The following is a 227,576-nucleotide window of genomic DNA, read 5'->3' as shown; positions in this document are numbered from 1 at the left end:
CCGATTGAATATGGAACTCGATCTCTGGACCCAGAGCCTGGTCACCGCGATGACTGCCCTTTGGACCAAGGTAGCGAACTTCATCCCCAACCTGTTCGGCGCGCTGGTCGTGGTGCTGCTCGGTTTCGTGGTGGCCAAGCTGCTCGACACGCTGCTGTCCAAACTGTTGGCCAAATTTGGCCTGGACCGCCTGATGGCCGGCACCGGCCTCACCAAGATGCTCGGCCGGGGCGGTATCCAGGTGCCGATCTCGACCCTGATCGGCAAGATCGTCTACTGGTTCGTGCTGCTCATCTTCCTGGTCTCGGCTGCTGAATCGCTGGGCCTGGAGCGGGTTTCGGCGACCCTCGACATGCTCGCCCTGTACTTGCCCAAGGTGTTCGGCGCGGCCCTGGTGCTGCTGGCCGGCGTGCTGCTGGCGCAGGTGGCCAACGGCCTGGTGCGTGGCGCTGCCGAAGGTATCGGCCTGGAATACTCGGCGGGCCTGGGGCGTATCACCCAAGGCCTTGTGATCATCATCAGCATCTCGGTGGCCATCAGCCAGCTGGAAGTGAAAACCGACCTGCTGAACCACGTTATCGTTATCGGGCTGATTACCGTTGGTCTGGCTGTTGCCTTGGCCATGGGCCTTGGCAGTCGCGAAATCGCCGGGCAAATCCTGGCCGGCATATACGTGCGCGAGCTATACCAAGTGGGCCAGCAGGTGCGGATTGGAGAGGTCGAAGGGCATATCGAGGAAATCGGTACGGTGAAGACGACGCTGCTGACCGATGATGGCGAATTGGTGTCGCTGTCCAATCGCGAGCTGCTTGAACAGCGCGTCAATAGCCGCTAACCGCACAAAAGCTGTTAATGTATGCCGCCGCGAAATTCGACCCACGGGGTCGCGCGGCGACATTGACCTGACTGTCGGCCAGATCCGTTTTGAATAAAGTTCATTCGCCGCCCATGCGCTATGACCCCCGCGAGCTCACAGACGAAGAGTTGGTGGCGCGTTCGCATGAGGAGCTGTACCACGTTACCCGCGCCTATGAGGAGCTCATGCGGCGCTACCAGCGGACCCTGTTCAACGTCTGTGCGCGTTATCTGGGGAACGACCGTGACGCGGACGATGTCTGTCAGGAAGTGATGCTGAAAGTGCTGTACGGGCTGAAAAACTTCGAGGGTAAGTCGAAGTTCAAGACCTGGCTCTACAGCATCACCTACAACGAGTGCATTACCCAGTACCGCAAGGAGCGCCGCAAACGTCGGTTGATGGATGCCTTGAGTCTGGACCCTGTTGAAGAGGCGTCCGAAGACAAGGCTCCGAAACCGGAAGAAAAAGGCGGGCTGGATAAGTGGCTTGTGCATGTGAACCCGATTGACCGTGAAATTCTGGTGCTTCGTTTTGTCGCAGAGCTGGAGTTTCAGGAAATTGCCGACATCATGCACATGGGCCTGAGCGCCACGAAAATGCGATACAAGCGTGCGCTAGACAAGCTTCGGGAGAAATTTGCCGGCCTTGATGAAACTTAGTGGCGTGCAAATATCTCTAACGAACCGGTGAGTTCTGCTAGACTCGCCGTCGAGTTGTCCCTCTTGTTTGTGGTGGGACTGCTTAACTATCACCAGATGGGGATTTAACGGATGAAATTGAAAAACACCTTGGGCTTGGCCATTGGTTCGCTTGTAGCCGCCACTTCGATTGGCGCTATGGCACAAGGTCAAGGCGCCGTCGAGACTGAAATCTTCTACAAGAAAGAATTCTTCGACAGCCAGCGCGACTTCAAGAACGACGGCAACCTGTTCGGCGGCTCGATCGGTTACTTCCTGACCGACGACGTTGAGCTGCGTCTGGGCTACGACGAAGTACACAACGCTCGTGGCGAAGACGGCAAGAACATCAAGGGCTCGAACACTGCCCTGGACGCCGTTTACCACTTCAACAACCCGTACGACGCCATCCGTCCGTACGTTTCCGCTGGTTTCTCGCACCAGTCGCTGGGCCAGACCGGCCGTGGCGGTCGTGACCACTCCACCTTCGCCAACGTTGGCGCTGGCGCCAAGTGGTACATCACCGACATGTTCTATGCCCGTGCCGGCGTAGAAGCTCAGTACAACATCGACCAGGGCGACACCGAGTGGGCCCCGAGCGTTGGTGTTGGCCTGAACTTCGGCGGTAGCCCGAAGCAAGCTGAAGCTGCTCCTGCTCCAGTTGCTGAAGTCTGCTCCGACTCCGACAACGACGGCGTGTGCGACAACGTCGACAAGTGCCCAGACACCCCGGCCAACGTTACTGTTGACGCCGACGGCTGCCCGGCTGTTGCCGAAGTCGTTCGCGTTGAGCTGGACGTCAAGTTCGACTTCGACAAGTCGGTCGTCAAGCCTAACAGCTACGGCGACATCAAAAACCTGGCTGACTTCATGAAGCAGTACCCACAAACCACCACCGTGGTTGAAGGTCACACTGACTCCGTGGGTCCAGACGCTTACAACCAGAAGCTGTCCGAGCGTCGTGCCAACGCCGTCAAGCAAGTCCTGACCCAGCAGTACGGCGTAGAATCCAGCCGTGTTGACTCGGTTGGCTACGGCGAAACCCGTCCGGTTGCTGACAACGCCACCGAAGAAGGCCGTGCTATCAACCGTCGCGTTGAAGCTCAGGTAGAAGCCCAGGCCAAGTAATTGGTTTGAAGCTTCATGAAAAACCCGGCCTCGGCCGGGTTTTTCTTTGCCTGGGGTTTAACCGGCCTCGAAGGCTGCTCCTGCAGTCAGCCTGCGATTGCGATCCGCCCCACAGCCTGCTGCTCCCCAACCACCTCCCCAATCACCAAAATTGCCGGGCTACGCAAGCCAAACCCCCGTGCAGCTTCCACCATTCCCTGCACATCGCTTCTGCACTCCCGCTGTTGCGGCAGCGAGGCATTTTCGATCATCGCCACCGGCATTTCCGGCGCCATACCCCCCGCCAGCAATCCCTGGCGCACCTGTTCCAGCCGCGCCACCCCCATGTAGACCACCAGTGTTGTCCCGCCCTGAGCCAAGGCTGCCCAGTTCAGCTCGCTATCGTCCTGGGTGTGCGCCGTCACCAGCGTCACCCCTCGGCTCACGCCCCGTGAAGTCAGGGGGATCCCGCACTGCGTGGCCCCGGCCAGGCCGGCGGTGATGCCATTGATCACCTCCACTTCGATGCCATGGCCCTGCAGCCACAGTGCCTCCTCACCGCCACGGCCAAAGATGCAAGGGTCGCCGCCCTTGAGCCGCACCACGCAACGGCCCTGTCGCGCGTGGCGCAGCATCAGGCGCTGAATGAACGCTTGCGGTGTAGAGCGGCAGCCGCCGCGCTTGCCCACGGTCATTACGCGGGCCTGTGGGCAATGCTCGAGGACTGCCGGGTTGACGAGGTCGTCGACCATGACCACGGCGGCTTGCTGCAACGCACGCACTGCCTTGAGGGTGAGCAGTTCAGGGTCGCCAGGGCCGGCACCGACCAGCCATACTTTTGCATTCATCAGGGTTTCCTCATCGGCAAGGTGCGTTCAGCCCTTGAGCAGGGTGAACAGCAGTATCAGATTGATCAGCAATGACAACAGGGCCAGGGTGCGCCACACCTTCAGCGGCTCGCGTTCCAGCAGCGGCCGGGGCCGGCTGGGCAGTTCCTGGCGATCGCCGCGCTCGAGCAGCAGCAACCAGTGTTCGGCGGTTTCGAAGCGCTGCGCCGGGTCGCTCGCCACGGCCTGCAGCAGGTTGTGCTGGAGCCATTCCGGCAGGTCGGGTCGGTAGCGCGCGGCGTTGACCGGCTGGCCGAAGCGCGGGCGCTGGAAGGCCTCAACCTCGCCGTACGGGTAGTGTCCGGTCAGCAGGTGGTACAGGGTCACGCCTACTGCATACAAGTCCTGACGCGGGCTGGGCGCGTGGCCATCGAATGCTTCCGGGGCGATGTACGAGGGCGTGCCGGGTAGCTCGTGCAGCGGGTCTTCGGACAGGCCCGGGCAATAGGCCAGGCCGAAGTCCAGCAGGCGCAGCTGCCCATCGCGGCCCAGGTGCAGGTTGTCTGGCTTGATATCGCGGTGCAGCAAGTTGCGCCGATGCAGCACGCCTACTGCCTGCAGCAGTTGCCGGGCGACCTCCAGCCATTGCGGCAGGGGCAGCGGGCCTTGTTCGGCCAGCAACGCCGCCAGGTTTTGGCCGGGATATTCGCGCATCACGTAGTACAGGTGCTGGCGCTGACTGGCGGTGTGTAGCTCGGGGAAGTGCCGGCCGGCGATGCGGCGCAGAAACCACTCTTCCAGCAACAGCCCTTGTGCCGCCCCCGGTTCCTGTTCGCGTGCCGTGGGCAGGGTCTTGAGCAGCCAAGGCTGGTTCTGGCTATCGCGTACTTTGTACAGCAAGGACTGGCGGCTGTGCGCATGCAGTGTTTCGACCTGCCAGCCGTCGATCACCTGGCCCTCGCGCAGCAGGCCGGGCACAGGCCACTGTTGCAGTTGTGCCAGGGTATCGCCCAGGTTGGCCGTGCCCAGTTGCTCGACTTGCACCAGCAAGGCGCTGGCGTTGTCCTTGCTGCCATTGAGGTGGGCACTGGTGACCAGGGTGTCGGCGGCCAGTTGCAGGTCGGTTTGCTCGCGCAGCACGGCCTGGATGTGCTGTTCGCCCAGGCTGGCCCAGACCCCGTCGCTGAGCAGCAGAAAGCACTCGCCCGGTTGCAGCTCGCCCTCCAGGTAATCCACCAGCAGGTGCTGGTCCAGGCCCAGTGCCCGTTTCAGTACATGCTGCATGCCCGGTTGGTCCCATACATGGTCTTCGCTCAGGCATTGCAGGTTCCCCTCGTGCCAGCGGTACACCCGACAGTCGCCGACATGGGCCAGGGTAAAGCGCCTGCCGCGCAACACCAGCGCGCTAAGTGTGGTCAGCAACGGCTGGCCGCTGCCTTGGGCGCGCAACCAGCGGTTTTGCGCCAGCAGCAGGCGGTCGAGGGCCTGGGCCACGCTCCAGGTGGCCGGGGTGGCGTAGTAATCCAAGGCCAGGGCCTGCAGGCTGGCGCGCGCCGCCAGGCCGCCGTCGGCACATTGGCTGACGCCGTCGGCCAGGGCGAACAGGTAGCCTTTGCTGGCGGCCAGCTCTGGTGCCGGCGTGACCAGGCGCAGGGCGTCCTGGTTTTCCGCGCGAGGCCCGGTGGCGCTGGCCTGGGCGAAGCTCAGTTGCAGACTCATCGGCGTGCCTCAGACCCGCGCTGCAGTGACTGCAGTCGAGCCCCAGGTGGTGCGCCAGCGCTGTTTCACACCGTGCAGGCCGAACCAGGCCAGCAGGCCCAGGCTGGCGAACAGCCATAGCCCCAGCTGGTAATCGCCCGTGTGCTGCTTGATGGTGCCCAGCCCGGCCGCCAACAGGAAGCCGCCGATGCCACCGGCCATCCCGATCAGGCCGGTCATTACCCCGATCTCTTGGCGGAAGCGTTGTGGCACCAGTTGGAAGACTGCGCCATTGCCGGCCCCCAGGCCGAGCATGGCGCTGACGAACAGCGCCAGTGCGGCCGCGGCAGAGGGCAGGTTGAAACCGACTGCGGCAATGCAGATGGCGGCCACGCTGTACATGCCCAGGAGGGTGCGGATGCCGCCAAAACGGTCAGCCAGGGCGCCGCCGAGCGGGCGCATCAGGCTGCCGGCGAACACGCAAGCGGCGGTGTAGTAGCCGGCGGTAACCGGGTTCAGGCCGTATTGGTCGCTGAAGTAGCCGGGCAGGGCGCTGGCCAGGCCGATGAAGCCGCCGAAGGTAACGCTGTAGAAGAACATGAACCACCAGCTGTCACGGTCGCCCAGTGCCTTGAGGTAGTCGGCCATGGCTTTCGGCTTGGGCCGTTGCGGAGCATTGCGCGCCAGCAGTGCGAACACCACCAGGGCCAGTGACAGCGGGATCAGGGCAAAGCCGAATACATTGTTCCAGCCAAAGCCTGCTGCCAGTGCCGGTGCCAGCAAGGCTGCGAACACCGTGCCGGAGTTGCCGGCGCCGGCGATGCCCATGGCCTTGCCTTGGTGCTGTGGCGGGTACCACTGCGAAGCCAGCGGCAGCGAGACGGCGAAGGACGCACCGGCAAAGCCCAGGAATACACCTAGCAGCAGTGCCTGTTCATAGCTGTGCACGCCAAGGTACCAGGCTGCAGCCAGGGCGAGGATAACCACCACCTGGCCGATCAGGCCGGCAGTCTTGGGCGACAGGCGATCGACCAGAACGCCCATGGCAAAACGCAGGAGCGCCCCGGCCAGGATCGGTGTGGCGACCATCAGGCCCCGTTGTTGTGCGCTCAGTTGCAGGTCGGCAGCAATCTGCACCGCCAGCGGGCCCAGCAGGTACCAGACCATGAAGCTGAGGTCGAAGTACAGAAACGCGGCGAACAGCGTGGGCACATGCCCGGATTTCCAGAAGCTGGTACTCATCGAACACCTCACTCGGTAGTGCAACGGAACGAAAAAGACGCCGCTACCCGCTCCACGGGCGTGGAGGGGAGAGCGACGTCTTTGTCGGGATTCAAGTGGGGTAACCGCCGTTGGCTACCGGTGAGATTTGTTCAGCAAGAGATGGGCCAACTGTTGGTAGGGTTTGTCTTAAGGTCTTCAGCGCCTGTTAAATCGAGCGCCGCCCGCGCGGCGCATCGCGAGCTGCGCTCGCTCCTACGTTTGTTTTTGGCCAGTAACGCCTGTTACAGGCGCGCGCGACCGCCTTGTTTGTACGGTGCGATCTTGCGCCATACGCCAAAGCGTTCGCGCGCAAATGGCACAGAAATAATTGGCCCGAAACAAACGTAGGAGCGAGCGCAGCTCGCGATGCGCCGCGCGGGCGGCGCTCGATCTGCGTTTGTTTTTGGCCAGTAACGCCTGTTACAGGCGCGCGCGACCGCCTTGTTTGTACGGTGCGATCTTGCGCCATACGCCAAAGCGTTCGCGCGCAAATGGCACAGAAATAATTGGCCCGAAACAAGCGTAGGAGCGAGCGCAGCTCGCGATGCGCCGCGCGGGCGGCGCTCGATCTGCCAGGCGCCAAAAATCTCACGCCCAGCGCATCAGCCGAGCATCTCATGCATGGCAATGATCTGTTCGGCCACCTGGATCAGCTTCTGCTGCCGGCTCATGGCCTGGCGACGCATGAGGGTATAGGCCTGCTCTTCGTTGCAATCCTTCATCTTCATCAGCAAACCCTTGGCCTGCTCGATGCGCTTGCGTTCGGCCAATTGCTGGTCGCGCGCAAGCAACTGCGCCTTGAGTGCCTGGTCGCTTTCGAAGCGGGCCATGGCCACATCCAGGATCGGCTGCAGCCGCGCAGCATGGATGCCCTCGACAATATAGGCGCTGACCCCTGCCTGAATGGCCTGGCGCATCATCCCGGGGTCGTGCTCGTCGGTGAACAACACGATGGGCCGCGGCTGGTCACGGCTGACCAGCACTACCTGTTCCATCACGTCACGGTCTGGTGAGTCGGTATCGATCAGCACTACGTCCGGGCGCACCGTTTCGACGCAGGCGGGCAGGTCGATGGTCAGGTCCGGGGCTTCAATGATTTCGAAGCCGGCCTCACTCAATGCCGCCCGGAGACGACCTAGCTTGCTCTGGGTGTCGTCGATCAGCAGGATGCGCAACATGTTCGTCCTCCCCCCTCACACGCCGACACGGGCATCGGGCAGGTCGCCCAAGGCATGCAAGCTGAAACTTCGGGCATAGCCGAAGGGGTCGCTGCCGTCCCAGCGGGAGCCATCGATCAGCAGGCTGCTGCGCATCGGCTGGCCCGGGCAAGCGATGCCCAGGCTCTGTGCGGCCTCGCTGTACAGCTGCAGTTGCTGGACCTGCCGGGCCACGCCGAGGTAGTCGGGGTCTTCGCGCAGCAGGCCCCAACGGCGGAACTGGGTCATGAACCACATACCGTCGGACAGATAGGGCAAGTTGGCCCGCCCTTGGTCGAACAGGCGCAGGGCATGCGGGTCTTGCCATTGGTTGCCCAGGCCGTCCTCATAGTGGCCGAGCAGGCGAGGGGCTATGCTGTCCAGCGGGGTGTCCAGGTAGGCGCTTGCGCTCAGCAGTTGCGCGGTGCTGCGGCGGTTTTCCGGGCTTTGCTCGATGAACCGGCTGGCGGTGAGGATCGCCTTGATCAGCGCGCGGGCGCTGTTGGGGTATTGCTCGGTAAAGGCGCGCGCGCAGGCCAGGACCTTTTCCGGGTGATCCGGCCAGATCGACTGGCTGGTGGCCAGGGTGAAGCCTTGGCCTTTGGCCACGGCGTCGGCGGCCCAGGGTTCACCGACGCAGAAGCCGTCAATGCGCCCGGCCTGGAGGTGTGCAGCCATTTGCGCCGGTGGCACCACGACGCTGTCGACGTCGCGCAGCGGGTGGATGCCCTGGCTGGCCAGCCAGTAATACAGCCACATGGCGTGGGTGCCAGTGGGGAATGTCTGGGCGAACGTCAGGCGTGCGCCATGCTGGTGCACCAGGCGCGCCAGCGCCTCAGGGTTGGTCACGCCCTTGCGCTGCAGGGCAGGGGACAGGTTGATAGCCTGGGCGTTCTGGTTCAGCCCCATGAGCACGGCCATGTCGCTGGCAGGTACGCCGCCAATGCCCAGGTGCACGGCGTAGACCAGGCCATACAGGCAATGCGCGGCGTCCAGCTCGCCGCTGACCAGCTTGTCGCGTAGCCCGGCCCACGAGCCCTGGCGCTTGAGGTTGAGGGTAAGGCCGTGCTGCTGGGCGAAGCCCTGGGTGGCGGCGACCACCACCGAAGCGCAGTCGGTCAGGGCCATGTAGCCGATGTTCAGGCTGGTTTTTTCCGGCGCATCGCTGCCGTTGACCCAGGCCAGGGGCGTTGCTCGGGGTACAGTGTTCACAAGAGTCCTCGCCCTTACTGATAAGGCTGTGGGCTGAACGGGTGCAACCGATGTGCCAAGCGCTCCACGATTTGCTGTCCTGTCAGCCCCTCGCTGGCTATAATCGCCCCCTCACTCACCCTGAGCCTTGCCCGCCCATGTATACCCTGGCCCGCCAGCTGCTGTTCAAGCTTTCCCCGGAAACTTCCCACGACCTGTCCCTGGACCTGATCGGCGCCGGTGGCCGTATGGGCCTCAACGGCATGCTGTGCAAGCAACCGGCGTCATTGCCGGTTTCGGTCATGGGCTTGAACTTCGCCAACCCGGTGGGCCTGGCTGCTGGCCTTGACAAGAACGGCGCGGCCATCGACGGCTTCGCCCAGTTGGGCTTCGGGTTTGTCGAAATCGGCACTGTCACCCCGCGTCCGCAGCCAGGCAACCCCAAGCCGCGGTTGTTCCGCCTGCCGGAAGCCACGGCCATCATCAATCGCATGGGCTTCAACAACCTGGGCGTTGATCACCTGCTCGAGCGCGTACGCGCGTCGCGCTACAAGGGGGTGCTGGGCATCAACATCGGCAAGAACTTCGACACACCGGTCGAGCGTGCCGTCGATGACTACCTGATCTGCCTGGACAAGGTCTACACTGCCGCCAGCTACATCACGGTCAATGTCAGCTCGCCGAATACCCCGGGCCTGCGCAGCCTGCAGTTTGGGGACTCGCTCAAGCAGTTGCTCGACGCCCTGGCCGAGCGCCGCGAGCAACTGGCCGGCACACACGGCAAGCGCGTGCCGCTGGCAATCAAGATTGCGCCGGACATGAGCGACGAAGAAACGGCGCTGGTGGCCGCCGCGCTGATGGAGTCGGGCATGGATGCGGTGATCGCCACCAACACCACGCTGGGCCGTGAAGGTGTCGAAGCATTGCCATACGGTGGCGAGGCGGGCGGCCTGTCGGGCGCGCCGGTGCTGGAAAAGAGCACCCATATCGTCAAGGTGCTGGCAGGTGAGCTGGGCGGCAAGTTGCCGATCATCGCCGCCGGTGGCATTACCGAAGGCCGCCATGCTGCTGAAAAGATCGCGGCCGGGGCGAGCCTGGTGCAGATTTACTCGGGCTTCATTTACAAGGGGCCGGCGCTGATTCGCGAAGCGGTGGATGCTATCGCGGCAATGCCGCGCTGATCTGACAGGCCCATTCGAGGGGCGTGGGTACGGCTGATGAGGTTTGCCAAGGCATAAAAAAGGGCCCCTTCAAGGGGCCCCTGGGCCTTCGCCCGCCGCCCGGATGGGGCGTGCATGGTAAATCGAATTCAGTGTCCTCGTTCAGCCAACGGCGTGATTTTCGTTGAGTCTATGGATGCCAGCGGTGCCAGTCATTCCGTCCCAGTTATCACCGCGACCTTCACGCCAGCCGTTGATCCAGGCTTGGCGAACAGAAGGAAGATTGAAGGGGCAAAGTTCGCGGGATTTGCCGGTGACCCCGTATTGGTAACCACGTGAATATGCTCTTTCCAACGGATCACGCTTAAGTCTTCTCATAGGGTGTTGCCCTCACTTGTTGACTGTAATGTCCCGTCGGCCTCTCCGAGGCCGGGCAGAGTCGTTCTGCCGGTTTGCGCTCGCTGCCGGCGTGGCGAGCTGAAAGTGCCGCCTCGTTGCGAAGTGGCCTGAGACCAGTTCTATCGAATGCGAGTCACGGTGTGAATGACCGTTTTGTCATAAGCACGTAACCTTTCCAAGGGTCAGGGGATAAGTAAATAAATGCGACTCAACCTTGTTTGGTGTTCAGCCCCGTAATGATCGGGTTTTGCCGTTCTTTGACGTCATTTCGCCAGCGTTGTTTGCGGATGACAGAAATAATTTGAAATGCGACGAAGGGTCACATCGGCCCGCAGGTCGCCAGAATTTCTCGTACTGCCTGATGATCTAAGCTGTCTTTGCCACTGGGCCAGGCACGGATCGGTCAGGCGGCCCGGCTTTTCTGCTGCACTTTGTGTGCGCAGAGGGCCACCCGCACGCCTGCTGGAAAGGTGTACGGGCAAACATCGCGGGGCGATGCGTCGCCCCGTCAGTCAAATAGCCCAAGGCGCTGGAATACTCATGTCGGACCGTTTCGAACTTTACCTCACCTGTCCCAAAGGCCTTGAAAGCCTGCTCGCCGAAGAGGCCAAAGGCCTCGGCCTTGACGAGGTGCGCGAGCACACCTCGGCCATTCGCGGCGCCGCCGACATGGAAACTGCTTACCGCCTGTGTGTCTGGTCGCGGCTGGCCAACCGCGTATTGCTGGTGCTCAAGCGCTTCTCGATGAAGAACGCCGACGACCTTTACGACGGTGTGCACGCGGTCGACTGGGCCGACCACCTGGCAGCCGACGGCACCCTGGCTGTGGAGTTCAGCGGCCATGGCTCAGGCATCGACAATACCCATTTCGGTGCGCTGAAGGTCAAGGATGCGATCGTCGACAAGCTGCGTAACCGCGAAGGCCTGCGCCCGTCCGTGGAAAAGATCGACCCTGACGTGCGTGTGCACCTGCGCCTGGACCGTGGCGAGGCCATTCTGTCCCTCGACCTGTCCGGGCACAGCCTGCACCAGCGTGGCTACCGCCTGCAGCAAGGCGCCGCGCCACTGAAGGAAAACCTGGCGGCAGCGGTGTTGATCCGTGCTGGCTGGCCGCGTATTGCTGCCGAAGGTGGTGCGCTGGCCGACCCGATGTGCGGTGTGGGTACCTTCCTGGTCGAGGCAGCCATGATCGCCGCCGATATCGCCCCTAACCTCAAGCGCGAACGCTGGGGCTTCAGTGCCTGGCTCGGCCATGTGCCGGCGCTGTGGCGCAAGGTGCATGACGAAGCGCAGGCGCGCGCGCAGGCCGGCCTGGCCAAGCCACCATTGTGGATCCGTGGCTACGAGGCTGACCCGCGGCTGATCCAGCCGGGCCGCAACAACGTCGAGCGTGCCGGCCTGGGCGACTGGGTAAAGATCTACCAGGGCGAAGTCAGCACCTTCGAGCCACGTCCGGACCAGAACCAGAAAGGTCTGGTCATCAGCAACCCGCCCTACGGCGAGCGTCTGGGTGACGAAGCCAGCCTGCTGTACCTCTACCAGAATCTGGGCGAGCGCCTGCGCCAGGCCTGCATGGGCTGGGAAGCAGCGGTATTCACCGGCGCGCCGCAACTGGGCAAGCGCATGGGCATTCGTAGCCACAAGCAGTACGCGTTCTGGAACGGCGCATTGCCATGCAAGCTGTTGCTGTTCAAGGTGCAGCCTGACCAGTTCGTCACGGGTGAACGTCGCGAAGCGCAGCCTGAAGGCACCGAAACCCGTCAGCAGGCGCCGCAGGCCAGCGAGCCAGCGCGGCTGTCGGAAGGCGCGCAGATGTTCGCCAACCGCCTGCAAAAGAACCTCAAGCAACTGGGCAAGTGGGCCCGTCGCGAGCAGATCGACTGCTACCGCCTGTACGATGCCGACATGCCCGAATATGCCCTGGCGGTCGACCTGTACCAGGACTGGGTACACGTGCAGGAATACGCCGCGCCACGTTCGGTCGACCCGGACAAGGCTCAGGCGCGCCTGCTCGATGCACTGGCGGCCATCCCGCAGGCGCTGGGTATTTCGCCGCAGCGTGTAGTGCTCAAGCGTCGCGAGCGGCAGAGCGGCACGCGCCAGTACGAACGTCAGGCCACTGAGGGCCGCTTCCAGGAGGTGAGCGAAGGTGGCGTCAAGCTGCTGGTCAACCTCACCGACTACCTGGATACCGGCCTGTTCCTTGACCACCGCCCGATGCGTATGCGCATCCAGCGCGAGGCTGCCGGCAAGCGCTTCCTCAACCTGTTCTGCTACACCGCCACGGCCACTGTGCACGCGGCCAAGGGCGGTGCGCGCAGCACCACCAGCGTCGACTTGTCGAAGACCTACCTGGACTGGGCCCGGCGTAACCTGGCGCTCAATGGCTATTCCGAGCGCAATCGCCTGGAACAGAGCGATGTAATGGCCTGGCTGGAAGGCAACCGTGACAGCTACGACCTGATCTTCATCGACCCGCCAACCTTCTCCAACTCCAAGCGCATGGAAGGCGTATTCGACGTGCAGCGTGATCATGTGCAGCTGCTGGACCTGGCCATGGCCCGCCTGGCGCCGGGTGGCGTGCTGTATTTCTCCAACAACTTCCGCAAGTTCCAGCTGGACGAGCACCTGATGGCGCGTTACGTGGTGGAAGAAATCAGCGCCCAGACCCTGGACCCGGACTTCGCCCGAAATAACCGTATCCATCGCGCCTGGCGTTTGCAGCTTCGGTAAGGCGACGAGGTACATTGCGCGGCTAATGGCCAATAGCTATAACTGAGGTCAGGGCAAGATAATCCGCAGGACGCTGACGTGACGAGATGGGTGTATGTCAAAGGGTGGCGTGCGTGCGCGGTTACTTGGCTTGTGCACAGAGAGGGTGTCTGCCTGGGCGATGGCGCTGATCGCACTGGTGGCCGGCGGCTTGTTGACCGCTGCCCTGGCATTTGCCGCGCACACCTTCTACAAGCAGCAGCTGCGCCAGCGCTTCGAGCTGCTGGCCAGCGAGCGCTTCAGCCGTATTGCCGAGCGCTTTGACGAGCAGCAGCAGCGCCTGGACGGGCTGCGACGGTTTTTCAGCTTTTCCAGCGAAATCACCCTGCGCGAATTCGACGGCTATGCCCGGCCACTGCTGCAACGCACCCTGGCCTATGCCTGGGCGCCGCGCGTCGAGGCTGGGCAACGCGCCGAATTCGAGCGCCTGGCCAGTGCCCATACCGGCCCAGGCTATGTGATTCGTGACCTGGATGCGCAAGGCCAGTGGCGCCCGGCGTCGCAGCGCGACCATTACTTCCCGGTGCTCTATACCCAGTCGGGCGATCGGCCCGGGTTGCCTTATGGCCTGGACCTCGCGGGTCAAAGCGGGCCCCAGGCAGCCCTGGCGCGGGCGCTGGGGCCGGGCAGCATGGCGGTGTCCGAGCCATTGACCCTGTTCGATACCCACTCGGCAGAGCCCGGCCTGCTGATGGTGGCACCGGTATTTTCCGATGCCGACCCCCGTGGTGCGGCCGCGGGCTATGTGATGGCCTTGCTGAGCATGCGCGAGCTGGTCAGCGAGGGGCGGCCGGTAGCGGCCGATGACAACCTTGTGGTGCACATCACGGACCCGTCTGGGTTACAAGGCCCTGTCGTGATGTTCGATTCACAAAATCCAGTCGCGCCCTTGGCGCTGGCCAGCAACCCGGTGTTGCGCCTGGCCGATCACCATTTCCAGCTGAATATTCAACCGAGCCAGGCGTTCGTGCAGGCGAACCGCACCTCGGCAGTGCTGGCGGTCGGCTTGCTGGGCGGGTTGTTGAGCCTGTTGCTCAGCGTGCTGCTCTACAGCCTGTTAAGCCAGCGTCAGCGCGCCCTGGCCCTGGTTGCACAGCGTACTGCCGAACTGCAGGTCAGCGAGCAGTCGTTGCGTGGCACCCACAACCAACTGCGCAGTGTGCTGGACGCCGCGACCCAGGTGGCGATCATCGCCACCAACCTCAAAGGGGTGGTCAGCACGTTCAACGCCGGCGCCGAACGCATGCTCGGTTACGCAGCCAGCGAAGCGATCGGCCGGTTGCGCCTTGACGACCTGGTACTGCCGGAGGAACTGAACCTGCGTGCTCAGGCCTTGAGCTTGCGCTTTGGCCGCGCCATTGCTGGCGGCCAGGCGATGTTCGCGGAAACGGTGCAGGCGCACGGGGCCGAGCCTGGTGAGTGGACCTTGCTACGAGCCGATGGCAGCCAGTTGGTCGCCAACATGCTGGTGACTGCCATGCTCGACGAACAGGGGTTGTGGGTTGGCTACCTGGCCATCTGCATTGATGTTACCGAGCGGCGCCGGGTGCATGAGGCGTTGGCAGCGCGTGACCGGTTGCTGGAAAAGCTCAGCGCCGAAGTGCCGGGCGGCATCTACCAATATCGCCTGGATGCCAACGGCCATTCTTGCTTTCCATACGCCAGCATGGGCCTGTATGACATCTATGAGGTCGACCTGCTGCAGTTGCGTGAGGATGCCGCGGCGGTGTTCGAACGTATCCACCCCGATGACCTGGAGCGCGTGCGCCGCTCGGTGCGCTATTCGGCCGAACACCTGTCACCCTGGCGCGAGGAGTATCGGGTCTGCCTGCCACGGGCCGGGCTGCGCTGGGTGCGTGGCGAGGCGACGCCGGAAGTGGGCGAGCAGGGCTGTACCCTGTGGCATGGCTACCTGACGGACATCTCCGACCTGAAGGGCGTGGAAGAAGAGTTGCGGGCGCTGTCGGTCACCGACTCGCTGACCGGTATCCATAACCGTCGCTACTTCCAGGAGCGGCTCAAGATCGAACTGGAACGGGCCCAGCGCGATGGTTTGGCACTGTCGGTGATCATGCTCGATATTGATCACTTCAAGCGCATCAACGACCGCTTCGGCCATGCCGTCGGCGACCGGGTGCTGCGCAGCCTGTGCCAGCGCATCGGTCAGCGTTTAAGGCGTACCGATGTGTTCTGCCGCTTGGGCGGGGAAGAGTTCATGGTGCTATGCCCGGGCAGCGATGTCGACCAGGCGCGGCTGCTGGCGCTGGAGTTGTGGCAAGGGGTGCGCAATGTGCCGGTGGAAGGCGTGGGCCAGGTGACCGCGAGCTTTGGTGTGGCGCAGTGGCGGTTGGGCGAGGGCGCCGATGCCTTGCTGTTGCGCGCCGATGCCGGCGTGTATGCGGCCAAGCAGGCCGGGCGGGACCGGGTGGAGGGGGAGCCGCTATAAAACCGCGCGCGCGGTCGGCGTAGGGGCCGCTTTGCGGCCCTTGCACGACCCAAGGCCGCGCCTGCGTCGAGCGCGGGAGCCGGCCCGGGTGATGGCAGGTGGAGTCAGTTGGCCGCTGTGCTGCCAGCCAGCTTCGGCTGGCGATACAGGTCAAGCAGCACCTGGTCCAGCACCTGCGAGGCACCCCACGGTTTGGGGTCGTTGAGGATCGCCGCCACCGCCCAGGTATGGCCGTTGCTGTCGCGGCTGAAGCCGGCAATCGCCCGTACAGTGTTCAGTGTGCCGGTCTTGATGTGCCCTTCACCGGTCATCGCGGTGCGCTTGAGACGCTTGCGCATGGTGCCGTCCATGCCCACCAGCGGCATCGAGCTCATGAACTCGGCGGCGTAAGGGCTCTTCCAGGCGGCTTTGAGCATCTCGGCCATTTCCCGGGTACTGACCCGTTCGGCACGCGACAGGCCAGAGCCGTTTTCCATCACCAGGTGCGGCGCGGTAATGCCCTTTTTCGCCAGCCATTGGCGTACCACGCGCTGGGCAGCACGGGCGTCGTCACCGTCGGCATCGGTGCGGAACTGCGCGCCAAGGCTCAGGAACAGCTGCTGGGCCATGGTGTTGTTGCTGTACTTGTTGATGTCGCGGATCACTTCCACCAGGTCGGGCGAGAAGGCGCGGGCCAGCAGGCGAGCGCTCTTGGGCACATTCTCGATGCGGTCGCCACCCTGGATGTTGCCGCCCAGTTCGCTCCAGATGGCGCGTACGGCACCGGCGGCGTAGGTTGGGTGGTCGAGCAGCGACAGATAGGTTTGCGAGTTGCAGCCGTCACCCAGTTGGCCGCTGACCGTTACACTGATGCCGTCGGCCTGAGGCACCGGGTTGTAGCGTACATCACCGGTGCATTTCTTCGAGGCTACCGGCTTGACCTGGTTGTCGATGCGGATGCGGGCAATCGGCGGCTCGACTGCGACGGTGACCTTGCCACCATCATTACGGGCCACGAAGCGCAGGGCCTTGAGGTTGACCAGCAGTGAGTCGGGCTTGACCAGGAACGGCTTGTTTTCATCGCCGCCGTCATCGTTGAACTGCGGCAGGTTGGGTTGCACGAAGTGGCTGCGGTCCAGCACCAGGTCACCGGTGACGGTGCGCACGCCATTGGCGCGCAGGTCACGCATCAGCAGCCACAGCTTTTCCATGTTCAGTTTGGGGTCACCGCCACCTTTAAGGTAGAGGTTACCGTTAAGCACGCCGTTGCTCAGGGTGCCGTCAGTGTAGAACTCGGTTTTCCACTGGAAGGTCGGGCCAAGCAGTTCGAGGGCGGCGTAGGTGGTGACCAGTTTCATGGTCGACGCCGGGTTCACCGACACATCGGCATTGAACACGGTCGGGGTGCCGGGGCCGTCAAGCGGCAGCATCACCAGCGACAGCGCTGTGTCCTGCAGCTTGTTGGCCTTGAGCGCCTGCTGCACTTTGGCAGGCAGGGTGGTATTGACGGCGGCGTGGCTGGGCAAGGCAAGCGGCAACAGCAGGCCGGCAAGAATGAGGGGTCGAAGCGTTTTGATCATAGTGAGCGAATACCCTGCGGCGAGGGAAAAGGGCTTTGGGGCTGTAAGAGATGATGGCCCCACGACGTAAACAGTACGCATTATGCCCCAAGCGCAGCCGCGATGCGTCACGTTCGACGGAAAAGCAACGCCAATAAAAAAGGCCACCCGAGTGGGGTGGCCTTTTCAGCAATGAACCTTTTCAGCCCGAAGCTGACAAGTATCACTCAGCCTTGTTGATCGGCTTTTCCGGGTACCAGGCGTCCAGCAGCGGGCTGACTTCGATCTTGGTCAGTTCGCCACGGCCTTTGAGCCAGGCTTCAACAGCAGCGCGCTGTTCTTCGCTGACCGAGCCGCGTTTGACCGAGCACACCAGGCCGAAATCGTCACCGCCTACATAATCCAGGCCGTTGGCGTCCATGGCTTCTTCCAGGAACGCGTCGAGGAAAGCATCGATTGCCTGGTCATCCAGATCTTCCTTGAATTCCAGGTTCAGCTCGAAGCCCAATTCCTGAAACTCGTCGACACACAGCTTCTTGCGCAGACGACGGGAGCGGTTTGTGGCCATGAAACAATCCTCTTAGGTAATAACGCCGCGCAGTCTACCAGTTAACACGCCTGGCTGCCTGCCTGAGTAACTGTGCTTGTGGTCAATTCCCTGGCCAGTGCACGGTCCACTCGGCGCATATGTCGTGCCAGTGCCTGGCGCCGCAGGCGCACCTGGGCAGTGGTCAAACCGCTGGCCTCGAGGGCTTCACAGGCCGCCATCAAGTCAGGGGCTTCCAGCATGCGCGCTGCGCTGAGCACCTTGTGGGCCTGCTCGGCAATGGCGCGGCTATCAAGCTGCGGGTGCAGCGCCATCAGGCTGGCCAGGTCGACCTGAAGGCTCTGTTGCAAGGCCTCCAGGAAGCGCTGGCGGTCGACCGGGTCAGGCCCGACCACGGCGGCCAGGCCGTCCAGTTGATACAGCTTGCGTCGGGGGCGTTGCTGGCGGCGCGGGCAAATGCCAGCCAGGCGCTGGCTGAGGGTGCTCAGGCTGATGGGCTTGAGCAGGCAGTCGTCCATGCCGGCGTTCAGGCATTTGCGGCGTACCTCCGGCTGTGCGTTGGCGGTATAGCCGAGGATGGTGCAGCGTGGCCGCCTGGTATGGCGTTCTTCGGCGCGCACGGCAGTCGCCAACTGGTAACCGTTCATGTGCGGCATGTTGCAGTCGAGTACCAGTACATCGAAGTCGCCTGCCCGCCAGGCGGCCAGGCCCTCCCGCCCATCGCGGGCGCTGGCGTGTTCCAGGCCCAGGTAGCCAAGTTGTTGCGCCATCAGTTGCAGGTTGGCCGGGTGGTCATCAATGACCAGCACGTTCAGCCGTGGGTCGGGCACGTCGAGCTGCTCGGGCAAAGGTGTCGGCTGCGCTGCGGCATCAACCCGTTGCAACGGCATTTTCAGGCGCACCTGGGTACCGACATCCTCCAGGCTCTTCATGGACAGGCTGCCGCCCATCATTTCGCACAGGTTGCGGCAGATGGCCAGGCCCAGCCCGGTACCTGCGCGGGCGCCCTGGCTGTGCGGGTTGGCCTGGATAAACGGGTTGAACAGGCGCTGCAGGTCGTCGGGGTGGATGCCGATGCCACTGTCGCGCACCTCCAGCTCCAGTACCGCTGGTGTGCTGGTACCGTCATCCAGCAGGGCGACGCAGATGCGTACCTGACCGTGCTCGGTGAACTTGATGGCGTTGCTCACCAGGTTGGAGAGCACCTGCTTGAAGCGCAGCGGGTCAAGCAGGACATGGCAGCGTGCGGCCGGAGCGATCTGCACCTCCAGGGCCAGGCCTTTCTGCCGCGCCTGGCCATCGAACATGCGCACCACCGATTCGACCAGCGCCGCCAGGTCGACCACCTCCGGGGCCAGGGACAAGTGCCCGGACTCGATGCGTACGATGTCCAGAATGTCACCGATCAGGCCTAGCAGGTCTTTGGCCGAATGGTGCGCCAGTTCCAGCGCGCTGCGGTCCACCCGGCCCTGGTCGGCGCGCTTGACCGCCAGTTCCAGCATGCCGATCACGGCGTTCATCGGGGTGCGGATTTCGTGGCTGATGGTCGCCAGGAACGTGCTCTTGGCGCGGTTGGCATCGTCGGCCTGCTGCTTGGCCTGGCGCAGCTCCATGACCAGTTGGCGGCGTTCGCTGATGTCGATCCAGCCGCCGATGATCCCCTGCACCTCACCCAGGGAGTCGCGGTACGGCAAGATCCAGTGGTAGATGGTCAGGTCCCGGCCCTTGATCCGTAATGGACGGTCCTTGATCAGCGGCGAGCCCGCAGCCATGACTTTCTGATAATCAGCCTGGATCTGCAGAGCTTGCTCGGAATCGGCAAACAGGCTGTCGTTCAGTTTTTTGCCGATCACCTGGTCGGAGCGGGCCTGCACGGCTTCAAGGTAGCTGTAGTTGCAGCTTTTCAGGCAACCCTCGCGGTCACGCACATACATGGGGTGGGGTGTACCATTGAGCAGGGCGCGCATGAATGCCAGCTGGTCATTCAGCGCGCGTTCGGCGTGCTGGCGCTGGCGAATTTGCAGGCGCAGGCGGGCATTCCAGAGCAAGGCCAGCAACAGAAGCACGGCGGTGGCCAGCACTACCTGCAGGGCAAGGCGGCTGTAGCCTTTGGCGTTGTCGTCCTCATGCCTGCCAAAGCCGCGCCAGCGGTTGTTGATTACCCCCAGCTCCTCCGGTGAGATGCTCAGCAAAGCCTTGTCGAGGATAGACAGCAGCGCCTGTGACGGGCCAGTGGTGGCCATGGCGAAGTTGGCGGGTTCGCTGCCGACCGAGGTGCGGATGACCAGTTCAGGGTTGCTGGCCAAGGCGTGGTTGGCGTCGATCAGGGTGGTGATCACCGCGTCGACGGCCCCACTGTTGAGCAACGCCATGGAGTAGAACGCGCTTTCGGTTTCGACCCAGCTTATTTTGGGGTAGTCCCGGGACAGCATGGCGTTCAGGGTGCTGTAGCGGGTAATGGCGATGCGGTGCCCCTGCAACTGCTCCAGTGAGCTAAGTGTGTTGTTGCCCTTGCGGTTTACCAGCACATAGGCGCTTTCGAGGTAAGGGCGGCTGATTTGCAGGTCGTCCCCTGCTTTCCCGGCGCTGGCCAGTGCGGCGATGACATCAGCCCGGCCATCCTTGAGGCGGGCGACCATGTCGGCAAGGCCACTGGCGCGCTGCACTTCGAAACGCAACCCGGTGCGCAGGCGAATGAGCTCCAGCAGGTCGGCGGTGATGCCTCGGAAATGCCCCGAATCATCGAAATAGGACAGTGGTGCAGCCGCGTCATCTGCCGCCACGCGCATCACCGGGTGCTTCTGCAGCCACTGCTGCTCGGCCTCGCTCAACTGCAGTTGGCGATCGCTCAGCAGCAGGTCGCTGCCAGCGCTCCAGCGTTTGAAGATACTGGAGCGTATGGCCGGGCTCTGCCTGTCCAGGATGGTGTTCACCAGGTCCAGCAGCAAGGTATCTTGCTGACGCAACGCAAAGCTGAAGCCGATGGCCTCGTGTTTGCCGAAGTTGGCCATGCGCAGGCCGGGCAGATGGCCGCGGTTGAGCTGGTAGTGCGTGGAGATGGTGTCGCCGATGAACACGTCGGCCTGGCCGAACGCGACGGCATTCAATGCCTGGCTGGAAGAACTGAAGGCCAGCAGCTCGGCCTTGGGGTAGGCGCTGAGGACTTCCTGTCTGGGCAAATAGTGGTAAAGCATGCTCAGGCGCATGCCGGCAAGGTCCATGTCCAGCGCCCGGTTTTCGTCTTCACGCGTTACCAGTACGGGTTGATCGACGGCATAGGGCTGCGACAGTGCCAGGCCGTCACTGGCCGCTTCGTAGCCATTGGCGCTGCCCAGCAGGTCGATATCGCCGTGCCTGAGCGCCTCTACCGCCGCCTGCCGGCTGGAGAAACGCAGTACCCTCACCGGCAACTGCAAGGCCTTGCCGATCAGGCTTGCATATTCGGCAGTCAGGCCCTGGTAGTCGTTGCCGCCACCGGTGATGTCGAACGGCGGATAGTCGGGTGCCGACGTACCCAGCACCAGTTCCTGGCGGCCTTCGAGCCATTGTCGTTGTTCGGGCGTGAGCACGGGCTGGACCGGTCGGGCCGATGAGCGTGCGATCAACGTAAAGGACGCGGCTTCGCGATGGACAGCCTGTGTCGCGCCGCTGAACAGCAGCAGGGCGAGCAGCAGGCGATTGATGGCTCGGGCCATGACCACGTTCAGACCAGCGCGTTGCGCTTGGCCATCTCGATCAGGTCGACCAGCGTATTGACTTGCAGTTTGTGCATCAGGCGCTTCTTGTAGGTACTGACAGTCTTGCTGCTGAGGAACATGCCCTTGGCAATTTCCTTGTTGCTGCGGCCTTGGGCGAAGAGTTGAAGTACCATCAGTTCGCGGTCATTGACCTGTCGGAAAAGTTGCAGGTCACTGTCGGTCGTCTGGTTGTTTTTTATTGCCTGGCTGGGGAAATAGTTATAACCGGCCAGTACGGCCTTGATTGCACTGAGCAGTTCACTCAGGTCTTCCTGCTTGCAGACATAACCTGCTGCGCCTGAGTGCATGCAACGTACGGCAAACAAGGCCGGGGACTGTGCAGTCAATACCAGAACCTTCAAGGGCAGGGCCATGGTCTGGAAGCGGGCCAGCACCTCCAGGCCGTCTAGCTTGGGGATGCTGATGTCGAGAATGACCAGGTCGGGGTTGCTCTCGCGGATCATCTGCATGGCGTCTACGCCGTTGTCCGACTCGCCGACAATCTTGTAATTCTGGTTTTCCAACAGCATACGGACGGCCAGGCGAATTACCGGATGGTCGTCAACGATAAATATGGAGTGCATGTTCGATTTCCCTGCGATCGATTGAGGGTGACAGAGGGCACCTTATCGCAGTTGGAAGTCGTCGGGCGTGCGGGGAATGGCTGTTAGGCCTATATGGGAAACGGCTTACAAGATAAAACAAAATGGGCTACGGATTAGGTGTGCTTAACTCGATGTCAAAGCGATTTTGGTAACTTTTCATTAGTTTATATTCGTGCCGTTTAGTCTGGCTCCTGTTGATGTAGGAAGTTTCCTGCAAGCGTGGTGCAGCGCCAGGCCGAGCCCGCGCTGCACGGACGCGGTTCAGGTCGGGCTGGAGCGCCCGGTCATCTCCCGGGCCATTTCGCTGGCATAGCTGTCGGTCATGCCGGCAATGAAGTCGATCATGCGCAGGAAGGCGCTGTGCAACGAGGCATGCGGGTCTGGCGCATTGTTGCCGATCAGGTCCAGCACCCTGCGACTCTTGAACGATGGCGTGCGTCCACCGTGCTGTTCGAGGGCCGCCCCGCAGAACGTGTTCAACAGAATCTCCAGGGTGGTATAGGCGCCGATTTCGTGCAGGGTCTTGCGCTTGTCCTGGAAGATCTTGTTGCGTGCCATGTCCTTGGCTTGCAGTACGCAGCGTTTGGCTGGGCCATGCATGTGTTCCACCAGGTCGCCCGCCAGTTGCCCGGCCAACAACGCCTGCTGCTGCTCGACGAAGGCATGGGCGGCGGCGTTGGTCAGGTGTTCGATGGCCTTGCCACGCAGGATTGCCAGCTTGCGCCGGCGGGAGTCGCTTGGGCCGAGCTGGCGGTAGGTTTCTGGCAGGTCATCGCCGACCAGGTCGAGCAACAGCCCTTCGACTTCTGTGTATTGCAGCAGCTCCATTTCCAGGCCGTCTTCCAGGTCGATCAGCGCGTAGCAGATGTCATCGGCAGCCTCCATCAGATACACCAGCGGGTGGCGCGCCCAGCGCTGGTGTTCCAGCTGCGGCAGGCCGAGCTTGCGGGCGATCTGTTCAAGCAGCGGCAGTTCGCTCTGATAGCTGCCGAACTTGTGCTTCTTGTAACCCAGGGCGTCGGCATGGCGGGCGCTCCAAGGGTATTTAAGGTAGGTGCCGAGGGTGGCATAGGTCAGCCGCGTCCCCCCATCGAACTGGTGGTATTCCAGTTGGGTGAGCACGCGAAAGCCTTGGGCATTGCCTTCGAAGTTTAGAAAGTCGGCCCGCTCGTCATCGCTCATGTCGTCCAGCCAGCCACGCCCGGCGGCCTGCTGGAACCAATGGCGAATGGCGTCCTCGCCGGAGTGACCGAATGGCGGGTTGCCGATGTCGTGGGCCAGGCAGGCTGACTGCACGATCATCCCCAGGTCACTGGGGGCGCACCAGTCCGGCAGGTTGTCGCGCAGGGTTTCGCCGACGCGCATGCCCAGCGAGCGGCCGACGCAGCTGACTTCCAGCGAATGAGTCAGGCGCGTATGGATATGGTCGTTGCTCGACACCGGGTGCACCTGGGTCTTGCGGCCGAGGCGGCGAAAGGCACCGGAGAAAATGATGCGGTCATGGTCTTTGTGGAAGGGGCTGCGCCCGAGTTCATCGGCGCTGTACAGGGCTTTGCCCAGCCGTTCGCGGGTAAGCAAGGTGTGCCAGTCCAAGGCGCGTACTCCTTTAGTTTGAAGGCAGCAGCATACCCCGCAGCAAGGGCATTGTGCTGCCGGGTCGCGCGCAGGTCAGGGGCGGCGGCCGCCTTGCAGGTAGAGGCGCACCAGCGGCAGCAGGGTGCTGCCCAAGCGCACCAGGCGCGTCAGGTTGCCGCTGCGTACGCCCTTGCCGGTGAGAAAGCCCAGCGCCACCACGGCGCCGATGCCCCACAGTGGCGCATGCTTGATACCCAGGCCTTCATGTAGTGAGCTGCCCATACCGCGCACGCGGCGCAGCGGTTCAAGCAACTGCCCGGACTCATGGCGGATTTCCTGGCGGTGCATCTCCATGCGCAGGCGCAGCAGCGCCTTGCGCAGTTCACGCGGGTTACGCGTGTTTGGCAGTTCTGGCAGGCTCATGGCAACAGGCGCTCCCTGTCCTTGGCAAGTTCTTCGAGGGTGGCGCCGAAAGGCGATGATTCGTCGAACACCGCCGCCTTCAGGCGCATGGCACAGTACAGTGCGGCAATGCCATAGAACACGCACAGGCCAATGATACCGGCCAGTCGATAGCTGTCCCACAGCAGCACCAGCAGTAGCCCGGACAGTGCGGTCAGCAGCAGCAGGGCGAACACCAGCGCCAGGCCGGCGAACAGCAGCAGGCTCAAAGTGCGGCCTTTCTGCTCCTGCAGCTCGATACCGAACAGCTCGATGTGACTGTGCAGCAGCCCCAGCATGGCCGCACCCAGGCGCTTGCCCGAAGCGCCGGCGCCGTTGGCGTCATTCTCCATGGGTTCCCCTTAGCGCCGGTTGGCCAGCAGACCGATCAACAGGCCGACGCCGGCCGCGATGCCGATCGCCTGCCACGGGTTTTCCTGCACGTACTGCTCGGCGCTGCCCAGCGCCGCCTGACCCCGTTCACGTACCGAGTCCTGGGTCAGTTGCAGGGTTTCGCGGGCCTGGGCCAGGCGCTCGTGAATCTGCTCGCGCAATTCGTCGGCCTGGTCGCCGGCCAGGTTGGCGGTGTCGGCCAGCAGCTTCTCGGTGTCGCGCACCAAGGCCTGGAAGTCAGCCATCAATATCTCTTGTGCATTCTTTGCCGATTTGCTGGCCATGGGTCTCTCCCTGTCGATGAGTGTTGGTAGTTCGAGTGACAGCACGCATGGAAGGTTCAAGTGCGGCTGCTGGTATGGGCCTTGCTAAGTTTTTGCCACGTTGCGGAGCGCCTGTGACCGGTTTTGCGCCGTTTCAGGGCGCCGGCGCAGCGAATACCGATAAACCTTAACCCAATCCACGACAAACCCAAGAAAAAACCACGCAGGCTTCACCCCGCTCACGTGAACAGGGTAGGGGCTGGCACCGATTCGGTGCAGGGATGCAGGTTCTTGAACTGTCCTGGTGCCTTTTTCAGCAGGTCTGCCTATTTCATGGAAAACATGCACAGCGCTATGGACTCTCTGGTCCACGGTTCCAACACCCTGTTCATTCTCATGGGCGCCATCTTGGTGCTGGCCATGCATGCCGGCTTTGCGTTTCTTGAAGTGGGCACGGTGCGCCACAAGAACCAGGTCAACGCCTTGTCGAAGATCCTCAGCGACTTTGCCATCTCGGCGCTGGTCTACTTCTTTATAGGCTACTGGATCGCTTATGGGGTCAACTTCTTCCAGCCGGCAGCGACGCTGGCTGTCGACCATGGCTATGCACTGGTCAAGTGCTTCTTCCTGCTGACCTTTGCGGCGGCGATTCCGGCGATCATTTCCGGGGGCATCGCCGAGCGGGCGCGATTCGTGCCGCAGTTGTGCGCCACGGCATTGATCGTGGCGTTCGTCTATCCGTTCTTCGAGGGTGTGGTGTGGAACGGCAACCTGGGCGTGCAGGCTTGGCTGCAGGCTCGCTTCGGCGCCCCGTTCCATGACTTTGCCGGGTCCGTGGTGGTACACGCCATGGGGGGCTGGCTGGCGCTGGCGGCGGTGCTGCTGCTGGGCGCGCGCCGTGGGCGCTACCGCGAGGGCCGCTTGGTGGCGTTCGCGCCGTCGAGCATTCCCTTTCTGGCGTTGGGCTCGTGGATCCTCATCATCGGCTGGTTCGGCTTCAACGTCATGAGTGCCCAAACCTTGCAGGGTGTCAGTGGCCTGGTGGCGATCAACTCGCTGATGGCCATGGTGGGTGGCACCCTGTCAGCGTTGCTGGCCGGGCGCAACGACCCCGGCTTCCTGCATAACGGTCCGCTGGCCGGGCTGGTTGCGATTTGCGCAGGTTCCGATCTGATGCACCCGGTTGGAGCGCTGGTCACCGGCCTGGTGGCGGGGGCGCTCTTTGTCTGGACTTTCACCGCAGCGCAAAATCGCTGGAAAATCGACGACGTCCTGGGTGTGTGGCCATTGCACGGCCTGTGTGGCGTGTGGGGGGGCATCGCCTGTGGCGTGTTCGGCCAGGTGGCGTTGGGCGGCATGGGCGGTGTCAGCCTGGTCAGCCAGCTGCTGGGCAGCCTGATGGGGGTGCTGGTGGCTTTGGCCGGTGGCTTTGCCGTGTATGGAGCAATCCGTGCGCTGCATGGCCTGCGCTTGAGCCATGAGCAGGAGTTCCAGGGCGCGGACCTGTCGCTGCACCGGATCGGTGCTACCAGCCAGGATTGAGCCAGGTCAGGTGCAGGGTGGGCGTGGCGGGCCTAGTGTGGTGTTTTGCAAATACGGCCAATAACTCGCGAGCGATTGTTGCGCTCAGGCAAGGCGTCGCGACGAGTCGTAGCCCAGCTACGGCGAGGAGCGACAACGCCGCATGAGCGCAAAAAGCGCCGCGAGTTATGGTCGTTATTTGTGAAACACCACACTAGAATAGGCTGTTGTGTACGCCAACCCGGGACCTGCCCCATGCTGCCTGAATGTCAACTGTTCGGTACCCTCGGCTGCCACCTGTGCGAAGTGGCCGAGGCCGTGTTGATGCCCCTCGTCGATCATGGCCTGCTGGTAGAGCTGGTCGACATCGCCGAGAGCGAGCCTTTGTTCGAGCGTTATGGCCTGATCATTCCGGTGCTGCGGCGCTGTGACAACGGCGCCGAGCTGCACTGGCCCTTCGATACCGAACAAGTGGTGGCCTTTCTTGGGCAATGATGGCTGCAGAGGAGTTGCAACCCTGCTCCATGATTTGTGAAGCGAGCTGATGATCTGTTGCAGGCGCACCGTCGCCGGTAACCTTCTCCATCATCGGAATAGCTCGCCATGCTGATCACTCCACATTTCACCTTCGATGAAATGACCGTTTCCCAGCTCGCCGCCCGGGACGGGTTCGATAATGCACCGCCCCTCGAAGCCAGGGCCAACCTGCAATTGCTGTGCTGTGCGCTGGAGCAGGTACGTGCATTGTTCGACGCGCCCATCATCATCAGCAGCGGGTATCGCAGTGAAAGGGTCAACCGGTTGATCGGTGGCGCCTCCGACAGCCAGCACGTACAAGGGCTGGCGGCGGACTTCACGGTGATCGAGGTCAGCCCGCGCGAGACTGTCCGGCGAATCAGCGAAAGTGCGGTGCCCTTCGATCAGTTGATCCTGGAATTCGACAAATGGGTGCATCTGTCGGTGACGCGCGGCACGCCGCGCAGGCAGGTGCTGACCCTGCGCAAAGGCAGCGGCTACCTGGCGGGGCTGCAATGAAGCGCATTGACGGCAGCAAGGGGATGTTCGTATGCTGTATATAAATACAGTATCGAGGTGAAGCCATGCTCAATGTCGAGCAACTCAAGTACAGCGTCAACCGCATGCCCGTGGAACGGGTGGCTGACGCCGTTCTGGAACTGCGCCTCGAAGGCCTGGTAACCGGCGACTGCACGCCGTTCGGCAAAGTCCACTTCAATACCTGCTTCGCCGAGATCGAGGCCTTGTTCCAGCGGGCCGGTTACCACCGTGGGTTGGATGTGGTGGGCTATCAGGGGTTGCTCTATGCCCTCTATGACCCTGGCCGCTGGGAGCCGGTACAGGTACTGCGCTGGCTGAAGGAGCGCTGCGAGGCGATGGCCCGGGCTGGTTGAGGGCACGGGCTTGGGCGATAATGCGCGGCCATCAATGTCCCGAGCCCAGCCATGACCACGCCTTTCGACCCCGCCCGCCAGCAAGCCAGTACGGTGTGCTTGCCACCTGGTAACTGGGTGACCGTGCTCGATTGCTTGTGTGATCACTTCAAGGCTATTGACCGCGCCCAGTGGCTTGACCGCTTTGCCCGTGGCCGGGTGCTGGATGCCGAGGGGCAGGCAGTTGCCGCCGACCTGCCTTACAAGCGTGGCATGCGTTTGCATTACTTCCGTGAGGTGCCGAACGAACGGCCGATCCCGGTGCAGGAGGTGGTGCTGCATGTGGACGAGCACCTGGTGGTGGCCGATAAACCGCATTTTCTGCCGGTGACGCCGACCGGTGAATATGTCGAGCAGACTTTGTTGCGCCGCCTGATCCGTCGCCTGGACAACCCGCACCTGGTGCCGTTGCACCGTATTGACCGGCACACCGCCGGGCTTGTGCTGTTTTCTGCCAACCCGCACAGCCGCAGCGCTTACCAGCGGCTGTTCCCCGAGCGGCGTATCGACAAGCGTTACCAGGCCATTGCCGCTGCCATGCCGCAGCATGTGTTCCCGCTGGTGCACAAAAGCCGCCTGGTGCATGGCGAGCCATTTTTCCGCATGCATGAGGTGGAGGGTGATGCCAACAGTGAAACGCTGGCCGAGGTGCTGGAGAAGAACGGTGAGCAATGGCGCTATGGGCTGTCGCCAGTGACCGGCAAGACCCATCAATTGCGTGTTCACATGGCGGCTTTGGGTGCAGGGATCAGCAATGACCCGTTCTATCCGCAATTGCTCAATGAAGAGGATGACTACCAGCGGCCGCTGAAACTGCTGGCGCAAAGCCTGCGTTTCGAGGACCCGCTGAGCGGGGAAGAGCGCTACTTCGAGAGCCGCTTGCGGTTGGACTGGTGACACAGCAAGCGGGCTTACGCGGTCCTTGAGCGGGCTTGCCCGCGAACACCGGCAAAGCCGGTGCCCACCCACAGCGGTGGCGCGGCAAGCCGTGAGCTTCAGCGGTTGAAACGCTCCACCAGCGAATACTGGCTGCCCGCAGTGCTGGTCAATTCCTCGCTCAGCAGTGCCGAGTGCTGCGCCTGTTCGGCGGTCTGGTCGGCCAGTTCGGCAATGGTGCTGATGTTGCGGCTGATCTCGTCAGCCACTGCGGTCTGCTCCTCGGTTGCAGCAGCAATCTGGGTAGCCATGTCGGTGATATTGGCTACCGCTTCGCTGATGCCTACCAGCGCCTCGTCGGCCTGCATTACCCGATCAACGCCTTCCTGTGCCTGGCGGTGGCCGGTTTCCATGGTCAGCACTGCGTTGCTGGCGGTTTGTTGCAGCTTGGCGATCAGGCCGTGGATCTGCCCGGTGGATTCGGCGGTGCGCTGGGCCAACTGACGTACTTCATCAGCTACCACGGCAAAACCACGGCCCATTTCACCGGCGCGCGCCGCTTCAATGGCTGCGTTAAGCGCCAGCAGGTTGGTCTGGTCGGCGATGCCCTTGATCACGTCGACCACGCCACCAATCTCGTCGCTGTCTTTGGCCAGTTGCGTAACTGTCTGGCCGGTTTCGCCCACTGCCGCCGACAGACGTTCGATGGCCTCGCGGGTTTCTCCGGCAATCTGCCGGCCCTGGCTGGTCAGGCGGTTGGCTTCCTGGGTGGCATCGGCGGTGCGCTGCACATGGTTGGCCACTTCCTGGGTGGTGGCAGCCATCTGGTTTACCGCAGCGGCGACTTGTTCGGTCTCCACCCGCTGGCGCTCCAGCCCCGAAGAGCTCTTGTGCGCCAAGGCATCGGACTGCCGTGCCTGGTCGCTCAGGTGCTCGGCACTGTCTTGTAGGCGTGTCAGGCAGGTTTTCATGCGTGCGTCCTGGCTGAGCATGGCCATTTCCAGGCGCGCCTGCACGCCACGGCTGTCGGTGTACATCTGCGCGATCAGTGGGTCGGAAGTGGTTTGCTCGGCCAGGCGCAGCAGGCGCTTGAGGCCGCGTTGCTGCCAGCTCAGGCCAAGCAGGCCCAGTGGTACCGAAAGCCCTGCGGCCAAGGCAAAGCCCCAGGAATGACCCAGCCAGTTGCCAATCAGGAAGCCCACCTGGCTGATCAGGATGAACGGTAGCCAGTCCTGCAGCACCGGCAGCCACTTGTCGCGGCGCGGTACCGGCGGCTTGCCTTGGTTGATGCGCTGGTACAGAGCCTCGGCGCGGCGGATCTGCTCGGCGGTGGGCTTGACTCGCACCGACTCGAAGCCAACGACCTGGTTGTTATCGAAGATGGGGGTGACATAGGCGTTGACCCAGTAATGGTCGCCGGACTTGCAGCGGTTCTTGACGATACCCATCCACGGCTGGCCCTGCTTGAGGGTTTGCCACATATGGGCAAACACGGCAGGCGGTACGTCGGGGTGGCGCACCAGGTTGTGCGGTGCGCCAGTCAGCTCCTCGCGGGTAAAACCACTGATTTCGATAAAGGCATCGTTGCAGTAGGTCACCACACCCTTGGCGTTGGTAGTGGAGATCAACCGCTGCTGGGCAGGGAAAGTCCGTTCTCTCTGGGTAATCGGCTGGTTGTTACGCATGGGTGATAGTCCGCAGGGCTTTCGACAGGTATCGGCCAGCCGCTGGTTTTATTGAATGGATATTTGGTTCATTGATTGCCATCAATGACGGGTGAGTCAGATGATGACCGAATGGGTGGCCAAGGGCCAGCCCTGTCGCGAGGGACTTGGACGCATACGGCTGTGGGGCACCGGCGCCCATGTGACCAAGCGCCGCCCGCGCGGCGCTCGGTTTAGAAAACGGCACAAATCCTGTGCCAGGCTATCCGTCTCAGCCAGCGATCATCTGGCGCAATACATAATGCAGAATCCCCCCCGCCTTGAAGTACTCCACCTCGTTCAGGGTATCAATCCGGCATAGCACCTCGATCTGTTCCTGCTGGCCATCTTCGCGGGTAATGCGCAAGGGCAGGCTCATGCCGGGGTGGAGATGTGCACCGTCCAGCCCCAGTACATCGATCTGCTCCTTGCCGGTCAGCCCCAACTGTTTGCGGTTGTGCCCCGCCTTGAACTGCAGCGGTAACACGCCCATGCCCACCAGGTTGGAGCGGTGGATACGCTCGAAGCTTTCCGCCAGCACGGCCTTGACCCCCAGCAGGTTGGTACCCTTGGCTGCCCAGTCGCGGCTCGAACCGGTGCCGTACTCCTGGCCGGCAATCACCACCAGCGGGGTGCCTTCCTGCTGGTAACGCATGGCTGCGTCGTAGATCGACAGCTTCTCGCCAGTGGGCACATGCAAGGTGTTACCGCCTTCTTCTCCTGCCAGCATTTCGTTGCGGATACGGATGTTGGCGAAGGTGCCGCGCATCATCACTTCATGGTTGCCGCGCCGCGAACCGTAGGAGTTGAAATCGTGTGGCTCCACACCCTGTTCCCGTAGGTAGCGCCCGGCCGGGCTGTCGGTCTTGATGTTGCCGGCGGGGGAAATGTGGTCAGTGGTCACGGAGTCGCCCAACAGCGCCAGCACCCGTGCGCCGTGAATATTGGCAATTTGTGGTGGCGGCCCGCCGATGCCGTCGAAAAACGGTGGGTGCTGAATGTAGGTGGAGTCAGCCTTCCACACGTAAGTGGCGGCCTGTGGCACCTCGATGGCCTGCCACTGCGCATCACCGGCAAACACTTCGGCGTATTCCTTGTGGAACATCGCCGTATCGACCTTGGCCACAGCCTCGGCAATTTCCTGCTGACTCGGCCAGATATCACGCAGGTAGACCGGTTGGCCGTCCTTGCCTGAGCCTAGCGGGTCGCGCGTCAGGTCCAGGCGCACGCTGCCGGCCAGGGCGTAGGCCACCACCAGCGGGGGCGAGGCCAGCCAGTTGGTCTTGACCAACGGGTGCACGCGGCCTTCGAAGTTGCGGTTGCCCGACAGCACCGAGGCCACGGTGAGGTCGGCGCTGCCAATAGCTTTCTCGATCGCCTCGTCCAGCGGGCCGGAGTTGCCGATGCAGGTGGTGCAGCCATAACCGACCAGATCAAAACCCAACTGGTCGAGGTAAGACGTGAGCCCGGCTGCCTTGAAGTAGTCGGTGACCACCTTGGAGCCCGGCGCCAGCGAGCTCTTGACCCAGGGTTTGCGTTGCAGGCCTTTCTCCAGTGCTTTTTTCGCCACCAGCCCGGCAGCCATCATCACGCTGGGGTTGGACGTGTTGGTGCATGAGGTGATCGCGGCAATCACCACGGCTCCATCGCGCAGGGTGTGGGTCTGGCCCTGATGGCTGTAGTCGATCGCGCCGGTCTGGTCGGCGTTGCCCACCGCCACACCGCCGCCGCCCTCGCTTTCCAGGCGGCCAACTTCTTTGGCCAGCGGTTTGGGCTGCAGCTCGATGAAGTGGTCGAAGGCTTGGCTGACCTGGCCCAGTGCTACGCGGTCCTGTGGCCGCTTGGGCCCGGCCAGGCTGGCTTCGACCTCGTCCATGTCCAGTGCCAGCGTGTCGCTGAATGACGGTTCATGGCCGGGCAGGCGCCACATGCCCTGCGCCTTGCAGTACTGCTCCACCAGCTGCACGGTCGCTTCGGGGCGGCCCGAAAGGCGCAGATAGTCCAGGGTGACCTGGTCGACCGGGAAAAAGCCACAGGTGGCGCCGTATTCCGGTGCCATGTTGGCAATGGTCGCGCGGTCGGCCAGGGGCAGCTCGGCCAGGCCGTCGCCATAGAATTCAACGAACTTGCCCACCACGCCTTTCTTGCGCAGCATCTGCGTCACGGTCAGCACCAGGTCAGTGGCAGTGATGCCCTCTCGCAGCTTGCCGGTCAGCTTGAAGCCGATTACCTCGGGGATCAGCATCGATACCGGCTGGCCGAGCATGGCCGCTTCCGCTTCGATGCCGCCGACACCCCAGCCAAGTACGCCCAGGCCGTTGATCATGGTGGTGTGCGAGTCTGTGCCCACCAAGGTATCGGGGAAGGCATAGGTGCGGCCATCAGCCTCACGGGTCCACACCGTGCGGCCCAGGTATTCCAGGTTGACCTGGTGGCAAATGCCGGTGCCCGGGGGTACTACGCGGAAATTGTCGAACGCGCTCTGGCCCCAACGCAGAAAGGCATAGCGCTCACCATTGCGCTGCATTTCGATGTTGACGTTTTCGGCAAAGGCTTGCGGCGTGCCGTAGCGGTCGACCATTACCGAGTGGTCGATCACGAGGTCGACCGGTGACAGCGGGTTGATCCGTTGTGGGTCGCCACCAGCCTTGGCCATGGCGGCGCGCATGGCCGCCAGGTCGACCACGGCAGGTACGCCGGTGAAGTCCTGCATCAGCACCCGCGCCGGGCGGTACTGGATCTCGCGGTCGGAGCGCCGTTCGCCAAGCCATTGGGCAATGGCGCGCAAGTCGTCGCCAGTGACGGTTGTGCCGTCCTCCCAGCGCAGCAGATTTTCCAGCAGCACTTTCAGCGACATGGGCAGGCGCTGCAGGTCACCCAGCTGGCGGGCGGCCTCAGTGAGGCTGAAGTAGTGGTAGGTCTGGTCGCCGACCTTGAGGGGCTTGAGGGTGTTCAGGCTATCGAGCGAGGGCATTGCCAACTCCTTCTGCACCGGTGCCCGGCAAATATTCACGGTTTGCCGGCAGCACCGCTCTGTATCGGTCCGCACGGTACGGACCTGGCTGAGTGGTCAGGTTAGACCGGTTTAGGCTACCTGACCCTTTTCTGGACCGGCGGGGCGTGTCGCAGGTTCCGAACTTCCTTTATCATCGCCGCCCTGCCGGCGCCTGTGGTGCGCCAGCCGTAGTGGAGTGAGAGATGAATACCCTGTTCATGCATTGCCGGCCCGGTTTCGAGGGCGAGGTTTGCGCCGAGATCAGCGAACATGCCGCCCGCCTGGGTGTTGCCGGCTATGCCAAAGGCAAGCCGCAAAGTGCCAGTGCCGAGTTTGTCTGTAGCGAGGAGGGCGGTGCCGAGCGCTTGATGGGGGAACTGCGTTTCAACCAGCTGATTTTCCCGCGGCAGTGGGCACGTGGCGGTTACGTCGAACTGCCGGAAAGTGACCGCATCAGTGTGCTGCTGGCACAGTTGGCCGACTTCCCGGTGTTCGGCAGCCTTTGGCTGGAGGTGCTGGACAGCAACGAAGGCAAGGAATTGTCCACCTTTTGCCGAAAGTTCGAAGTGCCGTTGCGCAAGGCCCTGGAGAAGGCCGGCCGCCTGGTCGATGACCCTGGCCGCCCACGTTTGCTACTGACCTTCATCAGCGGCCGGCGGGTATTTGTCGGCGTTGCATCGGCCAGCAACAGCGCCTTGTGGCCCATGGGCATCCCGCGCCTGAAGTTCCCTCGCGAGGCGCCCAGCCGTTCGACACTCAAGCTGGAAGAAGCCTGGCACCAGTTCATTCCGCGTGAGCAGTGGGAGCAGCGCCTGGGTGATGACATGACCGGCGTCGACCTGGGAGCCTCGCCGGGTGGCTGGACCTACCAGCTGGTGCGCCGCGGCATGCTGGTGACAGCCATCGACAACGGGCCGATGGCCGAAAGCCTGATGGACACCGGCCTGGTCCAGCACTTGATGGCCGATGGGTTTACCTGGCAGCCGAAGCAGCCGGTAGACTGGATGGTGTGCGATATCGTCGAGAAGCCGGCGCGTACCACCTCGCTGATCGAAACCTGGCTGGGTGAAGGGCTGTGCCGCGAGGCAGTGGTCAACCTGAAGTTGCCGATGAAGCAGCGTTATGCCGAAGTACGGCGCTTGCTCGATCGTATGGAGGCGACATTCAAGGCACGCAAGATCAAGGTGTCGATCGCCTGCAAGCAGCTGTACCACGACCGCGAGGAAGTGACTTGCCACCTGAGGCGGCTCGATTTGAAACCGCGCTGAGCGTTTCAGGTGGATGGTTTGCATTTGCTGTTTGCATTGAGATCGAGCGCCGCCCGCGCGGCGCATCGCGAGCTTCGCTCGCTCCTACGTTTGTTTCGGGCCAATTATTTCTGTGCCATTTGCGCGCGAACGCTTTGGCGCTTGGCGCGATATTGCGTCGTACAAACAAAACGGTCGCGCGCGCCTGTAACAGGCGTTACTGGCCAGAAACAAACGTAGGAGCGAGCGAAGCTCGCGATGCGCCGCGCGGGCGGCGCTCGATCTCAATATTCACACAATGCTGAAGGCATGCGTCTAAGCCCCCTTGGACCGCACCGCGCTATGCGCGACAATAGCGATCATTTTCGGAGCCCCCCATGACCGATTTCACCCCCGACGCCATCCTCGATGCCACCGGCCTGAACTGCCCGGAACCGGTGATGATGCTGCACCAGCACGTACGCAACCTGGCCGCCGGCGGCCTGCTCAAGGTCATCGCCACTGACCCGTCGACCCGCCGCGACATCCCCAAGTTCTGCAACTTCCTCGGCCACGAGCTGCTGCAGCAGCAAGAGGACGCCGGCACTTTCCTGTACTGGATCCGCAAGAAAGCCGACTGAATCGCTCTGGAACAGGCCCGGCGTTGCGCCTACACTGCTCTCCCCAGACAGGAGAGCACCATGCTGATAGTTGCCGACGAGAACATCCCGCTGCTCGATGCCTTCTTCCAGGGGTTCGGTGAAATTCGCCGCTACCCCGGCCGAAGCCTCGATGCTGCCAGCGTCAAGGACGCCGATATCCTGCTGGTACGCTCGGTGACCAAGGTCGACCGTCAGTTGCTCGAAGGCAGCCGTGTACGCTTTGTCGGCACTTGCACCATTGGTACTGATCATCTGGACCTGGACTACTTTGCAGAGGCCGGTATCCGCTGGAGCAGCGCGCCTGGCTGTAACGCCCGCGGCGTGGTCGATTACGTGCTGGGCAGCCTGCTGACCCTGGCCGAGCTGGATGGCGTGGCATTGCCTGAGCGCGTGTATGGCGTTGTGGGCGCGGGTGAAGTGGGTGGCCGTCTGGTGCGGGTGCTGCACGGCCTGGGCTGGAAGGTGCTGGTGTGCGACCCGTTGCGTCAGGCCGCCGAGGGCGGCGACTACGTCAGCCTCGAAACCATCCTGCAGCAGTGCGATGTAATCAGCTTGCATACCCCATTGCAACGCGGCGGCGAGTACCCGACCTGGCACCTGCTGGGGCAGGCGCAGCTGGCACAGTTGCGCCCAGGTGCCTGGCTGGTAAACGCCAGCCGTGGCCCGGTGGTGGATAATGTGGCCCTGCGCGAGCTGCTGCTGGACCGCGAAGACGTGCACGCGGTGCTGGATGTGTGGGAAGGGGAGCCGCAGGTCGACCTGCAGTTGGCCGACCTGTGCACACTGGCTACGCCGCACATTGCCGGCTATAGCCTCGATGGTCGCCAGCGTGGTACGGCGCAGATCTACCAGGCGCTGTGCCGCTTCCTGGGTGTGGACGAGCAGGTGCGACTGGGCGAGCTGCTGCCAAGGCCACCGTTGGCGCAGATCGATCTGGATGCCAGCACCGACCTGTCCTGGGCCTTGGCCACCCTGTGTCGCGCCGTGTATGACCCGCGCCGCGATGATGCCGATTTCCGCCGTAGCCTGAGCGATGATCCGCAGCAACAGCGAGCGGCGTTCGACCAGTTGCGCAAGCAATACCCGCCAAGGCGCGAGATCGAGGGGCTGGCCGTGCGCTTGCACGGGGAGGCGCCGCAGTTGGCGCAGTTGGTCAGTGCCCTGGGTGGGGTGTTGGTCTAAGCAAACCTTGTCGTGACCTTGCAGGTATGTACGGTTATCTGTGGGGGTGGTCAAGCCCACTGGCTGGGCAGATAAAAACCCGGCGCAAGCGCCGGGTTGCAAAGAATTCGCCGATCAACCTTTGCGTACGCGCTCGACACGGCTTTCTTCCAGGGCCTTGCAGGCCTGCTGGATCATCTGCTCGGTGATCGGCACTTCGCGCCCCTTGGCGTCGATGATCGAACCGCATACTTGCGGTTGCGGAGAGGTCTGGGGCTTCTGGTTATCACTGCCATGCTGCAAGCTCATGCACTGTCTCCTCTTCAGGTTCAAGCTCAGGGTAGCCCTGCGCCGTGACTGGCCTGTGACAGCTTCTGGGTCACGGCAGCAACAGTCCAGCAGAAAGCCTGTGAAAGCTCCATAAGCTGTTTAGATCGATGCGTTATAGCAACCTTCATGCAGTCTCCCGACCGGGATGAGTGGTAGGCTGCCGCTTCCCCACCCTTTGTGGTCGTCGCCATGCCCGAATCGGTTTCCCCGCGCCAACGCCGCGCCTTGCGCCTGGCTTGGCAGTTCGTTCGCCCTTATCGCCGGCAGGTGCTGCTGGCATTGCTGGCGCTGGTAGTCACAGCTGGCATCACCCTGTCGATGGGCCAAGGCATCCGCCTGCTGGTGGATCAAGGTTTCATGACCCGCTCCGCGCACCAGCTCAATCAGACCATCGGGCTGTTCCTGCTGCTGGTGCTGGCGCTGGCGGTGGGTACCTTCAGCCGTTTTTACCTGGTGTCGTGGATTGGCGAGCGCTGTGTGGCCGATATCCGTCGTGCCGTCTTCGACCACCTGATCGGCCTGCACCCAGGTTTTTTCGAAGACAACCGCAGCTCCGAGATCCAGTCGCGGCTGACAGCGGACACCACCTTGCTGCAATCCGTGATCGGTTCATCGCTGTCGATGTTCCTGCGCAACGCGCTGATGGTCATTGGTGGTGTGGCATTGCTGTTCATTACCAACCCCAAGCTCACCAGCATCGTGGTGGTAACGTTGCCGCTGGTGCTGGCACCGATCCTGTTGTTCGGCCGTCGGGTGCGTAGCCTGTCGCGGCAGAGCCAGGACAGGGTCGCGGATGTGGGCAGCTACGTGGCTGAGACGCTGGGGCAGATCAAGACCGTGCAGGCCTACAACCACCAGGCGCACGACCGCGAACTGTTCGCCGATACGGTCGAAGCAGCGTTCACGGTTGCCCGCAAGCGGATTGCCCAGCGTGCCTGGCTGATTACCCTGGTGATCGTGTTGGTGTTGGGGGCGGTGGGGGTGATGCTGTGGGTCGGCGGCATGGATGTGATCGCCGGGCGCATATCCGCAGGCGAGCTGGCTGCATTCGTGTTCTACAGCCTGATCGTCGGCAGCGCCTTCGGTACCCTCAGTGAGGTGATCGGCGAACTGCAGCGGGCCGCGGGTGCTGCCGAGCGCATTGCCGAATTGTTGGCCGCGCGAAGTGCCATCCTGCCGCCTGCCGTGGCGCAGGTGCTGCCACAGCAGCGGGCCAGTGGGCGTATCGAGTTGCAGCAGGTGGTGTTTGCTTATCCTTCACGGCCCACAGTGGCGGCTGTTGACGGCCTGAGCCTGACCATCGAGCCTGGGCAGACCGTCGCCCTGGTAGGCCCTTCCGGGGCAGGCAAGTCGACCCTGTTCGATTTGTTGCTGCGCTTTTACGACCCTCAGCAAGGCCGCATCCTGCTTGATGGCCAGCCGGTTACCGAGCTTGATCCCGACCAGCTGCGCCGGCAGTTCGCCCTGGTGGCGCAGAACCCCTCGTTGTTCCGTGGCACGGTGGAGGCCAACATTCGGTATGGCCGGCCCGAGGCGACCTTGGCTGAAGTCGAAGCAGCAGCCCGCGGCGCCCATGCCGACGAATTCATACGGCAATTGCCCCAAGGCTACCAGACACAACTGGGGGAGGGCGGCATAGGCCTTTCCGGCGGGCAGCGTCAGCGCTTGGCGATCGCCCGGGCCTTGCTGGTCGATGCGCCGATCCTGTTGCTGGACGAAGCCACCAGTGCCCTCGATGCACAAAGCGAATACTTGATCCAGCAAGCGCTGCCCAGGCTGATGGCCGGCCGTACCACGCTGGTGATCGCCCATCGCCTGGCCACAGTGCAGCACGCCGAGCGCATCGCGGTCATCGACCAGGGTCGGCTGGTGGCGGTGGGCACCCACCGTCAGTTGATCGAGGACAGCCCGCTGTATGCACGGCTGGCAGCGCTGCAGTTCACCACCGGTTAGCGTGTCGCGGCCTTGTAACATTTCTGTAGTAATTGCCTGAGAGTATTTGCCTCAACTGTTGCGTAAGTGCTCGACCTGGCTGCCATTGCGTGATGGCAGCTTTTTTTTGGCCTGCCAGTAATGAGGCTGTACAGCGGCCTCAGCCTACTCCCTCTGGTTCCGAGACCCTCGATGTTGCGTAAATCCCTCAGAGTGCAAATTCTTTCGCTGCTCGGCGGCAGTGTGCTGGCGATGCTGCTGATCGCCCTGGTGTGTTTCCAGTTCCTGTCGTCCAGCGTGCGTGGCTACGCCGAGCTGGTCGACGGGCCGCTGCGGGCTTCGCAATTGATTGACGAAGCCAACCTGCAGTTCAAGATACAGGTGCAGGAATGGAAAAACGTGCTACTGCGCGGGCGCCAGCCAGCGGAGATGGACAAGTACTGGCAGCAGTTCCAGGCCCGCGAACAGCAAGTACAACAACTGCTCGGGCAATTGATCGACAATAGCGATGCCACGCTCAAGGCGTCGCTGCAGCAATTGCGCGACAGCCACCGCCAGTTGGGCCAGGCCTATGCGCAAGGCCGCCAGGCCTTCCTTGCGGCAGGCGGCGATCCGGGAGCGGGAGACCGGGCGGTCAAAGGCGTGGATCGTGCCGCCAGTGAGCAGATGAGCGAACTGGTCGAGCAGCTGCGCGCCGATGCCCGTCAGCGTGCAGACAGCATCAATGCCAGTGCCGAGCGCACGGTATGGTTGGGCCTGCTGGTGATGCTGGCTTCTGCGGTGCTGGTGGGGCTGCTCAGCCTGTGGCTGGTCAACCGTAGCCTGATCGAGCCGATCCGTCAGTTGATCGAGTACGTCGCGCAGCTCAGCCAGGGCTGCTTTGCTGCCAGGGTCGAAAGCCGTCGGGAGGATGAGTTGGGGCGCCTGGCGCGGGCAGCCAACACCCTGCGTGACTTCCTTGCCGACACCGTCGGCCGGCTGCAGGACAACGCTCAGGAGCTGGAAGGTGCCAGCGGCCAGTTGCGCAATATTGCCGGTGACATGGCCCGCGGTACTCATGACCAATTCCAGCGTACCGACCAGGTGGCCACGGCCATGCACGAAATGTCCGCCACTGCCCAAGAGGTCGCTCGCCACGCCGCCGAGGCTGCCCGTGCGGCCGATGACGCCGACCACAGCGCCCAGGCGGGCGAGCAGGTGATGCAGCAGACCATCGACATCATCGGGTTGGTCAACCGCGAAATTGCCGGCACGGCGTCGGTAATTCGCGATCTGGAGCATGACAGCACACGTATAGGCAAAGTGCTGGAAGTGATCCGTGGCATTGCTGAACAGACCAACCTGCTGGCGCTTAACGCAGCCATCGAAGCAGCCCGTGCTGGCGAAGCCGGGCGTGGTTTTGCGGTAGTCGCTGATGAAGTGCGTAGCCTGGCCCAGCGCACGGCAGCGTCGATTGCAGAGATTCACCAGATCATCGAAGCGGTACAGTCGGGGGCTGTGGAGGCGGTCAAGGCCATCGAAAGCGGCCAGCAACGTAGCCAGGAAGGGGCTGAGCAGGTCGAGCAGGCCGGGCAGATGCTGCAACGCATTACCCTGGCGGTGGAGGCGATCCGCGACATGAACCGGCAGATCGCCACGGCGGCAGAGGAGCAGACCAGCGTAGCCGAAGATATCTCGCGCAACCTGATCGAAATTACCCGCATTGCCACAGCCAATCAGGAAGCGGTGCAGCATACGGAGCAGGCGGGGCAGCGCCTGCATGGTTTGTCAGGGCAGTTGGGCGAAGTCACCTCCCGCCTGAGCGCTTGACTCGGTCTGCAGTGGTTGCAGGTGCCCACAGCGGCTGAACCCGCGCACGGAGGCATTTTTCGCACACAACAAAAAGCCCGCACATGGCGGGCTTTTTGATAAGGATCTGGTCGGAGAGACAGGATTCGAACCTGCGGCCTTCTCGTCCCGAACGAGACGCGCTACCTGGCTGCGCTACACTCCGATGACCAAAATCCTACTGCATCCCGTTTTTGCCCGCAAGCCCTTGTTGTTTAAAGGGCCATGGCCTGAACGGGGCCTTGGTCAGAGCTCTTTGACGGTGCGGATCTGGTCCTTGTTCAAGCGCGTGCGCTTGCCGTCGAGTTGCTCGAATTCATAGAAGCCAGAGTCTTCGTCGTAGGACGGTTTGTCGGTTGCCTGGATCTCCCGGCCATCGTTCAGGGTAATGACGGTTGGAGTCGAGCAGCCGGCGAGGGCGCCCAAGCCCAAGGCGAGCAGGAAGGCGGGTAGGGTCCGTTTGATCATCGTGTTTCTCCAAGTGCGATGGTGCTAGATGACATTTATGACGCAGGACGTTAGTGCAAGTTCACTCCAAGTGCAGCATAGCGACTAATTCGTCCCCTTGATCCAGGGCAAGGCCGATGGGGGCAACGCCGGAAAAGGTGCGCTGTGATATAACTGCGTCCATCTCATCCTGTTGTGACGGACACCCATGAAAGCCAAGGCAGATACCCCCTTCGTGGCGCTGAACATCGCCGTGCTCACGGTCAGCGACACCCGTACCCTCGACACTGACACCTCTGGCCAGATGTTCGTCGACCGCCTGAGCGCCGCCGGTCATCGCCTTGCCGAGCGTGTGCTGCTCAAGGATGACCTGTACAAGATCCGAGCCCAGGTAGCCGCATGGATCGCCGATGACAGCGTGCAAGTGGTGCTGATTACGGGCGGTACCGGGTTTACTGGCCGCGACAGCACCCCCGAGGCGGTGGCCTGCCTGCTGGACAAGCAAGTGGACGGTTTTGGCGAGCTGTTCCGGCAGATTTCAGTGGCCGACATTGGCACCTCCACCGTGCAGTCGCGTGCCCTGGCCGGGCTGGCCAACGGCACTCTGGTGTGCTGCCTGCCGGGCTCGACCAACGCTGTGCGCACCGGTTGGGATGGCATCCTGGCCGAGCAGCTTGATGCCCGTCATCGTCCGTGCAACTTCGTGCCGCACCTGAAGCAGGCAGCGGCCTGTGACAGCCGTGGCTGAGGTCAGCCAGGCCCGGCCGCTGATGCCGGTGGAACAGGCGCTGGAGCAACTGCTGGCGCTTGCCGAAGCTGCACCGATTGGCGAGATCGAAAACCTGCCGCTGGCCGAAGCCGAAGGCCGCGTGCTGGCCACCGACCTGGTGGCCTCGCTCGACCTGCCGCCTTGGCCGAACAGCGCCATGGACGGTTATGCCTTGCGCCTGGCTGACTGGCAGGGCCAGCCGCTGCCGGTCAGCCAGCGTATTTTCGCCGGCCATGCGCCCCAACCGCTGCAACCGGGTACCTGCGCACGGATCTTCACCGGTGCGCCTGTGCCGGAGGGGGCCGACTGCGTCGAGATGCAGGAAAACACCGAAGTACTCGAAGATGGCCGGGTGCGCTTTCTCGAAACATTGCGCACCGAGCAGAACATACGGCCTCAAGGCCAGGAAACCCGCAAAGGCGAGCAGGTGATGAGCGCCGGCACCCGCCTCGGGCCGATCGAACTGGGCCTGGCGGCGACCTTGGGGCATGGCCGCCTGGACGTGGTACGCAAGGTGAAAGTGGCGGTGCTGTCGACCGGCGACGAACTGGTCGAGCCTGGCCTGCCGCTGGGGCCCGGGCAGATCTACAACAGCAACCGAAGGCTGCTGGTCAGTTGGTTGCAGCGGCTGGGTTGCGAAGTGGTCGATGCCGGCATCCTGCCGGATGACCTGGCGCGCACTCGCACCTGCCTGGCGTCACTGGGTGACGTAGACCTGATTCTGTCCACCGGAGGCGTCTCGGTGGGGGAAGCCGACTACCTCGGTGCTGCCCTGCGCGAGGCCGGCGAACTGGCGTTGTGGAAGCTGGCGATCAAACCGGGCAAGCCGCTGACCTTCGGCCACTTTCAGGGTGTACCGGTGATCGGCCTGCCGGGCAACCCGGCCTCGACCTTGGTCACCTTTGGTCTGTTGACCAGGCCCTACCTGCTGCGTCGTCAGGGTGTAGTTGACGTGACGCCGCTGCGGTTCGACATGCCCGCTGGGTTTGACTGGCCCAAGCCGGGTACGCGCCGCGAATACCTGCGCGCGCGCATCGAACAGGGCCGAGTGCGCATCTACAAGAACCAGAGCTCGGGTGTGCTGCGCAGCGCAGCCTGGGCCGAGGGGTTGGTGGAAGTGCGTGAAGGCAGCACGCCGAAGCAGGGCGACAGCGTGCCATTCATTCCCTTCAGCGAGCTACTTGGCTGAGCGGCCCAGCCAGGCACTGTCCAGCGGCGCGGCCTCGGCCGGTGCCGCCTGGGTCAGGCGTATGTGCACATTCTCCAGTTGCTGGGCGGCCACGCTCCAGTCGTGGCGCTGGCGGGCAAACTGACGCCCGGCAGCACTCAACTGGCTCATGCGCCAGGGCTGATTGAGCAGTTGGGTGATCAGCAGTGCCAGCAGGTCACCGTCGTCACTGCCCAGGTAGTGCTCGCCGTTGTTCACGGTCAGGCCTGAAACGCCCTTGTCGGTGGTGATCACGGGTAAGCCGGCGGCCATCGCTTCGAGGATTTTCACCTTCGAGCCACCTGCATAGCGCAGGGGGGCGAAGAATAACGCTGAACATCGTTGCAGTTCACGCAGGTCGGGGCGGTAGCCGAACCATTCAATGCGTGGGTCGTTCCAGTGAAGTTTCCAGTTGGCCGGCATGGCATGCCCGGCAATAGCCAGACGCACCGCCGGGTTGCTCATCCACACCTTCGGCATGATGTCGTCCAGTGCCCATTCGATGGCCTCCAGATTGGCGCCATATTCGAAATTGCCGACGAACAACAGGCGCTGGCTGTGCACCGCAGGTTGCACTTGCTGGTAGAAATCACAATCCACGCCGTTGACCACCACATTCACCGGGCGCCCGCTGATCTGCGCGATCAGTTCGGCATCGTGGGCGCAGACCGCCACCAGTTCGGTGGGCTGGCGTAGCACTCGGTGCTCCCAGCGCCGGTAGCGCCAGCGGTCGAAGGCGTTGAGCGGGCGCAACCATAGCGGCAGGCGGTCGTGGCAGGCACCGCCCATTACCGACTCTAGGTTGTGCTCGGTCAGCATGAAGGGCAGCCCGCGAGCCAGCAGGGCTTTTTCGAACGGCTGGAAGCTGTAACTGTGCTCGATCTGGATCACGTCCCAGGGTTCGTCCAGCAATTGCTCGAACCGGTGCCGCAGGCGCGGCGCCAGGCCATTGATGATTGCCCGCATGGGGTAGTCGATGATGGGTGAAGCCAGCAGGTTGAGTGGGCTGTGCAGCGGCCTGCGGGGTAGCACGATCAGGCGTTCGAGGAGTGGCTCCAGGGCCTCACGTGCTGCATCGCTGAGAGGGATTTTCGACTGCACCAGCAGGGTGATTCGGTGGCCGCGCTGCGCCAGTGCGCGCAGCAGATGGTATTGCCGGGTTTTGTGGCCGCTGGTGGTCGGCCAAGGCAGGTAGGGCAGTGTCCAGAGAATGCGCATGACCCGAAGTCCTCGCGAAAGGCTGCAGATAGCAAAACGCGCCCGTTGGCAACAGTGGGGGAGCCACTGCCGGGCGCGTCCATGGCAATAGGGGTATCTGCTGAGCATAGCCCGGATTGCCACATGTGGAAGAATGACCGGCAACGCGATCAGTTGCAGAAGCGCCGTCTGCCCAATGTTTTTTGCAAGGCATGCAACGATCCGGTCATGCGAGTGGTCGAGATCTGGGTTGGTCCATTTTACGGAGATGCGCACATGCAAGGGCGCAAGGCAATGCTGGTGCTGCACGGCAAGCAGGCGATGAACGAAGACGTCCGCAGCGCCGTGAGCGACCTGCGCGATAGCGGCTGGGTCCTGGATGTACGGGTGACCTGGGAGGCGGGCGATGCCCAACGGCTGGTCGCCGAGGCACTGGCGGCGGGTTACAGCCATATCGTCGCCGGTGGCGGGGACGGCACATTGCGTGATGTGGCCGAGGCCATGGGATTGGCCGCTACCAAAGCCAGTCTGACCTTGTTGCCACTGGGTACTGCCAACGATTTTGCCAAGGCCGCTGGCATCCCCCTGGAGCCGGCGTCGGCGCTGGCCTTGCTGAATGTCGCACCACAACCCATAGACCTGGGGCAGGCTGGCGATCAGCTGTTCCTCAATATGGCCACGGGTGGCTTTGGCAGCCAGGTCACCGCCAATACCTCCGAGGACCTCAAGAAAGTGCTGGGTGCTGCCGCCTACCTGTTCACCGGGCTGTCCCGCTTCAGTGAGCTTCAGGCGGCTTCGGTGGAGCTACAGGGGCCGGGCTTTCATTGGCAAGGGGATTTGCTGGCGCTGGGTATCGGCAATGGCCGCCAGGCCGGTGGCGGGCAGGTGCTGTGCCCCGAAGCCAGGATCAACGACGGCTTGCTTGACGTCGCCATTCTGCCGGCACCGCAGGAAATGGTAGGGGCTCTGCGTGACCTGTTGGGTGGCGACGGCCTGTTTGTTCGTGCCAGGCTGCCATGGGTCGAGATCAAGAGTTCGCAAGGGTTGGACATCAACCTCGATGGCGAGCCGTTGCAGGCTGCCAATCTGCGCTTTCAAGCGAGGTCGGCGGCGTTGTTCCTGCACCTGCCGGCCGGGTCGCCGTTGCTCAGTCATCCAGGCTGATGATTTTTTCGCGTACCGCAAACAGCACCAGGCCGGCCACGTCGTGAATCTGCAGGCGCTTCATGATTTGTGACCGGTGAGTTTCCACGGTCTTGATCGACAGGCCCAGGCCCGCAGCGATTTCCCGCGTGGACTTGCCGCGCACGATCAGGCGCAGGATTTCAAGCTGGCGTGAAGTCAGATTATGCCGTTCGCCAGCGCTTTGCTTGCCTTGTTTGGTGTGCCTCAGCGCCTGGTTGATAACGGTGTGGGCGATGGCCGGGCTGAGGTAGCGCTCACCTCGGCATACAGCCCCCAGCGCCTGTTCCAGCTCGGTGGTGCTGGTGTCCTTGAGCAAGTAGCCGTGGGCGCCGCTCTCCAGGGCCCGCATGATCAGGTCCGGGTCAGTGTGCATTGACAGGATCAGCACTTTGCAGCTACTACCGCTGGCCCGCAGCTGGGTGAGGGCGTCCAGGCCGCTGGTCGAACGCATGGAGATGTCCAGCAAGATGATGTCGGGCGTCAGTGTGCGCACCTGGTCGAGTAGCTGATTGCCGTCGTCGGCTTCGCCGACCACCTCATAGCCGGGGATGTCGCCGACCAGCGCGCGCACCCCGGCGCGGATCAGTGAGTGGTCATCTACCAGCAGTAGTCTACAGGTCATGGTTGGTAATACTCCTGGCGCGTTGCTGGGTGCGCGGGGACCATGGGAACATCGCTTCGATCTGCGTGCCTCGGCCAGGCTGACTGGTGATGTCGAGGCTGCCCCGCAGCGCGATTACCCGCTCCTGCATGCCGGCCAGGCCGCGCTGACCGGCCTCTGCCGGGTGCCGGGCAGGGATGAAACCACGACCATCGTCGTGGATCGACAACGCCAGCCCCTCAGGGGTGCGTTGCAGACGGATGACCAGGTTATGTGCCTGGGCGTGGCGCAGCATGTTGGTCACTGCCTCCTGGGTAATACGGAACACTGCCATGGCCACGGCTTCGTCGATGCCGCCCAGGCGCTGGTTGCACGCCAGGCTCCAGTGCACGCCGCTGCTGGCCAGGGTGCGTACCAGGTGCGCGCGCAGGCTGTCTTCCAGACCAAGGCTGGCCAACTGCCGGGGGTTGAGCAGTGCGGAGACATTGCGCACATTACCGAGGGTGTCATCCAGTGTGCTGCGCAGGGCATCGCAGTGCCCCTGCAATTCGTCGGGCATGCGCCGCTGCAGCCACTGCAGTTGCAGCTTGGCAGCGGTGAGCAGTTGACCGATGTCGTCGTGCAGTTCCCGGCCCAGATGCTGACGCTCGTCTTCTTGCACTTTGAGCATGCGCTCGGCCAGCTCAGCCGGGCGCAGGTGGATCGACCTGGCGCCCAGGCCCAGTTGCACAGCAGCACCCAGCGTGGCGACCAACTGCAGCACCAGCAGGGTGGCCGGGATTGTCTGATTGGCCAGGTACAGCGCCATGTTGGCAACCAGTGAGGCCACGCAAAGTCCGACCGTTGCCCAACGCAGCACGGCGGCGCGGGAGCAGCAACGCAAAAAGGTCTTCAAGCGTGGGAACATAGGTAGGGAGGCCACTGAAGTATTGCTGATGGAGGCCTTGCACAATGCTGCTCAGAGGCTTTGGCGCAGTACTTTCGTTGTTTTTTTGAATACGTATTCTTGCCACCTTTGTTCCGATAGCAAGCGTTTGTGGGGGCGCATATTACCACTTTGCATTGCATCGGTCGCGGCCAGGTAGTCCGTTGAAACGCCTGCTGCTCGGGCCCTTTCGAGTAGCAAAGTGCCACCCTTTAATCGCGCAGTACCCACTTGTGCTGTAACTTGTGCGGCAATGATTCGGCGGCATGCACCGAAAACCTGAAGAACTTTCCAAGTTCGACCATGGTCGGGTTTCAATAAAGTTGCTTAGTTGCACTTTGAGTCAGGTTAATGCGTGCGATTAGAGCGGCTGGGGCGGGTGCCGGTTGCCACGTCACTGTGCGGGTGAATGCACGGGCTGCCTGCTTCGTCGCAGGACGCGCAGGCTGGCGCAAAGGGGGGTTGTACGACCTTGGCCAATTCTCCCAGCAGCACCAGTTGCTCGCCGATGTCCAGGTTCAGCCGCCCTGTACGGCTATCGACCAGTTCCAACTGCCAGGCCAGCAAGGTCAGGCACGCCCCTATCGCGGGTAGGGCTTCCCGCTGCAGGCAACCACCGTGGCAGGCTGGGGCAAGCAGCTGTTGCAGGGCGGTGGTGTAGTGGGCAACTTCACGCAGGCCCAAGCGCGTAGCTTGACGGGCGATAGTGTCGAGGGCGCTGCTCAGGCAACTGCAGGCATCCGGGTCATTGTCTATCAGCTCCAGATGCTGCAGGCATTCCTGAGCCTGGGTCAGCAGTACCTGGGCATCCAGCAGGAAGCCCTGCAGGGCGTCATCGAACGATAAGGCAGTGTCCATCATCAAGTCCCCGCGCGTGGGGTAGGCGCGGGGGGCGGGCACGCCGAAACGATAGCTAGCAAAAGCCTGACTCCATTCATGCAATGAGAATGGCGTCACATTAATGGCTAAAGGATATCGCGAACATCAGGTTGCACCCGATTGCTGCTAAGGGTTTCCCTGATCAAGGGCTAGGGTAGGGAACTTTTGTCGTGTCCCTGATTTGCCCTGGCGTGTCGGCAGTAAAGCATGATGGTAAAGTGATATCAATTATCCGCGCGGCATTTTCCCGCAAGGGTCAAGGTGTGCGTGAAGCCGCCGATACAGGGTAGATGATTTCACCTTTTACGACTCAAGCCTGGGGGCTTTCCAATGGCTGGCATTCTCGACACGGTAGACCAACGCACGCAACTGGTGGGTGAGAACCGCCTGGAAATTCTGATGTTTCGCCTGGCCGGTCGCCAGCTGTTCGCGATCAACGTGTTCAAGGTGCAGGAAGTACTGCAACTGCCCAAGCTGACCCTGATGCCCCAGCGCCACGCCTATGTCTGCGGTGTGGTCAACCTGCGCGGGCAGACCCTGCCGGTGATCGACCTGTCCCAGGCGATCGGTATGCGCCCGCTACAGCCGGGGCCGGACAGCACCATCATCGTCACCGAATACAACCGCTCGGTGCAGGCCTTCCTGGTGGGCGGTGTAGACCGCATCGTCAACTTGAACTGGGAGTCGATCATGCCGCCGCCTTCCAGTGCCGGTCGCCAGCATTACCTGACTGCCATCACCAAGGTCGATGAAAAGCTGGTGGAAGTGATCGACGTGGAGAAAGTGCTGGCCGAAATCGTGCCCTACAACGCCCGGGTTTCTGGCGACAAGCTCGCCGACCCAGTGCTGGCCCGGGCCCGCGGCCGGGAGGTGCTGCTGGTGGACGACTCCAGTGTGGCCTTGGCGCAATTGCGCGACACCCTGTCCCAGCTGGGCATGAAGCTGCATGTGGCCAGTGATGGCCTGAAGGCGCTGCGCATGCTCAAGGGCTGGGCGGATGCCGGCGAGGACGTGTGCGAGAAGCTGCTGATGGTGTTCACCGATGCAGAAATGCCGGAAATGGACGGCTATCGGCTGACCACCGAGATCCGCAGCGATGCCCGCCTGCGCCAGCTCTATGTGGTGCTGCACACTTCGCTGTCGGGCAGTTTCAACGAATCCATGGTGAAGAAGGTGGGCTGTGACAACTTCCTTTCCAAGTTCCAGCCTGATCGCCTTGTCGATGTGGTCAAGCAGCGCCTGTTGCTGGATACCACCGCTGCGTGAACGTTGTGCCGGCCAGGTATAAGCTTGGCTTTTGGCATGACGCGAGGCAGCAAGGATGTTTCTCAGTGAGTTGTATCGATACCCGGTGAAGTCGGGGCAGGCGCAAAGCCTGAAGGCATCACCGGTGGGGTTGCTGGGGCTGCAAGGCGACCGGCGCTGGATGGTGGTCGAGGAAGAAAACGGACGCTTCCTGACCCAGCGTGCCTGGCCACAACTTGGCCAGATCTGCGCACACGCTGACGACAGCGGCCAGTTGCTGCTGCAAGCCCCTGGGCAGCCGCCGTTGCGGGTGCCTGTACCGCCTGCCGATGACGCCCTGCGCGGCGTGACGATCTGGCGCGATACCTTGCGCGTGCCGGACGCTGGCGATGCCGCGGCAGCCTGGTTGAGCGAGTTGCTGGGCAAGGCCGTACGCCTGGTGCATTGCCCCGAGCAGCGTGCGCGTTACCTGCCCAATGGTTACGGATTCAACAGTGACCGTGCGGCGTTTCCGGATGGCTTCCCCTTGCTGCTGATCGGGCAGGGCTCGCTGGATGAGCTTAACCGGCGTATTGGTCGGCCCATGTCGATGCTGCGCTTTCGGCCCAACCTGGTGGTGCAGGGCGCGGAGCCGTTTGCCGAGGATGGCTGGAAGCGGATTCGCATCGGCAGCTTGGCGTTTCGCGTCCTAAAGCCCAGTGTGCGGTGCATCTTCACCACCATCGATCCAGCCACCGGGGAGCGCAGCGCTGACCGTGAGCCAATGGCTACGCTGAAGACTTTCCGCGAAAAAGAAGGCGACGTGCTGTTCGGCCAGAACCTGGCGGTGGATGGCAGTGGGTGGCTGGAGGTGGGGATGGAAGTAGAAATCCTGGAATAGGTGTGTTGCCTGTACCGGCCTCTTCGCGGGTGAACCCGCTCCTACAACGACCGCGTAACCCTTGTAGGAGCGGGTTCACCCGCGAAGAGGCCGGTACAGGCTCAACAGCAATCACATGTCATCGAAATACCGTTCATGCCAATCCACCAATGGCTGCGGTGAATTCAGCTTTTGCCCGTAGATCACCGAATACGACAGCACGTTCTGCACGTACTGGCGTGTTTCGTCGAACGGGATCGACTCTACCCACACATCGAAGCTCAGGTGCTTGGCGCCTTTGAGCCACTGGCGCACACGCCCGGGCCCGGCGTTGTAGGCTGCCGAAGCCAGCACCCGGTTGCCGTTGAACTGGCTGTGTACCTGGCTCAGGTAGGCTGCACCCAGCTGGATGTTCTTGTCCGGATTCAGTACTTGCGCCGGAGAGGCCAGCGGGATACTGAACTTGCGTGCGGTTTCCTTGGCCGTGGCCGGCATCAGCTGCATCAGGCCGCTGGCGCCCACGGGTGAGCGTGCGTCCTCCATGAAGGCGCTTTCCTGGCGAGTGATGGCGAATACCCAGCTCGAATGCAGGCCGCGAACTTTGGCTTCGCGCACCAGCGTGTCGCGGTGGGCCATGGGGAAGCGGATGTCCAGGTCGTCCCAGTAACGGGCCTGGCTGATGGTGCGGATGGCCGGGAAGTACCAGCGCAGCTCATAGGCCAGGCGTGCCTGTGCGACCATTTCGTCACGGGTGAAGTGGCGGCTGACGTGGTACCACTCACGGCGGCCATCAACGATCTGGCCGCGGGCGTGGAATTCCAGTGCGCGCTGGATACCGGGCGTGTTGCGCACCTTCTTGACCAGTTGCGGGCTCAGTAGCAGCGGCTTGTTGTTCATCTGGTACGGTGTCTGTGCCCGGTCGGCGGCGAGGAAGCCATAGAAGTCACGCTCACGCGCTGCGGTCTTGTAAAGCAGCGGGATCTGCGGGTTGTTTGGCTGTGCCAGTTCCAGGCTGCGAGCCTGCCAGTACTTCCAGCGGCTGGTGCTGGCCAGGTCCTGGGGAAGGCGCTTGGTCAACTCGTAGGCGTCCTCCCAGCGGCCCAGGCGCAGCAGCAGCCGAAGGCGCCATTCGCTGACGGTGTTGTCACGCAGCTCGGGGTCGTAGCGGGTCATCAGGTCGAGGGCGCGTGGGTCGTAGCGGCGTGCGAGGGTCAGGCCGATTTCGCGGGCGATGGCCACCTTTTCGTCACGCGAGAAGTGCATGCGCTGGGCGTAATCGTCGAGCAGTGCCATCGCCCGCTCCGGGTTCTGCCGGGCCAGGCGACGAAGGCCGAGGCTGACCACGTCGGACATGGCCTCGTTGACCGGGGTAAAGCGCGACGGCTGGTTGAGCAGCTCAGGCTTCTGCGCGACGTCGACCAGCAGGCGCCCCTGTGAGCGGAGGGTGGTCAGCGTCTTGGCCAGTGTGTTGGCCAGGCCGTAGTTGCGCGCCTGGGCTGCCAGCTTGGTGCGTGCCCAGCGCTTGGCCTCGGTCAGCTGGCCTTCGGCTGCCCACATGCCGAACAGCGTGTCACAGGCGGCAGGTTGCGATTTGCCGACGTTCCACAGCTTGTCGGCGGTGGCGTAACCTTCGGCGCGCAAACCGTGGCTGAGCTGGTATTGGCCGTTGAGGCAGTCCAGTTCGGTGAAATTGAGCTTGGGGTCGTAGTACTTGACGAAGGTATCCCACTCGCCGCGTTCGGCCAGCCAGCGCAACCAGCGCAGCTTCATCCAGTTGGCCTGGGGCAGGTCGCCGTGCTTGGCAAGGAAACCTTCGATTTCCTGGTTGCTGGCGGTTTTCAGGCGGGCTGTGAGTTCGTCGTAGGCCAGGTAGGGCGTCAGCGGATAGTCGCTCAAGGCCTGGGCATAGCGCAGGTAGGGGCCTTTGTCGCCTTTTGCCAGCGCGCGCTTGGCCTCGTCATAGTACTGGCGTTGCAGGGTCAGGTCGGTGGCCTGTGCCGCGCAGGTGGCAGCGGTAAGCAGCAGGCAGGATGCGATATGTAGCAGGCGGCTGCGCATGATACGTCCGGGCAGTTGAACCATGGGAAGTGTCGGCGGAGCCAGCACTGTTGAAAGCTATTGCCTTAGCTTAGCCGTTTGCCGGCAGTGGGTGAAAGCGCTGTGCGTGTATCGGGATATTAAGTTCGACCAGATGTCGCCAGGCGCTCACCGGTTGGCCTGGCGGATGCCGTCGGGGGCCAAGTCAGGTAGAATGCGCGCCCGATTTATGGAGACGAACATGACCCTGCTCAAATTCAGCGATGTGTCCCTCGCATTCGGCGCCATGCCGCTGCTGGACAAAGTGTCCTGGCAGATCGCTCGTGGCGAGCGGGTGTGCATCATCGGCCGCAACGGCACCGGCAAGTCGAGCATGCTGCGCCTGGTCAAGGGCGAGCAGAAGGGCGACGACGGCGAAATCTGGCGTGCCCCGGGCCTGAAGATCGGTGAGCTGCCGCAGGAGCTGCCGGTGGCCGACGAGCGCACAGTGTTCGACGTGGTAGCCGCTGGCCTGGACGGCGTGGGCGAGTTGCTGGCGCAGTTCCACCACCTGAGCATGAACATCCAGGGCGATGAAGACCTGGAAAAGCTCATGCACGTCCAGCACGAGCTGGAGGCCCGCGACGGCTGGCGCCTGCAGCAGGTGGTGGAAAGCACGCTCAGTCGCCTGCAGTTGCCGGCCGACAAGACCCTGGCCGAGCTGTCCGGTGGCTGGCGCCGCCGCGTGCTGCTGGCCCAGGCGCTGGTGTCCGAGCCCGACCTGCTGCTGCTCGACGAACCGACCAACCACCTGGACATCGGTGCCATCGCCTGGCTCGAAGAGGCCCTGCGTGGCTTCAACGGCGCGGTATTGTTCATCACCCACGACCGTTCGTTCCTGCAGAACCTGGCCACCCGCATTCTCGAGCTGGACCGCGGCGGCCTGATCGACTGGAACGGCGACTACGCCAGCTTCCTGGTGCACAAGGAGGCCGCACTGGCCGCCGAGGAAACCGCCAACGCGCTGTTCGACAAGCGCCTGGCCCAGGAAGAAGTGTGGATTCGCCAGGGTATCAAGGCCCGGCGTACCCGCAACGAAGGCCGTGTGCGTGCACTGAAGGCCTTGCGTGTGGAGCGTGGCGAGCGCCGCGAACGACAGGGCAAGGCCAACATCCAGATCGAAGCAGCGGACAAATCCGGCAAGCAGGTAATGGTGCTGGAAAATGTCAGCTTCCATCACCCGGACGGGCCTCTGCTGGTCAAGGACTTTTCCATGGTCTTGCAACGGCAGGACCGCATCGGTCTGCTGGGCGCAAACGGCACCGGCAAGACCACTTTGCTCAAGATGATGCTGGGCGACCTTGAGCCCACTGCGGGCAAAGTGGAGCGCGGTACCAAGCTCGAGGTGGCTTATTTCGACCAGATGCGCCACCAGCTCGACCTGGAAAAGACCGTGATCGACAACCTGGCCGAGGGCCGTGATTTCATCGAGATCGATGGCCAGAACCGCCACGTGCTGAGCTACCTGGGCGACTTCCTGTTCAGCCCCCAGCGTGCGCGCACGCCGGTCAAGGCGCTGTCGGGTGGTGAGCGTGCGCGGCTGCTGCTGGCCAAGCTGTTCAGCAAGCCGGCCAACCTGCTGGTGCTCGACGAACCGACCAACGACCTGGACGTGGAAACCCTCGAGCTGCTGGAGGAGGTGCTGTCCAACTACAAAGGTACCGTGCTGATGGTCAGCCACGACCGGGCCTTCCTCGACAACGTCGTCACCAGCACGCTGGTGTTCGAAGGCGAGGGCAAGGTGCGTGAGTATGTGGGCGGCTACGAGGACTGGATTCGCCAGGGCGGCTCGCCGAAGCTGCTGGGTGTGACCGAGAGCAAGGGCGGCAAATCCGCGCTCAACAGCGCGGTGGTGGAGAAGGTCGAGGCCAAGCCTGAACCTGTTGTTGCGGCGGTGGTGGAAGAGCCTTCGAAGAAGAAGCTCAGCTACAAGCTGCAGCGTGAGCTGGAGATGCTGCCGGGGCAGATCGACGAGCTGGAACAGCGTATGGCCGAGGCTCAGGAAGAAGTGAATGCGGCGGGTTTCTATCAGCGGCCGATTGCAGAAACTTCGGCGGTGTTGGCACAGATCGAGAAGCTGCAGGGCGAACTGGATGCACTGGTAGAGCGCTGGGCTGAGTTGGAAGGCTGATTGGCGTTAGCCTGTTTCGGCCTCTTCGCGGGTAAACCCGCTCCTACAGGGATCGCCATACCCTTGCAGGCGCGGGTTTGCCCGCGAAGAGGCCGGTTCAGGTCAAATCAATCCTTCTTCAGCAAGCGCACCGCCAGCACGTCACACGGCGCACCGTGCAGTACATCGTTGGCCGTGGAGCCCAGCAGCAATGCCAGGCCGTGACGGCCATGGCTGCCGACCACAATCAGGTCGCAGTTCTGGTCCTTGGCCAGCTGGTGGATTTCCTGGCGCGGTTGGCCGTAGGTCAGGTGCGAGTCGCCGCGGTTGATTTCCGGGTATTTGTTGAACAGGCGGTCCATGCGCTCCTTGGCCTGGTCGAATTGCTGCTGTTGCAACTGCGACAGGTCCATCGGTACGTCACCACCGAAAGCCATGGCCATCGGTTCGACGATGTGCACCAGGGATACCTTGGCTTTCGAAGGTTCTGCCAGCGCCATGGCGCGCTTGATCACCGGGTCGCACTCTTCGGTCAGGTCGACGGCGACCAACAAATGTTCGTATTTCATGAGCGGTACTCCTGACAATCGCGATAGAAGAAGTATGGTCGCTTTAGGGCGGGTCTACCGTGAAAATGGCTAACCAGCTCATTTGCAACGCTTTATGGGAACTACTGATATGACGGTATTGCTGGTGGTGTCAATCCTTGCGCTGATTCTTAGCCCGCTTTCCTGGCTGCGCAGTTCGCGCAAGCAGAGCGAGCAGATGAAGTTGCGCCTGGAGGCACGGCGCATGGGTCTGGCCATGCAATTGGCGCCGCAGCAGTGGCCGCACTGGCTGGAAAAGGAGCCGCCAAGCCCCTGCCCGCAGTATCACCGGGCCCGGCGCCGTGGGCATGAGGACAGCTTCAGTTTCTGGCAGGTCAGCCCCGGGGTGTGGTGGAATCAGTGGCGTGAACCCTGTGAAGACCCACGCTTCATGGGCGCCTTGTCGCGTTTGCCGGCGAGTGTGTACAAGGTAGAGGCCGATGCGCGGATGATTGCCTTGTACTGGACCGAGCGCGGCGATACTGCTGTATTGCAGGATGTTGCCCATGCTCTCGAAACCTTGGCCTGACAGGTAACCACACATCCTGGGGTGACACCAACCCCGCTCCCACAACGACAAAGCGGCGGCTCGGCATGACCCTGAAGGGGTGGGGTGCCAAGTCGCCGCTTTGCGTTCTGCTGCGCAGAAAAGGCCAGGCAGGCCGGGTATTCATTCAAGCAAGAGCCAGTGTAGTCGCCCTGGCTCGCCGCGCAAGCGCAAAGCACTCCAGCCAATACGTGTGGTCAATCGCTGACATGAATGACCGGCGATCACTGTCATCATGTTTTGTACCCGAACGATAGAAAATGACTGGAAAGTCGCGTTTTCGCCGTGCTCGTGAGCATTTGACAACGCCCATCTTTTCGGAGAATGTGTGCACACCCAAATCAAACGGGCGTATGAATTGAGCGTTTGTATGTCATGACGCCAAGCCATACTTCCGACTAGCGCGCTGACGGGTGTGCCTGGGGCAGGGCAGCTAGGCCTGCTTCTGCTGCAGCGATCGGCGTGTACAGTTCAGCTTCCATATCGTGGAGATCAGTTGATGATTTACGAAGGTAAAGCCATCACGGTTAAGGCTCTTGAAAGTGGCATCGTCGAGCTCAAGTTCGACCTCAAGGGTGAGTCCGTCAACAAGTTCAACCGCCTTACCCTGAACGAGCTGCGCCAGGCCGTCGATGCCATCCAGGCCGATGCCTCGGTCAAGGGCGTGATCGTCAGCAGTGGCAAGGACGTGTTCATCGTCGGCGCCGACATCACCGAGTTCGTCGACAACTTCAAGCTGCCTGAGGCCGAACTGGTCGCTGGCAACCTGGAAGCCAATCGCATCTTCAACGCCTTCGAAGACCTCGAAGTGCCGACCGTTGCCGCCATCAACGGCATCGCGCTGGGCGGCGGCCTGGAAATGTGCCTGGCGGCCGACTACCGGATCATGTCCTCCAGCGCCAAGATCGGCCTGCCGGAAGTCAAGCTGGGTATCTACCCGGGCTTTGGCGGTACCGTGCGCCTGCCACGCCTGATCGGCTCGGACAACGCTATCGAGTGGATCGCCGCCGGCAAGGAAAACCGTGCCGAAGACGCCCTGAAAGTGGGGGCTGTCGACGCCGTGGTCGCCCCTGAGCTGCTGATGGCCGGTGCCCTCGACCTGATCAAGCGTGCCATCAGTGGCGAGCTGGACTACAAGGCCAAGCGCCAGCCGAAGCTGGAGAAGCTCAAGCTCAATGCCATCGAGCAGATGATGGCCTTCGAGACTGCCAAGGGCTTCGTCGCAGGCCAGGCCGGCCCCAACTACCCGGCCCCGGTCGAAGCGATCAAGAGCATCCAGAAAGCCGCCAACTTCGGTCGCGACAAGGCCCTGGAAGTCGAAGCCGCAGGCTTTGCCAAGCTGGCCAAGACCTCGGTCGCCGAGAGCCTGATCGGCTTGTTCCTCAACGATCAGGAACTCAAGCGCAAGGCCAAGGCGCATGACGAGATCGCCCACGACGTGAAGCAGGCCGCCGTGCTCGGCGCCGGCATCATGGGCGGCGGTATTGCCTACCAGTCGGCGGTCAAAGGTACGCCGATCCTGATGAAGGACATCCGCGAGGAAGCCATTCAGCTGGGTCTGAACGAGGCCTCCAAGCTGCTTGGCAACCGCGTCGAAAAGGGTCGCCTGACCGCGGCCAAGATGGCCGAGGCGCTCAACGCCATTCGCCCGACCCTGTCCTATGGCGACTTCGCCAATGTCGACATCGTCGTCGAGGCTGTGGTCGAGAACCCGAAGGTCAAGCAAGCGGTGCTGGCGGAAGTGGAAGGCCAGGTGAAGGACGATGCCATCCTCGCTTCCAACACCTCCACCATTTCCATCAACCTGCTGGCCAAGGCGCTCAAGCGCCCGGAAAACTTCGTCGGCATGCACTTCTTCAACCCGGTGCACATGATGCCGCTGGTTGAAGTGATCCGTGGTGAGAAGTCCAGTGAAGTGGCGGTTGCCACCACCGTGGCCTACGCCAAGAAAATGGGCAAGAACCCGATCGTGGTCAACGACTGCCCGGGCTTTTTGGTCAACCGCGTGCTGTTCCCGTACTTCGGCGGCTTCGCCAAGCTGGTCAGCGCCGGTGTCGATTTTGTGCGTATCGACAAGGTCATGGAAAAGTTCGGCTGGCCGATGGGCCCGGCCTACCTGATGGACGTGGTCGGCATCGACACCGGTCACCATGGCCGCGATGTGATGGCCGAAGGTTTCCCGGACCGCATGAAGGACGAGCGTCGCTCGGCCGTTGACGCGCTGTACGAGGCCAACCGCCTGGGCCAGAAGAACGGCAAGGGCTTCTACGCCTACGAAACCGACAAGCGCGGCAAGCCGAAGAAGGTCTTCGATGCCACCGTGCTGGACGTGCTCAAGCCTATCGTGTTCGAGCAGCGTGAAGTGACCGATGAAGACATCATCAACTGGATGATGGTCCCGCTGTGCCTGGAGACTGTGCGCTGCCTGGAAGACGGCATCGTCGAAACCGCTGCCGAAGCCGACATGGGCCTGGTCTATGGCATTGGTTTCCCTCCCTTCCGCGGTGGTGCGCTGCGTTACATCGACTCGATCGGTGTGGCCGAATTCGTTGCCCTGGCCGATCAGTACGCCGACCTGGGGCCGCTGTACCACCCGACCGCCAAGCTGCGTGAAATGGCCAAGAACGGCCAGCGCTTCTTCAACTGAGCGGTCAACGAGCTAGAGCGAGAGATTTGATATGAGCCTGAATCCAAGAGACGTGGTGATTGTCGACTTCGGTCGCACGCCAATGGGCCGCTCCAAGGGTGGCATGCACCGCAATACCCGCGCTGAAGACATGTCGGCGCACCTGATCAGCAAACTGCTGGAACGCAACGGCAAGGTCGACCCGAAAGAAGTCGAGGACGTGATCTGGGGCTGCGTCAACCAGACCCTGGAGCAGGGTTGGAACATCGCCCGCATGGCCTCGCTGATGACCCCGATCCCGCACACCTCTGCGGCGCAGACCGTCAGCCGCCTGTGCGGTTCGTCGATGAGCGCCCTGCACACGGCTGCCCAGGCAATCATGACCGGTAACGGTGATGTGTTCGTGGTAGGTGGCGTGGAGCACATGGGCCACGTCAGCATGATGCATGGCGTCGACCCCAACCCGCACCTGTCCTTGCATGCCGCCAAGGCTTCCGGGATGATGGGCCTGACTGCGGAAATGCTCGGCAAGATGCACGGCATCACCCGTGAGCAGCAGGACCTGTTCGGCTTGCGTTCGCACCAGCTGGCCCACAAGGCCACTGTCGAAGGCAAGTTCAAGGATGAGATCATCCCGATGCAGGGCTATGACGAGAACGGCTTCCTGAAGGTGTTCGATTTCGACGAAACCATTCGCCCGGAAACTACCCTCGAAGGCCTGGCATCGCTCAAGCCTGCGTTCAACCCGAAAGGCGGTACTGTCACTGCCGGTACCTCGTCGCAGATTACCGACGGCGCATCGTGCATGATCGTGATGTCCGGCCAGCGTGCGATGGACCTGGGTATCCAGCCATTGGCGGTCATCCGCTCGATGGCGGTGGCGGGTGTCGACCCGGCGATCATGGGTTACGGCCCGGTGCCATCGACCCAGAAAGCCCTCAAGCGTGCCGGCCTGACCATGGCTGACATCGACTTCATCGAGCTCAATGAAGCCTTCGCTGCACAGGCCCTGCCAGTGCTGAAAGACTTGAAAGTGCTCGACAAGATGGATGAGAAGGTTAACCTGCACGGCGGCGCGATTGCCTTGGGCCACCCGTTCGGTTGCTCCGGGGCGCGGATTTCCGGCACCCTGCTCAACGTCATGAAGCAAAATGGCGGTACTCTGGGTGTTGCGACCATGTGCGTCGGCCTGGGCCAAGGTATCACCACTGTCTTCGAACGCGTCTGATCGCGTAGCGGGACAGCAACCGGGGCCTTGTGCCCCGGTTTTGTTTTTTTCAGGTTTTATTCAGGAGGTGTGCAACATGCAGATACAACCAGGCGTCTACCGGCATTACAAAGGGCCTGAGTACCGTGTCTTCAGTGTTGCGCGGCACTCCGAAACCGAAGAGTGGATGGTGTTCTACCAATGCCTGTATGGTGATTACAGCTTCTGGGTACGCCCCCTTTCGATGTTCGAGGAGTCCGTAGAAGTTGACGGCGAGCAGGTGCCACGCTTTGCTTTGGTCAAGGCCGAAGAGGGGCTGCCCGGGTTGCTGGGCAAGTCGCACGACTGATCGTCCGAGCTTGACCTCACACTTTTGCCACTATATATAGCGGTGCCGCGTCTGGCACTTGGCGCGTTTTTTATCTTCAGATTCAGGAATACTCCGATCCATGGGCAAATCGCTGGTCATTGTGGAATCCCCGGCCAAGGCCAAGACCATCAACAAGTACCTGGGCAACCAGTACGTGGTGAAGTCGAGTATCGGCCATATCCGAGACCTCCCCACCAGCGGTTCGGCCAGCGCGAGCAAAGAGCCGGCCGCCAAGCGTGGCAAGGCTGCGGGTGAGGCGCCGGCGCTTTCGCCGAAAGAAAAGGCCCGCCGCCAGCTGGTGGCGCGCATGGGCGTCGACCCCGACCATGGCTGGAAGGCCAAGTACGAGATCCTGCCTGGCAAGGAAAAGGTGATCGAAGAGCTGCGCCGCCTGGCCAAGGATGCCGACACCATCTATCTCGCAACCGACTTGGACCGCGAAGGGGAAGCCATTGCCTGGCACCTGCGCGAGGCCATCGGGGGTGACGACACCCGCTACAAGCGCGTGGTGTTCAACGAAATTACCAAGAAGGCCATTCAGGAGGCCTTCTCGCAGCCGGGCGAGCTGGACATCGACCGGGTCAACGCCCAACAGGCGCGGCGTTTCCTCGACCGCGTGGTCGGTTACATGGTTTCGCCATTGCTGTGGGCCAAGATTGCTCGCGGCCTGTCCGCTGGCCGTGTGCAGTCGGTAGCGGTAAAGCTGGTGGTGGAGCGTGAGCGTGAGATCCGCGCGTTCATCCCGGAAGAGTACTGGGAAATCCACGCCGACCTCGGCACCGCCAAGAACGCCAAGGTGCGTTTCGAGGTGGCGCGCGAGAAGGGCGAGGCCTTCAAGCCGCTGAATGAAGCTCAGGCCATGGCTGCGCTGGAAAAGCTCAAGGCTTCCAGCTACAGCGTGGTCAAGCGCGAAGACCGCCCGACCAGCAGCAAGCCATCGGCACCGTTCATTACTTCTACCTTGCAGCAAGCGGCCAGTAACCGCCTGGGCTTCGGTGTGAAGAAAACCATGATGATGGCCCAGCGCTTGTACGAAGCCGGTTACATCACCTACATGCGTACCGACTCGACCAACCTGTCGGCTGACGCCCTGGATATGGCGCGCAGCTACATCGAGCGGGAGTTCGGCAAGCAGTACCTGCCGGAGGCGCCACTGGTTTACGGCAGCAAGGAGGGCGCCCAGGAGGCGCACGAAGCGATTCGACCTTCTGACGTGAATACCCATCCGACCAAGCTCAGTGGCATGGAGCGTGATGCTGAGCGCCTGTACGAGCTGATCTGGCGCCAGTTCCTGGCTTGCCAGATGCCGCCAGCGCAGTACCTGTCCACCAGCGTCACCGTCGCTGCCGGCGATTTCGAGCTGCGTGCCAAGGGCCGCATCCTCAAGTTCGACGGCTACACCCGTGTGCTGCCCCAGCAGAGCAAGCCGGGCGAAGACGACGTGCTGCCAGAAATGGTTCAGGGCGAAGCGCTTAAACTGATTCAGATCGACCCGAGCCAGCACTTCACCAAGCCACCGGCGCGCTTCACCGAAGCCAGCCTGGTCAAGGAAATGGAAAAGCGCGGCATTGGCCGCCCATCGACCTACGCGGCGATCATTTCCACCATCCAGGACCGTGGCTATGTGACGCTGCACAACCGCCGCTTCTACTCCGAGAAGATGGGCGACATCGTCACCGAGCGCCTGTCGGAGAGCTTCTCCAACCTGATGGACTACGGCTTTACCGCCGTCATGGAAGAGAACCTCGACGACGTGGCCCAGGGCGAGCGTGACTGGAAGAACGTGCTCGACGAGTTCTACGGCGACTTCAGCAAAAAGCTGCAGACTGCCGAGTCCAGCGAAGACGGCATGCGCGCCAACCAGCCGACCATGACCAACATTCCGTGCAAGGAATGTGGCCGGCCGATGATGATTCGCACCGCCTCTACAGGAGTGTTCCTGGGTTGCTCTGGCTACAGCCTGCCGCCGAAAGAGCGCTGCAAGGCTACCGTCAACCTGGTGCCGGGCGACGAGATTGCCGCTGACGACGAGGGCGAGTCGGAATCGCGCGTACTGCTGGGCAAGCACCGTTGCCCGATCTGCGCCACGGCGATGGACGCCTACCTGCTGGACGAGAAGCACAAGCTGCACATCTGCGGTAACAACCCGGACTGTGTAGGTTACGAGATCGAGGAAGGCAACTACCGCATCAAGGGCTACGAAGGGCCGAGCCTGGAGTGCGACAAGTGCGGTAGCGAGATGCAGTTGAAGACTGGCCGTTTCGGCAAGTTCTTCGGCTGCACCAACCCGGCGTGCAAGAACACCCGCAAGCTGCTCAAGAGCGGCGAGGCGGCGCCGCCGAAGATGGACAAGGTAGACATGCCGGAGCTCAAGTGCGAGAAGGTAGACGATACCTACGTGCTGCGCGACGGTGCTTCGGGGCTGTTCCTGGCAGCCAGCCAGTTCCCCAAGAACCGCGAAACCCGCGCGCCGCTGGTGCTGGAGATTGTGCCGCACAAGCATGAGATCGACCCGAAGTACCACTTCCTGTGCGATGCACCGCAGAAAGACCCGGATGGCCGCCCGGCGGTGATCCGCTATAGCCGCAAGACCAAGGAGCAGTACGTACAGTCCGAGGTCGATGGCAAGCCGACCGGTTGGAAGGCGTTCTACGACGGCAATGCCTGGAAGGTTGAAGACAAGCGCTGATCCATCGGTGCTGTAATGTGGGGCCGCTTTGCGCCCTTCGCGGGCCTGCCCGCTCCCACAGGTATCGCGCCGCCCTTGAATGTGGCGCTGTACTGGTGGGAGCGGGCAAGCCCGCGAAGGGCGCAAAGCGGCCCCAATCATTTATGATGCAGATATCCGCCTTGTAGCCTTATGGGAGGGCACTGAAATGGCCCAGGAACTCTACACCCGCACCAACCAGAAACTGTTCTTCGCCGGCCTCGCCCTCGAGTCCATGGCCAAGGCTGAACAAAGCCAGGCCATGAATGCCCAGGGCTTGGTTCAGGCTGAACGCGAGTCGGCGCTGTTCCACCTGTATGGTGCTCTGTTGGGGCTGTGCCATGAAATCGGGGGCTTCTACCGCCTTCCGGTTGTCGCAACGGTGGAGCAGGCCCTGGCCGACGATGCCCTTAACGGTATAACCATCCCCGAAGTGGCCGAGTTGCTGGAACTGGCCCGCCAGCGGGAAACCTGGCTGGCGCAAATGCTCGGTGCTTATGCCGATTTGTTCCGACCACCGGTCGCCAGAAAAGCGCCGAAAACCGACGTTACCCAGCCCCTGATTCAAGCCGTCAATCTTGATGAGCCTGAGCATCCAGCGCTGTCGCGTGCCGAGCTGGAAGGCTGGCGAAATGACCTCAAAAGTCTGGTGAGACGTTTCCGTGACGCGTTGAGTGAGTGCTGATAGCCGCAACGGCTGGTACAATAATCGCCTTTCGCGGAGAACTGCCATTTATGTCTACGTCTTTTCTGGAAATTGTCGAGTTGCCTGATGGCCGCATCGAACTTCGTCGCGCCGAGGATGAGGGCTCTCTGGTAACCCTGGATTTCTCGGAAGACGCCAAGGTGTTCCTGCAGGGTCAGCATGTGGAAGTGGCCAAGGCCATGCTCAGTGTGGGCGTGCAGATGGCCGGTCGCCTGATGGATGGCGAGCTTGAGCGTGATGAAGGGCCGCGTGTGCTGCACTGAGTGTGCAGCAGCGTATCAGGCTATTTGAAGTGACAGGCAAAGCCTGAACATCAGCCGAGGCGGATGTTCAGGCTTTGTGCGTTTCCGGCACTGGCTGCACGTAGCAGTTGCTGGCGTGCAGTGGCGTTGACGTTGCCCAGCCAGCTCACCACGGTGTGGCTGAGGCCCAGGCGCAAGGCCTCACAGGCCAGCTGCAGCGCGCTTTGATTGCTGCGGGGTTGCAGCAGCAGAATACGTTCACGGTTGAGCCCGGCATCGCGCAGCCAGGCCTGGGTCAGGCTTGGCGGCGGGGCGATCAGGGTCAGCCAGCGGGCCTCGTCCTCTTCGCTCAGCTCGCGCAGCACCGGTGCCAGCAGGCTTTGGCAGTGGCCAGGGGTGCCGCGCAGCGACAGTTCGCTGAACAGTTCGGGCTGGCTGCTCTTGCGCGCTGGCTCCCTGGCTTTCAGGCCTGGCAGTACGGGCTGTGCGAGGAATGCTTCGAACAGGGGCAACTGGGCTTGCTCGGGTGCGTGAATGAACTGCTGCATGACGCCTCCTGGATCAGCGGCGAATGACGCCGACGCTCAAGCCCTCGATCACCAGTTCCTGTTCTTTCAGGTCGACTTCGATGGGGGCGAATTCGGGGTTTTCGGCAAGCAGCCAGACTTTGCTGCCTTCGCGCTTGAAGCGCTTGACGGTGACTTCGTCGCCGATGCGCGCCACCACGATCTGGCCGTTGCGGGCCTCACGGCAGGTGTGCACAGCCAGCAGGTCACCGTCGAAGATGCCGACGTCCTTCATGCTCATGCCGTGTACGCGCAGCAAATAGTCGGCTTGGGGGTGGAAGAAGGCAGGGTTGATGTTGCAGGATTGCTCGATGTGCTGTTCGGCAAGAATCGGCGCACCGGCAGCTACCCGGCCGATGATGGGCAGACCGGCTTCTTCGGCCTTGGCTTCCAGGCCAGGGATGCGGATGCCGCGGGAAGCGCCCGGCGTCATTTCGATCGCGCCCTTGCGGGCAAGCGCCTTGAGGTGCTCCTCGGCGGCATTGGGCGACTTGAAGCCCAGCTCCTGAGCAATCTCCGCGCGGGTGGGCGGGAAGCCGTTGTCTTCCAGGCAGCGCTTGATGAACGCGAGAATTTCGGCTTGGCGTGGCGTCAGTTTCAACATGGTAAGCGCTCTGTCTTTTTGTACAGTGACTGGGATTATATACAGTGTCGGGCCCGCTGCAAGCTCCAAGCTGCAAGAAAGGGTGAAACGGCAGTCCTTCCAACCTTTTCAGTCACCCCTGAAGCGATTTCGTGATATCCGGCCGGTGTTGCTGTTATTTGATGCTTGCAGCTTCCAGCTTGCGCCTTTTAAATGGCGACCGCCCAGTCACCGAGCCTTGACAGACGCAGGGCTGAAACGTATGTTTCAAACACCTGTTTGTCTGGCGGAGTAGTCGGAGTAGTCATGGCCCAATCGGAAACCGTTGAACGCATTCTCGATGCTGCCGAGCAGCTGTTCGCGGAAAGGGGGTTCGCCGAAACCTCGTTGCGGCTGATTACCAGCAAGGCCGGGGTCAACCTGGCGGCAGTCAACTATCATTTCGGCTCCAAGAAGGCGCTGATCCAGGCTGTTTTCTCGCGTTTCCTTGGCCCGTTCTGCGCCAGTCTCGAGCGTGAACTGGAGCGGCGCCAGGCCAAGCCGGAGCACAAGCCCAGCCTCGAAGAACTGCTGGAAATGCTCGTAGAGCAGGCGTTGGCCGTGCAGCCGCGTAGCAACAACGACCTGTCGATCTTCATGCGCCTGCTGGGTCTGGCGTTCAGCCAGAGCCAGGGTCACCTGCGGCGTTATCTGGAAGACATGTACGGCAAGGTGTTCCGCCGCTACATGCTGCTTGTGAACGAGGCTGCGCCACGCATTCCGCCACTGGAACTGTTCTGGCGTGTGCACTTCATGCTGGGTGCCGCGGCCTTCAGCATGTCCGGTATCAAGGCCTTGCGGGCGATTGCCGAGACCGACTTCGGCATCAACACTTCGATCGAGCAGGTGATGCGCCTGATGGTGCCGTTCCTGGCGGCAGGCATGCGCGCTGACAGCGGTGTGACCGACGAGGCGATGGCAACTGCGCAGCTGCGCCCGCGAACAAAGACCAGCTCGGCTACCGCCAAGGCCTGAAGGCTGGGCGTGGCAGGGCGCTTCCGCTAAGCTAGCGCCCATGCCCGATCTCGATCTACTTCACATTTCCCTCGCTGACCAGTGCTCTCATGGCTTCGCCTGTGGCCAGCGGCGCGTGCCTGTGGGTGTCTGCTGCCCCCGATTGGGCCTCTCTCTGTCTTCAATGAAGGATTACCCATGACTGTCAGCCTGCAAGGCTCCCTGATGGTGGATATCGCCGGTAAATGGCTGACCGCCGAAGACCGTCAATTGCTGCGCCAGCCCGAAGTGGCTGGCCTGATCATCTTTGCCCGCAATATCGACAGCCCGCGCCAGGTGCGCGAACTGTGCGCGTCCATCCGCGCCATTCGCCCCGAACTGATCCTGGCAGTGGACCAGGAGGGTGGTCGCGTACAACGACTGCGCCAGGGCTTCGTGCGCCTGCCGGCCATGCGTGCGCTGGCCGATAACGACAATGCTGAATACCTGGCTGAGCAGTGCGGCTGGCTGATGGCGACCGAGGTACTGGCAGTTGGTCTGGACCTCAGCTTTGCTCCGGTGCTCGACCTGGACCACCAGCGTAGCGCCGTGGTGGGCAGCCGCGCGTTCGAGGGTGACCCGCTGCGTGCAACGCGACTGGCCGGCGCGTTCATCCGTGGCATGAATGCGGCGGGTATGGCCGCTTGTGGCAAGCATTTCCCGGGGCATGGTTGGGCCGAAGCCGATTCGCACGTGGCTATCCCCACCGATGAGCGCAGCCTGGAACAACTGCGCCAGGCCGACCTGGTGCCGTTTACCCGCCTGAGTGGGCAGCTTGCGGCAGTGATGCCGGCGCATGTCATTTACCCGCAGGTCGATAACCAGCCAGCCGGCTTCTCGCGGCGTTGGTTACAGGACATCTTGCGTGGCGAGCTGGGCTTTGACGGGGTGATCTTCAGTGATGACCTGTCGATGGCCGGTGCGCATGTGGTGGGCGACGCGGCCAGCCGTATCGAGGCGGCGCTGAGCGCCGGTTGTGACATGGGCCTGGTGTGCAATGACCGGGCGGCGGCGGAGCTGGCGCTGAGTGCGGCGCAGCGCATGAAGGTCAAGCCGTCGCCGCGGATTGCGCGGATGCGCGGGCAAGGTTTTGCACGAACCGATTATCGCCAGCAGCCGCGCTGGCTGGAGGCGCTGGGGGCGTTGAAGGAAGCTCAGTTGGTCGATTGATTGCGCTGGCCTCTTCGCTCCCACAGTTACCGCATCGCCATCTGGGGCAGTGCAGTGCCTGTAGGAGCGGGCTTGCCCGCGAAGAGGCCCGCGCGGGCTGTATCCGTTTTCGATCTATCGCCCGCGTTTTCCGGGCAATGGCGCAAACAGGGCCTCGATTTCTTCATCGCCAAGCCGCCACTGCCCAGCCTGCCCGCCGTCCAGCAGGCTGGCGGCCAATGCTGCCTTTTCCTGCTGCAGCAGCTGGATCTTCTCCTCCACCGTGCCCCGGGTAATCAGCTTGAACACGAACACCGGCTTGTCCTGACCGATGCGGTAGGCTCGGTCAGTAGCTTGGTTTTCGCTGGCCGGGTTCCACCAGGGGTCGAAGTGGATCACGGTGTCCGCCGCCGTCAGGTTCAAGCCTACGCCCCCCGCCTTCAGGCTGATCAGGAACACTTCGCTGTTACCTTGCTGAAACTGCTGCACTGGCGTGCGACGGTCGCGAGTGTCACCGGTCAGCAGGCTGTAGCGGATCTTGCGCTTCTCGAGCTCCTGCTCGATCAGCGCCAGCATTGAGGTGAACTGTGAGAACAACAACACCCGGCGCCCTTCGCTGAGCAGTTCTTCGAGCATTTCCAGCAGCGCACCCAGCTTGCCCTTGTCGGCCTGGTTGCCTTTGCTTTCCACCCCCTTGACCAGGCGCAGGTCGCAGCACACCTGGCGCAGCTTGAGCAACGCATCGAGGATCACGATCTGGCTGCGTGCGGCGCCATTGCGGGCGATTTCGTCGCGGACTTTCTGGTCCATGGCTACTCGCACGGCCTCGTAGGTATCGCGCTGGGCGTCACTGAGCTCGACCCAGTGCACCATCTCGGTCTTGGCCGGCAGCTCTGTGGCCACCTGCTCTTTGGTGCGGCGCAGCAGGAACGGCCGGATGCGGCTGGCCAGGTGGGCCATGCGCTCGCTGTCACCGTGACGTTCGATCGGGTTGCGGTAATCCTGGTTGAAGCGCTTCAGGTCGCCCAGCCAGCCGGGCATCAGAAAGTGGAAGATCGACCACAGTTCGCCCAGGTTGTTTTCCATCGGCGTGCCGGTCAGGCACAGGCGCTGGCCGGCTTGTAGCTCGCAGACGGCGAGGGCGGCCTTGCTGCTGCTGCTCTTGATGTTTTGCGCCTCGTCCAGTATCAGCATGTGCCAGGCCTGGGGGCGCAACTGTTCGAGGTCGCGTGGTATCAGGGCGTAAGTGGTCAGGACCAGGTCGTACTCATGGAGCTTGGAGAAGTGCTTGCTGCGCCCCGGCCCATGCAGGGCCAGTACGCGCAGGCCGGGCGCGAAGCGCTGGGCTTCGTCCAGCCAGTTGGGTATGAGGCTGGTTGGCATGACCGCCAGGGCCGGTGTACTCAGGCGCCCGGATTGCTTCTCCAGCAGCAGATGGGCCAGGGTCTGCAGGGTCTTGCCCAGGCCCATGTCGTCGCCGAGGATGCCGCCGGTACCCATTTCGCGCAAGGCCTGCAGCCAGTTCAGGCCTTGCTGCTGATAGGGGCGCAAGCTGGCCTGCAACCCGGTGGGCGGTTCTACCTGCAGGTCGCGGGCATCGCGCAGGCGGCGGCCCAGATCGCGTACATGCTCGCCACCTTCCCAGTGCAGGGGCAGGCCTTCGATTTCGTTCAGGCGCGCGGCGTCGGCGCGCTCCATGCGCAGGGACGGGCCTGCCGTGTCCTCGTGCAAGTAGAGCTCGCCCAGGGTGCCCATGACTGCCTTGATGCGGCCGTAGGGCAGGGCGACGCGCAAGGCGGGGGCATCGGGACGGCCGCGGTTGAGGTCGATCAGCAGGTGCTCATCGTCACTGCGCCGGGCCAGTTCGCTAGGGCGTAGCAGCTCCGGGCTGCTGCGCAGCAGGTGCAATACGATCGGCAGCAGGCTGTGGCGTTGGCCATCGACCACAATGCCTAGTTCCAGGTCGAACCATTCATGGCCGGGCGCTTCGTCGATGGTTGCATACCAGTCGTCCACCTCCTGAAGGTTGAAGGCGAAGTCGCGGTGAATGTCGATGTCCCAGCCGGCTTCGCGCAGGCGCGGCAGGCCTTCGCGGGCAAAGCGCAACCAGGCTTCGTCGTCTGGCAATTGATGCATTTCGCCGGCGCTGTCGGGTAGTGCCTTGCTCTGCCGTGTGGCAGGTTTGAAGCCGAAATCGCGCAGCATCTGGCGCAATGCCTGCTCGGCTTGAGTCTGGCGGCGAATGCGCTGGCTGGTGCTGCCTGCCAGGCGGGTCAGTGGCTTTTCATCGGTGCCGCTGGCCTGCAAGCCGTCATAATCGAACGCCAATGCGGCGCGATGTTGCATCTGCCGTTGCATGCGACCGGTTTTCGGCATGTAGGCGGTGTATTCGAGGCTGCCGAGAGCAAGAAGGGGCTTTGGCTGGATGTTATCGAGCAACTGCTCCTGCACTTGCGTCGGGGTCGGCACCTTGTGGCTGAGGGCATTGAGCTTGTGGCTCAGGGGGACGACCAGGTGTTCCGGTACATCGGGTGCGATAGTCAACTGCACGGCGACATGCGGATCCAGGCTGTGCTCGACTTTGCCCACTTCACGGGTCGGCAGGTTCAGGTAGTAAAGCGGCAGCAGCGGGATGACGCGGCGCAGCATTTCTTCGCCGCTGTACCACCGCCCCCGGTAGTTTCCGTTGTCCAGGCGTACCCAGCGAAACTCGGCATGGCGCACCGGGCCTTCATGAAGCGGGGGGAAGTCGGTATCGAAGAACATTCGCCCGGTTTCGAGGGCGCGCTGGAACAACTCGCCACCTTCGTGGCCCTTCAGTTTGTAACCGCGATCTTGGCCGCCGCCCTGATTCAGGGCCGAGAGCAGGCGCAGAATGCGGATGTCTTCGTCTGTTACGAAGCGCGGTGGTTCGTAGAGAAAGTCGTAAAGTGACTGGACGCGGCTGAAGCGGATGCCGTCTTCCGTTCGCGTGCCTTTGCGGACAAGCAGGGCGCAGCCAGCATCATCGGTGAGCTGCAGCTGATAGCACACCATGCGCCCGCGTTTGTCTTCGGTCGCGTCAGTTTTGGGTGGGGCCTGCTCCAGGCCGCTCAACCAGTGCTGCAGTTCGGCGGACAGGGTGCCCGGGTTGGCTTGCATGCCCCCGCTACTGGAAAAGCGGTCGCTCACGCAGAAGAGTACAGCGGCGCAATGCTTGCAGTTTTGCCGTACCGGGCAATCGCATTCACCGCGCACATGGCAGCGGCCGCCCGCAACGTGCAGCTCGATGCGTTGCCGGTAGTGGTTGTTGCCGCTCCCCTGGCAATTGGCGGTGATGGTCTGCCCATACACGCCTTCCAGTTCGGCCCTGCCTTCCTCGGCATACCGCTCACCGCGCTGCAGGGCAGCTTTGCTGAACGATTGAATCCAGTTCGGATAAGCGTTCACCATCTCGGCGGCATCGTGCTTCATTGGCCTACTGCTCCATCATCTCCGGGTCCATCACCGGCATTTTCGGCGTACCCGGTGGTGTCACCTTCAGCAGTACCGCCAGGTGCCCGCCGTCGAGAAAGGTCAGCTGGCCGCCCTTGACGTTGCTGTTGCTTTGCCTGAACTGCTCGCTTTGCAGCACGTTGCCGTTGCCATCCAGCTGGTTGACCCAGAAGTTGGCCTCGACGGTGATGAAGCGGCCTTCAGCGATGCTCAGGTTGCCTTCGATAGGGAAGTGCCCGAACTGTTCGGTGCCTTCGCCCACGGCGATGCGGCTGGGTTCGCTGCCCACCTGCTGCTGCCAGGCCTTGTGCATCAGCACGGTGTAGTCGGCGGTGGCTTCCAGGCGGGTGGCTTCATCTTCCAGTGCTGGGCGGCGCTCGGCGTCCTTGGTCAGGCGTGGGGCGCCAGCGCTCCAGTCTTCGGGGGCGAACGGGCTGGTGAAGGCGGGCACGCTGTTCTGCCGCACCAGAATCATTTCTACCTGATACAGGCCTTCGGCGAAGGCAGCCGGGGCGAACAGCGCCAGCAGCAGGGTCAGGCAACGGATGGCACGCATGGGTCTTCCTTAGGCAGGCTGTGGGGTCAGGCGCTCGAACAGCGCCTCCAGGGTATTGAAACGTTCGTCGGGGCGTTCCATCGGTACCAGGAAGCGGAACTGGGTAGCGCCTTCGAACTTGTAACGTTTGGGCTGACCCTGGATCAGCTTGATCAGGGTCAACGGGTCGACCGGGGTTTCGGCTTCGAACTCGAGCTTGCCACCGTTGGGCCCCGCATCGACTTTCTTGATCCCGAGCTTTTCCGCGTGCAGCTTGAGCGACGTCAGGCGCATCAGGTTCTTGGTCGGCTCTGGCAACAGGCCGAAGCGGTCGATCATCTCGACCTGCAAGTCCTTGAGGCCTTCTTCGTCGGCAGCCGAGGCAATGCGTTTGTACAGGATCAGACGCGCATGCACGTCAGGCAGGTAGTCTTCGGGGATCAGTGCCGGCAGGCGCAGGTTGATCTCCGGGCCGCCGCCCAGTGGTTGCTCAAGGTTCGGCTGGGTACCTTTACGGATTGCCTTGACCGCGCGCTCGAGCATTTCCATGTACAGGGTGAAGCCCACCGCCTGGATCTGCCCGCTCTGGCCTTCGCCCAGCAGCTCGCCGGCCCCGCGGATTTCCAGGTCGTTGGTGGCCAGCACGAAGCCTGCGCCAAGGTCTTGTGTGTTGGCGATCGCCTCCAGGCGCTTTTCGGCGTCGGCGCTGACCTTCTGACGGGTAGGTGTGAGCAGGTAGGCGTAAGCCTGGTGGTGGCTACGGCCAACCCGGCCACGCAACTGGTGCAGCTGGGCCAGGCCGAACTTGTCGGCGCGCTCGATGACGATGGTGTTGGCGCTGGGCACGTCGATACCGGTTTCGATAATGGTCGAGGCCACCAGCACGTTGAAGCGCTTGTGGTAGAAATCGCTCATCACCTGTTCCAGCTCGCGTTCGCGCATTTGCCCGTGGCCGATGCCGATGCGTGCCTCAGGCACCAGCTCGGCAAGGTCGGCGGCGCATTTTTCGATGGTTTTCACATCGTTGTGCAGGTAGTACACCTGGCCACCGCGCAACAGTTCGCGCAGCAGCGCCTCCTTGACCGTGCTCTTGTTCTGCTCCATGACGAAGGTGCGCACAGACAGGCGGCGTGCTGGCGGCGTGGCGATGATTGACAGGTCGCGCATGCCCGCCACAGCCATGTTCAGCGTGCGCGGAATCGGCGTGGCGGTCAGGGTGAGGATGTCGACCTCGCTGCGCAGCGCCTTCAGCTGTTCTTTCTGGCGGACGCCAAAGCGGTGCTCTTCATCGATGATGGCCAGGCCCAGGTCTTTGAAGCGCACGTCGTCCTGCAGCAGCTTGTGGGTGCCGATGAGGATGTCGATCTTGCCTTCGGCAAGGTCCGCGGCGGCGGCGGCCACTTCCTTGGCCGACTTGAAGCGGCTCATCACTTCCACGGTCACGGGCCAGTCGGCAAAGCGGTCGCGGAAACTGTTGTAATGCTGCTGGGCAAGCAGGGTGGTGGGCACCAGTACAGCCACCTGGCGGCCACTGTGCACGGCGATGAACGCCGCGCGCATGGCCACTTCGGTCTTGCCGAAGCCCACGTCGCCACAGACCAGGCGGTCCATTGGCTTGGGCGCCAGCATATCGGCTCGCACGGCCTCGATTGCAGCCTGCTGGTCCGGGGTTTCCTCGAACGGGAAGCCGGCGCTGAAGGTGGCGTAGTCGGCGGACGGGTCGGCAAACGCGTAGCCCTTGCGCGCGGCGCGGCGGGCATAGATGTCGAGCAGTTCGGCGGCCACGTCGCGGACCTGTTCGGCGGCCTTGCGCTTGGCTTTCTGCCAGGCCTCCGAACCCAGCCGGTGCAGCGGTGCCAGGGCGTCGTCGCTGCCGGTGTAGCGGGCGATCAGGTGCAGGTTGGCCACCGGCACATACAACTTGGCGTTCTCGGCGTATTCCAGCGTCAGGAATTCGGCGGCCTGGCCGTCGATTTCCAGGGTGGCCAGGCCCAGGTAGCGGCCGACACCATGGTCGATGTGCACCACCGGCGCGCCTTCGCGCAGCTCGGTGAGGTTCTTGATGACCGCGTCGTTGGCGGTTTCGCCGCGCTTGTCACGGCGCCGGCGCTGCATCACCCGCTGGCCGAACAGTGGGCTTTCGGCAATCAGGGCCAGGCCTGGGTCGTCCAGCAGCAGGCCGTCGTCCAGCGGGGCGATGGTGATCGCCAGGCGCTCGGCACCGGTTATGAAATCGTCCCAGCCATCGACGGTATGCGGGCGCAGCTTCAGCCGTTCGAGCAGCTCCAGCAGCACTTCACGGCGGCCCGCTGATTCGGCAGTGAACAGTACGCGGCCGGGGAACTGGTCGAGGAAGTTGGCCAGCTCGGCCAGTGGCTGGTTGGCCTTGGCCTCGATGGCCAGGTTGGGCAGGGCGCGCGCCGGGAAGCGCTCGCGGCCCACCCCAGAGTCGAGCTCTTCGCTGCTGACCACTACCCGGGGCCACTGCTTGAGCCGGGCGAAGCAATCTTCCACCGGCATGAACAGCTCGGCCGGCGGCAACAGCGGCCGGCTGAGGTCGCCGCGGCGGTCTTCATAACGCCCGCGCACGTCGTTCCAGAAGTGCTCGGCGGCCTGTTCCACGCCGGGGAGCGAGAACACCTGGGTGTCGGTCGGCAGGTAGTCGAACAGGGTCGAGGTGTCTTCGAAGAACAGCGGCAGGTAGTACTCGATACCGGCGGGGATGATGCCGCTGGCCAGGTCCTGGAAGATTGCACTGCGGCGGAAGTCGACGTCGAAGCGCTCGCGAAAGCGTGCCTTGAAGCGGGTCACTTCTTCCTTCTGCATCGGGAATTCGCGTGCTGGCAGCAGGCGCACCGAATCCACCTTGTCGATCGAGCGCTGGGTCTCGGGGTCGAAGGTGCGCAGCGTCTCGATCTCGTTATCGAACAGGTCGATGCGGTAGGGCAGCTTGCTGCCCATCGGGAACAGGTCGATCAGCGCGCCGCGCACGGCGAACTCGCCATGCTCGTAGACGGTGTCGACGCAACGATAACCGCTGGCTTCCAGGCGCGTGCGCATCTGTTCCACGTCGATGGTCTGGCCCACATCCAGCACCAGGCTGCTGCCCAGCAGAAAGCGTGTGGGCGCCAGGCGGTGCAGGGCGGTGGTGATCGGCACCACGAGGATGCCGTGGCTCAGCTCCGGCAGGCGGTACAGGCTGGCGATGCGCTGGGAGATGATGTCCTGGTGCGGCGAGAACAGGTCGTAGGGCAGGGTTTCCCAATCGGGGAACGGCAGCACTGGCAGGCCCGGGGCAAAGAAGCGCAGCTCCTGCTCCAGACGGTCGGCGGCCTGGCTGTCGGCCGTCAGCAGCAGGGTGAAGCGGCCAGCGCTGCTGGCAGCCTCGGCGATGGCAAGGCTGAGGGCGGCACCGGGCAAGTTGCCCCAGGTTTGTTTGCCGGCCGTGGCCGACATTTGCGGTAGGCGCAGAACTGACACGGGAGATTGCACTCCAAGCGTTGCGGCAAAGAGACCGATTGTACCGGTGACGGTGCCGGCTGTCAGGCTCGAAAGGGCATGAGCGCTGGCTTGCGTCACTGCGACAGGCGCTCATTGCCGGTTCCGCGTCGGGGCGTCATAATGTAGCCCCTTTTTTCTGTCCCTACATGTGGAAGGTTCCCGTGACTCAGAAGCCCGACCAGTGTCTTGGTGAGTGGATTGATCGTGAAGCCCTGGCTGAAGCGATGATCCCGCTTATCGGTCAGCTCTACCGCAATAACAACGTGGTGAGCTCGATTTATGGCCGCAGCCTGATCAACCGTTCGGTTATCTCGATCCTCAAGGCGCACCGCTTTGCGCGCCACCGCCAAACCGACGAAACCGAACTGTCCGTCCACGAGACATTCCCCCTGCTCAAAGCCATGAGCGAGCTGAAACTGGGCGCCGCATCGGTCGACCTGGGCAAGCTGGCCAACAAGTTCAAGCAGGAAGGCAATGGCCGCACTGCCGAGCAGTTCGTCCGTGAAGAGCTGGCTGACGTGGTTGGCCAGCAGAACGCTTCGGCGCGTAAAGGCACCGACGTTGTTCTGTACGGTTTCGGTCGCATCGGCCGCCTGCTGGCGCGCATCCTGATCGAGAAAACCGGTGGTGGTGACGGCCTGCGTCTGCGTGCCATCGTCGTGCGCAAAGGCGCCGAAAACGACCTGGTCAAGCGTGCCAGCCTGCTGCGCCGTGACTCGGTGCATGGTCCGTTCGATGGCACCATCACCATCGACGAAGCCAACAACACCATCACCGCCAACGGCAACCTGATCCAGGTTATCTACGCCAAGAACCCGAGCGAAGTCGACTACACCCAGTACGGCATCGACAATGCGCTTGTTGTTGACAACACCGGTGTATGGCGTGACGCCGACGGCCTGGGCCAGCACCTGGCCTGCCCTGGTGCTGCCCGCGTGATCCTCACCGCACCTGGCAAGGGCGCGCTGAAGAACATCGTGCACGGTATCAACCACGGTGACATCACTGCCGATGACAAGATCATCTCGGCGGCCTCCTGCACCACCAATGCCATCGTGCCGGTGCTCAAGGCCATCAACGATCAGTACGGCATCGTCAACGGCCACGTCGAAACCGTTCACTCGTTCACCAACGACCAGAACCTGATCGACAACTTCCACAAGGGCAGCCGCCGTGGCCGTGCCGCGCCGCTGAACATGGTAATCACCGAAACCGGCGCCGCCACCGCCGCTGCCAAGGCACTGCCAGTGCTGAAGGGCAAGCTGACCGGCAACGCCATTCGTGTCCCGACGCCGAACGTTTCGATGGCCATCCTGAACCTGAATCTGGAAAAGGCCACCACCCGCGACGAGATCAACGAGTACCTGCGCCAGACCGCCATGCACTCGGAACTTCACAAGCAGATCGACTACGTGGCTTCGCAGGAAGTGGTTTCGACCGACTTCGTGGGCTCGCGCCATGCCGGCGTGGTTGACGCAGAGGCGACCATCGCCAACGACAACCGCGTTGTTCTGTACGTCTGGTACGACAACGAGTTCGGTTATAGCTGCCAGGTGGTTCGTGTGATGGAAGACATGGCCGGTGTGAACCCGCCAGCGTTTCCGCGCTGATTCGCTTGTAAGGCAATGAAAAAACGGGAACCTTCGGGTTCCCGTTTTTTTATTCTGAATGTGTGTTGTCAGTGCTGGCCCTTTCGCGGGTAAACCCGCTCCTACAGGATTATCGCTGCCCCTGTAGGAGCGGGTTTACCCGCGAAGAGGCCAGCACCGGCAACCGAGAAACCCTACTGTGCGCACAGCCCTACTGTTCATTCTGCTGCTACTCACCGCCTGCAACCAGGGCCCCACCCTGGAGCGCCTGGGTGGCCCGACCATGGGCAGCAGCTACAGCATCCAGTACGTCCGCGAGCCTGGTGGCCCGGTGCCGGCCCAGGTGCAGATGGCGGTTGAAACCATCCTGCATGACATCGACCACCACTATTCAACCTACCGCGGCGATTCCATCGTCAGCCAGTTCAACCGGTTGCCCGCCGGTCAGTGCCTGGCCCTGCCGCCCGATATGCTCGAATTGGTCAGCCTCGGCCAGCACCTTGCCGAACAGAGCGATGGCGCTTTCGATCTCACGGTAGAGCCGTTGCTCGACCTGTGGGGCTTCGGCCCTCAGGCCCGTCACGAGCAGGTGCCCGAACCACAGGCACTGGCCCAGGTGCGCCGGCGTGTGGGCTACCAGCACCTGCGCATCAAGGGGCGCGCCCTGTGCAAGGATGCCCCGGTGCAGCTCGACCTCAACAGCATCGTCGCCGGCCATGCTGTCGACGTGATCGCTGCGCGCCTGCAGGCCATGGGGGTCGGCAGCTTTGTCGCCGAGGTCACTGGCGAGTTGAAGGCAGTTGGCCGCAAGCCTGACGGCAGCCCTTGGCGCATTGCCCTGGAACTGCCTCGCGAAGACCGGCAGGTTGCCCGCCAGATCATCCCGGTCAATAGCCTTTCAGTATCAACCTCGGGTGACTATCGGCACTATTTCGAGCAGAATGGCCGGCGCTATTCGCACACCTTCGATGCCCGCCTCGGGCGCCCGGTCGAGCATGACCTGGCGGCCGTTACGGTGCTGGACGCCTCAGCACTGCAGGCCGACGGCTATTCGACGCTGCTGCTCATCCTGGGTCCGCAGCGGGGCTGGGATTTTGCCGTGGCGCATGACCTGGCTGCGGTTTTGGTGACTCGAGCAGAGGGAGGCTTCGTCTCTCGATCTACGCCCGCGTTCGAACGGGCAGTGAAAGGCCAGTGAAAGCACAAGCAGGGATGATTGCCGCCAGGGAATGGGTGAAGCATATGTAGTGCGGGCAAAGTTGGCCTACGACGCGACCAAGGGTTAATGTGCGCGGCGTTCCGGGTTGATTAGACTGCACCCGAATTTTCTCATGGCGCCCCGGCGGCATGATCGTGCCCCGCAAGCGACCGTGGCTTGCGGGCCAGTTCTGAAGGAGTACGCATGGCTGTCTACAACTACGACGTAGTGGTGCTGGGTTCCGGCCCGGCCGGTGAAGGCGCGGCAATGAACGCCGCCAAAGCAGGGCGCAAGGTAGCGATGGTCGATGACCGTCGCCAGGTTGGTGGCAACTGCACCCACCTGGGCACCATTCCGTCCAAGGCACTGCGTCACTCGGTGCGGCAGATCATGCAGTTCAACACCAACCCGATGTTTCGTGCCATCGGCGAGCCACGCTGGTTCTCGTTCCCGGACGTGCTGAAAAGCGCCGAGAAGGTCATCGCCAAGCAGGTGGCATCGCGCACCGGCTACTATGCCCGCAACCGCGTCGACGTGTTCTTCGGCACCGGCAGCTTCGCCGACGAGCAGACCGTGGAAGTGGTGTGCCCCAACGGCGTGGTCGAGAAGCTCAACGCCAAGCACATCATCATTGCAACCGGCTCGCGCCCTTACCGCCCGGCCGACATCGACTTCCACCATCCGCGGGTTTACGACAGCGACACCATCCTCAGCCTCAGCCATACCCCGCGCAAGCTGATCGTGTACGGTGCCGGCGTAATCGGTTGCGAATACGCTTCGATCTTCAGTGGCCTGGGCGTATTGGTCGAGCTGGTCGACAACCGCGGCCAACTGCTGAGCTTCCTCGACTCGGAAATTTCCCAGGCGCTGAGCTACCACTTCAGCAACAACAACATCACAGTGCGTCACAACGAAGACTACGAGCGCGTCGAAGGCCTGGACAACGGGGTGATCCTGCACCTCAAGTCGGGCAAGAAGATCAAGGCCGACGCCTTGCTCTGGTGCAACGGCCGTACCGGCAACACCGACAAGCTGGGCCTGGAAAACATCGGTATCAAGGTGAACAGCCGCGGCCAGATCGAGGTCGACGAGGCCTACCGCACCGCCGTGCCGAACATCTACGGTGCCGGTGACGTGATTGGCTGGCCAAGCCTGGCCAGTGCGGCCCATGACCAGGGCCGGTCGGCCGCTGGCAGCATTGTCGACAATGGCAGCTGGCGCTTCGTCAACGACGTGCCGACCGGTATCTACACCATTCCGGAGATCAGCTCGATCGGCAAGAACGAGCAGGAACTGACCCAGGCCAAAGTGCCGTACGAAGTGGGCAAGGCCTTCTTCAAAGGCATGGCGCGTGCGCAGATCGCCGGCGAGCCGCAGGGCATGCTGAAGATCCTGTTCCACCGCGAAACCCTGGAAATCCTCGGTGTGCATTGCTTTGGCTATCAGGCTTCGGAAATTGTCCACATTGGCCAGGCGATCATGAACCAGCCAGGTGAGCACAACAACCTGAAGTACTTCGTCAACACCACGTTCAACTACCCGACCATGGCCGAAGCCTATCGGGTAGCTGCCTATGACGGCCTGAACCGGCTTTTTTGAGCGGCTCCGACCGGTGGCCTGAGCCGGTCGGAGAGACCGATTTCAACCCTACCCGAGGGTGGTCTTGGCCAAACCGGGAAAGTCTGTAATCAGGCTGTCCACACCAAAGTCAGCCAGCCGGCGCATCAGTGCCGGCTCGTTGACCGTCCACACCGACACATGCAAACCCTGGCCCTGTGCTTTGAGCAGGCGCTCGGGGGTGCACAGTGTCCAGTTCAATGCCAGCAGCTCGCAGCCATAGTTATGTGCCACCTTCAGCGGGTCGAGCCAGGCGTATTCGGCCACCAGCCCGCGTTTCACGTCCGGCACCAGTTCCAGGGCGGCGCCCAGTACCTCGCGTGAACTGGAGGTGATGGTCACCTTGTCCAGCAAGCCATATTGCTGGGCCAGTTCACGGATCGCCAGGACAGTGGTGGCCGCGCGGGTGCGCGAGGCGCTTTTCACTTCCAGCTGCCAGTGCTCGAACGGGCATTTTTCGAACAGCTCTTCCAGCTTCGGGATCGGGCAGGGCTGCACATGGCCCGGGCCGCCTTTGCGGGCATCGATCTTGACCAGGTCGGCGGCCGGGTGCTCGACCACTTTGCCGCGACGGCCAGTGGTGCGCTTGAGGGTGGCGTCGTGGATGACCATCAGTTCGTTGTCGGCTGACAGGTGCAGGTCCAGCTCGCAGCGGGTCACGCCATGGGACAGGCATTGCTGAAAGCTTTTCAGGGTGTTCTCGGGTGCTTCGCCCTTGGCGCCGCGATGGCCGTAGATCAGGGTCACGTTCGTTCCTTCAAATCAGGGGGAAATTGGCTCAGGAGGCAGGGTCGTTCAGTTCCAGCTGCTGGCGCCGTTGCTGTTGCTGGCGCTGCAGGATGTAACGGGCCAGCAGTTGTCGTTGGGCGTCGGTCATGTCGATGAACTCGGTGCCGACCTCGAAGCCGCCTTCCGGGCGTGGGTCGCAATGGCTGACCTTGCCGCGCAGCAGCAGGCCATGGGCACGCGGCATCAGCACCATTTTCACCTTCACTCGTGTACCCGGGTCAATCCGTGTGGCTTGGACGGATTCGATGCCGCCTTCGGAAATGACCACCGGTACTGGCTCGCCGACCTCGCCAAGCAGGGTTTGCGCAACCACCGCGCTAAGCAAGTCGAGGCGCTTGTTCTGTGCCCGCAGGAAGGCGGCGAGCGTGCGGTCCTTGTCGCTCAGCTGGCGCAACAGGTGTTGCGACTCGAAGTCGGACAAGTGCAGTTCGCTGAGCAGGTTGAACAGCGGTGAATCATCTTGCAACACATCTGGCTCGAGGGCTTCGGCCGCGCTAAGGGGGTTTATTTGAAGTGCGATCCGATCTTCGATGCGGTAGTATTCGCGGCGATCTTCTTCGTCTAATGTCGTCATGGCGAACCCAAGGTAGCGGCGGTGGTCCGAGTGTAAAGCCGCCGTAGGCGCCTCGCCACAAGGACGTTCCCTTTCATCCGAACAAGCCCCGACATGTTCAGACCTCTTTTCGCATTCATCGGCACGCGTTATACCCGTGCCAAACGTCGCAATCACTTCGTCTCGTTCATTTCCCTGACCTCGATGATCGGCCTCGCCCTGGGCGTGGTGGTGATGATCGTGGTGCTGTCGGTGATGAACGGTTTCGATCACGAGATGCGCACCCGCGTGTTGGGCATGATTCCCCATGCCACGCTGGAGAGCGGCCAACCCATTGCCGACTGGCAGGCCCTTGCCCAACAAGTAAAGCAGAATCCGCAGGTGGTAGCGGTTGCGCCGTTCACCCAGATGCAGGGCCTGCTGACCCATGATGGCAAGGTGCAGAAGGTGCTGCTCAACGGCATCGACCCCGCTCGCGAGCGCGAGGTGTCAATCATTGACAACTTCGTCCTGCAAGGCCGCCTGGACCAGTTGGCGCCGGGCGAGTGGGGCATCATGATCGGCGACAAGGCAGCGGCCAAGCTGGGCGTTGCCATCGGCGACAAGCTCACCTTCGTCGCCCCCGAGGTCAGCGTGACCCCTGCCGGCATGTTCCCGCGCATGAAGCGCTTTACCGTGGTTGGCACTTTCCACGTTGGCGCGGGCGAGATCGACGGCTACCTGGGCCTGACCAACATCAGCGACCTGTCCCGCCTGCACCGCTGGAAGCCCGACCAGGTCCAGGGCCTGCGCCTGAAGTTCGACGACCTGTTCCAGGCGCCGCGCGTAGCCTGGAGCATCGCCCAGCAGCTGGGCGACCAGGAATTCTATAGCCGTGACTGGACCCGTACCCACGGCAACCTGTACCAGGCGATCCGTATGGAAAAGGCCATGATCGGCCTGCTGTTGCTGCTGATCGTGGCGGTGGCAGCGTTCAACATCATTTCCACCCTGGTGATGGTGGTCAACGACAAGCGCGGCGACATCGCCATCCTGCGCACCCTGGGCGCCACGCCCGGGCAGATCATGCTCATCTTCATGGTCCAGGGCACGGTGATCGGGGTGATCGGTACCCTGATCGGCGCCGTGGTCGGGATCTTCGCGGCGCTGAACGTGAGCGCCGCGATCGCCGGCATCGAGAAACTGATCGGGCACAAGTTCCTCAACGCCGACGTGTACTTCATCGATTACCTGCCGTCGCAGATCCTGGCCCAGGACGTGTACATGGTCTGCGGTGCGGCACTGGTCCTGAGTTTCTTCGCCACCCTGTATCCGGCCTGGCGTGCGGCCCGCACCCAGCCTGCAGAGGCGCTACGTTATGAGTGAGTCGCGCATGAGTGATAAAGCCGTTCTGAGTTGCCGCAACCTGGGCAAGTCCTACGACGAGGGCCCGGAGTCGGTGCAGGTGCTGTCCGGGCTCAACCTGGAGCTGCAAGCCGGTGAGCGGGTCGCCATCGTCGGCAGTTCCGGCTCAGGCAAGAGTACCTTGCTCAACCTGCTGGGCGGCCTCGACCGGCCGACCCAGGGCAGCGTATGGCTGGCGGGCGAAGAGCTGTCGGCACTGGGCGAGCGTGCCCGTGGCCTGCTGCGCAACCGTGAGTTGGGCTTTGTCTACCAGTTTCACCACCTGCTGCCGGAATTCACCGCCATCGAGAACGTGTGCATGCCGCTGCTGATCGGCCGAACGCCCATCCCCGAGGCCCGGGAGCGTGCCGAGGCGCTGCTCAAGCGGGTAGGCCTGGGCCACCGCTTGAACCACAAGCCGGCCGAGCTGTCCGGCGGTGAGCGCCAGCGCGTGGCGATTGCCCGGGCGCTGGTCAACCGCCCCGGCCTGGTGATGCTCGACGAGCCGACCGGCAACCTCGACCACCATACCGCCCAAGGCATCCAGGAGCTGATGCAGGAGCTGTCCGGTGCCTCGCGCACGGCATTCCTGGTGGTCACCCACGACCTCAACCTGGCGCGGCAGATGGACCGCGTGTTGAAGCTCGACGATGGCCACCTGGTGGCAATCTGATCGACTGTCGGGGTGGCAAGTGCTGCCCCGTTTTCCTGTTTTCATTGGGTGATTTCGTACATGTTCAGACCCTTGCCCATCTTTATCGGTGCGCGCTACACCCGAGCCAAGCGTCGCAACCACTTCATTTCGTTCATCTCGATGACTTCGATGATCGGCCTGTCGCTGGGCGTGCTGGCGATGATCGTGGTGCTGTCGGTGATGAACGGCTTCCAGCGCGAAATGAGCTCGCGCATTCTCGGCCTGGTGCCGCATGCCGCCATCCTGGGTGTGCAGCCGCTGGACGATTGGCACAAGGTGGCCGACGCAGCCACGAAGAATCCGGCGGTGATGGCTGTGGCGCCGATTACCGAGATGGAAGGCATGCTGTCATACAAGGGCGCCATGCAGCCGATCCAGGTGGGGGGTATCGACCCGGCCGAGGAGGGCAAGGTTTCCATCGTTGGCCAGCACATTGTCCAGGGCCGCCTGCAGGACTTGCAGCCAGGTGAGTTTGGCGTGGTCATCGGCGAGCTGACCGCACGGCGCTTCCGCCTGAACACCGGCGACAAGCTGACCTTGATCGTGCCGGAAATCAGCAAGGAACCGGGTGGCATCACCCCGCGCATGCAGCGCCTCACCGTGGTCGGCATCTTCAAGGTCGGCGCCGAGCTGGATGGCTCGCAGGCCTATATCCATGTCGCTGATGCTGCCGAGATGCAACGCTGGGCGCCGGGCCAGGTGCAAGGTGTGCGCCTGAAGCTGCACGACCTGTATGCCGCTCCGCAGGTGTCCAAGGCGATTGCCGCCGGGCTTGGCGACGCCTACCGCGCCGATGACTGGTCGCATACCCAGGGCAGCCTGTTCAGCGCCATGAAGATGGAAAAGACCATGATCGGTCTGCTGCTGATGATGATCATCGCGGTGGCGGCGTTCAATATCATCGCCACCCTGGTGATGGTGGTGAACGACAAGGGGCCGGACATTGCCATCCTGCGTACCTTGGGCGCCACGCCGGCGCAGATCATGGGCACGTTCATGGTCCAGGGCAGCCTGATCGGCATTGTCGGCACGCTGATTGGTGGCGTATTGGGCGTGATTGCGGCGTTCAATGTCAGCCAGATTGTCGGTTGGCTGGAGCGGGTTAGCGGGCAGCACATCTTCACGTCGGATGTGTATTTCGTCAGCAGCTTGCCGTCGCAATTACAGTGGGGGGATGTGGCGATCATCTGCACCGCCGGCCTGGTGATGAGTTTCCTGGCGACCATTTACCCGGCCTACCGGGCGTCGCAGGTGCAGCCGGCGATTGGCCTGGCGGTTTGATGTTTGCCTGAGATCCTGGGGGCGTCAAGCGCCCCAGGGTTACCGAGCTTGAGTGAAGTCGATCACGAATCGGGTCCACCCACCGTCGCACTCCGCCCGTATGCATCCGCCATGGGCCTGCACGATCGACCGGGTAATCGCCAGGCCCAGCCCCGCATGCTCGCTGCTGCCTTCCCGCCGAGCCGGGTCCACCCGGTAAAACCGGTCGAACAGCCGTGGTAGCGCCGTCGGGTCGATAGCCAGCCCGGTATTGGCCACGTTGATCGTCGGCCCCGGCCCCAGGGTCACCTTTATCTGTCCTCCTGCCGGGGTGAAGCGCATGGCGTTGTCCAGCAGGTTGGACAGCGCCCGGCGCAGCATGTGCTGGTCACCCAGCAGCACGGCTTCACCCTCGCGCAGCATCTGCACGTCGCTGTCTTCGGCCAGTGGCGCGTAGTATTCCAGCAGCGCATCCACCTCGTCATGCAGCGCCAAAGGCGCGTGCCCCGGTACCAGCAGGCCGTGGTCGGCCTTGGCCAGAAACAGCATGTCGTTGATCATCTGCGCCATCCATTGCAGCTCTTCCAGATTGCCATGCAGCGCCTCGCGGTATTCTTCGAGGCTGCGTGGGCGGGTGAGGGTGACCTGGGTGTGGGTCAGCAGGTTGGACAGCGGCGTACGTAACTCGTGGGCGATATCGGCCGAAAACGCTGACAGGCGCTGGAAGGCATCGTCCAGGCGCTGCAGCATCGCGTTCATGCTGCTGGCCAGCTCGGCCAGTTCTTCGGGCATCTGCGCCACCGGCAGACGGGTGGTGAGGGAGCGCGCTGACACGCTGGCGGCCACCTGGCCCATCTGCCGCAATGGGCGCAGGCCGCTGCGGGCGGCCCAGGCACCCAGTAGTGCGGTGGTTAGCGCCGACAGGCCGACCGTCAGCCAGATCAGCCGTTGCATGCCTTGGAGGAAGTGCTGATGGTGGGTGATGTCGAGGTACAGGGTCAGTTGCGGCGACTGCATGGTGCCCGGCGTCAGGGGTACGGACAGGCTGCGGTAGTCGATGCCTTGTGTATGCAGGGTGGTCAGCCCGGTGTTCAGTGCTGCTTGCGGCAGCCCGCTGCGGCTTTCGAACCAGGTGGCGCCATTGCTGGCGCTGATACGCAGGGCCAGGTCGGCCTGGTGGCTCAGTTCATCGTGCAGGGCAGGCAGGCGAGCCAGAAGCTCATCAGCCGTGCTGACGCCAGCCAGTTGCGTACGGAACAATGACAGGCGCGAGTCCAGCAGTTGTTGGTCGAGCTCGATGAAGTGCTGCGCGCTGGCCCGGCTGAATAACAGGCCGGCGCCCAGCGAGACGGTGGCGGTGCAGGCGGCGAACAGCAGGGCCAGGCGGCTGCCGAGGGAAATCCGGCGCATCACTCGGTGCGCTCTTCAAGTACGTAACCCATGCCGCGTACGGTGTGGATCAGCTTGTTGGGGTGCGGGTCGTCGATCTTCAGGCGCAGGCGACGGATAGCCACTTCGATCACGTTGGTGTCGCTGTCGAAGTTCATGTCCCACACTTGCGAGGCGATCAGCGATTTTGGCAGCACCTCGCCCTGGCGGCGCAGCAGCAGTTCAAGGAGTGAAAACTCCTTGGCGGTCAGGTCGATGCGCAGCCCGGCGCGCTCGGCGCGGCGGCGAATCAGGTCCAGGCGCAGGTCGGCCAGGCTCAAGGTAGTGTCCTGGCTCGGGCTGGTGCCACGGCGCAGCAGGCTGCGTACCCGGGCCAGCAGTTCGGAAAAGGCGAATGGCTTGACCAGATAATCGTCGGCGCCCAGTTCCAGACCATGCACGCGATCCTCGACGGCGTCGCGGGCGGTCAGGAACAGCACCGGCGTATCCAGGCCAGCCTGGCGCACGGCCTGAAGGATCTGCCAGCCGTCGCGGCCGGGCAGCATCACGTCGAGGATCAGCAGGTCGTGGTCGCCGGTCAGGGCGAGGAACTGGCCGGTTTCGCCATCGGTAGCCAACTCGGTGGCAAAGCCGGCCTCGCTCAGGCCTTGGCTCAGGTACTGGCCGGTGCGGGCCTGGTCTTCGACGATCAGCAGTTTCATGCACTGTCCATAATCTGAAAGTTAGCGTAGCCAATGGGCGTTGTTTTACCCTGCTAGCACAGGGGCAATGTGATGGCTGAAATGATACGTGACGATGTGCCCGCTCGCCCAAGCTGACAAAGTTGTAATGTGCCTGTCAGGTAGCTGCCAGTCGCCCCCGGCTAATGTGGCTTCATCCCGATTGTGTAACCCCGGAGTCATCATGAAACACCTGTTCATTGCCGCCACCCTTGCTTTGGGCAGCTTGCCGGCTTTTGCTGGCCAGGCGCAGACCTTCGCCTTCGGCGAGCCTGCCCCGGCGGCCAAGGCCACCCGTACGGTCAACGTGGTGCTCAAGGACATCGCCTTCGAGCCAAAAAGCCTGCAGGTAAAAGCCGGCGAGACGGTGCGCTTCGTGCTGGTCAACGAGGGCAAGCTGCCTCACGAATTCAATCTGGGCGACAAGGCCATGCATGCCGAACACCAGAAGGAAATGGTCGCCATGCAAGGCAAGATGTTCACCGAGGCCATGAACCACGACGGCATGGATCACGGCAAGATGATGAACCACGGCCAAATGATGGGCCACGGTGACGGCCATGGTCACGGGGGTGGCAACACTGTGATGGTCATGCCCGGCCAGCGCGCCGAGCTGACCTGGACCTTCCGCCAATCGGCGCCCATCGAGTTTGCCTGTAACGTGCCGGGGCATTACCAGGCGGGTATGGTCGGGACATTGACCATTGAGTGACTGGCCCTGCAAGGCGGGGTGCAAAACCGGTAGACTAGAGGCAATTTCGAACCTCTAGGTCAGTTTCCATGCATCCCGCTGCCGAACATTCCCCGCTGGGCAAGTCCAGCGAATACATCGCCACCTACTCCCCGGAACAGCTGTTCCCGATCCCGCGTACTGCCAAGTGGGCCGAGCTGGGCGTTACTGCACAGACCTTGCCTTGGCAGGGGGTGGATTACTGGAACTGCTTCGAGCTGAGCTGGCTGCTGCCTTCGGGCAAGCCGGTGGTGGCGATCGGCGAGTTCGCCATCCCGGCTGATTCGCCAAACATCATTGAGTCCAAGTCATTCAAGCTGTACCTCAACTCGCTGAACCAGACGGTGTTCGCCTCGCTGGGCGAGTTGCAGGCATGCCTGCAAAAAGACCTGTCCGCCGCTGCCGGCAAGCCGGTGGGGGTGAAGGTTCGCACGTTGGCCGAGGTTGAAGCCCAGGGTGTGGTGGCTTTACCAGGGCAGTGCATCGATGCACTGGACGTGGCCATCAGCAACTACGAGCAGCCGCAGCCAGAACTGTTGCGCTGCAACCCGGAGCGGGTGGTGGAAGAAACCCTGCACAGCCATCTGCTGAAGTCCAACTGCCCGGTCACCGGCCAGCCGGATTGGGGCAGTGTGGTGGTCGAGTACAAGGGCAGGGCGCTGGATCACGCCAGCCTGCTGACCTATCTGATCAGCTTCCGCCAGCATGCCGACTTCCATGAGCAGTGCGTGGAACGGATTTACCTGGACTTGAAGAATCTGCTGCAGCCGGAGCACCTGACGGTCTATGCGCGCTATGTGCGCCGCGGTGGGCTGGACATCAACCCGTACCGCAGCACCGGGGCGATCAGCCCGGATAACAAGCGCCTGGTTCGGCAGTAATACAGGGGGCCGCTTTGCGGCCCCCCGCTATTTCAGATCCCCATGCTGTGCAGCGAGTTGGCTATGCTGCGCAGGGTGGCTGTGAGGTCGGGGTGGTCGGCCTCGAAGCGTTCGATCGCAAGGTTCACGCCGTCCACCAGGTTGTTGTCTGGCGTGGCTTCCTCAAGTTTCAGTTGCGCCTCGATCTGGCGCGCCTCTTCGTGCAGGGCGGCCAGCTCTTCTTCCGAAAGCGGTACGTTGCGGTCCAGTTGCTCGCGCAAGCTGTTCAGGCGCTCTTGCAATTCGCGGGCAGGCATTGGCTATTCTCCATCAATGGCTTGGCAAGCCATGGACCTCGGCGACGTGGCAAAGGTTCTGGCCTGCCTTCAGGGTAATCTACCTGCTGCCGATTTGCATGATCCGCGTCAAGGGTGCTGTATCAGGGTTTTTCACCCTTGCGTCGGCGCTGGGCGATGTCCTGCAGGCAGGTGTCCAGCGCTTCCAGATGGTCGATCACCGAGTGCACGCCAAGGCTGAACAGCGCCAGCGTCGCCTTGCTGCGCGCCAGGTCCTGCTCTTGCGGGCTCATGGCTTGCCATTGCGCAGAAGTGCGGTCGCATAGCGGGCTGCAGGCGGCCAGGCCTACCGTCCACAGGCCGGCGTTAAGGCCAGACTGCAGCAGGCGTGGGTCGCCGCTGACCAATACGCAGCCATCCAGGCGTTCGCTATCCAGCGCCATCAGTGCCTGCCAGCAAGCGTTTGGCGCTGGCCAGTGCACACCATTGACTGAATGCCCTGGCAGCCAGTCGGGTAGTACATGGGCCAGGTGCTCGCTTTGCGTGGTATTGAGGTCATCCAGCCAGATGCACGGCACTTGGCGCTGACGCAGGCTGGCAAGGGTGGCCAGGGCGCCGGGGGCGGGTGAGGGAGCGCCATTGGCGGCCTGCACCAGGCAGCCGCGCAAGCCGAACAGTACAGCAGTGAAGGCGGGCGCAGTGTCCATGGCAACTTCCCCCAAATGGTTCGAAGGCTATGCGTTGATTGTTACCGTCCTGTGACAACGGCCTCTGTGCAACAGTTGTTCACAAAATATTGAGCAAAAATGTGTAAGGCTGTTTATCAGCCCGCAAGTCTCTATACTGCCGCCTTGATAGCAGCGCGAACTGTTGCGCTTGCGGCCGAGAAATTCGATGGAGAAACACCTATGCGTAGGATCGGTGCCAGTGTGATCGAACGAGTCACCCAGGCCTGTGTCTGCGCCAGCATGCTGCTGGCGCCCGTGGCTGCCACTCAGGCCGCCACCGAGGAAGATCCCTGGGAAGCGGTCAACCGCCCGATCTTCCGCTTCAACGATACCCTCGACACCTATGCCCTCAAACCATTGGCCAAGGGCTACCAGGCGGTCACTCCACAGTTCCTCGAAGATGGCATCCACAACATCTTTCGCAACCTGGGTGACGTGACCAACCTGGCCAACGACTTGCTGCAGCTCAAGCCGCATGCGGCAGGCGTGGATACGGCGCGGTTGATCGTCAACACCACCTTCGGCCTGGGTGGCTTCTTCGATGTGGGTACCAAGATGGGCCTGCAGCGCAATGACGAAGACTTTGGCCAGACCTTGGGCTACTGGGGTGTGCCGAGCGGGCCGTATGTGGTCATCCCGCTGCTGGGCCCAAGCACCGTGCGTGACGGCGTGGCCAAGTATCCGGACACCTACACCAAACCCTATCGCTACATCGACCACGTGCCTACGCGCAACTCGATCTTCGCGCTGGACGTGATCGACACCCGCGCCAGCCTGCTCTCGGCCGAAAAGCTGATTCAGGGTGACAAGTACATCTTCATTCGTAACGCCTACCTGCAGAACCGCGAGTTCAAGGTGAAGGATGGCGAGGTCGAAGACGACTTCTGATCTGTGAACCTGGGGCCGCAATGCGGCCCCTTGTTCAATGCATGGCCAGAATCCGCAGCCCGAACTTCTGCTGCCCGCCCGGCTGGTCGGCAATCCACACCACTTCGGTGCTGGCGTGCAATCCCTTCAGTGCCGGATGGTCGGAGTCGATCCGCACCTCTATGCGATCACCCACCAAAAAATGCTGCGGCGCCTGTACCTGCATGCCGCCGCTGGACAGGTCCAGGCACACCGCCGCAATCACCTGGCCTTCGTGCAAAAGGCTGATCTCGGTGTCGATGCGCATACGAATGAAGTCGCGTTTCTCGCTGTGGCTGGAGGGCGTGTGAGGCATGCTGCATCCTTCCCGTCGGGTTGCGCTGGTCGACTTTCTTATAACTCCCGGTGATTTGCCCTGTAAAGAGCAGCGAGGTCGACCCCTGCATGCTTGAAACCCCTGCCGGATGGGAGTACCGTCTGCGCCTTACAAGGTACCTCTGAACAGTTGCCGGGCAGGTGTTCTTGTCCTACAACTCAAGTAGAGTGTGACCATAAAGAATTCCCGTAGCTGGCCGTCTGCCTTGCCGACACCGCTGCACCAACCTAAATCGGCGCCGTTCGCCCACATGCAGAAAACCAGTGCAACGCTGCTGATCATCGATGACGACGACGTGGTCCGTGCTAGCCTCGCCGCCTACCTTGAAGACAGTGGTTTCAGCGTCCTCCAGGCCGGTAATGGCCAGCAGGGGCTTCAGGTCTTCGAAGAACACCAGCCCGACCTCGTGATCTGCGATCTGCGCATGCCGCAGATGGGCGGCCTCGAACTGATCCGTCAGGTCAGCGAGCGTGCGCCGCAGTTGCCGGTGATCGTGGTGTCCGGTGCCGGCGTCATGAGTGATGCGGTGGAAGCGTTGCGCCTGGGCGCCGCCGACTACCTCATCAAGCCGCTGGAAGACCTGGCCGTACTCGAGCATTCGGTGCGCCGCGCCCTCGACCGCTCGCGCCTTGTGCTGGAAAACCAGCGCTACCGCGACAAGCTCGAAGCCGCCAACCGCGAACTGGAGGCCAGCCTGCACCTGCTGCAGGAGGACCAGACCGCCGGTCGCCAGGTGCAGATGAACATGTTGCCGGAAAGCCCCTGGGTAGCCGGCGAGTTTGCTTTCGAGCATCAGATCATCCCGTCGCTGTATCTGTCGGGTGACTTTGCCGATTACTTCCGCGTGGACGAACGGCGTATCGCCTTCTACCTCGCCGATGTTTCCGGGCACGGTGCATCATCAGCGTTCGTCACCGTCCTGCTGAAGTTCATGACCACGCGGCTGTTGTTCGAATTCAAACGTGGCGGCAAGATGCGCGAGTTCAAACCTTCGCAGGTGCTTAGCCATATCAACCGTGGGTTGATCAACTGCAAGCTGGGCAAGCATGTGACGATGGTGGGCGGGGTGATTGACGAAGACACCGGCCTGCTGACCTACGCCGTTGGCGGCCATCTACCGCTGCCGGTGCTGTACACCCCCGAGCACACCCGCTACCTGGAAGGCCGTGGCCTGCCGGTAGGGCTGTTCGATGAGGCCACCTACCAGGACCTGGTGGTGGAACTGCCCCCGCAGTTCAGCCTCAGCCTGATGTCCGATGGCATTCTGGACCTTTTGCCGGGTGATACGCTCAAAGATAAAGAAGCCGCCTTGCCGGAGATCGTCAAGGCAGCAGGTGGCAGTCTGGATGGGCTGCGTCAACGATTTGGATTGGCTACGCTTGGGGAGATGCCGGATGATATCGCCCTATTGGTGTTGAGCAGGAACCTTCAATGAGTACCGGTAGAATTCAGTTCGCCGAGCAGAGCGGTACCTTCGTACTGAAATTCGTTGGTGAAGTGCGCCTGACCCTGTGTTCGGCGCTGGATGCGACGATCGAGAAGATTTTCACTGCGCTGAACTTCTCGGCGATTGTCATCGACCTGACTGAAACCGAGAGTATCGACAGCACCACGCTGGGCCTTCTGGCAAAGCTGTCGATCCTGTCGCGGCAGAAGGTGGGTCTGCTGCCGACTGTGGTGACTACCAATCCAGACATTTCACGGTTATTGCAGTCGATGGGCTTCGATCAGGTGTTCAACATCGTCGATCGGCCGATTCCCTGCCCCGAATGCCTGACCGACCTGCCGTCGCAGGACCAGAGTGAAGAGGTGGTGCGTTCCAAGGTGCTGGAGGCGCACAAGATCCTCATGGGCCTGAATGACTCCAACCGCGAAGCCTTCCATGACCTGGTCAATGCGCTGGAGCGGGGCTGATCTATAGCCTGTGCCGGCCCATCTGCGGGTTTGCCCGCGAAAGGGCCAGTAAAGGCAGCCGATTTTTCGCTTTATCTATTTTCTGCCAACGAACTCAGTCGCTTCATTCCCGCCTGCATCCAGCTGATACACCCGCGCCGGCCGCCCCTGTTCATCAAAGAACACCTGTCCCAGCCCCGCACCATTCCACAACCGTTCCCCCGCCTTGCTATGGTTCGGCGTGCGCGGCACCACTTCCATCTCCCGGCGCTTGGTAAACCAATTCAGTGGTGAACGCGGCGCGTACAACCAGCGGTTGAGCCGGTCGAGTACATCCAGCAAACGCCGAGGGAACTCGTTCTTGATCCCGCTACTGGTCACCTGCCACAAGTGCGGGCTGCGCTGGCGGTGGCGAATCAGCACCTCATACACGAACGAGTAATGCACATCCCCCGACAGCACCACGTAGTGCCCCGGTGTGCGCGAGTGGCGGAAGATATTGAGGATGACCTGTGCTGCACCGCGGTGGGCCATCCAGTTCTCGGCATCCACCAGCAGCGGGTAGCCCAGCCAGCTGAACACCTTCTGCACCGTTTCAATCAGCTTCACCCCGAAAATCGGCGCAGGTGACACGATAACCGCCGAGGGATGATCGAGCAGTGCTTGCTGCAATTCACTCAGCGCTTCCCAGTCCAGCAGGCCGGACGGCTTGGCCAGGTTGCTTTCGCTGCGCCAGCGCCGCGTACGGGTGTCCAGGACCAGCAGTGGTGGTTCTGTAGGCAGGCTGAACTGCCAACCCTGGAAGCGCAGCAGCTCGCCAATCAGCTCATCCTGGTTCTGGCGGGTCAGCACCTGGCACTGTTTGATCAGCGGATTGCAATCGTCCGGGTTGTTGCCCCAGGCCTGGCAGAGCAGGTAGCCGAGCAAGGCGTTGCCAATGATCCTTCGCGAAAATGGGTGGCCGTAGGCCGTTTCCTCCCACTGCGCCGAGAGGTTCCAGTCGTCGGTGATGTCGTGGTCGTCGAAGATCATCAGGCAGGGCAGGTGGGCCATCACCCGTGCCACCTGACCTAGATTGTCGGCAAACCCCTGAATCAGCGGCAGCTCATGCCGGTATCGGGCTTGATGCTCGTCGCTGAGCCCGCTGGGGATGCCCAGGTCCACCAGCTGCCAAGGCACCGGCGACCACACCAACAGGTACATGGCCATGACTTCGGCCAAGGTCACCAGATGGTTGTCGGCGTTGCTGGACGAGAAGATCGGCTTGCGCTTGCCGCCGAAAAAGCGCTCGCGCAGGGTGTCGTTGCGCTCCAGCGCCGGCAGCAGGTCGGCGCGGTGGTAGTAGCTGGCCGGGTGCTGGTACAGCGCCTGGCTGTCGGCTACCACCGCACCCTCCAGTTGCTCGTCGAACAGGCCCAGGCGCGAGATCAGGCTATGAATGGCGCGCAACATGGGGCCAGCGACATCGTCGGCGTAAACCTGGTCGCCCGTCATCAATAGCACGGCGGGGCGGTCTTCGGGCCTCTTGCACGCCTGCAGCAGGCGGTCGGCGCACAGCAGGCCATCGGCCGCAGGGTGGTGCGGCTTGCGGCAGGAGCCGTGCAGCAAGTGGTCGAGGCGCTCACGCAGCACCAGGCTCGGGCGTGGGTTGCCGGGGTAGAGCAGGTGTGGGGCCCAGTCGGCGATACCCTGGCCGTTGATCAGCAGGTCGTAGTCGAGCAGCTGGTTGCAGGGCAGGGGGCTGGCGAATTGGATGTCCAGCAGGTGAACGTAGGCATGCCGGCCAATCGGCACCACCTGGCAATCGACTTGGGCCTCGCTTGCCAGGCAGACGAACTCGGGCTGCAGCGGTTGGGTAGTGACCAGCCAGACGGCCAGACGCTGGGGTTCCAGGCGGCGCAGTACCGGGCCGGCGAGAACGAGGGGCAACGGGTTAGGGGAGGTCATCGACAGCTCGGGTGGCTATGGCGGCCTGTTCGCGGGCAAGCCCGCCCTCACCTCGATCGGTGTAGGAGCGGGCTTGCCCGCGAACAGGCCCGAGAATTCAATACACAACTAAGGCGTGGCAAACAAAACGGGCGGAAAATACTGAGCTCTTCCCGCCCGTCGGGCAAACCCGAACTGTATCAGGCCTTTTCAGCCATCAACTTCTCCAGCTTTTCCTGGTCCCGCGCAAACTGGCGGATACCTTCGGCCAGTTTCTCGGTGCCCATGGCGTCTTCGTTCATCGCCCAGCGGAACTGGCTTTCGTTCAGGTGCTGCTTGGCTTCACCGGCGTTGCCCGGTTTCAGCACCTGCGGCAACTCACCTTGGTCATCACTGAGCTGCTGCAGCAGCTCGGGGCTGATGGTCAGGCGGTCGCAGCCGGCCAGTTGTTCGATCTGGCCGATATTGCGGAAGCTGGCACCCATGACCACGGTGTTGTAACCATTGGCCTTGTAGTAGTTGTAGATGCGCGTGACCGACTGCACGCCCGGGTCCTCGGCGCCCACGTATTCCTGGCCGGTGCTCTTCTTGTACCAGTCGTAGATACGGCCCACGAACGGCGAAATCAAAAACACCCCGGCATCGGCGCAAGCCTGGGCCTGGGCGAAGGAGAACAGCAGGGTCAGGTTGGTCTGGATGCCTTCTTTCTCCAGCTTCTCGGCGGCGCGAATGCCTTCCCAGGTGGAGGCCAGCTTGATCAGCACACGCTCTTTTGGCACTCCGGCCGCCTCGTACAGCGCAATCAGCTGACGAGCCTTGTTCAGCAGCGCTGGCTCATCGAACGACAGGCGTGCATCCACCTCGGTGGAGATACGCCCCGGGATGACCTTGAGAATGCCCGAGCCCACGGCCACCGCAAACTTGTCGCAGGCCAGGTCGACATCACCCTTGGCGTCGGCCTTCACCTGTTTCAGCAGGTCGGCGTAGCCCGGGATGGCAGCAGCCTTTAACAGCAGCGACGGGTTGGTGGTGGCATCGACCGGCTTCAGGCGGGTGATGGCGTCCAGGTCCCCGGTGTCGGCGACCACGGTGGTGAACTGCTTGAGTTGTTCCAGCTTGGAGGTCATGGGCGTGCTCTGTCCTGTGCATTTACTCGACATTACCCGAGCCCCGGCAGCCGCTCAAGGGCCGCCGAAACCCTGCGGACCCGCTGGTCCGCACAGGGCTGTAGGAAAGGTGAAGATTCGAGTCGCAAGCAAGCCCGAGGTTCCCTTCCTCTGAGGTCATCGCCCCTGCAACAACTCCACGGCCTGGTCAAACACCGCCAAGGGTTCAGCCGCCTTGTGAATGTCAGCCGACAGCAGCTGGCGGAAGCGCCGCGCCCCTTTGAATCCTTGGGCCAGCCCCAGAATATGCCGGGTAACGTGGTGCATCGCACCGCCGCTTTCCATATGCGCCACGATGTAAGGCCGCAGTTGCGCCAATGCCTCGCTACGGCTGACCACCGGCGCATCGCTGCCAAACAGTTGCTGGTCCACCTCGGCCAGCAGATAAGGGTTGTGATACGCCTCGCGCCCCAGCATCACGCCATCGAAGGTTTCAAGGTGTGCCTGGCATTCGTCCAGGGTCTTGATCCCGCCGTTGAGCACGATCTCCAGGTCCGGGAAGTCCCTCTTCAACTGCGCTGCGATGTCATAGCGCAGCGGCGGGATCTCGCGGTTCTCTTTCGGCGACAGCCCTTCCAGAATCGCGATGCGTGCATGCACGGTAAAACTCCGGCAGCCGGCCTCACGCACCTGGCCGACGAAGTCGCTCAGTTCGGCGTAGCTGTCACGGCCGTTGATACCAATGCGGTGCTTCACCGTGACAGGCGTCGATACGGCATCACGCATGGCCTTCACGCAGTCGGCCACCAGCGCCGGGTGAGCCATCAGGCACGCGCCGATCATGTTGTTCTGCACCCGGTCGCTTGGGCAGCCAACGTTGAGGTTGACCTCATCGTAGCCCGCTTCTTCAGCCAGGCGCGCACATGCGGCCAGGTCGGCCGGCACACTGCCGCCCAGTTGCAGGGCCAACGGGTGCTCAGAGGCATCGTGGCGCAGGAAACGGTGGGCGTCGTTGTGCAGCAGGGCACCGGTGGTGACCATTTCGGTGTAGAGCAGGGTTTGCCGGGAGAGCAGGCGCAGGAAGAACCGGCAATGTCTGTCTGTCCAGTCCATCATCGGTGCAACGCTGAAGCGTCGGGACGGCTCAGGGCGCGTGGTTTGTGGCTTTGAAGCTAGTTCTAGGGGCATTCTGGTCTACGCATTTATGTACCACTTTTCGGGTTTTTTGGTGAGACAGTGGTGTGATGTAGCACCGCCATTCACGCTTGTACCCCCGGAAATCATGGTAACAATCAGAGCAAGGAAAAAGGCCGATGGAACGGTCAGCTATACCGTCCAGATCCGCCTCAAGAAAAAGGTGTCCTAGTCTACCAAGAAGCCCAGACGTTCGCCCGTAAGCAGGCAGCGCAGGCTTGGGCGAAGCGACGAGAGACAGAGTTGGCAGAGCATGGTGCCATCGAGCGGGCCAACCGTGGATGGCACGCAATCAAGGCCATGATTGATCGCTACCTGTTGGAAGCCGAGAAAGCCCGGCCGCTGGGTAGGACGAAGCGGCAGACCCGCCTGGTTTGTACGACGCGATACCCAGCCATGCGCCAAGACGTTCGCGTGCAAAATCCTCAGGAACAATTGGCCCGAAAAAACGTAGGAGCGAGCGCCAGCTCGCGATGCGCCGCGCGGGCGGCGCTCGGTCTGATAACCACCAAAAACCTCATGACGAACACCTTAAGGCCCCCACCGAACCCAATGCCATGACCGTCCGCTCCGGGTCGGTTAGCAGCCCCTTGGCAAGGGCAACAATCGGCCATCATCGGACCGTTTTGCTGCCATGATCCAGTTTGTTCAGATATTCAGCGACCTCATGTGTCAGCCAACTTGAGAACACCTGCTGCTTTGTTTCCGAACGCTCGCGGTTGGGTAATACCAGCCAATACGGGTAGGGATAGGGAGCGATCACGGGGGAGAGTTGCACCAACTCCCCTCGTTGGATCGCGTCGTGCACAAGGCTGCGGCGCTCCAGGGCGATCCCCTGGCCCAAGCGCACGGCTTGAAGCACCAGGTTGGAGTCGTTGCTGCACAGGCCGATGCGTGGGACTTCCCTATCCAGCCCGGCCGCTTGACACCACGGTTGCCATGATTCCATGTTGAAAACAATGTTGCTGCTGATGATCTCTTCAGGGGTCTGTGGTAGCACCCCGCCGTTGAAGTGCGGAGCGGCAACCACCAACGTCTCGTCATGAAAGAGCAGATGCTGCTCCACCCCGTCCCAGTCGCCCTTGCCCATGCGGATCCCTACGTCGACAGATTCCCGCGTCAGGTCCGATAGCGCCAGATTGGCCTGTAGCCGGACGCTGATATGCGGCTGTAATTGCTGGAAACGTGGCAAGCGGGGCAACAACCAGCTGAATCCGAACGAAGGGAGAACGGCGACCACCAGTTCCGTTGACTTGGGTTGCGTCTTGATCAGTCGCGTGGCTTCGGCGATTCCGCCCAAGCATTCGCGGATCTGCAAGGCATACAGTCGTCCGTCCTCACTGACCCGCAGACCCCGTCCCTCACGGACGAACAGGGTGACGCCGATCATCTCTTCCAACACCTTGATCTGCTGGCTGATGGCCGAATGGGTGACATGCAGTTCCTTGGCGGCTGCGGTGACGCTCCCCAGCCTTGCAACCGATTCGAAGCAGCGTAGGCAGGTGATAGGAGGAATATTCGACATGTAAGTATTTCTTACAAATAGTGGAAAAAAAAACTGATTTATAAGTGGCAAGGCTCTCATTAATGTAAGTGACGGTAAAGTCTTCGACTGGCAAGAGGAATGGAGCCATAGACGGTGCGTGGGGAGCACGGCAAATGACAACGGGTAATCCTGACTGTGAAGACCACCAGTGGTTGCAGATTTCATTGACCAGCGCGCAATGGGTTTCGGTGCGGTTTACTCACGACATCTACACGCGTGCGGTGAGCGGCAAGCATTGGATCAGCGCGGACGGTGTCGACTTCGCGATTGGCCCCGGCGAGCGCGTGAAATTGTCTGTCGGGCTAGCGCTGATTGATGGGGAAGGTCTTCTGCAACTGGAGCCAGTCAGGGCACAGAAGCAGCACCCGGCGTATCCGTTCCCCTGCTGTTCAAACGCCAGACAACGGCATTAGAGATCAACATCAATCAAGGAAACTATCGATGAAACTCATTGGGATGCTGGATTCACCTTACGTTCGCCGGGTAGCTATATCCCTGGACCTTCTAGGCATCGAGTTCGAACATGCCCCACTGTCGGTGTTCAGCACATTCGAAGAGTTTTCGAGGATCAATCCGGTGGTCAAAGCGCCGACTCTGCTGCTCGATGACGGCTCCGTACTGATGGACTCGACGCTGATCATCGATTATTTCGAGACCCTCAGCTCACCCGGGAGCAAGCTATTGCCAAGTCAACCGCAGGCGCTGGCCAGAGCTTTGAGTACATTGGGGCTGGCGCTGGCGGCATGCGAGAAGACCGTCCAGATCGTCTATGAACACAATCTTCGACCGGCGGAAAAGCTTCATCAGCCCTGGGTCGAACGCGTCACCCGGCAGTTGCTGGCGGCGTGCGCGGAGTTGGACAAACAATTGGCGGCACAAGCGTCGCACGGGGTGCGCCCAGACCAGGTTGAGGTCACTTGTGCGGTGGCCTGGTCGTTCATGCAGTTGATGCTGCCCGATGTAGTCAAGGCCAGCGATTTCCCGGCCATCAATGCCCATGCGGCCCGCCTGGAACAGACCGATCTGTTCAAGCGTTATCCGATTGCCTGAGCCCTGGCGGAACGGGCCGGGCTCAACCGCGCCGATTGCCCCTCCCGCCACTGATTGGTTTTTGCGAGCCGTATCCATGTACACACTTTATTTCGCGCCGACGGCCAATGGTCACAAGATCCTGATCATGCTAGAGGCGCTTGGCGTGCCTTACCGGATCCGTCGGATAAACCTGGCGCAGGGTGAACAACACCAGCCGGACTTCGCCCGCCTGACAATCCACCGAAAGATCCCGTTGTTGGTCGATCACGATCAGGCGCTGATCCTGCCCGAGTCCGGAGCTATCCTTCAATATCTGGCGGAAAAGCACTTGCGATTCCTACCGTGCGTAGGGCCTGAGCGCTATGCGGTGCTCCACTGGCTGGCCTGGCAAATCAGCAGCCTGGGGCCGATGGCCGGGCAGAACTATCACTTCATTCATCAAGAGGCCGAAGGCAACGAGTACGCAAGATCGCGCTATCAGGAACAAACCGTCCATTTGTTCAGCACAGTGGAAAAGGCTTTGGCCGGACGCGATTTCATTGCTCGGATGTACTCGATTGCCGACATGGCCATCTATCCCTGGCTGCGCATCCACGCTCAATTGCAGGTGGATATCCAGACATTGCCCAATGTGGCCGGTTATCTGAAGCGAATGGCGGCCCGTGAAGAAGTGCTGACCGCCTATGCCAAGGGGGCAAGGTCAACATCGACGCTCCCGGGATGATGCACCGGGAGTCTCCCTGAAATAGCCCAGACCGGACAAATAGCCGGAATGGCCTCCGCCAATCATGCTCGTACCACCGGGAATCATGGCAACGATCAGAGCAAGGAAAAAGGCCGATTGGACGTTTATCTATCCCGTCCAGATCCACCTCAAGAAAAAGGATGTCCTGGTCTACCAAGAGCCCCAAACCTTCGCCCGCCAGCAGGCTGCTTGAGCCTGTGCGAAAGATGGTTCGTGTGGAGGATCTGCATTTTCGCGATCTGCGCCACGCAGGCGTGAGTTGGTTATTCGAAATGGATTGGAATATCCCTGCGGCGTTACACCCTCTGAGGCGCGTTAAGCAGACCTGGCATAGCAGCTACACTGCACGACCCGATCACCCACGACAGCCTGCTTCAATCCAGCGCAGGCTCATGAAAAGGAAGTCAAGCAAATGGATGTACCTTGCACCTCTCTGGACGAAGTCCGTCAACGGATTGATGAAATCGACCGCAGCCTCGTTTCGCTTCTCGCCAAACGTGGAAGGCTCGTAACGCAAGCAGCAGGCTTCAAGAAAACCACCGATGATGTGCGTGCGCCTGCCCGGGTCGAGCAAGTGATCAAGAAGGTTCGTGAGATGGCTGACGAAACCGGTGCCTCGGCTGAGGTGGTGGAGCAGGTCTATCGGGCGATGATTTCGGCCTTCATCTCTGAGGAACTGAACACCCATGCGAAGCTGGCCGACGAGGCTTCTGCATCGTGATGAAGTGCGGGGCTCATATGCAGCTCCGCCGCCTTTTCCTGCTTGCTATCTCTGGCTCAACGCCGCAATCGAAACGCCAGACGCGACGAAGGTGAGGCCTGCGCCCACGTTCAGCCCATTCACCAGCCGTGGCCGCCGATACAGGTAGCGAGACAGCCCCGTGGCGAAAATGCCCATCAAGGCAAACCCCAATGCAGTGAGTGCAGCGAACCACAGGCCGTAAACCATCATCTGCACACTGACCGACCCGCGTGCGGGGTCGACGAATTGGGGAATGAACGCCAGCACGAACAAACCTGGCTTGGGGTTGAGCGCAGCCGACAGCAGACCGGTCAGAAAAATGCTGGACAGAGATTGCCTGGACGCCGGCTGAAAGCTTATCAGGCTACGAGCGCGCAGAACCTTGATCCCTAGCCAGAGCAGATAGCCGGCACCAATGAGCTTGATCACCCAAAATGCGAGCACCGAGGTTTGCATCAGTAGGGTCAAGCCTAACGAAGCGGCTGCAACGTGAAACAGAATGCCTGCGCCTGACGCCATGCCGGATACAGCCGCTGCGACTTTACCCTGGCTGAGACCGCGACCAATGGCCAACAAGTTGTCAGGGCCCGGTGCCAGCACCAACAGCACGCAGGCGGCGGTATAGGCGAACCACACGCTCATGGGAAACACGGCTCTCTCCTTAAGCCTGATGAAGCATCCATCCTGACGGTGTGGTACGCCAATAGCAAGGCGGAACCTCAAGGGCTGTTAGCACTGGCGGGCTCGGCCCTGCTTGGTTGGCTGAGGATTCTCCGAACACGTCAGGACGGGGCAGACTACCTGTGCTGACATAGTCGTCCGCTCAAGCGCCAGTTCGGTTATGTGAAGACTCGCTTTCGTGGCTTGGCCAAGAACACTGCACAACTGACCACGTTGTTTGCGCTGTCGAACCTTTTGATTGGGCGCCGATAGTTATTGAACGCTGCGCTATCGGCCGAAAAATGGACTGGCGCGGTCGAGATTTTGCTTACTACGCGCTCGGGAAAACGTGATCGGCGTTTCCCAGGCAGCCTGTCGGAATGCGAGAACTTTGGTGTCTGTGTCAGGTCCAACCTGCACTTTAGCTATCCACTCGCGTCTCCGGAGCCGAACAAAAATGAGAAAACCTTTGGTTGCTGTCTTTGCTTGTGCATTGGCACTCGGAATGACGGCATTCTTGCCCGCCGATATCTCCCCTATCAGTTCCGCTTATGCCAAGGGCGGCGGTGGCGGTGGCGGCGGTGGCGGTGGTCATGGCGGTGGCGGCGGACATGGTGGTGGAAACGGCGCCGGACATGGCGGTGGCATGGGAGGGCATAGTGGAAGCGGGAAGGGCCTTGGAAGTGATCACGCTGGAAAGGCGACACGCGATCATGGAGTAAGCGGCAATCATTATGGAGGCTCGCGCAACAGCGACAACGGTCATGGCACCACCACCTCGGGTGTCGCTCACTCCAAGGACACTCGCGGTTTGGCCAAGTCCACGGCCATCTCTCGAACGACGCCAGGCGATCATAATTCTAAAGGCCTCAGCAATGCTGTCGGGTCTTCTTCAAAAAATGATCGATGATTTGCCCGCATCCATGCAGTACCGGCTTTAGCGTGCACGTAAGCTCAGCGTAGGCCGGGCTAATTGAAAGGGTCACCCCCACACCCTGCGAGGGCTAAGCTTTCGCAGGGTGTTTTGTTTTGGAGATCATCACCACCAGCGAGTCAGCACGGGGTGGGATTGATCTCGGTAAACACAGTTTCCACCGGCATGGTCATGACCCGTTGGGCCAAGCGGTGTTTCGCAAGAAGGTAGACGGCACGATCAGGTGCACAGCCCAGATTCGCATCCGAAGTGCAGGGGCGCTTAGCTGGCGTAGCAAGTTTCTGATTGACCAGGCCTGCGTTTTGCTGCTGCGCTCGGTGTCGTAGCGGCCATGCTTCAGGTCGTATCTGGATGCGCCTGAATCTTACCGGTCAGTATAGTCAACTCCGTGCCTTTGCCGGAGTGCCTTGAATTGGACAATACCCGTGAGCGCTTGATTGATGCCGCGATGAAGCTGTTTCTCTCGCAAGGTTTATACGTGACGGGGGTAACGGCCATTGCCGCGATGGCGGGCGTTACCAAAATGACGCTCTACAGCCATTTCCCCTCCAAGGATGCGCTGATAGTGGCGTGCCTTGAGGAGCGTGACCGACGCTGGCGTGAAGAGGTAGCGCGCACCCTGGCTGGGCATCCTGAGCCGGTCAGTGGCATGCTCGCTTTTTTCGATTTGTATGAACGCTTTCTTTTGAAAGATAGCGAGCGGGGGTGCCTGTTCGTTAACAGTGCGGCTGAATTCCCCCAGTTCAGCCACCCCGTGCATTTGGCAGTGAGCCGGCATAAGCAAGGGATACGCGAAAACCTTGCTGCCTTGGCCATGAGCGCCGGTATAAACGACCCTGACGCAGTTGCCCAAGGGTTGTTTATCTTGCTGGAGGGCAGTTTTGTCAGCGGTGCGATGGGCCAGGACATGCGGGTTTTCGACACTGCCCGGCAAATAGCTCATTGCTGGATCCAACGGCAGGGGCACAGCGTATGACCCTGGGCTTGTTAGCGGCCATTGCCGCCACTTTTTCCTGGTCGCTGCTCTATATCTTTCCGGGGCTGGTCGGCGACTACAGCCTTTTTGACCTGGCGGTGGTGAGCTATGCCTTTGCCGGGTTAGGTAGCCTGCTGGTGCTGTTCGCTTACCGCAGCGAAGTGCGGCAATTGCGACTGAATGACTGGGCCTGTGCCGCACTGCTGGGCTTCTTGGGATACATTGGCTACTTCTTCCTGATCACCACTGCGGTTTTGGCAGCCGGGCCGGTGATCCCCCCGGTGATGATGGGGTCAGTACCGATCGTGCTCGCGATTGCCGGCAACATGCGCAGCGCCAGCGTGCCTTGGCGCGCCATTGCCGGGCCACTGCTGGTGGCGGCCCTAGGCATCAGCCTGGTCAATCTGAGCGTGTTTGATGCTAGCCGTGCGGCGGTAGTGCTCCCGACCGCGTCGTTACTGCTTGGGCTGTTTGCATCGTTGCTGGCAATCGCATTCTGGACCGGTTTTGGCCTGTTGAATGAAAGTGCGTTGGCTCGGCGCCCAAGCATGTCTCCCATGTTGTGGTCAGCCATGTTGATCTTCATGTGCAGCGTCGAAATGCTGGCGTTCATTCCGGTTGGGCTGCACTTGAAACTGTCTCATTTCGCTAGCCATCCGAGCGGTTTGGCAGGTACTCAGGCGCTGATCGTCTGTGGGCTGATTCAGGGGTTAGGGGCCACCCTTGCAGGTGCCTGGGCATGGTCAATCGCAACGCGGCGTCTTCCGCTGGCGCTGAGCGGGCAATTGATCGCCAGCGGGACCATTTATGCAACTACGATGGGCCTGCTCATAAACCAACGCTGGCCGTCTCCTATGGAAGCGCTTGGTACAGCCTTGTTGTTCGTAGGGGTGGTGTGGGCTATCCACGCCTTTTATCGCAAGCAAACACGCCTCCAGACGCATGGCGAGGCATCCAGGGTACGTATCTGATCCCCGGCCCGGTTGCCCGGCCATGCGCCTGGGCCGGCCAAGTTGGCTACGCCCGCTACCCATGGCCCAGCCGTCTACTTCAGCGGCACGTAGATGTCCGTTTGCCATTGCTCCAGTGGTGTTTCCGGATAGACGCTCAGGTAATGAAAGAACAACGGATGATCACGCAGTTCTTCGTTGCTCGATGGCAGCCAGTCACGATAAAGCGGGTAGATGGTTTCGCCAATGTAGTCAGGCGAGCCGGTATGTCGAATCACGGCACAACGCCCTGCCGGTATAACCCGTTCATGCACGCCGAAATCGTTGGGCTGCACCGCCTCGTCTATCTCGCCGCACACGGCAAAGCGAAAGGCGTGGGCCGGGGTGGTGTCGGGGTTGTCGTAGGGGATACCGAAAGTACGGCTGCTGGTCACAGGCGACTGGCCGCTTTGCATGCGCCATTGGCGAAAACGCACGACGCTTTCGCTGACCAGACCGGGCGGCCCCTGGTGTTCGAGCGCGGCCACGCGGGTTTGGGCGAAATGCACGATACGGATCTGCATGGTGATACTCCTGGAACGGTGAGGAACATTGAATACCGCACTCCAGGCCTGCCAGTTCGGCGCCTTGGCGAACGCGCTCGGCGCCATGCCGAAGGCGCGCCTGAACGCTCTGGCAAAGGCTTCGGGGCTTTCGAACCCGGCGCCGAATGCGGCCTCCAGTATGGGCGTCGCGGGCGAGGCGACCAGTTGATGTGCTGCGCGTCGAAGTCTCATCAGTTGCACATACCGTGAAACCGGAACGCCCATGTAGGCCGTGAACTGCCGATGGAAGTGAAACGTCGAGAAGTTGGCGATGCGGCTCAAGGCATTCACCGACAGGTCACCTTCGAGGTGGCTGTCGATGTAGGCAAGCACGGTTTCGAACCGTTTCATGTAGCTCGGGTTGTGCTGTGAGTCAGTCAACGAACGGAATCTCTGGAAGGTGCGGTAAGCGCTAGCATCCGTTGTTCAGGCACTGAGGTGCCTAGCCGTGATTGCTCTATTGGTCCTGCGCTGGGTGATCAGTCAGGGTTGCAGGGAGAGTACCAAGGGGCAGCGGCGTCGACGTGAACATGTTTCTGCTTCCTGGGCAGGAACGGCGTATCAAGCGTTCCCAGCGCTATCGAAATCCAGTCGGCAAACTCACCCTGGGCGCGTGACCAGAACAAGGTCGAGCCGCACTCCGTGCAGAACTCGCGCGTAACCGTCGGTGATGAAGAGAAGGCCTTGATGCTGGCAGCGCCGCGCAGTATTCGCAGCATACCGCGCGGAATGCTGCCGTACGAAGCGAATGCGGCGCCGTGACTTTTGCGGCACCGGCTGCAGTGGCAGTGGCTCACTGCCTTGGGTGGGGTGAGTAGCAGGTAAGAGACTGCTGCGCACAAGCAGCTTCCTTGGTATGTCTCTGTCATTGGCGCTTCCGTGCAGGTGGGAAAGCGCCAGCGTAAACGCCTTGGCCTGCTCAGTCGACTGGTCTGCGGGCCGACAGACAATCAAACGCTACGTGTCACGCCGCCATCGACCTTGATGTTCTGCCCGGTGATGTAGGCAGCGCCTTCGCTGGCGAGAAACGCGATGGTGGCGGCAATTTCTTCGCGGGTGCCATAGCGTTTGAGCGGCACGCTGTCGCGGCGCTGTTCGGTGGCTGGCAGGCTGTCGATCCAGCCGGGGAGGACGTTGTTGATCCTCACGTTGTCCCCCGCGAATTGGTCGGCGAAGATTTTGGTGAATGCGGCCAGGCCCGAGCGGAACACTGCAGACGTCGGGAACAGCTCAATCGGCTCGAACGCCCAGGCGGTGGAAATGTTGATGATCACGCCCCCTTTCTGGCGCTGCATGTAGGGCGTTACCAGGCGCGTCGGGCGGATGACATTGAGCAGATAGGTGTCCATGCCCTTGTGCCAGTCTTCGTCGCTGATTTCCAGGATTGGCGCGCGCGGACCATGGCCGGCGCTATTGACTAGCACGTCGATGCGCCCCCACTTTTCCACCACGGCATCGACCAGGCGTTTTAGGTCCTCAACCGACTGGTTGCTACCTGTTACACCCACACCGCCAAGCTCGGCAGCCAGTGCTTCGCCCTTGCCCGAGGAGGAAAGGATGCCAACCTTGAACCCGTCAGCGGCCAGGCGCTGTGCCGCTGCCGCGCCCATGCCACTGCCACCTGCTGTGATGATCGCAACTTTTTCTACTGACATGCTGCCTCCGTAACGCGAATGGATGATTGCCTGGAAGCACTAAAATTAGCAGTAGAAGTGGCGGCGAGGGAGACAGTTAAACTTTACTGATGCAGTAGATTAACTATTGCCGGTTTGTTGCTTGAACCAGCGCCGGACAATGCCTAGCGACTCCGGCTGCTGCATCTTTCGTGGCCACACAAGATAGAACGCCTTATCGAGCCTGAGCTGCTGAGCGAAGACCTGGGTCAACCTGCCCGTGACGATGTCATCACTGACGAACGCCAGGCTTGCCAAAGCAATACCCTGACCACTGATGGCCGCATCGATGGCCAATGAGGTCTGATTGAACCGCAGGTTTTTGGCAGTCGCTTGCCCGTGCTGCGGGAACAGTTGTGCGAGGTACCGAGGCCAGAAATCATGGGCATCGTGAAGCAGGGTGAACGCTTGAAGCTGCTCGAAGCTGGCGGGGGCTTTGCCGGCTTCGAACAACGTTGGGCTGCCCACGGCGACGATACGCTCGTCCATCAACAGTTCGCTGTTCAAACCCGCACCGAAGTCGGGCTTGCCATAGCGGACTGCGATATCCACGCCGTCAGTATTGAAGTGGGACAGCCGATCGGTGGCCAGTACACGTAAATCGATGTCCGGATGGCTTTGCGCAAAGTTGCCCAGCCGGGGAATGAGCCATTTGGAGGCAAAGGTCGGTGTCACGCTGACCGTCAGGTGAGACGCTTGTGGCCGCAGCAGGCGGGTTGCCTCATCGATCATCGCCAAGGCACTGCGAATGCTGCCGCTGTAGCCCAGGCCCGCATCGGTCAGTGTCAGGCCCCGGGGCAGGCGCTCGAACAAACGAAGGTCCAGGCTCGCTTCCAGCCCGCGTATCTGTTGTGCCACTGCCGCCTGGGTCACCCCCAGTTCTTCGGCGGCCAGGCGGAAGTTGAGGTGGCGGGCAACCACTTCGAACACACGTAGCGCATTGAGCGAGGGCAAATCAGGGAAACCGTTTGGCATGGCGATGGACGTGGTCGGGCTGGAGGATTAAACCACGAGGCTACTCGCCGAGCGCCTGTAAAGAAACCCGCGCCACCGCAGCCAATCCGCCACGCTGCGCAGCAATCCCTCTGTTGGCGGCTGCACATCTCCATCGTTTGGCTTGACTCGTGAAAATTTTCATGTAAATTTTCATGAAAAATAAGTCTAAAAATTTCACGGCAGTCCGAAACGATGAAGATGCACGAAGAGGTTGAAGCCCTCGCGATCCTTATTCACGACCTGCGCAAATTCAAGAACCTGACCTTGGGTGAACTGGCCGGGCGCATCAACCGTTCGGTGGGTTTTCTCTCCCAGGTCGAGCGCGGCGTTTCGCGCCCGACCGTGGCAGACCTCACCGCTATCAGCGAAGCGCTCGGCGTATCAACCGCGTACTTCTACAACCTGAGCAAGCCCCGCAGCATTGGCTGGGTCACGCGCCCTAACGAGCGGCGCACGCTGTACCTGGAATCGGGCATCACCGACGTGCTGGCTTCGCCGACCATCACAGGCGCCTTCGCCATGCTCGACAGCCATCTCGAGCCGGGCGCCACCAGTGGGGAAGCGTACTTGAGCGACCGTTCCGAGCAGGGCTGTTTCGTGCTCGAGGGCGAACTCACGGTGTGGCTGGACCAGGGCGATGCCGTGACCCTGCAGGCCAACGACTGCTTCCAGCTGCAACCCCATGCGCCGTTCCGTTACGCCAACCTGACGGACAAAGCCACCCGTGTGCTCTGGGTCTTCAATTGAATTCGTTCACCTCACAAGGATAAGAAGATGAGTGTCATCTTTCCGGATCTGCTGGCTGAAGTGCGCTCGTTCCGAGCAGAACACCCGGCAATTCGCTATGTCGACCTGATTGCCCTGGACATTCCCGGGCACTTCTACGGCAAGCGCTACCCCATGGACATGCTGGAAAAAGTCGCAGCCGGTGCGCCACTGAAGCTGCCGCAGAACTGCGTGCTGCTGGGTACCCAGGGCGGCCTTTACCCGATTGGGGACTATTGCTTCGCCGATGGCGACCCGGATGCCGCCCGGCGCCTGGTGCCGGGTACGCTGAAGCCGGTGCGCTGGGAAAAGGAAGTGATCGCCCAGATGCTGATCACGTCCGACGGCACCGCAAAGCCGATCGAGTTCGAGCCCCGTGAAGTGCTGGCGCGTGTGCTTCAGCGTCTGGCCAAACGTGGCATCCGCCCGGTGGTGGCATTCGAACTGGAGTTCTACCTGTTCGACCGCAAGCTTGATAACGGCCTGCCACAGTATCCACGCGACACGGCAACCGGGGATGAAGACGATCAGCCGAACATGCACATCGAGCGGCTGTCGCGCTTCTCGTCGGTCCTGCACGAGATGGTCGACGGCGCCAACGAGCAGGGCGTGCCGGCGAACGTCATCACCGCAGAGCTGGGCCCAGGCCAGTTCGAGATCAACTTCTCGCACAGCGACGATGCCCTCAGTGCGGCGGACTGGTCGGCACTGTTCTGCCGCAGTACCCGCGGTATCGCGATGAAGCACGGTTACCGTGCCAGCTTCATGAGCAAGCCCTACCTGGACGCGCCAGGCAGCGGCATGCATGTGCACGTCAGCCTGTACGACGCTGCCGGCAATAACCTCCTGGCGGGAAGTGAACAGCGCAAGCTGCGCCATGCGGTGGCAGGCTGCCTGGAACTGCTGCCGCACTGCATGCCGATCTTTGCCCCCAACCACAATGCATACCGACGTTATGGCGCCATGGTCAACGCGGCGAGCAAGGCCAGCTGGGGGTTCGAAGACCGTGACGCGTGCATCCGCATCCCCGAGTCCGACCCGCGCAACCTGCGCATCGAGCACCGTCTAGCTGGCGCCGACGCCAACCCGTATCTGGTACTGGCGGCCATTTTGACCGGGATGGAGCATGGCCTGGACCGCGGCGTGGAGCCCATCGCCCCGCTGAACGACAACCGCCAGAGCGGCATCGACTTCCCCAAGGATGCCCTCAGCGCCTTGGCCGCCATGCGTCACCACCCAGTGGTCAACGAAGGCCTGGGCAGCGAGTTCGTGATGGTCTATTGCGAAAACAAATACCAGGAGCAGCTGGACTTCATGCACCACATCGATGCCCGCGAATACCGCTGGTTCCTGTAGGTGCAGCGACGCTGCACGCTCCCTTTCTACCGTTTCAATACAACGCGCAATATGGATTTGCCGGAGGAAGATATGCCACGTGTGCCCGTGATTGGCATTACCGCATGCACCAGCATGATTGGGCTGCATGCAACCCAGACCATCAGCGAAAAGTACGCGCGCGCGGCAGCCAAGGCAGCGTGTGGGCTGCCCATCGTCATTCCCAGCCTCGGTGAGCTGATGGACAGCGCCGATATTCTCGATGTGGTGGATGGGCTGATCTTCACCGGTTCGCCGTCCAACATCGAGCCGCACCACTACAACGGCCCGGCCAGTGCTGCGGGCACCCATCACGACCCTCTGCGCGATGCCACCACGTTGCCGCTGATGCGCGCGGCCATCGCCGCCGGCGTACCGATACTCGGCATTTGCCGTGGCTTCCAGGAAATGAACGTGGCGCTGGGTGGCACCCTGCACCAGAAGGTCCACGAGACCGGCATGTTCATGGACCACCGCGAAGGCAAGGATGAGCCCCTCGACAAGCAATATGGGCCGCGCCACACGCTTCATGTAGAGCCTGGCGGCATGCTCGACCGCATGGGCTTGCCGGCGATATTCGACGTCAATTCCATCCACGGCCAAGGCATCGACGTATTGGCCCCCGGGCTGAGGGTGGAAGCGCTGGCGCCCGATGGCCTGGTGGAAGCGGTTTCGGTCGAAAACAGCAAGGGTTTTGCCCTGGCCGTGCAATGGCACCCCGAGTTCCAGGTCATGGATAACCCACATTACCTGGCCATCTTCCAGTCCTTTGGCAAGGCCTGCCGGCATCGCTCGGTCCTGCGTCAGAGGCTGTTGCTGTCTGCCTGAGCAGCGACCTTTCCCACCTGTAAAAAGTACCCTCGCAGCATGGCTGCGAAACTTGATGGAGTGAAGTCAATGAGTGAACAGAATTCGCAGACCCTTGCCTGGCAAACCATGAGCCGCGACCATCACCTGGCCCCGTTCAGTGATGTCAGGCAACTGGCCGAGAAAGGCCCGCGCATCATCACCTCGGCCAAGGGCGTGTACCTGTGGGACAGCGAGGGCAACAAGATTCTCGATGGCATGGCCGGCCTGTGGTGCGTGGCAGTCGGGTATGGCCGCGATGAGCTGGCCGAGGTCGCCAGCCAGCAGATGAAGCAGCTGCCTTACTACAACCTGTTCTTCCAGACCGCGCACCCGCCTGCGCTGGAGCTGGCCAAGGCCATCGCCGAGGTGGCCCCGCAAGGCATGAACCACGTGTTCTTCACTGGCTCCGGCTCCGAAGGCAACGACACCGTGGTGCGCATGGTCCGCCATTACTGGGCGCTGAAGGGCCAGAAGAACAAGAAGGTCATTATTGGCCGTATCAACGGCTACCACGGCTCTACCGTGGCGGGCGCAGCGTTGGGTGGCATGAGTGGCATGCACCAGCAGGGCGGGGTGATCCCGGATGTCGTGCACATCCCGCAGCCATACTGGTTCGGCGAAGGCGGCGACATGACCGAGGCCGACTTCGGCGTGTGGGCGGCCGAGCAATTGGAGAAGAAGATCCTCGAAATTGGCGTGGACAACGTTGCCGCTTTCATCGCCGAGCCGATCCAGGGCGCTGGTGGCGTGATCATTCCGCCGCAGACGTACTGGCCGAAGATCAAGGAAATCCTGGCCAGGTACGACATCCTCTTCGTCGCCGACGAAGTGATCTGCGGGTTCGGCCGTACCGGTGAGTGGTTCGGCACCGATTACTACGACCTCAAGCCTGACCTGATGACCATCGCCAAGGGCCTGACCTCCGGCTACATCCCCATGGGTGGGGTGATCGTGCGTGACGAGGTGGCCAAGGTCATCAGCGAAGGCGGCGACTTCAACCACGGTTTTACCTATTCCGGCCACCCGGTGGCGGCAGCGGTGGGCCTGGAGAACCTGCGGATCCTGCGCGACGAGCAGATCATCCAGCAGGTGCACGATAAAACCGCGCCTTATCTGCAGCAACGCCTGCGCGAACTGGCCGACCACCCGCTGGTAGGCGAAGTGCGCGGCCTGGGTATGCTCGGAGCGATCGAGTTGGTGAAAGACAAGGCCACCCGGGCCCGTCATGAAGGCAAAGGTGTCGGCATGATCTGTCGCCAGTACTGCTTCGACAACGGCCTGATCATGCGCGCGGTGGGCGACACCATGATCATCGCGCCACCGCTGGTGATCAGTGTCGAAGAGATCGACGAGCTGGTGGAGAAAGCCCGCAAGTGCCTGGACCTGACCTATGAGGCTGTTCGGTAAGGGCAGAACGCTTGGTTAGCTGTTCTCAGCACCTGTGAGATCGAGCGCCGCCCGCGCGGTGCTCGATCGGTGCCTCAATCGTACATCTCGCCTCCGGCACCTCCCGCAAAGCATTTTGCTTTGTGAAATGAATCCTGTACTTTTCCGGGCATCCATTTCCCGTCTGAAAGTCGCGATTCAACCATGAAAGTGCACGAAGAAATCGAAGGCCTGGCAGTACTGATTCGCGACCTGCGCAAGTTCAAGGGCCTGACACTGGGCGAGCTTGCACAGCGCATCGGCCGTTCGGTGGGTTTTCTGTCCCAGGTCGAACGCGGCGTATCACGCCCGACCGTGGCCGACCTCACAGCCATCAGCGAAGAGCTCGGTGTTTCGACAGCCTACTTCTACAAGCTGGACAAACCCCGCGAGCTCGACTGGGTCACCCGCCCGCACGAGCGTCGCACGCTGCACCTGGCGGGTGGCATCACCGATGTGCTGGCATCGCCCTCGATAACGGGCGCGTTCTCCATGCTCGATAGCCATTTGCAGCCGGGGGCCAGCAGTGGCGAGGAGTACCTGGACGACAGCTCGGAGCAGGGCTGCTTCGTGCTCGAAGGCGAACTGACCGTGTGGTTGGGCGATGCTGAGCCGGTCACGCTGCACGCCAATGACAGTTTTCAGCTGCAACCTCACGCCCGTTTTCGTTACGCCAACCTGACCGACAAGCCCACACGCGTGCTTTGGGTGTTCAGCTGAAGGCCGTCGTACAGGCATGTGCGTTGTGCCTCGGCTAGCCGGGAAAGTTGGCCTGCAAGCAATGTGCTGGCTGCATGGGGTATCCTTGCACCACGCAATCAACTTCGAAGCAGTGAATGAACAATGGGTTTTGAACAACTAGCTGAGCTACGAGACCGCCTGCGGGCGGAAAAAGGGCAGGTAAAGGCCGATAGCGCGAAACCGCCCAAGCGCAAGTCGCCCCCGCAGGCGAAGCCGCGCGAGATGGACCCGGCGGTGGCAGCGATCTGGCCACTGCAGAAGCATTTTCCCTTGGCTTTCCCGGTCAACCCGGCCCCCAAGGTGCCGCTCAAGGAGGGCATTTTCAAGGATGCCGAGCAACACCTGGAGCTGCTTGGGCTGACCCGCGAACAGCTCAAACTGGGCATTTCGACCTGGTGCCGTGGCGCTCGATACTGGGCGAGCATGGTGGAGAATGCACCGCGCCTTGACCTCAACGGTCAGGCTGCAGGTACCGTGACCGCCGCTCAGGCGCTGCATGCCAAGCAGCAAGCTGCGCGGCAACGCAGCCAGGACCGACGCAATCGTGCGAAGTCAAAGGCCCAGGCCCAGGCCCAGGCTCCGGCCCCCGCCGCCGACACCGAGGCGGTGCAGTCTACCGACTGAATTCAGTCGCGCTTTGCCCCCTGGCCATGCCGGATGGCAGCCCATTGCCGGGGCTGCCGTCTGGCTGGCCCGGCAGTGGGCCAGGTCCGGTTTCGAGGGCCTAGTGCATGCAACGATGGTTTCAAGACCCACCTGATCGGCAAGCCGCGGCAGATGATGCCGGGGCGCAAACACGTGCGTCGGTTTCAGAATGCGCCTGGTCGCTCGTATGCAACCCCTCGGCGCTACAAGTGCCATGCTAGCAGGATGCCCAAGGATCAGTGCGCGCAGACGTGCGGCCGTGGGCGAGGAGGCCGCCAGTCCCACGCAACTGTGACGTGGACGGTGCGCCGCAGCAGAACACGCCGGAAACCTGCCCTTTCAAAAACTCAGGCAGGGTCCGTGATGCCGAGGTCCGCTGTATGCCTGATGAATTGCTCCACCTGCCTGTGATCCAGCGCATTCTGGACCGCGACAAGGACACCCCAGGTGCCCTGTTGCCGATCCTGCATGCCGTACAGCACGAGATTGGTTACATCCCTGATGCCTCGGTCCCCGAGATCGCCCATGCACTCAACCTCAGCCTGGCTGAAGTGCGTGGGGTTATCAGTTTCTATCATGACTTCCGCACCGCGCCGCCCGCTCGCCACACCCTGCGCCTGTGCCTTGCCGAGTCGTGCCAGAGCCGTGGCGCCGAAGCCCTGGCCGCGCAATTGCGTGAACAGTTGGCACTGGACGACCATGGTACCAGCGCCGACGGGGCCATCAGCCTGCGCCCGGTGTATTGCCTGGGTGCCTGTGCCTGCTCGCCAGCGCTGGAGCTGGACGGCCAAGTGCACGCGCGCCTCACCCCTGAGCGCCTGCGGGACTTGGTCAACGGTTGCCAGGAGGACTCAGCATGCTGAAGCTGTATATTCCCTGTGATTCGGTTGCCCGCGCCGTGGGTGCCGACCAGGTTGCCGAGGCCCTGCTGCGCGAGGCCGAGCGCCGCCAGTTGCCGCTGGACATCCAGCGCACCAGCTCGCGCGGGCTTTACTGGCTTGAGCCGCTGATCGAGTGCGACAGTGCGCAAGGGCGCCTGGGTTTCGGTCCGGTTACGCCACACGATGCGCCGTCATTGCTTGATGCCCTGGCGGGCGAACCCGGTGGCCACTCGTTGGCATTGGGGCCGGTCGAAGAAATACCCTATCTCAAGACCCAGCAACGCCTGCTGTTCGCTCGCGCTGGCATCACCCGGCCACTGTCGCTGGACGACTATCGTGCCAACGGCGGGTTCGCGGGCCTCGAGGCCGCCGTGGCGCTGGACGGTGCCGAAGTGGTTGCCGCAGTACTCGATTCCGGGCTGCGTGGCCGTGGTGGTGCGGCGTTCCCGGCCGGCATCAAGTGGCGCACCGTGCGAGACGCTGGTGCCGGGCAGAAGTACGTGGTGTGCAACGCCGACGAGGGTGACTCGGGCACGTTCGCTGATCGCATGCTGATGGAGGGCGACCCCTTCCTGCTGATCGAGGGCATGATCATTGCCGGCCTCGCCGTAGGTGCCGACAAGGGCTACATCTATGTGCGCTCGGAGTATCCCGACGCCATCCGGGTACTTGACCAGGCCTTCGCCATCGCGCGTGAAGCTGGCTACCTGGGGGCTGACGTCGCCGGCAGCGGCCAGGCGTTCGACCTGGAAGTGCGGGTGGGCGCCGGCGCCTATATTTGCGGCGAAGAAACCGCGCTGCTCGAATCCATCGAAGGCAAGCGTGGCATCGTCCGCGCCAAGCCACCGCTGCCTGCGCTGCAAGGGCTGTTCGGCCTGCCGACGCTGGTGCACAACGTGCTTACCCTGGCGTCGGTGCCCATCATTCTGGCCAAGGGTGCAGCGTTCTATCGCGATTTCGGCATGGGCCGCTCGCTGGGCACCATGCCGTTCCAGCTGGCCGGCAACATCCGCCAGGGTGGTCTGGTAGAGCGCGCGTTCGGCCTGACCCTGCGCGAGCTGGTGGAAGGCTATGGCGGTGGCACAGCCAGTGGCCGGCCGCTGAAGGCCGCGCAGGTCGGTGGCCCGCTTGGTGCCTGGGTACCCCCCAGCCATTTCGATACCCCATTGGACTATGAAGCGTTTGCCGCCGTGGGCGCGATGCTCGGCCACGGCGGTGTCGTGGTGGCCGACGATACGCTGAACATGGCCAGCATGGCGCGTTTCGCCCTGCAGTTCTGTGCCGAAGAGTCCTGCGGCAAGTGCACCCCGTGCCGCATCGGCTCCACCCGGGGCATGGAAGTGGTCGACCGGCTGATCGCCACCAGCGACATCACCGAGCGTCACGACCAGGCGCTGTTGCTGCGTGACCTGTGCGACACCCTGCAGTACGGCTCGCTGTGCGCCATGGGCGGTATGACTGCCTATCCGGTGGCCAGCGCGCTCAAGTACTTCCCCGCCGATTTTGGGCTGACCACTACGGAGGCCGCACAGTGATCAATTTCTTCGACCCCGCTTCTGATAAAAGCAGCGACCTCGGCACACCGGCCCGCGAAAGCGAAGTGCAGGTCAGCCTGAGCATCGATGGCCGTGCCATCAGCGTGCCTGCTGGCACCTCGGTCATGCGCGCCGCCGCCATGCTGGGCACCAGTATCCCCAAACTGTGCGCCACCGACAGCCTCGAAGCCTTCGGCTCCTGCCGCATGTGCATGGTGGAAATCGAAGGCATGCGCGGCTACCCGGCATCCTGCACCACGCCAGTCAGTGAAGGCATGGTGGTGCGCACCGAAACCCCGCGCCTGGCCGGCCTGCGTCGCAACGTGATGGAGCTGTACATTTCCGACCACCCGCTGGACTGCCTGACCTGTTCGGCCAACGGCAACTGCGAGCTGCAGACCGTGGCCGGCCAGGTGGGCCTGCGTGAGGTGCGCTACGGCTATGACGGCGCCAACCACCTGGACGAGAAAAAAGACGTTTCCAACCCGTATTTCGACTACGAGCCAAGCAAGTGCATCGTCTGCAGCCGCTGTGTGCGCGCCTGCGAAGACATCCAGGGTACGTTTGCCCTGACCATCACCGGGCGTGGTTTCGAATCGCGGGTGGCGGCAGCGGGGGGCGAAAACTTCCTTGCGTCCGAATGCGTGTCGTGCGGCGCCTGCGTGCAGGCCTGTCCAACCGCGACCCTGACGGAAAAGAGCCTGGTGCAGCTTGGCCAGCCTGAGCGTTCGGTCATTACCACCTGCGCCTACTGCGGCGTTGGCTGCTCGTTCCGCGCCGAAATCAAGGGTGACCAGCTGGTGCGCATGGTCCCGGACAAGAACGGTGGCGCCAACCACGGCCATGCCTGCGTCAAGGGCCGCTTTGCCTGGGGCTACGCCACCCACCCGGACCGCATCACCAAACCGATGATCCGCAAGCGCCTGGAAGACCCGTGGCAGGAAGTCAGCTGGGACGAGGCCGTGACCTACGCCGCCAGCGAGTTCCGCCGCATTCAGCTCAAGTACGGGCGCGACTCCATCGGCGGCATCACCTCCAGTCGTTGTACCAACGAAGAAGCCTACCTGGTGCAGAAACTGGTGCGCACGGCGTTTGGCAACAACAACGTCGACACCTGCGCACGGGTGTGTCATTCGCCCACCGGTTATGGCCTGAAGCAGACCCTGGGTGAGTCGGCTGGCACACAAAGCTTCGACTCGGTGATGCAGGCCGACGTTGTGCTGGTGATCGGCGCCAACCCCACTGACGCCCACCCGGTGTTCGGCTCGCAACTCAAGCGCCGCCTGCGTCAGGGGGCGCGGCTGATCGTGATCGACCCACGGCGCATCGACCTGGTCGACTCGCCGCACGCCCGCGCCGACCTGCACCTGCAACTGCGCCCGGGCACCAACGTGGCCATGCTCAACGCCCTGGCCCACGTGATCGTCACCGAGGGCCTGCTGGCCCAGCGCTTCATCGATGCCCGCTGCGAAACCGAAGACTTCGCCCGTTGGCGCGACTTCGTCAGCCTGCCAGAGAACGCCCCCGAGGTGCTCGGCCCGGTTTGTGGCGTGCCTGCTGAGCAGATCCGCGCTGCGGCCAGGCTGTATGCCACCGGCGGCAACGCGGCCATCTACTACGGCCTGGGCGTGACCGAGCACAGCCAAGGCAGTACCGCAGTGATGGGCATTGCCAACCTGGCCATGGCCACCGGCAACATCGGCCGTGAAGGGGTAGGGGTGAACCCGCTGCGAGGGCAGAACAACGTGCAGGGCTCGTGCGACATGGGCTCGTTCCCCCACGAGCTGCCCGGCTACCGGCATGTCTCCAACGAGGGCGTGCGTGCCGAGTTCGAACAGGCCTGGGGCGTGACCTTGCAGCCCGACCCGGGTCTGCGCATTCCCAACATGTTCGAAGCGGCACTGGATGGCAGCTTCAAGGCGCTGTACTGCCAGGGTGAGGACATCGCCCAGAGCGACCCCAACACCCAGCACGTCACGGCGGCCTTGCTCGCCATGGAGTGCGTGGTGGTGCAGGACATCTTCCTCAACGAAACTGCCAAGTTCGCCCATGTGTTCCTGCCGGGCAGTTCGTTCCTGGAAAAGGACGGCACCTTCACCAACGCCGAGCGGCGTATTTCGCGGGTGCGCAAGGTCATGGAGCCGCTGGCCGGCAAGGCCGACTGGGAAGCTACCGTGGCCCTGGCCAACGCCTTGGGCTACCCGATGAACTACCGCCATCCTTCCGAGATCATGGACGAGATCGCCCGCCTGACGCCGACCTTCCGTCGTGTCAGCTACGCTGAAATCGACCGCCACGGCAGCCTGCAGTGGCCGTGCAACGACGCCGCGCCAGACGGCACGCCGACCATGCACATCGACCAGTTCGTGCGTGGCAAGGGCCGTTTCATGCTCACCGGCTACGTGCCCACCGACGAAAAGGTCAACAACCGCTACCCGTTGCTGCTGACCACCGGGCGCATTCTTAGCCAGTACAACGTTGGTGCCCAGACCCGGCGTACCGGCAACGTCGCCTGGCATGACGCCGACCGCCTGGAGATCCACCCGACCGATGCTGAAAGCCGTGGCATCCAAGATGGTGACTGGGTCGGTATCGGCAGCCGCGCCGGGCAGACTGTGCTGCGTGCCAAGGTCAGTGCGCGCGTGGCGCCGGGCGTGGTGTACACCACCTTCCACTTCCCGGAGTCGGGGGCCAACGTGATCACCACCGACAACTCCGACTGGGCCACCAACTGCCCCGAGTACAAGGTGACGGCAGTGGAAGTGGTGAAAGTGTTCCAGCCATCGCAATGGCAAAAGCGCTATCAGGACTTCAGTGATGAACAGCAGCGCCTGCTGAAAGAGCGCCGTACTGCGGAGAAAGCCGAGGTTCGCCGATGAGCAGCGAAAACCTGGTCAAGATGGCCAACCAGATTGCCCATTACTTCGACAGCGAGCCAGACCGGACGCTGGCGGTGCAAGGGGTGCGGCAGCATATGAAGAGCTTCTGGACGCCGGCGATGCTCCGGCAGTTGGCAGAGTGGAACGAGGCTCACGCGGGGGAGGGGCTTGACCCAAAAGTGCGGGAGGCGTTGGTCTAGATTCCCGGGCGCCAACGGAACCTTGGGGGCGGGTTTGCCTGCGAATGTGGCGTTGAAATCAATGACGCATTCGCGGGTGAACCCGTTCCTACAAGGGGCCTGCATGTTGCATACTCAGCCGCGGGCCAGCTCCGCCAGGTGGGCGATGGCTTCCTCGCTCTTGAGCACCAGCACATCGCCCTCCAGCGCATCCAGCACCACTTCCGAGGTATTACCGATCAACGCCCCGGAAATCCCTGTGCGGCACACCGTACCTATCACTGTCACCACTGCATCGAGCTTCTGTTCGGTATGTGGAATCAACACATCCGCCGGCCCTTCGGCCACGTGCAGGCACTCATCGCTGATGCCGTATTCGGCCTGGAACGCCTTGCACGCTTCACGGTAGCGTTTTTCGATCGTATCGCTCAGCTGGTAGGCCGGGTCCGACGCTGACAGCATCGGCGACGGGTGGGCACTGATGACATGCAGTTCTCCCTTGGCCAGTTTGGCAATCTCGAAGCCATGGTCGATGATGCTGGCATGCAGGCGGCGGTGGTCTTCGTCCTGGTTGCCCACGTCCACCGCCGCCAGGATCTTGCCCCCGGTCCACGGCCGCTCGCTCTTGACCATCAGCACGGCACATGGGCATTGGCGCAGCAGCTTCCAGTCGCTGGGGGTGAGCAGGGCTTTTTTCAGTGGGTTGTCCGGACGGTGGTCCTTGATCACCAGTTCACAGCCTTCGGCCTGCTGTACATAGATGATGGTGTCGTGCAGGTTGTCGCGCCAGCCCTCTTCATGGGTGACATTGTCGTAGCCGTCATCATGCAACTGGCTGCTCAGCAGGCTCAGCAGCGCGCTGTGATCATGCCGTTTGTCGCACATCAGCAAATGCAGGCGTGCGCCAGTAATGCCAGCGATCAGCTTGGCCCGCGTAAGCGCGCGGCTGTGGGCGTGCGCGGGGTCGAGGACGACGAGGATGCTGCGGACGGCTTGCATGGGCGTTAACTCCCTTCGATGATGGCGACCAATGCCTGACTATAGTCGGCGCTTCCCCCTCCAGCGCTTGATGTACATCAAGCATAGTCACTGGCATCGCCAGCCGCCGCCGGTATAATCGCCGGCCCTGCCTGTTCTGTGTGGTTGCACGCTTATGTCCCTGATCCCCGAAATCGACGCCTTTCTTGGCTGCCCGACGCCAGACGCCTGGATCGAAGCGGCGCTCGCCGACCAGGAAACCCTGCTGATCGACCACAAGAACTGCGAGTTCAAGGCCGCCAGCACGGCCCTGAGCCTGATAGCCAAGTACAACACTCACCTTGATCTGATCAACATGATGTCGCGCCTGGCCCGCGAGGAGCTGGTGCATCACGAACAGGTGTTACGCCTCATGAAGCGTCGCGGTGTGCCGTTGCGCCCGGTGTCGGCGGGGCGTTATGCGTCGGGGTTGCGCCGGCTGGTGCGCGCCCACGAGCCGGTCAAGCTGGTGGATACGCTGGTGGTGGGGGCGTTCATCGAGGCGCGCAGTTGCGAACGTTTTGCCGCGCTGGTGCCGCATCTGGATGAGGAGCTGAGCCGCTTCTACCACGGGCTGCTGAAAAGCGAGGCGCGCCACTACCAGGGTTATCTGAAACTGGCGCACAACTACGGTGATGAGGCGGACATTGCCCGCCGCGTCGAGCTGGTACGCGCTGCGGAAATGGAGCTGATCCAGTCACCAGACCAGGAGCTGCGCTTTCACAGCGGCATCCCGCAGGCTTTGGCCGCCTGATGTGCACCAGGCGGCGCAGGCTTTAATTGCGCCGGCCCAGTAGCAGGCCCACCACCAGCCCGAGGCCGGCGGAAATGGCGACGGTCTGCCAGGGATGGCCGCCGATGTAGTCCTGAGTGGCGTCCACCACCGGTTGTGCCTTGCTGCGCACGTTGCTGGCCGCCTGGCGTGCCTGGCGCAGCTTCAGGCTTACCTGGGCGCGCAGTGTCTCTGCTTCTTCGCCGACCAGGGCGGCACTGTCGTTCAGCAGTTTTTCCGATTCTTCTATCAGCGATTGCAGTTCGCTGAATACCTGGTCCTTGATCTGATCGCTGTCTGCCAGCGTGGCGTTTTTCCGGGCCATGAACTCGTCCTCGTCAATGGGGGTGTGAACAATGGATGCCACCACATCGGTAAAGTTGCGGCGGCTTTCCGATGATGGGTTGCCTGGGTGTAAGATAGCGGCCATTTTCAAACCTGCAGGTAACTTCATGAGTTTCAATCTGGCCAACATGAGCTTCGAGGAACGGGCGCAGATCGAGGCAGAGAAGGCCCGGCTGTTCGAGATGTGGCAGAACAACCTGGGCAAAGCCAAGGGCGAAGCCGCCCGGCTGATTGCTGAAAAGCCACGGCGCAAGGGCAAATGGGCCGAGTGGGTGCGCGCTGAACTGGACGGCATGACCCCGCCTGAATACGCCAGCATGGTACGCAGCGAAGTCAACAAGCTGATGGCCGCAGCCAGCGCCAACCGCTGAGCGCACCCGCCCGGCGCTTATCAGTAGGTGCCCTTGGGCAGGTCCAGCTTGCCTTCATCGGTAAAACGCACGGTCCCCAGCGGCCCGCCGGCCAGTTTGCCGCGCAGCTTGTAGGGCAGCCCCTGCAGCGAGTCCAGTTTGCCTAGCCCATAGGCCTGGCGCAGGAAGGAAAACGCCGTGATGCTGACCGGCACCACGATCACTGCTTCGTCGTAACGGCCAATGTGCCCCTGCTGGTCGCTGACCCCGGCGGCCAGCGGCTGGCCGTTCACTTCCAGGTTCAAGGCGATGCCGTTGTAATCGATCGGTGCCTCATTGGGGTTCTGCACCCGCATTTTCACCGCCATGCGCAGTTCCAGCTCTTGCCCGGGCAGTGGTTCAATGCCGATCACGCTGATGTTCACCGGGTCACGTGGCTGGAACAGCGCACAGGCCGCCAGGCCACAGGCCAGCAGCAGGACCAGGAACAGACGGGTATAGCGGTACAGACGGGCAGTCATGGGCTGTGACCTTGCCGGAGTGGAGCTGGCAGTGTGGCAAATGCGCGTCGACGTTGAAAGTATCGGTTGATATGAAAGATACTGTTTCTCATTAACGCCCGATAACCTCTCTTACTGGCTGTTCCCCAATCATGCTGACTTCACCCATGTCGGGCCTGCTGGCAAGTTTCCAGGAGCACTACGACGACCTGCTGCAGTTTCTGACGCGGCGCATGAGCGACCGCCAGCGCGCGGCCGACGTGGCGCAGGAAACCTACCTGAAGCTGGTGAACATCGACGAGCAGGCAGTGCCGGTGTTGCACGCGCGCAGTTTCATCTTCCGCGTGGCCGGCAACCTGGCAATTGACGCCTTGCGCCGTGAGCAACGCATCGCTGCCAGCCACGACGACAGCGACGGAGCCTGTGAGGTGGCCTGCCCGGCACCGGCACCCGAGGCGGCGTTGCTGGCCCGCGAGCGCTTGCAGATTCTTGACCAGGCGCTGTTGCAGTTGCCCGACAATGCCCGCCAGGCGCTGTTGCTCAACCGTGTCGAGGGCCTGACCCAGAAGCAGGTCGCTCAACGCCTGGGGGTTTCCGAGAGCATGGTGGCAAAGTACATCGGCCAGGCTCTGCGCCATTGCCGCGGCCGGCTGAAGCAGGCGGGTGTGGCAGCATCGGTGGTGTTGCTGGTCGCCGCCGTGGCGGGTTGGCAGCAAGCCCCGATGCTGCTGGCGGATTACCACACCGCCGTGGGCGAACGGCAGATCATTACCCTGGCAGATGGCACACGGGTGACGCTGAACAGCGCCAGCGCCTTGAGCGTGGCGTTCAGCGAGCATGAGCGGCGTGTGGTGCTCGATGCGGGTGAGGCACTGTTCGAGACCGCTGATGATTCACGGCCGTTTGTGGTCGAAACGGCCGGTGCGCGGGTGCAGGGCAATGCTGCCACCTTCAGCGTGCAGCGCGATGGCCACGTCGTGTTGGCTCGCGGTGAAGCCAAGGTGGGTGAACATGAACTGGCGGTGGCGGCCGATGCCGTCACGCAGATGGCCTGGCAGCGGGGCAAGCTGATCTTCAACGGCAAGCCGCTGGGGCAGGTGCTGATGGAGCTTGAACGATACCGGCATGGGCGCATTGTGTTGTCCGACAGCAAGCTGGCTGCGATGGAGGTGAGCGGGGTGTTCGACCTGGATGAACCTGAGGCTCTGTTGCGGACGTTGGAGCAGCGATATGGCCTGAAGGTGACCTACCTGCCATGGTTGGCCGTGGTGCATTGATGAGCTTGTGCCGTCCTCTTAGCGGGCTTGCCCGTTCCTGCACAGGTCGCACGATATTCAGGCGGGCGCATTCGTTGTAGGAGCGGGCTTGCCCGCGAAGAGGCCGGACAGAAATAAAAATATTTTTCATTTGGCACTGCAAGTTCCTGCAAGCCAGATCGTCGTAGTGAGACTGATCAGCAACCCATTCTCATTTACGACTTGTCAGGAAGCTCATTCGTGCCTCTGATGCTCAAGCCCTTGCACCGCCGTTGCGGTCCACTTCACCATGCCTTGATGTCTTGCAGTGCCTTGGCCCTGTTGCTCGGCCCCCTGCACGCTGGGGCTGCGACAACTGCCGAACAGACCCAGATGCAGGCCCGCCAGGTCCAGCTCAACCTGCCCACCCAGCCGCTGGACCAGGCGCTGACCACCTTCGCCGACCAGGCCGGCCTGCACCTGCTGTACACCACAGGCGATGTCGCCGGCCAGGTCAGCCCGGCGTTGCAGGGCAACTACAGTGTCGAGCAGGCCCTGCAGCAGTTGCTGGCCGGCAGTGGCATGAGCTGGCAGTTCAGCGAGGCTCGCACCATCACGCTGAGCAAGGCCGCGGCCGCGCCGCAGGCGGTCAACCTCAAGCCGATCGAAGTCAGCGTAGCCTCGCGCACCAGCACCGCAATCAGCGAAATCCCCGGAACCGTCTGGGTAGTGGACCAGCAGCAATTGCGTGAGCAGATCGACAGCGGCGTCAGCCTGAAGGAAGCCATCGGCAAGCTGGTGCCGGGCCTTGACCTGGCGCCGGAAGGGCGCACCAATTACGGCCAGAACATGCGCGGGCGCAACGTGCTGGTGATGATCGACGGGGTCAGCCAGAACAGCTCACGCGGCCTGTCGCGCCAGTTCGACAGCATTTCGCCGTTCAACGTCGAGCGCGTCGAAGTGCTGTCTGGCGCCAGCGCCATCTACGGCGGTGGTGCCACCGGCGGCATCATCAACATCGTGACCAAGAAGGGCGAACCCGGCCCGGCGCGCTTCGAGACCCAGTTGGGGGCCAGCAGCGGTTTCAACAACAGCGACGACCTGGCTACGCGCTTCGCCCAGTCGGTCAGCGGCGGCAACGAGCGGGTCAATGCCCGGTTGGGGGTTTCCGGTGAGCAGAACGAAGCCTTCTACGATGGTGCTGGCGACCAGATCTTCATCGACAACACCCAGACCGACCTGCAGTACAACCGCACCATCGACGTACTCGGTACCTTGGGCCTGCAGCTGAACGACCAACAGAGCCTCGACCTGTTGGCCCAGTACTACGACTCGGGCAACCACGGCAGCACGGGTATCTACTTCCCCAACCTGAACTACAACGCGCCATCCGACCTGGAAGACGCCGAGCTGCGCAGCGGTTATTCATCGGACCTGGAGCCGCGCACGCGGCGCCTGCTGCTCAATGCCAATTACCACCACACCGACGTGCTGGGCCAGGACTTCTACCTGCAGGCTTCGTACCGCAAGGAAGACGACAACTTCTACCCGTTCCCGTACTACAACCGTGCCACACCCACCGGCTCGCGCGGGGTGTACTTTGCCGCCTCGCAGCAGAACTTCGAGGTCACCAGCCTCAAGGGCCTGTTTGCCAAGCAGTGGGATACGCTGAAGCTGACCTACGGCGTTGACCTGGACCGCGAGCGCTTCAACGCCGAGCAGACCACCTTCAACGCCCAGACTTCGTCCGAGTCGGGTGGCCTGGAGCTGGAAAAGGACAGCAAGGCCGCACGCTACCCCAGCTACCGGGTGGATGGGGTGTCGGTATATGCCCAGCTGGACTGGCATGCCACTGACAACCTGACGTTGTCCGGTGGCGCCCGGCGCCAGCAGATGGACGTGGACGTCAGTGACTTCAAGGGCGTGCCGGGCGGCAGTAACGACTATCAGGTCAACCTGTTCAACGTCGGTGCCATCTACGACTTCAAGAACGGCCACCAGGTGTGGAGCAACTATGGCGAAGGCTTCGACCTGCCTGACCCGGCCAAGTACTACGGCAAGCCGGGCCTGAGTGTCGCCGATAACCCGTTGGCCGGTATCAAGAGCCGCCAGGTGGAATTGGGCTGGCGCTATGCCGACCTGGACTGGGATGCACAGGCAGCGCTGTACTACATCTGGTCGGACAAGATCATCAACGTCGATTCGCAAACGCTGACCATTGACGTGGAAGATCAGAAAAGCCGCGACTTCGGCTTTGAAGGGGCACTGACCCGGCACTTCCAGACCGGCTGGGAAGCTGGCGGCACATTGCACATGACACGCTCCGAGGAAGAGGCCGCCGACGGCGGCTGGATCAAGCGCGATGCCCGATATGCTTCGTTGTCCAAGGCCACCGCGTTCGTCGGCTGGAAGGCCGATGGCCGCAGTGCACGGTTGCAGGCCAACCATGCCTTCAGCCTGAAGGACGATGCCGATCACGAGATTGACGGCTACACCACCTTCGACCTGCTGGGCAGCCAGGACACCGGTTTCGGCACCTTCAGCGCCGGTATCCAGAACCTGCTGGACAAGCAGTACAGCACGGTATGGGGACAGCGCGCGACGTTGTTCTATTCGCCGACCTACGGGCCGGCGTATCTGTATGACTACCAGGGGCGCGGGCGTACCTACACGCTGAGCTGGAGCATGGCTTACTGATGGTGGTGGCCTGAACGGGCCTGTTCGCGGCGGCAACGATGAACGGCGGGTGGGTGAACGGCGGGTGGAGATTGGCCAGCAGGGCCGGCCTCTTCGCGGGTAAACCCGCTCCTACACGACGGCCCGTGCCCAGCCACCGACAGGTGTCCACCACCGATCCGGTGTAGGAGCGGGTTTACCCGCGAAGGGACCGATTCAGGCAAACGCCGCCAGCAAATCCTGCGCAAATACATGGGCTGCCTCGCCAACCCCCTGTGCCCGGTGCCGGGCCAGGGTGAACGGCACCCCAAAATCAAGCTCAGGGTCCAGCGCCCATAACAGCCCCTCGGCCTCCCAGGCCTGTGCACAGTGGCATGGCAAGTAGCCAATATGCCGTCCCGACAGAATGAACGTCAGCACGCTTTCGATCTGCTCCGCCACTGCCGTACTGCGTCTGCTCTGGAACGGTTCGCCCCCTTTGAGAAAACGGTACGGATGGCGCACCTGGTCCATGTCCAGCAACCGCTCAAGCCCAACATCCGTTTCGCCGTACAGCACATGCCCCTTGCCGCAATACAGCCGCTGTCGCTCGGCGAACAAGGGCTGGTAATCAAAGGCCGCCTGGTTGCCGGAAAAGTAGCTGATGGCATAGTCCAGCCGCTGCTCCAGCAACAGCCGTTCCAGTTCCGCCGGCGGTGCACTGACTAGCTCCAGTTGCACCGATTCCTCTCGCCTGCGAAATGCCGCAATGGCCGCCGCCAGTTTCAGGCTCACCGCCTTGTCCTGATTTTCCGCCATGCCGATGCGCACAGTTCCCAGCAGCCGCCCGGCAACGCCGTTGGCCTGCTGGCGAAACTGCTCGATGTTCAGCAGTAGCCCACGCGCCGCGTCCAAAAGCAGTTCACCTTTTTCCGTCAGGCGAAAACCACCTTTGCCGCGGCTGCACAGGCGGTAACCCAAGCGTGCCTCCAGTTGGGCCATGCGCTGGCTGATGGTGGGCTGGCTCAGGCCCAGCACGCCTTGAGCGGCGCTGAAGCCACCTGCCTCGACTACAGTGACGAACAGCCGCAGCAAGTGCAGGTCGGGATCATGGACTTGTCCGAGCATTACATTGCTCCTGATGAATGTCAGCTTTGCAAACTTGCCATTGGTGCAATGTAACCCGGCTGGCATGCTCGCGGCATCCACCCATTTACCGAGGTGTCCGCCATGCGTCGATCGTTGTGCCTTTTGTCTCTGGTTCTGGCCCTGCCGCTGCAGGCCGAAGAAAAGGTCGTCAACCTCTACAGCTGGGCCGATTACGTCGCCCCGCAAACCCTGCAACGCTTCGAACGGGAAACCGGCTACAAGGTGCGTTACGACACCTTTGACACCCCCGAGGTACTGGAAACCAAGCTGCTGACTGGTGGTAGCGGCTATGACGTGGTGGTGCCGTCATCCACCGTGCTGGCCCGGGCGCTCAAGGCCAATGCCCTGCAACCGCTGGACGCTCAGGCCATGCCTGGCTACGGCAACCTCGACAAGGACCTGCTGGGCAAACTGGCCGAGGTTGACCCCGGCAACCGCCATGCTGTGCCGTACACCTGGGGCACGCTGGGCCTGGGGGTAAATGTGGAGGCGGTACGCCAGCGCCTTGGTGATGTACCGCTGGATAGCCTCGACCTGTTGTTCAAGCCCGAGTACGCCGCCCGCCTGAAGGGTTGCGGCATCGCCATACCTGACTCGCCCCAGGAGGTGATCGGCGTAGCCCTGAACTACCTGGGCAAGGACCCTTACAGCCAGAACAAGGGTGACCTGGCTGCCGCGCAGAACCTGCTCAGCCAGTTGCAGCCGTCGATCAGCTACGTCGCCAATGGCCGGCAGATCAACGACCTGGCCAATGGCAGCGTGTGCCTGGCGCTGACCTACAACGGCGATGCCGCGATGGCCGCCGACCAGGCCCGCCGTGCCGGCAAGCCGTTCGAGGTGATCTACCGCATCCCCCGCGAAGGCACGCTGGTATGGCAGGACAACCTGGTCATCCCCAAGGACGCCCCACACCCCGAGGCCGCCCGGGCGTTCATCGCCTTCATGCTCAAGCCTGAGTCGGTGGCAGCGCTGACCAACACGCTGTTCTTCGCCAACGCCAACCAGGCTGCCACACCGCTGGTGGACGAAGCGGTGCGCAACGACCCGGATATCTATCCGTCGGCCGAGGTGCGTCAGCGCCTGTATGCCGACCGCAGCATGGCCCTGACCGACCTGCGCCAACGCAACCGTCTGTGGACCGCCTTCCGCAGCCGGCAGTAGCCCATGACAATCAAGGAGCCCGACCGTGGACCAAGCCGCAAGCAACGACCAGGCAATTACCCGCGATAGCCTGTATGGGACCGCCGCAGAAAGCACCTACGCCGGTGTTGTCAGTTTTTCCCGCCGCCGCTACAGCCGCGACTTGCGCGGTGTGGATGTGGTGGTCAGCGGTGTGCCGTTCGACACGGCCACCAGTAACCGCCCCGGCGCGCGTTTCGGGCCGCGGGCGATTCGTGCGGCCTCGGTTCAGCAGGCCTGGGCCCGCCACTGGCCGTGGGCGTTCGACCCGTTCGACCACCTGGCGGTGATCGACTATGGTGACTGCCCCTTCGACAGCGGCACGCCGCAGTCGGTACCGGACAGCATCGAGGCCCATGCCGAGCATATTCTGCAGGCGGGGTGCGCCATGCTCACCCTCGGTGGCGACCACTTCATCAGCTACCCGCTGCTCAAGGCTCACGCCCGCCGCCATGGCCCGCTGGCGCTCATTCATTTCGATGCGCACAGTGACACCTGGCCAGACGAGGCGGGCAAGCGCATCGATCACGGCACCATGTTCTGGCATGCCGCCCGCGAAGGCCTGGTTGACCCGGCCCACTCGGTACAGATTGGCCTGCGCACGACCAATGACGACAGCCAGGGCTTTGCCATTCTCGACGCCAGGCAAGTGCACCGCCAGGGCACAGAGGCGGTGATTGCGGCGATTCGCCAGCGGGTGGGCGAGCGGCCGGTGTACCTAACCTTCGACATTGACTGCCTCGATCCGGCCTACGCACCCGGTACCGGAACGCCTGTGTGTGGCGGGCTGAGCACGGTGCAGGCGCTGGAGATTCTGGGTGGGCTGCGTGGCATCAACCTGGTAGGCATGGACTTGGTGGAAGTGGCGCCAGCCTATGACCATGCCGATATCACTGCTTTGGCCGGGGCAACCTTGGCCATGGAGATGCTGTGCCTGTATGCGGCGCGGCACAAGGTGGACAACGGCCAGTAGATTTTGCGGCCATTCGCGGGCAAGCCCGCTCCCACACGTGTCTCACAGGGCCAGAAATCTGTGGGTGACCGTGGGAGCGGGCGCGCCCGCGAATGGCTGCAAAGCAGCCCTCCGAGGCCCATACTGAAACATCAGGAATCATCTCCACCCGCATTCACACTTTTGCCGCGAACCCCTCGCGCCTTAGGCTATCAAACCCACCAGGCGCGGCATTTTCGTACAGGAGGTGAAGCATGACCCCGACATTGCCCATCCTGGCCCTCGGCCTGGCCTTGTGCCTGCCCGCGCACGCGGCGGCGCAGCAGCCCGTGCAACGTGCTGCCGGCAACAATAACCCTTACAACAGCCCGATCCAGCGGGTCAACCCGAACAGCCGTCAAGGCAGCATGCCGGCTGCGCCACCGGTACGTGGCCCGTCCACCGACCCGTACCAGCGCCCACCCACCCTGGACAACCGTGGCATCGGCAACGGCGACAACCTGCGCCGTCAGCAGCAAACCCCGAACCTGGAACCCACCCGGCCACCCCGTGACAACCCACGTGCGCCGTAAAACCACTTGAAAGGAATCCGGCATGCTTCGAGCACCCTGGCTGGCCACCCTGGCTGCTGCCGCGCTACTGCCCTTGTGGGCGCATGCGGCGGCCGAACAGCGATTTCCCAGCGAAGAAGGTACCTTGATCGTCAGCACGCTTGCCGATGGCCTACGCAACCCTTGGGCCCTGGCCTTCCTGCCCGGCGGCAAGGACATGCTGGTGACCGAGCGGGCGGGCAACCTGCGGCTGGTCAATGCCGAAGGCAAGGTTGGCCCGTCGATCAGTGGTGTACCCAAGGTCTGGGCCGAAGGCCAGGGTGGCTTGCTGGATGTGGCGCTGTCACCGGAGTTCGGCAAGGACCGCACCGTTTACCTGTCCTACGCCGAGGAGGGTAGTGACGGCAAGGCCGGTACTGCGGTCGGCCGCGGGCAGCTGTCCGAGGACCGCGCCCGGCTGGAGAATTTCACCGTGATTTTCCGCCAGCAGCCCAAGTTGTCGGTGGGTAACCACTTCGGCTCGCGGCTGGTGTTCGACCGCGACGGCTACCTGTTCATCGCCCTGGGCGAGAACAACCAACGCCCTACTGCTCAGGACCTGGACAAGTTGCAAGGCAAGGTCGTGCGTATTCTGCCGGACGGCGAAGTGCCCAAAGACAACCCCTTCGTCGGCAAGGGCAACGTGCGCCCGGAGATCTGGTCGTACGGCCACCGTAATCAGCAAGGCGCCGCCCTCAACCCCTGGACCGGCCAGCTGTGGACCCACGAGCACGGCCCGCGCGGTGGTGATGAAATCAACATCCCAAAGCCTGGCAAGAACTATGGCTGGCCGATGGCGACCCACGGCATCAATTATTCGCTGCTGCCAATCCCCGAGGCCAAGGGCAAGCATGTGGACGGCATGATCGACCCGCACCATGTCTGGGAAAAGTCACCGGGTATCAGCGGCATGGCGTTCTACGACAGCCCGAGGTTCAAGGCCTGGGACCACAATCTGTTCATCGGTGCGTTGGCCACTCAGGAATTGATCCGCTTGCAACTGGACGGCGACAAGGTGGTGCACGAAGAGCGGTTGCTCGGTGACCTGAACGCGCGTATCCGTGATGTGCGGGTGGGGCCGGATGGTTACCTGTATGTCCTGACCGATGACAAGGACGGCGCGCTGCTCAAGGTAGGCCTGGCCGACTGACGCGCGCCTGCACCGAGGGTGACAGTCGGGTAGAATGCGGCCATGGCCATCGACCCCCAATCCCTCTACCAGCAAGCCCTGAGCACTCGGGGCTACGTTGCTGATCCCGCCCAGGCCCGCGTCGTCGAGGCCTTGCAAGGCTGCTTCCAGTCCCTCGAGCAGGGCCGCCCCACCCAGGGCCTCTACCTCTGGGGCCCGGTCGGGCGCGGCAAGACGTGGCTGATGGACCAGTTCCACCAGTGTCTGCGCATACCGAGCCGGCGCCAGCACTTCCACCACTTCATGGCCTGGGTGCATCAGCGCCTGTTTCAGCTCAACGGTACCGCCGACCCGCTGCTGGCCCTGGCGGCGGAGCTGGCGCGGCAAATCCGCGTGCTGTGCTTCGATGAACTGTTCGTCAACGACATCGGTGATGCGATCATCCTCGGCCGCCTGTTTCAGGTACTGTTCGATCAGGGCGTGGTGATTGTTGCCACTTCCAACCAGCCGCCCGAGCAGCTCTACCGCGATGGCTTCAACCGCGAGCGGTTCCTGCCGGCCATCGCCGCCATTGGTCGTCACATGCAGGTACTGCCGGTAGCGGGCGAGCAGGATCACCGCCTGCACCCCGGTGAAGCGCGGCAGCGCTATTGGGTAGCCGAGGCAGGGCAGGTCAGCCAGTTGGCCGAGGTGTTCCGCCAGCTCAGCCCCGAAGACGCCGGCACCGATCAGCCCTTGGTTATTGGCTCAAGGCACATTCACGTCGTGCGGCGTAGTGAGCAGGCTATCTGGTGTCGTTTCACCGATCTGTGCGATCAACCCCTGGCCGCCATGGAGTTCATGGCCTTGTGCGACCGTTTTCCCTCGATTCTGGTATCCGGCATTCCGGCGCTGGGCGGGGAACAGCGGGCGGGGCGTATTGCCCGTGGTACCGAAGATGGCGCGGCGAGGGTAGTGGCGGGCGACCGTGAACTGCCTGCGCTGTCGCCCAAGGACGATGCGGTTCGCCGCTTCATTGCCCTGGTCGACGAATGTTATGACCGCCGGGTGGCGTTGTACCTTGAGGCACAGGTGCCGCTCGATGCCCTCTACACTCAAGGGTATCTGGCGTTCCCGTATCAGCGCACCCTGAGCCGGCTACGGGAGATGCAACTGCAACGCTTCGCCTGAAAAGGAGCCGACCATGCAGCCGTTATCGCATCATCTGCTGACCCAGGCCTATAACAATGGCTGGGCCAACCACCGCCTGTACAAGGCCTGCCTGCAACTGACCCAGGACGAGTTCGTCGCCCCGCGTTGCAGCTTCTTCCCGTCGATCAAGGCCACCCTCAATCACTTGCTGACGGTGGATTGGTTTTACCTGCATATGCTGGAGTGCGAGCAGCGCGGCGAGCAGCCCGATACCGACGGCGAACGCTTTTTCGACCCGGAACAGCCGTTTGCCACCTGTACCGACCTGCATGCCGAGCAGGCCCAGGCTGACCACCGTTTGATCGCCTACTGCCGGGGGCTGAGTGATGGCGACCTGGGCCGCTATGTGAGCGTCGTGCGGCCTGATCGGGTGCAGCGCGAGCAGCGGCTGCGTTTGCTGGCGCATCTGTTCGAACATCAGGTGCATCATCGTGGACAGGTGCACGCGATGCTCAGTGATACCGCGGTCAGGCCACCTCAGCTGGATGAGTTTTTCTGCGAGGAAGAGGCCGAATTGCGGGCGGGCGACTTTGCCGAGCTGGGCTGGACAGAAGCGCTGGTCTGGAACGTGTAGAGGAACCCTGTGGCAGCAGCGGGATTGCGCAAAGTTCCAAAGCCTGCGCGCTCCCACAGGGGACCAATCATTGGCTCACTTGCCCAGCCATTCGATCAGGGTGCGATTGAACCGCACCGGTTCCTCGATTTGTGGCGCATGCCCCATGCCTTCGAAGGTGATCAGCTCACCTTTGGGTATCAGCTTGGCCACCTGCGGCCCTAGCTCGGCATATTTGCCCAGCTTGGCCTTCACTTCCGACGGCGCGATATCGCTGCCGATGGCCGTGGTGTCCTTGTCGCCGATCAGCAGCAGGGTTGGCATCTGCAGGTGCTTGAACTCGTAGTACACCGGCTGGGTAAAGATCATGTCGTAGATCAGTGCCGAGTTCCACGCCACCGCTTCATGCCCGGGCCCTTTGTTCAGGCCCACCAGCATCTGCACCCAGCGTTCGTATTCAGGCTTCCAGCGCCCGACGTAATAGGTTTTGCGTTCATAGGCGCGTACGCCTCCGGCGTCCAGCTTGAGCTCGCGGGCATACCACTGGTCCACGGTGCGGTAGGGCACGCCCAGGGCTTTCCAGTCCTCCAGACCGATCGGGTTGACCATTGCCAGGCGTTCCACCTGCTGTGGGTACATCAGCGCATAGCGGGTGGCGAGCATGCCGCCGGTGGAGTGGCCGAGCACAATGGTTTGCTTTACACCCAGCTGTTCGAGCAGGGCATGGGTGTTGTCGGCCAGTTGCTGAAAGCTGTACTGGTAATGCGCCGGTTTGCTTGACGTACAGAAGCCGACCTGGTCGGGCGCGATGACCCGGTAGCCGGCCTTGCTCAAGGCGTCGATGGTGGTTTCCCAGGTGGCGGCGCAGAAGTTCTTGCCGTGCATCAGCACCACGTTGTGGCCGTTGGCCTCGCCCTGGGCGGGCACGTCCATGTAGCCCATCTGCAGGGCCTGGCCCTGGGACTTGAAGTCGAAATGCTTGAGGGGGTGCGGGTAGCTGAAGCCTTCGAGCTGGGGGCCGTAGGTAGGCGACTCGGCAGCGATGGCCGAACTGCCGGCAAGGCAGGCCAGGGCCAGGGCGGTTGCGCGCAGCATGGGGGCACTCCGTGTTGGGCCAGGTAGGAAGGGGCGACTGTAGCAGGCAGTGGACCACGCGAAACCTGAAAGGTGTTACCAGGCGTGAAACCAGCCCAGGGTAATCATCGCAAGCACTGCATAGCGGCCAGCCTTGGCCAGGGTCACCAGCAACAGGAAGCGCCAGAACGGCTCACGCATGATCCCGGCGATCAGCGTCAGCGGGTCGCCGATCACCGGCATCCAGCTGAGCAGCAGCGACCATTGCCCCCAGCGTTGGTAGCGCTGCTGCGCACGCGCCAGCTGGGCAGCGCTGAAAGGAAACCAGCGTTTGTCGCGCAGGTGCTCGATGGCCCGGCCCAGCAGCCAGTTGACCACCGAGCCGAGCACGTTGCCCAGGGTGGCTACCAGCAGCAGGATCGCCCATGCCTCGGGCTGGCGCAGCAACAGACCGACCAGCACGGCCTCTGATTGCAGCGGAAGCAGGGTGGCGGCACCAAAGGCGCTGAGAAACAGCGCCCCCAGGCTGAGCATCAGTAGTTGGCGACCACGGTGTCCTGGCCATCCTGGGTCACCCCGATGACCTGGTAGGCATCCTTGTGGTCGCCCATTTCCATGCCGGGCGAGCCCATGGGCATGCCTGGCACGGCCAGGCCCTTGAGGTCGTTGCGCTTGGCTAGCAGGCGCACCTGCTCGGCCGGCACGTGGCCTTCGACGAACTTGCCGTCGATCACCCCGGTGTGGCACGACGCCAGGCGCGGCGCCACGCCCAGGCGTTGCTTGACGGCGCTCATGTTTGGCTCGACGTGGTCGTTGACGGTAAAACCGTTGTCACGCAGGTGGCTGATCCAGGCCTTGCAGCAGCCGCAGTTGGGGTCGCGGTAGACGTCGATGGTCTCGGCGGCCTGGGCCAGGCCGGTGACGGCCAGCAGGCTCAGGGTCAGCAGGTGTTTGCGCAGCATGGTGAAGCACTCCTTTAAAAACGCAGGCGGATACCGGCGACCAGGCGGGTCTGGCCCAGGTCTTCGCCGTCTTCGCGGGCCTGGTTGGCACGCGAGCCGTGCAGGCGGTTGAAACTGAGCCCGACGTAGGGGGCGAAGCCGCGCGTGATCTCGTAGCGCAGGCGCAGGCCCACCTCGCTGTCGGCCAGCCCCGCGCCTTGTTCGCGCCCGGCATCGTTGCGCCCGTAGAGGTTGGCCTCCAGGGTCGGCTCCAGTATCCAGCGGTTGGTCAGCAGCATAGCGTAAGCGGCTTCCAGGCGCAGCGCGGTCTGTTGCCGCTCGCCTGCATAGGCGGTGGCTTGCAGCTCCAGGCCGTACAACGGTGTGCCCTGGATGCCGAAGGCGGCCCAGGTTTGGCCACTGGCAGGCTTGAAGTCCTGGCGTACACCGGCCACCAGTTCCCACCACGGGCTCACGGCATGGCCCCACAGCGCCTGCAGCTCGGCCTTGTGGGTATTGCCCTGTTCGCGTTCGCCTTCGGTGCGCAGCCACAAGCGGTCGATATCGCCGCCGACCCAGGCGGTGGCGTTCCAGTTCAGGGCGCTGCTGCTCTCGAAGTTCTGGTATTCGAGCTTGTCCACGATCACTGCCCAGTTCAGCGCCCGGTCATGCACTGGGTGCCCTGGCAATGGCGGGAAGGCGGCGCGGCGGTCGGCGTCGGTGATGACAGGCAGGGGTGTGCGAGGCTGGCTGAGGAAAGGCTGGCCATGGCCCATGCTTTCATGGTTCATGGGCATGGCCTGATGGCCCATCTGGCCGTGGTTCGCGTGTTCGAAACCCGCGGCCATCGCCCGTTCACTGGCGAGCAAGGTCAGTAGCGTCACGCCTGCCACGATGCTGCGGTTGCGGGTGTCATTCATCGACGCGTACCTCGCGGAGCATGCCGCTCTCCATGTGGTAGAGCAAGTGGCAGTGGTAGGCCCAGCGGCCCAGCGCGTCGGCGGTCACCCGGTAGGTGCGTCGGCTGCCGGGCGGGATGTCGACGGTGTGCTTGCGCACCAGGAACTGGCCATGCTCGTCTTCCAGGTCGCTCCACATGCCGTGCAGGTGGATGGGGTGGGTCATCATGGTGTCGTTGACCAGGGTGATACGCACGCGCTCACCGTAGGTCAGCCGCAGCGGTTCGGCGTCGCTGAACTTGATACCGTCGAACGACCAGGCGAAGCGCTCCATATGGCCGGTCAGGTGCAGCTCGATGTCACGCGATGGCGGGCGGCCGTCCGGGTCGGGGTAGGGGCTGCGCAGGTCGGCGTAGGTCAGCACGCGGCGACCATTGTCACGCAGGCCTATGCCAGGGTCGGCCAGGTTGGGACGCGGTGCCATGCTCTGCATGTCCACCAGCGGGTTGCCGGTTTCACTGACCGGGTGTTGCTGCATGGCCGACATGGCGGCGTGGCCCATGCCGGCCATGTTGCCGTGGTTCATGCCGGGCGGGTTACTGTGGTCCATGCCCGCCATGGCATCCATACCGCCGTGGCCCATGTCCTCCATGCTCAGCACTGGGCGTGGGTCGGGGGCAGGCACCGGTGCCTGCAGCCCGGCCGCACGGGCCAGGGTGCCGCGGGCGAAGCCGGTGCGGTCCATGCTTTGGGCGAACAGGGTGTAGGCGGGTTGGTCACCCACGGTCACCAGCACGTCGTAGGTCTCTGCCACGGCAATGCGCACTTCATCCACGCTCACCGGGGTCACCGGCAAGCCGTCGGCGGCGATCACCGTCAGCTTCAGCCCGGGGATGCGGAAGTCGAAATAGGTCATGGCTGAGGCGTTGATCAGCCGCAGGCGCACGGTTTCGCCTGGCTGGAACAGGCAGGTGAAGTTGCCTTGTGGTGGTTGGCCGTTGAGCAGGTAGGTGTAGGTGGCGGCGCTGATATCCGCGAGGTCGGTTGGGCTCATGCGCATGCGCGCCCAGGCCGTGCGTTCGGCGACGGTGGGGCTCCAGCCGTTTTCGGCCACGTCATCGATGAAGTCGCCAACCGTGCGCTTGTGGAAGTTGTACGCGTCGGACTGCTTCTTCAGCGTCGCCATCAGCTGCTCCGGCGCCTGGTCTGACCAGTCGCTGAACAGCAGCACATGATCGCGCTGGTAGCGGTGCGTTTCGGGCTCGCGTGGCTCGATCACGATCGCCCCGTATACCCCGGCTTGCTCCTGCAGCCCCGAATGGCTGTGGTACCAGTAGGTGCCGCTCTGGCGCAGGGTGAACTGGTACAGGTAGTCGCCGCCGGGCTCGATGCCAGCGAAGCTCAGGCCAGGCACGCCGTCCATGTTGGCCGGCAGGATGATGCCGTGCCAGTGGATCGAGGTGTCCTGCGCCAGTCGGTTGCGCACGCGCAAGGTCACGGTGTCACCTTCGCGCCAGCGCAGCAGTGGGCCGGGCAGGCTGTTGTTGACGGTCAGTGCGGTACGCGGCCGGCCTGTGATGTTGACCGGGGTCTGGCCAATGAACAGCTCGAAATGCTGGCCGGCCAGGTCTCGGCCTTCGGCGGCCTGGGCCAGCGGGCGCCACAGCCCCAAGCCCGCCAGCGTGCTGGCGGCGCCCAGGCCTTTGACAAACGTACGGCGGGAGGGGTTGCGCAACATGGCGTGGCCTCATGCAGAAGAGCCACGATGTTCGCTGCCGCCGGCTGTCAGGTAGCTGAGGTGCACATTACAGTGTTGTCAGCTTGCTGCTTCGTCGATGCGGAGGTCGCGCATCAGCAGGCCGTAGTCGAGGGCAACCTGTTCCGGAATCGGCAGGTACACCACATGGCCATCGCCCGGTGCGACCTCGATGGCGTGCTGCTGGCGGTTGTGCAGGCGGTGCAGGTCGAAGTGGTAGTTACCGCGCGGGGTCATCAGCTCCAGATGGTCGCCCACGGCGAAGCGGTTCTTCACCTTGACCTCGGCGAGGCCGTCGATACGCACGCCGGTCAGCTCGCCAACGAATTGCTGGCGTTCGGACACCGAGTTGCCCCGCTGGTAGTTCTGGTACTCGTCGTGCACGTGGCGGCGCAGGAAACCTTCGGTGTAACCGCGCTGTGCCAAGGATTCGAGGTTACCCATCAGGGCGCGGTCGAATGGCCGTCCGGCCACCGCGTCGTCGATCGCCTGGCGATACGCCTGCACCGCACGGGCACAGTAGAAGTGCGATTTGGTGCGACCCTCGATCTTCAGCGAATGCACACCCATCAAGGCCAGGCGCTCGACGTGCTGGATGGCGCGCAGGTCCTTGGCGTTCATGATGTAGGTGCCGTGTTCATCCTCGAACGCCGGCATTTCAGTGCCGGGGCGGTTGCTTTCCTGCAGCAGGAACACCTGGTCGGTGGGGGCACCCAGGCCCAGGGTGGGCTGCACTTGGCGCACGATGTCACCGGTGGCGTTCTCGGTGGCTGGTGTGGCGTCGTATTTCCAGCGGCAGGCATTGGTGCAGGTGCCCTGGTTGGCGTCACGCTTGTTGAGGTAGCCCGACAGCAGGCAACGGCCGGAATAGGCCATGCACAGGGCGCCGTGCACGAACACTTCCAGTTCCATGCCCGGCACCTGCTGGCGGATTTCCTCGATTTCGTCCAGCGACAGCTCTCGCGACAGGATCACCCGGCTCAGGCCAAGTTGCTGCCAAAACTGCACGCTCGCCCAGTTGACGGTGTTGGCCTGCACTGACAGGTGCACCGGCATCTGCGGGAAGTGCTGACGCACCAGCATGATCAGGCCGGGGTCGGACATGATCAGCGCGTCCGGCGCCATCTCGATCACGGGTGCCAGGTCTTTGAGGAAGGTCTTGAGCTTGGCATTGTGCGGGGCGATGTTGACCACCACGTAGAAGCGCTTGCCCAAGGCGTGCGCCTCCTCGATCCCCAGTGCCAGGTTGGCGTGATCGAACTCGTTGTTGCGCACCCGCAAGCTGTAACGCGGCTGGCCGGCGTAGACCGCATCGGCGCCGTAGGCAAACGCGTAGCGCATGGTCTTGAGAGTGCCGGCGGGGGCCAGCAGTTCGGGCTTGGCAGTAGGGTTCATGTGCGCACCGGGGCAAAAAGGCGGCGATGCTAGGGGCGATGGACAAGGTGCGTATTGATTTGCGTCAAGAGAGCGCGGCACTTTTGTCCAGGTGCGGTGCACTAATCACTCATAAGCCATGTGAGGAACTGCGATGAACGAAACCGCGCTACAGAACAAAGCCCTGGCAGTACTTTTGGCGCTGGTGACCATTGCCTTCTTCTGGATTCTCCTTCCGTATTACGGCGCAATCTTCTGGGCGGTGATCCTCGGTATCCTGTTCGCCCCGCTGCAGCGTCATTTGCTGATCCGCAGCGGGCGGCGGCGTAACCTTGCCGCGGTCACATCCACGCTGGTGTGCCTGCTTGTGGCGATCCTGCCGGTAATCATCACCAGCGCCCTGCTGGTACAAGAGGGCGCCACGCTGTACCAGCGCATCGAAAGCGGGCAACTGGACATCGCCGGTTACGTCGAGCGCGGCAAGGACATGCTCCCGGCATTCGCCCAGCGTGGCCTGGACAACATGGGCATGGGTAACCTCGACGGGTTGCGTGACAAGATCACCAAGTGGGCAACCCAGGGTAGCCAGGTATTGGCCAGCCAGGCATTCAGCTTTGGCCAGGGCACATTCGAGTTCCTGATCAGTTTCGGCATCATGCTGTACCTGCTGTTCTTTTTCCTGCGTGATGGCCCGGAAGTCGCGCGCCGGGTGCGCATGGCCGTGCCGCTGCCCGAGCACCAGAAGCGTCGTTTGCAGTTGAAATTCAATCGTGTGGTGAGGGCGACGGTGAAGGGCAACGTGCTGGTGGCCATTACCCAAGGTGCATTGGGTGGCTTTATTTTCTGGGTGCTGGATATCCCGAGTGCATTGGTGTGGGCGGTGCTGATGGCGTTTCTGTCGCTGCTGCCGGCGGTGGGCGCGGGCATCATCTGGGCGCCGGTGGCGGCGTATTTCCTGCTGACCGGGGCGATACTGCCAGGGGTGGTGCTTACTGCATTCGGGGTGCTGGTGATCGGCCTGGTGGATAATGTGTTGCGGCCCATCCTGGTGGGCAAGGATACCCGCATGCCGGACTACCTGATCCTGGTGTCGACCCTTGGCGGGCTGGCGGTGTTCGGCCTCAACGGCTTCGTGATCGGCCCATTGATCGCGGCGCTGTTCGTCTCCAGCTGGGCGATCTTTGCCGCGACCAAACCGCAGGTGCAATTGCCGCAATAGCGTTCAAACCTGAGGGTAGTCGGGTGTGGAGCGGCCCTGTTTCGCAAAAGGGCCGCTTCCACAGAGAAACCGCAGGGTCAGAAGGCTTGCGGCATCTCGCCCTTGGCCAGGCGCCGGTTGATGTCGGCAATCACTTCGGGCAGATCGTTGATGGTGTCGATCAGGTAGTGCGGGCGGGAGCCGGCAAACAGTGCATGGATACGCTGGCGCTCGCTTTCCAGTTTTTCGGCACTCAGCGCCCGGAAGCCTTCCCAGGTCAGGCCCAGGGCATTGCCCGAACAGACCAGTGCCACGGTCCACATGCCGGCACGGCGGCCTTCAAGAATGCCTGGCACGGTGTCGTCCACCTTCACGCAGGCCGCTACATCGTCAATCCCCAGCGCAATCACGTTGGCCAAGGCCTGGGCCGGCCATGGGCGGCCGTTCGGGGTTTCATCGGTGGCCACTACATGGTCGGCTACGTAGCCGTTCTGCGCCGCCAGTTCAACCACCTTGTCCATCACCACTTTCGGGTAGCCCGAGCACGAGCCGATCTTCAGACCGTCCTGGCGTAGACCGGTGAGGGTGTCCAGCGCACCGGGGATCAGCGCCGAGTGCACGGCGATCTTCTCGATCTGCAGCGGCATGAAGCGGTTGTAGATGGCGGTGACGTCATCATCGGTCGGGGTACGGCCGAACACCTTGCGGTAGCGCTCGGCAATTTCCGGTACGTCGCACAGGGTGCGGATATGGTCCCATTTACCCATGCCCATCGGGCCTCGGGCTTCCTCGATGGACACCTGCACGTCGAACTCGGCAAAGGCCTCGACAAAGATCTGGGTGGGGGCGAATGAGCCGAAATCGACCACGGTGCCAGCCCAGTCGAGGATGGCGGCTTGCAGTTGGGTGGGGTTGTTGTAGTTCATGTGCGCGAATTCCTGGGTTCGGGTGGGCAAAGCGTCAGATGTCCAGCACTTCCATTTCCCGCAGCACCTCGGCCACGGCATTCACGGCGGCCTGCATGCCGTCCGCCCCGACCACACCGATACAGCCGACGCGGAAGGTTTCGACCTGGGTCAGCTTGCCCGGGTAGAGAATGAATCCCTTGGCCTTGACCCGCTCGTAGAAGTCCTTGAACTGGTAGCGGGCATCGGTGGGGGCGTGGAAGGTGACGATGATCGGCGCCTGGATTTCGGCGGGCAGAAAACTGCGCAGGCCGATGGCTGCCATGCCGTCGAGCAGCGTCTTGCAGTTGTCTGCGTAGCGCTGGTGGCGGGCCGGAAGGCCACCTTCCTCGTTGTATTGCTGCAGCGCTTCATGCAGGGCCGCGACCACGTGGGTAGGCGGGGTGAAGCGCCATTGCCCGGTCTTGGCCATGTAGGCGTGCTGGTCGTGCAGGTCCATGGCCAGCGAGTGGGCATTGCCTTCGGCGGCCGCCAGGGCGTTCTTTTCGGCGAAGACGAAGCCCATGCCGGGTACGCCTTCCAGGCACTTGCCGGAAGCTGCGATCAGCGCTTCGAAGGGGATTTCGCGGGCATCGATCGGCAATGCTCCGAACGAGCTCATGGCATCGATGATCAGGCGCTTGCCATGGCGTTTGATCACCTGGGCGATCTCGGGGAGCGGGTTGAGAATGCCGGTGCTGGTTTCGCAGTGGATCAGCGCCACATGGGTGATGGCCGGGTCTTCGGCCAGCAGCCGGTCGACGTCGGCGGCGGTGGTCGGCTGGTCTTCGGCCGTTTCGAAGGTGCTGTAGGTGCGGCCCAGCACTTTGCAGATCTTTGCCAGGCGCTGGCCGTACGCGCCGTTGATCAGTACCAGAACCTTGCCATCGCGTGGCACCAAGGTGCCGATGGCCGCTTCCACGGCGAAGGTGCCGCTGCCTTGCAGGGGAACGCAGTGGTGGCTGCTGGCGCCGTCGATGATGGCCAGCAGTTGTTCGCAGACGCTGGCAGTCAGTTGGTTGAAGTCACGGTCCCAGGAGCCCCAGTCCACCAGCATGGCTTGGCGGGTGCGGATTGATGTGGTCAAGGGACCTGGGGTCAGCAGAATCGGGGCGTTGCTCATTCCGTTATTCCTCACAAGCGGTGGGCTGAAACTACGGGGCCTAGGTTGCAATTCGCGTTGTCATCAATCAAATTGTTTGTTGTTATCCCAGCTATAAGTCAGGCCGATAAATATGAACCTGTTCCAGCTACGCGCCTTCGACGCCGTGGCCCGTGAGGGCAGCTTTACCCGTGCTGCCGAGCGCCTGTTCATCAGCCAGCCGGCGGTGACCGGGCACGTCAAGGCCCTGGAAGAGCACTACCAGATCACCTTGCTGCGGCGTACCGCACGGCGCGTGGAACTGACCGAGGAGGGCACGCGCCTGGCGGCCATCACCCGCGCCATGTTCGGCCTGGCCGAAGAGGCGCAGGCCATGCTCGAGGCCAACCGCCAACTGCTGACCGGGCGCCTGGAGGTAGCCGCCGACGGCCCGCACCGGGTCATGCCGATGCTGGCGCTGTTGCGTGAGCGGTACCCTGGCGTCACCGTCAACTTGCGCCTGGGCAATGCACAGGAGACGTTGGCTGCGCTGCTTGGCGAGCATGCCGACGTGGCGGTGCTGACCGAAATCGAGCCGCGCAAGGGGCTGCATCTGCAAACGCTCTGTGAGTCGCGCCTGTGTGCGTTGTTACCTGTGGGGCATGCCTGGGCCACCGAGCGGGAGGACTTGCCGTTGGCCGCGCTGCACCAGCAGATCATGGTGCTGCGCGAACCCAGTTCCACCACCCGGCGCACCTTCGACAAGGCCTGCTTCAAGGCGGGCGTGCAACCGCGTGTATTGCTGGAACTGGACAGCCGGGAGGCGGTAACCGAGGCAGTGGCCTCGCAACTGGGGATTGGCGTTGTTTCTTCCACTGAAGTGGCCAATGATCCCCGTGTGGTGGCACGACCATTGGCCGGTGAGGGTCTTGTCAACCAACACGTGATCGGCTGCCTGGAGCGCCGTCGCGAACTGCGCCTGATTCAGGCGTTCCTGAGTCTGGCCGCGGGGCTATGATGGCTGTTTGCTGCGGGGCACCCTAGGCTCTGTATGAAAAGCCTTGATACTCGGTGATGCTGCGTTGAAAACAGCCTCGGAATGCTCATTTACAACCCGTAAACTCCGCTTCCTCGGCTGTTTTCGCCTTGCCTGACCTTCGTCTCAAGGCTTTTCATACAGACCCTAATATGGCCGGCAATCAGCCGACAGGACCGTCGATGAGCGACAAAGACACCATTTCCATGCAACTGGTGCGCGAAGCGCTGTTGCAGACCTGCCCTGCCGGTGAGCCTGACAGTGGCTTGCTGGCCAGGGCGGGTATTGCCGTTGAACAACTGCACCTGCCAGAGGCAAGGGTCAGTGCCGAATCCTATGCCCGCCTGTGGCGCTTGCTGGCCCGGCGCTGCAACGACGAGTTTTTCGCGATGGACCCGCGCGGTTTGTGCAGTGGCAGCCTGGCTTTCATGTGCCGTGCCAGCATGGGCCAACCGACCCTGGGCGCAGGCCTGGAAACCTCGCTGGCATTCCTGTCGCTGATGCTTCAAGACATGCAGCCCAGCCTGGTGCGCCAGGAAGGCCTGGCCGAAATTGTCATCAATGAGCCGCGTGACGAACCGCGCCGGGCGTTCACCTATTTCACGTTCTGGATGATCGTGCATGGCGTGGCTTGCTGGCTGGCCGGGCGGCGCATCCCGATTCTGAGTATCGATCTGCGTTGTGCCGAACCCCCTTTTTGCGACGACTACCGGGTCATGTTTTCGGAGAGCCTGCATTTTGAGCGTCCACGCACACGCATGATCATTGCTTCGCAATGCCTCGACTTGCCCCTGCGCCGCAGCGAGGAGGAACTGCAGCGTTTTCTGGCCGAAGCGCCGGGCAATATCCTGGTCAAGTACCGTGACCCGGCCAGCCTCGGGCGGCGTATCCGCACCGACCTGTTGCGCCTGGCCCCTGAGCAATGGCCCGATGCTGACAGCCTGGCCCGGCAGCTGTGCCTGTCGCCATCGACCCTGCGGCGGCGCCTGGCAGAAGAGGGGCAGAACTACCAGGGCCTGAAGGACAGCGTACGACGGGAGCTGGCGATCGCCTGGCTCAGCCAGGAAGACGTGGCCATGGGCGAGCTTGCCGAGCGTTTGGGGTTTGCCGACAGCAGCTCGTTCTATAAGGCATTTCGCAAGTGGTTCGGCTGCAACCCGGGGCATTATCGGGCGTTGATCCAGGCGCGAGGGGCAGGGCACTGAAGGGCGAACGCTTGCGGCAGCAGGCATGACACGGCGTCCATGTCGAGCGCCTGGTCGGGGCGCTCCCCCAGTCCTGGCTGCGGCAGCCGAGCGCGCAGAGGGGTGATGAGCGGCGGCCAAACCAGTCATCCAGATTGACAGCTTTGGCCATTGCCGCCGCGCATGAGCGGCGCGAACATCGTCGGACCGATGCTTCAACTCCAAAAACAAGAAACCAGGAGTCCGATGATGCGCGATTACGCCGAGGCCGCTCGTGCGTTTGACCATGCCCAGGCCGCAGTGGCGGCATTGCATGGCAGCCTTGAGGCCCTTAATGCCTGTGTCGAATGTTGTGACCGGCATGCCGGTGACGGCAAGCTGGCGCTGATACATGAAGATCGCGACGGTAACAGCGCGCGCTATAGCTTCGACCAGCTTCAGGTGCAGGCTGCACGGTTCGCCAATGTGCTAAGGGCGCAGGGGGTGGGCGTTGGAGACCGGGTTGCCGGCTTGATGCCGCGCACCCCCGAACTGCTGGTGACCATCCTTGCTACCTGGCGCCTTGGGGCGGTTTATCAGCCCTTGTTCACGGCGTTCGGCCCCAAGGCCATCGAGCACCGGCTTGAGCAATCTCACGCCCGAGTGGTGGTCACCGATAGCCAGAACCGCGCCAAGCTGGACGAGGTGCACGCCTGCCCGACCATTATCACCGTCAAGGCCCGCAGTGGTGAACTGGACTTCCAGCAATGCCTGGAAAGCGCAGCGGATGTCTGCGAGCCGGTGATGCGCTCAGGCAACGATCCGTTCCTGCTGATGTTCACTTCTGGAACCACTGGCCCGGCAAAACCCCTGGAAGTGCCACTGCGCGCGATTGTCGCGTTTCAGGGCTACATGCGTGATGCCATCGAGCTGCTGCCTGAGGACAACTTCTGGAACCTGGCCGACCCGGGTTGGGCTTACGGTTTGTATTACGCCGTGACCGGTCCGTTGTCGCTGGGGCATGCCACCACGTTCTACGATGGCCCGTTCAGTGTCGAAAGCTGCGCCCGGGTGATCGACAAGCTGGGCATTACCAACCTGGCCGGCTCGCCCACTGCGTATCGCTTGCTGATTGCGGCGGGCAAAGATTTTTCGGCACCGATCAAGGGCCGCCTGCGAGTGGTCAGCAGTGCGGGCGAACCGCTTAACCCCGAGGTGATCCGCTGGTTCGCCGACGAGCTGGGCGTGACCATTCACGATCACTATGGCCAGACCGAATTGGGCATGGTGCTGTGCAACCACCATGGCCTGCAGCATCCGGTGCACCTGGGTTCTGCCGGCTATGCCATTCCTGGCCACCGCATCGTGGTGCTGGACGAGCAGGGCAACGAGCTGCCAGCCGGCCAGCCAGGTATCCTCGCCGTTGACCGTGAGCAGTCGCCGCTGTGCTGGTTCGGTGGTTACCACGGCCTGCCGACCAAAGCCTTCGTCGGCAAGTACTACCTCAGCGGCGACACTGTCGAGCTGAACCCGGATGGCAGCATCAGCTTCGTCGGCCGTAGCGACGACGTGATCACCACCTCCGGTTACCGGGTGGGGCCGTTCGATGTGGAAAGTGCGTTGATCGAGCACCCGGCGGTGATCGAGGCAGCGGTGATCGGCAAGCCCGACCCGGAGCGCACCGAGCTGATCAAGGCGTTCGTGGTATTGGCCAGCGGCTACGCCGGCAGCGTCGAGCTGGAAGAAACCTTGCGCCAGCACGTGCGCCAGCGTCTCTACGCGCATGCCTACCCCAGGGAAATCGAATTCGTCAGCGAGCTGCCCAAGACCCCGAGCGGCAAGCTGCAACGCTTCATCCTGCGCAACCAGGAAGTCGCCAAACAACAAGCGCAACAGGCCACCCCTGTCAGCGTCTGAAAGGAAAGAACTCATGCACATCGCCAATAAACATTTCATCGTCAGCGGCGCCGCTTCCGGGCTGGGTGCCGCTACTGCACAGATGCTGGTCGAGGCTGGTGCCAAGGTCATGCTGGTCGACCTCAATGCCCCGGCTGTCGAAGCCAAGGCTCGCGAGCTGGGCGACAACGCCCGTTTCGCCGTGGCTGATATCAGTGACGAGCAGGCGGCCCAGTCGGCTGTCGATGCAGCTGTCAGCGCCTTTGGCAGCCTGCATGGGTTGGTCAATTGTGCTGGCATCGTCGGTGCCGAGAAGGTGCTGGGCAAGCAGGGCCCACATGGCCTGGCCAGCTTCGCCAAGGTCATCAACGTCAACCTGATCGGCAGCTTCAACCTGTTGCGTCTGGCTGCAGCGGCCATGGCCGAAGGGGCTGCCGATGAGGGCGGCGAGCGCGGGGTCATCATCAACACGGCCTCCATTGCCGCCTATGACGGCCAGATTGGTCAGGCCGCCTACGCCGCCTCCAAGGGTGCCATTGCCAGCCTGACCTTGCCGGCCGCGCGCGAACTGGCGCGCTTCGGCATCCGCGTGATGACCATCGCTCCGGGCATCTTTGAAACCCCCATGATGGCCGGCATGAGCGAAGAGGTACGTGCTTCTCTGGCTGCCGGCGTGCCATTCCCGCCCCGCTTGGGTCGCCCGCAGGAATACGCTGCGCTGGCCCGCCACATCATCGAGAACAGCATGCTCAACGGTGAGGTCATCCGCCTCGACGGTGCGCTGCGCATGGCTGCCAAGTAAGGAGAACGAACATGCCCCTCGCCAATGACCCCATCGTTATCGTCAGCGCCGTACGCACGCCCATGGGCGGGCTGCAGGGCGACCTCAAAAGCCTGACTGCGCCGCAACTGGGCAGCGCTGCCATCCGTGGTGCCGTGGAACGTGCCGGCATCGATGCCGCTTGTGTCGAGCAGGTACTGTTCGGCTGCGTGCTGCCAGCCGGCCAGGGCCAGGCGCCGGCACGCCAGGCCGCGCTGGGCGCGGGGCTGGACAAGCACACCACCTGCACCACCCTGAACAAAATGTGCGGCTCGGGGATGCAAGCTGCGATCATGGCCCATGACCTGCTGCTGGCCGGCACCGCAGACGTGGTAGTGGCGGGTGGCATGGAAAGCATGACCAACGCGCCGTACCTGCTGGACAAAGCCCGTGGTGGCTACCGCATGGGCCACGGCAAGATCATCGACCACATGTTCATGGACGGCCTCGAAGACGCCTACGACAAAGGCCGCCTGATGGGCACCTTTGCCGAGGACTGTGCCCAGGCCAATGCCTTCAGCCGCGAAGCCCAGGACCAGTTCGCCATCGCCTCGCTCACCCGAGCGCAGGACGCCATCAGCAGCGGCCGTTTTGCCGCCGAGATCGTGCCGGTGGAAGTCACCGAGGGCAAGGAAAAGCGTGTCATCAAGGATGACGAGCAGCCGCCCAAGGCGCGCCTGGACAAGATTGCGCAGCTCAAACCGGCGTTTCGTGAAGGCGGCACCGTGACGGCGGCCAACGCCAGTTCGATTTCCGACGGCGCTGCGGCGCTGGTACTGATGCGTCGCTCCGAGGCCGACAAACGTGGCCTCAAGCCATTGGCCGTCATCCACGGTCACGCCGCCTTTGCCGACACCCCGGCGCTGTTCCCGACCGCCCCGATCGGCGCGATCGACAAACTGATGAAACGCACCGGCTGGAACCTGGCCGAGGTCGACTTGTTCGAGATCAACGAGGCCTTCGCCGTGGTCACCCTGGCGGCCATGAAACACCTCGATCTGCCACACGACAAGGTCAATATTCACGGCGGCGCCTGCGCCCTCGGGCACCCGATCGGCGCTTCTGGCGCACGTATTCTGGTCACCCTGTTGTCGGCCTTGCGCCAGAACAATCTGCACCGGGGTGTGGCGGCCATCTGCATCGGCGGTGGCGAGGCCACGGCCATGGCTGTTGAATGCCTGTACTGAGGTGAACCATGCTGGTAAATGACGAGCAACAACAGATCGCCGACGCGGTACGCGCCTTCGCCCAGGAGCGCCTGAGACCGTTTGCCGAGCAATGGGACAAGGAACATCGCTTCCCGAAAGAGGCCATCGACGAAATGGCCGAACTGGGCCTGTTCGGCATGCTGGTGCCGGAGCAGTGGGGCGGTAGCGACACCGGCTATGTGGCCTATGCCATGGCCCTGGAGGAAATCGCTGCGGGCGATGGCGCCTGCTCGACCATCATGAGCGTGCACAACTCGGTGGGTTGCGTGCCGATCCTGCGCTTCGGCAACGAGCAGCAGAAAGAGCAGTTCCTCACCCCGCTGGCGACAGGTGCGATGCTCGGTGCTTTCGCCCTGACCGAGCCGCAGGCTGGCTCCGATGCCAGCAGCCTGAAGACCCGAGCACGCCTGGAGGGCGACCACTATGTGCTCAATGGCAGCAAGCAGTTCATTACCTCGGGGCAGAACGCCGGGGTAGTGATCGTGTTTGCAGTCACCGACCCGGAGGCTGGCAAGCGTGGCATCAGCGCCTTCATCGTGCCGACCGACTCGCCGGGCTACCAGGTAGCACGGGTCGAGGACAAACTCGGCCAGCACGCCTCCGACACCTGCCAGATCGTTTTCGACGATGTGCGCGTGCCAGTGGCCAACCGGTTGGGGGCGGAGGGTGAAGGCTACAAGATCGCCCTGGCCAACCTTGAGGGCGGCCGTATCGGCATCGCCTCGCAAGCGGTGGGTATGGCCCGCGCGGCGTTCGAAGTGGCGCGCGACTACGCCAACGAGCGCCAGAGCTTTGGCAAACCGTTGATCCAGCACCAGGCCGTGGCCTTTCGCCTGGCCGACATGGCGACGAAGATTTCCGTGGCCCGGCAGATGGTATTGCACGCCGCCGCCCTTCGTGATGCGGGGCGCCCGGCGCTGGTGGAAGCATCGATGGCCAAGCTGTTTGCCTCGGAAATGGCCGAAAAGGTCTGTTCGGATGCCTTGCAGACCCTGGGCGGTTATGGCTATCTGAGTGACTTCCCGCTGGAGCGGATCTATCGCGACGTTCGGGTTTGCCAGATCTACGAAGGCACCAGCGACATTCAGCGCATGGTCATTGCGCGCAATCTTTGAAGGAGCAGACTGCATGGCATTCGAAACCATCCTGTTGGACATCCACGGCAAGGTTGGCCTGATCACCCTCAACCGCCCGCAGGCGCTCAATGCGCTGAACGCGCAGATTGTCGGTGAGATCAACCAGGCCTTGGACCAGCTTGAGCGCGACCCGAACATCGGCTGCGTGGTGCTGACAGGCTCGGCCAAAGCCTTTGCCGCTGGCGCCGACATCAAGGAAATGGCTGAGCTGCAATACCCGCAGATCTACGTCGACGACCTGTTCAGCGACGCCGACCGCATTGCCAATCGCCGTAAGCCGATCATTGCTGCAGTGTCTGGATTTGCCCTGGGCGGCGGCTGTGAGTTGGCGATGATGTGCGACTTTATCCTCGCGGCGGACAATGCCAAATTTGGTCAACCGGAAATCAACCTGGGCGTGCTGCCGGGCATGGGCGGTACCCAGCGCCTGACGCGTGCGGTGGGCAAGGCGAAGGCCATGGAGCTTTGCCTGACCGGCCGCCTGATGGGGGCGGAAGAAGCCGAGCGTGCAGGTTTGGTGGCGCGGATCGTGCCGCAGGCAGAGCTGGTGGAAGAGGCGCTGAAGGTGGCGGCGACCATTGCCAGCAAGTCGATTCCGGTGAGCATGATGGTCAAGGAGAGCGTCAACCGAGCGTTTGAAGTCACCCTCAGCGAGGGGGTACGCTTTGAGCGTCGGGTCTTCCATGCGGCTTTCTCCACCGAAGACCAGAAAGAAGGCATGGCCGCATTCATCGCCAAGCGCGAGGCACAGTTCAAGGACCGTTGATCAGACTCGGTTCGTTGCCGTTGCCGTTGCCGTTGCCGTTGCCGTTGCTTTTGCTTCTAAGCGCGCGATAGTTCAGGCGACGCAGATTGCGACTTCAGGAGGCCGAGCGCAGGGCTTGCGGAGGGAGGTGACGGGCATGGATGCCCGTCAAGCGCTGGGCCCCAGGATGGGGCCTGCAGCGCGGTCCTCCCGGGAGCAAGCCCGGAGCGAGGGAACCCCGGAGCGTAGCGCAGGGGCCGGATGATGGGAGCGCAGCGTTTTTTGGTTACTTTTTGTCGCGTTTGACAAAAAGTGACCCGCCGTAAGGGCGGAAAGGTGACTATGCGCCACCTTCGTGAATGAATACCTACTCGATGTGGATGCCCACATCCAAGAAGCAAGAAGCAAGAAGCAAGAAGCAAGAGGCGAACTCGTCTGTTTTGACTCAGCGAACAGGCCGTTTGCGATGGCGACGCTGACTCACCTTTTCGCCCTTACGGCGAGTCACTTTTTGTCAAACGCGACAAAAAGTAACCAAAAAACGCTGCGCTCCCATCATCCGGCCCCTGCGCTGCGCTCCGGGGTCCCCTCACTCCGGCCTTGCTCCCGGCAGGACCGCGCCGAAGGCCCCATCCTGGGGCCTCAGCGCTTGACGGGCATCCATGCCCGTCACCTGCCTCCGCAAGGCCTGCGTTCGGCCTCCTGAAGTCGCGAAGATCAAGATCAAGATCAAGATCAAGATCAAGATCAAGATCAAGATCAAGATCAAGATCAACGGCAACGGCAACGGCAACGGCAACGGCAACGGCAGGCGGATGGGCCCTACCGGAATCACAGTTTGCTACTGGCCCTGCAGCTGAGCAGGGGTGCCGACCGGCGGATTGTCAGCAGCGGAAGCAAATTCGCACCCATTTGCAGTTGCTCCACGCCGCTTGGCGCCTTAGACTGCCGCCCCCTGTAAAAGAGTGCCGGTTGGCGCTTGAAGAATTCCGCTGTCGATGCATAGGCATCGGCGGCACATGAATCGCCCAAATGCACATTTTTTCATAGAGAAATCGATGACCAAGGAACAGTTGCTGGCCATGTCGGCCGATGACTACATGAACGCCGACCAGCTTGCTTTCTTTACTGAGCTGCTGCAGGCGATGAAAGTCGAAACCCATGAACGCATCGAGCTCAGCCGCACCACCATCGAAGGCCTGGACACCCCGTCAGACCCTGCCGACGTGGCTTCGGTCGAAGAAGAACGTAGCTGGCTGGTAAATGCCATCGACCGCGACCAGCGCCTGCTGCCACAGCTGGAAATGGCCCTGGACCGTATTGCCGACGAAAGCTTCGGCTGGTGCGATGACAGTGGTGAGCCCATCGGCCTGAAGCGCTTGCTGATCAGCCCGACCACCAAGTACTGCATCGAAGCCCAGGAGCGCCACGAGCAGCTCGATCGCCACCAGCGCCAGGTATAAATCCGCGCGCGGTGCAAAGCCCCTCGGAGCAATCCCTGGGGCTTTTTGCGTTTCTCGTCGATACCGTTTTTGTTGCGCCGTAAGAAACACTGCTGTACCGGGATGCGCTGTTTCCGCGCCACTGTCAGGCGTATCATGGCTTTATCGTTAGGGTGCTAATTAAGTTCCGGAGGGAATGATGAATAGCCGAGTCGATGTGGCTGTAATGATAGGGTCGGGCGTGCCGGCCACCTTCCAGGCGCTGGGCAAGCGCATTTGCTGGGTGGTGCTGGTCAATGGCGAGCGCCGCGGCACCGCCTTCGCCACGCGCGAGGAAGCGCTTGAGTGTCAGGCTGCCTGGCAGCAGCAACTGAAGAAAGGGCTGGCTGCCTGAAAATGTTTATTGCCTCTCGACGGGTTTCGGTGTTTTCGGGCATATTTGTCCTACAGTAATGCGCACATGGATGCCAGGGCTTGTCTTCTTGCAGGCTCACTCCACTGGTTGCGTTTTCTGGCGAGTGATTTCAGGCATCACGCTTCCCAAGCCGGGAATGAGCCAAACGCCTTCGGTTGAGGGCGAGTCTGGCAAACCAGAGTAAAGATTCCTGCGCGCTGCATCGTCAGCGAGCACAGACATTTCGCATATCGCTTTATTACTCTTTTTGCCTATCGATAAGAAATGGCCGCGCCTCCCCGAGCTTGGGTGAGGGCGGGTTGTAACCGGTTGAGGATTACTTCATTGGCAGTCAGCACACTTGATACGCATGCGTTGTTCGCCCTGGGCGACTTGCGCGGTAAATTGGCCCAACTGTTTCAGGGCCGCTTCATCTATGTCACCGAACAGAGTCCCGAAGGCTTGTACATGGCCGAAATCGACACCGAGAGTGCACTGGTGGTCGATGACAAGCAGCGCCTTGAATTGAAAGTCGGCGACCACTTTCGTGCTGCCGTATTGCCTAGCCGCGAAGGTGGCAAGCTGGAAATGCGCTTTCGCGAAATCAAGTTGAATGTGTATGGCGTTGGCGACTACGCCTTCGTTTCTGTGCCGGAAGGCGAGGGCATCGTGTTTCGTGAAGGCCATGGCGTGATGCTGGTATTCGCCGCGCAGCAACAAGTGCAGGAAGGCCTGGGCAAGTTGCTTAAAGCAGTGACCGGCAAGGTCGCCAAATGGCGCAAGGGTGAACTGACCACCTTCAAGGCCAGTGAATGATCGACAGTGACGACGCACCGGCATCGCGGGCCGAGTTTCATCGGCAGCACCAGGCCGATGCCGTGGCTGAGGCAGAACGTTTGCTGGCCGGGCGTGAGAGGCTGCAAGGCGCCTGGTTGAACTGGGTGGCGGCTGAGCTCTATCGCCTTAGCCCGCCGCCATATGCCGCCATGGTCCGGCGCGAGTTGCAGCGCCTGAGCCAAGGTTGAGACGGCAAACCTTCAATTGCCACGGTCTCGGCCGCTGCTGACTTCTTCAGGCACCGGCTCTTTCGCCATGCGCTTGCGGAACAGTGCCGCCCGTGCCAGCAACAGCGTGGTGATCGGCACGGTGATCGACAGCAGGATAGGAATCAGCCACGCGTGCAGCACAGGGGTGCCCTTGAGCCACGAAAAGTAGATGATCGAGGCCAGTGCTACGCACCAGGCGCCAAGGGTCGAGGCCAGCGCTGGCGGGTGCATGCGCTGGAAGTAGTCTTTCAGGCGTACCAGGCCTATGGCGCCGACCAGGGCGAACAGGCTGCCGGTGAGCAGCAGCGCGGCCGTGACCAGTTCCAGCCAGAACGGCAGTACCAGGGCTTCAGTCATTCGATCACCTCTCCGCGCAGCAGAAACTTGGCCAGGGCAAACGAGCCGACGAAACCAAACAGCGCAATCAGCAGGGCACCTTCGAAGTAGGTGTCACTGGCATAACGGATACCCAGCACCAGCATGGTGAGCATGGCCAGGATGTAAAGGTAGTCCAGGGCCAGCACGCGGTCTTGGGCGGATGGGCCACGGAACAGCCGGATCAGCGTCAGGCCCATGGCCAGGGCGAAGATGAACAGGCTGGCGAGGACGGCATTGGCGAGCAGGCCAGTCATTGGAAAATCTCCATCAGCGGGCGTTCGTAAGTGTCCTTGAAGTGCTGTATGAAGGCCGCTTCATCGTCCAGCTCAAACACATGCACCAACAGCACACTGCGGTCCAGTGCCAGTTCGGACCAGACTGTGCCAGGCACCACTGTGGTGATCATCGACAGCGCTGCCAGGCCGTGGGGGTCACGCAATGCCAGTGGTATGTGAACGAACGCCGAGCGTAGTGGCTGCTTGCCGGCCCGCAGTACACCACGGGCCACCAGCAGGTTGGAGATGATCACATCGATGCCGACCCGACCGATCAGCCGGGCGATGACCAGGGGGCGCCGTACGTGGGCATGCTGCGGGCGCAGGGGCGCCATCAGCAGTGGCGCCAGTATGCCAAGTGCGGCGCCCAGCAGCAGGTTGCCGGGGCTGACCGAGAGGTTCAGCAGCAGCCACAGGCCGAACAGCGAGACCGATAGCAGTGGGGCGGGGAACAGTCGGTTCATGGCTGCACCTCTACGTCGCGCGAGGTGGGGCCAGGAATCGGCCGGGCGGCCATCACGGCTTCGATATAGGTATCGGGGGCCTGCAGGCTGGCGGCAGTGTCCTGGGTGTAGCGCAGCAACGGCTCGGCTTTGAGGCTGAGGATGAGGCACAGGCCGAGCAGGATGACGATGGGCAGGCATTCATAGCGCCGCAGCACCGGTGACGGGCGCTCTTCGGGCTTCCAGAAACGCTGGATGCCGACGCGGCCGAAGGCGATCAGCGAGGCCATGCCGGACAGGATCAGCAACGCTACCAGGCCCCAGCCGGCGGCACTCAGCGGCTGCTCGGCCGGCACGCCCAGGCCCAGTGGATTGAACAGCGCGCTGATCAGGTTGAGCTTGCCGACAAAGCCTGACAGTGGCGGCATGCCGATGATCAGCAGTGCGCAGGCGATGAAGCTGAGGCCGAGGAAGGCCATGGTCCACGGGATGATCTGGCCGATTACCACCTGCTGTTCATCATCGAGGTTGATGCCCTTGGGCGGGTGCAGCGATTCCAGTGGCGGGGGCATGGCGTCTTCTTCTTCGTCCAGCGGCGCTTCATTGGCCGAGCGCGAGCGCTCGACCAGTTCGGCGAGCAGGAACAGTGCACACAGCGCAAGGGTCGAGTTGACCAGGTAGAACAGCGCCGCGCCGGTCAGTGCCGCCTGAGCAAAACCCACCGCGCCAAGCAGGGTGCCGGCCGAGACCAGGATACTGAGTGCCGCCATACGTTCCAGGCGCTGTGCCGCCAGGATTGATACCGCTGCCACCGCCAGGGTAACCAGTCCGCCGTAAATCAGCCATTCGCCGCCGAAATGCGCAGAGGCCCCGGCCTGCCCGGAGAACAGCAGCGTCCACAGGCGCAGCACGGCGTACAGGCCGACTTTGGTCATGATGGCGAACAATGCAGCCACCGGTGCGCTGGCTGACGCGTAAGCTGGCACCAGCCAGAAGTTCAGTGGCCAGATACCGGCCTTGACCAGGAAGGCCACGGCCAGGATTGCCGCACCGGCATGCAGCAGGCCACGGTCGGCTTCCGGTACCAGTGGAACCTTCAGCGCTAGGTCAGCCATGTTCAGGGTGCCAGTTACGCCATACAGCATCGCTGCGCCGATCAGGAACAGCGACGAGGCAAACAGGTTGATGGCGATGTAGTGCAGGCCGGCGCGCACCCGCGCACGCCCCGAACCATGCAGCAGCAAGCCATAGGAGGCGGCCAGCAGCACTTCGAAGAAGACGAACAGGTTGAACAGGTCGGCGGTGAGGAAAGCGCCATACAGCCCCATCAGTTGAATCTGGAACAGTGCATGGAAGCTGGCCCCTGCACCGTCCCAGCGGGCACGGGCAAACAGCAGGGCGCTGAAACCGATGACCCCGGTCAGGCTCAGCAAGAGCGCGGACAGGTGGTCCACCACCAGCACGATGCCAAACGGCGCTGGCCAATTGCCCGGCAGGTACACGCCGATCGATGCTGCCTGGCCCTGGGTGCGCACCCACAGCAGCAGAGAGACCGCGATTGCAAGGCCGGTGAAGGTTGACAGCAGGTTCAGACTGGCCTTGATATGCCTGTGCTTTTCACCCAGCAGCAACATGATCGCCGCTGTAATCAGCGGCAGCAGGATGGGGGCGACAATCAGTTGGCTCATACCACTCATTCGTCACGCTCCCGGCCATCCACGTGGTCGGTACCGGTCAGGCCGCGCGAGGCCAGCAGCACCACCAGGAACAGCGCGGTCATGGCGAAACTGATGACGATGGCGGTGAGCACCAGTGCCTGCGGCAGCGGGTCGGTGTAGTGCAGCAGGTCCTGGGTAACGCCATCCTTGATGATCGGTTCCTTGCCGATGAACAGGCTGCCCATGCTGAAGATGAACAGGTTGACCCCGTACGAAAGCAGGCACAGGCCCATGATCACCTGATAGGTACGCGGGCGCAGGATCAGCCACACTCCGGAGGCAGCCAGTACGCCGATGGCGACTGCAATCACTTCTTCCATCAGGCGGCTCCTGCTTGGCTGGTTTTTGCCGGGTTGCCCGGGCGGTAGGCGCGCACCGACTGGTGCGCCAGGGCCGTGAGGATCAGCAGGGTCGAGCCGACCACAACGGTGTACACGCCGATATCGAAGAACAGCGCGCTGGCCACGTGTACATCACCCAGCAGTGGCAGGTGCAAGTGGGCGGTATGGGTGGTGAGGAACGGATAACCCAGCAGCATGGCGCCGACACCGGTCAGGGTCGCGCACAGCAGCCCGGTACCCATCCAGCGCAGCGGCCGCAGGCTCATCTGTGCTTCGACCCACTGGGTGCCGGCCACCATGTACTGGAGGATGAACGCCACCGACATCACCAGGCCAGCGACAAACCCGCCACCGGGCTGGTTGTGCCCGCGCATGAACAGGTACATCGACACCAGCAAGGCGATCGGCAGCAGCAGGCGCACCAGTGCTGCAGGCACCATCATGAACCCCAGCGCGGTATCGGTGGCATGCCGCGGGTTGATCAGGTCGGTGACCACGTCCGGCGCCAACTGGCGCTGTTGCGCTGGCAACTGCATGCTCTCTTTCGGAGGGCGGAAGCGCCGCAGCAGGGCGAACACAGTCAGTGCCACAGCCACCAGTACGGTGATTTCACCGAGGGTATCGAAGCCGCGGAAGTCGACCAGCATGACATTGACCACATTGGTGCCGCCGCCCTGAGGCAATGCCCGGCTCAAGTAGAACGAGGAAATGTCGTTGGGCGTCGGTCGGGTCAGCATGGCGTACGACAGCACGGCCATGCCGCCACCCACCAGCACGGCCAGCAGCAAGTCGCGCAGGCGGCGCATGCGCGCGCGCTCCAGGCTGCCAGGCAGCGGTGACACGCCTTCGATACGCCTAGGCAGCCAACGCAGGCCGAGCAGGATCAGCACGGTGGTGACCACTTCCACCACCAGCTGGGTCAGCGCCAGGTCCGGCGCAGAGAACCAGACGAAGGTAATGCAGGTCATCAGGCCGCAGACGCTGACCATGATCAGGGCCGCCAGACGGTGGTACTTGGCTTGATAAGCGGCGCCGATGGCGCAGGCAATCGCGATCAACCACAGGGCGACGAACACGCCCGAACCCGGAATCTTCGGGCGGTCACCCCAGCTCAGGCCGCTATAGAACATAGGAGTGAGGCCCGCGAGGAACGCGGCGAATACCAGCATGAATAGCTGCGACTGCAGGCGCCGGGTGGTGAGCAAGCGCTCGAGGCGACGCGCCAGCAGCATCAGATGAACCTGGCCATGCTCGAACAGCCGCTTGCCATTGAAACGCTCGATCACGGGGGGGGAGGGGAAGCGGCCCAGGCGCAGTTGCTTGCGCAGCAGCAGGTACAGGACGATGCCGCCGCTCATGGCTACCAGGCTCATGACCATCGGTGCGTTCCAGCCATGCCAGATGGCCAGGCTGTACTCGGGCAGGGTACCGCCAACCACCGGCAGGGCTGCAGCGGCCAACAGGGGGCCGACCGACTGGGCGGGGAAGATGCCCACTACCAGGCAGGTGAGCACCAGCAACTCGACTGGAGCACGCATCCAGCGTGGCGGCTCGTGCGGGGTATGGGGCAGGTCCTGAGCCGTCGGCCCGAAGAACACATCGACGGTAAAGCGCAGGGCATAGGCCACGCTGAAGGTGCCAGCCAGGGTGGCGATTACCGGCAGCGTGGCCTCGACCCAGGCGGTAGAACTGATGAACACCGTCTCGGCGAAGAACATTTCCTTCGACAGGAAGCCGTTCATCAGCGGTACGCCGGCCATCGAGGCGCTGGCGACCATCGCCAGGGTCGCGGTATAGGGCACCAGGCGGACGAGGCCGCTGAGGCGGCGAATGTCACGGGTGCCGCTCTCGTGGTCGATGATGCCGGCGGCCATGAACAGCGAGGCCTTGAAGGTGGCATGGTTGAGAATGTGGAATACCGCGGCAACGGCAGCCAGCGGGCTGTTCAGGCCAAGCAGCAGGGTAATCAGGCCCAGGTGGCTGATGGTCGAATAGGCCAGCAGGCCCTTGAGGTCATTCTGGAACATGGCGGCGAATGCGCCGAGCAGCAGGGTGAGGGCACCGGCACCGCCGACGATCCAGAACCACTCCTCGCTACCGGAAAGTACCGGCCACAGGCGTGCCAGCAGGAACACCCCGGCCTTGACCATGGTGGCAGAGTGTAAATAGGCCGACACCGGCGTGGGCGCTGCCATGGCGTGGGGCAGCCAGAACTGGAAGGGGAACTGTGCGCTCTTGGTCAGGGCGCCGATGAGGATCAGGGGCAGCAGCACCGGGTAAAGCGCATGCTGGCGGATGATGTGACCGGCAGCCAGGACCTTGTCCAGGTCGTAGCTGCCGACCACATGGCCGAGCAGCAGTGCCCCTACCAGCAGGCACAAGCCGCCTGCGCCGGTTACCATCAGCGCCATGTAGGCGCCGCGACGGGCATCGGCGCGGTGGTGCCAGTAGCCAATCAGCAGGAAGGAGAACAGGCTGGTCAGTTCCCAGAAGAACACCAGCTGGATCAGGTTGCCGGAGATGACCAGACCGAGCATGGCGCCCATGAAGGCCAGGAAGAACGCGAAGAAGCGTGGCACCGGGTCTTGCGGCGACATGTAGTAGCGGGCATACAGCGATACCAGTGTGCCAATGCCCAGTACCAGCAACGAGAACAGCCAGGCAAAGCCGTCCATGCGCAAGACCAGGTTCATCCCCAGGCTGGGTAGCCACAGGAACTCTTCGCGAATGACGCCACCATGGGCAATCTGAGGGTACAGAAGTGCTACCTGGACGGTACCGACCAGGGCTACGAGCCCGGCAAGAATGGACTCGGCGTTACGTGCGTTGTGCGGCAGCACAGCTGCCAGGCAACTGCCCAAGAACGGCAGAAGCAATAGCACTATCAAGGACATAGCGGCCTATTCTGGAGAAGTTTGCAAAGAATCATACGTGCCGAGGTGTTTATCACCAACACGCAAGCTGTCGCAGAATCCTACAAACAGGCTGTGACAAGCGGTTTTTTTATAACAGTTCTTTACAAAGAATAGCCGCTGTTGACCCTTTCACAGCCCGGCCTGGCGTTCGCCTTGATGCTGCACAGCGCGTGCTTCGACGCTTTCGCGTGGGCGCCGCACCTTGAGTTCACTGACCACCACCGCGACCACGATCAGCAGGCCGCCGAGCAGCGCCACGCCCGGCAGGCGCTCGCCGGCCAGGCGCCCGACGATGCCGGCCCACACCGGTTCACCGGCATAGATGAGCGTGGCGCGGGTAGGCGAGACCGACTTCTGGGCCCAGTTCATCGCCACTTGAATCACCGCACTCATTGCGCCCAGGCCGACTGCGCTGGCCAGCAGAAGCCAGGAAAAGTCGGGGATGCGCTCCTGGGTCGGCACGATCATCAGAAACGCCAGCAGCGATGCGGTGGCAAGTTGCACCACAGTCACCCGGCGCACATCGACCTGGCCGGCGTAGCGGCTGATCAGGATGATTTCACCGGCGATGGCCACGGCGCTGACCAAGGTGACCAGTTCGCCCTCGCTGAAACGCAGACTGCCGCCTTCCGGGCCGGCCAGCAGCATCAGACCGATGAATGCAAGGCAGATACCCATGCTGGGCATCAGGCCGGGCCGCCGGCCCAGCACCAGCCACTGCAGCAGCGGCACAAACGGCACGTACAACGCAGTGATGAACGCTGACTGGCTGCTGCTGATGGTTTGCAGGCCCATGGTCTGCAGGCCATAGCCGAGCATGATCGACACGCCGATCAGCATGCCGGCCTTCAGCTCGGTGAAGGTCAGGCCGGGCAGCGCTCGCGCCGAGACCACGCCAACGAACAGCGCGGCTGCTGCAAAGCGCAGGCCGACGAAGAACATCGGGCCGCTGACGGTCATCACGTTATGCACCAGCAGGAAAGTGCCGCCCCACAACATGGTGATGAATACCAGCACCAGTTCGGCCTTGCTCAGGCGGAAGGTGACGGCAGGGGTAGGCTTGCTGCTGGGCTGGTTCATGGTCTTGCACACTCGGAAAGGGCGGCGCACAATCGCCGCAAAAGTGGGCAGTATACTGCGCAATCTTGATCAGTGAGCAATATAGTGCACAAGGATTCTTCGCACCGGGCATCGGTGCTGCAACATGTCAGCCTCAATGTGCGCAGTCTGCGCAACGCCGCCGGCTTGAGTCAGGCGGCGCTCGCCGAGCGTTCAGGGGTCAGCCGGCGCATGCTGGTCGCGATCGAGGCGGGCGAGAAGAATGTCAGCCTGACCACATTGGACCGGATTGCCGAAGCCTTGGGCGTGGCCTTCAGTACTTTGATCCAGGCGCCAGACCTGCGCGACCCCGGGCGCATTGAAGAGCTGGCCTGGGCTGGCGAACACCCCCAGAGCAGAGCGGTGTTGCTGGGCACCAGCCCGGCAAGGCGCGAGGTGGAACTTTGGGAGTGGACCCTGGCACCGGGGGAGTGCTATTGCAGTGAGGCCGATGCCGAAGGATGGAGTGAGCAGATTTATGTGGTCGATGGGCAACTGACGCTGATCATCGAAGATATCGAGCATCGCTTGCAGGCGGGGCGGTTCCATGTGTTCCCCAGCAATTGCCGGTATGCCTACCGCAACGATGGCGTGGCGGCTGTGCGGTTTGTGCGCAATGTGGTGATTTGAGTGTGCAGGTGTTGGGGCTGCTGTGCAGCCTCAACAGGTCTCAAACCGATCAGTTTTTCAGCAGCTCATCGGTCTTCACCACATTGGCATAGGCAAACGCCAACGCCGCCATCGCCGAGTCATGCACATGAGCCGCCGGCACCTGTTTGCCGTCGAACGCCAGTGGCAGGGTTGCGCAGGCATCGTGCGCCACGGTCACTTGATAGCCCAGGTCGGCCGCAGCCCGGGTGGCGGCGTCAATGCACATGTGGCTCATGCTGCCGACGATGGTCAGCGCCTCGACGCCATGCCGGTCCAGCGTGTGCTCGAGATCGGTGTCGAGGAAGGCATTGACCTTGTGCTTGAGCACCACGGGCTCCCCCGGTAATGGCTCGACCTTGGCGTGGATGGCCGCGCCTTGCGAACCGGGGGTAAAGAATGGCGCATCGGCAGTGTCGAACTCATGCCGCACATGCACCACCAGATCGCCGCGCTGGCGTGCTGCTGCCAGTAAGCGGGCAGCGTTGTCGGCCGCCTGGTCGGCGCCATCGAGGGTCCATTTGCCGCCCGGGAAGTAGTCGTTCTGGATGTCGATGATGAGCAGTGCCTGCTTGTTCATGCTGCCTCCTGTGGCAGTAGTCGTCGAGAGACGTTAGTTATAGGCTGTGTTCACTTACCTGAGGATTGGCGCGAACGACACTATGCGGGCAAAAACTGACACCTCAGCCAACCTCGATATCGGCTTGCTGCTGTACCCCGGCGTCCAGCGCGCCGCTGTGCATGGCCTGGCCGACCTGTTCCTGGTGGCCAACCGGGTTGCGGCCGAACTGGGGGCCGTCGAGCTGCCGCACATTCGGGTCAGTTGCTGGCAGGCAGATGAGGCAGGGCAGTTGTTGCCAGCATCGGATAGCTCTGCTGTTGCCGCATCGGGCTTGCGCGTACTGATCATTCCGCCAAGCCTGGAGTCGGCTCCGCAAGCTGAGTTGCTGGAGCGTCACCGTGCGTCGCTGTGTCTGATGCACGGGCGTGGTACGGTGCTGGCGTCGGTATGCATCGGGGTATTTTTCATTGCTGCCAGCGGTTTGCTCGATGGGCGCCCGGCCTGCACGCACTGGAACTATGTGCATGCGCTTGCCCAGCGCTTCCCCAAGGTGCGGGTAGAGGCCCAGCAGCCATTGCTGGATGACGGCGACATCGTGACCTCGGCGGGGTTGATGGCCTGGACTGACTTGGGCTTGCGTCTGCTGGAGCGCTTTGTGGGGGCAACGGTGGCACAGGAGACCGCCCGCTATCTGGCGGTCGATCCGGTCGCGGCGCCGCTGCCCGGAGCTGTCTTCAGCCCGCGCCTAGACCACGGCGACGAGGCCGTGTTGAAGGTGCAGCACTGGTTGCAGGGCAATGGCGGGCAGGATGCCGACCTGAGCACGATGGCTGCCTGCGCGGGGCTGGAGGAGCGCACTTTCTTGCGGCGCTTTCGTGCAGCTACCGGGCTGCGCCCGACCGAGTATTGCCAGCAGGTGAGGGTAGGTCGGGCGTGCCGTTTGCTGGAGTTCACCCGGCGCAACGTCGAACAGATCGCGTGGGGTGTCGGCTACCAGGACCCGGGTGCGTTTCGCAAGGTGTTCCAGCGTGTCACCGGCCTTACCCCGAGTGATTATCGGCGACGGTTTGCGGTGTCCGGTCAGGGTATGTAGAAACCACTTGACCTTGACTTTACTTGAGGTTTTACCCTGCACGGCATCGCGCTGCATGCGTCCGTAGCCAGGAGACTGTCGATGTTGGCAAAACCTCATGCCTTGTGGTTCACCCAGATGATCGAATACGAAGTGCCCACCATGTGCCAGCAGGCATTGGCCCACGCCCTGGTGGTGCGTAGTGAGGCGCTGGCTGCGCGTTGCGAAGGGCTGCAGGGTGTGAGTATCCAGGCCAGCGACGATGGCAGCCGGGTGTTGCAATACCTGCAATGGCAGTCACGCCAGGCCTGGGCTGCGGCAGCCGTGCACTTCGTCGAGGCGTCGTTTCTTGACCTGCTGGGCAAGCATCAGGCGCGAAGCATCAACTTCGCCGCCTACCAGGCCCTGCGCAGCCTGGTGCGCGGTGACGATGGCGTCCTGCATTGCCAGGTGGGCGGGCATCAGGCATACCAAGGCGCGTAGCGCTGTGTGCAATGATTGTGCTGCATGTGAAGTCTTCGTCCTGGGGCGTTCAGCGGAACTTGATCAGTGATCCTGGCCCTGTTGTAGGAAGTGTCTTGTTGGCTCAGGGTGTGGCGGGCAATGCATGCCGTATCTTGGTCGTCGCGATTGCAGCGCTCTGGCGGCTGTTCCATTATCGGTTTATTGGATAAACCGTTATGAAGCCGCAGGAGAGCGCATGAACGTCCAGACCACCCTTGAGCAAAGCGTGCCGCAGCGACTGGTGCACGTGCGCCAAGTCATGGCGGCAGAGGGCATCGATGCCTTGCTGGTACCCTCTGCCGATCCCCATCTTTCCGAATACCTGCCCGGTTACTGGCAGGGGCGTCAGTGGCTTTCGGGGTTTCAGGGCTCGGTCGGTACGTTGGTGGTCACCCCCGGGTTTGCCGGCCTGTGGGTCGATAGCCGGTACTGGGAGCAGGCGGCTCACGAGCTGGAGGGCAGCGGCATCGAACTGATGAAACTGTTGCCGGGCAAACCCGGGGCGCTGGAATGGTTGGGCGAAAACGTCGAGCGCAACGGTCGCGTGGCAGTGGATGGCGCGGTCATGGCCCTGGCTTCGGCGCGCCAACTGGGTGAGCGGCTGAAGGCGCGTGGAGCGCGGCTGGTGACTGACATGGACCTGCTGGGTCAGGTCTGGGACGGGCGCCCGGCGCTGCCAGGTAACCCGGTGTACCAGCACTTGCCGCCACACGCCACGGTGAACCGGGCGGAAAAGCTCGCGCAATTGCGCCAGGGCATACAGGCCAAGGGGGCCGACTGGCACTTCATCGCGACTCTGGACGACATTGCCTGGCTGTTCAACCTGCGCGGAAGCGATGTCTCCTACAATCCGGTTTTCCTGGCCTTTGCCCTGATCAATCAGCAGCAGGCCATCCTGTTCGTGGGCCAGGACAAGGTGGACGCGCACCTGCGTCACGTGCTGGAGGTCGACGGCATCGAGGTGCGTGACTATAGCGAAGCAGGCAAGGCGGTAGGCACCGTTCCCGCGGGGGCGCGGCTGCTGGTGGATCCGGCACGGGTCACCTGCGGCCTGCTGGACAACCTGGCGGCAGAGGTGGTGCTTGTCGAGGGGCTCAACCCCACCACGCTGAGCAAGTCTTGCAAGGGTGAAGACGACCTGGTGCACATTCGCCAGGTCATGGAGCAGGACGGTGCGGCCTTGTGCGAATTTTTCGCCTGGTTCGAGGCGAATCTCGGCCGGGAGATCATTACCGAGCTGACGGTTGACGAGCAATTGAGTGCCGCGCGTGCTCGGCGCCCGAACTTCGTGTCGCTGAGTTTTTCTACCATCGCCGCCTTCAATGGCAATGGCGCGATGCCACACTACCGTGCCACCGAGCAGTCGCATGCGCTCATCGAGGGTAATGGCTTGCTGCTGATCGACTCGGGCGGTCAATACCTGGGCGGCACTACCGACATCACCCGCATGGTGCCGGTCGGTAACCCCAGCCAGGCGCAGAAGCAGGACTGCACCCGTGTGCTCAAGGGCATGATTGCCCTGTCGCGTGCCACGTTCCCGCGAGGGGTGTTGTCGCCGTTGCTCGACGCCATTGCCCGGGCGCCGATCTGGGCTGATCAGGTCGATTACGGTCATGGTACCGGTCACGGGGTGGGCTACTTCATGAACGTGCACGAGGGGCCTCAAGTGATCGCCTACCAGGCGGCACCTGCACCGCAGACGGCGATGCAAGCGGGCATGATCAGCTCGATCGAACCGGGTACGTACCGGCCGGGGCAGTGGGGTGTACGCATCGAGAACCTGGTGGTCAACCGCGAAGCGGGCAAGAGTGCCTTCGGTGACTTCCTGCACTTCGAGACCTTGACGCTGTGCCCTATCGACACCCGCTGTCTGTTGCCCGAGTTGCTGACCAGGGAAGAGGTGGAGTGGCTGAACGGCTATCACGCCCATGTGCGTGAGCGTCTGGCGCCCTTGCTCCAAGGGGAGGCACTGGCCTGGATGGAAGAGCGTACTGCACCGCTGTAAGGCAGATGAAAAAGGGCAGTTTTCGAGCTGCCCTTTTCTCTATTTACAGATGACGATCATGCTACGGCTGGTGTAACCCGCCGGGTTGATGCCGAACAAGTAGTCACCCGCTTCTTCATCGTTGTCGCCCGAGCGTGCAATGACCCGGTAGCCGCGCGTGCTGCAGGAGCTTGCCGCCTTGCTGTAGCAATTGTCCCACGAGGAAGAAAGGCCGGAGCAGTTGATATGCAGGCCCTTCTTGCCCCTTTTGACCTCGGTCTTGGCTGTGGCGGCACATCCAGCAATAGCCAAGATGGCCAGGATGAGAAAAATTCGTTTCATTCCTGTCCTTAAATGCAGGGCAAATCAGTTGTCTCGACCCTGTCGTTGTCGCTTTGGTTCTTCCTGAACCTTCCCCCAGTGTCCGTGTTCGGCCCAGTAGATAGCGTAAAGATGATGATTCTGTGACAGCTTAATCAGCGAGACGGGCTGCTACAATCACTAATCCCGTCTCAAATGAAAATATTTCTCATATCAGTCTGCCGCTATGGCTGGGCTGGGCGCCTTGCGCATGGACAGGGTAGTGCCGACCGAGGCGGTAATGATTGCCAGAATCGCAAGCCATTGGGTAAGCGTCAGCACCTCACCGAGGAACAGCAGCCCGGACAATGCGCCGAATGCCGGTTCGATGCTCATCAGGGTGCCGAACGTGCGCGCCGGGATTCGCGTCAGGGCAACCATTTCCAGGCTGTATGGCAAGGCGGTGGACAGTATTGCAACGGCCAACGCAATGGGGATCACGGCAGGTGTGAGCAGAGCGCTGCCAGCGTGGGCGATACCGATGGGGGCGACGAACAGGGCTGCGACTACCACCCCCAGGGCCGCGCTCTGAATGCCATGCTCGGCGCCTGCGCGTTGTCCGAACAGGATGTACAGCGCCCAGCACACACCTGCTCCCAGCGCATAGGCGGCGCCCAGTGGGTCGAGTGCCTGGCCGCTTTGGCCTGCCGGCAGCAACAGCAGCAGGCCGGCGATGGCCAGGGCAATCCACAGGAAATCGATCGGTCGGCGCGAGGAGAGGATCGCCACGGCCAGTGGGCCGGTGAATTCCAGGGCCACGGCGATACCGATCGGCACCGTTTGCAGGGCCATATAGAAGAGGAAGTTCATGCCGCCCAGTGCCATGCCGTAGATCACCACGTTGCGCAACGTGCTGGCGGTCATGCGTACCCGCCACGGGCGCAATATAAGTAGCATGATGATGCTGGCAAAAATCAGACGCAGGGTGGTGGTGCCTTGTGCGCCGATGATCGGGAACATGCTTTTGGCCAGAGAGGCGCCGGACTGAATCGATGCCATGGCGATAAGCAGTAGGCCGATTGGGAAGAGGGTGGCGGCCAGGCTGCGGGTCTGGGTGTTCATTTAAGTGCGGCAATCCTTGGGCGGGGGAAGTGATGAGCAATATAGTGCGCAATTGGTGGGGTGGGTGGTAGCCCTCAAGTGGGTTTACCAGAAATATTTCAAATCATTGAAATTAAAGGTTGACCTTCTCGATGGCCTCCCTATAATGCGCACCACTCCAACGCGGTAGCGAAGCAAAGCTAGCCACTGTGTTGAGTCAAGTGTTTGAAGCTAAACGAGTTTCTCGCAAAGAACTTCAAAATAAACGCTTGACAGGCTCTGAGGAAAGCGTAGAATGCGCGCCTCGGTTGAGACGAAAAGCTCTTAACCAAACGCTCTTTAACAAATCGAATCAAGCAATTCGTGTGGGTGCTTGTGAGTATGGACTGATAGTCAAAAAGATTATCAGCATCACAAGTGACCATGCGAGAAATCACATAGTCATTTGAGATTGCTGAGCCAAGTTTAGGGTTTCTTAAAAACCCAAGCAGTATTGAACTGAAGAGTTTGATCATGGCTCAGATTGAACGCTGGCGGCAGGCCTAACACATGCAAGTCGAGCGGATGACGGGAGCTTGCTCCTTGATTCAGCGGCGGACGGGTGAGTAATGCCTAGGAATCTGCCTGGTAGTGGGGGACAACGTTTCGAAAGGAACGCTAATACCGCATACGTCCTACGGGAGAAAGCAGGGGACCTTCGGGCCTTGCGCTATCAGATGAGCCTAGGTCGGATTAGCTAGTTGGTGGGGTAATGGCTCACCAAGGCGACGATCCGTAACTGGTCTGAGAGGATGATCAGTCACACTGGAACTGAGACACGGTCCAGACTCCTACGGGAGGCAGCAGTGGGGAATATTGGACAATGGGCGAAAGCCTGATCCAGCCATGCCGCGTGTGTGAAGAAGGTCTTCGGATTGTAAAGCACTTTAAGTTGGGAGGAAGGGCAGTAAGTTAATACCTTGCTGTTTTGACGTTACCGACAGAATAAGCACCGGCTAACTCTGTGCCAGCAGCCGCGGTAATACAGAGGGTGCAAGCGTTAATCGGAATTACTGGGCGTAAAGCGCGCGTAGGTGGTTTGTTAAGTTGGATGTGAAAGCCCCGGGCTCAACCTGGGAACTGCATCCAAAACTGGCAAGCTAGAGTACGGTAGAGGGTGGTGGAATTTCCTGTGTAGCGGTGAAATGCGTAGATATAGGAAGGAACACCAGTGGCGAAGGCGACCACCTGGACTGATACTGACACTGAGGTGCGAAAGCGTGGGGAGCAAACAGGATTAGATACCCTGGTAGTCCACGCCGTAAACGATGTCAACTAGCCGTTGGAATCCTTGAGATTTTAGTGGCGCAGCTAACGCATTAAGTTGACCGCCTGGGGAGTACGGCCGCAAGGTTAAAACTCAAATGAATTGACGGGGGCCCGCACAAGCGGTGGAGCATGTGGTTTAATTCGAAGCAACGCGAAGAACCTTACCAGGCCTTGACATGCAGAGAACTTTCCAGAGATGGATTGGTGCCTTCGGGAACTCTGACACAGGTGCTGCATGGCTGTCGTCAGCTCGTGTCGTGAGATGTTGGGTTAAGTCCCGTAACGAGCGCAACCCTTGTCCTTAGTTACCAGCACGTAATGGTGGGCACTCTAAGGAGACTGCCGGTGACAAACCGGAGGAAGGTGGGGATGACGTCAAGTCATCATGGCCCTTACGGCCTGGGCTACACACGTGCTACAATGGTCGGTACAGAGGGTTGCCAAGCCGCGAGGTGGAGCTAATCTCACAAAACCGATCGTAGTCCGGATCGCAGTCTGCAACTCGACTGCGTGAAGTCGGAATCGCTAGTAATCGCGAATCAGAATGTCGCGGTGAATACGTTCCCGGGCCTTGTACACACCGCCCGTCACACCATGGGAGTGGGTTGCACCAGAAGTAGCTAGTCTAACCTTCGGGAGGACGGTTACCACGGTGTGATTCATGACTGGGGTGAAGTCGTAACAAGGTAGCCGTAGGGGAACCTGCGGCTGGATCACCTCCTTAATCGACGACATCAGCCTGCTGATGAGCTCCCACACGAATTGCTTGATTCATTGTATAAAGACGATCAAGACCCAAAGTTTTACCCTTAGGTCTGTAGCTCAGTTGGTTAGAGCGCACCCCTGATAAGGGTGAGGTCGGCAGTTCAAATCTGCCCAGACCTACCATTACATGGTATTCGCCGTTGAATACGGGGCCATAGCTCAGCTGGGAGAGCGCCTGCCTTGCACGCAGGAGGTCAGCGGTTCGATCCCGCTTGGCTCCACCACTTGCTGTACCTTGATCAAACTCAGAAATGAGCATTCGTATCGAATGTTGATTTCTGACTTTTGTCAGATCGTTCTTTAAAAATTCGGATATGTGATAGATATAGACTGAACACCAGTTTCACTGCTGGTGGATCAGGCTAAGGTAAAATTTGTGAGTTCTGCTCGAAAGAGCAACGTACGAATTTTCGGCGAATGTCGTCTTCACAGTATAACCAGATTGCTTGGGGTTATATGGTCAAGTGAAGAAGCGCATACGGTGGATGCCTTGGCAGTCAGAGGCGATGAAAGACGTGGTAGCCTGCGATAAGCTTTGGGGAGTCGGCAAACAGACTGTGATCCAGAGATCTCTGAATGGGGGAACCCACTCAGCATAAGCTGAGTATCTTGTACTGAATACATAGGTGCAAGAGGCGAACCAGGGGAACTGAAACATCTAAGTACCCTGAGGAAAAGAAATCAACCGAGATTCCCTTAGTAGTGGCGAGCGAACGGGGACCAGCCCTTAAGTTGGTTTGAGATTAGTGGAACGCTCTGGAAAGTGCGGCCATAGTGGGTGATAGCCCCGTACACGAAAATCTCTTATCAATGAAATCGAGTAGGACGGAGCACGAGAAACTTTGTCTGAATATGGGGGGACCATCCTCCAAGGCTAAATACTACTGACTGACCGATAGTGAACCAGTACCGTGAGGGAAAGGCGAAAAGAACCCGGAGAGGGGAGTGAAATAGAACCTGAAACCGTATGCGTACAAGCAGTGGGAGCCTACTTTGTTAGGTGACTGCGTACCTTTTGTATAATGGGTCAGCGACTTATATTCAGTGGCGAGCTTAACCGAATAGGGGAGGCGTAGCGAAAGCGAGTCTTAATAGGGCGTTTAGTCGCTGGGTATAGACCCGAAACCGGGCGATCTATCCATGGGCAGGTTGAAGGTTAGGTAACACTGACTGGAGGACCGAACCGACTACCGTTGAAAAGTTAGCGGATGACCTGTGGATCGGAGTGAAAGGCTAATCAAGCTCGGAGATAGCTGGTTCTCCTCGAAAGCTATTTAGGTAGCGCCTCATGTATCACTGTAGGGGGTAGAGCACTGTTTCGGCTAGGGGGTCATCCCGACTTACCAAACCGATGCAAACTCCGAATACCTACAAGTGCCGAGCATGGGAGACACACGGCGGGTGCTAACGTCCGTCGTGAAAAGGGAAACAACCCAGACCGTCAGCTAAGGTCCCAAAGTCATGGTTAAGTGGGAAACGATGTGGGAAGGCTTAGACAGCTAGGAGGTTGGCTTAGAAGCAGCCACCCTTTAAAGAAAGCGTAATAGCTCACTAGTCGAGTCGGCCTGCGCGGAAGATGTAACGGGGCTCAAACCATGCACCGAAGCTACGGGTATCATCTTATGATGATGCGGTAGAGGAGCGTTCTGTAAGCCTGTGAAGGTGAGTTGAGAAGCTTGCTGGAGGTATCAGAAGTGCGAATGCTGACATGAGTAACGACAATGCGAGTGAAAAACTCGCACGCCGAAAGACCAAGGTTTCCTGCGCAACGTTAATCGACGCAGGGTTAGTCGGTCCCTAAGGCGAGGCTGAAAAGCGTAGTCGATGGAAAACAGGTTAATATTCCTGTACTTCCAGTTATTGCGATGGAGGGACGGAGAAGGTTAGGCCAGCCTGGCGTTGGTTGTCCAGGTTTAAGGTGGTAGGCTGGAATCTTAGGCAAATCCGGGATTTCAAGGCCGAGAGCTGATGACGAGTTGCCTTTAGGCGACGAAGTGGTTGATACCATGCTTCCAAGAAAAGCTCCTAAGCTTCAGATAACTGGGAACCGTACCCCAAACCGACACAGGTGGTTAGGTAGAGAATACCAAGGCGCTTGAGAGAACTCGGGTGAAGGAACTAGGCAAAATGGCACCGTAACTTCGGGAGAAGGTGCGCCGGCGAGGGTGAAGGACTTGCTCCGTAAGCTCATGCCGGTCGAAGATACCAGGCCGCTGCGACTGTTTATTAAAAACACAGCACTCTGCAAACACGAAAGTGGACGTATAGGGTGTGACGCCTGCCCGGTGCCGGAAGGTTAATTGATGGGGTTAGCGCAAGCGAAGCTCTTGATCGAAGCCCCGGTAAACGGCGGCCGTAACTATAACGGTCCTAAGGTAGCGAAATTCCTTGTCGGGTAAGTTCCGACCTGCACGAATGGCGTAACGATGGCGGCGCTGTCTCCACCCGAGACTCAGTGAAATTGAAATCGCTGTGAAGATGCAGTGTATCCGCGGCTAGACGGAAAGACCCCGTGAACCTTTACTATAGCTTTGCACTGGACTTTGAATTTGCTTGTGTAGGATAGGTGGGAGGCTTTGAAGTGGGGACGCCAGTTCTCATGGAGCCATCCTTGAAATACCACCCTGGCAACTTTGAGGTTCTAACTCAGGTCCGTTATCCGGATCGAGGACAGTGTATGGTGGGTAGTTTGACTGGGGCGGTCTCCTCCCAAAGAGTAACGGAGGAGTACGAAGGTGCGCTCAGACCGGTCGGAAATCGGTCGTAGAGTATAAAGGCAAAAGCGCGCTTGACTGCGAGACAAACACGTCGAGCAGGTACGAAAGTAGGTCTTAGTGATCCGGTGGTTCTGTATGGAAGGGCCATCGCTCAACGGATAAAAGGTACTCCGGGGATAACAGGCTGATACCGCCCAAGAGTTCATATCGACGGCGGTGTTTGGCACCTCGATGTCGGCTCATCACATCCTGGGGCTGAAGCCGGTCCCAAGGGTATGGCTGTTCGCCATTTAAAGTGGTACGCGAGCTGGGTTTAGAACGTCGTGAGACAGTTCGGTCCCTATCTGCCGTGGACGTTTGAGATTTGAGAGGGGCTGCTCCTAGTACGAGAGGACCGGAGTGGACGAACCTCTGGTGTTCCGGTTGTCACGCCAGTGGCATTGCCGGGTAGCTATGTTCGGAAGAGATAACCGCTGAAAGCATCTAAGCGGGAAACTTGCCTCAAGATGAGATCTCACTGGGATCTTGAATCCCCTAAAGGGCCGTCGAAGACTACGACGTTGATAGGTTGGGTGTGTAAGCGCTGTGAGGCGTTGAGCTAACCAATACTAATTGCCCGTGAGGCTTGACCATATAACACCCAAGCAATTTGCTGACGCAGATTGCGGTGGTGAAGACGAAAGACCCGAAAATTCGTAAGACCACAAACATCACATATCCGGATTCGCCGGGCTGTCCATCTGGACATTCTGGCTACAGAATTTCTTGACGACCATAGAGCATTGGAACCACCTGATCCCATCCCGAACTCAGTAGTGAAACGATGCATCGCCGATGGTAGTGTGGGGTTTCCCCATGTGAGAGTAGGTCATCGTCAAGATTCATTTCGCAAAACCCCTATCTGCACATGCAGGTAGGGGTTTTGTCTTTGTGGGCAAAAAAGCCAGGGCTTGTTTGAATCACTGTGGGCATGCCGTGAAGCAGGCAACTCGGTGGAGGACACCGGCTTCGCCGGTGTTCGCGGGTAAACCCGCTCCTACAGGGTTTGCGGGTAAACCTGCTCCTACAAATCATGAAATGTGCGTCATTTATACCTGAGGCATGACGGTGTAATGCTACGCTCGCGGAAATACTCAGCACGGATACTTACCATGGAAATGAACTGGCATCAGGCCCTGCAAGAGAGCCTAAGCTGGCTGGCAATTGCCTCGTTCATCACCCTTGTCAGCTTCGCTGCAGCCGCGACTCTGGCGGTGCGTTGCACACGCTGGGGCAGCCAGTTCTGGCAGCTTGCCGGGCCCTATTTCAGTTTCAGGCGCAGTTGGCGGCCGTTGCTGGTGTTCGCACTGCTGTTGGTTCTGACGCTGTTTTCGGTTCGCCTTAACGTGCTGTTCTCGTTTTGGTACAACGGCTTCTACAGCGCTTTGCAAGGCCTTGACCAAACGGCGTTCTGGTACTTGCTCGGTGTTTTCGCGGTGCTGGCCACCATCCATGTGCTGCGCTCGTTGTTCACCTTCTATGTCAGTCAGGCATTCAGCATCAAGTGGCGGGTCTGGCTGACCGAGCGCCTGACCCACGACTGGATGCAGGGCGATGCCTATTACCGTGGCCAGTTCCTTGCCGAGCCGGTGGACAACCCCGACCAGCGTATCGAACTGGACGTCAACGCTTTCGTCACCAACTCGGTCACCCTTGCCTTGGGCGCAGTCAGTGCGCTGGTTTCGCTTGTGGCGTTCACCGGCATCCTCTGGGGGCTGTCAGCACCGTTGACGGTGGCCGGGGTGGAGATCCCTCGGGCGATGGTGTTTGCCGTGTACCTGTATGTCATCGCCGCCACCTGGGTGGCCTTCCGACTAGGGCGCCCGCTGATCCGGCTTAACTTCCTCAACGAGAAACTCACCGCCAACTTCCGTTACACGTTGATGCGTCTGCGTGAGAACGCCGAGAACATTGCCTTCTACCAAGGTTCGCAAGTCGAGCGGGGCACGTTGCTGGGCCGCTTTGCTTCCTTGATCGTGAATGTCTGGGCATTGGTGTACCGGAACCTGAAGCTCAGTGGCTTCAACTTGGGTGTCAGTCAGGTTGCTGTCGTGTTTCCGTTCATTCTTCAGGCGCCGCGCTTCTTCAGTGGGGCGATCAAGCTGGGCGATGTCATGCAAACTTCCCAGGCCTTTGGGCAGGTGCAGGATTCTCTGTCGTTCTTCCGTGAGTCGTACGATGCGTTCGCGCAGTACCGCGCGACCCTTGACCGCCTCACTGGCTTTCTGGATGCCAACCAGCAGGCAAGTGCGTTGCCGCGCGTCACGACCGAAGACCAGGCGCATGCGCTGCAGATCGCGGGCTTACAGGTGCTGCGCCCGGACGGACATGCCCTTATCGCCAACCTGGACCTGAGCCTGCACGCCGGTCAGGCGTTGTTGATCAAAGGGCCGTCAGGCAGTGGTAAAACCACGCTGCTGCGTGCCCTGGCGGGCCTTTGGCCGTATGCCGAAGGCAAGGTCAGGCGGCCAACGGGCCATCAGGCACTGTTCCTGTCGCAACGCCCGTACCTGCCGCTGGGTGACTTGCGTACCGTCATTGCCTACCCGGCAGCCAGCCATCCCAAGGATGAACTGCTGATGCAGCAGGCATTGCGCCAGGTCAACCTGGCCCACCTCACCGAGCGTCTCGACGTCAGCTGCGACTGGTCACACATCCTCTCGGTGGGCGAGCAGCAGCGCCTGGCGTTTGCCCGGGTGCTGTTCAACAGGCCGCAGGTGGTGTTCCTCGACGAGTCCACCTCGGCGATGGATGAAGGGCTCGAGCATGCCCTGTATGCGTTGTTGCGTTCGGAGATGCCGAGTGCATTGCTGGTCAGTGTCGGCCACCGTAGCACGCTGGCGGCGTTCCATACCCATCGGCTTGAGGTGGATGGGCATGGCGGTTGGTCGTTGCTGGAGCAGGAAGCTGCGCTGGCCTAGTTCGGCTTGAGTTCCGCGGCCCCTTCACACATAGCAGTGCATCTCGTGCAACGCACTGCTAGGTGTGAGGGGCTGTCGAGCACCACGATGTTTTTCAATAATTCCAGAATCCCGCGACCCAGCGGAACCCTTCACCGTCGACTGCTACCCGCCCTACAGAAGGGAAGGGCAAGTGTGTCGCGACGAACAGTTCGCCAGTGGTTGCGGCATCGTTTAGCAGCGCCATCCTTACCCGCACTGACTCCTCGGGGTCGTGTTCGAAGCCGTTGTGCCAATCCGGGTGGTCAAAGGCTACCGGGAACAGTGCGTCTCCGGCGAAGGTCAGCTGCTCTCCGTTCGAGTTGATGTACACCACACAGTGCCCCGGGGTATGACCGCCGGTAAGGGTGGCGACGACACCGGGCGCCACTTCATGGTGCAGCTCAAAGGTGCGGATCTTGTCGCCGTAGGCCTGCATGAACGCTTTTGCCGTAGACCGCAGCACATCTGGTACCGGTTTAGGCATGTCCGTTTGCGAAAAGTCCGGTGCAGCCCAGAAGTCTACTTCTGTCGCGGTGACATGGATCTTTACGTCCGCACGCAAGCGGTTCTTCACCTCATCCACCAGCAGACCGCCGATGTGATCCATGTGCATGTGGGTGATGACGATATCGGTGATCGACTCCAGCGCGATGCCGGCCGCCGCCAGCCGTTTCGGGAACAGCCCGGCCCGCGGGAACCCAGGGAACTGCCCACCCAGCCCGGCATCCACCAGGATGACCTGCTCGCCGCTGCGCACCAGCAATACATTCAGCGCCCAGTCGAAGGTTTCCGGCCCCAGGAACATGTCCTTGAACCAAGCTGCGCGGGCGGCTGGGTCAGCGTTGGTCGACATGGTTTCGGTGGGCAATGGCAGTACACCGTCGCTCACCACCAGCACCTCGATGTCACCGACTTTCACTGCATAGCGCGAGGGCACCAGTTCTTCGGCCTCGATCGGGACGACATTGTTCATTGGCATTGTCATGGTCGTTCTCCTGCTGGATGGGAAGGTCGTGCGGGGCTCAAGCCACTGGAATCGACGGGTCGGCAGAGGCAAGGGCGGTGGCGCGCTCGGCTGCCGGCGGGTAGATCCACACGGTGTTGATCTGGGTCTTGAGCTCCTTGGCTTCGCCTTTCACCAGTTTCAACTGGCGGTCCCAGCCCTCGCTGTATACGGCGCCCCAAGCGCCCAGATCCAGACAAGTCACGTACTTGGGCTGTCGGTAAGTCGTGGGTGTCACACCCAGCAGATCGGCGGCGGCGTTATTGCCGGCATGGCGACCAAGGCTGATGGCATGCTGGCAGGACATCACAGCGAAATTGCCGATCTCGTCAGTGGCTGCATAAGCCACATCGCCTGCGGCAAAGACATGGTCCAGGCCGCGCACCTTGAGGTTGCCGTCCACATGCAGGCGCCCCTGGTGGTCACGGGTACCGGTCAGTTGTTCGGTCAGCGGGCTGGCGCGCATGCCGGCAGTCCAGACCACGGTCTGGCTTTCGATATGTCGGCCATCAGCCAGCGTTACGCCATTGGCATCCACTGCAGTTACGGTGGCACCGACAATCCATTCGATACCCAGTTCATCCGAGGCTTCAATGATCGAAGGCCGGATACCCTCACCCAGGGCGGCGCCAATGCGCTCGCCGCGGTCGACAAGGACCACCCGGATCTCCGCGTCTTCGCCCAGAGCCGCACGCAAGCGTGCAGGCATCTCGGTAGCGGTTTCGATACCAGTGAAGCCGCCGCCGGACACCACCACGGTATTGCGGGCGCTGCTTGCGGGACGTTTGCCCAGCGCCATCAGGTGCTGCTCCAGGCGCGCTGCTGATTCGATCTGATCCACGTCGAAGCTATATTGGTTCAGGCCAGGCACGGGGGGACGAGACAGCAGGCTGCCACTTGCCAGAATCAGGCGGTCGTAGGCCAATTGCGCCTGTTGCCCGGCTTCGTCGCGGTAGCTGACGCGGCGGGCCAGCTCGTCGATGCTTTCGGCGCAGCCCTTGATGAAGTTTACGTCGACAGCATCGAAGAGCGCCTGGAGCGGGGCGAACATGCTATGCACGTCGGCCTCATAGAAACGCGGGCGGATACGCAGTTCAGCCTGTGGCGCCAGCACGGTAATTTGCACGTCTTGCCGACCATGCATATCGAGCAGGCGCGCGGCGCTCAGGGCGCTCCACAATCCGGCGAATCCTGCGCCAATAACCAGAAGTTGCTGTTTCATGATCGTGCTCCTGTCTTGAACGGTTAAGGTTCTTTTCTTCGGCCCTCGCGGGACGCTGTAGGTCGATGTTATGCAGGGGCAGGGATGCGCACACTTCTCCATGGGTGTGCAGTGGATTACGCATGGGGCGTAAGCAGCTATACGATCGTATCGAAGGGACTGTTCAGTGGTGCAGGGCGGTCTCGATGCAGTCCAGCAGCTGCTGGGCTTCGAATGGTTTTGGCAGACAGCTGACTACGCCTGCCATACCCGGGGTGATGCGTGAGCGTTGGCCCGGGTGGGCGCTGATGAAGATCACCGGAATGTCGAACCCACGTACCTGTAGTTGCGTCAAAAGCTCGACGCCACACATGCCGGGCATCTGGATGTCGGAGATCAGGCAGCCTGCCTGGCTCGGGCCATCAGAGGCAAGGAAATCAATGCCGCTGGCAAAGGTGCGGGCACGGTAGCCGGTGGCGCGCAACAGGCCGTCGAGCGCATCGCGCAGGGACTCGTCGTCGTCGACAACGGCAATCAGAGTTGCGGTGGGCTGCTTCATGCGCGGTCTGCTCTTGGCGGCCTTTGCCATTGCTTCAAGATACCCGGTCGCGCAAGTGGCAGAAGTATACCTAGGTATAGCTGGGCCATACCTGCGTCTGGTATTGCCGGTTTCCGGTGGCCAAACCTGTGAACCTTGCCCAACAATAGGCTAGATTTTCAACCTGCCAACAGCACGCGGCGTCACGGCTGAAGGAGCGCAAATGGCCTTACAGAGCACACACGGCCCGAATGAGCCGGTGGTGTATATCGTTGATGACGACGAGTCCATGCGCCTGGCCCTCGACGGGCTGTTCCGTTCGGTCGGCTTGCAGGTGCAAAGTTTTGCTTCCACCCAGGACTTTGTTGCCTTCCCCCGCAAGGCTGTGCCCGGCTGCCTGGTGCTCGATGTGCGTCTGCGTGCCGAAAGCGGCCTGGCGTTCCATGCACAGATGGAGCAGGGAGGGGTGCATATTCCGGTGATATTCATCACAGGGCATGGTGATATTGCCATGTCGGTCAAAGCGATGAAGGCTGGCGCGGTAGACTTTCTGACCAAACCGTTCCGTGACCAGGACATGCTCGACGCAGTGGCCAGTGCCCTGGCTCGCGACCGCGAGCGTCTGGCAGGTGAACAGGCCGGCGGGGCATTGCGCAGCGCTTTCGAGACGCTAACGTCCAGGGAGCGGCAGGTGCTGGCCTTCGTTATCGCCGGCCTGATGAACAAGCAGATCGCCGCTGAGTTGAACCTCAGCGAGGTCACCGTGAAAGTGCATCGTGGGCAGATGATGAAGAAACTCGGCGCTCGCTCGGTCGCCGATTTGGTGCGCATGGCCGAGGCGCTGGGTGTCGAGCCGTTGCGTCGCATGGTCTGACACAGCCCGCATGCGTCCAACTTGATGAAGGGGCCCGGACCCATGCCAGGTAAACAGCAAGTCCTGTGGAACGATGGTGATCGCCTGTTTTGCCGGCTACGGCGCCCGGACGGCACCCGCGTGCTGCTGATGCAGCCGGCCAATGAGCAGCCTGCGCCCGCCACCGTCGACCGCTTGGCACATGAATATGGTCTACGCGATGAGCTTGAGGGTAGCTGGGCGCTGCAGCCCCAGGCCTTGGAGCGCTTCAATGGCAAGCCGCGCCTGGTACTGAGCGACCCGGGCGGCCAACCGTTGTCGGCCTTGCTGATGTCACCGCTGGACATCGAAACCTGCCTTGAGCTGGCTGTGGCAATTAGCGTTGCCTTGGGCCGCCTGCACTTGGCCGGGTTGGTGCACAAGGACCTCAAACCCCACCATATTCTGGTTGACTGCGACGATGGCAAGGTCCGCCTTACCGGTTTCGGCCTGGCGTCACGCTTGCCCCGCGAGCGGCAAGCGCCCGAACCGCCGGAGACCATCGCCGGCACCTTGGCATACATGGCGCCTGAGCAGACAGGACGGATGAACCGCTCCGTAGACTCACGCAGTGACCTCTACGCGCTGGGGGTGAGCCTGTACCAGATGCTCACTGGTTCGCTGCCCTTCAGCGCCACAGAACCCATGGAGTGGGTGCACTGCCACATTGCTCGCAAACCACTGCCACCCAGCGAGCGCGTTACCACCGTGCCGCCGCTGCTGTCCCGACTGGTGATGAAACTCCTGGCCAAGACCGCTGAAGATCGCTACCAGAGTGCTGCCGGCCTTGAGCAAGACCTGCGCCGGTGCCTTGCCGAGTGGCGACAAGGCCGGAGCATCAAGGCCTTCAGCCTGGATGAACAAGGCGCCCCCGACCGCCTGTTGATCCCGGAAAAGCTATACGGTCGCGAACGCGAAGTGCAGATTCTCGAAGATGCCTTCGCTCGCATGGTGCGCAGCAGCGTGCCGGAGCTGGTGCTGATTTCCGGTTATTCGGGTATCGGAAAATCCTCGGTGGTCAATGAGTTGCACAAGGTACTGGTACCACCGCGAGGACTGTTCGCAAGTGGCAAGTTCGACCAGTACAAGCGCGATATCCCGTATTCCACCCTGGTGCAGGCGTTTCAGGGGCTGGTGCGCACGTTGCTTGGGAAAAGCAGCGAGGTGCTGGCCGGATGGCGTACGGCATTGCTGGCGGCGTGTGGGCCCCACGCACGGCTTATGACCGACCTGATCCCGGAGCTGCGGCTGATCATCGGCGAGCCTGCGCCAGTGCCGGAGCTTGATCCGCAGCAGGCGCAACGGCGGTTTTTGCTGGTATTGAGACGCTTCATCTCGGTGTTTGCCCGCGCCGAGCACCCGCTGGCGCTTTTTCTGGACGACCTGCAGTGGCTGGACGCGGCGACCCTCGACCTGCTCGAAGACCTGCTTACGCACCCGGAACTGCGCTTTCTGATGGTGGTGGGCGCCTACCGCGACAACGAGGTGGATGCCCACCACCCATTGACCGCCAGGCTCCAGGCGATTCGCCAGGCCGGCGCCCCTGTGCATGAGGTTCGCCTTGCGCCCCTGGCACGCCCGCATATCGAACAGCTGATCGCCGAGTCACTGCACTGCCCGGCCCCGAGCGTGATGGGCCTGGCCCAGCTGGTACAGGACAAGACCGCCGGCAACCCGTTTTTTGTCATCCAGTTTCTCCAGGCGCTGGCCGAGGAGTCGCTCCTGGCCTACGACCACGCAGCCCGGCGCTGGCGTTGGGATTCGCAGCGTATCCATGCCAAGGGTTACACCGACAATGTCGTCGACCTGATGGTTGGCAAGCTCGCCCGACTGCCGCTGGCAACCCGTCAGGCACTTCAGCACCTGGCCTGCCTGGGGAACGTGGCGCATACGCAGACGCTTGCCCTGGTGCTCGATCTGCCGATGGAGCGTGTACAGGCGGTTTTATGGGCGGCAATCCGGCTGGAGCTGGTCGCCCACCATGACGGCACCTGCGCGTTCGTTCATGACCGCATTCATGAAGCCGCCTACTCGCTGATTGCCGAACAAGACCGCGCTGCCATGCACCTGCGCATCGGTCGCCTGCTGGCTAACCAAGTGCCGGGCAAGCACCGCGATGAAGCCATTTTCGAGATCGTCGGGCAGCTCAACCGCGGTGCGACGCTGATCGATGCCCCTGGCGAACGCAAGCAGTTGGCCGAACTCAACCTGTTTGCCGGGCGCCGGGCCAAGGCCGCATCGGCCTACGGATCGGCCTTGGCCTACCTGAGCGTGGGCGAGCAATTACTGGAGGGGCCGTGTGCCGCTTATCCGCATGAATTGAGCTTTGCCCTGGCGCTGAACCGGGCTGAATGCGAGTTTCTCACCGGCCAGCTCGGGTGCGCGGACGCGCGGCTGATCGGCCTGGCTCGGCGCGCCAGGACCGCAGCTGAAGGCGTTGCGGTAGCGTGCTTGCATATGGATGTTTGCCTGATGCTCGACCGCAGCGATCGCGCGGTGGCGGTTTGCCTCGCCTGGCTGCGGCAGGTGGGCATCCACTGGGTCGCGCGGCCGAGCGATGACGAGGTACGTGGTGAATATGACCAGATCGCGTTGCGGGTAGGCGCGCGTAGTATCGAGCAGTTGATTGACCTGCCGCTGATGGAGGACGCGACCTCCCTGGCCACCCTGGATGTCTTGTGCAAGCTGTTCGCCCCGGCCGTGCAAACCAATGCCAACCTGGCCTGCCTGACCATATGCAAGGCTGTAAGCTTGAGCCTTGAGCATGGCAACTGTGATGCATCGTGCATGCTCTACGCCAATATCGGGCGGGTGTCCCGGCGCTATGGCGACTACCAGACCGGTTACCGATTCGGGCGTCTTGCTTGCGAGCTGGTCGAGCGGCGCGGCCTGCAACGCTTTGAAGCCAGTACTTTCCTGTGTTTCTCGATGTTCGTGGTGCGCTGGACGCGGCCGGTCAGCGAGTGTCGCGAGTTGCTGCGCCGGGCCTTCGTCGCGGCCAATCGGGTTGGTGACCTGCCGTATGCCGCTTATGTAGGCAATGGGCTGATATCCGATCAGTTGTTCACTGGTGAACCGCTGGGCAGCATGCAACCGGAGGCCGAGCAAGGATTGGCCTACGCAGAAAAAGTGCATTTCGGGCTGGTGATCGACTTCATGAACACACAGCTGGCGCTGATCCGCACGCTGCGCGGGCAAACGCCGGTGTTTGGATGTCTGAACGACGAGCACTTCAGTGAAGCGCGCTTCGAGCAGCACCTGGACGCTGCCCCGGACCTTGCCTTGGCGGCCGGCAAATACTGGGTGCGCAAGCTGCAGGCGCGCTACCTGGCAGGTGACTATGCGGCGGCCGAAGCCTGTGCGGCGCGGGCCAAGGCGCTTAAATGGGTGATCACCTCGTTTTTCGAGGAAGCGGAGTACCACTTCTTTGCCGCACTGACGCTGGCGGCCGGGCAGAGCATTGATGAAGCCACGTTGCAGGCGCTGGCCGAGCACCATGACGAGCTGCAGATCTGGGCCCGGCAGTGCGCAGAAACCTTCGCCAGCCGGCAGGTGCTGCTGGAGGCCGAAATCGCGCGCTTGCAGGGGCACGTGGTCCACGCTGAGCACCTCTATGAACAGGCCATCCAGCTCGCGCGTGACAGCGGCTTTGTGCATGTCGAGGCGCTTGCAAACGAGTTGGCATCGCGTTTCTACGGCAGCCGCGGGCTTGCCCGGATTGCCCGCGTCTACCTTCGAGATGCGCGTTATGGCTACCTGCGCTGGGGCGCCGATGGCAAGGTGCGCCAGCTGGACAGCCGTCATCGTTATCTGCGCAGCATCGAGCCGGAGCCAGGCCCCACGGCTACCATCGCCACCCCGGTCGAGCACCTGGACCTCGCAACGGTGCTCAAAGTGTCTCGCGCCGTGTCGGGCGAAGTCGATCTGCAGAAACTGATCACCCAAGTGCTGCACACGGCGATCGAGCAAGCCGGTGCCGAGCGGGGCGTGTTGGTCCGCGCCAGAGGGAGCGAGCCGCATATCATCGCGCAGGCAAGTGTGGGGCAGGGTGAAGTGGTGCTTTGCAACGAACCGGTGAGCAGTACGTTGCTGGCCGAATCCGTGCTTTACCAGGTACTGCGCACCGGGGAAAGTCTCTGCCTGGACGACGCCATGGGTGACGCTGCGTTCATGGCTGACGACTACATCCGCCGATGCTCGGCCCGGTCGCTGCTATGCCTGCCGCTTGGCAATCAGGCGCGGCTGGTTGGGGCGCTGTACCTGGAGAACAATCTCAGTGCCGGAGTATTCGACCCCGCGCGTATTGCGGTGTTGCGGCTAGTCGCGTCACAAGCCGCCATCTCGCTTGAAAACGCCAGGCTGTATCACGAGGTAGCGGAACGGGAGGCCAAGAATCGCCAGATACAGGCCGAACTGGCGCATGCCAACCGTGTCGCCACCATGGGCCAGTTGGCCGCTTCGATCGCCCATGAAGTCAACCAGCCGATCGCTGCCACGGTCACCAATGCCAATGCCGCCATCCGCTGGTTGAGCGCAAAGCCACCGGCGCTGGATGAAGTAGGCCTGGGGCTGGGACGGATCATCAAGGATGCCAATCGCGCGGCGCAGGTGCTGGGCCGTATTCGTGAGCTGATCCGCAAAACCCCGCCGCAGAAGCACGCGGTGGGCGTCAACGCCGTGGTGCTGGAGATGGTCGACTTTACCCGTGGCGAGGCCGTGAGGGGGAAAGTACAGGTGCATACCACCCTTGCCGAGGGCTTGCCGCAGGTGCTGGTCGACCGTGTTGAGTTGCAGCAGGTGCTGCTGAACCTGATCCTCAACGCGCTGGAAGCGATGATCGAGGTTGAAGGCGTTCGTAAGCTGCAAATAAGCACGGCCCTCGACCAGGAGGGGGTGCGGGTAACAGTGGCGGACAGCGGGCCCGGATTTGCAGTGGAAAACGTAGAACAGGTTTTCGAGCCTTTTTACACCACCAAGGCGACCGGCCTGGGCATGGGGCTGTCGATCTGCCGCTCGATCATCGACAGCCACGGAGGCCGCTTCTGGGCCAGCCCCAAGCAAAGTCCTGGCGCCCAAGTGCAGTTCACCTTGCCGGCGCTTCTGGTTGATTCAGGTCAATAGTCATCAAGCTGTCGGTTGCATGTTTCTTTTAGTTCGTATCAGCTAGATGGCAAAGAGAACCTAAGCGTGACGAGCGATTTATCAGCATGCTGATACAGCGACGACCGCTCATGTCCACCTAAGCCCGTTACAGTCGAGCTGTGCGCACAGGGGAGTCTCATTGAAAACGCCGGTGGTCGACGCAGTCGTTGAGCAAACACCAATCCCTGCGCATTCCGTGGCCTGGCACACCCTGGCAGCCGAGCAGGTGACAAACCTGCTCGAGGTCAATGCGCATGTCGGACTGGAGGTTGCCGAGGTTCAAGCCCGTCTTGACCGCGCTGGTTTCAATCGCCTGCCACAGGCAGCACGGCGCCCGGCCTGGTTTCGATTCTTGCTGCAATTTCACAACATCCTGATTTACGTGCTTTTAGGATCCGCTGCGATTACCGCGATGCTGCAACATCTGTGGGATACGGTAGTGATCCTGGCGGTGGTAATTGCAAACGCAATCATTGGCTACATTCAGGAAGGCAAAGCAGAAAAGGCGATGGATGCTATCCGGCAGATGCTGGCACCGCGCGCCGCAGTGATTCGCGCAGGCGAACGCTTGAGTATTGCGGGTGAGGAACTGGTACCGGGCGATATCGTATTGCTGGAGGCGGGAGACAAAGTCCCTGCTGATTTACGCTTGCTGCACGCGAACAGGCTTCACATTCAGGAAGCCATTCTTACCGGTGAATCCGTACCCGTAGAAAAACATACCCAATCAGTGCCCCTTGACGCAGCTTTGGGTGATCGAACTTGCATGGCGTTCAGCGGTACGCTCGTGACTTGCGGACAAGCAACAGGCGTTGTAGTGGCGACCGCAGCAGCAGCCGAGATCGGACGCATCAGCACTCTGCTTGCAGGTGTAGAAACGCTGACCACTCCGCTGGTGCAGCAAATGAACGTGTTTGCCCGCTGGCTGACGATCCTGATTTTGTTAGTGGGCGGCTTATTGCTCGTGTTCGGCCATTATGTCGGGCACTACGCCTTCAACGAGATCTTCATGGTCGTGGTGGGGATGTCGGTAGCGGCGATACCTGAAGGTCTGCCTGCCGTCCTTACCATTACGCTGGCCGTGGGCGTTCGGGCAATGGCTCGACGTAACGCCATCGTGCGCCGTCTGCCTACCATCGAAACACTAGGCTCGGTATCCGTCATCTGCACTGACAAGACCGGTACACTGACCCGCAACGAAATGATGGTGGCAACGGTCGTCACGAACGATCTGGTCTTCACGGTCGATGGCACGGGTTATCAGCCCGCGGGAAGCATCAGTCTTGCCGATCAGTTAATTGACCTATCGTCTCACCCCAAGCTGTCTGAACTGGGACGAGCAGCAGGTCTTTGCAACGATGCCGTACTGCGCCTGCATGACGATGTATGGACGGTGGAAGGTGATCCGATGGAGGGGGCATTGCTGGCATTCTCCGGGAAAACCGGAATTGATCGAAATGAGGATCGTCGGGCTTGGCCCCGCACTGATGCCATACCGTTTGACGCTAAACACCGCTTCATGGCGACACTGCATCACAATCATGATGGACATGCCTCCATCTACGTGAAAGGCGCGCCAGAGCAGCTACTGGCCATGTGCACGCATCAGCTTGCAAGCACTCGCGAGACTGAACCGCTCAATGTGGACTACTGGCACGCAAAGGCGAACGCCATTGCTGCCAAGGGGCAGCGTGTATTGGCGTTTGCAGTAAGGCCGGTTCGGCCCGAGCACACCGTGTTGGCGTTCGGGGACGTGCAAGGAAAGTTGACGTTGCTGGGCATGGTCGGTCTGATTGATCCACCTAGACCCGAGACGTTAAAGGCGGTTCAGCAATGCCAAAAAGCGGGCATTGCCGTAAAAATGATCACTGGCGATCATGACGGTACCGCCGCCGCTATCGGTCGCCAGATAGGCTTGCAAAATCCCGACAAGGTGCTGACTGGGGTGGACCTGGACGCCATGAACGATGCCGCCCTCAAGGAGGCGGTAAAGGGCATCAACATTTTTGCTCGCACCAGCCCCGAACATAAGCTCAGGTTGGTAATGCTGCTGCAATCGAACGGCATGACCGTGGCCATGACCGGTGATGGCGTTAACGACGCACCGGCGCTAAAGCGTGCAGACGCCGGTATAGCCATGGGTGGAAAAGGCAGTGAGGCCGCCAAGGAGGCCGCAGACCTGGTGTTGGCCGATGACAACTTCGCCTCCATCGTCGCTGCAGTACGCGAAGGCCGAACAGTCTATGACAACATCAAGAAAGTGTTGAGCTGGACGCTGCCTACCAACGCAGGCGAGACCATGACCATCATTGTCGCGCTGCTCCTCGGCATTACGCTGCCGGTGACGCCGATACAGATTCTGTGGATCAACCTGATAACCGCAGTGACCCTCGGCATCGCGCTCGCGTTCGAGCCCACCGAAGAAAACACCATGCTCAGGCCGCCCCGTTCACGTAAGGAACCACTCATAAGCGCAGCCTTGGTCTGGCATATGGTGCTTGTTTCCATTCTTTTCCTCTGCGGTGTTTATGGCATTTTTTCTTATGCCCTCGACCGAGGCTACTCCGTTGAGTTGGCCCGAACCCTCGCGGTGAACACGTTAGTCGTGATGGAAATATTCCACCTGTTCTTCATCCGTAACCTCTACAGCACATCGCTTACCTGGAAGGGTATTCGCGGCACCAAGGTCGTGTGGATCACCGTCATGGTGATTACCTTCGCTCAGTTCGCCATCACGTATGCGCCACCGCTGCAAAAGGTATTTGCAACGCAGGCAATCCCCTTCCTTGATGGCTTGCTGATCATCGGGGTTGGCGTTGCGCTATTTGCGGTTATCGAGATAGAAAAACAGATTCGAATCCGCTTGTCCGAGTAGAACGGGTTGAATGCTGGCGGCACCCGGAACGACAAGCACCTTCATGACCTGAAAGAGGATTTGGAACATGCACAAAATACTGGTTGCGGTCGATGGTTCCGAGCATTCGGAACGCGCCGTGCGTTACCTTATTGGGCTTATCCAAGAGGGTGGGTTGCTGGGCGGTAATGTTGAGGTACATCTGTTGAATGTACAGCCACTTTTACCCACTCGAATCGCAAATGGCATGAGCGAGGATGAGCGTGATCGCTACTATGGGGATAGAAGTGCCGAGGATTCACGAAAGGCTGAGGTGCTTCTGAAGCAAGAAGGGATTGCATTCACACTCCATAGCTTGCAAGGCGATGCAGCCAGTCAAATTGTGGCATGTGCGCATTTCCTTGGATGTGACAGCATCATCCTGGGTTCGCATGGCAATGGTTTTTTGGCAGGGATTTTTCTGGGGTCTGTCGCGGCAAAGGTGATTCAGCTCTCGGATTTACCCATCACCTTGGTCAAATAAGAGATCGGACAAGGCACGCAGCGCTGGCGCTCCGATTTTTCTCGCGCGCCACATCGGGCCTGCGGGATCTCCAATCGAACCAGACAGCCCGTTGACGATGGTTGCGCAAGAACTGAAGCTTCTGGGTGGAGAGGTGGTATTCGAAAAGCGGCGAGCCAACGCCTTCGAAATGACTGGCCTGGCGGACAATTTGCGGTCTCGCGGGGCTACCGGTGTGGTCATCACTGGCATGAAAACTCAATACTGTGTAGACAGCACCTGCCGTGCTGCTCGTGACCTTGGCTTTGATGCGGTACTTGTCGCCGAAGGTCATACCTGTTCAGACACGCCAATGATGAAAGCTAAGGACATCGTTGCCCATCACAATGCAACGCTTGACGGGCCGTTCTGCCGGCTAGTTCGGGCTGAGGAGTGGAACTTCTAGCGGAGCCCGAAACTACAGGAATGCACTTTACTTGCCATCCTGAGCAACTCATCGAACCCAACCGTGGATCTGCCACCTTTACTCGATACGGTGGCAGACCCAAGTCCTAAAGGCCGCTCAATGGGAATGCCGCGGCGTCCCACCTTCACGGGCGATCACACGCATGTGCAGGGTGGCCGGTTCCAGGCAACCACCGGTGGACAACTGCCCGACCAATTGGCGGTAGAGCTCTTGCCACGGTGTCTGAGAGGCTGGGATGTTCGGCTTCCAGGCAGCGCGACGGCGCGCCACTTCGTTATCGTCTACCAGCAGGTCGACGCGACGCTGGTTGAGGTCGACACGCAGCAAGTCATTGGTCTGAAGGAGTGCCAGGCCGCCCCCGACCGCCGCTTCCGGCGACATGTTAAGAATCGACGGGCTGGCCGAGGTGCCGCTCTGGCGACCGTCGCCCAGGCACGGCAACGAGTCGATGCCTTTTTTGATCAGCGCCGCCGGTGGCGCCATGTTGACCACTTCAGCACTGCCCGGGTAACCCACGGTGCCGGCGCCACGGATCACCAGGATGCAACGCTCGTCGATGTCCAGTGCTGGGTCGTCGATGCGGGCGTGGTAGTCCTCGGGGCCCTCGAACACGATGGCCCGCGCCTCAAAGCTGTTTTCCTTGCCTGGCTCGGACAGGTAGGTCTTGCGGAAGGCTTCGCCGACTACCGACATCTTCATGATCGCGCTGTCGAAGAAATTGCCGCTGAGAACGATGAAACCAGCGCTGTGCTTGAGTGGCTCGTCGAACGGCAGGATAACGTCGCGGTTGCTGGTGACGGTGTCGCTGACCACCTCGCCGATGGTCTTGCCGCTTACCGTAGCGCAGGCTTCATGCAGGCGACCGGCCTTGCGCAGCTCGTGCATCACCGCCGGTACGCCGCCGGCACGGTGGAAACCTTCGCCCAGGTACTTGCCGGCCGGCATGCAGTTGACCAGCAGCGGCACGTCTTCACCGATGCGCTGCCAGTCGTCGAGCGACAACTCGATGCCCATGTGCCGGGCAATGGCGATCAAGTGGGGCGGGCAATTGCTTGAGGCGCCAAGGGCCGAGGCTACTGCGATGGCGTTCTCGAATGCTTCGCGGGTCATGATCGATGAGGGGCGTACGTCTTGCATTACCAGTTCGCAGATGCGTCTGCCGGTGACGTAGGCCATTTGCCCGCGTTCCCGATAGGGCGCGGGGATGCTGGCGCAACCGGGCAGCGACATGCCCAGGGCTTCGGCCAGGGCGTTCATCGACAGCGCCGTGCCCATGGTGTTGCAGTGGCCTACCGACGGTGAAGCAGCGGTGGTCATTTCCATGAAGCCTTCGTAGTCGATTTCGCCGGCAGCCATCAGATTGCGCGCATGCCACAGCACCGTGCCCGAGCCGATCAGTTGGCCCTTGTGATGGCCGTCTAGCATTGGTCCGCCGGACAGCACAATGGCCGGCAGGTCGGTGGTGGCGGCGGCCATCAGGCAAGCTGGAGTGGTCTTGTCGCAGCCGGTGGTCAACACCACACCGTCCAGCGGGTAGCCGTGGAGGATCTCCACCAGTCCCAGGTACGCCAGGTTGCGGTCGAGCGCGGCGGTGGGCCGACGGCTCTGTTCGGCGATCGGGTGTACCGGGAACTCCATCGGAATGCCGCCCGCATCACGGATACCGGCCTTGACCCGCTGAGCCAGTTCCAGGTGATGGCGGTTGCAGGGCGTCAAGTCGCTTCCGGTCTGGGCGATGCCGATGATCGGCCGCCCCGATTGCAGTTCAGCGCGGGTCAGGCCGTAGTTCATGTAACGCTCCACGTACAGCGCAGTCATGTCGGCGTGGCTCGGGTCGTCGAACCATTGCTGACTGCGTAGCGAGCGTTTTGGGGTATCGGTCATATCGATCTCTCTTGTATTTTTTGGCCACTGGTTAGCGTTGCGGCACACCGACGCCTAAATGGTTGTGTTGGGATGAAGCAGCACTTCCCACTGCGTCGTCCAGCGCCGTCAGGTCGCGGCCACGGGTTTCGATGGACAGGCAGGTGCCGATCAAGGTCAGCCCAGTCAGCGCCAGGGTGTATAGCGCCAGCACCCAGTAGGCACCACCGGCCAGACCGACCAGGAATATGCCCAGCAGCGGCGCTACGCCGCCGGACAGCATCGCGCCGATTTCTCGGGACAGAGCCACACCGGAGTAGCGGTAGCGGTTGCCGAACAGTTCGGTGAAATGCGCACACTGTGCCCCGAGCATGCTATTTGCAGCCAGAGTGAAGCCACCTATCACCGCGATGTACACCAATGTCGAATTGCCGCTGTCGATCATCCACCACGAGGGGAATGCCCATAACGCGCCGAACAATGCGCCGCCACGGTACACCGCCAGGCGTCCGATACGATCGGACAGAGCGCCGAACAATGGGGTGGTGAATACGCTGAGGATACTGGCGACGAGCACCGCATTGGTACCAATGGTGGCCAGGTTGGCACCTTCCTCGCTGAGATGGCTGCTGGCGAAACCGGTAAGGAAGGCGATGGATACAGTGGCATAGAGGGTCGAGCAGCCTGTTTCGGCCATGCGCATCAACGTAGTCGCTGCCAGTGGCCGACGTGCATTACGCAGCACGGCGCGCATCGGCGATTCGATCACTTGCTGGTTCTGGCTGAGCTGCTGGAACACCGGGCTTTCCTTGAGCTTGAGGCGGATCCAGATGGCCATGAATATCAGCACTACGCTGGCCAGGAAGGGGATCCGCCAGCCCCAGTCGAGCAACTCTTCCTGTGTCAGCGAGCTCTGCATCACGCGGAAAGTGATAGTGGCAAGGGCCAGGCCGCTGAATACCCCAATGAAGGGCAGGGCGGCATAGAACCCTCGTCGCTCACGCGGAGCCAGTTCGGCCATGAGTGTCGCCGCGCCGGTCTGTTCGGCACCCGCACCAAAACCTTGCAGCAGGCGCAGCAGTACCAGTAGCACAGCACCCGTGGCGCCAGTCGGTAGCAGGCCGATCAGGGTAGTAGCGGTACCCATCAGGGCGATGGTCAGCAACAAGACCAGCTTGCGCCCTTTGCGGTCACCCAATGAGCCAAAGAAAAGCCCGCCGAACGGTCGCGCCAAGAATCCTGCGCCATAGGTGGCGAAACTGGCGAGCAAGGCGCCTGTGGTGCCGAGGGTGGGGAAGAATATATGGCCGAAGACCAGCGCCGCGGCTAGCCCATAAATGGCGAAATCGTAGTACTCCAGAGCACTGCCGATTGCGCCGGTATAGATCGCCCGGCGCAGCTGACGCGGGTCGGGCACGGCGTCCTTGGCTTGGGTTTGCATGTCTTGCCTCGCTTTTTTGTTGTTATGGGCCCGGCGGAAATCCTGAGTGTTGCTACTTCAGGAGTCCTCGAGCGGCTAGGTTGTGCATCATCGCGCCGAGACCGAAGGTCCAAGGGCGAGCTTGGTCGCTTGTCGTGACTTGGTTATGCAGTTGGCCCAGAAACGGGCTGGCAATGCGCACGTGATCGCCGGGTTTGTGCGTGAAGCCGGCACCCGGCTGGTCGCGGTCCTCGGTGGGGGCGAAAAGCGTGCCGAGAAACAGCATGAAGCCGTCTGGGTACTGATGATTTTCGTTGAGGGTCTGCCGCACCAGATCTTCGGGGTCGCGGCTGATCTGGTCCATCGAACTGCTGCCAAGCAGGCGGTAGCCATCGCGACCCTGGACTTCCAGATCGACCACGCAGCGGCGCACAGTGTCCAAGTCGAAGGTCTCATCGAACAGGCGAATGAACGGGCCGACGGCGCAAGAGGCATTATTGTCCTTGGCCTTGCTCAGCAGCAGTGCGCTGCGGCCCTCGAAGTCGCGCAGGTTGACGTCGTTGCCCAAGGTCGCGCCATGAATCCGGCCGCGGCTGTCGACCGCCAGCACCACCTCCGGTTCGGGGTTGTTCCATGCCGATTTCGGGTGCACGCCGATTGCGCTGCCGCTGCCGACAGCAGCCAGCACAGGTGCTTTGGTAAAGATTTCCGCATCCGGACCGATCCCGACTTCCAGGTATTGGGACCACATTCCCTTTTCCAGCAGCAGTGCTTTCAACGCCATTGCCTGTTGAGAGCCTGGCCGCACCGCACGCAAGTTGTCACCGATCACCGTGCGTACTGTGGCACGCACCGCTTCGGCTTTGCTGGCGTCGCCGCCGGCTTGCTCCTCGATCACCCGTTCGATCATGCTGGCGGCGAATGTCACGCCTGCGGCTTTGATGACTTGCAGGTCGACTGGCGCGAGCAGATAGGGCTTGCTGGCATCGAAGGCGGCACCGCTGTTGCTCAGCAGCGCCTCGACGCTACCCAGAAACTGGCCCGGCGTGCTGCGTACTGCCTGTAGCGGATCTTCATGCTCAAGCAACTGACTGAGGGTGGCGAAGCGTTCGGAGAGGTCGAACACACCGTCATTACGCAACACTATCGGCGAGGGGCCGCCGGGTTCACCGGGCGTCCAGGCGCGGCCGACAAGGGTGCCGGCCAGGTTGTCCTCGGGAAGAGTATTAGCGGAAGTGAGCGTTATCGGCATGGCATCTAGGTCTCCTGGATCTGAAAGCTGAACGCTAGGGCAAACCGTGCGATAAACTCCAATGGCATCTTTTCACTATTCGATAACATGTGGTTATTGCCCCAAGGTGGATTCATGTCGGACCTATCTTTTTCTCACGTCTGCAACTGGCTTAAATTCCGCCACCTTCTGCTCATCGACACACTCGGTCGCACACACAACATGCATCTGGCAGCTCAGCAGATGAACCTCAGCCAGCCGGCGATCAGCAAGATGCTCAAGGAGATCGAGAACCTGCTCGGCTTCGCCCTGTTCGAGCGTCTGCCACGCAGCATGCCGCCCACCGCCCTGGGCGAGCAGGTGGTGCGCTATGCCCAGGTCGCACTCAATGATGCGCGCACCTTCGTCGACCAGATCGACAGCCTGCGCCAAGGCGGCCACGGGCATCTGAAGATTGGCGGCATCTTTGCCGCCACCGCCGTAGCGCTGCCAGAAGCCATCGTCGAGATAAAGCAGCGCAAGCCGTTGCTATCGATTGAGGTGGTGGAGCAGACCAGCGACCATCTCATGGCGATGCTGGAGGACAAGAACCTGCACCTGGCGGTAGCACGATTCACCGATGTGGCGCAGCACCAGCGCTTCGACTTCCAGCCGCTGGCGCCGGAGCCGTTCTGCTTCGTGGTCAACGACCAGCATCCTTTGAGCGATGCCGGGCCGGTGACGCTGCCTCAGTTGCTCGAGTGGCCGTGGATCCTCTACCCGAAGGGCACGCCAATTCGTGGTCGCATGGAACGCGCGTTCGCCGAGGCCGGGGTCGCGGTGCCGCGCAACACCATCGACACCATTTCGATGCAGACCTTCCTCAAGGTGCTGTTGGGCGGCCCGATGATCGGCATGCTGCCCCAGGCGATGGTCGAGCCACATCTTGCCAGCGGGGTACTTATCAACCTCGATACGCCGCTGCACCTGGATCCCCAGGATTACGGCATCTTGACCCGCAAAGGCGAGCCCTTGACCGGCGCGGCGTTGGAGTTTGCCGAGATACTGCTGGCCAACGCACGAAGGGTGCAGTTGGACTGATAACAAGCGGTTATCAGATGATCCCCAAAAGCCATTGGGCAAGAATCGCAGAGCCGCATAGATTAGTGCCCACTGTCTTACGCGACGCGAAGGGACCCTTCATGACTTCATTTGCAGGCCAACAATTCATCGGCGGTAGCCGCCGTGCTACCGGGACTGCTTCATTGCATAGCGTGGATGCGCACACCGGGCAGGCGCTACCTGGTGCGTTTTTCCAAGCTACCGAGCAAGAAGTGGATGCGGCTGCTCTAGCCGCTGCCGCTGCCTATCCGATCTACCGGGCGTTGCCCGCTCTGCGCCGGTCCGAATTCCTCGATGCCATTGCCGATGCGCTGGATGCGCTGGACGATGACTTCATTGATACCGTATGTAGCGAGACCGCCTTGCCAGCAGCAAGAATCTTGGGCGAGCGGGCGCGGACCAGCGGTCAGTTGCGGTTGTTTGCCTCTGTGTTGCGCCGAGGTGATTTCGCCGGTGCGCGTATCGACCGCGCACAGCCCCAGCGCACCCCGCAGCCACGGCTGGATATCCGCCAGTGCCGCATGGGCCTGGGGCCGGTGGCGGTATTTGGCGCCAGTAACTTCCCTCTGGCGTTTTCCACCGCCGGTGGCGATACCGCCGCAGCCCTGGCTGCAGGCTGCCCAGTGGTGTTCAAGGCCCACAGCGGCCACATGGGGACTGCGCAATGGGTGGCCGAGGCGATTGTAGGGGCCGCCGAGCGTTGTGGCATGCCTGCCGGCGTGTTCAACATGATTTTCGGTGGTGGCGTGGGTGAGGCCTTGGTCAAACACCCTGCCATTCAGGCGGTTGGCTTCACCGGCTCGCTCAAGGGCGGCCGTGCCCTTTGCGACATGGCCGCGGCGCGGCCACAACCGATCCCGGTTTTCGCCGAAATGAGCAGTATCAACCCGGTGCTGGTATTGCCCGGCGCGCTGGCGGTTCGCGCCGAGGCCGTGGCCTGCGAGCTGGTCGCCTCGGTGGTGCTTGGGTGTGGGCAGTTCTGCACCAATCCCGGTTTGGTACTGGGCGTGCGCTCTCCCGAATTCAGCACCTTTGTCGAACACATGCGTGCGCAGGTAGCCGACCAGTCACCGCAAACCATGCTTAACAAAGGCACCTTGGCCAGCTATGCCCACGGTGTGGCTACCCTCAAGGCACTGCCCGGCATTCGCCATCTAGCGGGTGCCGAACAGCAGGGCAACCAGGCCTGGCCGCAACTGTTCGCGGCGGATGCGCGGTTGCTGCTCGAGGGTGAGCCGTTACTGCAAGAAGAAGTCTTTGGCCCGGCCACGGTGGTGGTAGAACTGGCCGACCAGGCCCAGTTGCTTGCTGCACTGCATGCACTGGGTGGGCAACTGACCGCCACGCTGATCGGCGAGCAGAGCGATCTGGCCGCTGCCGCCCCACTGGTAGCGGTACTGGAACAGAAGGCCGGTCGGATCCTCGTCAACGGCTACCCGACCGGTGTCGAGGTCTGCGACGCCATGGTGCACGGCGGCCCGTACCCAGCCACTTCTGACAGCCGTGGCACCTCAGTTGGCACACTGTCGATCGACCGCTTCCTGCGCCCGGTGTGCTACCAGAACTTCCCCGATGCGCTGTTGCCCGAAGCCCTGCGCGACGCCAATCCACTAGGGCTGCTGCGGCTGGTCGATGGTCAGCCCAGCCGCGAACCGATTCGCTGACAGGTACTACCATCGGGCACTCGTGCCCGATGCTCTCTAAATAAGAACAATCAGGCGTGCACGACATGCCAAGAGGTTGGTTATGGCTCATCAAGTTGTCGACCCCATGCGCGATCAGGCTTTCGAAGATCGCACCTATCGCAAGGTAATCATACGAATCCTGCCTGTCCTGTTGCTGTGTTACATGGCGGCCTATCTCGACCGGGTGAATATCGGCTTCGCGAAACTGAGCATGCTGGAGGATCTGCAGTTCAGTAATACGGTCTACGCCTTGGGCGCGAGCGTTTTCTTCTGGGGCTACTTTCTGTTTGAAGTCCCGAGCAACTTGTTGCTGCATCGATACGGCGCGCGGTTCTGGATCGCCCGCATCATGCTGAGCTGGGCCATCATCTCCATGGCTGTGGCATTTACCCAGCCACTTGCCGCGTTCTTCCATGTCGAGTCCAGTACCATGTTTTACGTGCTGCGCTTCCTGCTCGGTATCTGTGAGGCAGGCTTCTTCCCGGGAGTGATTCTTTACCTCAACTACTGGTTCCCGACCCATCGGCAAAGCCGGGTGATGTCTGGTTTCCTGATGGCAATGCCTGTCAGCCTGACGCTGGGCGGCATTTTGTCTGGCTGGCTCATGACCAGCATGGATGGCTGGCACGGTATGGCCGGTTGGCAGTGGATGCTGCTGGTCGAGGGTGTACCGTCGGTGATCATGGCGGCCATCGTTTATTGCTGCTTGTGCGACAACATCGACAAGGCGGCTTGGTTGTCCCAGCAGGAAAAGGAACTGCTCAAAGCCAACTTGAAGCAAGAGGAGCACGGCAAGGTTTCACGCCTCAAAGATGTCTTCTTCAGCCCACGTGTTTGGCTGCTCGTATTCATCTTGCTCACGTTCAACACAGGTTTTTATGGCCTGGCCTTCTGGATGCCGTCGATCATCAAGAGCGCGGGAGTGACCAGCACCCTGGAAATCGGCTTGCTGACCGCCATCCCTTATGGCGTTGCGGTGATCGCCATGTTCCTCAACGCGCGCCACTCCAACCGCACTGGTGAACGCCGGCTGCATGCCGCGATCCCGGCGTTCATCGGTGGCTGCGGGTTGATCCTGAGTGCTGTTTTCGCACACAACGTTGTCCTTTCAATCGTGTTCCTGACCGTGGCGGCATCCGGGGTGCTCAGCCTGATGCCTATCTTCTGGACGTTGCCGGGCACGGTGCTCTCAGGTGTCGCAGCTGCGGCAGGCATAGGCATGATCAACGCGTTCGGCAACCTGTCTGGTTTCACCGGTTCGATGATTACAGCAGTGGCGGAGAACCTCACCGGCGACATCAACAACGGCACTTATGTCTTGGGCCTGTGCCTGTTCATCAGTGGAGCATTGATCATGGCGATCCCCGCCGCGATGTTGAAGCGGCCCGACTCGCAGCCCCGCGCGCAGTTGAACCTGGAGGCAGCATGAACATCAATCACGGAGCAAGCCCGCGCCAGGCCCTGCTGATGCTGGCGCCGTTGCTCGACGAGCACGAAAGTCAGCTCGCCAGGCAGTTCGACTTGGTACGTGCTTTTGATTCGCATGCCCTGGAGGCTGTTCTAGCCGACCGGCCGGAACGTTTCCGTGCGGTGGTGACCAACGGAGTAGTGGGGGTGCCAACCCCAGTCATGCGCGCACTGGTCAACCTGTCATTGATCGCTGTCAACGGTGTGGGCGTTGATTGCATTGATCTGGACCAGGCGAAAGCCCGCGGCATTCGGGTCGAGACGACGGTCGATATCCTCACGGATGCCGTGGCGGACCAAGCAATAGCTTTGCTCTTGAGCTTGCTGCGTCAGGTTTGCGTGGCTGACCGCTTCGTTCGGGCGGGCCAGTGGCGCGAGGCCGCATTCCCATTGCTAGGCACCACGTTGCGAGGGCTGCGCGTCGGCATCATAGGTCTCGGCCGTATCGGCCAAGCGATTGCCAGTCGCCTACTGCCGTTCGGAGTCAAGCTGGCGTATCACAACCGCAATGAGCTGCAGGGCTGCAGTTACACCTATTACCCCGACGCTGGCAGCCTGGCCGCGGACAGTGACATTCTTATCCTCGCTGCCGCAGGAGGAAGTGCGACGTCACGCCTGGTCAATGCGCCAGTGCTGGAAGCGCTTGGCGCGAAAGGGGTGATTGTAAACGTGGCGCGGGGAAGCGTGATCGACGAAGTGGAACTGGTTGCTCGCTTGCAGGATGGGCGACTTGCAGGGGCGGCCTTGGACGTGTTCGTAAATGAACCGCAAGTGCCCACCAGCTTGTTTGACCTGGATAACGTAGTGCTTCAGCCGCACATAGGCAGCGCTACGCTGCAGGCTAGGAAGGCTATGGGGGACTACGTCGTTACTGCGATTTGTCGAAGTACACTTTGAAGGAGAGGCAATACGGCAAGCTTGGGCCATTGAACATGACTGCTTGTTCAAATCGATGTCCAGTTTGGGTCGTATAGCGACGGTCATACCTCGACCGTCGCTATACATTTTGAGACCTCTGTTTGTTCCGCCATCTCCAATGCGTCATCGACTTCAACCCTCGCTATGGAGCCGTCTCAGCAGCTACCAGACACATTGAAGATCTGAGTGAGCCCTTGATGGTAAGTCGTGACTTTGAAATCGGGAAAACGCTGCTTGTACTTCGAAGAATCGAACAGGTTGTCGTGCTCGTACCGTGGCAGCAGCTCCCGCAGCTCACGAACTTGCTTGGATATCAGGCCTACAGCTGTCAGGGTCAATTTGCCTAGAATTTTATAAGTAGCGTCCTTGCCAGAGATCTGAGAAGCCAGCGTGACAAGTTGTTTGTAGGTCAGCCGCTCATCGTCACAGGGCAGGTGCCAGGTTTGCCCGAACGCATCTGGCGTGTTCCCCAGCGCTGCCAGTGCCCGGCTTGCATCCGGCGTCCAGATGAGTGTTCGCTGAGTATCGTCTCGCACAGGGACGCGTGGCGTCTTGCCGGCCTTCATGTTGTCGAGGACCAGGGTATTGGTGATGCTCTGCGTTTTGCCGGGCCCATAGAACTCTGGAGCTCGCCCTATGACCACAGGAATGTCGCCTCGCGCCATCTCCTGCAACACCATCGATGCCATTCGCGCACGAACCTGCCCTTTACGACCGACCGGTTCGAAGGGCGTGTTCTCCGTCAGCAGACGGTCATCCTGCGGGTACATATACGTGTTGTCGAAATAGACGAAGCTGGCATCGGATGCGCGAGCCGCATCAAGCGCGTTCCGCAGCATTACTGGAAACTGCGTTTCCCAAAGCTGTGTATCTGGCGGGAGTCCGGCCGTGAAATAAACGATGCTGCTACCCTTTACGGCCTTGGCCGCCTGGCTGGCGTCTAGCAGGTCCGCCGCAATCAGCGTGTCAGAGTCGCTGACTTTGCGCGGATTACGGCTGACCAGCCTGATATCTTCGGTAAATGTCCGGTTCAGTTCCCGTGCCAGCTCTATGGCGATCTGGCCAGTTGCGCCTAAAACGGTTTGCATTTGGTCTCCTGGAAACCTCGGTAGAAGGTTTCTCTCTACTAACTGCGATGATGATGGCCCGTTTACGTATGCCGGGCGCGACGCTGTGGCTGCCGCCCTTGGGCGCGGTACAGCAAAGTCCATGTAGCCCAGGTATTTACCTTAGGCTTAAAGTAAACTTTAAGGTCAAGTCCTTATCGTAAGACTAGGCGCGGGATGGCGGGTTGGGCCGATTTGATCAGGCCCACGATTGGAGATCCGTAATCGAAGTTGGCTCTCGGGTGCCCCGGGGGGTTAAAGTGAGCTTTAAGGTCAGAACTTCTGTGAAGGTGTGGTATGAGGATTGGAGCGCTTGCGAAAATCACGGGTCTTGCCGCTTCGCGCATTCGTTTCTACGAGGCAAGTGGGCTGATTCAATCAGTTGAGCGCAAGGCCAATGGCTACCGCGACTATTCCGATGATGCCGTCTGGATACTGGAGATGATCACCAGCGCCCAGGCAGCAGGGTTTACCCTGGAAGAAATCCGGCACCTGTTGCCGATGAGTTCGCAAGGTTGGCGTCATGACGAGCTACTTTCCGGGTTGAAGCGCAAGGTCGAGGAGATCGAGGTGCTGCAGCAACGCTTGGCTCGCAACAAGGAACAGTTGCTGATGGTGATCGACGGCATTGAAAGCAAGCCAGACGGCATGCCGTGCGTAGACAACACCCAACGGGTGCTTGGCCGTCTGCGCGAAGACATCGCTTTGAACAAGGTGGGCGCTTCACCTGCCAAGTGAAGCATGCCAGCGTCTGATGCGGAGCAGGGCGCCGGCCCAGGGGCCGGCGCTGATAGAGCGTTCAGTTACCGCTATTTAATGCTGCCAGCGGCTTTGGAGCATAGAGGGCGCTCTGGAACTCGGGCACGTATTCGTATTTCACCATCTTGCCCAACTTTAAAGAACGGATGTACGTCGACAGGCTACCGTCGCCGAGCACCAGGTGAGCCGAGTCAGCGCTCATGCTCGATCCATGACGGGTCTGCCGAGACGTCGCATAGCCATAACTCAGCTGTCCAGCATGATCGAGGTTGGTGAAGCTGTTAGTCACCAGGCCGGCTTCATTGGATACGTCCTCGAGCTTTTTTACCCTAAAGACGACATCGATATTGCCAGTCTGCGCGTCGACGATGTCATAGGATACGGTCGCGGCGTCCTCTCGGCGGTTGATCTCTGTCAGCCATTTCGGCAGGTTGTAGCCCACTACGCCACGGACACGGGCAAGCTCGGTATTTACCGGCAATTTGAGCACGTAGCCCCAGAAGTCCTTGGACATGGATTGCCCGATCAAGCTGAATGGCCCGAGATTGGACTTGCCTGGTTTGTTGGTGATGATCGACAAGGCAATTTCGTTGTAGCTGTCGTTGTCGCAATAATCGTAGGTGTAAGCCGTGAAAGCGATCAGGCCGCGGCCCGGCCAAACTTGCAAGGGTTGAACCTGCTTGAGTACTTCGGCAGGCATCAGCTCGCGCAGGCGATCGAGGTCTGCGGTGTAAACGGCTGTAAACCGGCTGTTCTTGTAGTAGAAGTTGGGCGAGTACGACTCGAAGCCCATATCGACCTTGGTCTTTTCCAGGCCTTTGAACCAACTGAGGTCCATGCCTGGCGCTTCGGCCTGGATCACCGACAGGGGAGGGTTGGAGCGGTATCGGTCGTACAAACCGCCTTTGACGACGGGTACCTGGTGGCCTGCGATCTCTATCATCGCGGTTTCGGCATGTTTGGGGATGCCGGTCGTGTCCGCCAGGGTGGCGTTGGCGATGGGGGTCAGGAGTGCACCTGCCACTGCGGCGACGGTTCCGAGTTTCACTTTTCAGTCTCTCCGGTGAATTGCATCACGCATTGATGAATGCGACCAGGCATCTCGCTTGGCGGCGAACTAGATGGACCTTACACATGCACCTTAACTTTAAACTTAACTTTAATGTCAAGGCGCCAAAGACCCGCTTTTCCAGCTACTGGGCGTGGTGTCAGGGGCGGGGCCGCAGGGTGAAGGCGAGGGCAAAATCAGCCAGTTTTCCGAATGGTGCCCGGAGCAGCTTTGGCAAGTTCCAGCGACCTTGGACGAACACGCCCTTGGCATGGCTCATCGAGCGAAAACCCTCGATACCGTGGTAAGCCCCCATGCCACTGGGACCCACGCCCCCGAACGGCAGGTCGTCCACCGCGACGTGCATCAGGGTGTTGTTGATGCCGACGTTGCCGGAGGTGGTGCACCTGAGCAGCGCTTCGCTGTCGGCCCCCACATTGCCGAAGTAGTAGAGCGCCAGCGGACGTGGCCTGGCATTGATATAGCCAATAGCTTCGTCGAGGGAGCGGTAGGTACGCACGGGTAGCAAAGGCCCGAAGATTTCTTCGTGCATGACCCGTGCATCGTCACCAGCCCCCACGATCAGCACCGGAGCCAGTGTCCGCGGTCGCTCTGTCGCGCGCTCTGGCGTCACGCCAGTCTCGATCACCTTGGCGCCCCTGGTGCGGGCGTCTTCGACCAGCGACTGCAACCGCGTGTAGTGCCTGTCGCTGACGATGGAGGTGTAGTCCGGGCTAGTCGGGCCTTGCGGATAACCACGGGCGACAGCCGCACAGTACTGGGAGATGAATTCATCCAGGTCATCCTCATGGACCAGCGCGTAGTCCGGTGCCACGCAGGTCTGGCCGGCGTTGGCCAGTTTGCCGAAGACGATGCTGTCGAGGGTGCTGCGTCCGGCATGCCCTGGGGCCACGATCACAGGGCTTTTGCCGCCCAGTTCAAGGGTCAGCGGCACAAGGTTGTCACTCGCCGCCCGCATTACCATCCGGCCAACCTGGGTACTGCCGGTGAACAATAGGTGGTCGAAGGGGAGAGCGCTGAAGCTTGCGCCTGTCTCAGGGCCGCCGAGTATCACCGCCACCTCTTCGACGGTAAAACTGCCCACCAGAATGCGCTGAATCAGCTCACTGGTGCGTGGCGTCAGTTCGGAGGGCTTGATCATCACCCGATTGCCAGCCGCCAGTGCGGTGGCCAGGGGGATGAAGGTCAACGCTATTGGGTAGTTCCACGGCGCCATGACGCCGATCACGCCTTTGGGCTGGTACTCCACATGCGCGCGGCCAGTGCGGTGAAACGCCGCGACGTGACGACGCTCGGGTTTCATGAAACGGCGCAGGTGCCGCAGCAGGTAGTCGATCGACTGGACCACGCCAAGCAGTTCCATGATGTCTGTCTCATGCCTTGAGCGGTTGCCGAAATCGGCGCTGATCGCTTCTTCCACGTCGCGGCGATGGGCAAGCACAGCCGCGCGCAACTTGACCAGGTTGGTTTTGCGTCGCTCAAAACCGGGTGGCCCGTCATTGAGAAACGCACGACGCTGCTGCTCCAGCGTGGTTGCGGCGTAGATAGCCGGGATGGACGTTGCGGCGATAGTCATCTTGCACCTCTCAAGGTTATTGCAATGTAGACACTGTAAACTTGATTTCCGCCGATCATAGGAAGACAATGTTTTCACTGTCAACATGAGGGGAGCAGCCGTATGTCAGCCGATGAAATTTGCGAAGCAAAGCCCTACCACCATGGCGATTTGCGCCGCACCATCATCGACACTGCTTTGGCAACCCTGAAAGAACAGCAAGGCTGGCAATTCACCTTGCGCGAAATAGCCCGGCGAGCCCAGGTGAGCCACTCGGCGCCATATCGGCATTTTCCGGACAAGGGGGCGCTGCTCCACGAGTTGGCGCTACTGGGCTTCGAGCGATTGAATGCGGCGATGCAAGACGCGATGGGGCCAGCGATGTCAGCACCAGAGCGCTTGCGGGCGATGGCCTACGCCTACCTGGCGTTTGGCGAGGAAAATCCGGATTTGTACAGGTTGATGTTTTCGACACAGGCGGGAGACCCCGCGCAGATCCATGTCGACCCCCGAGCCCAGGCACCGTTCTACCTGGTGATCGAGGTGCTGGAGCGTGGTCAGGAGGAGGGTACGATCCGCGCCCGTTCTGCCTTGGGACAGGCCACCGCAAGCTGGGCGCACCTTCACGGGTTGACCCTGCTTTCGATCGATAGCCGGTTGGTGCCGGCGAAGGTCGGCGACCATGCCATCGAGGATGCCTTGACGACCTTGCTTGACGGGTTGGTCAGTGACCAGACGGCTCGATGACCTGCGACTCTACAGAGAACTGCTCGCCCGTATGAAGGCGATGCTTGGCCCAACCACCTACGATCAGGTACTCAGGCATGACCAAACGCATCGTGCACGTCGTTACCAACGTTGCCCATTACAGCGACCCAAGTCATCCCACGGGGTTGTGGTTGAGTGAGCTGACGCATGCCTGGCATGTGTTCGCTGGCAGAGGTTACGAACAGCACTTGGTGAGCCCGCAGGGTGGAAAATCCCCACTCGAGCCGCGTTCGCTCAAGTGGCCATTGCTCGATGGCACGGCCAAAGCCTGGTTGAACGACCCGGCGGCAATGGCACGTCTTGCCAACACCTCAAGTCCGCAAGCGTTAGTGTCATCAGACTTCGACGCCATCTATTTTACCGGTGGCCATGCGGTGATGTGGGACTTCCCTGAGGACGATGGTTTGCAGCGACTGACCCGCGAGATCTACGAGCGTGGTGGCGTTGTCTCTTCGGTTTGCCATGGCTATTGCGGGTTGCTCAATACTCGGCTGTCTGATGGTCGTCTCCTGGTCGAGGGGCGTCGTCTGACGGGCTATGCCTGGATCGAAGAAGTGCTGGCGGGCGTGGCGAGCAAGGTCCCATACAATGCCGAGCAAGAAATGAAACGCCGTGGGGCGCGCTACGAGAAAGCACTCTTGCCATTCACTTCCAATGTGGTCGTCGATGGCCGCTTGGTGACAGGCCAGAACCCACAATCTGCCAAAGCAACTGCCGAGCAGGTAGCTGCACTGCTCCAGCGGAAGGCTGCGTGAGATCCCTCGCTTAACGAGAGGAGCGACGTCTTCGCCATAGAGTGGTACGGCTGACACTTCGGTGATTCGGCACAGGCCTTTGTAGGAGCGGGTTCACCCGCGAAAGGGCCAGGCCTGCCGGCAATTTCCACCAGCCGTTCACTATTGCCGCCGCCACCCTATTCGCGGGTAAACCTGCGCCTGCAGGCGACCGCGCACGCCTTTCAAATGTTGAGCAAGACAGTTGCTCTCACAGCGGGGCGGGTAAGCCTCGCGATGCCAAAGATCAGGGTTCAGCAAAGTTCAGTTACAAACATGTAAACTTCGTAAGTAAGATTTACTCGCATTTGCGATTCTCTATATTTACCAACCCTGTTGGCCGCCAGACTGAGTGTGCGGGGCCGGTGGGCGAGGGCTCCCGGTTTCCGACAGGGATGTGCCTTTTCGCTCATGAATCGCAGGAGATGTACCCATGCAGTGCAGAACTTCACCCAACAGCCTGGCCCTGGCGTTCGTCGCGCTGGCGTCGCCGGCCATGATGGCGACCGCGGCAGAGTCCGAGGAGCGACGTGCGGGTGAGGTACTGGAAGTGCCCGTCGCCGACAACGCACTGGTGATCCAGGACACCCTGATCACCGCCGAGCGCGAGGCGCGACAGGCCCTGGGCACGTCGATCATCACCGCCGAAGACATCAAGCGCCACCCGCCAGCCAATGACCTGTCCGACATCATCCGTCGCGAGCCTGGGGTTAACCTGACCGGCAACAGTGCCAGTGGCGCACGCGGAAACAACCGCCAGATCGACCTGCGCGGCATGGGCCCGGAAAACACGCTGATCCTCATCGACGGCAAGCCATCCAGTGCGCGTAACGCCGTGCGCTATGGTTGGAACGGTGACCGTGATACTCGGGGTGAAACCAACTGGGTGCCGGCCGAAGCGGTCGAGCGCATCGAGATCTTGCGTGGCCCGGCCGCCGCACGCTACGGCTCCGGCGCCATGGGCGGGGTGGTCAACATCATCACCAAGCGCCCTTCCGACGAGCTGAAAGGCAGCGTCAGCCTGTACACGCAGCTGCCCGAAGACAGCGCGGAAGGCGCCAGCCGCCGAGCCAACTTCAACCTAGGTGGCGGCCTGACCGATAACCTTGGTTTCCGCCTGTACGGCGGCCTGGCCAAGACTGACGCCGACGATCTGGACATCAACGCCGGGCATGCCACCAGCGCCCTGGTAGCGGGGCGGGAGGGGGTGCGCAACAAGGACATCAACGGCCTGCTGAGCTGGAAACTGAACGACGAGCACCGCCTGGAAGCCAGTGCCGGCTACAGCCGTCAGGGCAACATTTTTGCCGGTGACACCATGAACAGCAACGGCGGCGGCGACGTCGACTTCGTCTCCAGCCTCTACGGCCACGAAACCAACGTGATGCAGCGCAGTACTTACGACCTGACCCACCTCGGTGATTTCACCTGGGGTACCAGCAAGACCACGCTGGCCTACGAGTACGTGCGCAACTGGCGCCTGAACGAGGGCCTGGCAGGCCGCACCGAAGGTGCCCCCAACGACGAAGGTGGGGCCATGTCACGTTTGCGCAACACACGTTTGAGCAGTGAAGTGAACCTGCCGTTCGCCATGGGCAGCGCAGAACATGTGCTTACCGTGGGCGGCGAGTACCTGTACGAAGCCCTCAACGACCAAGGTTCGTTGCGCCCGCAAAGCTCCGACCCCGCCAACAATGACGGCCTTGTCGGCTTCGATCGCAGCAGCTCGAAGATGACCGCACGCAGCTATGCGCTGTTTGTCGAAGACAACATCATCGTTGGCGACACCACCCTTACGCCGGGCCTGCGTTTCGACCACCACGAAACCTTCGGTGACAACTTCAGCCCCAGCCTGAACCTGTCGCACAAGCTCACCGAAGCGCTGTCGGTAAAAGGCGGCATCGCCCGTGCCTACAAGGTTCCGAACCTGTACCAGTCCAACCCCAACTACCTGCTGTACAGCCGCGGTAATGGCTGCAGCGTGCAACAGACCAACAATGGTGGCTGTTACCTGCAGGGCAACGCCGACCTCAAGCCCGAGATCAGCGTCAACAAGGAAATCGGCCTGCTGTACGACCGTGGTACCTGGCGCACCAGTGCCACCTACTTCCGCAACGACTACAAGAACAAGATCATCGGTGATACCGATGTGCTTTACACCATAGGTACCGGCAGCCGCGTGACGCAGTGGGACAACGCTGGCAAGGCGCGGGTGGAAGGTGTCGAAGGCAACTTCTTCATCGAGGTGACTCCGACCCTGGACTGGAACACCAACCTGACCTGGATGCTCGACAACGATAATCGCGAAACGGGCGAGCCGCTGTCGGTGATCCCGGAATACACCGTCAACACCAGCCTCGACTGGCGCGCCACCGAACAATTGTCATTCCAGCTGGCAGGTACTTACTTCGGCAAGCAGAAATCACCGACCTACAACTACCGCACCCAGCAGGACTACGACAAGACCGCCCAGCAGGACGTCGAGGCCTATGGCCTGGTGGACGTGAGCGCCGGGTACAGGTTCAACGCCAACTACGATGTGCGTGTAGGTGTGAACAACGTGTTCGACAAGCAGATCCTGCGTGGCGGCAATGCCAGCAGCTCGGGGGCAAACACGTATAACCAGCCGGGCAGGGCGTTGTTTGCTGCGCTGAATATCAGCTTCTGATCCGAGGGGCTGCTGTGCGGCCCATACGCGGGCAAGTCGGGTCGACGACATTGTTGCAGCCAAAAGTCTCGCAGCATGCTAAACCATGCGCCCCAGCCCGCTGCGAGAAATGCCTGGTGAAAGCCGTCCGCCTGACCCTGATCTGCCATGCCCTGACCCAGGCCCAGAAGACCGGGCGCCTGCACCATTCTGACGATGGCATCCTGCCGCTAGAGCAAGAGTCAGGCGCCGACCGTTCAGGCGCGCAGTTGCTGAGTGCGCCAGAGCGGCGGGCCTGCGAGACGGCGGCGTGGTTAACGGGGGCGGTACAGATCGAGCCGGGATTGGCCGATTGTGACCTCGGGCGTTGGCAGGGTTTGTCGCTGAAACAGCTGCAAGCCGAGCAACCGCAGGCGTTGGCAGAATGGCTGCAGGATCCGGCCAGTGCCGTGCATGGTGGCGAGTCGTTCACTGCGCTATGCCAGCGCCTGGCCGCCTGGCTGGCGGCCTTCGACAGGCCGGGTGACTGGCTGGCGGTGACCCACCCGATGGTTATACGGGCCATGCTGGTACAGGTGCTAGGGTGTCCGTTGAGTGCCGGGCAGCGTATCGACGTGCTGCCGTTGTCACGCCTGGAACTGAGCTTTACCGGGCAGTGGCGGTTGCGCCTGGGCTAAGGCTCAGAACGCCAGCTTGTAACCGATCAGCAGCAGCATCGCTGCCAGGCAAGGGCGCAGCACGCGGTCGGAAATTCGCCCGGTGAGGTGGCTACCCAGATAGATGCCCGGCAGCGAGCCCAGCAGCAGATAGCCCAGCAGCGACCAATCCATGTTGCCCATGCCCGCGTGGCCCAGGCCTGCTACCAAGGTCAGTGGCACGGCGTGGGCAATTTCGGTACCGACCAGGCGACGGGTGACCAGGAACGGGTACAGCAGGAACAGCGCCACCGTACCCAGGGCGCCAGCACCGATGGAGGTGAGGGTGACCATTACCCCAAGCACCACGCCGGTCAGCACTGTGAGGGTGTTCAGGCTGCGGTTGCTGAGGTGGTAGTGATCACCGGCGTGGCGGCTGGCGAAGGCCTGCAGGCGCGATTTGAACAGGATGGCCAGCGCGGTCAGGATCAGCACCACCGCCAGGCCTTGCTTGATGATGGCGTTGAGCGCCGAGGTATCGGTGTGCAGGGTGCTGAGGAACCACAGGGTCAGCGCCGCTGCGGGCACGCTGCCCATGCTGAGCAGGCCGGTGATCTTCCAGTCGATGTTCTTGTTGCGCGCGTGCACCCAGACACCACTGGCCTTGGTGATCGCTGCATACAGCAGGTCGGTGCCGACAGCGGTCGCCGGGTGGATGCCAAACCACAACAGGATCGGGGTCATCAGCGAGCCGCCACCGACGCCGGTCATACCGACGATGAAGCCCACGACCAGGCCAGCAATGGTAAAACCGAAAGAACCTACATCCATACGCTACTCGACTGCCCAACTTTGCCCGTTATCGGATGCCAGTCAGCATATAGATTTTTTTATAGCCAAATAGACTTGTTCGTTATTAGGTTATAACCGCGCTTGCCTTGGCAGGTGCGCCCGATCAACGATCAGTCATCACTACCATGACATGGGCATCACCACCGTCATCGCTTTCCGACAGGTAGATGTGGCCCACCTGGCTGTCGAAATACGCCGTCTCCTGCGGCCCGATACTCACCGCTTCTCCGGTCTCGAACTCGATGCGCACGCGCCCACTCAGCACCAGAGCGAATTCTTGCCCGGGGTGGCGGATAAAGTCGTCGAACTGGCCGCGCTCGCGGGCCATGATGCGGGCATAGGCCGGTGTCATGCACCGTCCGGGGAAGTCCCCGGCAATCGGATAATAGTCGTAGGTGCCGGTCGAATAGCCCGCCGCAGCGGGCAGTGAATCGACCACCACGGTCACCGGCACCGGCGCGCTGACCGTACCACTGGCGCGAAACAGCTGGGCAATATCGACATTCAGCGCCCGCGCAGCAGCGGCGAGTTTTTCATAGCTGACCGACACCTGCGCCAGTTCCATCTTCGACAACGTGGACAGCGGCACGCCACTGGCTTCGGACAATTGCTTGAGGGTCATCTGGCGAGCCTTGCGCACCTGGCGCAGACGCTGGCCGACGACGGCACGGTCAAGCTGGGGTAGAGCTGCGGGCATTCAGGGATCTCGGCATGCGGCGGTGGTCGGGCATCTTACCTTGGACACTTGCGCATTTCTAAATTCTCATATATTAGAATTCTCATAAATGATAATTGGCTGGCAGGAGCGTGCATGACCCCGACCTACGACACCCTGATCATCGGTGCTGGCATTGCCGGCGCCTCACTGGGCTATCGCCTGGCCGGCGAGCAGCGTGTGCTGTTGCTCGAGCGTGAATCGCAGCCTGGCTACCATTCCACCGGGCGTTCGGCGGCCATGTTCATGGAGGCTTACGGCACCCCACAGATCCAGGCGCTGACCCGCGCCAGCCGGGCCTTCTACGAAGCGCCACCGCCGGGCTTCTGCGAGCACCCGCTGCTGGAGCCGCGAGGTTGTCTGTATGTGGCCGGCCTGGAGCAGCGTGAACTGCTTGAGCAAACCTACGCGCAGAACCTGGCCAATGGCACAGAAGTCAGCCTGCTTGACCGGGACGCGGCCTTGGCACTGGTACCCAGCTTGCGTGGCGAAGCCTTGGCCGGCGCGGTGCTTGAGCCGGGTGCGATGGACCTTGATGTACATGCCTTGCACCAAGGCTTCTTGCGTGGTTATCGCACTGCTGGCGGTGAACTGCGCTGTAACGCCGAGCTGATCAAGGCCTGGTACCTGGACGGCATGTGGCAGGTGGAGTTGGCGGATGGCAGCCGGCTGCAGGCCCGCCGCCTGGTCAATGCTGCAGGGGCCTGGGCGGACCGTGTGGCCGAGCAGTGCGGGGTGGCGCGTACCGGCTTGCAACCGTGCCGCCGTAGCGCCTTCACCTTCCCCGGCCCGGCAGAGCAAAACTTTGCCCGCTGGCCGGCGGTGATTGGCGTCGATGAAAGCTTCTACTTCAAGCCTGATGCCGGCCAACTGTTGGGGTCGCCAGCCAATGCCGACCCGGTTGAGCCACAGGATGCCGCGCCCGAGGAGTTCGACGTGGCCTTGGGTATTTACAACATTGAAGCCATGACCACCCTGGCGATCCGCCGCCCCAGCCACACCTGGGCCGGGCTGCGTTCGTTCGTTGCCGATGGCGACCTGGTGATCGGTTTCGATGCGCATGCACCCGCGTTTTTCTGGCTGGCGGCCCAGGGAGGCTATGGCATCCAGTCGGCAGCGGGCGCCTCGCGCCTGGCCGCCGATCTGCTGCTGGGCCAGCCCTTGTGTCCCGACCTTGTCAGCCAGGGCGTGGCGCCCGATCGCCTGTCCCCGGCCCGTTTCCAGCAACCCTGAAAGGAGCATCCCATGAGCAATGACATTCAGCGTTTCCCCAGTAGCCTGCCGTTCCCGTTTTCCCGCGCGGTAAAGGCCGGTGGCTTTCTGTTCCTCTCCGGGCAGGTGCCGATGAACACCGACGGCGAAGTGGTGCGCGGTGATATCCAGACTCAGACCCGTGCTGCCTGCGAGCGCATCGCCGAAAGCCTGGCGGCCTGTGGTGCGCGTTTCGACCAGGTGGTAAAGGTCACGGTCTGGCTGTCGGACATGCGCCATTTCGCCGGCTTCAACGAGGTGTACAAGACGTTCTTCGGCGCGGCGCTACCGGTGCGCTCCACCGTGGCTTCGGCGTTGGCCCTGGGCGTGGATGTGGAGATCGAAGTGCAGGCGTTCGTCGGCGACGCCTGACCGGGCAAAGCGCCCGTGTAGAGGCGACCGTGTGTCGTGATGGGCTGCAAGGCCGCCCCTGCGACAGGTATGCGACGGCAATGAAAAAACAACAATAAATCCAGAGGTTCACATGCAAGAGCAGCTGAAGATTGCCGGCGCATTTGTCGGCGTGATCGTGGGGGCGGGGTTCGCTTCAGGGCGGGAACTGTTGTTGTTCTTTGTCGATTTCGGCGTGTGGGGGTTGGCTGGCGCGTTGGTCAGTGCCGCCTTGTTCACCTTCCTCGGCATGGCGTTGGCGGGGCTGGGCAATCGCCAGCAGGCCACCTCGCACAAGGATGTGATCCTGGCCATCTGCGGCCGTCACCTGGGCATGTTCGTCGACTGGTTGATCACCTTTTTCATGTTCGCCGTCACCGTGGTCATGCTGGCCGGCGGTGGTGCATTGCTGGAGCAGCAGTTCGGCATCCCGGCCCTGACCGGCAGCGTGCTGGTGACGCTGGTGGTGGTCGGCATCGTGTGCCTGGACGTGCGCAGGATGATTCTTGCAATCGGCGCGATCACCCCCTTGCTGATCCTGGTGGCTTCAGCGATAGCGCTGTATGCCGTGATCACCCGCGAGCAGAGCTTTGCCGCGCTCGATCAGGTGGCTAGCCAGCAACAGGCCGGCACCCGTCATTGGTTGCTGGGTGCGTTCCTGTATGTGTCGTATAACATCGTGGCGGGCGCGCCGATCCTGGCCATCCTGGGCGGTTCGGCCAAGGGCGAGAAAGCGGCGGTGTGGGGAGGCCTGCTCGGCGGTGCGGCACTTGGCGGCCTGATGCTGGTGATGAGTGCCGGGCTGTTGTCGCGCCTGGACAGTGTGGCCGACCAGCCGATGCCGATGCTGTCGATTGCCAACGAGGTGTCACCACTGCTGGGGCTGGTGATGTGCCTGATCATCTTCGGCATGATCGTCAACACCGCGGTGGGCACGCTGTTTTCCTTCCTCTCGCGGCTGTTACCGGCGGGCACGACGACGTTCCGCTGGGGCTCGGTGGTGACCGGGGTGGTGGCGTTCGGCTGTAGCCTGGTGGGGTTCATCAGCCTGGTGGGCGAAGTGTACCCGTTGTTTGGCTACCTGGGCTTTGTGCTGATGGCGGCGGTGCTGCTGGCCTGGGTACGGCGGGGCAAGGCTGCGAAGGCAGTGGCTGCATAAGGGGCCGGTTCAGGCGACAACAGGCATAGGCCGTTGCCGCCTGAACCCGGCGTTTAAATCCTGAAGCTGCCCACCAACTGCTTCAAACGCCCGGCCTGCTGGGCCAGTTGGTCGCAATGGCGCAGGGTCTCGTTGAGGTTCTCCACCCCCTGCTGGTTCAGGGCGTTGATCTGGGTGATGTCCAGGTTGAGGCTCTCGACCACGGCGGTCTGTTCTTCGGTCGCTGTCGCCACCGACTGGTTCATGCCATCGATCTCGCCAATGCGCTGGGTTACGCTGGCCAGGCGTTCGCCGGCCTGGTTGGCCACCTGCACGGTCTGCTCGCTGGAGACCTGGCTGGTGTTCATGGTATGCACCGCTTCGCGCGAGCCGACCTGCAGGCTGGTGATCATGCGGTGGATTTCTTCCGCCGACTCCTGGGTACGGTGCGCCAGGTTACGCACTTCGTCGGCCACCACGGCAAAGCCACGGCCGGCTTCACCCGCACGAGCTGCTTCAATGGCCGCGTTCAGTGCCAGCAGGTTGGTCTGCTGAGAAATGCCCTTGATCACGTCGAGGATCTTGCCGATTTCGTCGGTGCTGGCGTTGAGGGTTTCGATCTGCGCGCACGACTCGCTGATCCGTTGTGACAGGGCAGTCATGGCGCTGATGGCTTCTTCAACCACTTCACGGCCACCGTGCGCCTGCTCGCTGGCACCGCTGGCATGTTGCGAAGCATCTGCGGCGTTGCGGGCGATTTCCTGGGTGGCGGCGCCCAGTTCGTTGATGGCCGCAGCGACGCTGTTGGTGCGCATGCTCTGTTCTTCAGAGCCGCTGATCGACGCATTGGACGCGCTGACCACTTTCTCCGAAAGGTCATGTACCAGGCGGGTGGCCGAGGACACTTCGCTGATCGAGGCATGGATGCGCTCGACAAAGCGGTTGAACGAGGTAGCCAGTTCGCCGAACTCGTCCTTGTTCTGCACGGCCAGGCGGCGGGTAAGGTCACCTTCACCCTCGGCGATGTCGCGCATGGCGCGGCCCATGGTGGTCAGCGGGCTCATCAGCACAGGAATCAACAGGCCGAGCAGGCCGGCAATCGCGGCCACGGCGATCAGCATGGCGATGATCGCCGAGGTGCGGAACTGGCTGAGCGCGGCATAGGCCTTGTCCCTGTCGATCGACAGCCCGATGTACCACTGCGCCGAAGGCAGGCCGGCCACCGGGGCGAACGAGATGATGCGGTCCTGGCCGTCGAGCGTGACATCCTGCATGCCGGCGGCGACCCGCAGGTTGCTGCCTGGGTAGATGTCCTTGAGGTTCTTCATCACCTGGTCTTTGTTGGGGCTGACGATCACCTGGCCATTGGCGTCGGCCAGGAAGGCGTGACCGATGCCGCCGAAGTCGACCGAGTTGATGATCTCGACGAGGGTATCGAGGGTCACGTCACCGCCGACAACACCGATCAGTTCGCCATTGCTCTTGCTCTTCACCGGGGTGGCGATGGTCACCATCAGGCCACCGACTGCACCTTGGTACGGGGCGGTCAGCACGGTCTGCCCGGCGCTGGCGGCGGCGCCGTACCAAGGGCGCTGGCGCGGGTCGTAACCGGCGGGCATCTGGGTATCCGGGCGCTGGGTGAATACGCCGTTGGCCTGGCCCAAGTAGGTGAACAGGAAATTACGCGTGTAGGACGGCTGCTCGATCAGCCCTGCGAGAGTATCGCCGGCACCTTGCTGGCCGATGTCCTGGGCCAGGTTTTCCAGCACCAGGATGCGCCCGCTCATCCAGTTCTGGACGCTGCTGGCGGTCAGTGCCCCGGCCTGCTGCACCGAGGCTTCAATGTTCTGGCGGATGGTGTTGCGTTGCAGGTAGTCGTTGTAGAGCGTGAACAGGGCAAATGCCAAAACCACGACGCCGCAGGCGCTGAGCAGGATCTTGTGGCGAAATTTCAGGTTCATGTTTCGAGACCTTGAGCCAATGAGGGGAGGTCGCAGCGCGCTCATGACGCGATGCGAGGCCTGTCGCCCGAGATATCGGCTCAAGGGGTAAAAGATTGAAGTGCTTAGAGAAAATTCTTACAGACGTTGCGACGGACGGCAGTCACTGGTCAGCCAACTGCTCGATCAGCAGGCGGGCGGCCTGCTGCAGCGGCTGTTGTTTGCGCCACAGGATATGCACGGGCAGTTGCAACTCGTTGCGTGTATTGCGGAACTCCAGGCGTATCAGACGCCCGCTGGCCAGCAGCGGCGCGACCCGCGACAACGGCAGATCGCCCCAGCCCAGGCCCGCTTCCACCATCTGCAAAGCCAGGTCGAAGCTGTCGCTGGACCAGTGCGTGGCACCGATCAGCGGGCGAGGGTCAGCCAGCGGCAGGTCGCGGCTGCGCACCAGAATCTGACGCACCTGCGTCAGGTCTTCAAGGTAGTGGATACGCCCCTCACGCAATGCCGGGTGGGCCGGCGACAGGGTGGCTACCAGCGACTCCATGCCGACGTGCTGGAAGCCGCGTCGGGCATCGACCTGCAAACCGGCAAAGGCTACACAGAGGTCGGCACGGCCGCTGTCCAGCAAGTGCAAGGCTTCTTCCTGCGGAGCGCTGAGCAGGGCAATGTCCAGCAACGGGTAGCGCTCACCGAGGTTGGCGATGGCCGCCAGCAGGGGGCGGTGATCGATGTCGGGTACCACGGCCAGGGTCAGGCTGCTCTCCAGCCCTTGGGACAGCTCCAGGGCATGAACCTGCAGCAGCCCCAGTTGTTCGGCAATCAGCCTGGCGTGTGGCTTCAGGGCCAAGGCCTGTGCGGTTGGGCGAACTTCACGCGGGCCGCGTTCAAACAGGCTGTAGCCAAGGTCTGCCTCAAGGTTGCCAATGGCCATGCTCACCGCTGAAGGCACCCGCTTGAGGGCGCGCGCCGCGGAAGAAAACGAGCCGTGGTCGAGCACGGCCAGAAACAGCTGGATGTTGTCGCTGGAAAAGTTCATGGCAGCCTCCTGTCAGTTAATCTGATAGCTGCTGACTTTTGCTGTCAAGTGTATTGAAGCATGATCGCCCCCGTCGCTTTTTGTCTTTGGAGGTAACCCTCGGTGCAGGGATTGAAACGCAAGCTGGTCTACGTGACTTTCTATGAACTGATCGGGCTGTGCATGTCGACCCTTGGGCTGGCCTACCTGTCAGATACGCAGGCCTCCCATACCGGGCCGCTGGCGGTGATGATCACCACCATCGCCATGCTCTGGAACCTGGTCTATAACACCCTGTTCGAGTACTGGGAGAGCCGCCAGGCCAAGCGGGGGCGCAGCGTGGCGCGGCGGGTGGTGCATGCCATCGGCTTCCAGTTGACCCTGGTGGTGTACTTGATTCCGCTGATTGCCTGGTGGCTGGACATGACATTGCTGGAGGCGCTGCTGGTGGATATGGCGTTCATCATCCTGGTGCCGTGCTACACCTTTGCCTACAACTGGGCGTTTGATCGGGTGTTTGGTTTGCCACGCTCTGCCCTGGCTGCAGCTTGATATAGCCTTGCGCGGCGAACAAGCCAGCACAGGCCGCCACTAAGGTGGCAGGCGCATGATCAAAGGCGCCTGCTGCTGCTCAACCTGCTGTTCCATCGGCCGCGGCGCACTGGCCAGCAAGCTGTCCTCAACCTGCCCCGACAGGTAATAGACCCCCGCCATGGCGCCGCTCTGGCGGTTCTCCATCAACTCCTGCCATTCCTGGTTCAACGCCACGTTGAGAATCACCCGCAGCTGTTCGACCATCTGCGGGTGTTCACGGTCATGTGTCATCATCCCGTAACCGGCCGTAGCAATCGAAATCATCGCCCCCGCCACCTTGCCCACTGCCGATGCCACGGCACTGGCGATACCGCGTGGCGCCAGGGTGGCGCCGAGCTTTTCGCTGGCCTGGGTGGCCACCGAGTTAAGTCCGACATCGGTTCTGCCAGGGCCTTTGCTGGCCTGCTGATGCAAGTGCTGGCGCATGGCTTGCCAGGCCGGTTGCTGGTCCAGTGACTTGGCCCGCAGCAGCTGATAGAGGCTGGCATTGCGCGCATCCGGTGGCCCCAGGGCGATGGCGGGGATACGGTTGAGGCGCTGGCTGAACTGCTCGGGCGGCGCGTTGTAACGGCTGATGATGGCCGGCAGTTGCTGGCCGAGCAGTTGCAGATACAGTTCACAGGCGCGGTCGCGGATGCCCTCGGGGTTGATCTGCTCGGCTACCGGCTCGATCACCCGCGCGTGATACTGCTCCTGCAGGTACAGGGCCAGGCGTTTTTCTGCCGGTTCCCGACCCTCGCCGCTGTCGAGCTTGTACCAGGCCACCTTGAGGGTGAGCCATTGCTGGGTCCAGTAACCCGTGAACCAGGGGATGAAGTCGCGCTCGGTGCGTTGTTGCACCTGCTCCTTCCACACCCGCATCGAGCGACGGGCATAGTCATTGGCCGAACCGGCGGCGCCGGCCGAGGCGTCGATCAGTTCCTGATCGATGCGTTGCCACGCCGCAGGGCTGAGTATTGTGGGCGGGGGCGGGGCAGGGGGACGCTTGCTGGCACAACCGCCGAGGGCCAGCAGAAGGCATAGCAACAGGAAGATTCGAGAACTCACGCGACCGCCTCCCTGGTAGAGGCTGGGCTGGTTCTCGCAGTATAGGGTGGGGTTATCGGGGCTGCTGTGCAGCCCATCGCCCGCTCAGCGCAGCTGCAAATGGTGCGTGAACGCGGCCTGAGCAGGAGCGATCGCGTAGTCTGGTCGGATTAGTCCAGGTCCAGCTTTTCTTCCAGGCGGTCAAGGTGCCTGTGCATCAACCCCAAGGCCGCTTCGGCATCACCTTGCTCCACGGCATCGATGATCGCCGCATGCTCTTGCCACGCGCAATGATCGCAGCACGGCGATTCGTAGCGAGCGATGATCAGCGAGGTCATCGGTACCAGCCCATTGAGAAATCGCGCCAGCGGCGCATTGGCCGCTACCTGCGCCAGTTTCAGGTGGAACTCGCCGCCCAGGCGGATCGCCGCGCAGCGTTCGCCACTCTCATGGTGCTGGCGCTCGCGCTCCACCAGTTGCCGTAGCTGGCGTACCTGCGCCGGCCGGGCGCGTTGCGCGGCCAGTGTGATCAGCGTGGTTTCGGCCAGGCGCCGGGCACTGAGCACCTGGCGTGCCTGGTCTGGGTCAGGCGCGGCCAGATGTGCGGTGTGGCTGGGGCGCTGCACCACCACCTGCTGGTCGGACAGGCGCCCGAGCACGCGGCGGATCACCGTGCGGCTGACACCAAATGCATGGCCCAGCGCCTGCTCGGGCAACAGGCTGCCCGGGGGCAGGCGCTGTTCGAGAATGGCGTCGAACAGCCGCGGGTAAATCTGCTCGGCCGACAGACGGGTTTCGCCGGCCGCGAGCAGGGCAGGCAAGTGGGGGGCGGCGTTCATGGTCACTCTCCTGAGGTCATGGATGTGGATGTTCGTCCGGGATATTCAGCGCGATGCCCATGCGCAGCCCTTCGGCCACGATATGCTGACGCATCTGGGCACTGGCCTGGGCGCTGCTGCGTTCGCGAATGGCACGTACCACCGCTTCGTTCTCCTTCAGCCGCGCGGCCAGGTGCTCTGGCGAGTTGCGCAGCATGTCGGCGCTTTGCTTCAGGGCATTGCCGGTTTGCTGCACCACGCTCTGGAAAATCGGGTTGGTGGTCAGGGCGAACAGCGCTTCATGGAAGGCAATGTAGGCTTTGACCCCGGCTTCGCTGTCATCGGCCTCCAGCGCTTCGCGCATGTCCATCAGGGTCAGGCGCAGCTGGCCGATGTCCTGGCTGTTGGCCGATTGCGCCACCAGGCCGACGATGAACGGTTCGAGTGTGTAGCGCAGTTCCAGTACGTCGGCCAGGCTGGCCGCGGCACTGACTTCCCCACCCGACGCCTGGGCATCGGCGTCCAGCACCAACACACCCTTGCCGGGCAACGAGCGCACCAGGCCCAGTGTTTCCAGCACGGTTACCGCTTCGCGCAGGCTGGGGCGGCTGATGCCCAGTTGTTCGGCCAGTTCGCGCTGGCCGGGCAGCATGTCGCCGGTGCGCCATTGGCCGCGGGCCAGGGCCTGGCGGAGTTTTTCCACCACTGAGTTGACGACGGTTGATGAGCTGATCACGTTTCGCTCCTGGAAGGGCCGGCGTCAATGCCGGCCACGTTCGCTCAGAATTCCTGTTGATGGGCGTTGGGTTGCTTGCGTGGCGCGGGGGCAAAGCCAGGCTTGCCGTCGAGCACGTTCTGCGCGCGCTCCAGGTCAATGTCCTTCTCCCAGCGGGCAATGGCCACGGTGGCTACGCAGTTGCCGATCAGGTTGGTCAACGCCCGGCCGATACCCATGAACCAGTCCACCGCCAGCACCAGTACCAGGCCTACCACAGGGATCGCCGGTACCGCAGTCAGGGTGGCGGCAAGAATCACCAGTGCCGAGCCTGGGATGCCGTGAGCCCCCTTGGAAGTCACCAGCGACACCAGCAGGATTGTCAGCAGGTCGGTCATTTCCAGTGGCGTGCCGGTGGCGTTGGCGATGAACACGATGGCCAGGGTCAGGTAAATGGAGAAACCATCGAGGTTGAACGAGTAGCCGGTAGGGATCACCAGGCCAACCGTTGAACTGCCAATACCCAGGTGCTCAAGCTTGCGCATGATCTGTGGCAGCACGGCGTCGGAAGAGGCGGTGCCCAGGACGATGGTCAGCTCTTCACGCAGGTACTTGATCAACGGCAGCAGTTTAAGGCCCGACAAGCGCATGACGGTGCCCAGCACGATCAGTACGAAGCCGGCACAGGTCAGGTAGAACAGCGCCACCAGCCCGCCCAGGTGCTGCAGCGACTCCAGGCCATACTTGCTGGTGGTGAAGGCGATGGCGCCGAACACGCCGATCGGCGCCAGGCGCACGATCATGCCCATGATGCGGAAGATCACATGGCTCAGTTCATTGATCAGTCGCGAGATGCCGGCGGCCGAGTCACCCACCAGGTTCAGCGCGCTGCCGAACAGCACCGAGAACAGCAGCACCTGAAGAATGTTGTTGTCGGCGAATGCACCGATCACCGAGGTGGGGATCAGGTCCATGAAGAACGCCGTGGCGCCATGGATGTGCTGGCCGCGCTCGGCCAGGCCGTTGGCATCGGCGGCGGACAGTTGATCCAGGTGAATATTGGCACCGCTGCCAATGCCACTGCTGAAGGCGAACACCAGGCCAATCACCAGCGCGAGGGTAGTCAGCACTTCGAAGTAGATCACCGACTTCAGGCCGATGCGCCCGACCTTTTTCAGGTCGCCCGCACCCGAAATGCCGCTGACCACCACGCAGAACACGATCAGGCCGATGAGCATCTTGATCAGCTTGATGAAGCCGTCGCCGAGGGGTTTGAGTTGCAGGGAGAGGTCGGGGAAGCTCAGACCGCAGGCGATGCCGAGGGCAAGGCCAAGTACGACTTGCAGGAAAATCGAACGCGAGCACCATTTGAGCATGGGAGGAGTCTCTGATCGGTGTCCTTGCTTCGGTAGCCGCACGGGGCGAAAGAGCGCAGGACTTAATTATTGTGGTCTTACCGGTTTGTTCAGCGCGAGGCCATAAAAGCGCGAAAAATCCTCGATTGCAAGGTTTTTTGGCCTTACCGGTCTGACCAGTTGTGGGGCAATCCGGCCTGCCATGCTCTAGATCGGTGCGTGCCGTGAAAGTGGGCGCGTGAAATAGCTCAGGGCTTGGCCAGTGCCTGGTCAACTGCTGCAATCAGCTTGCCAAGATCTTTAGGCGGGGCGTTGTGGATGACGCCGAACAGGTAGGCGCGCTGCTCCTCTTCGTCGTCCGGTTCTGCGAAGAAGTCCTTGGGCTTGACGCCCAGCACCTGGGCAAACGCCAAGATTGCATCGATGCTGGGGGTGTAGGTGCTGGTTTCGAAACGGCTGATGGTCTTGGGGTCGAAGCCGGTCCGTTCGGCCAGTTGTGCCTGGGTCAGGCCCGCCAGCTTGCGGTAGCGGCGCAGGGCGATACCCAAAGCTGATCTCGTCATCGCTTAATTCCCATTTAGAATCAAGAACTTAACGATATCTATCCATGTGGCGCAACGCCATGATCGATCACCTTTGTTTTATTTATGTGATGAATTTCGTAGAATTCATGGTCTGACCGGTTAGTCATCGTCCTCTTCCTTGTGCCGTTCGGCCTCGTGCCTCAACGGCAGGAAGCGCTTTTGCCTATTGGAACTGATCGCCATGAATCGGTTCCGGTGGCCGTCGATGAACTGGATACCGGCTTGTCATTGAATGGAGTCTCATCGTGCGCCTCAACTTGCCGGTAACCCCGGTCGAGCAACGTTTCCCCCCTCATCAGCGGCTGATTTCTGCTACCGATACCGCCAGCCTGATCACCTACTGCAACCCTGAGTTTGCCGCCATCAGTGGCTACAGCGAGGCCGAACTGATCGGCAGCCCGCACAACCTGGTGCGCCACCCGGACATGCCGCCAGCGGTGTACGAGTTGATGTGGCGCTACCTGAAAGCGGGGAAGAGCTGGATGGGTATCGTCAAGAATCGCTGCCGTAACGGCGACTACTACTGGGTCAATGCTTACGTCACGCCCATCCTCGAAGGAGGTCGGGTTGTGGGTTACGAGTCGGTGCGCGTATGCCCCACGCGGGAGCAAGTCGCCCGTGCCGAAGTGCTGTATGCGCGGCTGCGCAACGGTCAAACGGCATTGTCGGCGCCGCGCCGGCTGAGCTTGCTGATGCAGGCCTTGGCCTTGCCACTGGCCGGCGGGCTGCTGGCGGTAGGCGCAAACCAGTTGTGGCCCGGCCTGGTGGGGCAGGGGCTGACCCTGGGGCTGTTCGTGGCCTGCGGCCTGTGGGCGCGCAACGCCCTCGGGCGGCAGCTACAGCAGATTGTGCAGGGCGCCGAAGGTGCCTTCGCCGACCCGCTTGCAGCCTTGACCTACAGCGACCTGACGGGTGCTGCCGGGCAGTTGCAACTGATGCTGATCAGCGAAGAGGCACGTCTGAAAACCGCCTTGACGCGGCTAAGCGACCTGGCCGGACAAATGGCCGTGGCTGCTCACGATGCCGGGCAGTTGTCGCGCAGCACCGAGGCGGCATTGCTGGAGCAGCGCGCCGAAACCGACCTGAGCGCCACCGCAATGAACCAGATGGCCGCCTCCATTGGCGAAGTGGCCAACCACGTGCAGCTGACCGCCGCCGAGGCACACACGGCCCACCTGCTGGCCGAACAAGGTAGCCAGGTAGCCGATGCAAGCGGTGCGGCCATTCGTAACTTGGCCAGCACTGTGACGCAGATCAACCAGGCGGTCAGTCACCTGGCTGGTCAGACTGGCGCCATCGCCGAGGCAGCCGGGATGATCCGTGGCATTGCCGAGCAGACCAACCTGCTGGCCCTCAACGCCGCCATCGAGGCAGCCCGTGCGGGCGAGCAGGGCCGCGGCTTTGCCGTGGTCGCCGACGAGGTGCGGGCACTGGCCGACAAGACTCGCCAGTCCACCCTGCACATCCAGGCCATAATCGATGCCTTGCGCAGTGGCGCCGAGGAAGCCGTGGCGATCGCCAGCCACGGCATCGACGGTGCCGAGCAAGGTGTTGTCCAGGTGCAGGAGGCCCGGCAAGCGCTGCATGGTATTCGTGACGCGGTACAGCGCATCAGCGATATGAGCCAGCAGATGGCCGCCGCCTCGCAGCAGCAGTCGGCGGTGGCAGAAGACGTTTCGCGGCAAATCAACGGCGTTGCCGGTATTGCCCAGCACAGCGCCCACAGCGCCAACGCCGCCGCCTCGCGCGGCACCGAACTGGAACATGTATGCGCCGGATTGCGCGCCCTGGTGGAGCGCTTCAACCGCTAAGGCAGGATGCTTTATGGATGATAACTATCGCGCGGCCGTGGACGCGGCCGCGATCTTTTCGGAAACCGACCTGCGTGGGAACATCACCTACGTCAATCAGCAGTTCTGCAGCATCTCGGGCTACAGCCGTGAGGAGCTGCTGGGGGCCAACCACCGTATCCTCAATTCCGGCCTGCATGAGCCGACGTTCTTTGTCGGCATGTGGCGGGCTTTGGCTGCCGGGCGGGTGTGGAAGGGCGAAATCTGCAACCGGTCCAAGGACGGTTCGTTGTATTGGGTCGACAGCACCATGGTGCCGCTGGTCGACCCGCTAACAGGCCAGGTGCGCAAGTATGTATCCATCCGCTTTGACGTTACAGAGAAGCGTCAGCTACTGCATACCTTGCAGTGGCGGGTGGGCCACGATGTGCTCACCGGCCTGCCCAACCGCGCCTATTTGTCCGACCTGCTGAACCAGGCCCTGGCCTGTTCGCGCCGTGAAGGCATCTCGCTGGCGGTGTGCATGCTCGACCTGGATGGTTTCAAGGCGGTCAACGACGGCTACGGGCATGCCGTGGGTGACCTGCTGCTGGTGGAAGTGGCGCAGCGTTTGAAGAGTATCCTGCGCGGTGGTGATGCCGTTGCCCGGCTGTCGGGCGACGAGTTCGTGCTGATCCTGCGCGACGTCGACGATGAGTGCCAGCTGCATGCAGCCCTGCAGCGGGTATTGCGGGCATTGGCGGCGCCTTGTGTGGTGCGTGGGCATACGCTGTCGCTCAGCGCCAGTATAGGCGTGACCCTGTATCCGCAGGATGATGAAGATGCCGACACCCTGGTGCGCCACGCCGACCAGGCCATGTATGTGGCCAAGCAGCGCGGGCGCAACCGTTACCACCTGTTCGATGTGACGCAGGAGCAGGAGCTCAAGGCCACCCACCAGACCGTGGCGCGCGTGCGCCGGGCGCTACGCAACGGCGAGTTGTGTCTTTACTACCAACCCAAGGTAAACCTGCGCAGTGGCAAGGTACTGGGCTTCGAGGGGTTGTTGCGCTGGCAGCGGCCGGGCCGTGGCGTGGTGCCGCCAGGCGATTTCCTGCCGTGGGTAGAACAGACCGACCTGATCGTCGAAATCGGCGAGTGGGTGATAGGGCAGGCATTGAGCCAGTTGCAGGTCTGGCAGTTGCAAGGGCAGCCCTGGTCACTGAGCGTGAATATCGCCGCGCGGCACTTGCAGCGCAGTGACTTTGCCGAGCGCCTGCAGCAACTGCTGGCAGCGTACCCGGCGGTGGACCCGGCGCTGCTGGACCTGGAAATCGTCGAGTCAGTGGCCATCGACAACCTGCAGCACGTCAGCCGCTGCCTGGACGCCTGCCGTGCGCTGGGTGTGCGTTTCTCGCTGGACGATTTCGGCACCGGTTATTCGTCGTTGAGTTACCTGAAACGCTTGCCGACCCAGACGATCAAGATCGACCAGTCGTTCGTACGGGACATCCTTCATGACCAGGACGACCTGGCGCTGACGGAGGCGGTGATCGGCCTGGCCCGGGCGTTTGGCCGCGAGGTGATTGCCGAGGGGCTGGAGAGTGTCGAGCATGGCCGGGTACTGATGGACCTGGGCTGCGAGCTGGCGCAGGGTTACTGCATTGCCCGGCCGATGCCGGCCAGTGAAGTGCAAGCCTGGGCACAGGCCTACCGGCAGCCGGCGCAGTGGCGTGACCCTTGAAGGCCATCAGCGGGCCGTGGTCCTGACCCGCACCATCAATCACGGGCAAAAAAAAACGGCACCTGCAAGAGGTGCCGTTTTCGCATCACGCGGTATTACTTGTGCAGCTCTTCTGCCGCATACAGCGTGTTCTCAAGCAGGCACGCCCGGGTCATCGGCCCGACGCCGCCCGGCACTGGTGTGATCCAGCCGGCGCGTGCCAGGGCAGTCTCGTAGACCACGTCGCCAACCAGCTTGCCGTCTTCCTGGCGGTTGATGCCCACGTCGATGACGATGGCGCCTTCCTTGACCCACTCACCCTTGACCAGGCCCGGCTTGCCGGCAGCCACGACCACCAGGTCGGCACGCCCGACATGGCCGGCCAGATCCTTGGTGAAGCGGTGGCAGACGGTCACGGTACAGCCGGCCAGCAGCAGTTCCATGGCCATCGGGCGGCCAACGATGTTGGACGCGCCGACGATCACCGCGTTCATGCCGTACAGGTCCTGGCCGGTGCTTTCCAGCAGGGTCATGATGCCTTTTGGCGTGCATGGGCGCAGCAGCGGAATACGCTGGGCCAGGCGGCCGATGTTGTAAGGATGGAAACCGTCCACATCCTTGTCCGGGCGAATGCGCTCGAGCAGCAGCGAGGCGTCCAGGTGCGCCGGCAGCGGCAGTTGCAGCAGGATGCCGTCGACGGCCGGATCGTCATTGAGACGGTCGATCAGCTCGGTCAGGGCCTGTTGCGTGGTCTCGCTGGGCAGGTCGAAAGCCTGCGAAATGAAGCCGACCTCTTCGCAGTCCTTGCGCTTGTGCGAGACATAGACTTGGGAGGCGGGGTCGGTGCCGACCAGGATCACCGCCAGGCCCGGCGTGCGCAGGCCTTGCTGGCGACGCTCCACGACACGTTGAGCGATCTGCTGGCGCAGGCTGGCGGCGATAGCCTTGCCATCGATTAGGTGTGCAGTCATAGACGCGTGATTAACCATCGAGAAGGAACAATAAAGAACGCGCATTCTCGCACGACATGGGCCAAGGGCAAAGGCGGGTGGTCGGGCAAATCCCCTAACCCCTTAAATAATTTAAATTTTTTCGAAAAAGGTGTTGACGACTTTCGGGGTCGACTATAAGATTCGCCGCACTTGTCGGGCACAGCCTAGCACTGGTTGGCTAAGTCGGGCAGAATGAGTGGTTTAACAGTTCCTTGTTAGCGTCTCGTTCGGTTAGGCTTCAAGCTTAAGCGCCCGTAGCTCAGCTGGATAGAGCATCCGCCTTCTAAGCGGATGGTCGCAGGTTCGAGTCCTGCCGGGTGCGCCATTAGGCAGCTTTGGCAAGCAAGTAGGCTGTAATGCAATATGGTGGGCGTAGCTCAGTTGGTAGAGCGCTGGATTGTGATTCCAGTTGTCGTGGGTTCGATTCCCATCGTCCACCCCATATTCTTCAAGGGCGCCTCGATAGCATCTGGCGCCTTTGTTTTAAGCGTTACGCGGACGTGGTGAAATTGGTAGACACACTGGATTTAGGTTCCAGCGGCGCAAGCTGTAAGAGTTCGAGTCTCTTCGTCCGCACCATGCTTCTGTAAGGTTGTACTGCAAGACCGCAATATGGTGGGCGTAGCTCAGTTGGTAGAGCGCTGGATTGTGATTCCAGTTGTCGTGGGTTCGATTCCCATCGTCCACCCCATATTCCTGAAAGGCGCCTTGATCGTGAGATCGGGCGCCTTTTTGTTTTGGGGTTGTGATGTGCATGCCGTCAGTGTTCTGGTGTCTTTGATTGAGGTTGAGCGTCGCCCGCGTGGCTCCTGATGTTCCTCCTCGATATCGTGCCGGGTAAGCAAGGTGGTCGCGCTTACTCTGTTGGCGGTCAAGCTTTTATGGGGTGTTCTACGGCCGATTGTTTCAGGGCGGCAAGGTGCCTGCCTTGGTTTTTGCGGTGATGCGTAGATCGAGCGCCGCCCGCGCGGCGCATCGCGAGCAAGCTCGCTCCTACATTTGTTTCGGGCCAATTATTCCTGGGGCAGACGCGCGCGTCCCCTTGGCGCTCACCTCGATATCGTGGGGTACAAACAGGGCGGTCGCGTGCGCAGGCACAGGCGACACTGGCCCGAAACAAATGTAGGAGCGAGCTTGCTCGCGATGCGCCGCGCGGGCGGCGCTCGATCTCACAGGCACTACAACCCTCAAGGCAAGCTCGCTCCTACATTTGTTTCGGGCCAATTATTCCTGGGGCAGACGCGCGCGTCCCCTTGGCGCTCACCTCGATATCGTGGGGTACAAACAGGGCGGTCGCGTGCGCAGGCACAGGCGATACTGGCCCGAAACAAATGTAGGAGCGAGCTTGCTCGCGATGCGCCGCGCGGGCGGCGCTCGATCTCGAAGGCGCTGAAAATGTCGCGGTCAACCACCGCTCGGCCAAATCACCTCCCGCCCCTTGTAATCCTCTGGTGGCACCCCAATAAAAGCTGTTAGATTTCAGCCGGTTGAAACACCGGCCCGTTTGGCCGGCAAAGGACACCACGATGATTGCAAAAGAAGCCCGTCAGGCCCTGGCGCTGCAGCGCTTTGCCGAAGCCAATCCGCAGTTGCTCGAGGAGATCCGCGAGCTGGATGCGCGCGAGCAGGCCCAGCAGATCGAGTGGGCGTTCGAGGATGCAGCCGCGGAGCAGGGCATTGAGCCCTGGGAGTTGGCGCTGCAATTGATTGCCGAGTCCCCGGAGCAGCTGCAGGCCATGCGCCTGGAAACGCACCGTGAAGTGGCCGAGGCGCTGGGGCTGGAGTGGGAGGAGTACTGCCAGTTCAACGAAATCGATCCTGAATAAAGGAGGCGAATTCTTTGCTGGTAGTTGTTTGACAAGGTATTTCGGCTGCAGGCCGCCCCGGGCGCCGTGCAGCCTCTGTTGGAAGCAGGCTCGGCGCTGTGCCGTGCGGGCCTTGAAAGTTAATCGACCGGCGTTGTTTTCAGTCGTCCCGTGTGGGGTGACTTCTGCTGCGTGACTCACTAGAATGTTTGCCCTTGATTCTGGAGTCGGGCTAACGCCGGCTAACGTCTGTGCAACGAGGAATATCCATGCAAGTTTCTGTTGAAAACACTTCCGCTCTCGAGCGCCGCATGACCATCGCCGTTCCGGCCGAGCGCGTCGAGAACGAAGTCAACAAGCGTCTGCAGCAGACTGCCAAGCGCGCCAAGATTGCGGGCTTCCGTCCTGGTAAAGTGCCGATGACCGTGATCCGTCAGCGTTTCGAGGCGGACGCCCGTCAAGAGGCTTTCGGTGACCTGGTCCAGGCTTCCTTCTACGAAGCCATCGTCGAGCAGAAGCTGAACCCGGCTGGCTCTCCGGCTGTAGAGCCGAAGTCCTTCGAAAAGGGCAAGGATCTGGAGTTCGTCGCCATCTTCGAAGTGTTCCCGGAGTTCACGGTTGCAGGCCTCGAGTCGATCAAGGTCGAGCGCCTGAGCGCCGAAGTGGCTGACAGCGACCTGGACAACATGCTGGAAGTGCTGCGCAAGCAGAACACCCGCTTCGAGGCCGTCGAGCGCGCTGCGCAGAACGACGACCAGGTCAACATCGATTTCGTCGGCAAGGTCGACGGTGAAGTGTTTGCCGGTGGTTCGGCCAAGGGCACCCTGCTGGTACTGGGCTCCGGCCGCATGATCCCGGGCTTCGAAGAGGGTCTGGTAGGCGCCAATGCAGGCGAAGAGCGCGTTGTCAACGTGACCTTCCCAGAGGACTACCAGAACCTGGACCTGGCTGGCAAAGCCGCCGAGTTCACCATCACCGTCAACAGTGTTTCGGCACCTGTGCTGCCAGAGCTGAACGAAGAGTTCTTCGCCCAGTTCGGCATCAAGGAATCGACCCTGGAAGGCTTCCGCGCCGAAGTTCGCAAGAACATGGAGCGTGAGCTGCGTCAGGCGATCAAGACCAAGGTCAAGAACCAGGTCATGGACGGTCTGCTGGCCGCCAACCCGATCGAAGTGCCAAAAGCCCTGCTGGAAAACGAAGTCAACCGTCTGCGCGTGCAGGCTGTTCAGCAGTTCGGTGGCAACATCAAGCCTGAGCAACTGCCAGTCGAGCTGTTCGAAGAGCAAGCCAAGCGCCGTGTCGTGCTGGGCCTGATCGTGGCCGAAGTGGTCAAGCAGTTCGAGCTGAAGCCGGACGACGCCAAGGTTCGCGAGATGATCGAAGAAATGGCTTCGGCTTACCAGGAGCCTGAGCAGGTCATCGCCTGGTACTACAAGAACGACCAGCAACTGAACGAAGTCCGTTCGGTTGTGCTGGAAGAACAAGTTGTAGATACTGTTCTGCAGAAAGCGACTGTGACCGACAAGTCGGTCTCGTACGAAGAAGCCGTTAAACCAGCCGAGGCTCCTGCCGCTGCTGAGTAACAGGCTTCTCTCGTAGGAAACCTCCACAAGCCAGCCTTCGAGCTGGCTTGTGCGTATTCAAGCCATGACTATTTGGGAGTGAGCGCAGGACATGTCCCGCAATTCTTATATTCAGCAGAGCTCTGACATCCAGGCCGCAGGCGGCCTGGTCCCGATGGTTATCGAGCAGTCCGCCCGTGGCGAACGTGCTTACGACATCTACTCGCGCCTGTTGAAGGAGCGTGTGATCTTCCTGGTTGGCCCGGTAGAGGACTACATGGCCAACCTCGTCGTTGCGCAACTGCTGTTCCTTGAGGCAGAAAACCCGGACAAGGATATCCATCTGTACATCAACTCGCCGGGCGGTTCCGTCACCGCCGGCATGTCGATCTACGACACCATGCAGTTCATCAAGCCGGACGTTTCGACCATCTGCATCGGCCAGGCCTGCAGCATGGGCGCCTTCCTGCTGGCGGCAGGTGCCAAGGGCAAGCGTCATTGCCTGCCGAACTCGCGCGTGATGATCCACCAGCCGCTTGGCGGCTTCCAGGGTCAGGCCACCGATATCGAGATCCACGCCCAGGAAATCCTCAATATCAAGGCCCGTCTGAACGAGCTGCTGGCCTATCACACCGGCCAGGACCTCGAGACCATCAAGCGTGACACCGAGCGTGACAACTTCATGAGCGCCTCGCGCGCAGCCGAGTACGGCCTGATCGACTCGGTCTACGACAAGCGGCAACTGGCCTCCTGAACCGGGAGGTCAGAGCAGGTGGGCGTCGAAAGCGCCTACCTGCGGACTTGAAAAAGCCCGCAATTGCCTTCATCTTGTGTTGCAAGCCTACCGGATTGGATCGATCGAATGACTGACACCCGTAACGGCGAGGACAGCGGCAAATTGCTTTATTGCTCCTTCTGCGGCAAAAGCCAGCACGAAGTGCGCAAACTGATTGCCGGGCCCTCGGTATTTATCTGCGACGAGTGCGTCGACCTGTGCAACGACATCATCCGTGAGGAGGTGCAGGAAGCCCAGGCCGAGAGCAGCGCGCACAAATTGCCTTCGCCGAAAGAAATCAGCGGCATCCTGGACCAGTACGTCATTGGTCAGGAGCGCGCAAAGAAGGTGCTGGCCGTAGCGGTGTACAACCACTACAAGCGCCTGAACCAGCGTGACAAGAAGGGTGACGAAGTCGAACTGGGCAAGAGCAACATCCTGCTCATCGGGCCGACTGGCTCGGGCAAGACCCTGCTCGCCGAAACCTTGGCACGCCTGTTGAACGTACCGTTCACCATTGCTGACGCCACCACCCTGACCGAAGCCGGTTATGTGGGTGAGGACGTCGAGAACATCATCCAGAAGCTGTTGCAGAAGTGCGACTACGACGTGGAAAAGGCCCAGATGGGCATTGTCTACATCGACGAAATCGACAAGATCTCGCGCAAGTCGGACAACCCGTCCATCACCCGTGATGTCTCGGGTGAGGGCGTGCAGCAGGCACTGCTGAAACTGATCGAAGGCACCGTGGCCTCGGTCCCGCCGCAAGGCGGCCGCAAGCACCCGCAACAGGAATTCCTGCAGGTTGATACCCGCAACATCCTGTTCATCTGCGGTGGTGCGTTCTCGGGCCTGGAAAAGGTCATCCAGAACCGCTCCACCAAAGGTGGCATCGGTTTTGGTGCCGAAGTGCGCAGCAAGGAAGAGGGCAAGAAGGTTGGTGAGTCCCTGCGTGAGGTCGAGCCGGACGATCTGGTCAAGTTTGGCCTGATTCCGGAATTCGTCGGCCGTCTGCCGGTACTGGCTACCCTTGACGAGCTGGATGAGGCTGCATTGATGCAGATCCTCACCGAGCCGAAGAATGCCCTGACCAAGCAGTATGCCAAGCTATTCGAGATGGAAAGCGTCGACCTCGAGTTCCGCAGCGATGCGCTCAAGGCCGTTGCGCGCAAGGCCCTGGAGCGCAAGACTGGTGCCCGTGGCCTGCGTTCGATCCTCGAAGGCGTTCTGCTCGATACCATGTACGAGATCCCTTCGAAAAAGGATGTCAGCAAGGTGGTTATCGACGAGAGCGTCATTGAGGGCACCTCGCAGCCGCTGATGATTTACGAAAACAGCGAACCGCAAGCCAAGGCCGCACCAGACGCCTGATTCAGGCAATGGCCGGTTTTCGGTTGCAAGCAAGAAGGGGGCCTACGGGCCCCTTTCTGCTTTTCCTGTGCAAGCGCTTGTAATTTCCCAAGCATGCCCCCACATTAGGTCCAAGCATCATTTCCACCGGTTTCCGGCCATAAGGCCGCTGTAGAGGCGAAATCATGAAGACCACCCTCGACTTGCCTCTTTTGCCATTGCGCGATGTCGTTGTTTACCCGCACATGGTTATCCCGCTGTTCGTGGGGCGTGAAAAGTCCATCGAAGCCCTCGAGGCGGCGATGACGGGCGAAAAGCAGATCCTTCTGCTTGCCCAGAAGAATCCAGCCGACGACGACCCGGGTGAGGACGCCCTGTACCGCGTCGGTACCGTTGCCACCGTGCTGCAACTGCTGAAGCTGCCTGATGGCACCGTCAAGGTGCTGGTCGAAGGCGAGCAGCGTGGTGCGGTCGAGCGCTTCTCCGAAGTTGAAGGGCACATCCGTGCCGAAGTCTCCCTGATCGACGAAACCGACACTGCCGAGCGCGAGTCGGAAGTCTTCGTGCGCACGCTGCTGTCGCAGTTCGAACAGTACGTTCAACTGGGCAAGAAAGTGCCTGCCGAAGTGCTGTCTTCGCTGAACAGCATCGAAGAGCCAGGACGTCTGGTCGACACCATGGCCGCGCACATGGCCCTGAAGATCGAGCAGAAGCAGGAAATTCTTGAAATCGTCGACTTGACTACCCGTGTCGAGCACGTGCTGGCACTGCTGGATGCCGAAATCGACCTGCTGCAGGTCGAAAAGCGCATTCGCGGCCGGGTCAAGAAGCAGATGGAGCGTAGCCAGCGCGAGTACTACCTGAATGAGCAGATGAAGGCCATTCAGAAAGAGCTTGGCGATGGTGACGAAGGCCACAATGAAGTCGAAGAGCTGAAAAAACGCATCGAAGCCGCAGGTCTGCCTAAAGATGCCCTGGCCAAGGCCCAGGCGGAGCTGAACAAGCTCAAGCAAATGTCTCCGATGTCGGCCGAAGCTACCGTGGTGCGCTCGTACCTGGACTGGCTGGTGCAGGTGCCGTGGAAGGCACAGAGCAAGGTGCGTCTGGACCTGACCAAGGCCGAGGAAATCCTCGATGCCGACCACTATGGCCTGGAAGAGGTCAAGGAACGCATCCTCGAGTACCTTGCCGTGCAGAAGCGCGTCAAGAAAATCCGCGGGCCGGTGCTGTGCTTGGTCGGCCCACCCGGCGTCGGCAAGACCTCGCTGGCCGAGTCGATCGCTGCCGCCACCAACCGCAAGTTCGTGCGCATGGCCCTGGGTGGCGTGCGTGACGAGGCCGAGATCCGTGGCCACCGCCGTACCTACATTGGTTCCATGCCGGGTCGCCTGATCCAGAAGATGACCAAGGTGGGTGTGCGCAACCCGTTGTTCCTGCTCGACGAAATCGACAAAATGGGCAGCGACATGCGCGGCGACCCAGCCTCGGCACTGCTGGAAGTGCTCGACCCTGAGCAGAACCACAACTTCAACGACCACTACCTGGAGGTCGACTATGACCTCTCGGACGTGATGTTCCTTTGCACCTCGAACTCGATGAACATCCCGCCGGCGCTGCTGGACCGGATGGAAATCATCCGTCTGCCTGGCTACACCGAGGACGAGAAGATCAACATCGCCATCAAGTACCTGGTGCCCAAGCAGGTCAAGGCCAACGGCTTGAAGAAGGAAGAGCTGGAGGTCGA

General features: G+C 61.8%; 198 protein-coding genes, 7 tRNA genes, 3 rRNA genes and 4 pseudogenes (2 of these 212 running past the window's edge). 125 read left to right on the top strand and 87 right to left on the bottom strand.

The genetic code is table 11. The annotated features are described in order from the left end of the window. The 4 genes from QCL51_RS17090 to QCL51_RS17075 form a co-directional block, all read left to right on the top strand. Nucleotides 1–8, top strand: partial view of a hypothetical protein gene (locus tag QCL51_RS17090; protein WP_028697557.1) — the end only. The gene continues 265 nt to the left of window position 1, outside the view; 8 of the gene's 273 nt are visible here — the last part of the coding sequence; its start codon lies off the left edge, out of view; the stop codon is at nucleotides 6–8. A 2-nt stretch (nucleotides 9–10) separates the two neighbouring features. Then, nucleotides 11–835: a mechanosensitive ion channel domain-containing protein gene (locus tag QCL51_RS17085; RefSeq protein ID WP_003248659.1), complete on the top strand. Its 825-nt coding sequence runs from the start codon at nucleotides 11–13 to the stop codon at nucleotides 833–835. Nucleotides 836–948: 113 nt separating this feature from the next. Continuing rightward, entirely contained in the window at nucleotides 949–1,515 is a 567-nt protein-coding gene (sigX, locus tag QCL51_RS17080; RefSeq protein WP_003248665.1) for an RNA polymerase sigma factor SigX, read from the top strand. Nucleotides 1,516–1,626: 111 nt separating this feature from the next. Next, a complete protein-coding gene (locus QCL51_RS17075) occupies nucleotides 1,627–2,661 on the top strand; it encodes an OmpA family protein (RefSeq protein WP_003248667.1) in 1,035 nt (344 codons plus the stop codon). An 86-nt stretch (nucleotides 2,662–2,747) separates the two neighbouring features. On the opposite strand, the gene cobA is transcribed toward QCL51_RS17075, so the two are convergent. From cobA to QCL51_RS17050, 5 genes are all read right to left on the bottom strand, one after another. Further along, a complete protein-coding gene (gene cobA / locus QCL51_RS17070; RefSeq protein ID WP_021785497.1) occupies nucleotides 2,748–3,488 on the bottom strand; it encodes a uroporphyrinogen-III C-methyltransferase in 741 nt (246 codons plus the stop codon). Nucleotides 3,489–3,515: 27 nt separating this feature from the next. After that, on the bottom strand, nucleotides 3,516–5,186 hold the full coding sequence (locus QCL51_RS17065) for a bifunctional protein-serine/threonine kinase/phosphatase (RefSeq protein WP_021785496.1): 1,671 nt from the start codon (nucleotides 5,184–5,186) through the stop codon (nucleotides 3,516–3,518). A gap of 9 nt (nucleotides 5,187–5,195) precedes the next feature. Beyond that, nucleotides 5,196–6,407: a nitrate/nitrite transporter gene (locus QCL51_RS17060; protein WP_021785495.1), complete on the bottom strand. Its 1,212-nt coding sequence runs from the start codon at nucleotides 6,405–6,407 to the stop codon at nucleotides 5,196–5,198. 623 nt (nucleotides 6,408–7,030) lie between these two features. After that, nucleotides 7,031–7,606 carry an ANTAR domain-containing protein gene (locus QCL51_RS17055; RefSeq protein WP_003248677.1) on the bottom strand — a complete coding sequence of 192 codons (576 nt, stop codon included), beginning with the start codon at nucleotides 7,604–7,606 and terminating at the stop codon, nucleotides 7,031–7,033. A gap of 15 nt (nucleotides 7,607–7,621) precedes the next feature. After that, nucleotides 7,622–8,836: a CmpA/NrtA family ABC transporter substrate-binding protein gene (locus QCL51_RS17050; protein ID WP_021785462.1), complete on the bottom strand. Its 1,215-nt coding sequence runs from the start codon at nucleotides 8,834–8,836 to the stop codon at nucleotides 7,622–7,624. Between the two features lie 137 nt (nucleotides 8,837–8,973). Here QCL51_RS17050 and QCL51_RS17045 point away from each other — a divergent pair, with 137 nt between their 5' ends. After that, nucleotides 8,974–9,996, top strand: coding sequence for a quinone-dependent dihydroorotate dehydrogenase (locus QCL51_RS17045; protein WP_021785461.1), 1,023 nt, complete (start codon nucleotides 8,974–8,976; stop codon nucleotides 9,994–9,996). 141 nt (nucleotides 9,997–10,137) lie between these two features. Here the strand turns inward: QCL51_RS17045 and QCL51_RS17040 are convergent, their stop codons facing one another. Beyond that, complete coding sequence (locus tag QCL51_RS17040; RefSeq protein ID WP_003248687.1) at nucleotides 10,138–10,353, bottom strand: ribosome modulation factor; 216 nt, start codon at nucleotides 10,351–10,353, stop codon at nucleotides 10,138–10,140. A 561-nt stretch (nucleotides 10,354–10,914) separates the two neighbouring features. Between QCL51_RS17040 and rlmKL the strand changes: the two genes are divergently transcribed. Further along, a complete protein-coding gene (rlmKL, locus tag QCL51_RS17035) occupies nucleotides 10,915–13,107 on the top strand; it encodes a bifunctional 23S rRNA (guanine(2069)-N(7))-methyltransferase RlmK/23S rRNA (guanine(2445)-N(2))-methyltransferase RlmL (RefSeq protein WP_021785460.1) in 2,193 nt (730 codons plus the stop codon). A gap of 94 nt (nucleotides 13,108–13,201) precedes the next feature. Then, the gene (locus QCL51_RS17030) at nucleotides 13,202–15,592 is read left to right on the top strand and encodes a GGDEF domain-containing protein (protein WP_028697558.1); all 2,391 of its coding nucleotides are present in this window, start codon (nucleotides 13,202–13,204) and stop codon (nucleotides 15,590–15,592) included. 104 nt (nucleotides 15,593–15,696) lie between these two features. Here the strand turns inward: QCL51_RS17030 and dacB are convergent, their stop codons facing one another. The 8 genes from dacB to QCL51_RS16990 form a co-directional block, all read right to left on the bottom strand. Next, on the bottom strand, nucleotides 15,697–17,151 hold the full coding sequence (gene dacB, locus QCL51_RS17025) for a D-alanyl-D-alanine carboxypeptidase/D-alanyl-D-alanine-endopeptidase (protein WP_021785459.1): 1,455 nt from the start codon (nucleotides 17,149–17,151) through the stop codon (nucleotides 15,697–15,699). Between the two features lie 202 nt (nucleotides 17,152–17,353). Continuing rightward, a complete protein-coding gene (locus tag QCL51_RS17020; RefSeq protein WP_021785458.1) occupies nucleotides 17,354–17,698 on the bottom strand; it encodes a YggL family protein in 345 nt (114 codons plus the stop codon). 41 nt (nucleotides 17,699–17,739) lie between these two features. Further along, nucleotides 17,740–21,372, bottom strand: coding sequence for a transporter substrate-binding domain-containing protein (locus tag QCL51_RS17015; protein ID WP_338443799.1), 3,633 nt, complete (start codon nucleotides 21,370–21,372; stop codon nucleotides 17,740–17,742). 8 nt (nucleotides 21,373–21,380) lie between these two features. Then, on the bottom strand, nucleotides 21,381–21,998 hold the full coding sequence (locus tag QCL51_RS17010) for a response regulator transcription factor (RefSeq protein ID WP_021785456.1): 618 nt from the start codon (nucleotides 21,996–21,998) through the stop codon (nucleotides 21,381–21,383). A 282-nt stretch (nucleotides 21,999–22,280) separates the two neighbouring features. Beyond that, nucleotides 22,281–23,612, bottom strand: coding sequence for a deoxyguanosinetriphosphate triphosphohydrolase (locus tag QCL51_RS17005; protein ID WP_021785455.1), 1,332 nt, complete (start codon nucleotides 23,610–23,612; stop codon nucleotides 22,281–22,283). A 75-nt stretch (nucleotides 23,613–23,687) separates the two neighbouring features. Further along, a complete protein-coding gene (locus QCL51_RS17000) occupies nucleotides 23,688–24,017 on the bottom strand; it encodes a hypothetical protein (RefSeq protein WP_003248704.1) in 330 nt (109 codons plus the stop codon). After that, nucleotides 24,014–24,388, bottom strand: coding sequence for a phage holin family protein (locus QCL51_RS16995; RefSeq protein ID WP_021785454.1), 375 nt, complete (start codon nucleotides 24,386–24,388; stop codon nucleotides 24,014–24,016). The genes QCL51_RS17000 and QCL51_RS16995 overlap by 4 nt, the downstream gene beginning before the upstream one ends. Before the next feature lie 9 nt (nucleotides 24,389–24,397). Beyond that, a complete protein-coding gene (locus QCL51_RS16990; RefSeq protein ID WP_021785453.1) occupies nucleotides 24,398–24,712 on the bottom strand; it encodes a YqjD family protein in 315 nt (104 codons plus the stop codon). A 312-nt stretch (nucleotides 24,713–25,024) separates the two neighbouring features. On the opposite strand from QCL51_RS16990, the gene QCL51_RS16985 reads away from it, so the two are divergent. The 5 genes from QCL51_RS16985 to QCL51_RS16965 all read left to right on the top strand — a co-directional run bounded on the left by QCL51_RS16985 (nucleotide 25,025) and on the right by QCL51_RS16965 (nucleotide 28,557). Then, nucleotides 25,025–26,233: an ammonium transporter gene (locus QCL51_RS16985; RefSeq protein WP_021785452.1), complete on the top strand. Its 1,209-nt coding sequence runs from the start codon at nucleotides 25,025–25,027 to the stop codon at nucleotides 26,231–26,233. Between the two features lie 234 nt (nucleotides 26,234–26,467). Next, entirely contained in the window at nucleotides 26,468–26,707 is a 240-nt protein-coding gene (locus QCL51_RS16980; RefSeq protein WP_010953106.1) for a glutaredoxin family protein, read from the top strand. A gap of 108 nt (nucleotides 26,708–26,815) precedes the next feature. Then, on the top strand, nucleotides 26,816–27,247 hold the full coding sequence (locus QCL51_RS16975) for a D-Ala-D-Ala carboxypeptidase family metallohydrolase (RefSeq protein WP_021785451.1): 432 nt from the start codon (nucleotides 26,816–26,818) through the stop codon (nucleotides 27,245–27,247). Between the two features lie 65 nt (nucleotides 27,248–27,312). Further along, a complete protein-coding gene (locus tag QCL51_RS16970) occupies nucleotides 27,313–27,621 on the top strand; it encodes a transcriptional regulator (RefSeq protein WP_103443928.1) in 309 nt (102 codons plus the stop codon). A gap of 51 nt (nucleotides 27,622–27,672) precedes the next feature. Then, complete coding sequence (locus QCL51_RS16965; RefSeq protein ID WP_021785449.1) at nucleotides 27,673–28,557, top strand: pseudouridine synthase; 885 nt, start codon at nucleotides 27,673–27,675, stop codon at nucleotides 28,555–28,557. A 98-nt stretch (nucleotides 28,558–28,655) separates the two neighbouring features. Here the strand turns inward: QCL51_RS16965 and QCL51_RS16960 are convergent, their stop codons facing one another. Both QCL51_RS16960 and acnA read right to left on the bottom strand, forming a co-directional pair. Further along, on the bottom strand, nucleotides 28,656–30,221 hold the full coding sequence (locus tag QCL51_RS16960; RefSeq protein ID WP_014591799.1) for a PAS domain-containing methyl-accepting chemotaxis protein: 1,566 nt from the start codon (nucleotides 30,219–30,221) through the stop codon (nucleotides 28,656–28,658). A gap of 250 nt (nucleotides 30,222–30,471) precedes the next feature. Continuing rightward, the gene (acnA, locus tag QCL51_RS16955) at nucleotides 30,472–33,213 is read right to left on the bottom strand and encodes an aconitate hydratase AcnA (RefSeq protein WP_338443791.1); all 2,742 of its coding nucleotides are present in this window, start codon (nucleotides 33,211–33,213) and stop codon (nucleotides 30,472–30,474) included. Between the two features lie 224 nt (nucleotides 33,214–33,437). Between acnA and rlmM the strand changes: the two genes are divergently transcribed. The 3 genes from rlmM to pdxB all read left to right on the top strand — a co-directional run bounded on the left by rlmM (nucleotide 33,438) and on the right by pdxB (nucleotide 36,304). Beyond that, the gene (gene rlmM / locus QCL51_RS16950) at nucleotides 33,438–34,502 is read left to right on the top strand and encodes a 23S rRNA (cytidine(2498)-2'-O)-methyltransferase RlmM (RefSeq protein ID WP_003248725.1); all 1,065 of its coding nucleotides are present in this window, start codon (nucleotides 33,438–33,440) and stop codon (nucleotides 34,500–34,502) included. Nucleotides 34,503–34,858: 356 nt separating this feature from the next. After that, a complete protein-coding gene (tusA, locus tag QCL51_RS16945; RefSeq protein WP_003248727.1) occupies nucleotides 34,859–35,101 on the top strand; it encodes a sulfurtransferase TusA in 243 nt (80 codons plus the stop codon). Between the two features lie 60 nt (nucleotides 35,102–35,161). After that, nucleotides 35,162–36,304 carry a 4-phosphoerythronate dehydrogenase PdxB gene (gene pdxB / locus QCL51_RS16940; protein WP_021785446.1) on the top strand — a complete coding sequence of 381 codons (1,143 nt, stop codon included), beginning with the start codon at nucleotides 35,162–35,164 and terminating at the stop codon, nucleotides 36,302–36,304. Between the two features lie 114 nt (nucleotides 36,305–36,418). On the opposite strand, the gene QCL51_RS16935 is transcribed toward pdxB, so the two are convergent. After that, nucleotides 36,419–36,592: a PA1571 family protein gene (locus QCL51_RS16935; RefSeq protein WP_003248731.1), complete on the bottom strand. Its 174-nt coding sequence runs from the start codon at nucleotides 36,590–36,592 to the stop codon at nucleotides 36,419–36,421. 210 nt (nucleotides 36,593–36,802) lie between these two features. On the opposite strand from QCL51_RS16935, the gene QCL51_RS16930 reads away from it, so the two are divergent. Further along, complete coding sequence (locus tag QCL51_RS16930) at nucleotides 36,803–38,566, top strand: ABC transporter transmembrane domain-containing protein (RefSeq protein ID WP_028697559.1); 1,764 nt, start codon at nucleotides 36,803–36,805, stop codon at nucleotides 38,564–38,566. Between the two features lie 171 nt (nucleotides 38,567–38,737). Beyond that, nucleotides 38,738–40,354 (top strand): methyl-accepting chemotaxis protein, encoded by a 1,617-nt coding sequence (locus QCL51_RS16925; RefSeq protein ID WP_028697560.1) that lies wholly within the window; start codon nucleotides 38,738–38,740, stop codon nucleotides 40,352–40,354. 107 nt (nucleotides 40,355–40,461) lie between these two features. On the opposite strand, the gene QCL51_RS16920 is transcribed toward QCL51_RS16925, so the two are convergent. After that, nucleotides 40,462–40,538: transfer RNA gene (locus QCL51_RS16920), tRNA-Pro, on the bottom strand. An 80-nt stretch (nucleotides 40,539–40,618) separates the two neighbouring features. Then, nucleotides 40,619–40,840, bottom strand: coding sequence for a YgdI/YgdR family lipoprotein (locus tag QCL51_RS16915; protein ID WP_003248738.1), 222 nt, complete (start codon nucleotides 40,838–40,840; stop codon nucleotides 40,619–40,621). Nucleotides 40,841–41,027: 187 nt separating this feature from the next. On the opposite strand from QCL51_RS16915, the gene moaB reads away from it, so the two are divergent. Together moaB and glp are read left to right on the top strand one after the other, a co-directional pair. Further along, nucleotides 41,028–41,567, top strand: a complete 540-nt coding sequence (gene moaB / locus QCL51_RS16910; protein WP_103443931.1) for a molybdenum cofactor biosynthesis protein B — start codon at nucleotides 41,028–41,030, stop codon at nucleotides 41,565–41,567. Then, the gene (gene glp / locus QCL51_RS16905) at nucleotides 41,551–42,777 is read left to right on the top strand and encodes a gephyrin-like molybdotransferase Glp (RefSeq protein ID WP_021785441.1); all 1,227 of its coding nucleotides are present in this window, start codon (nucleotides 41,551–41,553) and stop codon (nucleotides 42,775–42,777) included. Before moaB ends, glp begins: the two co-directional genes overlap by 17 nt. Here glp and QCL51_RS16900 read toward each other — a convergent pair. Then, nucleotides 42,766–44,013, bottom strand: coding sequence for a glycosyltransferase family 4 protein (locus QCL51_RS16900; RefSeq protein ID WP_274148093.1), 1,248 nt, complete (start codon nucleotides 44,011–44,013; stop codon nucleotides 42,766–42,768). The two genes, glp and QCL51_RS16900, sit on opposite strands and share 12 nt — an antisense overlap. A gap of 255 nt (nucleotides 44,014–44,268) precedes the next feature. Between QCL51_RS16900 and yegS the strand changes: the two genes are divergently transcribed. Next, nucleotides 44,269–45,156: a lipid kinase YegS gene (yegS, locus tag QCL51_RS16895; RefSeq protein WP_274148094.1), complete on the top strand. Its 888-nt coding sequence runs from the start codon at nucleotides 44,269–44,271 to the stop codon at nucleotides 45,154–45,156. Here yegS and QCL51_RS16890 read toward each other — a convergent pair. The 3 genes from QCL51_RS16890 to QCL51_RS16880 form a co-directional block, all read right to left on the bottom strand. After that, nucleotides 45,140–45,799 (bottom strand): response regulator transcription factor, encoded by a 660-nt coding sequence (locus tag QCL51_RS16890; protein WP_021785438.1) that lies wholly within the window; start codon nucleotides 45,797–45,799, stop codon nucleotides 45,140–45,142. The genes yegS and QCL51_RS16890 overlap by 17 nt on opposite strands. Beyond that, nucleotides 45,789–46,685 carry a sensor histidine kinase gene (locus tag QCL51_RS16885; protein ID WP_325948556.1) on the bottom strand — a complete coding sequence of 299 codons (897 nt, stop codon included), beginning with the start codon at nucleotides 46,683–46,685 and terminating at the stop codon, nucleotides 45,789–45,791. The genes QCL51_RS16890 and QCL51_RS16885 overlap by 11 nt, the downstream gene beginning before the upstream one ends. A gap of 366 nt (nucleotides 46,686–47,051) precedes the next feature. Next, complete coding sequence (locus tag QCL51_RS16880; RefSeq protein ID WP_103443934.1) at nucleotides 47,052–47,561, bottom strand: histidine kinase; 510 nt, start codon at nucleotides 47,559–47,561, stop codon at nucleotides 47,052–47,054. 351 nt (nucleotides 47,562–47,912) lie between these two features. On the opposite strand from QCL51_RS16880, the gene QCL51_RS16875 reads away from it, so the two are divergent. Then, complete coding sequence (locus QCL51_RS16875; protein ID WP_021785435.1) at nucleotides 47,913–48,848, top strand: chemotaxis protein CheV; 936 nt, start codon at nucleotides 47,913–47,915, stop codon at nucleotides 48,846–48,848. Between the two features lie 55 nt (nucleotides 48,849–48,903). Further along, a complete protein-coding gene (locus tag QCL51_RS16870) occupies nucleotides 48,904–49,707 on the top strand; it encodes an MOSC domain-containing protein (protein WP_021785434.1) in 804 nt (267 codons plus the stop codon). A 111-nt stretch (nucleotides 49,708–49,818) separates the two neighbouring features. On the opposite strand, the gene QCL51_RS16865 is transcribed toward QCL51_RS16870, so the two are convergent. Next, entirely contained in the window at nucleotides 49,819–51,744 is a 1,926-nt protein-coding gene (locus tag QCL51_RS16865) for a transglycosylase SLT domain-containing protein (RefSeq protein ID WP_103462801.1), read from the bottom strand. A 220-nt stretch (nucleotides 51,745–51,964) separates the two neighbouring features. Between QCL51_RS16865 and QCL51_RS16860 the strand changes: the two genes are divergently transcribed. Continuing rightward, entirely contained in the window at nucleotides 51,965–53,893 is a 1,929-nt protein-coding gene (locus tag QCL51_RS16860) for an ATP-binding cassette domain-containing protein (protein ID WP_021785432.1), read from the top strand. A 107-nt stretch (nucleotides 53,894–54,000) separates the two neighbouring features. On the opposite strand, the gene QCL51_RS16855 is transcribed toward QCL51_RS16860, so the two are convergent. Continuing rightward, a complete protein-coding gene (locus QCL51_RS16855) occupies nucleotides 54,001–54,441 on the bottom strand; it encodes a universal stress protein (protein WP_021785431.1) in 441 nt (146 codons plus the stop codon). 109 nt (nucleotides 54,442–54,550) lie between these two features. On the opposite strand from QCL51_RS16855, the gene QCL51_RS16850 reads away from it, so the two are divergent. The 7 genes from QCL51_RS16850 (at nucleotide 54,551) to QCL51_RS16820 (ending at nucleotide 62,885) form a co-directional block, all read left to right on the top strand. Then, a complete protein-coding gene (locus QCL51_RS16850; protein ID WP_021785430.1) occupies nucleotides 54,551–54,988 on the top strand; it encodes a hypothetical protein in 438 nt (145 codons plus the stop codon). 517 nt (nucleotides 54,989–55,505) lie between these two features. Further along, complete coding sequence (gene fadB, locus QCL51_RS16845) at nucleotides 55,506–57,653, top strand: fatty acid oxidation complex subunit alpha FadB (protein WP_021785429.1); 2,148 nt, start codon at nucleotides 55,506–55,508, stop codon at nucleotides 57,651–57,653. A 31-nt stretch (nucleotides 57,654–57,684) separates the two neighbouring features. Next, a complete protein-coding gene (fadA, locus tag QCL51_RS16840) occupies nucleotides 57,685–58,860 on the top strand; it encodes an acetyl-CoA C-acyltransferase FadA (protein ID WP_010953128.1) in 1,176 nt (391 codons plus the stop codon). 76 nt (nucleotides 58,861–58,936) lie between these two features. After that, nucleotides 58,937–59,188, top strand: coding sequence for a DUF1653 domain-containing protein (locus tag QCL51_RS16835; protein ID WP_021785428.1), 252 nt, complete (start codon nucleotides 58,937–58,939; stop codon nucleotides 59,186–59,188). Between the two features lie 100 nt (nucleotides 59,189–59,288). After that, entirely contained in the window at nucleotides 59,289–61,898 is a 2,610-nt protein-coding gene (topA, locus tag QCL51_RS16830; RefSeq protein ID WP_021785427.1) for a type I DNA topoisomerase, read from the top strand. 187 nt (nucleotides 61,899–62,085) lie between these two features. Further along, entirely contained in the window at nucleotides 62,086–62,601 is a 516-nt protein-coding gene (locus QCL51_RS16825; RefSeq protein WP_103462800.1) for a DUF6586 family protein, read from the top strand. A 50-nt stretch (nucleotides 62,602–62,651) separates the two neighbouring features. After that, nucleotides 62,652–62,885, top strand: coding sequence for a hypothetical protein (locus tag QCL51_RS16820; protein ID WP_003248777.1), 234 nt, complete (start codon nucleotides 62,652–62,654; stop codon nucleotides 62,883–62,885). Between the two features lie 50 nt (nucleotides 62,886–62,935). Here QCL51_RS16820 and sulA read toward each other — a convergent pair whose 3' ends face one another. After that, entirely contained in the window at nucleotides 62,936–63,412 is a 477-nt protein-coding gene (gene sulA / locus QCL51_RS16815; protein ID WP_103462799.1) for an SOS-induced cell division inhibitor SulA, read from the bottom strand. Between the two features lie 13 nt (nucleotides 63,413–63,425). After that, the gene (lexA, locus tag QCL51_RS16810; protein ID WP_010953131.1) at nucleotides 63,426–64,034 is read right to left on the bottom strand and encodes a transcriptional repressor LexA; all 609 of its coding nucleotides are present in this window, start codon (nucleotides 64,032–64,034) and stop codon (nucleotides 63,426–63,428) included. A gap of 285 nt (nucleotides 64,035–64,319) precedes the next feature. On the opposite strand from lexA, the gene QCL51_RS16805 reads away from it, so the two are divergent. Then, nucleotides 64,320–65,027, top strand: coding sequence for a TetR/AcrR family transcriptional regulator (locus tag QCL51_RS16805; protein ID WP_021785423.1), 708 nt, complete (start codon nucleotides 64,320–64,322; stop codon nucleotides 65,025–65,027). Nucleotides 65,028–65,216: 189 nt separating this feature from the next. Then, a complete protein-coding gene (nagZ, locus tag QCL51_RS16800; protein ID WP_172402813.1) occupies nucleotides 65,217–66,215 on the top strand; it encodes a beta-N-acetylhexosaminidase in 999 nt (332 codons plus the stop codon). A 114-nt stretch (nucleotides 66,216–66,329) separates the two neighbouring features. On the opposite strand, the gene QCL51_RS16795 is transcribed toward nagZ, so the two are convergent. From QCL51_RS16795 to mfd, 3 genes are read right to left on the bottom strand one after another with little or no spacing between them, the layout of a single operon-like run. Continuing rightward, nucleotides 66,330–69,647: a DEAD/DEAH box helicase gene (locus QCL51_RS16795; protein ID WP_080694534.1), complete on the bottom strand. Its 3,318-nt coding sequence runs from the start codon at nucleotides 69,645–69,647 to the stop codon at nucleotides 66,330–66,332. A gap of 4 nt (nucleotides 69,648–69,651) precedes the next feature. Continuing rightward, the gene (locus QCL51_RS16790) at nucleotides 69,652–70,224 is read right to left on the bottom strand and encodes a CsiV family protein (protein WP_021785421.1); all 573 of its coding nucleotides are present in this window, start codon (nucleotides 70,222–70,224) and stop codon (nucleotides 69,652–69,654) included. Between the two features lie 9 nt (nucleotides 70,225–70,233). Then, entirely contained in the window at nucleotides 70,234–73,683 is a 3,450-nt protein-coding gene (gene mfd / locus QCL51_RS16785) for a transcription-repair coupling factor (protein WP_321142052.1), read from the bottom strand. 167 nt (nucleotides 73,684–73,850) lie between these two features. Between mfd and QCL51_RS16780 the strand changes: the two genes are divergently transcribed. The 3 genes from QCL51_RS16780 (at nucleotide 73,851) to sthA (ending at nucleotide 78,090) form a co-directional block, all read left to right on the top strand. Then, nucleotides 73,851–75,314: a glyceraldehyde-3-phosphate dehydrogenase gene (locus tag QCL51_RS16780; RefSeq protein WP_021785419.1), complete on the top strand. Its 1,464-nt coding sequence runs from the start codon at nucleotides 73,851–73,853 to the stop codon at nucleotides 75,312–75,314. A gap of 178 nt (nucleotides 75,315–75,492) precedes the next feature. Next, complete coding sequence (locus QCL51_RS16775; RefSeq protein WP_103443940.1) at nucleotides 75,493–76,491, top strand: FAD:protein FMN transferase; 999 nt, start codon at nucleotides 75,493–75,495, stop codon at nucleotides 76,489–76,491. A gap of 204 nt (nucleotides 76,492–76,695) precedes the next feature. After that, nucleotides 76,696–78,090 carry a Si-specific NAD(P)(+) transhydrogenase gene (gene sthA / locus QCL51_RS16770; RefSeq protein ID WP_021785418.1) on the top strand — a complete coding sequence of 465 codons (1,395 nt, stop codon included), beginning with the start codon at nucleotides 76,696–76,698 and terminating at the stop codon, nucleotides 78,088–78,090. 48 nt (nucleotides 78,091–78,138) lie between these two features. On the opposite strand, the gene QCL51_RS16765 is transcribed toward sthA, so the two are convergent. Both QCL51_RS16765 and QCL51_RS16760 read right to left on the bottom strand, forming a co-directional pair. After that, nucleotides 78,139–78,855, bottom strand: a complete 717-nt coding sequence (locus QCL51_RS16765) for a glycerophosphodiester phosphodiesterase (RefSeq protein ID WP_021785417.1) — start codon at nucleotides 78,853–78,855, stop codon at nucleotides 78,139–78,141. A gap of 31 nt (nucleotides 78,856–78,886) precedes the next feature. After that, entirely contained in the window at nucleotides 78,887–79,471 is a 585-nt protein-coding gene (locus tag QCL51_RS16760; protein ID WP_021785416.1) for a PilZ domain-containing protein, read from the bottom strand. 93 nt (nucleotides 79,472–79,564) lie between these two features. Here QCL51_RS16760 and QCL51_RS16755 point away from each other — a divergent pair, with 93 nt between their 5' ends. Genes QCL51_RS16755 through QCL51_RS16745 form a run of 3 tightly spaced genes read left to right on the top strand, consistent with a single transcriptional unit; the run spans nucleotide 79,565 to nucleotide 82,808 of the window. Then, complete coding sequence (locus QCL51_RS16755; RefSeq protein ID WP_021785415.1) at nucleotides 79,565–80,815, top strand: lipoprotein-releasing ABC transporter permease subunit; 1,251 nt, start codon at nucleotides 79,565–79,567, stop codon at nucleotides 80,813–80,815. Between the two features lie 7 nt (nucleotides 80,816–80,822). Continuing rightward, on the top strand, nucleotides 80,823–81,506 hold the full coding sequence (lolD, locus tag QCL51_RS16750; protein WP_172402812.1) for a lipoprotein-releasing ABC transporter ATP-binding protein LolD: 684 nt from the start codon (nucleotides 80,823–80,825) through the stop codon (nucleotides 81,504–81,506). A 60-nt stretch (nucleotides 81,507–81,566) separates the two neighbouring features. Then, complete coding sequence (locus tag QCL51_RS16745) at nucleotides 81,567–82,808, top strand: lipoprotein-releasing ABC transporter permease subunit (protein WP_021785413.1); 1,242 nt, start codon at nucleotides 81,567–81,569, stop codon at nucleotides 82,806–82,808. Nucleotides 82,809–82,847: 39 nt separating this feature from the next. Here the strand turns inward: QCL51_RS16745 and cinS are convergent, their stop codons facing one another. After that, on the bottom strand, nucleotides 82,848–84,200 hold the full coding sequence (gene cinS / locus QCL51_RS16740) for a two-component system sensor histidine kinase CinS (RefSeq protein WP_053870450.1): 1,353 nt from the start codon (nucleotides 84,198–84,200) through the stop codon (nucleotides 82,848–82,850). After that, nucleotides 84,197–84,877 carry a two-component system response regulator CinR gene (cinR, locus tag QCL51_RS16735; protein WP_020193569.1) on the bottom strand — a complete coding sequence of 227 codons (681 nt, stop codon included), beginning with the start codon at nucleotides 84,875–84,877 and terminating at the stop codon, nucleotides 84,197–84,199. The genes cinS and cinR overlap by 4 nt, the downstream gene beginning before the upstream one ends. 202 nt (nucleotides 84,878–85,079) lie before the next feature. On the opposite strand from cinR, the gene QCL51_RS16730 reads away from it, so the two are divergent. Both QCL51_RS16730 and queF read left to right on the top strand, forming a co-directional pair. Continuing rightward, nucleotides 85,080–85,607: a cupredoxin family protein gene (locus QCL51_RS16730; protein WP_103469272.1), complete on the top strand. Its 528-nt coding sequence runs from the start codon at nucleotides 85,080–85,082 to the stop codon at nucleotides 85,605–85,607. A gap of 68 nt (nucleotides 85,608–85,675) precedes the next feature. Further along, nucleotides 85,676–86,506 (top strand): NADPH-dependent 7-cyano-7-deazaguanine reductase QueF, encoded by an 831-nt coding sequence (gene queF, locus QCL51_RS16725; protein WP_021785410.1) that lies wholly within the window; start codon nucleotides 85,676–85,678, stop codon nucleotides 86,504–86,506. Between the two features lie 32 nt (nucleotides 86,507–86,538). Here queF and QCL51_RS16720 read toward each other — a convergent pair whose 3' ends face one another. Both QCL51_RS16720 and QCL51_RS16715 read right to left on the bottom strand, forming a co-directional pair. Then, complete coding sequence (locus tag QCL51_RS16720) at nucleotides 86,539–86,802, bottom strand: DUF4404 family protein (protein ID WP_003248815.1); 264 nt, start codon at nucleotides 86,800–86,802, stop codon at nucleotides 86,539–86,541. Between the two features lie 122 nt (nucleotides 86,803–86,924). Next, complete coding sequence (locus QCL51_RS16715) at nucleotides 86,925–87,488, bottom strand: hypothetical protein (protein ID WP_053870451.1); 564 nt, start codon at nucleotides 87,486–87,488, stop codon at nucleotides 86,925–86,927. 201 nt (nucleotides 87,489–87,689) lie between these two features. Here QCL51_RS16715 and QCL51_RS16710 point away from each other — a divergent pair, with 201 nt between their 5' ends. After that, the gene (locus tag QCL51_RS16710; protein ID WP_021785408.1) at nucleotides 87,690–88,397 is read left to right on the top strand and encodes a VacJ family lipoprotein; all 708 of its coding nucleotides are present in this window, start codon (nucleotides 87,690–87,692) and stop codon (nucleotides 88,395–88,397) included. Nucleotides 88,398–88,431: 34 nt separating this feature from the next. On the opposite strand, the gene QCL51_RS16705 is transcribed toward QCL51_RS16710, so the two are convergent. Continuing rightward, the gene (locus QCL51_RS16705; protein WP_021785407.1) at nucleotides 88,432–88,731 is read right to left on the bottom strand and encodes a PilZ domain-containing protein; all 300 of its coding nucleotides are present in this window, start codon (nucleotides 88,729–88,731) and stop codon (nucleotides 88,432–88,434) included. Between the two features lie 271 nt (nucleotides 88,732–89,002). Here QCL51_RS16705 and rssB point away from each other — a divergent pair, with 271 nt between their 5' ends. Next, nucleotides 89,003–90,187 (top strand): two-component system response regulator RssB, encoded by a 1,185-nt coding sequence (rssB, locus tag QCL51_RS16700; RefSeq protein WP_021785406.1) that lies wholly within the window; start codon nucleotides 89,003–89,005, stop codon nucleotides 90,185–90,187. Beyond that, a complete protein-coding gene (gene rssC, locus QCL51_RS16695; RefSeq protein WP_021785405.1) occupies nucleotides 90,184–90,666 on the top strand; it encodes an anti-sigma factor antagonist RssC in 483 nt (160 codons plus the stop codon). Before rssB ends, rssC begins: the two co-directional genes overlap by 4 nt. A 75-nt stretch (nucleotides 90,667–90,741) precedes the next feature. Here the strand turns inward: rssC and QCL51_RS16690 are convergent, their stop codons facing one another. The 3 genes from QCL51_RS16690 to dusA all read right to left on the bottom strand — a co-directional run bounded on the left by QCL51_RS16690 (nucleotide 90,742) and on the right by dusA (nucleotide 94,865). Then, nucleotides 90,742–92,592, bottom strand: coding sequence for an alkaline phosphatase D family protein (locus QCL51_RS16690; protein WP_103469271.1), 1,851 nt, complete (start codon nucleotides 92,590–92,592; stop codon nucleotides 90,742–90,744). A 179-nt stretch (nucleotides 92,593–92,771) separates the two neighbouring features. Then, nucleotides 92,772–93,698 (bottom strand): transaldolase, encoded by a 927-nt coding sequence (tal, locus tag QCL51_RS16685; RefSeq protein ID WP_021785403.1) that lies wholly within the window; start codon nucleotides 93,696–93,698, stop codon nucleotides 92,772–92,774. Nucleotides 93,699–93,854: 156 nt separating this feature from the next. Continuing rightward, on the bottom strand, nucleotides 93,855–94,865 hold the full coding sequence (gene dusA / locus QCL51_RS16680) for a tRNA dihydrouridine(20/20a) synthase DusA (RefSeq protein WP_028697573.1): 1,011 nt from the start codon (nucleotides 94,863–94,865) through the stop codon (nucleotides 93,855–93,857). 94 nt (nucleotides 94,866–94,959) lie between these two features. Between dusA and QCL51_RS16675 the strand changes: the two are divergent. Beyond that, nucleotides 94,960–95,237 (top strand): annotated as a pseudogene (locus QCL51_RS16675) (site-specific integrase); the annotation flags it as partial. A gap of 247 nt (nucleotides 95,238–95,484) precedes the next feature. On the opposite strand, the gene QCL51_RS16670 reads toward QCL51_RS16675, so the two are convergent. Beyond that, nucleotides 95,485–96,396, bottom strand: a complete 912-nt coding sequence (locus QCL51_RS16670; RefSeq protein ID WP_028697574.1) for a LysR substrate-binding domain-containing protein — start codon at nucleotides 96,394–96,396, stop codon at nucleotides 95,485–95,487. 134 nt (nucleotides 96,397–96,530) lie between these two features. Here QCL51_RS16670 and QCL51_RS16665 point away from each other — a divergent pair, with 134 nt between their 5' ends. The 5 genes and pseudogenes from QCL51_RS16665 (at nucleotide 96,531) to QCL51_RS16645 (ending at nucleotide 98,915) form a co-directional block, all read left to right on the top strand. Continuing rightward, a complete protein-coding gene (locus QCL51_RS16665) occupies nucleotides 96,531–96,830 on the top strand; it encodes a hypothetical protein (protein ID WP_028697575.1) in 300 nt (99 codons plus the stop codon). Nucleotides 96,831–96,858: 28 nt separating this feature from the next. Beyond that, a complete protein-coding gene (locus QCL51_RS16660) occupies nucleotides 96,859–97,467 on the top strand; it encodes a glutathione S-transferase (protein WP_021785393.1) in 609 nt (202 codons plus the stop codon). Between the two features lie 76 nt (nucleotides 97,468–97,543). Further along, a complete protein-coding gene (locus tag QCL51_RS16655; protein ID WP_103469269.1) occupies nucleotides 97,544–98,173 on the top strand; it encodes a glutathione S-transferase N-terminal domain-containing protein in 630 nt (209 codons plus the stop codon). 85 nt (nucleotides 98,174–98,258) lie between these two features. After that, nucleotides 98,259–98,384, top strand: a pseudogene (locus QCL51_RS16650) (site-specific integrase); the annotation flags it as partial. A gap of 222 nt (nucleotides 98,385–98,606) precedes the next feature. Then, on the top strand, nucleotides 98,607–98,915 hold the full coding sequence (locus tag QCL51_RS16645; protein ID WP_103462723.1) for a chorismate mutase: 309 nt from the start codon (nucleotides 98,607–98,609) through the stop codon (nucleotides 98,913–98,915). A gap of 45 nt (nucleotides 98,916–98,960) precedes the next feature. Here QCL51_RS16645 and QCL51_RS16640 read toward each other — a convergent pair whose 3' ends face one another. After that, nucleotides 98,961–99,587 carry a LysE family translocator gene (locus QCL51_RS16640; RefSeq protein WP_181005108.1) on the bottom strand — a complete coding sequence of 209 codons (627 nt, stop codon included), beginning with the start codon at nucleotides 99,585–99,587 and terminating at the stop codon, nucleotides 98,961–98,963. Between the two features lie 165 nt (nucleotides 99,588–99,752). Here QCL51_RS16640 and QCL51_RS16635 point away from each other — a divergent pair. The 4 genes and pseudogenes from QCL51_RS16635 to QCL51_RS16620 all read left to right on the top strand — a co-directional run. Further along, a pseudogene (locus tag QCL51_RS16635) lies at nucleotides 99,753–99,869 on the top strand (IS5/IS1182 family transposase); the annotation flags it as partial. Between the two features lie 184 nt (nucleotides 99,870–100,053). Then, complete coding sequence (locus tag QCL51_RS16630) at nucleotides 100,054–100,506, top strand: hypothetical protein (protein WP_338443770.1); 453 nt, start codon at nucleotides 100,054–100,056, stop codon at nucleotides 100,504–100,506. Between the two features lie 436 nt (nucleotides 100,507–100,942). Further along, the gene (locus QCL51_RS16625) at nucleotides 100,943–101,506 is read left to right on the top strand and encodes a TetR/AcrR family transcriptional regulator (protein ID WP_021785389.1); all 564 of its coding nucleotides are present in this window, start codon (nucleotides 100,943–100,945) and stop codon (nucleotides 101,504–101,506) included. Further along, on the top strand, nucleotides 101,503–102,477 hold the full coding sequence (locus QCL51_RS16620; RefSeq protein WP_021785388.1) for a DMT family transporter: 975 nt from the start codon (nucleotides 101,503–101,505) through the stop codon (nucleotides 102,475–102,477). The genes QCL51_RS16625 and QCL51_RS16620 overlap by 4 nt, the downstream gene beginning before the upstream one ends. A 74-nt stretch (nucleotides 102,478–102,551) precedes the next feature. Here QCL51_RS16620 and QCL51_RS16615 read toward each other — a convergent pair whose 3' ends face one another. The 4 genes from QCL51_RS16615 to QCL51_RS16600 all read right to left on the bottom strand — a co-directional run bounded on the left by QCL51_RS16615 (nucleotide 102,552) and on the right by QCL51_RS16600 (nucleotide 105,688). Continuing rightward, nucleotides 102,552–103,391 carry an AraC family transcriptional regulator gene (locus QCL51_RS16615; protein ID WP_338443769.1) on the bottom strand — a complete coding sequence of 280 codons (840 nt, stop codon included), beginning with the start codon at nucleotides 103,389–103,391 and terminating at the stop codon, nucleotides 102,552–102,554. Between the two features lie 128 nt (nucleotides 103,392–103,519). Further along, the gene (locus QCL51_RS16610; protein WP_080671174.1) at nucleotides 103,520–103,909 is read right to left on the bottom strand and encodes a GFA family protein; all 390 of its coding nucleotides are present in this window, start codon (nucleotides 103,907–103,909) and stop codon (nucleotides 103,520–103,522) included. A gap of 81 nt (nucleotides 103,910–103,990) precedes the next feature. After that, the gene (locus QCL51_RS16605; protein ID WP_103444012.1) at nucleotides 103,991–104,695 is read right to left on the bottom strand and encodes an SDR family oxidoreductase; all 705 of its coding nucleotides are present in this window, start codon (nucleotides 104,693–104,695) and stop codon (nucleotides 103,991–103,993) included. 99 nt (nucleotides 104,696–104,794) lie between these two features. Then, nucleotides 104,795–105,688 carry a LysR substrate-binding domain-containing protein gene (locus QCL51_RS16600; protein WP_033738429.1) on the bottom strand — a complete coding sequence of 298 codons (894 nt, stop codon included), beginning with the start codon at nucleotides 105,686–105,688 and terminating at the stop codon, nucleotides 104,795–104,797. 213 nt (nucleotides 105,689–105,901) lie between these two features. Between QCL51_RS16600 and QCL51_RS16595 the strand changes: the two genes are divergently transcribed. From QCL51_RS16595 to QCL51_RS16550, 10 genes are all read left to right on the top strand, one after another. Further along, complete coding sequence (locus QCL51_RS16595; protein WP_021785384.1) at nucleotides 105,902–106,456, top strand: XRE family transcriptional regulator; 555 nt, start codon at nucleotides 105,902–105,904, stop codon at nucleotides 106,454–106,456. A gap of 27 nt (nucleotides 106,457–106,483) precedes the next feature. Beyond that, a complete protein-coding gene (locus QCL51_RS16590; RefSeq protein ID WP_021785383.1) occupies nucleotides 106,484–107,830 on the top strand; it encodes a glutamine synthetase family protein in 1,347 nt (448 codons plus the stop codon). Nucleotides 107,831–107,902: 72 nt separating this feature from the next. After that, nucleotides 107,903–108,676 carry a gamma-glutamyl-gamma-aminobutyrate hydrolase family protein gene (locus QCL51_RS16585; RefSeq protein ID WP_021785382.1) on the top strand — a complete coding sequence of 258 codons (774 nt, stop codon included), beginning with the start codon at nucleotides 107,903–107,905 and terminating at the stop codon, nucleotides 108,674–108,676. 69 nt (nucleotides 108,677–108,745) lie between these two features. Beyond that, nucleotides 108,746–110,104: an aspartate aminotransferase family protein gene (locus QCL51_RS16580; RefSeq protein WP_028697580.1), complete on the top strand. Its 1,359-nt coding sequence runs from the start codon at nucleotides 108,746–108,748 to the stop codon at nucleotides 110,102–110,104. Nucleotides 110,105–110,287: 183 nt separating this feature from the next. Then, a complete protein-coding gene (locus QCL51_RS16575) occupies nucleotides 110,288–110,842 on the top strand; it encodes an XRE family transcriptional regulator (protein ID WP_010953167.1) in 555 nt (184 codons plus the stop codon). Nucleotides 110,843–110,965: 123 nt separating this feature from the next. Further along, nucleotides 110,966–111,487: a ProQ/FinO family protein gene (locus tag QCL51_RS16570; RefSeq protein WP_028697581.1), complete on the top strand. Its 522-nt coding sequence runs from the start codon at nucleotides 110,966–110,968 to the stop codon at nucleotides 111,485–111,487. Between the two features lie 401 nt (nucleotides 111,488–111,888). Continuing rightward, on the top strand, nucleotides 111,889–112,371 hold the full coding sequence (locus tag QCL51_RS16565) for a formate dehydrogenase subunit gamma (protein ID WP_028697582.1): 483 nt from the start codon (nucleotides 111,889–111,891) through the stop codon (nucleotides 112,369–112,371). Further along, a complete protein-coding gene (locus tag QCL51_RS16560) occupies nucleotides 112,365–113,924 on the top strand; it encodes a formate dehydrogenase beta subunit (RefSeq protein WP_021785378.1) in 1,560 nt (519 codons plus the stop codon). Before QCL51_RS16565 ends, QCL51_RS16560 begins: the two co-directional genes overlap by 7 nt. Beyond that, complete coding sequence (fdhF, locus tag QCL51_RS16555) at nucleotides 113,921–116,803, top strand: formate dehydrogenase subunit alpha (RefSeq protein WP_135192763.1); 2,883 nt, start codon at nucleotides 113,921–113,923, stop codon at nucleotides 116,801–116,803. The genes QCL51_RS16560 and fdhF overlap by 4 nt, the downstream gene beginning before the upstream one ends. Further along, nucleotides 116,800–117,003: a formate dehydrogenase subunit delta gene (locus QCL51_RS16550; protein ID WP_028697584.1), complete on the top strand. Its 204-nt coding sequence runs from the start codon at nucleotides 116,800–116,802 to the stop codon at nucleotides 117,001–117,003. The genes fdhF and QCL51_RS16550 overlap by 4 nt, the downstream gene beginning before the upstream one ends. A gap of 114 nt (nucleotides 117,004–117,117) precedes the next feature. On the opposite strand, the gene QCL51_RS16545 is transcribed toward QCL51_RS16550, so the two are convergent. Continuing rightward, nucleotides 117,118–117,981, bottom strand: coding sequence for a universal stress protein (locus QCL51_RS16545; protein ID WP_021785375.1), 864 nt, complete (start codon nucleotides 117,979–117,981; stop codon nucleotides 117,118–117,120). A 154-nt stretch (nucleotides 117,982–118,135) separates the two neighbouring features. Here QCL51_RS16545 and miaE point away from each other — a divergent pair, with 154 nt between their 5' ends. Then, entirely contained in the window at nucleotides 118,136–118,753 is a 618-nt protein-coding gene (miaE, locus tag QCL51_RS16540) for a tRNA isopentenyl-2-thiomethyl-A-37 hydroxylase MiaE (RefSeq protein WP_021785374.1), read from the top strand. A gap of 22 nt (nucleotides 118,754–118,775) precedes the next feature. Here the strand turns inward: miaE and QCL51_RS16535 are convergent, their stop codons facing one another. Next, nucleotides 118,776–119,201, bottom strand: coding sequence for a DUF883 family protein (locus tag QCL51_RS16535; protein WP_021785373.1), 426 nt, complete (start codon nucleotides 119,199–119,201; stop codon nucleotides 118,776–118,778). Nucleotides 119,202–119,223: 22 nt separating this feature from the next. Between QCL51_RS16535 and QCL51_RS16530 the strand changes: the two genes are divergently transcribed. Beyond that, the gene (locus QCL51_RS16530; protein WP_003248880.1) at nucleotides 119,224–119,487 is read left to right on the top strand and encodes a hypothetical protein; all 264 of its coding nucleotides are present in this window, start codon (nucleotides 119,224–119,226) and stop codon (nucleotides 119,485–119,487) included. A gap of 20 nt (nucleotides 119,488–119,507) precedes the next feature. On the opposite strand, the gene QCL51_RS16525 is transcribed toward QCL51_RS16530, so the two are convergent. After that, complete coding sequence (locus QCL51_RS16525; protein WP_021785372.1) at nucleotides 119,508–119,987, bottom strand: LEA type 2 family protein; 480 nt, start codon at nucleotides 119,985–119,987, stop codon at nucleotides 119,508–119,510. A 131-nt stretch (nucleotides 119,988–120,118) separates the two neighbouring features. On the opposite strand from QCL51_RS16525, the gene QCL51_RS16520 reads away from it, so the two are divergent. Further along, nucleotides 120,119–121,243 carry a sigma-70 family RNA polymerase sigma factor gene (locus QCL51_RS16520; protein ID WP_028697587.1) on the top strand — a complete coding sequence of 375 codons (1,125 nt, stop codon included), beginning with the start codon at nucleotides 120,119–120,121 and terminating at the stop codon, nucleotides 121,241–121,243. 228 nt (nucleotides 121,244–121,471) lie between these two features. After that, the gene (locus QCL51_RS16515) at nucleotides 121,472–123,898 is read left to right on the top strand and encodes a TonB-dependent receptor (protein WP_338444895.1); all 2,427 of its coding nucleotides are present in this window, start codon (nucleotides 121,472–121,474) and stop codon (nucleotides 123,896–123,898) included. A 195-nt stretch (nucleotides 123,899–124,093) separates the two neighbouring features. Here the strand turns inward: QCL51_RS16515 and QCL51_RS16510 are convergent, their stop codons facing one another. Then, nucleotides 124,094–124,984, bottom strand: coding sequence for a LysR family transcriptional regulator (locus QCL51_RS16510; RefSeq protein ID WP_028697589.1), 891 nt, complete (start codon nucleotides 124,982–124,984; stop codon nucleotides 124,094–124,096). 102 nt (nucleotides 124,985–125,086) lie between these two features. Here QCL51_RS16510 and QCL51_RS16505 point away from each other — a divergent pair, with 102 nt between their 5' ends. From QCL51_RS16505 to QCL51_RS16480, 6 genes are all read left to right on the top strand, one after another. After that, the gene (locus QCL51_RS16505; RefSeq protein ID WP_338443760.1) at nucleotides 125,087–126,166 is read left to right on the top strand and encodes an extracellular solute-binding protein; all 1,080 of its coding nucleotides are present in this window, start codon (nucleotides 125,087–125,089) and stop codon (nucleotides 126,164–126,166) included. 25 nt (nucleotides 126,167–126,191) lie between these two features. Continuing rightward, entirely contained in the window at nucleotides 126,192–127,157 is a 966-nt protein-coding gene (speB, locus tag QCL51_RS16500; protein WP_021785367.1) for an agmatinase, read from the top strand. Between the two features lie 233 nt (nucleotides 127,158–127,390). After that, entirely contained in the window at nucleotides 127,391–127,708 is a 318-nt protein-coding gene (locus QCL51_RS16495) for a hypothetical protein (protein ID WP_021785366.1), read from the top strand. Between the two features lie 22 nt (nucleotides 127,709–127,730). Continuing rightward, nucleotides 127,731–128,876 (top strand): PQQ-dependent sugar dehydrogenase, encoded by a 1,146-nt coding sequence (locus QCL51_RS16490; protein ID WP_021785365.1) that lies wholly within the window; start codon nucleotides 127,731–127,733, stop codon nucleotides 128,874–128,876. A gap of 42 nt (nucleotides 128,877–128,918) precedes the next feature. Beyond that, a complete protein-coding gene (zapE, locus tag QCL51_RS16485; RefSeq protein ID WP_021785364.1) occupies nucleotides 128,919–130,025 on the top strand; it encodes a cell division protein ZapE in 1,107 nt (368 codons plus the stop codon). A 13-nt stretch (nucleotides 130,026–130,038) separates the two neighbouring features. After that, nucleotides 130,039–130,620, top strand: a complete 582-nt coding sequence (locus QCL51_RS16480) for a DinB family protein (RefSeq protein ID WP_021785363.1) — start codon at nucleotides 130,039–130,041, stop codon at nucleotides 130,618–130,620. Between the two features lie 75 nt (nucleotides 130,621–130,695). Here QCL51_RS16480 and QCL51_RS16475 read toward each other — a convergent pair whose 3' ends face one another. From QCL51_RS16475 to yegQ, 6 genes are all read right to left on the bottom strand, one after another. Further along, on the bottom strand, nucleotides 130,696–131,694 hold the full coding sequence (locus QCL51_RS16475; RefSeq protein WP_021785362.1) for an alpha/beta hydrolase: 999 nt from the start codon (nucleotides 131,692–131,694) through the stop codon (nucleotides 130,696–130,698). Between the two features lie 75 nt (nucleotides 131,695–131,769). Continuing rightward, nucleotides 131,770–132,207, bottom strand: a complete 438-nt coding sequence (locus tag QCL51_RS16470) for a YqaA family protein (RefSeq protein ID WP_003248912.1) — start codon at nucleotides 132,205–132,207, stop codon at nucleotides 131,770–131,772. Further along, nucleotides 132,207–132,635 carry a DUF411 domain-containing protein gene (locus QCL51_RS16465; protein ID WP_003248913.1) on the bottom strand — a complete coding sequence of 143 codons (429 nt, stop codon included), beginning with the start codon at nucleotides 132,633–132,635 and terminating at the stop codon, nucleotides 132,207–132,209. The genes QCL51_RS16470 and QCL51_RS16465 overlap by 1 nt, the downstream gene beginning before the upstream one ends. A 14-nt stretch (nucleotides 132,636–132,649) precedes the next feature. Then, complete coding sequence (locus QCL51_RS16460) at nucleotides 132,650–133,534, bottom strand: copper resistance protein B (RefSeq protein WP_021785361.1); 885 nt, start codon at nucleotides 133,532–133,534, stop codon at nucleotides 132,650–132,652. After that, nucleotides 133,527–135,251, bottom strand: coding sequence for a copper resistance system multicopper oxidase (locus QCL51_RS16455; RefSeq protein ID WP_021785360.1), 1,725 nt, complete (start codon nucleotides 135,249–135,251; stop codon nucleotides 133,527–133,529). Before QCL51_RS16455 ends, QCL51_RS16460 begins: the two co-directional genes overlap by 8 nt. Before the next feature lie 78 nt (nucleotides 135,252–135,329). After that, on the bottom strand, nucleotides 135,330–136,664 hold the full coding sequence (gene yegQ, locus QCL51_RS16450) for a tRNA 5-hydroxyuridine modification protein YegQ (protein ID WP_135192762.1): 1,335 nt from the start codon (nucleotides 136,662–136,664) through the stop codon (nucleotides 135,330–135,332). A gap of 133 nt (nucleotides 136,665–136,797) precedes the next feature. On the opposite strand from yegQ, the gene QCL51_RS16445 reads away from it, so the two are divergent. Next, complete coding sequence (locus QCL51_RS16445; RefSeq protein ID WP_021785358.1) at nucleotides 136,798–137,862, top strand: AI-2E family transporter; 1,065 nt, start codon at nucleotides 136,798–136,800, stop codon at nucleotides 137,860–137,862. A gap of 77 nt (nucleotides 137,863–137,939) precedes the next feature. Here the strand turns inward: QCL51_RS16445 and phnX are convergent, their stop codons facing one another. Both phnX and QCL51_RS16435 read right to left on the bottom strand, forming a co-directional pair. Further along, a complete protein-coding gene (phnX, locus tag QCL51_RS16440) occupies nucleotides 137,940–138,767 on the bottom strand; it encodes a phosphonoacetaldehyde hydrolase (RefSeq protein WP_003250077.1) in 828 nt (275 codons plus the stop codon). A gap of 34 nt (nucleotides 138,768–138,801) precedes the next feature. Next, a complete protein-coding gene (locus QCL51_RS16435) occupies nucleotides 138,802–139,908 on the bottom strand; it encodes a 2-aminoethylphosphonate--pyruvate transaminase (protein ID WP_103444025.1) in 1,107 nt (368 codons plus the stop codon). Nucleotides 139,909–140,020: 112 nt separating this feature from the next. Here QCL51_RS16435 and QCL51_RS16430 point away from each other — a divergent pair, with 112 nt between their 5' ends. From QCL51_RS16430 to QCL51_RS16375, 12 genes are all read left to right on the top strand, one after another. Beyond that, nucleotides 140,021–140,884: a LysR substrate-binding domain-containing protein gene (locus QCL51_RS16430; RefSeq protein WP_021785357.1), complete on the top strand. Its 864-nt coding sequence runs from the start codon at nucleotides 140,021–140,023 to the stop codon at nucleotides 140,882–140,884. A gap of 200 nt (nucleotides 140,885–141,084) precedes the next feature. Beyond that, entirely contained in the window at nucleotides 141,085–142,107 is a 1,023-nt protein-coding gene (locus tag QCL51_RS16425; RefSeq protein ID WP_021785356.1) for an AraC family transcriptional regulator, read from the top strand. Nucleotides 142,108–142,335: 228 nt separating this feature from the next. Then, a complete protein-coding gene (locus QCL51_RS16420; RefSeq protein WP_021785355.1) occupies nucleotides 142,336–143,982 on the top strand; it encodes an acyl-CoA synthetase in 1,647 nt (548 codons plus the stop codon). Nucleotides 143,983–143,995: 13 nt separating this feature from the next. Continuing rightward, on the top strand, nucleotides 143,996–144,763 hold the full coding sequence (locus QCL51_RS16415; protein ID WP_103469259.1) for an SDR family NAD(P)-dependent oxidoreductase: 768 nt from the start codon (nucleotides 143,996–143,998) through the stop codon (nucleotides 144,761–144,763). A gap of 11 nt (nucleotides 144,764–144,774) precedes the next feature. Then, nucleotides 144,775–145,968 (top strand): acetyl-CoA C-acyltransferase, encoded by a 1,194-nt coding sequence (locus tag QCL51_RS16410; protein ID WP_021785353.1) that lies wholly within the window; start codon nucleotides 144,775–144,777, stop codon nucleotides 145,966–145,968. A gap of 8 nt (nucleotides 145,969–145,976) precedes the next feature. After that, complete coding sequence (locus QCL51_RS16405) at nucleotides 145,977–147,104, top strand: acyl-CoA dehydrogenase (RefSeq protein WP_021785352.1); 1,128 nt, start codon at nucleotides 145,977–145,979, stop codon at nucleotides 147,102–147,104. Nucleotides 147,105–147,117: 13 nt separating this feature from the next. Continuing rightward, nucleotides 147,118–147,891: an enoyl-CoA hydratase gene (locus tag QCL51_RS16400; protein WP_003250095.1), complete on the top strand. Its 774-nt coding sequence runs from the start codon at nucleotides 147,118–147,120 to the stop codon at nucleotides 147,889–147,891. Between the two features lie 641 nt (nucleotides 147,892–148,532). Continuing rightward, nucleotides 148,533–148,730 carry a hypothetical protein gene (locus QCL51_RS16395; RefSeq protein ID WP_338443754.1) on the top strand — a complete coding sequence of 66 codons (198 nt, stop codon included), beginning with the start codon at nucleotides 148,533–148,535 and terminating at the stop codon, nucleotides 148,728–148,730. A gap of 198 nt (nucleotides 148,731–148,928) precedes the next feature. Further along, nucleotides 148,929–149,333 (top strand): TraR/DksA family transcriptional regulator, encoded by a 405-nt coding sequence (locus tag QCL51_RS16390; RefSeq protein ID WP_003250099.1) that lies wholly within the window; start codon nucleotides 148,929–148,931, stop codon nucleotides 149,331–149,333. Nucleotides 149,334–149,511: 178 nt separating this feature from the next. Next, nucleotides 149,512–149,706 (top strand): hypothetical protein, encoded by a 195-nt coding sequence (locus QCL51_RS16385; protein WP_021783195.1) that lies wholly within the window; start codon nucleotides 149,512–149,514, stop codon nucleotides 149,704–149,706. A gap of 345 nt (nucleotides 149,707–150,051) precedes the next feature. Then, entirely contained in the window at nucleotides 150,052–150,522 is a 471-nt protein-coding gene (locus tag QCL51_RS16380; protein WP_003250101.1) for a hypothetical protein, read from the top strand. Further along, nucleotides 150,519–150,731, top strand: coding sequence for a hypothetical protein (locus QCL51_RS16375; protein WP_103469257.1), 213 nt, complete (start codon nucleotides 150,519–150,521; stop codon nucleotides 150,729–150,731). The genes QCL51_RS16380 and QCL51_RS16375 overlap by 4 nt, the downstream gene beginning before the upstream one ends. 12 nt (nucleotides 150,732–150,743) lie before the next feature. Here the strand turns inward: QCL51_RS16375 and QCL51_RS16370 are convergent, their stop codons facing one another. The 7 genes from QCL51_RS16370 to QCL51_RS16340 all read right to left on the bottom strand — a co-directional run bounded on the left by QCL51_RS16370 (nucleotide 150,744) and on the right by QCL51_RS16340 (nucleotide 157,902). After that, entirely contained in the window at nucleotides 150,744–151,109 is a 366-nt protein-coding gene (locus tag QCL51_RS16370; protein WP_021783193.1) for a Na+/H+ antiporter subunit G, read from the bottom strand. Then, the gene (locus QCL51_RS16365; protein WP_021783192.1) at nucleotides 151,106–151,384 is read right to left on the bottom strand and encodes a K+/H+ antiporter subunit F; all 279 of its coding nucleotides are present in this window, start codon (nucleotides 151,382–151,384) and stop codon (nucleotides 151,106–151,108) included. The genes QCL51_RS16370 and QCL51_RS16365 overlap by 4 nt, the downstream gene beginning before the upstream one ends. Next, nucleotides 151,381–151,869, bottom strand: coding sequence for a Na+/H+ antiporter subunit E (locus QCL51_RS16360; protein ID WP_021783191.1), 489 nt, complete (start codon nucleotides 151,867–151,869; stop codon nucleotides 151,381–151,383). The genes QCL51_RS16365 and QCL51_RS16360 overlap by 4 nt, the downstream gene beginning before the upstream one ends. Continuing rightward, nucleotides 151,866–153,545, bottom strand: coding sequence for a monovalent cation/H+ antiporter subunit D (locus QCL51_RS16355; protein WP_021783190.1), 1,680 nt, complete (start codon nucleotides 153,543–153,545; stop codon nucleotides 151,866–151,868). Before QCL51_RS16355 ends, QCL51_RS16360 begins: the two co-directional genes overlap by 4 nt. Continuing rightward, nucleotides 153,542–153,886 carry a Na+/H+ antiporter subunit C gene (locus QCL51_RS16350; RefSeq protein ID WP_003250128.1) on the bottom strand — a complete coding sequence of 115 codons (345 nt, stop codon included), beginning with the start codon at nucleotides 153,884–153,886 and terminating at the stop codon, nucleotides 153,542–153,544. Before QCL51_RS16350 ends, QCL51_RS16355 begins: the two co-directional genes overlap by 4 nt. Next, nucleotides 153,886–156,801, bottom strand: a complete 2,916-nt coding sequence (locus tag QCL51_RS16345) for a monovalent cation/H+ antiporter subunit A (RefSeq protein WP_021783189.1) — start codon at nucleotides 156,799–156,801, stop codon at nucleotides 153,886–153,888. Before QCL51_RS16345 ends, QCL51_RS16350 begins: the two co-directional genes overlap by 1 nt. Before the next feature lie 150 nt (nucleotides 156,802–156,951). Further along, a complete protein-coding gene (locus QCL51_RS16340; protein WP_103469255.1) occupies nucleotides 156,952–157,902 on the bottom strand; it encodes a DMT family transporter in 951 nt (316 codons plus the stop codon). Nucleotides 157,903–157,986: 84 nt separating this feature from the next. Between QCL51_RS16340 and QCL51_RS16335 the strand changes: the two genes are divergently transcribed. Beyond that, nucleotides 157,987–158,550, top strand: a complete 564-nt coding sequence (locus QCL51_RS16335) for an XRE family transcriptional regulator (protein ID WP_103444033.1) — start codon at nucleotides 157,987–157,989, stop codon at nucleotides 158,548–158,550. 49 nt (nucleotides 158,551–158,599) lie between these two features. Here the strand turns inward: QCL51_RS16335 and QCL51_RS16330 are convergent, their stop codons facing one another. After that, entirely contained in the window at nucleotides 158,600–159,148 is a 549-nt protein-coding gene (locus QCL51_RS16330; protein WP_103444034.1) for a cysteine hydrolase family protein, read from the bottom strand. A gap of 82 nt (nucleotides 159,149–159,230) precedes the next feature. Here QCL51_RS16330 and QCL51_RS16325 point away from each other — a divergent pair, with 82 nt between their 5' ends. From QCL51_RS16325 to QCL51_RS16315, 3 genes are all read left to right on the top strand, one after another. Next, nucleotides 159,231–160,223: a helix-turn-helix domain-containing protein gene (locus tag QCL51_RS16325; protein WP_021783185.1), complete on the top strand. Its 993-nt coding sequence runs from the start codon at nucleotides 159,231–159,233 to the stop codon at nucleotides 160,221–160,223. A gap of 81 nt (nucleotides 160,224–160,304) precedes the next feature. After that, nucleotides 160,305–160,685, top strand: a complete 381-nt coding sequence (locus QCL51_RS16320; RefSeq protein WP_103469253.1) for an antibiotic biosynthesis monooxygenase — start codon at nucleotides 160,305–160,307, stop codon at nucleotides 160,683–160,685. A 217-nt stretch (nucleotides 160,686–160,902) separates the two neighbouring features. Then, entirely contained in the window at nucleotides 160,903–162,711 is a 1,809-nt protein-coding gene (locus QCL51_RS16315; RefSeq protein ID WP_338443748.1) for an aminopeptidase P family protein, read from the top strand. 39 nt (nucleotides 162,712–162,750) lie between these two features. Here the strand turns inward: QCL51_RS16315 and QCL51_RS16310 are convergent, their stop codons facing one another. Next, nucleotides 162,751–163,032 (bottom strand): hypothetical protein, encoded by a 282-nt coding sequence (locus tag QCL51_RS16310; protein ID WP_021783182.1) that lies wholly within the window; start codon nucleotides 163,030–163,032, stop codon nucleotides 162,751–162,753. A gap of 192 nt (nucleotides 163,033–163,224) precedes the next feature. Next, entirely contained in the window at nucleotides 163,225–164,112 is an 888-nt protein-coding gene (gene rhtA, locus QCL51_RS16305) for a threonine/homoserine exporter RhtA (RefSeq protein ID WP_338443747.1), read from the bottom strand. A gap of 474 nt (nucleotides 164,113–164,586) precedes the next feature. Here rhtA and QCL51_RS16300 point away from each other — a divergent pair. From QCL51_RS16300 to QCL51_RS16275, 6 genes are all read left to right on the top strand, one after another. Beyond that, nucleotides 164,587–166,123 (top strand): 16S ribosomal RNA (locus QCL51_RS16300). 87 nt (nucleotides 166,124–166,210) lie between these two features. After that, a tRNA-Ile gene (locus QCL51_RS16295) sits at nucleotides 166,211–166,287 on the top strand. Between the two features lie 25 nt (nucleotides 166,288–166,312). Continuing rightward, nucleotides 166,313–166,388, top strand: a tRNA-Ala gene (locus QCL51_RS16290). Between the two features lie 234 nt (nucleotides 166,389–166,622). Then, nucleotides 166,623–169,514 (top strand): 23S ribosomal RNA (locus tag QCL51_RS16285). Nucleotides 169,515–169,645: 131 nt separating this feature from the next. Further along, a 5S ribosomal RNA gene (gene rrf, locus QCL51_RS16280) occupies nucleotides 169,646–169,761 on the top strand. Together the 16S, 23S and 5S rRNA genes with 2 tRNA genes alongside form the textbook arrangement of a ribosomal RNA operon. A gap of 271 nt (nucleotides 169,762–170,032) precedes the next feature. Continuing rightward, the gene (locus QCL51_RS16275; RefSeq protein ID WP_103444039.1) at nucleotides 170,033–171,841 is read left to right on the top strand and encodes an ABC transporter ATP-binding protein/permease; all 1,809 of its coding nucleotides are present in this window, start codon (nucleotides 170,033–170,035) and stop codon (nucleotides 171,839–171,841) included. Between the two features lie 94 nt (nucleotides 171,842–171,935). On the opposite strand, the gene QCL51_RS16270 is transcribed toward QCL51_RS16275, so the two are convergent. The 3 genes from QCL51_RS16270 to QCL51_RS16260 all read right to left on the bottom strand — a co-directional run bounded on the left by QCL51_RS16270 (nucleotide 171,936) and on the right by QCL51_RS16260 (nucleotide 174,625). Next, the gene (locus QCL51_RS16270) at nucleotides 171,936–172,847 is read right to left on the bottom strand and encodes an MBL fold metallo-hydrolase (RefSeq protein ID WP_103444040.1); all 912 of its coding nucleotides are present in this window, start codon (nucleotides 172,845–172,847) and stop codon (nucleotides 171,936–171,938) included. Nucleotides 172,848–172,884: 37 nt separating this feature from the next. After that, the gene (locus QCL51_RS16265; protein WP_103444041.1) at nucleotides 172,885–174,087 is read right to left on the bottom strand and encodes an NAD(P)/FAD-dependent oxidoreductase; all 1,203 of its coding nucleotides are present in this window, start codon (nucleotides 174,085–174,087) and stop codon (nucleotides 172,885–172,887) included. 163 nt (nucleotides 174,088–174,250) lie between these two features. Then, nucleotides 174,251–174,625 (bottom strand): response regulator, encoded by a 375-nt coding sequence (locus QCL51_RS16260; RefSeq protein ID WP_103444042.1) that lies wholly within the window; start codon nucleotides 174,623–174,625, stop codon nucleotides 174,251–174,253. 202 nt (nucleotides 174,626–174,827) lie between these two features. Here QCL51_RS16260 and QCL51_RS16255 point away from each other — a divergent pair, with 202 nt between their 5' ends. The 5 genes and pseudogenes from QCL51_RS16255 to QCL51_RS16235 all read left to right on the top strand — a co-directional run. Further along, complete coding sequence (locus QCL51_RS16255) at nucleotides 174,828–175,478, top strand: response regulator transcription factor (RefSeq protein ID WP_135192738.1); 651 nt, start codon at nucleotides 174,828–174,830, stop codon at nucleotides 175,476–175,478. A 42-nt stretch (nucleotides 175,479–175,520) separates the two neighbouring features. Then, nucleotides 175,521–180,617, top strand: a complete 5,097-nt coding sequence (locus QCL51_RS16250) for an AAA family ATPase (RefSeq protein ID WP_338443744.1) — start codon at nucleotides 175,521–175,523, stop codon at nucleotides 180,615–180,617. A 160-nt stretch (nucleotides 180,618–180,777) separates the two neighbouring features. Further along, complete coding sequence (locus QCL51_RS16245) at nucleotides 180,778–183,513, top strand: cation-transporting P-type ATPase (protein ID WP_338443742.1); 2,736 nt, start codon at nucleotides 180,778–180,780, stop codon at nucleotides 183,511–183,513. A gap of 67 nt (nucleotides 183,514–183,580) precedes the next feature. Then, a complete protein-coding gene (locus tag QCL51_RS16240) occupies nucleotides 183,581–184,015 on the top strand; it encodes a universal stress protein (RefSeq protein WP_103444045.1) in 435 nt (144 codons plus the stop codon). 10 nt (nucleotides 184,016–184,025) lie between these two features. Next, nucleotides 184,026–184,439: pseudogene (locus QCL51_RS16235) on the top strand (isochorismatase family protein); the annotation flags it as partial. Between the two features lie 117 nt (nucleotides 184,440–184,556). Here QCL51_RS16235 and QCL51_RS16230 read toward each other — a convergent pair. The 3 genes from QCL51_RS16230 to QCL51_RS16220 are packed head-to-tail and all read right to left on the bottom strand — an operon-like array spanning nucleotide 184,557 to nucleotide 188,995. Further along, nucleotides 184,557–186,344: an IlvD/Edd family dehydratase gene (locus QCL51_RS16230; protein WP_021785539.1), complete on the bottom strand. Its 1,788-nt coding sequence runs from the start codon at nucleotides 186,342–186,344 to the stop codon at nucleotides 184,557–184,559. 31 nt (nucleotides 186,345–186,375) lie between these two features. Next, nucleotides 186,376–187,764 carry an MFS transporter gene (locus QCL51_RS16225; protein WP_021785538.1) on the bottom strand — a complete coding sequence of 463 codons (1,389 nt, stop codon included), beginning with the start codon at nucleotides 187,762–187,764 and terminating at the stop codon, nucleotides 186,376–186,378. 52 nt (nucleotides 187,765–187,816) lie between these two features. Beyond that, nucleotides 187,817–188,995: a fumarylacetoacetate hydrolase family protein gene (locus QCL51_RS16220; protein ID WP_021785537.1), complete on the bottom strand. Its 1,179-nt coding sequence runs from the start codon at nucleotides 188,993–188,995 to the stop codon at nucleotides 187,817–187,819. A 114-nt stretch (nucleotides 188,996–189,109) separates the two neighbouring features. Here QCL51_RS16220 and QCL51_RS16215 point away from each other — a divergent pair, with 114 nt between their 5' ends. The 4 genes from QCL51_RS16215 (at nucleotide 189,110) to QCL51_RS16200 (ending at nucleotide 194,124) form a co-directional block, all read left to right on the top strand. Then, nucleotides 189,110–190,054, top strand: a complete 945-nt coding sequence (locus QCL51_RS16215) for a LysR family transcriptional regulator (RefSeq protein ID WP_021785535.1) — start codon at nucleotides 189,110–189,112, stop codon at nucleotides 190,052–190,054. A 101-nt stretch (nucleotides 190,055–190,155) separates the two neighbouring features. Further along, complete coding sequence (locus tag QCL51_RS16210; RefSeq protein WP_021785534.1) at nucleotides 190,156–191,739, top strand: aldehyde dehydrogenase (NADP(+)); 1,584 nt, start codon at nucleotides 190,156–190,158, stop codon at nucleotides 191,737–191,739. An 82-nt stretch (nucleotides 191,740–191,821) separates the two neighbouring features. After that, on the top strand, nucleotides 191,822–193,189 hold the full coding sequence (locus QCL51_RS16205) for an MFS transporter (RefSeq protein ID WP_021785533.1): 1,368 nt from the start codon (nucleotides 191,822–191,824) through the stop codon (nucleotides 193,187–193,189). Further along, a complete protein-coding gene (locus QCL51_RS16200) occupies nucleotides 193,186–194,124 on the top strand; it encodes a 2-hydroxyacid dehydrogenase (RefSeq protein WP_021785532.1) in 939 nt (312 codons plus the stop codon). Before QCL51_RS16205 ends, QCL51_RS16200 begins: the two co-directional genes overlap by 4 nt. Nucleotides 194,125–194,300: 176 nt before the next feature. Here the strand turns inward: QCL51_RS16200 and QCL51_RS16195 are convergent, their stop codons facing one another. Continuing rightward, the gene (locus QCL51_RS16195; protein WP_103444050.1) at nucleotides 194,301–195,233 is read right to left on the bottom strand and encodes an NAD-dependent epimerase/dehydratase family protein; all 933 of its coding nucleotides are present in this window, start codon (nucleotides 195,231–195,233) and stop codon (nucleotides 194,301–194,303) included. A 315-nt stretch (nucleotides 195,234–195,548) separates the two neighbouring features. Here QCL51_RS16195 and QCL51_RS16190 point away from each other — a divergent pair, with 315 nt between their 5' ends. Next, a complete protein-coding gene (locus QCL51_RS16190; RefSeq protein ID WP_021785530.1) occupies nucleotides 195,549–195,989 on the top strand; it encodes a MerR family transcriptional regulator in 441 nt (146 codons plus the stop codon). A 61-nt stretch (nucleotides 195,990–196,050) separates the two neighbouring features. On the opposite strand, the gene QCL51_RS16185 is transcribed toward QCL51_RS16190, so the two are convergent. Then, on the bottom strand, nucleotides 196,051–196,953 hold the full coding sequence (locus QCL51_RS16185; protein WP_338444894.1) for an acetoacetate decarboxylase (ADC): 903 nt from the start codon (nucleotides 196,951–196,953) through the stop codon (nucleotides 196,051–196,053). A gap of 265 nt (nucleotides 196,954–197,218) precedes the next feature. Then, on the bottom strand, nucleotides 197,219–198,655 hold the full coding sequence (locus tag QCL51_RS16180) for a coniferyl aldehyde dehydrogenase (RefSeq protein WP_021785528.1): 1,437 nt from the start codon (nucleotides 198,653–198,655) through the stop codon (nucleotides 197,219–197,221). A gap of 102 nt (nucleotides 198,656–198,757) precedes the next feature. Between QCL51_RS16180 and QCL51_RS16175 the strand changes: the two genes are divergently transcribed. The 4 genes from QCL51_RS16175 (at nucleotide 198,758) to QCL51_RS16160 (ending at nucleotide 203,499) form a co-directional block, all read left to right on the top strand. Next, a complete protein-coding gene (locus tag QCL51_RS16175) occupies nucleotides 198,758–199,381 on the top strand; it encodes a TetR/AcrR family transcriptional regulator (RefSeq protein ID WP_021785527.1) in 624 nt (207 codons plus the stop codon). Between the two features lie 77 nt (nucleotides 199,382–199,458). Further along, nucleotides 199,459–200,157: a type 1 glutamine amidotransferase domain-containing protein gene (locus QCL51_RS16170; RefSeq protein WP_338443735.1), complete on the top strand. Its 699-nt coding sequence runs from the start codon at nucleotides 199,459–199,461 to the stop codon at nucleotides 200,155–200,157. Between the two features lie 451 nt (nucleotides 200,158–200,608). Then, complete coding sequence (locus tag QCL51_RS16165; protein ID WP_021785525.1) at nucleotides 200,609–202,843, top strand: TonB-dependent siderophore receptor; 2,235 nt, start codon at nucleotides 200,609–200,611, stop codon at nucleotides 202,841–202,843. 116 nt (nucleotides 202,844–202,959) lie between these two features. Then, on the top strand, nucleotides 202,960–203,499 hold the full coding sequence (locus tag QCL51_RS16160; RefSeq protein WP_021785524.1) for a histidine phosphatase family protein: 540 nt from the start codon (nucleotides 202,960–202,962) through the stop codon (nucleotides 203,497–203,499). Nucleotides 203,500–203,502: 3 nt separating this feature from the next. Here QCL51_RS16160 and QCL51_RS16155 read toward each other — a convergent pair whose 3' ends face one another. After that, complete coding sequence (locus tag QCL51_RS16155; RefSeq protein ID WP_021785523.1) at nucleotides 203,503–204,288, bottom strand: sulfite exporter TauE/SafE family protein; 786 nt, start codon at nucleotides 204,286–204,288, stop codon at nucleotides 203,503–203,505. A 124-nt stretch (nucleotides 204,289–204,412) separates the two neighbouring features. Then, nucleotides 204,413–205,006, bottom strand: coding sequence for an XRE family transcriptional regulator (locus tag QCL51_RS16150; RefSeq protein WP_021785522.1), 594 nt, complete (start codon nucleotides 205,004–205,006; stop codon nucleotides 204,413–204,415). 114 nt (nucleotides 205,007–205,120) lie between these two features. Here QCL51_RS16150 and QCL51_RS16145 point away from each other — a divergent pair, with 114 nt between their 5' ends. The 3 genes from QCL51_RS16145 (at nucleotide 205,121) to QCL51_RS16135 (ending at nucleotide 207,824) form a co-directional block, all read left to right on the top strand. After that, complete coding sequence (locus QCL51_RS16145; protein ID WP_338443734.1) at nucleotides 205,121–206,257, top strand: FAD-dependent oxidoreductase; 1,137 nt, start codon at nucleotides 205,121–205,123, stop codon at nucleotides 206,255–206,257. Nucleotides 206,258–206,269: 12 nt separating this feature from the next. Next, a complete protein-coding gene (locus QCL51_RS16140; protein WP_021785520.1) occupies nucleotides 206,270–206,647 on the top strand; it encodes a RidA family protein in 378 nt (125 codons plus the stop codon). A gap of 112 nt (nucleotides 206,648–206,759) precedes the next feature. Next, nucleotides 206,760–207,824 carry a hypothetical protein gene (locus QCL51_RS16135; protein WP_103444055.1) on the top strand — a complete coding sequence of 355 codons (1,065 nt, stop codon included), beginning with the start codon at nucleotides 206,760–206,762 and terminating at the stop codon, nucleotides 207,822–207,824. 53 nt (nucleotides 207,825–207,877) lie between these two features. Here the strand turns inward: QCL51_RS16135 and mcpA are convergent, their stop codons facing one another. Together mcpA and QCL51_RS16125 are read right to left on the bottom strand one after the other, a co-directional pair. Continuing rightward, complete coding sequence (gene mcpA, locus QCL51_RS16130; RefSeq protein ID WP_103444056.1) at nucleotides 207,878–209,764, bottom strand: methyl-accepting chemotaxis protein McpA; 1,887 nt, start codon at nucleotides 209,762–209,764, stop codon at nucleotides 207,878–207,880. Nucleotides 209,765–209,906: 142 nt separating this feature from the next. After that, nucleotides 209,907–210,785: a LysR family transcriptional regulator gene (locus QCL51_RS16125; RefSeq protein WP_103444057.1), complete on the bottom strand. Its 879-nt coding sequence runs from the start codon at nucleotides 210,783–210,785 to the stop codon at nucleotides 209,907–209,909. Nucleotides 210,786–210,887: 102 nt separating this feature from the next. Here QCL51_RS16125 and QCL51_RS16120 point away from each other — a divergent pair, with 102 nt between their 5' ends. Further along, nucleotides 210,888–211,316: a PACE efflux transporter gene (locus tag QCL51_RS16120; RefSeq protein ID WP_021785516.1), complete on the top strand. Its 429-nt coding sequence runs from the start codon at nucleotides 210,888–210,890 to the stop codon at nucleotides 211,314–211,316. Nucleotides 211,317–211,355: 39 nt separating this feature from the next. Here the strand turns inward: QCL51_RS16120 and QCL51_RS16115 are convergent, their stop codons facing one another. From QCL51_RS16115 to QCL51_RS16095, 5 genes are all read right to left on the bottom strand, one after another. Beyond that, nucleotides 211,356–212,405 carry a hypothetical protein gene (locus QCL51_RS16115; RefSeq protein WP_103444058.1) on the bottom strand — a complete coding sequence of 350 codons (1,050 nt, stop codon included), beginning with the start codon at nucleotides 212,403–212,405 and terminating at the stop codon, nucleotides 211,356–211,358. A gap of 149 nt (nucleotides 212,406–212,554) precedes the next feature. Next, nucleotides 212,555–213,223 carry a GntR family transcriptional regulator gene (locus tag QCL51_RS16110; protein ID WP_330508241.1) on the bottom strand — a complete coding sequence of 223 codons (669 nt, stop codon included), beginning with the start codon at nucleotides 213,221–213,223 and terminating at the stop codon, nucleotides 212,555–212,557. 16 nt (nucleotides 213,224–213,239) lie between these two features. Then, entirely contained in the window at nucleotides 213,240–213,938 is a 699-nt protein-coding gene (locus tag QCL51_RS16105; protein ID WP_021785513.1) for an FCD domain-containing protein, read from the bottom strand. A gap of 44 nt (nucleotides 213,939–213,982) precedes the next feature. Further along, a complete protein-coding gene (locus tag QCL51_RS16100) occupies nucleotides 213,983–215,293 on the bottom strand; it encodes a C4-dicarboxylate transporter DctA (protein WP_021785512.1) in 1,311 nt (436 codons plus the stop codon). Between the two features lie 227 nt (nucleotides 215,294–215,520). Then, the gene (locus tag QCL51_RS16095; RefSeq protein ID WP_028697376.1) at nucleotides 215,521–215,835 is read right to left on the bottom strand and encodes a helix-turn-helix transcriptional regulator; all 315 of its coding nucleotides are present in this window, start codon (nucleotides 215,833–215,835) and stop codon (nucleotides 215,521–215,523) included. A gap of 266 nt (nucleotides 215,836–216,101) precedes the next feature. On the opposite strand from QCL51_RS16095, the gene QCL51_RS16090 reads away from it, so the two are divergent. Further along, complete coding sequence (locus QCL51_RS16090) at nucleotides 216,102–217,667, top strand: PAS domain-containing methyl-accepting chemotaxis protein (RefSeq protein ID WP_103469243.1); 1,566 nt, start codon at nucleotides 216,102–216,104, stop codon at nucleotides 217,665–217,667. 13 nt (nucleotides 217,668–217,680) lie between these two features. After that, complete coding sequence (locus tag QCL51_RS16085; protein WP_021785509.1) at nucleotides 217,681–219,369, top strand: EAL domain-containing protein; 1,689 nt, start codon at nucleotides 217,681–217,683, stop codon at nucleotides 219,367–219,369. Between the two features lie 95 nt (nucleotides 219,370–219,464). Here QCL51_RS16085 and folD read toward each other — a convergent pair whose 3' ends face one another. Then, a complete protein-coding gene (gene folD / locus QCL51_RS16080; RefSeq protein WP_021785508.1) occupies nucleotides 219,465–220,319 on the bottom strand; it encodes a bifunctional methylenetetrahydrofolate dehydrogenase/methenyltetrahydrofolate cyclohydrolase FolD in 855 nt (284 codons plus the stop codon). 269 nt (nucleotides 220,320–220,588) lie between these two features. Here folD and QCL51_RS16075 point away from each other — a divergent pair. The 9 genes from QCL51_RS16075 to lon all read left to right on the top strand — a co-directional run. Next, a tRNA-Arg gene (locus QCL51_RS16075) sits at nucleotides 220,589–220,665 on the top strand. 41 nt (nucleotides 220,666–220,706) lie between these two features. Continuing rightward, nucleotides 220,707–220,782 (top strand) — tRNA-His (locus QCL51_RS16070). A gap of 52 nt (nucleotides 220,783–220,834) precedes the next feature. Beyond that, nucleotides 220,835–220,919, top strand: a tRNA-Leu gene (locus QCL51_RS16065). A gap of 36 nt (nucleotides 220,920–220,955) precedes the next feature. After that, nucleotides 220,956–221,031, top strand: a tRNA-His gene (locus QCL51_RS16060). A gap of 835 nt (nucleotides 221,032–221,866) precedes the next feature. Further along, on the top strand, nucleotides 221,867–222,166 hold the full coding sequence (locus QCL51_RS16055; protein ID WP_021782906.1) for a DUF6388 family protein: 300 nt from the start codon (nucleotides 221,867–221,869) through the stop codon (nucleotides 222,164–222,166). 248 nt (nucleotides 222,167–222,414) lie between these two features. Then, nucleotides 222,415–223,728, top strand: a complete 1,314-nt coding sequence (gene tig / locus QCL51_RS16050) for a trigger factor (RefSeq protein ID WP_338443727.1) — start codon at nucleotides 222,415–222,417, stop codon at nucleotides 223,726–223,728. A gap of 91 nt (nucleotides 223,729–223,819) precedes the next feature. Further along, on the top strand, nucleotides 223,820–224,461 hold the full coding sequence (gene clpP / locus QCL51_RS16045; protein ID WP_003259400.1) for an ATP-dependent Clp endopeptidase proteolytic subunit ClpP: 642 nt from the start codon (nucleotides 223,820–223,822) through the stop codon (nucleotides 224,459–224,461). 108 nt (nucleotides 224,462–224,569) lie between these two features. Then, entirely contained in the window at nucleotides 224,570–225,853 is a 1,284-nt protein-coding gene (gene clpX, locus QCL51_RS16040; protein ID WP_003250242.1) for an ATP-dependent Clp protease ATP-binding subunit ClpX, read from the top strand. A 164-nt stretch (nucleotides 225,854–226,017) separates the two neighbouring features. Beyond that, nucleotides 226,018–227,576, top strand: partial view of an endopeptidase La gene (gene lon / locus QCL51_RS16035; RefSeq protein ID WP_103444062.1) — the 5' portion only. Its footprint extends 838 nt past the window's final position; the window shows 1,559 of its 2,397 coding nt (coding positions 1–1,559); the start codon lies at nucleotides 226,018–226,020; its stop codon lies off the right edge, out of view.

It is taken from the genome of Pseudomonas sp. LTR0 (assembly GCF_036630035.1).
Classification (GTDB): domain Bacteria; phylum Pseudomonadota; class Gammaproteobacteria; order Pseudomonadales; family Pseudomonadaceae; genus Aquipseudomonas; species Aquipseudomonas putida_Y.
The sequence above is the reverse complement of the archived record's forward strand: the minus strand, read 5'-3'. Positions and strand labels throughout refer to the sequence as shown.

Bases quoted from the DNA above. Each gene is read 5' to 3' on its own strand.
- QCL51_RS16340 (WP_103469255.1), bottom strand. From the start codon at position 157,902: ATGAACCAGCCCAGCAGCAAGCCTACCCCTGCCGTCACCTTCCGCCTG.
- QCL51_RS16400 (WP_003250095.1), top strand. From the start codon at position 147,118: ATGGCATTCGAAACCATCCTGTTGGACATCCACGGCAAGGTTGGCCTG.
- QCL51_RS16525 (WP_021785372.1), bottom strand. From the start codon at position 119,987: ATGACTGCCCGTCTGTACCGCTATACCCGTCTGTTCCTGGTCCTGCTG.
- QCL51_RS16820 (WP_003248777.1), top strand. From the start codon at position 62,652: ATGTCTACGTCTTTTCTGGAAATTGTCGAGTTGCCTGATGGCCGCATC.
- QCL51_RS16760 (WP_021785416.1), bottom strand. From the start codon at position 79,471: ATGACGACATTAGACGAAGAAGATCGCCGCGAATACTACCGCATCGAA.
- QCL51_RS16665 (WP_028697575.1), top strand. From the start codon at position 96,531: ATGACAACGGGTAATCCTGACTGTGAAGACCACCAGTGGTTGCAGATT.
- QCL51_RS16855 (WP_021785431.1), bottom strand. From the start codon at position 54,441: ATGAAATACGAACATTTGTTGGTCGCCGTCGACCTGACCGAAGAGTGC.
- QCL51_RS16315 (WP_338443748.1), top strand. From the start codon at position 160,903: ATGAACGTCCAGACCACCCTTGAGCAAAGCGTGCCGCAGCGACTGGTG.
- QCL51_RS17065 (WP_021785496.1), bottom strand. From the start codon at position 5,186: ATGAGTCTGCAACTGAGCTTCGCCCAGGCCAGCGCCACCGGGCCTCGC.
- fadB (WP_021785429.1), top strand. From the start codon at position 55,506: ATGATTTACGAAGGTAAAGCCATCACGGTTAAGGCTCTTGAAAGTGGC.
- QCL51_RS16690 (WP_103469271.1), bottom strand. From the start codon at position 92,592: ATGACCTCCCCTAACCCGTTGCCCCTCGTTCTCGCCGGCCCGGTACTG.
- QCL51_RS16135 (WP_103444055.1), top strand. From the start codon at position 206,760: ATGCAAGAGCAGCTGAAGATTGCCGGCGCATTTGTCGGCGTGATCGTG.
- acnA (WP_338443791.1), bottom strand. From the start codon at position 33,213: ATGCCCTCGCTCGATAGCCTGAACACCCTCAAGCCCCTCAAGGTCGGC.
- QCL51_RS16530 (WP_003248880.1), top strand. From the start codon at position 119,224: ATGAGTTTCAATCTGGCCAACATGAGCTTCGAGGAACGGGCGCAGATC.
- QCL51_RS16445 (WP_021785358.1), top strand. From the start codon at position 136,798: ATGAACGAAACCGCGCTACAGAACAAAGCCCTGGCAGTACTTTTGGCG.
- QCL51_RS17015 (WP_338443799.1), bottom strand. From the start codon at position 21,372: ATGGCCCGAGCCATCAATCGCCTGCTGCTCGCCCTGCTGCTGTTCAGC.
- sthA (WP_021785418.1), top strand. From the start codon at position 76,696: ATGGCTGTCTACAACTACGACGTAGTGGTGCTGGGTTCCGGCCCGGCC.
- QCL51_RS16140 (WP_021785520.1), top strand. From the start codon at position 206,270: ATGAGCAATGACATTCAGCGTTTCCCCAGTAGCCTGCCGTTCCCGTTT.
- QCL51_RS16515 (WP_338444895.1), top strand. From the start codon at position 121,472: ATGCTCAAGCCCTTGCACCGCCGTTGCGGTCCACTTCACCATGCCTTG.
- moaB (WP_103443931.1), top strand. From the start codon at position 41,028: ATGAAAGCCAAGGCAGATACCCCCTTCGTGGCGCTGAACATCGCCGTG.
- QCL51_RS16150 (WP_021785522.1), bottom strand. From the start codon at position 205,006: ATGCCCGCAGCTCTACCCCAGCTTGACCGTGCCGTCGTCGGCCAGCGT.
- QCL51_RS16155 (WP_021785523.1), bottom strand. From the start codon at position 204,288: ATGGATGTAGGTTCTTTCGGTTTTACCATTGCTGGCCTGGTCGTGGGC.
- QCL51_RS16875 (WP_021785435.1), top strand. From the start codon at position 47,913: ATGGCTGGCATTCTCGACACGGTAGACCAACGCACGCAACTGGTGGGT.
- QCL51_RS16255 (WP_135192738.1), top strand. From the start codon at position 174,828: ATGGCCTTACAGAGCACACACGGCCCGAATGAGCCGGTGGTGTATATC.
- QCL51_RS16180 (WP_021785528.1), bottom strand. From the start codon at position 198,655: ATGACTATCGCCGCAACGTCCATCCCGGCTATCTACGCCGCAACCACG.
- QCL51_RS16780 (WP_021785419.1), top strand. From the start codon at position 73,851: ATGTGGAAGGTTCCCGTGACTCAGAAGCCCGACCAGTGTCTTGGTGAG.
- QCL51_RS16125 (WP_103444057.1), bottom strand. From the start codon at position 210,785: ATGAACTTTTCCAGCGACAACATCCAGCTGTTTCTGGCCGTGCTCGAC.
- QCL51_RS16570 (WP_028697581.1), top strand. From the start codon at position 110,966: ATGGGTTTTGAACAACTAGCTGAGCTACGAGACCGCCTGCGGGCGGAA.
- QCL51_RS16215 (WP_021785535.1), top strand. From the start codon at position 189,110: ATGTCGGACCTATCTTTTTCTCACGTCTGCAACTGGCTTAAATTCCGC.
- QCL51_RS16520 (WP_028697587.1), top strand. From the start codon at position 120,119: ATGCTGACTTCACCCATGTCGGGCCTGCTGGCAAGTTTCCAGGAGCAC.
- QCL51_RS16805 (WP_021785423.1), top strand. From the start codon at position 64,320: ATGGCCCAATCGGAAACCGTTGAACGCATTCTCGATGCTGCCGAGCAG.
- QCL51_RS17055 (WP_003248677.1), bottom strand. From the start codon at position 7,606: ATGTTGCGCATCCTGCTGATCGACGACACCCAGAGCAAGCTAGGTCGT.
- queF (WP_021785410.1), top strand. From the start codon at position 85,676: ATGCATCCCGCTGCCGAACATTCCCCGCTGGGCAAGTCCAGCGAATAC.
- QCL51_RS16085 (WP_021785509.1), top strand. From the start codon at position 217,681: ATGGATGATAACTATCGCGCGGCCGTGGACGCGGCCGCGATCTTTTCG.
- QCL51_RS16470 (WP_003248912.1), bottom strand. From the start codon at position 132,207: ATGCTCAGCCTGGGGGCGCTGTTTCTCAGCGCCTTTGGTGCCGCCACC.
- QCL51_RS16230 (WP_021785539.1), bottom strand. From the start codon at position 186,344: ATGACCGATACCCCAAAACGCTCGCTACGCAGTCAGCAATGGTTCGAC.
- QCL51_RS17060 (WP_021785495.1), bottom strand. From the start codon at position 6,407: ATGAGTACCAGCTTCTGGAAATCCGGGCATGTGCCCACGCTGTTCGCC.
- QCL51_RS17030 (WP_028697558.1), top strand. From the start codon at position 13,202: ATGTCAAAGGGTGGCGTGCGTGCGCGGTTACTTGGCTTGTGCACAGAG.
- rssB (WP_021785406.1), top strand. From the start codon at position 89,003: ATGCAGAAAACCAGTGCAACGCTGCTGATCATCGATGACGACGACGTG.
- QCL51_RS16930 (WP_028697559.1), top strand. From the start codon at position 36,803: ATGCCCGAATCGGTTTCCCCGCGCCAACGCCGCGCCTTGCGCCTGGCT.
- QCL51_RS16550 (WP_028697584.1), top strand. From the start codon at position 116,800: ATGAGCAGCGAAAACCTGGTCAAGATGGCCAACCAGATTGCCCATTAC.
- QCL51_RS16175 (WP_021785527.1), top strand. From the start codon at position 198,758: ATGTCAGCCGATGAAATTTGCGAAGCAAAGCCCTACCACCATGGCGAT.
- QCL51_RS16110 (WP_330508241.1), bottom strand. From the start codon at position 213,223: ATGAACGCCGCCCCCCACTTGCCTGCCCTGCTCGCGGCCGGCGAAACC.
- QCL51_RS17020 (WP_021785458.1), bottom strand. From the start codon at position 17,698: ATGGCCACAAACCGCTCCCGTCGTCTGCGCAAGAAGCTGTGTGTCGAC.
- QCL51_RS16670 (WP_028697574.1), bottom strand. From the start codon at position 96,396: ATGTCGAATATTCCTCCTATCACCTGCCTACGCTGCTTCGAATCGGTT.
- miaE (WP_021785374.1), top strand. From the start codon at position 118,136: ATGTCCCTGATCCCCGAAATCGACGCCTTTCTTGGCTGCCCGACGCCA.
- QCL51_RS16455 (WP_021785360.1), bottom strand. From the start codon at position 135,251: ATGTTGCGCAACCCCTCCCGCCGTACGTTTGTCAAAGGCCTGGGCGCC.
- QCL51_RS16220 (WP_021785537.1), bottom strand. From the start codon at position 188,995: ATGCCGATAACGCTCACTTCCGCTAATACTCTTCCCGAGGACAACCTG.
- clpX (WP_003250242.1), top strand. From the start codon at position 224,570: ATGACTGACACCCGTAACGGCGAGGACAGCGGCAAATTGCTTTATTGC.
- QCL51_RS16645 (WP_103462723.1), top strand. From the start codon at position 98,607: ATGGATGTACCTTGCACCTCTCTGGACGAAGTCCGTCAACGGATTGAT.
- QCL51_RS16100 (WP_021785512.1), bottom strand. From the start codon at position 215,293: ATGCTCAAATGGTGCTCGCGTTCGATTTTCCTGCAAGTCGTACTTGGC.
- QCL51_RS16495 (WP_021785366.1), top strand. From the start codon at position 127,391: ATGACCCCGACATTGCCCATCCTGGCCCTCGGCCTGGCCTTGTGCCTG.
- QCL51_RS16575 (WP_010953167.1), top strand. From the start codon at position 110,288: ATGAAAGTGCACGAAGAAATCGAAGGCCTGGCAGTACTGATTCGCGAC.
- sulA (WP_103462799.1), bottom strand. From the start codon at position 63,412: ATGCAGCAGTTCATTCACGCACCCGAGCAAGCCCAGTTGCCCCTGTTC.
- QCL51_RS16390 (WP_003250099.1), top strand. From the start codon at position 148,929: ATGACCAAGGAACAGTTGCTGGCCATGTCGGCCGATGACTACATGAAC.
- QCL51_RS16720 (WP_003248815.1), bottom strand. From the start codon at position 86,802: ATGCCTGCCCGCGAATTGCAAGAGCGCCTGAACAGCTTGCGCGAGCAA.
- folD (WP_021785508.1), bottom strand. From the start codon at position 220,319: ATGACTGCACACCTAATCGATGGCAAGGCTATCGCCGCCAGCCTGCGC.
- QCL51_RS16165 (WP_021785525.1), top strand. From the start codon at position 200,609: ATGCAGTGCAGAACTTCACCCAACAGCCTGGCCCTGGCGTTCGTCGCG.
- QCL51_RS16210 (WP_021785534.1), top strand. From the start codon at position 190,156: ATGACTTCATTTGCAGGCCAACAATTCATCGGCGGTAGCCGCCGTGCT.
- QCL51_RS16415 (WP_103469259.1), top strand. From the start codon at position 143,996: ATGCACATCGCCAATAAACATTTCATCGTCAGCGGCGCCGCTTCCGGG.
- QCL51_RS16170 (WP_338443735.1), top strand. From the start codon at position 199,459: ATGACCAAACGCATCGTGCACGTCGTTACCAACGTTGCCCATTACAGC.
- QCL51_RS16890 (WP_021785438.1), bottom strand. From the start codon at position 45,799: ATGACCTGTAGACTACTGCTGGTAGATGACCACTCACTGATCCGCGCC.
- QCL51_RS16195 (WP_103444050.1), bottom strand. From the start codon at position 195,233: ATGCAAACCGTTTTAGGCGCAACTGGCCAGATCGCCATAGAGCTGGCA.
- QCL51_RS16580 (WP_028697580.1), top strand. From the start codon at position 108,746: ATGAGTGAACAGAATTCGCAGACCCTTGCCTGGCAAACCATGAGCCGC.
- QCL51_RS16545 (WP_021785375.1), bottom strand. From the start codon at position 117,981: ATGCAAGCCGTCCGCAGCATCCTCGTCGTCCTCGACCCCGCGCACGCC.
- phnX (WP_003250077.1), bottom strand. From the start codon at position 138,767: ATGAACTACAACAACCCCACCCAACTGCAAGCCGCCATCCTCGACTGG.
- lolD (WP_172402812.1), top strand. From the start codon at position 80,823: ATGAGTGATAAAGCCGTTCTGAGTTGCCGCAACCTGGGCAAGTCCTAC.
- QCL51_RS17045 (WP_021785461.1), top strand. From the start codon at position 8,974: ATGTATACCCTGGCCCGCCAGCTGCTGTTCAAGCTTTCCCCGGAAACT.
- QCL51_RS16985 (WP_021785452.1), top strand. From the start codon at position 25,025: ATGGAAAACATGCACAGCGCTATGGACTCTCTGGTCCACGGTTCCAAC.
- QCL51_RS16260 (WP_103444042.1), bottom strand. From the start codon at position 174,625: ATGAAGCAGCCCACCGCAACTCTGATTGCCGTTGTCGACGACGACGAG.
- QCL51_RS16850 (WP_021785430.1), top strand. From the start codon at position 54,551: ATGACGGTATTGCTGGTGGTGTCAATCCTTGCGCTGATTCTTAGCCCG.
- QCL51_RS16375 (WP_103469257.1), top strand. From the start codon at position 150,519: ATGATCGACAGTGACGACGCACCGGCATCGCGGGCCGAGTTTCATCGG.
- QCL51_RS16225 (WP_021785538.1), bottom strand. From the start codon at position 187,764: ATGCAAACCCAAGCCAAGGACGCCGTGCCCGACCCGCGTCAGCTGCGC.
- QCL51_RS16370 (WP_021783193.1), bottom strand. From the start codon at position 151,109: ATGACTGAAGCCCTGGTACTGCCGTTCTGGCTGGAACTGGTCACGGCC.
- QCL51_RS16730 (WP_103469272.1), top strand. From the start codon at position 85,080: ATGAAACACCTGTTCATTGCCGCCACCCTTGCTTTGGGCAGCTTGCCG.
- yegQ (WP_135192762.1), bottom strand. From the start codon at position 136,664: ATGAACCCTACTGCCAAGCCCGAACTGCTGGCCCCCGCCGGCACTCTC.
- QCL51_RS16325 (WP_021783185.1), top strand. From the start codon at position 159,231: ATGCGGGCAAAAACTGACACCTCAGCCAACCTCGATATCGGCTTGCTG.
- QCL51_RS16715 (WP_053870451.1), bottom strand. From the start codon at position 87,488: ATGGACACTGCGCCCGCCTTCACTGCTGTACTGTTCGGCTTGCGCGGC.
- QCL51_RS16590 (WP_021785383.1), top strand. From the start codon at position 106,484: ATGAGTGTCATCTTTCCGGATCTGCTGGCTGAAGTGCGCTCGTTCCGA.
- QCL51_RS16935 (WP_003248731.1), bottom strand. From the start codon at position 36,592: ATGAGCTTGCAGCATGGCAGTGATAACCAGAAGCCCCAGACCTCTCCG.
- QCL51_RS16655 (WP_103469269.1), top strand. From the start codon at position 97,544: ATGTACACACTTTATTTCGCGCCGACGGCCAATGGTCACAAGATCCTG.
- QCL51_RS16880 (WP_103443934.1), bottom strand. From the start codon at position 47,561: ATGGACACTGCCTTATCGTTCGATGACGCCCTGCAGGGCTTCCTGCTG.
- QCL51_RS16250 (WP_338443744.1), top strand. From the start codon at position 175,521: ATGCCAGGTAAACAGCAAGTCCTGTGGAACGATGGTGATCGCCTGTTT.
- QCL51_RS16420 (WP_021785355.1), top strand. From the start codon at position 142,336: ATGCGCGATTACGCCGAGGCCGCTCGTGCGTTTGACCATGCCCAGGCC.
- QCL51_RS16345 (WP_021783189.1), bottom strand. From the start codon at position 156,801: ATGTCCTTGATAGTGCTATTGCTTCTGCCGTTCTTGGGCAGTTGCCTG.
- QCL51_RS16705 (WP_021785407.1), bottom strand. From the start codon at position 88,731: ATGCCTCACACGCCCTCCAGCCACAGCGAGAAACGCGACTTCATTCGT.
- QCL51_RS16240 (WP_103444045.1), top strand. From the start codon at position 183,581: ATGCACAAAATACTGGTTGCGGTCGATGGTTCCGAGCATTCGGAACGC.
- QCL51_RS17040 (WP_003248687.1), bottom strand. From the start codon at position 10,353: ATGAGAAGACTTAAGCGTGATCCGTTGGAAAGAGCATATTCACGTGGT.
- QCL51_RS16460 (WP_021785361.1), bottom strand. From the start codon at position 133,534: ATGAATGACACCCGCAACCGCAGCATCGTGGCAGGCGTGACGCTACTG.
- QCL51_RS16915 (WP_003248738.1), bottom strand. From the start codon at position 40,840: ATGATCAAACGGACCCTACCCGCCTTCCTGCTCGCCTTGGGCTTGGGC.
- QCL51_RS17010 (WP_021785456.1), bottom strand. From the start codon at position 21,998: ATGCACTCCATATTTATCGTTGACGACCATCCGGTAATTCGCCTGGCC.
- rlmM (WP_003248725.1), top strand. From the start codon at position 33,438: ATGAATACCCTGTTCATGCATTGCCGGCCCGGTTTCGAGGGCGAGGTT.
- QCL51_RS16995 (WP_021785454.1), bottom strand. From the start codon at position 24,388: ATGGAGAATGACGCCAACGGCGCCGGCGCTTCGGGCAAGCGCCTGGGT.
- QCL51_RS16190 (WP_021785530.1), top strand. From the start codon at position 195,549: ATGAGGATTGGAGCGCTTGCGAAAATCACGGGTCTTGCCGCTTCGCGC.
- QCL51_RS16865 (WP_103462801.1), bottom strand. From the start codon at position 51,744: ATGCGCAGCCGCCTGCTACATATCGCATCCTGCCTGCTGCTTACCGCT.
- QCL51_RS17075 (WP_003248667.1), top strand. From the start codon at position 1,627: ATGAAATTGAAAAACACCTTGGGCTTGGCCATTGGTTCGCTTGTAGCC.
- QCL51_RS16385 (WP_021783195.1), top strand. From the start codon at position 149,512: ATGAATAGCCGAGTCGATGTGGCTGTAATGATAGGGTCGGGCGTGCCG.
- QCL51_RS16600 (WP_033738429.1), bottom strand. From the start codon at position 105,688: ATGCCAAACGGTTTCCCTGATTTGCCCTCGCTCAATGCGCTACGTGTG.
- QCL51_RS16410 (WP_021785353.1), top strand. From the start codon at position 144,775: ATGCCCCTCGCCAATGACCCCATCGTTATCGTCAGCGCCGTACGCACG.
- QCL51_RS16620 (WP_021785388.1), top strand. From the start codon at position 101,503: ATGACCCTGGGCTTGTTAGCGGCCATTGCCGCCACTTTTTCCTGGTCG.
- QCL51_RS16350 (WP_003250128.1), bottom strand. From the start codon at position 153,886: ATGGAAGAAGTGATTGCAGTCGCCATCGGCGTACTGGCTGCCTCCGGA.
- QCL51_RS16825 (WP_103462800.1), top strand. From the start codon at position 62,086: ATGGCCCAGGAACTCTACACCCGCACCAACCAGAAACTGTTCTTCGCC.
- zapE (WP_021785364.1), top strand. From the start codon at position 128,919: ATGGCCATCGACCCCCAATCCCTCTACCAGCAAGCCCTGAGCACTCGG.
- QCL51_RS16200 (WP_021785532.1), top strand. From the start codon at position 193,186: ATGAACATCAATCACGGAGCAAGCCCGCGCCAGGCCCTGCTGATGCTG.
- QCL51_RS16270 (WP_103444040.1), bottom strand. From the start codon at position 172,847: ATGACAATGCCAATGAACAATGTCGTCCCGATCGAGGCCGAAGAACTG.
- QCL51_RS16790 (WP_021785421.1), bottom strand. From the start codon at position 70,224: ATGCGTGCCATCCGTTGCCTGACCCTGCTGCTGGCGCTGTTCGCCCCG.
- cobA (WP_021785497.1), bottom strand. From the start codon at position 3,488: ATGAATGCAAAAGTATGGCTGGTCGGTGCCGGCCCTGGCGACCCTGAA.
- pdxB (WP_021785446.1), top strand. From the start codon at position 35,162: ATGCTGATAGTTGCCGACGAGAACATCCCGCTGCTCGATGCCTTCTTC.
- QCL51_RS16265 (WP_103444041.1), bottom strand. From the start codon at position 174,087: ATGAAACAGCAACTTCTGGTTATTGGCGCAGGATTCGCCGGATTGTGG.
- QCL51_RS16615 (WP_338443769.1), bottom strand. From the start codon at position 103,391: ATGAAACGGTTCGAAACCGTGCTTGCCTACATCGACAGCCACCTCGAA.
- QCL51_RS16610 (WP_080671174.1), bottom strand. From the start codon at position 103,909: ATGACAGAGACATACCAAGGAAGCTGCTTGTGCGCAGCAGTCTCTTAC.
- tal (WP_021785403.1), bottom strand. From the start codon at position 93,698: ATGACCTCCAAGCTGGAACAACTCAAGCAGTTCACCACCGTGGTCGCC.
- QCL51_RS16205 (WP_021785533.1), top strand. From the start codon at position 191,822: ATGGCTCATCAAGTTGTCGACCCCATGCGCGATCAGGCTTTCGAAGAT.
- QCL51_RS16465 (WP_003248913.1), bottom strand. From the start codon at position 132,635: ATGCTGCGCAAACACCTGCTGACCCTGAGCCTGCTGGCCGTCACCGGC.
- lexA (WP_010953131.1), bottom strand. From the start codon at position 64,034: ATGTTGAAACTGACGCCACGCCAAGCCGAAATTCTCGCGTTCATCAAG.
- QCL51_RS16430 (WP_021785357.1), top strand. From the start codon at position 140,021: ATGAACCTGTTCCAGCTACGCGCCTTCGACGCCGTGGCCCGTGAGGGC.
- QCL51_RS16355 (WP_021783190.1), bottom strand. From the start codon at position 153,545: ATGAGTGGTATGAGCCAACTGATTGTCGCCCCCATCCTGCTGCCGCTG.
- QCL51_RS16755 (WP_021785415.1), top strand. From the start codon at position 79,565: ATGTTCAGACCTCTTTTCGCATTCATCGGCACGCGTTATACCCGTGCC.
- QCL51_RS16095 (WP_028697376.1), bottom strand. From the start codon at position 215,835: ATGACGAGATCAGCTTTGGGTATCGCCCTGCGCCGCTACCGCAAGCTG.
- fadA (WP_010953128.1), top strand. From the start codon at position 57,685: ATGAGCCTGAATCCAAGAGACGTGGTGATTGTCGACTTCGGTCGCACG.
- QCL51_RS16320 (WP_103469253.1), top strand. From the start codon at position 160,305: ATGTTGGCAAAACCTCATGCCTTGTGGTTCACCCAGATGATCGAATAC.
- QCL51_RS16055 (WP_021782906.1), top strand. From the start codon at position 221,867: ATGATTGCAAAAGAAGCCCGTCAGGCCCTGGCGCTGCAGCGCTTTGCC.
- QCL51_RS17000 (WP_003248704.1), bottom strand. From the start codon at position 24,017: ATGAGCCTGCCAGAACTGCCAAACACGCGTAACCCGCGTGAACTGCGC.
- topA (WP_021785427.1), top strand. From the start codon at position 59,289: ATGGGCAAATCGCTGGTCATTGTGGAATCCCCGGCCAAGGCCAAGACC.
- dusA (WP_028697573.1), bottom strand. From the start codon at position 94,865: ATGCCCCTAGAACTAGCTTCAAAGCCACAAACCACGCGCCCTGAGCCG.
- QCL51_RS16275 (WP_103444039.1), top strand. From the start codon at position 170,033: ATGGAAATGAACTGGCATCAGGCCCTGCAAGAGAGCCTAAGCTGGCTG.
- QCL51_RS16405 (WP_021785352.1), top strand. From the start codon at position 145,977: ATGCTGGTAAATGACGAGCAACAACAGATCGCCGACGCGGTACGCGCC.
- yegS (WP_274148094.1), top strand. From the start codon at position 44,269: ATGCAAGGGCGCAAGGCAATGCTGGTGCTGCACGGCAAGCAGGCGATG.
- QCL51_RS16970 (WP_103443928.1), top strand. From the start codon at position 27,313: ATGCTCAATGTCGAGCAACTCAAGTACAGCGTCAACCGCATGCCCGTG.
- QCL51_RS16585 (WP_021785382.1), top strand. From the start codon at position 107,903: ATGCCACGTGTGCCCGTGATTGGCATTACCGCATGCACCAGCATGATT.
- QCL51_RS16870 (WP_021785434.1), top strand. From the start codon at position 48,904: ATGTTTCTCAGTGAGTTGTATCGATACCCGGTGAAGTCGGGGCAGGCG.
- rssC (WP_021785405.1), top strand. From the start codon at position 90,184: ATGAGTACCGGTAGAATTCAGTTCGCCGAGCAGAGCGGTACCTTCGTA.
- cinR (WP_020193569.1), bottom strand. From the start codon at position 84,877: ATGAAACTGCTGATCGTCGAAGACCAGGCCCGCACCGGCCAGTACCTG.
- QCL51_RS16595 (WP_021785384.1), top strand. From the start codon at position 105,902: ATGAAGATGCACGAAGAGGTTGAAGCCCTCGCGATCCTTATTCACGAC.
- dacB (WP_021785459.1), bottom strand. From the start codon at position 17,151: ATGATCAAAACGCTTCGACCCCTCATTCTTGCCGGCCTGCTGTTGCCG.
- QCL51_RS16630 (WP_338443770.1), top strand. From the start codon at position 100,054: ATGAGAAAACCTTTGGTTGCTGTCTTTGCTTGTGCATTGGCACTCGGA.
- rlmKL (WP_021785460.1), top strand. From the start codon at position 10,915: ATGTCGGACCGTTTCGAACTTTACCTCACCTGTCCCAAAGGCCTTGAA.
- QCL51_RS16965 (WP_021785449.1), top strand. From the start codon at position 27,673: ATGACCACGCCTTTCGACCCCGCCCGCCAGCAAGCCAGTACGGTGTGC.
- rhtA (WP_338443747.1), bottom strand. From the start codon at position 164,112: ATGAACACCCAGACCCGCAGCCTGGCCGCCACCCTCTTCCCAATCGGC.
- QCL51_RS16490 (WP_021785365.1), top strand. From the start codon at position 127,731: ATGCTTCGAGCACCCTGGCTGGCCACCCTGGCTGCTGCCGCGCTACTG.
- QCL51_RS16480 (WP_021785363.1), top strand. From the start codon at position 130,039: ATGCAGCCGTTATCGCATCATCTGCTGACCCAGGCCTATAACAATGGC.
- QCL51_RS16925 (WP_028697560.1), top strand. From the start codon at position 38,738: ATGTTGCGTAAATCCCTCAGAGTGCAAATTCTTTCGCTGCTCGGCGGC.
- QCL51_RS16605 (WP_103444012.1), bottom strand. From the start codon at position 104,695: ATGTCAGTAGAAAAAGTTGCGATCATCACAGCAGGTGGCAGTGGCATG.
- QCL51_RS16310 (WP_021783182.1), bottom strand. From the start codon at position 163,032: ATGAAACGAATTTTTCTCATCCTGGCCATCTTGGCTATTGCTGGATGT.
- QCL51_RS16475 (WP_021785362.1), bottom strand. From the start codon at position 131,694: ATGCTGCGCGCAACCGCCCTGGCCCTGGCCTGCCTTGCCGGCAGTTCG.
- QCL51_RS16365 (WP_021783192.1), bottom strand. From the start codon at position 151,384: ATGACTGGCCTGCTCGCCAATGCCGTCCTCGCCAGCCTGTTCATCTTC.
- QCL51_RS16980 (WP_010953106.1), top strand. From the start codon at position 26,468: ATGCTGCCTGAATGTCAACTGTTCGGTACCCTCGGCTGCCACCTGTGC.
- QCL51_RS16395 (WP_338443754.1), top strand. From the start codon at position 148,533: ATGCCCGTCACCTGCCTCCGCAAGGCCTGCGTTCGGCCTCCTGAAGTC.
- QCL51_RS16860 (WP_021785432.1), top strand. From the start codon at position 51,965: ATGACCCTGCTCAAATTCAGCGATGTGTCCCTCGCATTCGGCGCCATG.
- tusA (WP_003248727.1), top strand. From the start codon at position 34,859: ATGACCGATTTCACCCCCGACGCCATCCTCGATGCCACCGGCCTGAAC.
- QCL51_RS16145 (WP_338443734.1), top strand. From the start codon at position 205,121: ATGACCCCGACCTACGACACCCTGATCATCGGTGCTGGCATTGCCGGC.
- QCL51_RS16505 (WP_338443760.1), top strand. From the start codon at position 125,087: ATGCGTCGATCGTTGTGCCTTTTGTCTCTGGTTCTGGCCCTGCCGCTG.
- QCL51_RS16560 (WP_021785378.1), top strand. From the start codon at position 112,365: ATGCTGAAGCTGTATATTCCCTGTGATTCGGTTGCCCGCGCCGTGGGT.
- QCL51_RS16535 (WP_021785373.1), bottom strand. From the start codon at position 119,201: ATGGCCGCTATCTTACACCCAGGCAACCCATCATCGGAAAGCCGCCGC.
- QCL51_RS16960 (WP_014591799.1), bottom strand. From the start codon at position 30,221: ATGCGTAACAACCAGCCGATTACCCAGAGAGAACGGACTTTCCCTGCC.
- QCL51_RS16710 (WP_021785408.1), top strand. From the start codon at position 87,690: ATGCGTAGGATCGGTGCCAGTGTGATCGAACGAGTCACCCAGGCCTGT.
- QCL51_RS16565 (WP_028697582.1), top strand. From the start codon at position 111,889: ATGCCTGATGAATTGCTCCACCTGCCTGTGATCCAGCGCATTCTGGAC.
- QCL51_RS16330 (WP_103444034.1), bottom strand. From the start codon at position 159,148: ATGAACAAGCAGGCACTGCTCATCATCGACATCCAGAACGACTACTTC.
- QCL51_RS16185 (WP_338444894.1), bottom strand. From the start codon at position 196,953: ATGATAGAGATCGCAGGCCACCAGGTACCCGTCGTCAAAGGCGGTTTG.
- QCL51_RS16510 (WP_028697589.1), bottom strand. From the start codon at position 124,984: ATGCTCGGACAAGTCCATGATCCCGACCTGCACTTGCTGCGGCTGTTC.
- QCL51_RS17085 (WP_003248659.1), top strand. From the start codon at position 11: ATGGAACTCGATCTCTGGACCCAGAGCCTGGTCACCGCGATGACTGCC.
- QCL51_RS16975 (WP_021785451.1), top strand. From the start codon at position 26,816: ATGCTGATCACTCCACATTTCACCTTCGATGAAATGACCGTTTCCCAG.
- mcpA (WP_103444056.1), bottom strand. From the start codon at position 209,764: ATGAACCTGAAATTTCGCCACAAGATCCTGCTCAGCGCCTGCGGCGTC.
- QCL51_RS16990 (WP_021785453.1), bottom strand. From the start codon at position 24,712: ATGGCCAGCAAATCGGCAAAGAATGCACAAGAGATATTGATGGCTGAC.
- sigX (WP_003248665.1), top strand. From the start codon at position 949: ATGCGCTATGACCCCCGCGAGCTCACAGACGAAGAGTTGGTGGCGCGT.
- tig (WP_338443727.1), top strand. From the start codon at position 222,415: ATGCAAGTTTCTGTTGAAAACACTTCCGCTCTCGAGCGCCGCATGACC.
- QCL51_RS16660 (WP_021785393.1), top strand. From the start codon at position 96,859: ATGAAACTCATTGGGATGCTGGATTCACCTTACGTTCGCCGGGTAGCT.
- clpP (WP_003259400.1), top strand. From the start codon at position 223,820: ATGTCCCGCAATTCTTATATTCAGCAGAGCTCTGACATCCAGGCCGCA.
- QCL51_RS16900 (WP_274148093.1), bottom strand. From the start codon at position 44,013: ATGCGCATTCTCTGGACACTGCCCTACCTGCCTTGGCCGACCACCAGC.
- QCL51_RS16835 (WP_021785428.1), top strand. From the start codon at position 58,937: ATGCAGATACAACCAGGCGTCTACCGGCATTACAAAGGGCCTGAGTAC.
- QCL51_RS16885 (WP_325948556.1), bottom strand. From the start codon at position 46,685: ATGTTCCCACGCTTGAAGACCTTTTTGCGTTGCTGCTCCCGCGCCGCC.
- QCL51_RS16435 (WP_103444025.1), bottom strand. From the start codon at position 139,908: ATGAGCAACGCCCCGATTCTGCTGACCCCAGGTCCCTTGACCACATCA.
- QCL51_RS16745 (WP_021785413.1), top strand. From the start codon at position 81,567: ATGTTCAGACCCTTGCCCATCTTTATCGGTGCGCGCTACACCCGAGCC.
- QCL51_RS16795 (WP_080694534.1), bottom strand. From the start codon at position 69,647: ATGAAGCACGATGCCGCCGAGATGGTGAACGCTTATCCGAACTGGATT.
- QCL51_RS16360 (WP_021783191.1), bottom strand. From the start codon at position 151,869: ATGAACCGACTGTTCCCCGCCCCACTGCTATCGGTCTCGCTGTTCGGC.
- QCL51_RS16425 (WP_021785356.1), top strand. From the start codon at position 141,085: ATGAGCGACAAAGACACCATTTCCATGCAACTGGTGCGCGAAGCGCTG.